The sequence below is a fragment of the Onishia taeanensis genome (assembly GCF_013349955.1).
In the GTDB taxonomy this organism is placed as follows: domain Bacteria; phylum Pseudomonadota; class Gammaproteobacteria; order Pseudomonadales; family Halomonadaceae; genus Onishia; species Onishia taeanensis_B.
Window position 1 is genome coordinate 115,344 of sequence record NZ_JABVXC010000003.1, and the last position, 230,686, is coordinate 346,029.

The following is a 230,686-nucleotide window of genomic DNA, read 5'->3' on the forward strand; positions in this document are numbered from 1 at the left end:
ATCGGGCACCATCAGAATCGGGCGATGCAGGCTGCGCACTACCCGCTCGAGGTTGGACCCCAGGTGCTCGGGCGCTTGATGGGCAGCTTCGCCGCGCTTGCCGATCACCAGCAAGCGGATGTCGTTTTCGAGTTCGGTCAGGGTCTCGACCAGCTCGCCGTTGCGCTGGCGTGTGGAAGGCTCGGTGATACCATCTTCGACGGCGCGAGCCTTGGCGGCATCGAGTGTCACACGGCCGTGCTCCTGGGCCAGCCGCGCGCGCTGTTCATCCAGCGTCGTGAGTTCCTCGAGCAAGTGCTCCCGAGAACCCAGGCCGATGTTACCGGTCAGATTGGCTTCGGCCACCTGCGGGTGGTTGTCGACCACATGCAGGAAGGTCAGTGGCGCAGCCATTGCCAAGCTCGCCCAGGCAGCGTAATCGCATACGCCGGTGGAAAAGTGAGAGCCGTCGATGGCTGCCATCACTTGATCGGTCATGGTGCAAATCCTTGTCAGGTGAGTGGCATCTCTTTTATCGCCTTTCTACCGCAATGCGCCGACGCTGAATAGCACCGGCGCGATTCGGGGTTTAGTGGCCGCCCATCAGCTTGTCCACGGCGTCCGGCTTGTCATGGACCGCGAAGCGGTCGACGATGGTCGCGCTGGCTTCGTTGAGGCCGATCACCTCGACCTCGGTGCCCTCACGGCGGAATTTGAGCACCGCCTTGTCCAGCGCCTCAACGGCGGTGATATCCCAAAAATGCGCTCGCGACAGGTCGATCACCACCCGCTCGACGCTTTCCTTGAAGTCGAAGGCGCCCATGAAGCGCTCGCCAGAGGCGAAGAACACCTGCCCGACGACCTGATAACGCCGGCCGCGGCCATCTTCGGTGGCCTCGGAGCCGATGTAGAGAATGTTGCCGACCTTGTTGGCAAAGAACAGTGCGGCCAGCAGCACGCCGACGAAGACCCCCATCGCCAGGTTATGCGTGCTGACGGTCACCACCACGGTCGCCAGCATCACGATATTGGTGCTCAGCGGATGCTTCTTCAGATCACGGATCGAGGTCCAGCTGAAGGTGCCGATGGAGACCATGATCATCACGGCCACCAGCGCCGCCATGGGAATCTGAGATACCCAGTCGGCCAGGAAGACCACCATCATCAGTAACACTACGCCGGCCACCAGGGTCGACAGCCGACCGCGGCCACCAGATTTGATGTTGATCACCGACTGGCCGATCATCGCGCAGCCCGCCATGCCGCCGAGCAAGCCGGCGCCGATGTTGGCGACCCCCTGCCCCTTGCACTCGCGGTTCTTGTTGGAAGGCGTATCGGTCAGGTCGTCGACGATGGTAGCGGTCATCATCGACTCGAGCAGGCCCACCACGGTCAGCATCACCGAGTAGGGCAGAATGATCCAGAGGGTCTCGAGGTTCAACGGCACTTCCGGCCACAGGAAGACCGGCAGGGTATCCGGCAGCTCGCCCATATCGCCGACGGTACGGATATCCATGCCCGAGACCATATACACCACCGTCAGCACCAGGATGCACACCAGCGGAGACGGCAGAGCCTTGCCAATCACCGGGATCAGCGGGAAGAGGTAGATAATGCCGAGCCCTGCGGCCGTCATGGCGTAGACATGCCAGGTCACGTCGGTGAGCTCGGGCAACTGGGCCATGAAGATCAGGATCGCCAGGGCATTGACGAAGCCGGTGACCACCGAGCGCGACACGAAGCGCATCAGGTCGGCGAGCCGCAAGTAGCCAGCCACGATCTGCAATACCCCGGTCAAAAGGGTCGCCGCCAGCAGGTACTCAAGCCCATGCTCCTTGACCAGCGTAACCATCAGCAGCGCCATGGCGCCGGTTGCCGCCGAGATCATGCCCGGCCGCCCGCCGGTAAAGGCGATGATCACGGCAATACAGAAAGAAGCGTATAGGCCGACCTTGGGGTCGACACCGGCGATGATCGAGAAGGCAATGGCCTCCGGAATCAACGCCAGCGCCACCACGATTCCCGATAGCGAATCGCCCTTGATATTGGAAAACCAGTCTTGCTTGATTGATCGGATCATTCTGCGGTCCAGTCGTGGGTCCATGTCATGCCCGAAGGCGCGAAGCGCGTGGTGCGCGATGACGTCGAGATAGGGGAGCTGAGTTAAGCGCGACACTCGATTCAGCCCGCCAGCAAAGGCAGACCGAGAACTCAGCGGAGCGTGTCGCTAATCAGCACGTTTGGCGTCAGGATAACGCCAAGCGATGACGCTGCCATGAAGACAGCGCCAGGATGGGAAAGGGAACGCTAGGGCGGGGTGCTGCCGATGACTGGCAGGTGTTGCCAAGTATTAACTATCGTGTCTGCTGCCACAGAGAATCATCCCGTTATCCTAAGGCAAGGGCCGTTACGGCGACCCTCGACCCTAGTGTTATCAACGTCTTTTTTGCAAGCGACGAATCTTAACAGCTGACTGCGCGGCCTGCACCCCCGGGAGCAGCGACGATGGGGCTAAGGTGACTGCCAGGGCGACCTCAGGATTGACTGATCAGTTACTAGCCACTTACCTCGTCACTACTGTCATCGCCCCTGGAGTCGGACCGAGGCGACGGAGACCCTCGGTACTCGCCCATATCCCGGAAAGCCTGCATGACATCCATGGGCAGCGGGAAGAAGATGGTCGAGGCATTCTTGTTACTCATGTCGCTCATGGTCTGCAGGTAACGCAGTTGCAGTGCTGCCGAGTTTTCAGACATCACATTGGCGGCTTCGACCAGTTTCTTCGATGCCTGCAGCTCGCCTTCGGCATGGATGACCTTGGCACGCCGCTCGCGCTCCGCCTCGGCCTGGCGGGCGATGGCGCGGATCATGCTCTCGTCGAGATCGACGTGCTTGATCTCGACGTTGGCGACCTTGATGCCCCACCCCTCGGCAGAGCTATCGATGATTTCCTGAATGTCCTTATTGAGCTTGTCGCGCTCGGAAAGCATTTCGTCGAGCTCGTGCTTGCCAAGCACCGAGCGCAGGGTGGTCTGGGCCAGTTGGCTGGTGGCATTGACATAGTGCTCGACCTGGATAATGGCCTTCTCCGGATCGACCACCCGGAAGTACAGCACCGCATTGACCCTGACGGTAACGTTGTCCTGAGAAATCACGTCCTGCTCCGGCACATCCATGGTGATCACCCGAAGGTCGACCACCTGCATCCGCTGAACGGCGGGAATGATGAAGACCAGCCCCGGCCCCATGACCCGCTGGAAGCGCCCCAGGAAGAACACCACACCCCGCTTGTATTCGGGCAGAATGCGAATCGATGCCGCCAGCAGCATGATCAGCAGCACCACCGGCACTAGATAGGAAATCCACATGGCTCACACCTCCTTGGATGAAACCGACCCCAATGAGCTCGACTTCGTCTGATGGATGTCTAGGCGCGACGTCCCTCAGATGACAGCTAGGTCTCGGGTGATGATTCCTCGATTGGTTCGACCTCTACGGTCAGGCTCACAAGGCGCACCACTCTGAGGGCCTGCCCCTTACGCACCGGCTCGCAAGCATGTGCCCGCCAGCGTTCGTTGTGCAGCCATACATGACCATCGCCGTCGAAGTCATCAAGCGCCCTGGCCTCGGCGCCCAGCATCTCTTCCTTCCCGGTCCGCGCGGGGCGCCGGCGCAGACGCATGAAATGGACCATCATCCACAGCAGCAGGACCGCAGCGAGTGCTGCCACCCCGCCGATCAGCGGCAGCGAAACACTCAGGTTCTCGGCATCCATCAGGATCACCGAGCCGATCACGAAGGCCACGATGCCGCCGATACCGAGAATGCCGAAGCTAGGCATCAGCGCCTCCCCGGCGATCAGCCCCAGGCCGACCAGGATCAGCGCCAGGCCGGCAAAGTTGACCGGCAGCACCTGAAAGGCGAACAGCGCCAGCAACAGCGAGATCACGCCAATGGTGCCGGGCACCAGGCTGCCGGGGTTGGCCAGCTCGAAAATCAGCCCGTAGAAGCCGATGATCATCAGGAAGTAAGCAACGTTGGGGTCGCTGATCACCGACAACAGCTGGGTGCGCCAGTCCGGGTCAAAACGTTCGAGAGTCAGGCCGGCGCTGTCCAGCACCCGTTCACCGTTAGCCATGACCACGGTCCGACCATCGACCTGACTCAGCAGATCGTCGAGGTCGCGTGCCAGCACATCGATCACGTCTTGCTCGAGGGCCTCGCGGGCGGTCAGGTTACGAGCCTCGCGTACGGCGAGTTCGGCCCAGTCGGCGTTGCGCCCGTGTCGGACGGCAAGGCTGCGGATATAGGCCACCGCATCCTCGAGTACCTTGCGCTCCATGGCGGTAGTCCCCCGTCGCTTTGGAGCCTCGGCGGCAGGCCGGTCTGCCGGCGAAGAACCCGAAGCCCCAGAGTCTGAAGCCCCAGAGCCCGACGCACCGGCGCTCCTCGCGGATTCGCCGCCCTTGGCCTTGTCCGGCGCCGCATGCCCTGCATCTTCCTCATCGGTCGCAGGGGCCTCGTCGCCAAGGCCGGGCAGACCACCACCCCCCATACTCACCGGCGTGGCCGACCCCAGGTGCGTCGAGGGCGCCATGGCCGCCACATGGCTGGCATACAAGAGATAAGTGCCGGCACTGGCCGCTCGCGCGCCACCGGGTGCAACATAGACCGCCACCGGGACTGGCGAGGCGAGCATCTCGCTGATCATGTCACGCATCGAGGCATCGAGCCCGCCGGGGGTATTCAGGATAAGAATCGCAAGTTCCGCCTGGGCGTCCCGGGCCCGGTGCAAGCCACGAGAGAAGTAGTCGGCAGTGGCGGGGCCAATGGCACCATCAAGCGTCATCACCAGGCCCAGGCGATCACGCGCATCCTGCTGGGCAAGAACCGGCCCCAGCCAGGCAAGCATCGCCCCCAGCAGTAAAGCCATCAGGCTCGACCACAGCCAACGGCGTCGTATGCGATGGGTTGTGATGACCCGCATGACATCTGCCCCCTTCCCTGTAACCTAACACCGAAAGATGCTGTGCTAGGCAAAGGCTTCCTTCACCGCTCAACTGAGCCACGGATTCGGCTAGCCCCTTTCCCTTACACCATAGTCAACATCCCTCACGCCGGGGACTGTATCGCCAGGACAGGTGTCATCAAGGACCATATCGCCAGATTCGTGACCCTGGACGCCTGTCGCCCGTCGTCCCGCAGACGCTCGGCACTTATGCGTTCATACCCCAGCCAAAAGCCGTCCAAAGCCCGCCTGACAGGTAGGCCGGCCGGCGATCCAGCGCGCATGCCAATAGAGTGCCTGATTGCTCGAGACACAGGGCACGCCGAAGCGCTGTTCGAGTTCATCGAGCACATCCAGCGCGCGCAGGTTGGTACAGGGCAGAACCACCGCGTCTATTGGCCCGAACCCGTCGAGCAGCGTCGCCAGGGCATCGCCCAGGCAGGCGGGGTCCACCGCCGGAATGTCCGGATCATGATCGAGACGGAAGCCGCCGATGGCCGCGACCTCGATGCCTTGAGCCGAGAAGGCGGCAAGGAAGGCATCATCGACTTCACGCACATAGGGCGTCAGCACGGCGATGCGCCGCGCTTGCAGGGCTTCCAGAGCGGCGCGGATCGCGAGCCAGGGGTGAGTGACCGCCACCTCCGGGCGCACGGCATGCAGGCGTTCGGCAATCGGCACATCGCCAATCAACAGCCCCGCCGAGGTGCAACCGAATGCCAGGGTATGGAGCGGAAGCCCCGGTACCAGGGTCGCCGCCGCTGGGGTAATGCCCGCCTCGAGCGCCTTGAGGGCCTGGGGGGTCACCTCGGCATGGGTGGGCATGCGGGTGCAGAAAAGCTCCATGTCGTCACCGACCAGTCGATGCCAGTCCCGCTCCAAGGTGTAGTCGGTATCTAGCAGCACCAAGCCGATGCGCAATAGCTCCGGCCGGTTATAGCGCTGAAAGGCCAGCGCGCGATCATCGGCGACGGCAGCGTTAGGTAGTGAAGACACTGAAGAAACTGACGACATGGCGACATCCATCAACATGAGGAGATGCCATTACTCTAGTCGCTGCACGCGGCCCAAGCTTGCACCATCATGCCATCGCAGTGCTTATTTCCATTCAGCGATAGTGATTGTCTGCCCATCCCGCTGACATCGGGTAAGGTCCGGTGACAAAAAGATTGTAAACTTGACCGGCGATAGTCGACCAAGCTCCATCACCCTTTGTTTTGCTGAGCCGAGACCACCATGCTCGACACGGACACTGCTGACTCGACAGAGGCCATCGCCTCACTGCGCCAGCCACTGCATCAGGCACTCATCGAGGCGGGCCTCGATGGTGAGCTAACGGCGCTGACCCCAATGGCCGACACCGGCCTGGCTCACGCCCACCTGTGGCTTTCCCGCCACAACGGCGCGGACTGGGTGGCGCGGCTGCCCAAGCAAAGCCAGATGCGCCTTGCCGGCGATGACAATCTCGCTTATCAGGCGGCCTGCTTCACACGGGCCAGCCAGGGCGGCCACACCCCGGCCCTAAAGGCGGTGCTCCCCGCAAGCGACGCCCTGCCACGCGGCGGCCTGCTGGTGTCGGCGATCCACGGCCGCCACGCCCGGCTGCCCGACGACCTGCCGGCGATCGCCAAGGCCCTGGCCAGCCTGCACGCACAGCCGCTGCCCCCAGCCGCTCGACGAGCGCCCCTGCAGGCGCCGGCCGACCCCTGGGCGGCCATGCTCACGGAACTTCACCAGCAGGCCGCCTACCTTGACCGAGCCAAGATCGCCCCCGAGGTTCACCGCCAGCTCTCCGATGACCTGGCAGATCTCGAGCAGTGGTGCGGTAAGGCACCGCCAGCCAATCAGTCGCTGATCAGCTTCGATGCCCACCCCGGCAACTTTCTGATTCAGGACGACGGCCGCGCGATGCTCGTCGACCTGGAGAAATGCCGCTACAGCCTGCCCGGCTTCGACCTGGCCCATGCGAGCTTGTACACCTCGACCACCTGGGACCCGCACAGCCATGCCGAACTTAGCCTTGGCGAGGTGCGCGCTTTTCATCGTGCCTGGGCTGCCGCCATGGCCGAGCACGGCGCACGCATCGATGCCGACGAGCTGTTGCAGTGTCGCCGCGCCATGTGGCTGTGGTCGGTGACCTGGTGCGCCAAGTGGCAGGTCGAGCAACAAAGGGCCCGAGACGCCAGCGCGGCGGGTGAAGACTGGTCATCGGAACTCAGTGATCCCGCGCTGATCGCGCATGTTGCCGACCGGGTCGAGCACTACCTGTCGCCATCTGTCATTGCACGGGTTCGCCATGAGTGGCGAGCACTGGCCGATGACAGCGGCCTGGCCTGACCCTCGCTCTCAAGCGCCTGGCCAAGCGCCTTACTGTGCAACGCTCATCACCGTAAACGATCATCGCCGTATCGGTTCAACACAAGGAGTCTCACCATGCAGCGGATTGCCCCCTCGGCCCGCCAGGACGCGTTCACTCGCTCTCTCGGCCGCTCGCTTGCAAGCGTCGCCCTCTGCGCCGCTGCGCTCGCCACTGCCTCGCCAAGCCTCGCCCAGGAACTCGCACTGGATGACTGGAGCGCCATCGAACAGGCCGCCCAGGGTCAGACGGTCTACTGGAATGCCTGGGGCGGGGACAGCCGCACCAACGACTACCTGTCCTGGGTCGCCGACGAGCTCGAGGCACGCCACAACATCGAGCTGGTACACGTCAAACTCAGCGATACCGGCACGGCGGTGTCCCGGGTCATCGCCGAAAAGGCCGCCGGCAACCTCGATGAGGGCGCCATCGATCTGATCTGGATCAACGGCGAGAACTTCGCCGCCATGAAGGACAACGACTTGCTCTACGGCCCCTTCGCCGAAACCCTGCCCAATTACCCACTGACCCGTGCCGATGCCAACCCGGAAGTGCGCGTCGACTTCACGGTACCAACCGAAGGCTTCGAGGCGCCCTGGGGCAAGGCGCAGTTGACCTTCTACTACGACAGCGCCCGCATCGAGACCCCACCGGGCTCCATGGCCGAACTGCTCGACTGGGCACGCGCCCATCCGGGCCGCTTCACCTATCCCCTGGTGCCCGACTTCACCGGCAGCACCTTCCTCAAGCAAGCGCTTATCGAGCTGACCCCGGACACCGCGCCGCTCTATCAGCCGGTAGAGGAAAGCGACTTCGCCGCCGTCACCGCACCGCTGTGGAACTATCTCGACACGCTGCATCCCTATCTGTGGCGCGAAGGGCGCAACTTCCCGACTAGCGGCCCAGAAATGAAGCGCCTGATGGGTGACGGCGAACTGAGCCTGGCCTTCACCTTCATTCCCTCCGAGCCCGCGGCAGCCGTGGCCGACTTCCAGCTGCCGCCCACCACCCGCAGCTATGTGCTCGATGGCGGCACCCTCGGCAACGTCCACTTCGTGGCCATTCCCTTCAATGCAAGCCATAAGGCCGGGGCTCTGGTGACCGCCAACTTCCTGCTCTCGTCACAAGCCCAGGCACACAAGCAGGACCCGGCCGTGTGGGGCGACCGGACGGTGCTGGATATGAACGCCTTGAGCGACAAGGAGCGCGCGACCTTTATCGACGACAGTGACAACCCGGCCGCCCTGCCCGCCGGCGCCTTGTCGAAGACGCTTCCCGAGCCGCACCCGAGCTGGATGGAACGCCTCGAGGCGGCCTGGCTCGAGCGTTACGGCAGCCAGTGACCCGATGCGCCTCTTCTCACCGACCATTCGTACCACCCCCTGGCTCGCCATGGCCCTGCTCAGCCTGCCAGTGGCTGGGGGGCTGGCCGGGGTTCTGGCCCCAGCGCTGGGCTGGCTGCCGGCTCTCGGCGGTGATGAACTGACCCTCGAGCACTGGCGGACCCTGGTGGCGACGCCAGGGCTTGCCGATATGGTGCGACTGAGCCTGAGCGCCGGACTTGCCAGTGCGCTGATCTCGCTTCTCATCGTCATGCTGTTTCTCGGCGCCTTTGCCGAGACGCGAGCCCTGGCACTTGTCCGGCGTCTGCTGTCGCCCCTGCTGGCAGTGCCGCATGCTGCTGCCGCCATCGGCATCGCCTTTTTGCTCGCGCCCTCGGGGCTCGCCAGCCGCCTGGTCTCCCCCTGGCCAAGCGGCTGGGACACACCACCGGACTACCTGTTTCCCGGCGACCCCTGGGGACTGGGCCTGATCATCGGCCTGGTCGTCAAGGAAGTGCCCTTTCTGTTGCTGATGAGTCTGGCCGCCCTGCCCCAGTGCCAGGCCCAGGCACGGCTGCGGCTGGCTCGGTCGCTGGGCTATGCGCCGCTCACCGCCTTCGCCAAGGCGGTGCTACCGGGGCTCTACCCGCTGATTCGCCTGCCGATCTATGCGGTGATCGCCTTCGCCTCCGCCAATGTCGAAGTGGCCATGATCCTCGGCCCAAGCACCCCACCGACGCTCGCCGTGGCGGTGGTGCGCTGGATCAATGACCCGGACCTTTCCATGCGCTTCGTCGCCTCGGCGGCGGCGCTGTTACAGCTCGCCGTGACGCTGGCGGCGCTTGGCCTGTGGTGGCTCGGCGAACGGCTGGTCGCCAGCCTCTCCCGGTCTGCCCTGACTGGTGGCCGCCGTGAGGCCGGCGACCGTATCTGGGCTGGCGCCGGTGGGCTCGCCACTCTGCTGGCCGTGCTACTGCTGGGCGGCAGCCTCATGGGGTTGGTACTGTGGTCGTTGGCTGCTTGGTGGCCCTTCCCGGCGGCGCTGCCAAGCCCGCTGAGCCTTCACGCCTGGCAGGGGGCGCTGCCCGGGCTCAAGGAGCCGCTGACGCAAACGGCGCTGATCGGCCTCGCCGCCACCGGGCTGTCGCTGGTATTGACCGTCGGCGCCCTGGAAGCCGAGCATCTGCGCAACCACGGCATGGCCGCCTGGGCGGAGCTGGTGTTGTATCTGCCGTTGGTCGTACCGCCGGTCGCCTTCCTGTTCGGCCTGGTTCAACTGCAGGTCCAGGCCGGGCTGGCCCCGGGAGCACTGGCCGTGATTCTGGCCCACAGCCTCTTCGTGCTGCCCTATGTCTTCCTGTCGCTTGCCGAGAGCTACCGGCGTCTGGACCCCCGCTGGGCACAGGTAGCGGCGAGCCTCGGCCATTCGCCGGCCAGTCTCTTTTGGCGCGTACGCCTGCCGTTGCTGACGATCCCCATCCTCACCGCCGCGGCGGTCGGGTTCTCGGTAAGCGTCGGCCAATACCTGCCAACCCTGCTGATGAGTGCCGGCCGCCTGTCAACGCTGACCACCGAGGCGGTTAGCCTGGCAAGCGGTGGCGACCGTCGTCTGACCGCCGTCTATGCGCTGATGCAGCTGTTGCTGCCAGCCCTGGGCTTCGCCCTGGCGCTGGCCCTGCCGCGTCTGCTGATGCGTCACCGAAGTGGAGTACTCAACCCGTGACCTCTCTCGATGCCTTGTCCCCTGGTGGGGTTCCCCTAACGATTGCGGAACGATCGGCAGGCGACGATCTTTCCACCGGGCACGCCCTGATCCTCGAGAACATCCGTATCGATCAGGGCGGTCGCCCGCTGATGTCGCTGGATACCCGCATCGCCCCGGGTGAGGTGCTGACCCTGATGGGCCCGTCAGGCGTCGGTAAATCGACCCTGCTTGCCTACCTGGCCGGCTTCCTGGCGCCCGCCTTCACTGGCCAAGGGCGCGTATTGCTCAACGAGACGGACCTGACTCGCCTGCCGGCCGAAGCGCGCCAGCTGGGGCTGTTGTTTCAGGACCCGCTGCTCTTCCCCCACCTGAGTGTCGGCGGCAACCTGGCCTTCGGCATGCCGCGTAAAGCGGCCCGAAAAGCGTCTCGGCAAACGACACGGAAGGCACGCGACAAGACGATCGAGGCAGCACTCGAGGAAATCGGCCTGGCCGGTTTCGCCGACCGCGACCCGACCACGCTCTCCGGCGGCCAGCGGGCCCGAGTGGCACTGATGCGGGTGCTGCTCTCGCGGCCCTGTGCCATGCTGCTGGATGAACCCTTCTCGAAGCTCGATGCCTCGCTTCGCCACGAGATGCGTTCGCTGGTCTTCGCGCGGGTACAGCGTCTTGGCCTCCCGACGCTGATGGTTACCCACGATGAAGCCGATGCCAACGCCGCCGGCGGCCCGGTCATCGAGCTGGGCGCCCAGTATTGACCCCATCCATCACTCGACCCGATTCAGTGCACTATCCATGCCTCATCCAAGCCCGTGACCATGTCCGTATCCAACGCGCTCTCCAACCCGCCGCGCCTGAGCATCATCATTCCCACCCTGAACGAGGCGGCCGGCATTGATGCCCAACTGACGGCGCTGCTCGGCCTCTGGGTGTGCGGCGTCGAGATCATCGTCGTCGATGGCGGCAGCCAGGACGACACAGTAGCGATTGCCAGGCGCCACGCCAGCCGGGTGCTGTCCAGCGAGCCTGGCCGTGCCAGACAGATGAACCTGGGCGCCCGGGCCAGTCGCGGGGATCGACTGCTGTTCCTTCATGCCGATACCAAGCTGCCCCGACGCGCCGACCGACTGATCGCCAAGGCCGTGTCCGGTTCCCGCTGCTGGGGCCGCTTCGACATTCGCCTATCGGGTGAGCAAAGCATGCTGGGGGTGATTGCCTTCTGCATGAACTGGCGCTCGCGACTCACCGGCATCGCCACCGGCGACCAGGCCCTGTTCATGACCCGCGCCGCCTTCGAGGCCGTGGGTGGCTACCCCGATCAGCCGCTGATGGAGGACATCGAGATCAGCAAGCGCTTGAAACACCTGTCTAGGCCGACCTGCCTGAGGACGCGAGTGGTGACTTCCGGGCGACGCTGGGAGAACAATGGCCTCTGGGCCACCATACTGCTGATGTGGCGGCTGCGTTATCGCTACTGGCGGGGCGAGGACTGCCAACGACTGGCCGAGGAGTACCGCCATGCACGCTGATCGCCGTGACGACGGCTTTCCTCTGGCGATTCTCGCCAAGGCCCCCATACCGGGGCGGGTCAAGACCCGGCTGACCCCCACCTTCGCCCCCGCGGCCGCGGCCAGGCTGCACGAGGCGCTGCTGCGCCAGACCCTGGAGGTCGCGTTGGCCGCCACCCCGGCCCACCGCATCGTGCTGTGGACGGGCCTCGAGCATGACCATCCGCTGTTCGTGGAACTCGCCGAGCGCCACGGCATCAGCCTGCGGCCTCAACCAGAGGGCAATCTGGGTGTGCGCATGTTCACGGCGCTCGAGGCCATGGGCGCTCCGGGGCTTTTGGTGGGCAGCGACTGCCCGGTGCTGACGCCTCAACTGCTCACCGACTGTCACGCGGCACTGGCCGATCATGACGGCGTGCTGCTGCCCGCTGAGGACGGCGGCTATGCACTGGTAGGGCTACGCCAGCCCTGTCAGGCGTTCTTCACGGATATCGACTGGGGAAGTGATCGAGTGCTTGCCCAGACGCTGGCCAGAGCGGACAGCCTGGGGTGGCGGCTCGCGCAGCCGGCCAAGGTCTGGGACGTCGACCGGCCCGCCGATGTGGCCCGCTGGCAGGGCCAGGACGCCTCGCCTTGATGTTTCGCCTCAGAGAATCATGATATGAGGCACTCTCGACGACAGGGAATGGCATGGCCGCGGAACCGACGCAAGACACCCAAGCAAGGATGCAGCGCCTGGCGGCCGCGCGACCCCGGCTGATGTCCAGGCGCCTGGATGCGACACTCAGTCTTGGCGAGCGCTTCTCGCTGCGCTTTCACCTCAGCATGTGCGTGGCCTGCCGGCAGTGCGACCGGCAGTTCGCGCTGCTCAAGCGAGCCGGGCAAGGCCATCTGGCGGCCGACGAAGACCGCTAGCCACGCCGATTGCCCGGCCACCGAAGGCATGGCGTCGTATCGAGCATGCTTGCCCGTCAGGGGGTGGCGGCCGCCTGCGCCACCGACTCGAGAATGCCCGCCACCTTATCGAGTGGCAGTTCGCAGCCGCCCAGCCGGTGTCGCTCGGCCAGGTAGTGGGGGGAATTCCACTCGAGCCTTGTGCCGTCGCCCTGCTGGCGAAGCACCATCTTCTGCGGCAGGTCCAGCGCTATGCTGCCCTGACATGCCATCATCGGGGTGCCGACCTTGGGGTTGCCGAATACAAAGGTGCGCGTCGCAGGCAGGGACAGCCCGGCCTTCTCAGCATTCGCGGCGTGGTCGATGACCGTGAACAGCGTTAGGCCCTTGCCATCCAGAGCGTCGCGCAGGCCCTGATCGACCGCTTCTATGTCTTGAGCGCTATCCAGATATTCGATGCCATCGGCCTTGTCGGCGGCCGAGGCGATACCCGACAGGCTGAAGAGGGTCACGGCGACGAGGGCCAGTCTTGCCTTGATCATGATCGTACTCCTTTCCGGTGGAACCTTGAGGTGACCACGGCCCACGGGGTGGCCGCGATGTTTCTTGGTGAGACAGGCATCCCGGCAGGGATATCCGGGCACGTATCCAACCCGCGGCCTCAGACCAGCCGTTCGCTTAACGCGAGCAGGTCGGTCACGGTCACATCTGGCTCACCACCCCAGGCATCGAAGGGCGCCTCGGCGCTGCGCCTGATCCAGGCGGCATGCAGCCCGGCATGACGGGCACCGATGACATCGAAGGGGTTGCTGGAAATCAGCCAGGTGTCCTGGGCCTCGCTCTCCATGCGATCGCGCAGATGCGCATAGACCGCAGGGTCGGGCTTGAATCGTTTGATCTCATCGACGCTGACGATGTCGTCGAAATGCTCTCGCAACCCGGCCTGCCTCAGTAGCCCATCGACCGCCTCACGAGTGCCATTGGAAAAAGCCACGCAGGTCACACCGGCACGGGCAAAGCGCTCCAGCGCCTCGGCAACGTCGGGAAAGGCCGGTAGCTTGCCGTAAGTGGCCATCAGGCGATCCTTCTGCCCCTCGGTAAGGCCCGCACCCAAGGCCCGGTCGGTAAACTCCAGCGCCTCTCGAGTGCAGTCGGAAAAAGGCGCATAGGCCCCCATCAGGCTTCGCCGAAAGCTGTATTCCAACTGCTTGTCACGCCAGCGCTGAGAAAAAGCCGCCGCTCGTTCACCGAGCGTTTCTTCCAGTTCAGCGATCACCCCGTGGGTGTCGATCAGGGTGCCGTAGACATCGAAGGCCAGTACACGTTTGCTCATCTTGCATCCTTGTACTTGATACTGAGTACTTATAACTGAGTACTTATAAATGAGTACTCGAGACTGAGAGCTTGAAACCTAGCACCTAACACTGAGTCCCCGAGGCGTAGAAAGTGCCTCGCATGCTTACCCGATCAACAGCTTGGCCGCATTTGGCATCAGCGACAAGCCAGGCCTCATGCGCCGGCCACCACCGCAGGTGCCGGCCCAACAGGCTCAACTCAAGCGGCTCAGGGCAAAATCAGCGATGGCGGTGTCCTGCACGCCGGTACCGGTAAGATCGCAGACGGTAATGGTGGCAGGCGTCAGCCGCAGGCGCTGGCCTTCGGCAATCAAGCGACCCAGCTCGAAGACCTTGAAAGGCACCTCACCGCCGCCATCGCCTCGGTCAGCAGTCCCGGCGAAGGCCTTGAGCTCGCCATTGCGCTCGCTCTGGGTCCGGCTGTCGCATACGAAGGCATCGGCGCGGGTCAGCACGCTGGTCTCGAGTTCGCGTTTCTCGGGGCTGTCCGAGCCCATGGCGGTAACGTGCACGCCCTCTGGCAGGTCCGCCGCACTGAGAATCGGCTGCTGGGACGGTGTGGTGGTCACGATGATGTCGGCGTCGGCACAGGCGGAGCGCACGCTTTCATGCACTCTCACCGCAAGCCCCTGAGCGCGCAGTTGCTCGGCGCAGTCATGCGCGGCCTGCGGCCGGCGCGCCCAGAGATCCACGGCCTCGATATCGCGCACCAGACGCAGCGCTTCGACCTGGCGACGCGCCTGCTCGCCGGCCCCCAGCACCGCGACCCGCCGGCTATCTGGCCGAGACAGGTGTTTGGCAGCAATGGCGCCTGCCAGGGCGGTACGCACCATGGTCAGATAGCCCTCGTCGAACAGCACCGCCTCGACCAGGCCGGTCTGGGCCGAGAACACCATCATCAGGCCATTGAGGCTGGGAAGCCCTCGCTTGGGATTATCGAAGAACCCAGGACTGACCTTGATGGCGAAACGGGAAAAGCCGCGAATATGCGCGGTCTTGACGTCGACCTCGCCGTTGGCTTCCTCGATGGCCATGGACAGAATCGGCGGCTGCACCGCCTCGCCGCGCCCCAGGGCCGCGAAGCCCGCTTCCACGGCGTTCAGGGCGTCCTGATCCAGCGTCACGGCCGCGCTTATCGCCGCCCGGTCGAATAGCTGCATGAGCCTCTCCTGATAAGAAAATATCGTATTGTGGGAATCAGACGTATTAGCGTGCTGCGAGGCGTCGTGCCCGATCAAGCGTCTCGAGTGACACCCCGTTGCCGGAGACGATCAGCGCAACCGTCTGGCCGCGGATGTCGATACGGTGCTCTTCGATCGCCGCCAGCCCGACCGCTGCGGCCCCTTCGACCAGCAGCTTCTCGTTCTCGAGCATATCGACCATGGCGTGGGCGATAGCCGCCTCGGAGACCTGATAGTGATCGTCCATCACCTCGTCGACCAAGGCAAAGCTGCAGCGGTTATCCAGGCCTATTCCCCCGCCCAGCGAATCGCCGAGGCTCTCGGCCTCCTCGACCGCCACCGGATGACCGGCTTCCAGGCTCTTCCACATCGCCGCCCCGCGACTGAGGCTGACCCCGGTCACCTGAACCTCAGGACGAATGGCCTTCATGGCCGCACCGATACCACCAAGCAGACCACCGCCGGAGAGCCCGACGAAGACCCGGTCGAGGCCGGGGGCATCTTCCATCAACTCGAGACCGATGGTGCCCTGACCGGCGGCAATCAATGGATCGTCGAAGGGCGGGATCAGGGTCATGCCCTCCTCGTCGACCAGCCTCGATACTTCCTCGAAGGCCTGGTCCTGGCTGGCGCCGATACGGGTGACGGTGGCGCCCAGTGACTCGATGGCGGCGACCTTGTTGGCCGGCACCAGGGTCGACAGGCAGATGGTCGCCGGCACGCCCAGGCGCGCCGCGGCGAAGGCCACCGCCCGGCCATGATTGCCGGTAGACGCGGTGGTGACGCCGCGGGCCAGGGCCTCGCGGCCGTGGCGTTCGATCAGGGCGGCGATCATGTTGGTGGCGCCACGCAGCTTGAAGGCGCCGGTGGGCTGGCAGGTCTCGAGCTTGAGCAGCACCTCGGCATCGAAGCGGCGTGACAGGGCCGGCGAAGGGATAAGCGGCGAACGCACCACCTGGCCGGCGAGGCGCTTGCGCGCTAGGTAAAGCTCGGCCAGGGTGACGCCATGAGTAGAGTGAGACATAGGCGCTTCCTCTATGCTTTTATTCTTCATCGGGTGACCCTAACCATAGCGTTAACCGCCGTCATGACCAGCGCCATGAAGCGAGTCATCAACACCGTCATAAACACGGCTACGAATACGACCATGGCCAGCGTATAACCAAAGGCGCCGCCCAGTGGGCGGCGCCTTCGATTCTCAGCCTTCGCTTGCCGGATCGGCGATCAGCGAAGGTCACCCGATGCGGTCAGCTCGTCTGTCACCTTGTCGACCGCACGCTTGGCGCGGGCAATGATCTCGTCGACCTGGTCACGGGTGGTGATCAGCGGCGGCGCAAAACCGAGGATGTCCCCTTGCGGCATGGCACGGGCGATCAGATTCTCCTCGAGAGCGGCCGCGGCGATCCGTGGGCCGACCTTGAGGCTCGGATCGAAGTGGGCACGCTTGGCCGGGTTGGCGGAAAACTCAAGCGAGGCCAGCATGCCCACACCACGAGCCTGGCCGACGATCGGGTGATCCCCGAAGGTGGCCTGCATCTGCTGCTGCAGGTAGGCGCCGGTCTCGGCAGCATTGGCGGTCAGGCCCTCGCGCTCGATGATCTCGAGGTTGGCAAGCCCCGCCGCACAGCCCAGCGCATGACCGGAGTAGGTCCAGCCGTGGCCGATCGGGCCGTATTCACCGGTCCCCTGCTCCAGCACCTTCCATACGCGGTCGCCGACGATCACCCCGGACAGCGGTTGATAGGCACTGGTCAGGCCCTTGGCCACTGTGATCAGGTCCGGCTTGATACCGTAGTGATGGCTGCCGAAGTGGGTACCGATACGCCCGAAGCCACAGACCACCTCGTCGGCGATCAGCAGCACATCGTACTTGTCGAGCACTGCCTGGATCGCTGCCCAGTAGCCTTCCGGCGGCGGCACGATGCCACCGGTGCCGAGCACCGGCTCGCCGATAAAGGCAGCCACGGTGTCGGGGCCTTCGGCGAGAATCATCTCCTCGAGCCGGGTGGCGCAATGGGCCGAGAATTCCTGCTCGCTCATGCCTTCCTGCTCGGCGGCACGGTGGTAGTAATACGGCGCCTCGGTGTGGCGGATGGTATCGATCGGCAGGTCGAAGTGATCGTGAAACGCCTTCAGGCCGGTCAGTGACCCCGATGCGATGCCGGAGCCGTGATAGCCACGCATCCGCGAAATGACTTTCTTCTTCTGCGGGCGACCGAGCACGTTGTTGTAATAACGCACCAGCTTGAGCTGAGTCTCGTTGGCATCACTGCCTGACATGCCGTAGTAGACCTTGGACATGCCGGGGCCGGCCAGCTCGAGAATCTTCTCGGAAAGCTCGACCTGCACTTGGTTAGAGTGCCCCACATAGGTGTGGTAGTAGGACATTTCGAGGGCCTGCTTGTAGATGGCGTCAGCCACCTCGGTGCGGCCATAACCGATGTTGACGCAGTACAGGCCGGCAAAGCCGTCGATGAATTCGCGACCGTCCATGTCGACAATATTGATGCCTTTGCCTCCGGTAATCACCCGGCCCGGCGCATCGCCATGGGCAAAGTCGCGCAGGTGCGTGGAAGCGTGGAAGGTCACCTTGCGGTCGCGATCGATCAGATCCTGGTGCGTGGTCATGCAGTTCTCCATTAAGACTCCCCGGCGGCGCCGGAGAGAAAGTTCATCGAATTCGGTTCGCCCTGAAACTTCCCGGGCTGGGCGATTCGGCGGCAGGGCTCCGTGAGGGCGCTGTGACCCCATCCCTGGGCGCTACTTTTGCCGTTCCTGGCAAAAGACCCTCACTACACCCTGCCGCCTCAACCACGAGCGACCACCCTCCCTGGGATTTCGGGGTTGCTCGAAGCTCGAAGCTCGAAGCTCGTGGCTCGTGGCTCGTAACTCGCAGCAAGCTCAACTACCAGAGACGGAGCCCAGCGCCCCCAGGCAGTAATACTTCGTCTCGAGATACTCATCGATGCCGCTGACGCCGCCTTCACGCCCAAGCCCCGACTGCTTGACGCCACCGAAGGGAATCGGCGGACCCGTCATCTTGACCGAGTTGACCGACACCATGCCGTATTCCAGCGCCCGCATCAGTTTCCAGATACGGCGGATGTCGTGGGTGTAGACATAGGCGGCAAGGCCGTATTCGGTATCGTTGGCCATGGCAATGACTTCATCGTCGTCGCGATAGGCGGTGATGCCGGCCACCGGGGCAAAGTTCTCTTCCCGCCAGACTTTCATCTCGGGCGTCACACCGGTCAGCAGCACCGGCATGAAGAAGTTGGCTCCAGGCGCCGCCGACTGATCGCCGGCCACCAGGGTCGCGCCCCGGGAAATGGCGTCGTCGACGATGCTCGAGGCCTTTTCCACCGCCTGGCCGTGAATCAGCGGGCCGAGATCCACCTCGCTCTGCAGGCCGTTGCCAACGGTCAGCGCCGCCATGCGCTCGGCGAAGTGCTCGACGAAGGCGTCGTGGATCGACTCGTGCACCAGAATGCGGTTGGCCGCCAGGCAATCCTGACCGGCGGTCTGGAACTTGGCCGCCACCGCCGCCAGCGCGGCTTCGTGGGGATCCATGTCCGGGCCGACGATAAAGGGCGCGTTGCCACCCAGCTCCAGCGAGACACGCTTGACGGTACCGGCGCACTGTTCGAGCAACAGCCGCCCAACCCGCGTGGAACCGGTGAAGGACAATGCCTTGACGCGCTCTTCCTTGCACAGGATCGAGGACACCTCGGCGGGCTCGCCCAGCACCACGTTGAAGATACCCGCGGGAATGCTGGCCCGCTCGGCGAGCTCGGCAAGCGCCAGCGCCGAGAACGGCGTCTCGCCGGCCGGCTTGACGATCACCGGGCAACCGGCGGCCATGGCGGCGGCTGCCTTGCGCGTGATCATCGCCAGGGGAAAGTTCCAGGGCGTGATCAGGGCGGCGATCCCGATAGGCTCCTTGATGGTGCCAAGGGCCGCATTGGGGATATGGCTGGGTATGGTCTCACCGAAGGTGCGCTTGCCCTGCTCGGCGAACCACTTGATGAAGCTGGCGCCATACTCCACTTCGCCGCGAGCATCCGGTAGCGGCTTGCCCTGCTCCATGGACATCAGGATGGCCAGATCTTCGCGATTCTCTTGCAGAAGGTCGTACCAGGCCAGCAAACGGTCGGCGCGCTCATCGGCTCGTAGCGCACGCCACTGGACAAAGGCACGCTCCGCCGCATCCACCGCGCCGCGAATTTGATCGGCTTCCAGCCAGGGGGTATGCCCCAGGACCTCACCAGTGGCCGGATCGATCACGGCCTCCTCACGGCCACCATCACCATGGGTCCACTTGCCGTCGACATAGGCGTACTGGCGGAACAGGCGTGGATCGTCGAGTCGCTGAGTCACTGTTGTGGACACTTTCATGAAACATCTCCTGGAAAAGCAGCGCCCATGGCGCTCACGCTAAAATACGACCGGACGGCCAATGCCGTCTCATGCATACAGCGTACGGTGTAAAGGAGGACGAGACTTTTTGTTGGACCACTGTCGACACTCAGTTTTTTTTGTCTTCTGGTCGAAAGCAGCAGAATCTTCTGCCCGCTGCTATCGCGAATCTGGCGGCAAAGAATCGGACCAGGCACAACGTATGACCCAGAAACGCCATCGCCCCGACCGAATGGCCGAGGCGATGGCGATGCTTGGTAGTAGGTGGTGGAACCGAGAGCGGCCCGCAGGTGTCAATCGGCGCCTTCGGAAGTCGTCGCCAGCAGCGCCTCTTCGGTGAACACGATCAAACCGAGCTCCGGCCGGTAGCCATGAATCTCTGTAACATCCAGCGCCTGCAGGAAGTAGAGAATCTCCTCGCTGATCACCTGACCCGGCACCAGCACCGGGAAGCCCGGCGGATAGGGAATCACGAAGCTCGCCGAAACCACGTCGCGACCCGCCGTCATGGCCCGCTGCAGCTCGCCATTGTCGAAGCGAAGGTACTCGGTATTTTCCTCATCGTAGCTGAGGAAGTAGGCACGGCGAATATCGCCATCCGGCGTACCGGCTTCCACATGCGGCCGAAAGGCATCGTGGAAGCGGCTAAAGTCCGGCAGCGGCGGCAAATCATGGATAAGTGACTTGACCTGATGCTCGATGATCTTGCGCTCTGGACGACTGCTTTCCTCCCAGCGTCGATCGAAGGATTTGGCCAGCTTGATCAGCACGTCCAGCAAGTAGGCGATGGCCCCGCGAGTGGTGCCGATATTGGTCATGAACAGCACGGTGTTGCGAGAGGTCTTGTTGATCTGAATACCATACTGGTTCATCAGATAGTCGTTCTTGAAGGCATCGCCATCGATACCGGTCTTGCCGATCGACAGGGTGATGCGCGTCGGGTCGACCACGAACTCATCCTGGGCCCAGGCCTCCTCCATCTTGTTCCAGCCTGCATTGGCATCGTAGTAGGTCTCGACCCCAGACTGGCGGAACTCCGCAGGCACCAGGTCACTGTTCTTGAGCACCTCGAAGTACTTGTTCAACAGCGGGTTGGTATAGAGCTGCTCGCGCAGCGAAAGCGCCGCCTCGACCTGGGAGTGCACCAGCTCGAAACCTTCCATCTCGGCCTGCATCCGCCCCACGTCCAGCGAGGCCAGGATCTGGTAGTTGGGCGAGGTCGAGGTGTGGGTCATGTAGGCTTCGTGGAACGGCGCCTCGACCTTCTGGCGGTAGTCCTGGTCATAAACGTGGATCATCGACCCTTGGCGCAGCGACGTCAGGGTCTTGTGGGTCGAATGGGTCGCATAGGTGCGCACCCGCACGGTCTCGGGATCCGGCATCAGCGGCCGATCGAGCCAGGTGGCATCGTCATCCGGATCCAGTTGATCGAACTCTTCCTTCCAGGCGGCATATTCCGCCGCATACTCCTCGCTACGATAACGGTCACGCAGGTGGCGCGCGGCATGCATCGCGGTGCGCGGGCGATAGGTCGGGTTGAAGGTGGCGAAGGCAAACCAGGCCTCGTCCCACAGAAAGACCAAGTCAGGCTTGATGGCCAGACACTCTTCCATGACCCGCCGCACGTTGTAGACCACGCCGTCGAAGGTACAGTTGGTCAGCAGCAGCATCTTGACCTTGTCGAGCTGCCCCGAACGCTTGTATTCCAGCAGGGTCTTCTTGATCTCGCGCAGCGGCACGGCGCCATACATCGAATAATCGTTGAGCGGATAGGAATCCAGATAGGCCACGTGGGCGCCGCTCAGCACCATGCCGTAGTGGTGCGACTTATGGCAGTCGCGATCGACCAGCACGATGTCACGCGGCTTGACCAGGGCCTGGACGACGATCTTGTTGGCTGTCGAAGTACCATTGGTGACGAAGAAGCTCTGCCGTGAGCCAAAGGCGCGAGCCGCATTCTCCTGGGCCTTCTTGATCGGCCCGTAGGGTTGCAACAGGGAATCCAGCCCGCCGGACGTCGCCGACGTCTCAGCCAGAAAGATATTGATGCCGTAAAAGTCGATCATCTGCCCCGCCCAGTGGGAGCGGGTAATCGACTTGCCCCGGGAAATCGGCATGGCATGGAAGACACCGGTGGGCTTGCGGCTATATTCCCGTAGCGCATCGAAGAACGGCGTGCGGAAGCGGTTGTCGATGGCGCGCAGAATCGTGTGATGCTGTTCGATATAGTCCGTTTCGCGATAGAAGATCCGATTGAAGTGGCGAATATCTCGGCTGGCCGTCACTTCCACATCGCCACTGGTGACCAGAAACTGGTCGATCTCGGGACGAATCTCGCGAATCATCGAACTCAGCAGAATGCTGCGCTCGGCCTCGGACTTGCTCTCCAGTTCCACCTCGGAGATACCCTCGAGGTAGTTGCGCAGGGCACTCAGGTTGTACTTCGACTTGTAGGGGAATTCGTAGCGGATCAGGCAGGCCTGAATGTTCGGATTGACCAGTATCGCGATCAACGCATCCTCGAAGCTGCGCACCGTCACCACATCGTAGACAAACTTGTCTTCGGGTCGCCGCAAGTTATGAAACGCCTCGCGCACCACTTCCTCTTCCTGCAGCGACATAGCATCGACGATCAACACCTCGAAGTAGGGCTGAGAGGAGCTATTGGAGGTCGGGTGACCGCGACGCAGCTGCGCCAGGGCATCCAGGGTCTCGAGGTCTTCCGCATCGGCATCGGTCTCGCTGAGGTCGACCTGGCGACGACGGTAGGACTCGCTGATCATCGCCCGCACTAGCCGCTTGACCACCTTCTCGAGCAGCGAATATTCCTGGCGGTTGAAAAGGTGCCAAAGGTGGCGAAAGTCTTCCTTGGAGGGGAAGGCGTGATAGTCCTCGATGATCTCCAGGCGGGTCAGCTTGATGTCGACGGCCTTGATCAGGTTGCGGGACTGGGCGTCGTCCTGGAGGTAAATCAGCTTGCCAAGATCGCGCTTGAGAGCGTTCCAAGTATCTGCACGAAGCTGGGAGATCTTGTGGTAGAACCCCAGGGCCGTATACGGCGTATCTGTTCCAATCGTATCGCTCATGGTGCGTCCCCAGCAGCGCTGCTTGTCATTATGCAACTGCCACGGGCATTCTGCCCGCAAACAGCGTAATCGATAGGCTAGCCGGCACCTTGGTGCCGAGGCCCGTAGTGAATGATGAAATTGGTCTCGGGAAAATGCGTGAAACTCAGGTCAAGGTTGTGCGACGGCCAATGAAACTGCACGCGTCCCTGTAGAGGCCGGTACACCGAGGTATAAACGGTACCCAACCCACGACGGTGGTCGGTGCGATAAAGCGGAGGCGCGAAGAACGCAGAGACCAGTCGCTCCTCGGTGGTGGCGTCGTCATCAACAAGGATCGAGAGCTGGCGCTCACGAATAAGCGTTTCCGACGCCAAGGCGTGGGCATACCACTCGATCTTTTTTTGATGGTTGGTCGCCACCGGCACACGCTTGATAGTGGCCTTGCGATCCGGCGCAATCATCGCCGTGACATATCGTCCCTGGGCATCATCGACGGTGATGTTGTAGGCCATGTGCGTCGGCACCCGCGCCAACACCTCGGCCGCCTCAGGGGTGGTATCACAGAACTCGAGGATATAGCGCAGGATCATCGGCGCACCGAAGCCATCGCCGACCACGGTCCGCCCACCGAAGGCCAGCGACACCGCCAGACCGCTGTCGTTCATGCCGTCAAGCACACCCCACAGACAGTCGGTCATGGCGATCACTTGGCGTCCATTCCAGCACGAGGAAAGAATGGTGCCCTCGCAAAGCTCGGGTGGATAATCGTAGTTGCGCACCAGGACATTGCTATTGCCGTTGGCAAGCACCGCCTGCGAGCAACCGGTGATATAGGCCGGCGGACGATAGAGGCTCAGCATGCGCGAGGAGAGATCGCCACCGCCGGCGAGCTCACACAGACGCTCGTAGGTCGGTAACAACTCTGGCATGTAGCGTCGCATGGCATTGAAGCCGGCCAGGTAACCTGGCCGCTCCCGTTCGCCTTCCGACAAGAACCAGCGCTCATATGCCGGCCAGTGGAGCTCGAAAAGCGATTGCCACTTAGCGCCAGCCTGCGGCTCATGGACGGTGCGAAAGGCCAGCTGTTTGAAGGTATCAGCGTCCCACTGGCGGCCAGCCCGTCCCATAGCGGTATCTTTCATCAAAGGATCTTGAAGTTGCCGCCGCCCACCGCATGATTCACGGCCACCTGCTCCACCACCGGATCCTGCACCGACTGGCCGGCATACTGGCCACGAATGGCATCGATCCAGGCCTTGGCGCGCTCGGTGAGCTGGAAGTCATCATCCATCAGACGCCCACGGGTAATCAGGATGCCGAGATCCGCCCCCTCGTAGCGGAAGTCGCCAACGCCGCTGATGCGCATGAAGAAGGCCTCCTGCTCGCTCTCTGCTGCATGCGGATGCGAATCGTAGTGATCGAATGCGATGCTGCCGTCCACCGCCATCCGCCAGACGCCAGACTGCGGCGCCTGAGTCAGCAGATCCACCGTTTCATCGGTGTGCTTGATCACCAGCTGGCTCCAGCTGTCAATGCTATCAGGGTGCGCCCAGCGATCATTGACGGCCTGGATGTCGATATCGAAATCCTGGCCCGAGAATTCGAGCAGGTGGAACAGGAATAGCGGAACGTCCGAATGGGCAAAGGCAGCCACGTTGGTCAACGAGCTGGCACCGGTAACCCGCGGGTTGAGCTCGCCGAGATAGACATCGTTGGTGTCCATGTCGATCAGGAAGTCGAGCTCGAAATAGCCACGATAGCCTTCCTCGCGCAGCGCTTCGCCAAACCGGTTGGTGTATTCCTGAGCCTTGTCACGCACTTCCTGAGTGAAGGCACCGGCGAACATCTCGTTGCCACACCAGCCACCCTTGTAAGGTGTCAGGGTCTTGAAGCCGACCAGCTCGGTCATCAGTGGGCCCACCACGGTGCCACAACGAGTTGCACAGGCCTCGATGGCCGAGCCGCGGCAATTGATGCGCTTCATGATCTTGACCTCTTCTTCGGCCTCGATCTCTTCGGCGTGGCGGTAGTACTCGTCTTCATTGGAAACGAAGAAGGTCGTGTGGCCGGAGTCGCCATAGGCCGACTGAATGACCAGATCGTTAGTGCCCAGTTCCTTGCTGATCTCCATCAGGTGCTGATAGCTGTCCACCTTGGCCAGCACGTTGGGTACGCTGGGTACGCCAACCTTGTTGCCAATACGCACCGTTTCGATCTTGTTGTCCATCCGCGAACGCAGCTTGGCCGGCGGGAAGGCCACCCGCAGCCCCAGCTGTTCGCAGATTTCTTCGGTGTGCTCGTCGAACATCAGGAAGGCAGCCACCCCCTGCTCGCCCCGAGAGCGGATATAGTCGATGACTTCCTTATGCTCGAGCAGGTAATTGTTGATGTCCTCGATGCTTTCGAAGTCACGCGGGAACTTCTCCTTGGGCACGAAGACGTTTTTCTGCTTGTCATCGAAGCAGTTGATGTAGTTGATGTGGCGAAAATTACCCACCCAATCGCCGATCCCCAGCAGGTTGAAGTTGGTCGCCGAAATAAAGTAGACCGGCTCTTTGTTGTTATGAAAGAAACGGCGCACATCGGAGATGCTGGTCAGTTTTGTTGTCATGGAGCTGGCTCCTTTTGGGTGACGTTCCTGCGCTGCTTGCGAGGCGGAGGGGGAAGCGCCGCCACTCTGGGCGGCGCTTTTGTGGCTCATCAGGCGAGAAAACAGACGTCGTAAACCTTGGATAATAGGGGTTACCACCATGAACTCCTTTTCAGTAAACGCCGCCCATCAACGCGAGAGGCGATCAGTATGGTTCGATATCCCGACGCGCCGGCTTCGCAAGCGGGCCCAAGGTGTCGAGGAAGGGAGTGGAACGGGTCTCGCTCCGGTATAGCGAAAAGTCCACCTGACGGTCGCGGAAGCTCTTGAGCGGCTGACCAAGCCCGCGCAGCCCCGCCTCACGCTCGCGACGCACTCTCGTCATATCGATCTCGATCGGCATGACTTCTTCGCCGATGCCTGCCTGATGGATGACATCCCCAGACGGTCCGACCACGATCGAGCGGCCGTTACCCAGCGCGCCAGCACCGTTGATATCGAAGAAATAGCACTGATTGACCGCGGCATTGGTGCGCGCGATGGACAGTTCGATATCACGATCGATGGTGTCGGTCATGGTCGGATGCAGGATCACCTCCGCGCCCATGGCTGCCAAGGTGCGCGTGGTTTCCGGGAACCACATGTCATAGCAGATCGAGACGCCGAAACGACCGATGTTGGGCACGTCGAAGACCACGAACTCGGTGCCGCTTTCAACGCCGGCCTCGTAGGGACGGAAGGGGAACATCTTGCGGAAACGATTGACCACCTGCCCCTGCGGATTGATGACGCTCAGGGTGTTGTAGACGAGCTCGCCGACCTGCTCGAACATTGAGCCCGGAATCAACCACAGGCGATGTTTTTCGGCCAGTTCACAGAACATGGCCTCGGTGCCGCTGGGCATGGACTGCGCGTTCAGTGGAGAAGCACCGTGCGCCATCAGCTCGCTGAAGACCACCATCTGAACGTGGGGAAAGCGCGCTACCAGCATTTCAATGCGGGCGCGCATAGCATCGGTGTTGTCACCGTGGTGAGGTGCCTGGAGCTGCACCCCTGCAATCGTGAAATAAGACATGCGAACCTCTGCGCTGCGATAGCCTAAAAACGATTGGCCGCCTTGTGCGCCAATCACCCTCGTAGTAGGCGATATCGCCAAACTGCTCGCTACGATTCCAGCTTATGTCAGTTTTGCGTGAAGTGGAATCCACGTGATTTACACGGGCGCCATTTAATCACACGCCAGCTCAATCGGCGGTGCCGTATGCTTGACGGTCTTGGTGACGATATAGGTGAAGTAGCGCTGAATACCGATTTCTGACATCAGCCAACCGTCGATCAGCCGCTGATAGGCATCGATGGTTTCTGCTTCAACCTTGATCAGGTAGTCGACCCCGCCGCCTACGGCCACGCATTCGGTGACCTCGGGGGTGGCCATTACCTCCGCCTCGAAGCGCTGAAAATCGCCCGCATGATGTGACTTGAGCTCGATTTGCACCCAGACCGGTGTCCGGCGCACCACCATGCGGGAGTTGAGGCGTGCACCGTAACCTTCGATGATGCCGGCCTTCTCCAGCCGCCGCACCCGCTCCCAACAGGGGCTGACCGATAGATTGATCGCCTCCGCCAGTCGAGATTTGGTGATACGGCCGTCCTCGGCCAGAATTTCGAGGATCTTCAGATCATAACGATCGAGCTTCATCGTGGCTTCATCCGTCCAGGGCGTCGACGATATCGGCGATGACCGCGATGGTATCGCCCATACCTACCTGGGCCGGGAAGCGTCGCGCCACCAGCAGGCCGCTGCGCTCGGCGCGGTACTCGATCGGCGCAGTGCCAGTGCGGCTCATGTCATAGACCCGCGCGATCACTTCGCCCTCACGGACCGGCTCACCCAGCGCCAGCGTCAGTTCCAGCAGCCCCTGATGCTCGCTCTGCACGTAGCAGGAGGCATCCGGCATATCGACGTAGACCTGGGGCTCGTCCGGCCCCTCGAGTTCGCCATCGATCAGCCCGAAGTGAATCAGGAAGTTGTTGACGCCACGCTCGGCAATCTTCAGTCGCTCCGGCGTTGTGGTGCCACCGCCGCCCAGCTCGGTGGCCACGAATACCTTGCCCTGGCGCTCCACAGCGGTGTCGAAGAGTTTTTCGGCGTCCAGTTCGAACATCATCATCGCCGTGGGCGCACCGAAGGCCTTGGCACCCTCGAGGGCACGGCGCTGCAAGTCCCGGTCCTCGAGCTGATGCGAGGCGGCGAAGGGCACGATATCCAGAGTCCGTCCCCCGGAGTGCAGATCCAGCACCACATCGCACATCGGCACCAGATAGCGAGTGAAGTAGTCGGCGATCTGTTCGGTCACCCCGCCATCAGGATTGCCCGGAAAACTGCGATTGAGATTGCCGCTGTCCATCGGCGAAGTCCGCCGGCCGGCCTGAGCGGCCGGGGTATTCATCATCGGCACGATGATCACGCGACCCTGGACCTGCTCGGCATTCAGGCCGTTGGCCAACTTCATCAGCGCGGTCATGCCCTCGTACTCATCGCCATGATTGCCGCCGGTGAGCAGTGCGGTAGGACCTTCACCGTGCTTGATCACGGTCACCGGGATCATCACCGCGCCCCAGGCCGACTCGTCGTTGGAGATCGGTAGCTTGAGGAAGCCGTGCTGAACGCCCTCGGCCTCGAAGTCGACTGTGGCGGAAATGGGGCTTGGCCGCACTCGGCTCGCTGACATGTTCATGAAGGTCTCCTTATTTGACGAACAGCTGGCGTGGGAAGTCGGCCAGCGTTTCACAGCCCGTCTCGGTGATCAGAATGCTTTCGGTGATTTCCAGGCCCCAGTCCTCATCCCACATGCCTGGCATGAAATGAAACGTCATGCCGGGTTCGAGAATAGTCTCATCGGACGGGCGCAGACTCATGGTCCGCTCGCCCCAGTCCGGTGGATAGCTGATGCCGATGGGATAGCCGCAGCGAGCGCCGCCACGGTCGAAACCGTACTTATCCATGGCGGACCCCAGGGCCATGGCGATGTCCGCACAGCGGTTGCCGGGCTTGGCAACGGCCAGTCCATTTTCGATACCCTCGAGCAGCGCCGACTCGGCGCGAATGAAGTCACGCGGTGGCGAACCCAGATAGATAGTGCGTGACATCGGCGCGTGATAGCGCTTGAAGACACCGGCGATTTCGAAGAAGGTGCCCTCCCCCTCGCGAAAGGGGGTGTCGTCCCAGGTCAGATGTGGTGCTGCGGCATCGCTGCCCGTCGGCAACATCGGCACGATGGCCGGATAATCGCCGCCAAAGATCTTGCCCTGTTCATCGCGCCAGCCTTCGATGCCTACCCGGTAGATCTCGGAGACCAGCTTGCTCTTGGGCAACCCCGGTTCGATCATCTCGAGGATCCGTGAGTGCATGCCTTCGACGATCCGCGCCGCCACGCGCATGTACTCGACTTCTTGTGGCGACTTGATGGCTCGACACCAGTTGACCAGCGCATTGGCATCGATGAAGCGGGCGTGAGGCAGCTCCCGCAGCAGACTCTGGTAGGCCTTGGCCGAGAAGTAGTAGTTATCCATCTCCATGCCCACCACGCCCTGATGCCAGCCGTAATACGGCAGGATGGTCTGGGCCAGGTAGTCCATGGGATGCATATCAGGGTTCTGCACGTAGTAATCCGGATAGTAGGTAATATTTTCCGGATCGATCCAGCAGGTCCGCAGGGCGCCGTTGGCGTCCATTCGCCGGCCATACCAGACCGGCTCGCCTTCGAGCCCTACCAGCACGCACTGGTGCACATAAAACGACCAGCCATCGTAGCCGGTTAGCCAAGCCATATTGGAGGGATCACTGACGATTATTACGTCAATACCACGGCTGGCCATCTCGGCACGCACCTTCCACAGCCGGCTTGCGTACTCCTCACGGGTGAAGGGCAGGGATACCTGAATCATGGGCCATTCGCCATCAAAGAATCACCAAAACCGGCCTTGCTGACCAAGGCCGGGACCATAGGGCGTATTATCGCCACCAACATGTTGTTGCTACTGACAAACAGCGATTGCTATCAAGTGCTTGACACTCGATTATGACAATCATTGGTCATTGACCTAGTGCTGATACTAGCACCGGCGTTGAGCCCTCCGTCAAAGGCTTTGTTATCTTTTCTTGCCGGATCGAGAAAGCCCGCCCAAGCCCCGCACTAGAGCCACCGCACAGGAGCCGACTGCCATGCAGATTCTGATCCACTCCGCCGATGCCGAACAGTGGCAAACCGCCATCGCCAAGGCACTGCCAAAGGCCAAGGTAATCACCAGCGACGCCGCCTTGGAAGAACGCCAAGATGCCGACTACCTGGTCGCTTGGCAGCCACCTGGCTGGTTGTTCGAGGAGCAGCAAGCACTCAAGGGCATCATCAACCTCGGTGCCGGTGTGGATGCACTGCTCAACAACCCGGCCCTGCCGGCCGGCATACCGATCGTCAAGCTGCGTGATGCCGGCATGGCCGATCCGATGATCGACTACGTACGCTACGCCGTACTGCACTTCCAACGCGATTTCGACCACTACGCCCGCCAGCAGGCACGCCGCCAATGGCTGGAACGGCCTCTGGCTTCCAAGGCCGAATGGGGCATCGGCGTACTGGGGCTTGGCGCTATCGGCGCGCGAGTGGCACAAGCGCTGGCGGCTGATGGCTTCCCGGTTCACGGCTGGAGCCGTCACCCCAAGGCGCTGGACGGCGTCCGCTGCTATCACGGCAAGGAAGGCCTCGCGACCTTGCTTGGCCAGGTCAAGAGCCTCGTTACCCTGCTGCCGAACACGCCGGCGACCCGCGGCATCATCAATGCCGAGACCCTGGCCGCGCTTCCTCAGGGCGCCAGCCTGATCAACCCCGGACGCGGCAGCCTGATCGACGAAGCCGCTTTGCTCGACGCTCTTGGACCCGCCAACGCCGAGACCGGGGGCGGAAAAGATGATGGAAACGGCGACACCGGACGGCTGCGGGGCGCGGTGCTGGACGCCTTTGCCCGCGAGCCACTGCCGGCGGAAAGCCCGCTGTGGCGGCACCCGCACGTGCTGATCACTCCACACATGGCCGCCCCCACGCCGCGTGGTGCCGCTCTCGAACAGGTAATAGACACCCTCAGGGCCTGGCAGGCCGGCGAACAGGTGCCAAGCATCGACCCCTCCGCAGGTTACTGAGGCCACTGGGCGCCCCGCCCACAACAACAGGCTCACCACCGATGAGTGAAAGGTGAGTATCGGCCTGGAGAGGGCCTAGAATCGAGCGTCAAGAGGCGTCGGGCTTAGCGCAGCACTTGGGCAAAGAGAATATCCTCGAAGTGCTGCATGGGCGTCACCGACTTGAGGGTCTTGGCCCGTAGCAGCGCGCCCTGCCAGCCGGCCAGGATGAAGCTTGCCAGGGCCTCGCTATCGGTGTCTGGCGCAATGTCACCTGCGCTTCGGGCTTGCTCCAGGCAGATAGCGAGCCGCCGCTCCCACTCCTTGAGAATGCCGTCCAGCCGCTCGCGAAACAGCGCGTTGCGCGCCGACAGTTCCTGGCCCAGGTTGCCAATCAGACAGCCACGACTGTGGTCGCAGTCAGTCATATCGGCACGCCCGGCAGCAAAGAAGCACCGCAGCCGCTCGAGCGGAGCGCGATCATCGTCGAGCAGCTCGTCCAGGCGTTGCTCGTAGGTGTCGGCAAAGGCCTCGATCACGGCGAGGCCAAAATCTTCCTTGCTCGAGAAATAGTGATAGAAGGATCCCTTGGGCACCGCTGATGCCTTGAGCACCGCATTGATGCCGGTGGCGTGGTAACCCTGTTCGGCAATCAGCTCAGCACCGGCCTGAATCAGGGTGTCGCGGGTAGTGGCATGCTTGGAGGTCATCGGACGGGCAATCATGAGAGGGTGAAACAATGGAAATGTCCGCAAAGGGACAGCACTGATGAACCGACACCATGATACGCAAGCCACCCTAGAAGGGGGAACCGCAAGAGGTGAACCGCCCCGGCGACAGGCACCAAGGGGCGGTGTTGTCCATAACGAATAGCTCCCACCTAGGGGCGAGAAGCGTCAAAGCAGACGCCCGGCGGTGACACGCTTACAGCAGGGCGTTGAACTGCTTGAGCCATTCCGGGTGCGCGGGCCATGCCGGCGCGGTCACCAGCTTGCCGCAGGTGATGGCATCGGTTACCTCGATATCGGCGAATTCGCCGCCAGCCAGATGAACCTCGGGGGCGCAGGCCGGATAGGCAGAGACACGCCGCTTGTCGAGGGATACCGCCGCTGCCAGCAGTTGGGCACCGTGGCAAATCGATGCCACTGGCTTGTCGGTATCGAAGAAGTGGCGCACCACTTCCAGTACTCGCTCGTCGAGACGCAGGTATTCCGGCGCCCGACCACCCGGCACGACCAGGCCGTCGTAGTCGGCGGGGTCGATCTCGGCGAAGGTGGCGTTGAGCGCGAAATTATGCCCTGGTTTCTCGGTGTAGGTCTGGTCGCCCTCGAAGTCGTGAATGGCGGTCTTGACGCTATCGCCCTCACGCTTGTCCGGGCAGACGGCGTCGACTTGATGCCCCATGGCCTGCAGGGCCTGAAAGGGCACCATGATTTCGTAATCCTCGACGAAGTCGCCGGCAATCAACAATAGCTTGGCCATAGAACGCATCCTCTTATCCATAAGTGACAGAGCTTCACGCAACCGCAGACAGGCGCAGCCGTCGGCAGTGCTGCGCCATCAGGTTAGCGCGCAATTCATTACAACGATAGCCGTGGAACCTTTCCGCCGGCCGCCCATCACAGCCTTGAAGGTCTCACCATGACGATTCGACCACCATCCTTTAAGCCCCGATCCGGGAGAGATGCAGATGAATCTCGCCACTGCTAGGTGCCAGCGAGGCGCGGCGGGAGTATTGACAGCCATCGCCCTGCTGCTCATCGCCCCCTTCAATGCCTTTGCCGCCGATGATGCGGCTTCGCCGCGCGCCTTCGAGGCCACCTACCGGCTAGCAATCGACGGCTGGCCGGATGCCGACATCGATCACAGCCTGAAGCGTCAGGGCGGGGCCTGGGTCAGTGAGATGCGCGCCTCCGTTGCCGTGGCCAACGGCTGGGAGCGTGGACGCTTCACCCTGGGTGACCAAGGAGTAACCAGTAGCGAATACGCCGGTGGATATTCGCTGCTGGGCATCGGCGAGGATTACCACATGGGCCAGAGCGAGCTTGCAGCCTGGCCCGACCGTCAGGCCGCACTATTCGAGCTTTCTCGACAGGCCGACCAGGTCTCCTGCTGGCACCCCCAGGTAGCGCCCTGCACCATGACGTATACCAACTACAAGGGCGAAACGAAGCGCTATCACTATCGCCGCCTGGAGACCACCACCCTCGACCTGCCGGTCGGCAACTTCCGGGCTGTGACCATTGCCCTTTGGCGCGGCGAGCATCCCGACCGTGATCTTCGCCTGACCTTCAGCCCAGAGGTGCCGGGCCTGCTGCTGGCGGCAGAGTATTTCAAGAACGGCGAACGCACGAGCCAGCTGCGCTTGAATCGCCTGCGCTTTAACGACCTGGCCAAGGCTAACTGAGGCGTGACTCACTCATTACTGAGCCGGCTGCGGGCGAAATGAGACCGTCGGCCATACACCGATAGCCACGGGCCGCCCCACTGGTGTCCATCGTTGCAGACGGAGTCAGCGCATCAAACAGCGCACATAATCATTACATTCGCTGATTCCCCATCAGCGAAAATCATTTCTCCTCATATAAGAGTCTGGTTACAGTAGCGCCTCCTGGTTGCCATGTCGGCGACCCACTGGTTAATGGAGAACCGATGCTGTCCGGCCTGCTTATCGTGTTGCTGCCCCTGATTCTCGGCTACCTGGTGCCGCTGAAGCATGGCGGCCTGCTGGCGGCGGTGAACCGCGCCGTCAATGGCGCCATCTACGTTATCCTGCTCCTGATGGGCATTGGCCTCGCCGGCCTGGATAACCTGGGCGGGCAGCTGTCACGGCTAGGGGGCCAGACCCTGCTATTGTTCCTGATCACCGCCGCCTGCAACCTGCCCGCACTGTGGTGGCTGTCACGGCGGAGCGCCCTGCATGCCAGCGGCGCCCCCGTGGTGAAAAACGCCCCCACCAGCAAGCTGGCCGCCATGGGCGGCTCGCTGCTGTTGGTCGGGGTGGTGATCGCGGGCGTGCTGATTGGCCTGACCGGCAAGTTGCTGGCCATTGACGGCCTGCACGCCGGCGCCGATACCCTCGCCGAGTGGGTGCTCTATCTGCTGCTGGCCCTGATCGGCTGCCAGCTGCGTAACTCCGGCATGTCGCTCAGGCAGATCCTGCTCAACCGCCACGGCCTGGCGATCGCCGCCACGGTGGCGGTGAGCTCGCTGGTGGCGGGCCTGATCGCCGCGCCGCTGATGTCGCTCGAATGGAACGAGGGGCTTGCGATGACCGCCGGCTTCGGCTGGTATTCGCTGTCGGGCATCTTGATCGGCGACCAGCTGGGCCCGCTGCTCGGCGGGGTGGCCTTCTTCAACGACCTGGCCCGAGAGCTCTTGGCCTTCATTCTGATCCCGTTGGTGATTCATCGTGCTACACCGCTCGCCATCGGCTATGGCGGCGCCACCTCGATGGACTTCACCCTGCCGGTCATCCAGCAGCATGGCGGCGTGGCCTGCGTGCCCATCGCCGTGGTCAGCGGCTTCATTCTATCGCTGCTGTCACCGCCGCTGATCCTGTTCCTGCTGTCACTGTAAATTCTCCCCAGAACGGAAAGGACGAGCGCTTGCTCGAAACGGGCATGTCACACCACTGCCAAGGTGACTTTGCCGCGATATGGCGTAGGCTATTCACGTCAGCCTGGAAAGTCCCCCGTCCCAGCCGCGGGGGATTACTGGAAGTGAGTCACCATGAGCACGATTGCCCCCGTTTCCTCCTGCTTTCTCCGCGATCCGGCGCTGCCCTTCATTGAGGCACGCCTGGTAGCCGACGGTAATGCCCTGAGCCATGCGCTCCATAGCCACGGCTGCCACTCCTTCGGCGCCATCACCTCGGGGTGCTCGCACTACCGGAATCGCGGCCAGGGTCAGAAGGTGAGTGCTGGCGATGTGGTGGTGATCAACCCAGAGGACCGCCACGCCTGCAATGCCGTTCAAGACACGCCCTGGGGCTATCACATGCTGTATCTGGATAGCCAATGGCTGGCCGCACGCTGCCCTTCCCTGCACGGTGATAACCAGGCAGACGTGCCGATGTTCGCCCCGCGTGTCAGCCGCGACCCTCGCCTCCACCAGGCGATCATCGCGCTGGGTTTTGCTCTCGCCGATCACGATACTCCACGCATGGAACGAGAAAGCCGCGCCGAACTCCTGGCAGAGTGCATACAGGCAGTGCTTCATCCCCAGCGCCATTCGCTCACGCCACCAGTACGTTTGGCTCGTGCACTGGATCTACTGGCAACCGAGTGGCACCGAGACCTGACACTCAAAGAGCTATGCCAGGCTGCCGAGTGCAGTGCCACCAGTCTGATCGCCGCCTTTCGTCGGCATCACGGCCTGACACCCCACGCCACTCTGATCGACCTGCGGGTGCGTCATGCTCGCCAACAACTGCGCTTGGGTACTTCCATTGCAGACGTCGCCCAGGACTGTGGTTTCGCGGATCAGGCCCATCTGCAACGCACCTTCAAGCGGCTGCTGGCGACGACACCGGGGCACTACCTGGGCCGCCGCTAGCCGCGGCCCTTCAACCCAGCAATAAAAAACCTGCGCTTAGCAGCAACAGCCCCGCTAACCCACGATTGATACACCGCATTCGACGGGACGACGATACCCAGCCGCTCAGCTGATCGCCGGCCAGCGCCCACAGACTGATCGATAATGCGCACAGGCTGCCCCACAGCACGGCGAATACTGTCACCAGCGCCAGATCACCATCTGCAGCGAAGGCCCCCATCCCCGCAGTGGACGCCAGCCAGGCCTTGGGGTTTACCCATTGCATAAAAGCGCCAGTGCACGCACCTGCTGGCTCGGCCCCCCGACCCATATCGAGCTCACCATCGCTACACGCCAGCTTCCAGGCCAACCAGACTAGAAAGGCCACTCCGCCCAGACGCACCAGCTGGCGAAGCAACGGCCATTGTTGCCACAGTTCCACCATGCCGATGCCAATCAACCACAGCAGCAGCGTGAACCCCGCGCTGGCTCCTATTACCAGCGGCATAGCACCGCGCCAACCAGCGTGAATGGCCGTTGACAGCACCAGCAGATTCACCGGACCAGGAGAAACCGACGCCGCCACAGCAAAGGCGGACATGGACACGAATAAAGGTAACGACAAGGACATGGGGCGACTCCACAAGACACGATGGCCCCATGGTGGCGAGCCTCCAGTGCTGCGTATTGAACGAAATTTCAGCCAGCCGCCCCCTCAACCTTCCGCCATATCTCTTCTGGGTATTTCCTGGCAAGCACCGGCATGACCAAAGCCGCGTCGCATTGCCCAGAATGCCCAGCTGGCGGGGGTACACCCAAAGTCTAGGTTGATGGCAACCAACGCCGGGGCTAGTGTTTCCTAACCGATCAACTTAAACGATTAAGTTGATATTGAATCGCCGTCAACCGCCTGGCCTACCACCAGGATTCGACCATTCAGACAACAACAACACGACGAGGAATGCCTGATGATCAAGAAACTGATTCCCGCCATCGCCTTGGCCAGCATCGCTGGCACTGCCGCCACCCAGGCGCAAGCCGCTGAGCTGACCATTTCCTGCGGTGCCGTCGGCGCCGAACTAGCCCTGTGCGAGGAAGGCGTGAAGGCCTGGGAAGACAAGACCGGCCACAGCGTCAATATCGTCTCGACGCCCAACTCCTCTACCGAACGTCTCTCGCTCTACCAGCAGATTCTGTCCGCCCAGTCCAGTGACATCGATGTCATGCAGATCGACGTGGTCTGGCCGGGCCTGCTCGCCAACCACCTGCTCGACCTGAAAAAAGTCCTCGGCGAGGATGCCGCTGCCGGCCACTTCGACACCATCGTCGCCAACAACACCATCGACGACCGCCTGGTAGCCATGCCCTGGTTCACCGACGCCGGCGTGCTCTATTACCGCAAGGATTTGCTCGAGCAATACGGCCACGAGGCGCCCGAAACCTGGGAAGAGATGACCGCCATCGCCGAGGAGATCCAGGACGCCGAGCGGGCCGCTGGCAACGAGCGCATGTGGGGCTACGTCTTCCAGGGCCGCGCCTACGAAGGCCTGACCTGCAACGCCCTGGAATGGGTGGCGAGCAACGGCGGCGGCACCATCGTCGACGCCGACGGCGAGATCACCATCGACAACGCCAAGGCCGCCGAAGCGCTGGACCTGGCGGCAAGCTGGATCGGCGACATCTCCCCGGAAGGCGCCCTTAACTACACCGAAGAAGAGGCGCGCGGGGTCTTCCAGTCCGGCAATGCGGTCTTCATGCGCAACTGGCCCTATGCCTGGTCGCTGGCCCAGAGCGAGGACAGCGACGTGCGCAATAAAGTCGGCGTGGTCAAGCTGCCCCACGGGGCTAACGGTGAAAGCGCCGCCACCCTGGGAGGCTGGAACCTGGCGGTCTCGAAGTACACCGAGTCCCCCGAGATTGCGGCCGAGCTGGTGGCCTACCTGACCGGTGAAGCCGAACAAAAACGTCGCGCCATCGAAGCTTCCTACAACCCGACCATCGCCAGCCTCTATCAAGACGAGGAAGTACTGGCGGCAGTGCCCTTCTTCGGCACGCTCTATGACACCTTCACCAATGCGGTCGCTCGTCCCTCCGCTCCCACCGGCGACAACTACGGCCGGGTCAGCAACGGCTTCTTCAATGCCGTACACAACGTGCTGTCCGGTGACCAGACCGGTGCTGAAGCGGTATCACAACTGGATAGCGAGCTGTCGCGCATCAAGCGTCGTCGCTGGTAACCGGAGATCGTCATGTCCACTCCTGCAACCGAAAGCGCCTCCCAGGTGGGGGCGCGCTCCACAAAGGGCGGCTATCGAGGCACCAAGGTCCGCCGCCAGCGGGTTCGCGCCGCCTGGATGTTCCTGATTCCGATGCTGGTCACTTTGGCGCTTGTCGCCGGCTGGCCGCTGGCGCGGACCTTCTACTTCAGCTTTACCGACGCCTCGCTGTCGGATACCGCCGGTGCCGCCTGGATTGGTATCGAGAACTACTTGGTCTTCGATGATGGTAACTGGTACGGCATCCTCACCGACCCAGTGTGGTGGCAGTCGGTGTGGAACACCCTGTTCTTCTCGGTGGTGTCGGTGTCCCTCGAAGTGGTGTTCGGTATCATCGTCGCCCTGCTGCTCAACGCCGAATTCAAGGGCCGCATGCTGGTACGGGCCGCAGTGTTGATTCCCTGGGCCATCCCCACCATCGTCTCGGCCAAGATGTGGGCCTGGATGCTCAATGATCAATTCGGGATCATCAACCACCTGCTGATGGCCCTGGGCCTGATCGATGCGCCCCTTGCCTGGACCGCCGATGCCTCGCTTTCGATGTGGGCCGTGATCATGGTCGATGTCTGGAAGACCATTCCCTTCGTCGCCCTGCTGGTGCTGGCCGCGCTGCAGATGCTGCCCAAGGACTGCTATGAAGCCGCCGAGGTCGACGGCATCCACCCGGTCAAGGTGTTCTTCCGCGTCACCCTGCCGCTGATCACGCCTGCCCTGCTGGTCGCCGTTATCTTCCGCCTGCTCGACGCCCTGCGTGTGTTCGACGTCATCTACGTGCTGACCTCGAACTCCACCAACACCATGACCATGTCGATCTACGCCCGTCAGCAGCTGGTCGAATTCCAGGACGTGGGCTATGGCAGTGCCGCCTCGACCCTGCTGTTCCTGATCATCGCGCTGGTGACCGTTCTCTATCTGTACCTTGGCCGGCGCCAACTGGGAGTCGACGAATGAACCGTTATCAGCAGATCAAGCTCGCCAAGCAGATCGGCAAATGGGCCCTGATCGCGGTGATCATGGTCTACGCCATCTTCCCCTTCTATTACGCCGTGATCACTTCACTGAAGCCCTCGAGCGAGCTGTTTCAGGTCGATTTCTGGCTGTCCTCGGTGGACTTTGGCAACTACGCACAAATCTTCTCTCAGGACAGCTTCATTCAGGCCATCGGCAACTCGATCCTGGTCGCCATCAGCGTGGTGTTCATTGCCCTGCTGCTGGGCGTGACCGCCTCCTATGCGCTGGGCCGGGTGCGCTTTCGCGGCCGCACCACGGTGATGCTGGTAGTGCTCGGCGTATCGATGTTCCCACAGGTCGCGGTGCTCTCGGGCCTCTTCGAGGTCATCCGCACCCTGAACCTCTACAACAGCCCCGGCGGCCTGATCCTGAGTTACACCATTTTCACCCTGCCGTTCACGGTCTGGGTGCTGACCACCTTCATGCGTCAGCTGCCCATGGAGCTCGAGGAAGCCGCCATCATGGACGGCGCCACCCCCTGGGTGACCATCACCAAGGTGTTCCTGCCACTGATGTGGCCGGCCATGGCGACCACCGGCCTGCTGGCCTTCATCGCTGCCTGGAACGAGTTCCTGTTCGCCCTGACCTTCACCCTGACCGACAGCCAGCGCACCGTGCCGGTGGCCATCGCGCTGATCTCCGGCGGTAGCCAGCATGAGCTGCCCTGGGGACCGATCATGGCGGCGTCGGTCACCGTCACCGTGCCGCTGGTCATCCTGGTGATGATCTTCCAGCGTCGCATCGTCTCCGGCCTCACCGCTGGCGCCGTCAAAGGATAACGCTCATGTCATCGATGGAATCCAAGATGCAAGAATCAACGTTCTGGTGGCGCGGCGGCGTCATCTATCAGATCTATCCACGCAGCTTTATGGACAGTAAAGGTGATGGCATCGGCGACCTGCCAGGCATCACCGAGAAGCTCGAGTACGTGGCCTCGCTGAACGTCGATGGCATCTGGCTATCGCCCTTCTTCACCTCACCGATGCTCGATTTCGGCTACGACATCAGCGACTACCGCGACGTCGACCCGATGTTCGGCACCCTCGAGGACTTCAAAACGCTGCTCGAGCGTGCCCATGAGCTGGGCCTCAAGGTGATGATCGACCAGGTGATCAGCCACACCTCGGATCAGCATCCCTGGTTCCAGGAAAGCCGCCAGGACCGCACCAACGACAAGGCCGACTGGTTCGTGTGGGCGGATCCCAAGCCTGACGGCACGCCGCCCAACAACTGGCTGTCGATCTTCGGCGGCTCGGCCTGGACCTTCGATTCGCGACGCCGCCAGTACTACCTGCACAACTTCCTGGAAAGCCAGCCGGACGTGAACTTCCACAATCCGCAGGCACGAAAAGCCCAGCTCGACAATATGCGCTTCTGGCTGGAGCTGGGCGTCGACGGCTTCCGTCTCGACACCGTCAACTTCTACTTCCATGACCTTGAGCTTCGCGACAATCCGCCAGTGCCGGCGGGCGAGGCCAAGACGCTGGGCGCGCCTGACGCCAATCCCTATACCTGGCAGCGCCACGTCTATGACCTGAGCCGCCCGGAGAACCTCGACTTCCTCAAGGAGCTGCGCGCCCTGATGGACGAGTTCCCCGGCACCACCACGGTGGGCGAGATCGGCGACGACAACCCCCTCGAGCGCATGGCCGAATACACCGCCGGCGGCGACAAGCTGCACATGGCCTATGGCTTCGATCTGCTCAATGCACCGCACTCCGCCAGCTACATCCGCGAGGTGATCGAACGTTTCCAGCGCCTGGCCGGCGATGCCTGGCCGTGCTGGGCGCTGTCCAACCATGACGTGGTACGCAGTGCCACACGCTGGGGCGCCGACGAGGCCCCAGTGGCCTATCCCAAGGTGGCGCTAGCGATGGTGATGTCGCTGCGCGGTAGCGTCTGCCTTTACCAGGGCGAGGAGCTGGGACTGCCGGAGGCCGATGTGCCCTTCGAGCGCATTCAGGACCCCTACGGCAAGGTACTGTGGCCGCAATTCAAAGGGCGTGACGGCTGCCGCACGCCGATGCCCTGGAGCGATGATGTCCAAGGCGGCTTCTCACCGGTCGAGCCCTGGCTACCGGTAGAACCCCGCCACCTGCTGCTCTCGGTGGCCCGCCAGCAGGATGACGCCAGCTCGGTCCTCAATGCTACCCGTGCGATCCTGGCCTTCCGCCGCGACCATCCGGCGCTTGTCGACGGCGATATTTCTCTGGTCGAGGTCGGCGAGGAACTGCTGGGGTTCATCCGCGAGACCGACGGCCAGCAGGGCCGCGAGCGACTGCTGTGCGTCTTCAATCTGACCGGGAAGTCCCATGAAACCACCCTGCCGGTCTCTAGCGACGAGAACGCCCGGCTGCTCGACGGCCCCGGCTTCCAGTCGAGCCTCGAAGCATCGCAACTGATATTGCCGGCCTACCAGGCCGCCTTTATCTCGCTCGATTAACCCTTTTTCACATGCCGGCGCCTTGAGCGCCGGCAGGGAGTCGCAAGATGGCAAACGTGAACCTCTCAAAGATCAACAAGGTCTTCGGCAGCACCCATATCATCAAGGATCTGGATCTCGAGGTCGGCGATGGCGAATTTGTAGTCTTCGTCGGCCCCTCCGGCTGTGGTAAGTCAACCCTGCTGCGCCTGATCGCTGGCCTCGAGTCGATCACCGACGGCGACATGCACTTCGCCGACGACCTGGTCAACGACCTGCCGCCTCGCGAACGTGGCGTGGGCATGGTGTTTCAGTCCTACGCCCTCTATCCGCACATGACGGTGTACGAGAACATGGCCTTCGGTCTCAAGCTCGCCAAGACCGACAAGCAGAGCATCGAGCAGCGCGTCATGGAGACCGCCCGTATTCTGCAGCTCGAGGAACTGCTGCAACGCAAGCCCAAGGAGCTCTCCGGTGGCCAGCGTCAGCGCGTCGCCATGGGCCGTGCCATGGCCCGGGAGCCGCGCATCCTGCTGTTCGATGAGCCACTCTCGAACCTGGACGCCTCGCTGCGCGTGCAGATGCGCAACGAGATCGCTCGCCTGCATCATCGCCTCGGCTCGACCATGATCTACGTCACCCACGACCAGGTGGAGGCCATGACGCTGGCCGACAAGATCGTGGTGCTGCGTGATGGCCGCATCGAGCAGGTCGGCAGCCCCCAGACCCTTTATCAGCAGCCCGCCACTAAGTTCGTTGCCGGCTTCATCGGCTCGCCGACCATGAATTTCATGCCGGCGGAGTTGCTCGGCGGCGATGGCAACGGCTGCCGGGTCAGCACACCCGGCCTCGGCGAGCTGGCCCTGCCCCAGGACGCCAGCGGCAAGTCACCCGGCGCCGAACTGAGCCTTGGCGTGCGCCCAGAGCACCTGCGCCTGGCAGAGGCCGAGGGCGAAAACGCCTTCGAGATCGTCAATGTCGAGTACCTGGGCAACGAGGTCTATGTCTACCTCGAGCCCAAGGCCGGCGACACCCTGCTGATCCATCGCAGCGAGGCGCCCAGTCGCTGGCACCTAGGCCAACGCGTGGCCCTGGTTCCCGACATCGAGCAAGTGCATCTCTTCGATGCGACGGACAAGGCACTGGCAGTCAACGGTGCCAAGGCCGCGGCCTGATGCCCAGCCCCAAGCGTGGGTGACAATATTGAGAGTGATAGGGGGCTGCTCGTCTAGCGCCCCCGATCCCAGCCATATTCTCTGGAGGTTAGTTTCTTGAAGAATCAACAACTTCACAGCGACCCCGGCTGGTGGCGTGGCGCCGTCATCTACCAGATCTACCCCCGCAGCTTCATGGATGCCAGCGGCGATGGCATTGGCGATCTGGCCGGGATTACCTCACGCCTCGAGTATGTGGCGAGCCTCAATGTCGACGCTATCTGGCTATCCCCCTTCTTCACTTCGCCGATGGACGACTTCGGCTATGACGTCGCCGACTATTGCGATGTCGACCCCATGTTCGGCAGCTTGGATGACTTCCGTGCCCTGATCGAGCGCGCCCATGAACTTGGGCTCAAGGTAATCATCGACCAGGTGCTGTCGCACAGCTCCGACCAACATGCCTGGTTTCAGGAGAGTCGACAGGACCGCACCAACCCCAAGGCCGACTGGTATGTCTGGGCCGACCCCAAGCCCGACGGCACGCCACCGAATAACTGGATGGCGGCCTTCAGCGGTCGCGCCTGGACCTTCGACGCCCGGCGCCGCCAGTACTACCTGCACAACTTCCTGGCAAGCCAGCCGGACCTCAACTTCCACCACTCGGAGGTGCGCGAGGCCCAGCTCGATAACCTACGCTTCTGGCTCGAGCTCGGCGTCGATGGCTTCCGCTTCGACGTGGTCAACTACTACTTCCACGACCCGGCGCTCACCGACAACCCACCGATGCCCCGGGAGCGGGTCCACCCCGGCAATCCTCAGAGTTACCAGTTCCAGCGCTACAACATCGAGCAGCCAGAGAACCTGGCCTATCTCGAACGCATCCGCGCCCTGCTCGACGAGTACCCGGGATCGACCACCGTGGGCGAGATCGCCGGCAACGACCCGCTGCCGATCATGGCCGCCTATACCCGGGGCGACAAGCGTCTGCACATGGCCTACACCTTCGACCTGCTGGACAGCACCGGGGACGCTACCGAACTCCATGACGTTCTGGCGCGCTTTGCCGAGCTGGGCGACGACACCTGGCCGTGCTGGGCACTGTCCAACCACGACGTGGTACGCAGCGCCACCAGTTGGGGCGAGGACCGTGCGCTGTTGGCCCTGACCGTGCTGTGCTCGCTGCGCGGCAGCCTGTGCCTCTACCAGGGGGAGGAGCTGGGCCTGCCCGAGGCCGAGCTGGCCTATGAAGACCTGCAGGATCCCTTCGGTATCAACCTGTGGCCGGAGGTCAAGGGCCGTGACGGCTGCCGCACGCCGATGGTCTGGGACGCGTCTGCCAATGGCGGCTTCTGCCCCGCAGGTGTCGCCCCCTGGCTGCCGGTGTTCGCGCCCCATCGACCACTGGCAGTGGCCCGTCAGGACGCCGCCCCCGACAGCTTGCTAGCCCAAGTCCGCGGGCTGCTCAAGCGGCGGGGGACGAGCGAGACACTGCGCCAGGGCGACCAGCAATTGATCGCACCCAGCGAGTTGCCCGAGGGCGTCTTCGGCGTGATCCGCACCCTTGGCGAGCGGCATCTGCTGTGCCTGGCGCATCTCGGCCATGGCGAAGTCCCAGACGAGATCGCCCTCGATGGGCTGGCTGACGGCCTGAAAGACACACAGCCCGTCGATCTACCGGGGATGCCGACACCTACTCGGCAGGGCAGCACCCTGCACCTGATGCCCGGCAGTGCCGCCTGGCTGGAACTGCGCTGACGTCTCCCCCAAGGAAGACGCCGAGACGATCGGCGTCATCCTCACCAGACCACAATCACAACACTGGAGACCCCTGGAATGCCTAGCCTCGTCACATCCTCGCCGCTTCCCGCCATGCGACTGCTGAAAGGCGGCGCCGTCGCCCTGCTGCTCAGCGGCGCGACCCTGGCCACTCCCCAGGTGCTGGCTACCGAGATATCGATCGCCTGCGGTGCCGGCGATTCCTCCGACTACTGTCCGGCGCTCGCCGAGCAGTGGGCCGAGAAGACCGGCAATACGGTCAACATCATCACCACGCCCAACGATCCCACCGAGAAACTGTCGCTCTACCAGCAGTTACTGGGCAGCCAGTCCAGCGATGTCGACGTGCTGCTGGTCGACATCGTCTGGCCGGGTCTGCTCGACGACCACCTAGTGGACCTCTACGAGTATCTGCCGGCGGATATCACCGAGGACTTCTTCCCGGCACTGGTCGACAACAACACCATCGACGGCCGTCTGGTGGCCATGCCCTGGTACACCGATGCCGGCCTGCTCTACTACCGCAAAGACCTGCTGGAGAAGTACGGTTACGAGGTACCCCAGACCTGGCAGGAACTGACCGACACCGCCGAGGCCATCCAGGCCGCCGAGCGCGAGGCCGGCAACGCCGACTTCTGGGGCTACACCTTCCAGGGGCGTGCCTACGAAGGCCTGACCTGCAACGCCCTGGAGTGGGTGGCGAGCCACGGCGGAGGCACCATCGTCGATGGCGAGGGCGAGGTGACCATCGACAACCCACAAGCCGCCGCCGCCCTAGACCTGGCCGCCTCCTGGATCGGCACCATTTCGCCGGAAGGCGCACTGAACCACACCGAGGAGGAAACCCGCGGGATCTTCCAGTCCGGCAATGCTCTATTCCTGCGCAACTGGCCCTATGTGTGGGCGCTGGCCAACAGCGAGGGCAGCGAGGTGGCCGGCAAGATCGGCATGGCGAGCCTGCCGCATGGGCCGAAAGGCGAGTCCAAGGCGACTCTGGGCGGCTGGAACGTCGCCGTGTCGCGCTACTCCGAGCATCCGGCACTGGCCGCCGACCTGGCCGCCTACATCACCGCCGAGCCGCAGCAGAAGGCGCATGCCGTCAAGATGGGCCGTAACCCGACCATCGAATCGCTCTACCAGGACGAGCAAGTACTGGCCAGCAATCCGTCGATGCGCGATCTCTACGAGACCCTGGTCAATGGCGTGCCGCGACCCGCCTCGGTCACTGGCGATGCCTATGCACGGGTCTCCAACGCCTTCTTCAACCGCACCCACCAGGTGCTCTCCGGCGATCTCGACGGGGCCAGCGCCGTCCAGCAGTTGAGCCGTGAGCTCGAGCGCCTGAGCCGGCGCGGCTGGTAATGCCGTCTCGCTCGCCCGGCCGGAGGCGCTCCGGCCGGGCCCTGCCACGCGCAAACCGATAAGGAAACCCTGGATGACGCTTTGCCAATCGCGCCAAGACACCCGCCATGACTGGTGGCGTGGCGCCACCCTCTATCAGATCTACCCCCGCAGCTTCGTGGATGCCAACGGCGACGGCATTGGCGATCTGACCGGCATCACCTCACGCCTCGAGCATGTGGCGAGCCTCAATGTCGACGCCATCTGGCTGTCACCGATCTGCACCTCGCCGATGGACGACTTCGGCTATGATGTCAGTGACTATCGCGATGTCGATCCCATGTTCGGCACCCTCGACGACTTCCGTGCCCTGCTCGAGCGCGCCCACGCCCTGGGGCTCAAGGTAATCATCGATCAGGTGCTCTCGCACAGTTCCGACCAACATGTCTGGTTCCAGGAGAGCCGCCAGGACCGCACCAACCCCAAGGCCGACTGGTACGTGTGGGCCAACCCCAGGCCCGACGGCTCGGCCCCCAACAACTGGCTGGCGGCCTTCGGCGGACCGGCCTGGACCTTCGATTCGCGACGTTGCCAGTACTACCTGCATAACTTCCTGGCAAGCCAGCCGGACCTCAACTTCCACCACCCAGAAGTGCGCGAGGCCCATCTCGACAACCTGCGCTTCTGGCTGGAGCTCGGTGTCGATGGCTTCCGCTTCGACACCGCCAACTTCTACTTCCACGACCGCAAGCTAACCGACAATCCGCCCTCGTCGGACGCGTATCGGCGGCGCGGTCATCCGCGCAGTTATCAGCTGCTCACCCACAACACCGACCAGCCCGAGAACCTGACTTATCTAGAGCGCATCCGCGCCCTGCTCGACGAATACCCGGGCAGTACCAGCGTGGGCGAAATCGGAGGCAGCAACCCGCTGCCGACCATGGCCGCCTATACCCGGGGCGACACTCGCCTGCACATGGCCTACACCTTCGATCTGCTGGATAGCACCGGAGAAGCCGCCGCGCTGTATCGGGTACTATCTCGCTTCGTCGAGATCGGCGACGATGCCTGGCCATGCTGGGCGCTGTCCAACCACGACGTCGCCCGCAGCGCCAGTCGCTGGGGCGAGGACCGTGCGCTGTTGGCCCTGACCGTGCTGTGCTCGCTGCGCGGCAGCCTGTGCCTCTACCAGGGTGAGGAGCTGGGCCTGTCCGAGGCCGAGCTGGCCTATGAAGACCTGCAGGATCCCTTCGGCATCAACCTGTGGCCCGAGGTCAAGGGCCGTGACGGCTGCCGCACGCCGATGGTCTGGGACGAGTCTGCCAATGGCGGCTTCTGCCCCGCAGGCGTCGCTCCCTGGCTGCCGGTGTTCGCGCCCCATCGGCCACTGGCGGTGACCCGTCAGGACGCCGCCCCCGACAGCTTGCTAGCCCAAGTCCGCGGGCTGCTCAAGCGAAGGGGGACGAGCGAGACACTGCGCCAGGGCGACCAGCGATTGATCGCACCCAGCGAGTTGCCCGAGGGCGTCTTCGGCGTAATCCGCACCATTGGCGAGCGGCACCTGCTGTGCCTGGCGCATCTCGGCCATGGTGAAGCACCGGCCGAGATCGCCCTCGATGGGCTGGCTGACGGCCTGCAAGACACACAGCCCGTCGACCTACCGGGGATGCCGACACCTACTCGGCAGGGCAGCATCCTGCAGCTGATGCCCGGCACCGCTGCCTGGTTGGCGCAGCACTGAATCAAGGCGACAGAGGGCCTTCTGCTCACCCTCACCGAGCCCGGGCGGGGCTTGAGGCACACCACACGGAAGCCCCCTCGGTGAGGTAGCTGTTCATCGATAGCCTCCATGGTTATAGTTGGCCCCTAACTAAATCGATACAGAATCGTTCCTGACTCCGAGAGCCGACCACCCACGTGTCTTCGTCACCCCGTATTACCCTGAAAGAGCTAGCCGTGGAGCTGGGCGTTTCCACCGCAAGCGTCTCCAACGCCTTCAACCGCCCCGATCAGCTCTCGCCCAAGCTGCGCGAACGCATTCTCAACGAGGCCAAGCGGCTCGGCTATCGCGGCCCCGATGCCAAGGCGCGCAGTCTGCGCACCGGGCGCTCGCGGATCATCGCCGTAGTGTTGGCCGAGAGCCTGACCTATAGCATCAACGACGCCGTGGCCAGCGAGCTGCTGTCGGGGGTTGCCGAGGTACTGGATGCGCACGGTCATACTCTGCTGCTGCTCTCCGGTCGTCAGCACGCTTCCCAGGTTCCTGGCTCCTCGAGCATCGCCGACGGCTACATCGTCTATGGCCTGATGCCGAGCCTGATGATGCTCGATGAGCTGCCGCGACTCGGCGAACGTCAACTGGTAGCGGTGGACTTCGACCTAGAGGGCTACCCAGCGGTACATGTCGACAACGAGCCGGCCAGTTACGCCGTCGCCCGCCATGCCCTAAGCGCGCGCCCCAAGCGCCCCGGCATTATCAACCTGCGGCTCACCAAGCATCCCTGCAACGCCCGGATCGGCCCGGACCAGGAGCTGCTGCCCGCCGACCGGACCATCACCCGCTCACGGCTGGTCGGTTTTCATCGCGCCCTTGAGGAACAAGGCTTTGACCCGGCCACAGTGCCGATGTGGAACATCGAGGAGAACACTTTCGAGGTCTGCGCCCCGGTGATCGGCGAGATCCTCGACCTGCCCGACGACGAACGCCCCGACCTGCTGCTGTGCATGTCCGACCGTATCGCCCTGACCGTGCTTACCCTAGCCGAGCAGCGCGGCCTGCGCGTGCCCGAGGACCTGCGCATCACCGGCTTCGACGGCATCGCCGAGGGCCAGTACCGGGCGCCACGTCTGACCACGGTGCGTCAGGACAGCGTCGAGAAGGGCCGCATCGCCGCGCGCATGATTCTGGGCCTGGCGCCCCGGGAGGACCGACAACTTCCCACCGAACTGATCTTCGGTGAGACCTGCCCGTAAGACGCTGACCGGGGCCTGGGCGAGCACCGACGGTTCCCTTCGGGTTGCACGTTCTTTCCCCGCTTCCCATCAGCGGGCATGGCATCATGGATGGCTCGCTTCAGGCTGATTGGAGTCTTCATGTCCGCCCCTCCTGCTTCGCCATCTCATCCACCTCGCCGCCCATGGCTGGCGCGGCTGTCTGCCATCGCGATTCTGGTGCTCGCCGTCGCCGTGGCCGGCTACTGGCTGACGCATCGGCCCCAGGCACCCAAACGCGCGCCGGCCGAACGCCCGGTGCCACGGGTTGAGGTGATGACGGTCGGGCACCAGGCCGAAGCGCCGGTGCTGAACGCCCACGGCCGCGTACTGGCCGCTCGGGAAACGACCCTGTCGACCTCGATCAATGGCCGCCTCGAAGCCTTCGCACCGCAGGTCGAACCGGGGCACCGGGTTGCCAAAGGGCAGTGGTTGGCAAGGCTCGAGCGTACCGACTACGAACTGGCCCTGCGCGAGGCAGAAGCGTCGCTCGCCAGCGCCGAGTCGGATCTTGCCTCCGAGCAAGGCGAGCAGATCCGTGCCGCCGCCGAGTACAAGACCTTTGGTCGTGACCTTCCCCCGGCCCGGCGCGCCCTGGTCCTGCGCGAGCCCCAACTCAAGGCGGCCAAGGCCGCCGTGGAAACCGCTCGTGCCCAACGCGACCGGGCTCAGGCCGACCTGGCACGCACCGAAGTGACCGCTCCCTTCGATGCCGTGATTCAGGAAAAGCTGGTCGGCGAGGGAGCCGGGCTCGGCGCCTATGCCGATATCCTCAGCCTGGTCGGCATCGAGCGCTTCTGGGTACGCCTCAACCTGCCCCAGGAGGCGCTGACCTGGCTCGATACCCACAATGCCGACGGCCATGGCAGCCGCGTAGCGCTTAACAGCCCCGCCTGGCCCGACGGTCAGGTTCGTGAGGGCGAAGTGTGGAGCGTGCTGCCGAGCCTCGAGGAAAACGGCTTGATGACTCAGGTAATGGTGGCGGTGGAGGACCCGCTGGCACTCGAGCATGAGGGGGCCCCAGCGCTGCGCCTGGGCGATCTGCTGGAAGCACGGCTCTATCCCACCCAGACCCGCCAACTGATCCGCCTACCCGTCTCGGCCCTGCGCGGCAGCCGCCAGGTCTGGGTGCTCGATGAAAACGATCATCTGAGAATGCGTGACGTCGAGCTCGCCCACCGCGGCGACGAGGCCGCCCTAGTCGAGGCGGGCCTGAACGACGGCGAGCGTGTGATACTGGGCAACCTGGCCAATGCCGAGGCCGGCATGGTGCTGAAAGCCCGTGACAGCAACATTGCCGAATCCTCGGACAGCGCCTCCGACGACGCCGCAACGCCTCGCCAGGAGGACAAGGCATGAGCCAAGCGCCTGCTCACCACTCCTTCCGCGGCCCCATCGCCTGGATGCATGACCACGGGGTAGCCGCCAATCTGCTGATGCTGTGCCTGATCCTCGGTGGTCTGTGGAGTTCGACCCTGATCACCAAGGAAGTCTTTCCGAGCTTCACGCTGGAGACCGTCAACGTCTCCGTGAGCTACCCCGGTGCGACGCCCGAAGAGGTCGAGCAGAGCCTGCTGCTGGCCATGGAATCGGCCGCGCAGAATGTCGAGGGTACCGACGAAATCACCGCCACCGCCCAGGAAGGCAGTGGCTCGCTGTCGATCGAGCTCCAGGATGGCATCGAGACGATGCGCGCCTATCAGGATATCCAACAGGCCATCGACGGCCTGACCACCCTGCCGGACGCGGCGGAGCCCCCAAACTATTCACTGAGCGGCCGCTCCCGGGCGGTCATCGAACTGATGCTGCACGGTGACGGCGATGCCTTGACCCTGCGCGACGTGGGCGAGCGGCTGCGCAGCGAACTGCTGTCGAGCACCGGCATCACCAAGGTCGAGCTGTCCGGCATTCGGGATCGGCAGGTCCAGGTGACCCTCGACCAGACGGCCCTGCGTCGCTACGGCCTCGACCATGGTGACTTGGCGACCCGCATCGGCAACGAGGCTCTTAACCTCGCCGGCGGCAGTCTCGACACCCGGGACGGTGAGTACATGGTGCGCTACGAGGCACGCCGCGAGGGCGCCGCCGACTTCGCTCGGCTGCCGGTGCTGTCGACCCAGGATGGCAGTGTGATCCGACTAGGCGACATCGCCACCATCAAGGATGGCTTCGCCGACAGCGACAGCGAAGTGCTCTACGACGGTCAACCTGCCATCGGCCTGGATATCTACCAGGTCGGCGACCAGACCCCGACCGAACTGTCGGCCACGACCCAAGAACTTCTCCCCGCCCTGCGCGCAAGCCTGCCCGAGGGGCTCTCGCTGAGCGTTGCCGACGACGACTCCGAGATCTATCAGGACCGTCTGGAACTGCTGCTCAAGAACGCCTGGCTGGGGCTGGCGCTGGTACTGGTGCTGCTCGGGCTCTTTCTCGAGGCGCGGCTGGCATTCTGGGTCACCCTGGGCATTCCCACCGCCTTCTTGGGCTCCTTGCTGTTCCTGCCGCTGGTGGATGTCTCGATCAACATGATCTCGATGTTCGCGTTCATCATTGCACTAGGCATCGTGGTCGACGACGCCATCATCGTCGGGGAAAACATCCATGCGCACCGAGAGCGCGGCGCCAGCTCCCGGGAGGCAGCGATTCTCGGTGCCCGGGAGATCGCCGTACCGCTGGCCTTCGCGATTCTCTCCAACATCGTCGCCTTCCTGCCGCTGCTGTTCCTGCCCGGGTTCCTGGGCCTGATCTTCGGCATCATTCCGCTGGTGGTGATCTGTATCTTCGCCCTGAGCTGGATCGAAGCGGTGTTCATTCTGCCCGCCCATCTGAGCCATGCGAGTCGCGCGCCAAACCGCCTGCTAGCGCCGCTTGATCGGCTGCGTCGGCGGGTACAGGGCGGTCTCGACCGCTTTACGCAAGGGCCCTTTCGCTCACTGCTCGAACGAAGCCTCGACTACCGCGGCCTGACCGTAGCCCTGGCGCTGGCCATGCTGGTCCTGGCGCTGGGCTGGCTGGGCAGTGGCCGACTCGGCTTTACCCTGATGCCGCGGGTGGAATCCCACCAGGCCGGCGTCACCGCCAACCTGCCGGCGGGCAGCCCTATTGCCGACGACCGAGCACTGCGTGACCACCTGCTGGCCGCTCTCAAAAGGGTGGAACAACGCGACGATGGCCCGGTACTGGCCGCCAGCAGCGCCACCATCGATGCCGACAGCCTCAGCGTAGTGGCCTTCCTCGATACCGACGCCGACGACAACTGGTCCACTGGCCAGCTCAGCCGCGCCTGGCGTGAGGAGGTCGGCCACCCGGCTGGCGCCGACACCCTGCTGTTCGAATCCGACGTGGGCGGCCCCGGCCGCGGCGCCGGCCTGACAATACGCCTGTCAGCCGCTGACAGCGCTTCGCTGGAAAGGGCCGCCGAGCGCGTTGCCGAACGGCTCGCCGACTACCAGCCGCTCACCGACATCGACAGCGGCCTAGAGAACGGCAAGCGCGAGCTGCGCCTGTCATTGACCGCCACCGGCCGTGCCCTAGGGCTCGATGGTAGCGACCTGGCGAGCCAGCTGCGTGGACCGCTGCAGGGCGCTACCGCCCTCAAGCAACAGCAGGGCCGCAATGAGGTCGAAGTCAAGGTACTGCTGCCCGAGAGCGACCGCACCAGTCTCGCTCAGCTCGAGGGGCTCAGCGTGCTGACGCCTGATGGCGTCGAGGTTCCCCTCTCAAGGGTCGCTCAGATCATCACCGACACCGCCGCCTCGACCATCACCCGCATTGACGGCCGGCGGGTCATCGATGTCACCGCCAACGCCACCCCGCCGACGGCGGTCAATCAGGTGATCACGAGCCTCGAAGAGGAGGTCTTCCCCCAATTGCGCGCCGACATGCCTGGGCTGAATATTGGCTTCGGCGGTCGCCAGCAGGAGACCAGTGACAACCTGAAGAGCCTCCAGACGTCGTTGCTGTTCACCCTTGCCACGCTCTATCTGCTGCTGGCGATTCCCTTTCGCAGCTATCTGCAGCCGCTGCTGGTCATGGCGGCGATTCCCTTCGGCCTGATCGGCGCGGTGATCGGTCACCTGCTGATGGGCTATGGCCTGTCGGTAATCAGCCTGCTCGGCATGCTGGCGCTATCGGGGATCGTCATCAACGACGCCCTGGTGCTGATCGACACCGCCAACCGGCACCGCCTGGCCGGGCAAGACCCGCGCAGTGCGGTGACCGCCGCCGCCCTGCGTCGCCTGCGCCCGATTTTGCTGACGACGCTCACCACCTTCTTCGGCCTGGCGCCGATGATCTTCGAGACCTCCCGTCAGGCGCGGTTCATGATCCCGATGGCGATCTCGATCGGCTTCGGGATCCTGTTCGCCACCCTGATTCTGCTACTGCTGGTCCCCTCACTGTACCTGCTGATCGAGGATGCCCGCCGAACCTTGGGCGTGTCCCGACGCCCTGATGCAGACGCGGAGAATAAGGACGACCACAGCACCCAGCCTGCCGATGGAGAAACCCGATATCTGGAGTCGCCATGACCGATGATGCTATGCCCAAGCGCCGCCTGGCGCGCCCAGCTCTCTCGGTGCTGGGCCTCAAGCTGTTCGCGATTATCCTGGTCGTCAACGTGGCGATTTCCGGGCTAGTCTTCGTCGGGATATCGCGGAGCATCAATAACGGCTTCATCGACTATCTGGAGACCACGCAAGCTGAACTGGTGACCAAGCTCGCCAGCGCCCTCGGCGAAGAGTGGGGCCGGGAAGGCAACTGGCAATGGCTGCGCACCGACCCGCGGGCCTGGCGCGAACTGGTCCGTAATCAGCTATGGCCAGAGGGCCATCCACCGCCGGTGGGCATCCAGCGCGACATGACCAGGGCACGGGATTTCGTGCTGCATGACGAGAACGGGCTGCCGGTGATCGGCCTGCCGCCACGCCGGGATAGCAACCCGGCCCGGCTGGAGTGGATACCGATACGTCACGAGGGACGCCAGGTCGGCACCCTGGGCTATGTGCCGCCAGACCAGCTGATGGAGCACATGGAGAAGATCTTCCTCGATCAGCAGCAGCGCAACCTGGGAATCATCGTTGCCTCACTGGTGCTGGCGTCCCTGCTACTGGCAGGCGGTTTGTCCTGGTGGCTCGGTCGGCGCACCCAGAGCATGGCGCTGGCCACCCGCCGCCTCACTCAGGGTGACTATGGCGCGCGTCTCACCGAACGCGGCCGCGATGAGCTATCGCGCCTGTCCCGGGACTTCAATGTGCTGGCCGAGACGCTGGAGGCCAACCGCGAGTCGCGACAGCGCTGGGTGACGGATATCGCCCACGAGCTGCGCACCCCGCTGGCAGTGCTGCGCGGCGAGATCGAGGCTATGCAGGATGGGATACGCCCACTGGACCAGGACAATCTGGCCTCGCTATCCCAGGAGGTCGGCCAGCTCGAACGCCTGGTCGGCGATCTACGCTTGCTCGCCCAGAGCGATGCCGGCGCCCTGGAGGTCTCGCTGGCGCCGCTGGACCTGGCCGATAGCCTCAGGGGGCGTCTGGAGGATGCCCAGGGCTGGATCGCCGAGCACGCCATCAGCCTTGAAAGCGACATCAAAGGCCCGGTGATGATTCGCGGCGATGCCCAGCGGCTGCGCCAGCTATGGAGCAACCTGATCGACAATACCCTGGCCTACACCACGCCGCCGGGAACGCTGCGCGTCCAAGTCGAGGTTAAGGAACAACGGGCTCACCTCACCTGGCAGGACAGCGCACCCGGCGTGCCGAAGGCGGAGCTTGCACGACTGATCCAGCGACTCTATCGCGTTGAAGGCTCCCGCAGCCGCAAGAGCGGCGGCTCGGGGCTCGGTCTCTCGATTGCCGCCGCCTTGGTCAGTGCTCATGGCGGCACTCTACATGCCTCAGCGTCCTCCCTTGGCGGGTTATGCTGGACCATCGACTTTCCCCTTATGCCTAATGCTTGATACCTGCAGACTGACACCTGCAAACCGAGCCCCACTGACCCACGGAATCCCCGGAGACATCGGCATGACTGAGGCTTCTCCCAACCGCATCCTGATCGTCGAAGACGAACCCAAGATCGCCCGCCTGATCGGCGACTACCTCACCGGCAGCGGTTACCTGCCCCACCATCTGGACCATGGCGATGAGGTCATGCCCTGGCTCAACGGTCAGCAGCCGGACCTGGTGCTGCTCGACCTGATGCTGCCCGGCACCGATGGCCTGGTGCTGTGCCGCCAAATCCGCGACCGCTGGCCGCAGCTGCCAGTGATCATGCTCACCGCCCGCGTCGAAGAGGTCGACCGCCTGCTGGGCCTCGAGCTCGGCGCCGACGACTACATCTGCAAGCCCTTCAGCCCTCGCGAAGTGGTCGCCCGCATCAAGGCGGTGCTGCGGCGCAGCCAGGCACTGCCTCAGGACAGGCCCGGCGCCCCCGGCACCCAGGGCGCACTGGTGCTCAACGAGGATGGCTGGCAGGCGCTGGCCGACGGCCAGGACCTGGCGCTGACCGCCGTCGAATACAAGCTGCTCAAGGTAATGATGGATGCCCAGGGGCGCATCTTCTCCCGCGACCAGTTGATGGATCACATGTATCGGGATCACCGCATCGTCTCCGAGCGCACCGTGGATTCCCACATCAAGAAGCTCAGGAAGAAGATTGCCGGTGTCTGGCCCGAGCGAGAGGTGATCCGCTCGATCTATGGCGTGGGTTACAAGTACGAGCCTGAGCCCATGGACTGACACCAGGCTCCACGCTTACACACAGCGACTAGCCACTGCCACAGGGCAGTCAGAACCGGCGCACCATCATGCTGATTTTCGCCTTGATCGCTGCACAATGGCGCCACAATGCCGGCGGATACTCTTCCTGTCCGCGGTCGATCGTCGGCCCGGAGCGCCAAGCATCAAGACAGGAGTGTCACATGAATCGTTTCAAACGCCAGCTGATCGCCTGCAGCCTGATCTCAAGCCTTGCCCTGCCGCTGACGGCCATGGCCGGCATGCCGTCGCATGCGCCCCAAGGGATGGGCCCGCATCAGGGACCGCACCTGACAATGATGGCAGCGCTCGACCTGACCGATGAGCAGCGCAATGCCCTGCAGGAAACCCGCCAAACTTTCCGGGAAGAACATCAGGCGCTGCGCGAGCAAGAACGCACCGCCATCGCCGACATTCTCACCGAGGAGCAGCGCGCCAGCCTGGCGGCCGCCCGTGAGCGGCATCAAGGCGCAGCGCACCACGTTGAGCGCCAGGCGCGTCAGCAAGAAAGGCTCGATGCACTGTTCGACAGCTGGTCACTAAGCGATGAAGACCGCACTAAGCTGAATGACGCACACCAGGCCCTTATGGACAAAAGGCGTGCCCTGCAGGATACAACGTTCGACAGCCCTGAAGAGAAGCGCACCGCCGTCGAGGCCCTGCGCCAGGAGCATCAGGCAGCACTCGCCAAGGTGCTCAACGAAGCACAGCGTCACGCTCTATTCGTATTCATGATGCCAAAGCACGACACGCACTCGCCTGGCCCTCATGGGCGCAGGGGGAGTGAACATCACGATGAGCGGCATGGAGAACACAAAGGCAGCTTTCAGGGTCAACCCAAGCCATCCGCCGAGCCCAACAGCCAGGGTTGATGCTCGCTAGCCATCGACAGCTGGGAACCAGTCCTGTGCCGCCACGTTCGATACTTGCTCTCCGGTAATGATGCCCGGCCCCTTGCCGGGCATCGCACATCTGGCCAACTCACCTCAGAACCCACCTCAGGACCGGGCCGCGTTGTTGAAACGCCCCTTGCCGAGCCTGGCCCAGCGCCCCTTGCTTTTCAGCCTACGCCCCCACCCTATCTCGCAGCACTGCACACACCTCACTCACGACGACACCGTTGCGCCTGGCCGCATGGTGCCTTGCTCTTATCAGGCAAGCACCACACGAGCACCGCGTAAGGTTCTGATGACATTTGCCAAGCCAATCGCGGTCAATGGTTGAAGGTTAATTCAGAAGCCTGTATTTTATTTGAACGGTCAATCAATAAAAAGCCGTCATGGCATGGCATCACTTCCATGGCGAAAACAGCATAGAACGCGCCCGCCTGATAAGCGGTGTGCGATGCGTCATGTTTATCGTTATTTTATTGATTGGTCGTTCAATCAAAATAAATGAAGCACCTTCTTCAACGACACAAGGGAGTCTGCCCACTATGGCGCAAGACATGAAAGCCACCGAACGACGAGATCGCCTCAACCCCGTCGTCTTCATGGGTTCAGCAGCCGGCATCCTGCTGTTCCTGATTTTCACCATGACCTTCACCGAGAAGGCAGGAGCCATCTTCAATGCGGGCCTAGCATGGATCAACGATACCTTCGGCTGGTATTACATGCTGGCCGCCGTGGCCTATCTGGTCTTCGTGGTAGTGATCGGGTTTTCACGGGCCGGCTCGATTCGCCTGGGCCCTGACCACTCGCGCCCGGAATTTTCGCTGGTCTCCTGGGCATCCATGCTGTTCGCCGCAGGCATCGGCATCGACTTGCTGTTCTTCTGCGTGGCCGAGCCGCTGTCGCACTACCTGACCCCGCCCGACATGGCCCCCGAGAGTGCCGCGGCAATGCGCGCCGCCGTGCCCCAGACTTTCTTCCACTGGGGCCTGACCGGCTGGGGCATGTACGTACTGATGGGCATGGCACTGGCCTACTTTAGCTATCGCCACCGCCTGCCGCTGGCCATCCGTAGCGCGCTCTACCCGCTGCTTGGCAATCGCATCAATGGGCCGATCGGCAACGCAGTGGACATCACCGCCGTGATTTCCACGGTATTCGGTATCGCCACCAGCCTCGGCATCGGCGTCATCCAGCTCAACTACGGCCTGACCTTTCTGTTCGACGTGCCGGAGAGCCTGACCACCCAGATCATTTTGATCGTGCTGGTGGTGATCCTGGCCACCATCTCCGTGGTCACCGGCGTCGAGAAGGGCATCCGTCGCCTGTCCGAGTTCAACATGCTGCTGGCCGCTGCGCTATTGCTGTTCGTACTCTTCCAGGGCCAAACCCTGCACCTGCTCGATGCGCTGGTGATGAATGCCGGTGACTACCTGAGTGGCTTCCTGGCCAAGAGCTTCGACACCTACGCCTTCGCTGGCGACGATGCCCAGCAGTGGATGGGCTGGTGGACGATCTTCTTCTGGGGCTGGTGGATCGCCTGGACGCCGTTCGTCGGCCTGTTCCTGGCGCGTATCTCGCGTGGCCGCACCATCCGTGAATTCGTCACTGGTGCTCTGCTGATCCCGCTCGGCTTCATGATGGCCTGGATGTCGATCTTCGGGAATAGCGGTATCGAGATGGTCGCCAACCAGGGGCTGGTGGAACTCGGGCAGCAAGCGCTGAACAGCCCGCAGACCACGATCTATACGTTCCTTGAGCAGTATCCGTACATCGGTATCACCGCCTCGGTAGTCACCGTGCTGGGCGTGGTGTTCTTCGTCACGTCCGCCGACTCCGGCGCCTTGGTACTGGCGAACTTCACTACCATCCTGTCAGACGTAAACCATGATGCGCCGATCCGTCTGCGTATCTTCTGGTCCGCGGTCATCGGCTTGATCACCATCGCCCTGCTGATGGCCGGCGGTCTCGATGCGCTGCAGAGTGCCGTGGTGATCACCGCCCTGCCCTTCTCACTGGTGATCTTCGCCATCATGGCCGGCCTGACCCGCGCCCTGCGCCTGGAGACTCGTAAAGCCGATGCTCGCCAGCAGGTTGGCAGTGGCGCCGTGCAGGGCGACTGGCGCGAACGCCTCGACCGGGCACTGGACACCTCGAACCGGGCCGGTACCGCAGCGACCATCGAGCATGCCATTCGTCCGGCGCTGACTCAGCTCGCCGAGGAGCTCAAGAGCCGTGGCCAGAACGCTTATGTCAGCGAGACTCAAGTCGATGGCGAACCGCTGCCGCGCGTGACCCTGCAGGTCGATCTGGAAGAGGCGCCAAGCTTCGTCTACGAGGTACGCTCGCAGCGCCTGCGCACACCGAGCTTCCTGCAGGTGGACGACGACTACTACCTGCGCCTGGACGTCTACCTGGCCGAAGGAGCCCTGGGACAGGATCTCAACGGCTGCACCCGCAATCAGGTCGTGCATGACGTGCTCGCCGAGTACGAGCGCCATCTGCAGTTCCTGAGCACGGCCGGAGAAGCCGGTGCTGTGCCGGCCATGCCGGGCTCGATCGGCGACATGGACAGCATGCCCAGCGCCAATTGAGATAACGAGGCAGGCACGGTATATCCTCCGGGGGTCTGAGTCATGAAACTCGTGCCCCGGAACGCCAAACGGCGACTCTACGGAGTCGCCGTTTTTCATGGTTAGCGATAGGTGTCAGAACCGGTCCCGGCGTCCACAACTGCCGGGACCCATTCAAGGTCTTAGAAGAAGCCCAGCGGGTTGATGTCGTAGCTGACCAGCAGGTTCTTGGTCTGCTGATAGTGCTCGAGCGCCATCTTGTGGGTCTCACGACCAACGCCGGATTTCTTGTAGCCACCGAAGGCGGCATGGGCCGGGTACTGGTGATAGCAGTTGGTCCACACTCGACCGGCCTGGATGCCGCGGCCCATGCGGAAGGCCACGTTCATGTCGCGACTCCAGACCCCGGCGCCGAGGCCGAACTCGGTGTCGTTGGCGATTGCCAGCGCCTCTTCTTCGTCCTTGAAGGTGGTCACTGCTACCACCGGACCGAAGATCTCCTCCTGGAAGACCCGCATCTTGTTATGACCCTTGAGCAGGGTCGGCTGAATATAGAAGCCCTTGTCGAATGCCGCCTCGACATGTTCCACATGGCCGCCGGTCAGGAATTCGGCGCCTTCTTCGCGGGCCACCTCCATGTAGGAGAGGATCTTGTCGAACTGCTCCTTGGAGGCTTGAGCGCCCACCTGAACCTCGGTGTCCAGCGGGTTACCGCGCTTGATCGATAGGGTGCGCTCCATGACCTTCGCCATGAAGTCGTCGTACATGCTCTCCTGAATCAGCGCCCGTGACGGGCAGGTGCAGACCTCGCCCTGATTGAAGAAGGCCAGCACCAGCCCTTCCACCGCCTTGTCGATGAATTCAGGCTCGGCGTTCATGATGTCGGCGAAGTAGATGTTCGGCGACTTGCCGCCGAGTTCCACGGTGGAGGGAATGATGTTCTCGGCGGCGCACTTGAGGATATGCGAGCCGATGGGCGTGGAGCCGGTGAAGGCGATCTTGGCGATACGCTTGCTTTCGGCCAGCGCCTGGCCGGCCTCGGCGCCGTAGCCGTTGACGATGTTGATCACTCCCGGCGGCAGCAGATCGTGGATCAGCTCCATCACCTTGAGGATCGAGGCCGGCGTCTGCTCGGCCGGCTTCAAGACCACGCAGTTGCCGGCGGCCAGCGCCGGAGCCAACTTCCAGGTGGCCATCAGAACCGGGAAGTTCCAGGGAATGATCTGCCCCACCACCCCCAGCGGCTCGTGGAAGTGATAGGAAACGGTATTGTTGTCGATATCCGTGGCACTACCTTCCTGGGCGCGGATGCAGCCAGCAAAATAGCGGAAGTGGTCCACCGCCAGCGGCAAGTCGGCATTGAGGGTCTCGCGCACCGCCTTGCCATTATCCCAGGTCTCGGCTACGGCCAGAGCTTCTATATTCTGCTCGATGCGGTCGGCGATCTTGAGAAGAATGTTGCCGCGCTCGGCTGCCGACGTGCGCCCCCAGGCCGGGGCCGCGCGGTGGGCCGCATCCAGCGCCAGATCGATGTCCTCGGCGGTGGAGCGCGGGATCTGGCAGAACACCTCGCCATTCACCGGGCTGACGTTATCGAAATACTGCCCCTGGATGGGGGCAACGAACTGACCGTCGATGAAGTTGCCGTAGCGCTCGGTAAAGGATACCAGTGCGCCGGTGCTTCCGGGGTTGGCATAGATCATGGCGTGACTCCTGAACTGACTATTATCGTTATGGACGAATCATCGTTATGGACGGATCGTGAATACCGTACTCTCAGTGTTGGCCAGTTATGCCGGGCGCGACATACTTCCATGGCAGGAGACGCCCTCCTCCTTCGGTAGGAGGAGAGATACTGCGGCCAATAACGCCAGTAACACTCTTCCTAGTCCTCATAAGAAAGGCGCGATTCGCATCGCGCCTTGCCGCCGTTAAACAGGTGGTTGCTCAGGTCGTCATGTCGAGTACCACCCTCCCTTCTATCTGGCCCTCGATCATGCGCTGAAAGACATCGTTGATGTTCTCCAGTTTGTCGGTGCTCACTGTCGCCTTGACCTTGCCGTCACCGGCGAAGTCCAGCGACTCTTGAAGATCCAAACGGCTGCCGACGATGGAGCCCCGAATGGTGATGCCATTGAGTACGGTATCGAAGATGGGCAGCGGGAAATCTCCTGGCGGCAACCCATTCAACACCAGGGTGCCGCCGCGCCGCAGCATGCCCTGAGCCTGACCGAAGGCCTTGGGCGACACCGCCGTCACCAGCGCCCCATGGGCGCCGCCAATCTCGCGCTTGAGGAAAGCGGCCGGGTCGGTTTGCAACGCATTGACCGTCACCGTGGCGCCCAGCCGCTGCGCCAAGGCCAGCTTGCCGTCATCGATATCCACGGCCGCCACATTGAGCCCCATGGCCTTGGCATACTGCACGGCCATATGCCCCAGACCGCCGATCCCGGAGATCACTACCCACTGGCCGGGGCGCGTGTCGGTCATCTTCAGTCCCTTGTAGACCGTGACACCGGCGCACAGCACCGGGGCGATCTCGATAAAGCCGACGTTATCGGGCAGGCGTCCGACATAGCCGGCATCCGCCAAGGTGTAGTCGGCGAAACCACCGTTCACGGAGTAACCGGTGTTCTGCTGCGACTCGCATAGCGTTTCCCAGCCGCCCAGGCAGTGCTCGCAACAGCCGCAGGCGGAGTACAACCAGGGCACCCCGACACGGTCCCCTTCCTTGACATGCGTGACGCCCTCGCCCACCGCGACGATATGGCCCACGCCTTCATGTCCGGGAATGAAGGGGGGCTCAGGCTTGACCGGCCAGTCACCATGAGCGGCGTGCAGATCGGTATGGCAGACACCCGATGCCGCCACCTTGACCAGGATTTCTCCCCGTTTGGGTCGAGGCGTCTGGGCCTCTTCGATGGTCAGCGGTTCGCCAAACTGGCGTACCACAGCGGCTCTCATCGTTGCTTCCATGTCGAATCTCCTTTTATATCGGCCGCGGGAGTGATGTCGTTGTAGCGGCCCACTCACCAGTGTTGGTCAGCGGGACCTTCTGCGACATACTCTGATGGCAGGAGACGCCCTCCTCCTTCGGTAGGAGGCGAGAGATGCCAGGAGATATTGCCCATGTACACCCTGATGGTCGCCGATGACCATCCGCTGTTTCGCGAGGCCATCGGCGCGGTGATCGCCTCCGGACTACCCGACAGCTTGCTGCTGGAGGCCGATAGCCTGGAAGGCGCCCTGCTAAAAGCAGAGGAGCACGAGGAAGTCGACTTGGTGCTACTGGATCTCGGTTTACCCGATGCCGAAGGGCTATCGGGTCTCAAGCAAATACGCGAGCGGCGCCCCGACTTGCCAGTGGCGATTCTCTCTGCCGACCAGGACCGACGAACCATCCTCGATGCCCTGGACCTAGGCGCGGTGGGCTACATCACCAAATCGACGCCGCGCCGAGACCTGCTTGCCGCCCTGACACGCATTCTGGAGGGCCAGCTTTATCTGCCGCCGGACATCATGCGTCGCCCCCCGGCCGAGGTTCAGCGGCAAACGCCCATAGACGAGGACGTCAGGCGTCGCCTCTCCGAGCTCACCATCAAGCAGCTCGAGGTGCTGATCCGCCTGACTCACGGTGCCTCCAACAAGGTGATCGCCCGTGAACTGGATATCGCCGAGACCACGGTGAAGACCCATGTCTCGGCGATTCTGCGCAAGCTCGGTGTAACGGGGCGGGTCCAGGCGATCCTCGCCGCCGGCTCGGCCGACCTCGACGCCCTGCTGACCGAGCGGCACGAGCTCTCACGCTGAACCATCGCCCAACAAGCCGACCAGCTGCATACGCAGTCGCAGCGGTTTCAGGGGTTTGAGCAGACAACCGTAGCCTAGCTGACGGGCCAAGCTCTTGATCGCCGCATCGTGATTGGCGGTGATCATCACCACGGGCAGGCCGGGCTGGCGACGCCGCAGATGCGCGGCCACCGCCAGTCCATCGGGGTTCGACGCATCCAGGTGATAGTCGATCAGCAGCACGTCTGCGGTCTCGCTGGCCGCCTGAGTACCCAGGTCGCCCTCCAGGGCAGCCAAGGAGGTCGCGGTCCTTACCCGGCATCCCCAGCCTTCCAGCAGCGCCGCCATCCCCTCGCAGATGCCGGGGTCATTGTCGATGACCCAGACCCGCATGCCCGACAGGACGTCGCTCTGCGAGGACGCCGCCGCGGTCGTGGCGCTCCTCGGTACCGCAGGTAGCCGCCCATAGGGGACCCGCACCGAAAAGACTGAGCCGCGCCCCGGCTGAGAAGCCAGTCGCAGCGGATGATCCAGCATGGAGGCGATCCGGTCGACGATTGCCAACCCCAGGCCCAGCCCGCGATCCTGGGCATCGTGGCCACTCTCGGCACGCTGAAATTCGACGAAGATCGCCTCGCGCTGTGACTCGTCGATACCGGCCCCGGTATCGCCCACCAGGATCTCCAAGCCTTCCGGGCGGCGCCGGCAGCCCAACAACAGATGCCCCTGGCGGGTGTAGCGAATCGCATTGGTCAGGAAGTTGCGCACCACCCGTGCCAGCAGCGCCAGGTCCGACTCGATGACCGCGCTGGTACCGACGTAATGCAGCGTCAATCCCCGTGAAGCGGCGATCTGACGATACTCCTCGGCCATCACATCGAGCAGGTCGGCGGCGCGAAAGGCGGCGACATCCGGCTTCAGCACCCCGGCATCCAAGCGTGAGATGTCGACCAGGGTACCCAACAGGGCCTCGACGTCCTGCAGCGAACGGCCGATATTGCCCACCAGCCGACGCGAGGCCTCTGGCACCGCCTGCTCGCCGAGGGCACTGGTGAACAAGCGGGCGGCATTCAGCGGCTGCATGAGGTCATGGCTGACCGCTGCGAGGAACTTGGTCTTGGAGAGATTCGCCGCCTCCGCCTCACGCTTGGACTCGCGCAGGCGTTGCTCGGCCTCGACCCGCACCGCGATCTCGTCGCGCAGCTGGCGGTTGACCTGGCCCAGCTCATCGAGCGTGCGGTGCAGGGTTTCGGTGCGTTCACGCACCTGCTCGGCCAGCAGCACCGCATGCTCGAAGGCGGCATAGGGCGCGCCACCGGCGGCCCCGCTGGACTCCACCCGCTCGATCAGGGCGCCACAGACCTTGCGCAGGCGCGCATTCTCCTCGGCGAGTTCCCGCTCTCGCGGCGTGGCGGCCTCAGGCGCCTCGTCCTGCTCCGGGCCGCCCAATGACAACCCCAGTGAAGGTCTGGTTGACGTGCATGCCATGGTGCTGCTCCCCGTAGGTATTGAAGCCAATCACCCGCTGTTCACGCAGCCGCTGCGAGGCCAAGGCGGTCTGGCCGAGCATCTCGATCTCGAGACGCCGCAGGAAGCAGTCGCAGCCGATAATCAGCTGCGGCTCGCCAAGGTGCTCCTGCAAGGCGGCAAACACCGCATCCAGGTCCTCGAGAATCGGCGCCGGCTGCATGGCGGTGAGCACGATGCCGTGTTCCACCGCACAGTAGAAGGTCAGACTGCCGTCGGCGTTGACCCGCTGGATCGAGCGCACGTAGTGGGCATCACCGATCCGTACCGCCAAGGGCACGCGGGCGAACACCTGCTCGTCGAGGGCCTCGACCGAACACCCGACCAGTCGCGCGTATTCCTCGGCGGCCGGCGCAGCATTGAGCTCCATGACCTGTCGGCACTCATGATCGGCGCGGGTCACCACGAGCTTCTCGCCTCGTGGCCGAAGATGGTGGGTAGTGAAGACCTCGAAGGGCAGCCGAGTGTTGATCATGACCACCACCGCCGCCTGGCTGTGGAAATGCCCTTGGTAGAAAACGTAGGTATGGGCCAGGCGATTGTCGTCCCCGGCCGAGCCGCCAAAGCTCGGGATGCTGCCAAGCGCCGCATCCAGGCTCGCCAATACCTGTTCCTCGCTACTGGACAGCCCATCAAGCAGCGTCAGCGCAAAGCTGTGACCGCCGACCGGCGCCAAGGCCTGGCGCCGGCAGTCATCCAGCAAATGAGCCGTCAAGCGCTGGGCGCCGATCAAATCGAAGCCTTCGAGATCGCTGATCAGCGCCTGCGATACCGAAAAATGGCGCTGATCGAAGCCGATCGCCACGATGCAGCCGCGCCCGTAGCCCAGCGGTGTGATCTCACCGGCGGTGGTACAGCCGACCACGGCCACCGCGCCAAAAGCCTCGCCCAGAGCCTGCCCTAGCGCACCGAGATCATATTCGGCGCTGCAAAAGAACAGCACGCAGCCCAGCTGCGGGTGACGAAGCGTCGCCGCCAGCTCGTTGGCGGCGGCACCCGGATCATCGGCCTCGCTGAAGGCAACCCGCAGAGGTTCCTCATCGGCGGACCGAGGACGCGCCTCGACGGCATCAGTAGACAATTCGGACATGGCATACACTCGTCGGGCATGGATACTTTGAGTGTATGCCGCGCCTGGCCAGGCTCACAACGCGGAAACTCGCCCAGCATGGCGCTGCCATCCCAACGCTATTCATGCACGGCGCTGGTGCAGAAATCGCTCCAGGCGCCCCAAAACGGTCATCTCACCGTGCAGCCAGGGGGCCAGCAGGCGCGTGGACAGCGGGATGAAGAGGAACACCATCACCGGGGTCAGCGCCAGGGTACTGACCAGCACCCTGGGCAACAGCGGCAGACCGGCCAACAGTTGCCCAAACAAGACCTGAAACATCAGCGACACCGGGAAGAAGGCCAGCCAGATCGCCACCGCCTGTTTCCAGCGCGGCGGGGTATTGCCCTGGGCATCCTGGAACCAGCGGTCGATTCCCGTGGCGCGATATTCCTGGGGCGCCTCAAAGAGGCCCTCGCCGCGACCCAGCCAGGCGCGGCGCGATGCCGAGTGCTCCCAGGCGCGCATGGTCCCGGCATCCGCGAAGCGGAAAATGATCTGATACTCCTCGTCGCCATGGGGAGGCGCCAGCACTCCGGAGCCCAAGTAGCCTGGGTAATCGCAGGCCAGTTCGCGGCCCTCGTCGAGCCAGGCGGTGAAGTCACGGTAACGGCCGCGAGCCACGCGGCGCGCCACCATCAGGGTGACGGGTTCGGTAGACATGGGTGATCTCCTGATACGCGGCTGCCCGGGTAGGGTATGCCGACATGAGCTCGGGCCCGGTAAGGCCCTATGCCCTTAACGATGCAAAAGGTATACCCGAAAGCCCGGCATTACCACGGGCGAGAACGCATCTGCCACGTATTACGCCCGGTTTGCCGCCCTATTTTTCTACCGGGCTTAGCCGCTCAGCCACGCCAGAACAGGGGGGTCAGCAGCACCAGGACGGTGAGGATCTCCAGGCGCCCCATCAACATGCCGAGACACAGCAGCCATTTGGCGGTATCCGGCAAGGGCGCGAAGTTACCCGATGGGCCAATGATGTCGCCAAGCCCCGGACCCACATTGGCCACCGCCGTCGCCGCCCCAGAGAGCGCCGTCACCAGATCCAGTCCCAGCAAGGAAAGCCCCAGTGCCAGTCCAGCAATGGTCAGGAAGAAGAAAAACGAGAAGGCCACGACGCCGCGGGTGATGTCATCGGTCAGCACCTGCCCATTGTAGCGGGAACCAAAGACGCCGCTGGCATGGATCAAGAAGCGCAGCTGGTTGCGCAGCATCACGCTTGCCACCTGAAAGCGAAAGATCTTCAGCCCGCCACTGGTCGAGCCGCTGCAGCCACCGACGAAGGTCAGGTAGAAGAAGGCCACCACAGCAAGCGGCCCCCACTGGGTATAGTCATCCGCAGCATAACCGGTGGTAGTGACCACCGAGATCACGTTGAAGGCCACCTGGGTCAGGGATTCGAAAAACGGTGTCCCAAGCCACACGCGCCAGGCGGTCAGCAGCAGGATGACGGCGGTCAGAAAGCCCAGCAAGCCTCGCACCTGCTGATCACGCCACATCGCCAGAGGCATGCCGCGCAAGGCGCGGATGTAGAGCACGAACGGCAGAGCACCGCAGAGCATGAAAAAGCTTCCAAGCCACAGCAGCTGCGGCTGGTCGGCATAGGCGCCGAAGGAAGCGTCGGAGTTGGCGAAGCCGCCGGTGGACATCGACGACATGGCATGCACCACCGCATCCAGCGGCAACATGCCCCCCAACCAGTAGCTGAGTATGGCCAGCAGAGTAAAGCCGCAGTAGATGCCAAGCGTCGCCTTGGCGATGCCGCCGGTGCGCGGCATGACCTTCTCCGACCAGTCGGAAGACTCAGTATGAAACAGCCGCATGCCGCCGACCTTGAGGAACGGCAGGATGGCGATGCCCATCACGATGATACCGATGCCGCCGAGCCACTGCATGATACCGCGCCATAGCTTGAGGCCATCGGAGAGCCCCTCGATGCCTACCAGCACCGTCGAACCGGTGGTGGTGATGGCCGAGACCGACTCGAAGACCGCATTGGTAAAGCTCAGCTGCGGGGCCCCGAGCACCAGCGGTAGGCTGGCCAGGCCGCTGATCGACGCCCAGCTCAGGGTGGTCACCACGAACATCTGCCAGGTCTTGAGTGCCACCCGAGTGTGCCGCGTCGCCAGCCCCGCCGCCGCCACCATACCAAGCACGATGCCGATGGACAGCGCAAAGGCCTCGGCGTCGGGATCCTGCTCGAGCAGCAGCACACCCCAGGGCACCGCCATAAAGGCGGCCAGCACCAGCCACAGCACCGACATGACCTTGAACACCGGTGCCCAGCTCCTGCCCCACTGGCATACCGATACGGCCACCCTCGCCGTCATGGACATACCGTTTTCCACCTCTTGAACAATGACAGGCTGATATAACCATGGCGGGCCGTAAAATGTCCGTAAAAAATGTCGTTAACGCGCGAGAGTGGCGCCAGCCAATTACCAGCAGCCCGGCCACCCCGAACGCAAAGCCCAGCACCACCCCCATCGACGGTGCCCAGTGTTTTTCCAGTCTCCCCGGGGGCGGCGATGTCCTGAAAGATTGAAAGCCATGCCAACGGGCCCAGTAGCACCATCAGGGAAAACATAACGATGACGCGACTGGCGATGAAAAACGCCTGGGACTAACGTTGAAACGCCAGCGTCACAGCGTTTGTAGCCGATGGCTCGCAAGCATCTATACCTCATAACAGCTGGATGTATCGCAGGCAGCACCCCTTGCTACGAGGGGCATCGCTGTCTGTGGCACGCCCGTGGGGCGTTCTTCAGCCACCCTTGCCGCCACATCTAGCGCAGCAAAGCGTTTTAACCGGTGCTGAACCGGTGCTGAATCGTTACTCACGCTGCACTGCCGCCGCTGTTGAAAGGCGTTCCCTCTTCAACTAGGAGTTGAGCATGGCAAACGCACCGGATAACTTGCAGACTGAGCCTCACAAGGACCGCATCAACCCAACCGTCTTCTATGGCTCGGCCATCGGTATCGTAGCCTTTGCGCTGTGGACGATGTTCTTCACCGACTCCGCTAGCGCGGCGATCAATGCCGTGCTGGGCTGGATCTCGAATACCTTTGGCTGGTTCTACTTCGTCGCCGTGGTGGCTTACCTGGCATTCGTGATCGCTATCGCCACCTCTCGCTTGGGCAAGCTGCGACTCGGCCCGGCGCACTCCACGCCGGATTTCAACGTCGTGACCTGGGCGGCCATGCTGTTTTCCGCCGGGATCGGCATCGACCTGATCTTCTTCTGCATCGCCGAGCCAGTGACCCAATTCCTGGCGCCACCCGAGGGGGATCCCGCCACGGTGGCGGCGGCGCGGCGTGCCATGGAACTGACCTTCCTGCACTGGGGACTGTCCGGCTGGGGCGTCTACACCCTGGTGGGCATGTCGCTGGCCTTCTTCAGCTACCGCCATGGCCTGCCGCTGACCATTCGCAGCGCGCTGTATCCGATCTTTGGCAAACGTATCCATGGCACCATCGGCCATAGTGTGGATATCGCCGCCGTCCTGGGCACCCTGTTTGGCATTGCCACCAGTCTCGGCATCGGCATCATCCAGCTCAACTTCGGTCTGAGCTATATGTTCGGCCTACCGGAGAACACCACCACCCAGGCTGTGCTGGCCGTGCTGATCGTGATCTTTTCCGCGATTTCCGCAGTGACCGGGGTCGACAAGGGCATCCGCCGGCTCTCCGAGTTCAACATGCTGCTGGCCCTTTTGCTGATGCTGTTCGTGCTGTTCACCGGCAAGACCGTGTTCCTGCTCAATGCTCTGGTGATGAACGTAGGCGATTACCTGACCCACTTCATTTCCCTGTCGATGAACACCTATGCCTTCGACCCACCCACCGACTGGCTGAACGGCTGGACGGTATTCTTCTGGGCCTGGTGGATAGCCTGGGGCCCCTTCGTTGGACTGTTCCTTGCGCGTATCTCGCGTGGACGCACCATCCGTCAGTTCGTGGCCGGGACCCTCATCTTGCCGCTGGTGTTCATGATGGCGTGGATGTCGATCATGGGTAACAGCGCCATCGACATGGTGATGAACGGTACCGGGGTGGCCGATTTCGGTGAACAGGCCATGAATAACCCCGGTTCGGCGATCTATCTGTTCCTTCAGAACCTGCCATGGGTCGGCCTGACCACGGTGGTCGTGACCCTGCTGGCGATCGTCTTCTTCGTGACCTCGGGCGACTCGGGCTCGCTGGTACTTTCCAACCTGACCTCGATTCTGCGCGACCCCAATAATGATGCCCCGGCCTGGATGAGGGTGCTGTGGGCCGCGATCATCGGCGTGCTGACGCTGGCGCTGCTGATGGCCGGTGGCCTGGGAGCGCTTCAAAGCGCGGTGGTCATCACGGGCCTGCCCTTCGCCTTCGTGCTCTTCCTGATGATGCTGGGGCTATACAAGGCATTGAAAGTGGAGGGCCTAAAGGAAGACAGCCTGCAGCGCAGCATGGCGGGCCACCTTTCGGGGCGCACCTTGACCGGCGAGAGCGCGAATCGCCACTGGCGACAGCGGCTGTCCCGCGCCGTGAGCTTCCCCAAGCGTGAGCAGGTGAGTCATTTCCTCGGTGAGGTCGTCAAACCGGCGATGGAAGAGATCTGCAGCGTCTTGGGCGAGCAAGGCTATCCCGTGGAGCTCGTCGAGGGTGAGAAGGCGGATGAGCACCTGGCGCTGAATGTAGGACTGGGCGGCGAACAGGACTTTACCTATCAGGTCTGGCCCCGCCAGTGCGCCATGCCGGCCTTCTCGATTCGCGACACCCACGCCGGCACCCGCTACTATCGGCTCGAGGTGCACATCATCGAAGGAGGTCAGGGCTATGACATCTATGGCTACACCAAGGAGCAGTTGATCGCCGACATTCTCGATCAGTACGAGCGCCACCTGCTGTTCCTGCATATCCAGCGCGAGCAACCCGGCACCCACACCGAGATGCCCGACGACCCGGCCTCTGCAGGACGCTGACCGTCACGCCATCAAGAGGCTCGACACCACCGATTTCGACACCAAGGATCACGCCACTAACGGCCTCAGGCCCAAGGAGCGATGAAATGAGTGAACAATCCTTCGACCGAAGCGTTGACTACGTGATCGTCGGCGCCGGCTCAGCGGGTTCGGTGCTGGCCAACCGGCTCAGCGCGGAAAGCGACCTGGAGGTGCTAATCCTGGAATTTGGTGGCAAGGACAACTCCATCTTCATCCAGATGCCGACCGCCTTTTCGATCCCGCTGAACAAGCCGCGCTTCGATTGGGGGCTGCACACCGAGCCGGAGCCTGGTCTCAACGGACGCAGCCTTCATCAGGCGCGAGGCAAGGTGATCGGCGGTTCATCCTCGATCAACGGCATGGCCTACGTACGCGGCTGTGCCGGCGATTACGAGGAATGGGCCGAACTTGGCGCCGACGGCTGGAACTATGCCGACGTGCTGCCCTACTTCAAGCGTGCCGAAGGCTGCCTGTATGGCGATGATGACTACCGCTCCAGCAGCGGCCTGCTTGGCGTATGCAACGGTAATAACATGCAGAACCCGCTGTACAAGGCCTTCATCGAGGCAGGCCGCCAGGCAGGCTACGGCGAGACTCAGGACTATAACGGCTTCCGCCAGGAAGGGTTCTGCCGCATGGACATGACGGTGCGTGACGGCGTGCGTTGCTCGACCGCCAATGCCTACCTGAAACCTGCCCTCAACCGCGACAACCTGCAGTTGGAAATGCACGCCCTGACCACCCGGATACTGTTCGAGGGCAAGCGGGCCGTCGGGGTTGAATACACCCAAAGCGGCAAGACCTATCGGGTCCAGGCCCGTCGTGAAGTCATCCTCTCTGCCAGCGCCTTCAACTCACCGAAGCTCTTGATGCTCTCCGGCATCGGTCCTGCCGAGCACCTCGAGGAGCATGGCATCGAGGTCATCCACGACCTGCCTGGCGTGGGCCAGAACCTGCACGATCACCTCGAGGTCTGGGTCCAGCAAAGCTGCAAGCAGAAGATCACCCTCAACGGCTGGCTCAACCCCTTCGGCCAGGCGCTGATAGGCCTGCGCTGGCTGGCGTTCAAGTCAGGCCTGGGCGCCACCAACCACTTCGAGTCCAACGGCTATATCCGCAGCCGCCCGGGTCTTGAGTGGCCCGACCTGCAGTATCACTTCCTGGCCGGCGCCATCGCCTACGATGGCTCCAGCGCCGCCGAGGGGCACGGCTTTCAGGTGCACCTGGGCGCCAACAAGCCCAAGAGTCGCGGCTGGGTAAAACTCGCCTCCTCCGACCCCGCCGCGCCACCCAAGATCTTCTTCAACTATCTGCACGAAGAAGAAGACAAGCAGGCCTATCGCGACGGCCTGCGCCTGACCCGAGAGATCTTCGCCCAACCGGCCTTCGATGCCTATCGCGGCGATGAGCTATCGCCCGGGAAGGATGTCATCAGCGACCAAGAGGTCGACGAATGGATCGCCAATAGCGCCGAAACCGCCTACCACCCCTGCGGCAGCTGTCGCATGGGCACTGACGACATGGCGGTGGTCGACCCCGAGTGCCGCGTCCGTGGCATCGAACGGCTGCGGGTGGTCGACTCCTCGATCATGCCTACCGTGACCAACGGTAATATCAATGCTCCCACCATCATGATCGCCGAGAAAGCCGCCGATCACATTCTCGAGCGACAGCTACTGGCGCCTTCCGACGCCGCCGTGTTCAGGATCAAGGACTCGCAGCGCCAACGTGAGGGAGAGCCTGAAAGACAAGCCTCATAGGCTCGTCTTGTTAACTCGATTCTCTAATTGGCTTCCCTAGCTCTTTTCTTTCACTTGCTTCGCTCACTTTCTTCTCCCGCTGGCGGCGCCGGGTCGCCTCTCCAGCGGATCATTCGAATCCACTCGGCTCTATTATCTGGCCACCTTCATCCACCCATGCAAAAGCCCCGATATCCACGAGGATACCGGGGCTTTTTTAGCGACGGATCAACCGCCGGCGGTCAGGCGTTGGCAGCCACCGAGACTTCCTGGCTGCCGCGCTTGATCAGCGCATAGCCAAGGCCGGTGACCAGCGAGCCAACGACGATGGCGGCAAGGTACAGGAATACCGGCGTGATGGCGTTGGGAATCAGCAGCACGAAGATGCCGCCGTGCGGTGCCATCAGCTTGGCACCCACCAGCATCGAGATGGCACCGGTGATCGCCCCGCCGACCATGCAGGCAGGAATCACGCGCAACGGATCCTTGGCGGCAAACGGAATCGCCCCTTCACTGATGAAGCACAGGCCCAGCACGAAGGACGCCTTGCCGGCTTCCCGCTCGGGCTCGGAGAACTTCGACTTGGCAACGAAGCTGGCAATACCCATGCCGATCGCCGGCACCATGCCTGCGGCCATGACGGCGGCCATTGGCGCATAGGTCTCGGAGGCCAACAGGCCCACGCCGAAGGTGTAGGCCGCCTTGTTGACCGGCCCGCCCATGTCGAAGCACATCATGGCCCCAAGCAGAATGCCCAGCAGTACAGCGTTGGCCGAGCCCATGTTCTCGAGGAAGTTGGTCAGCGTGGAGAGCACGGCGGCAACCGGCTCACCCACCACATAGATCATGGTCAGACCGGTGACCAGGCTCGCCACCAATGGAATGATCAGAATCGGCTTGAGCGACTCGATGCTCGACGGCAGCTTGACGTAGTCGGCAACCGCCTTGGCGACGTAACCGGCAAGAAAGCCGGCGAGGATGCCGCCGATAAAGCCGGCGCCGAGGTTCGAGGCCAGCATGCCGCCGATCATGCCCGGTGCGATGCCCGGCCGGTCGGCGATCGAATAGGCGATATAGCCAGCCAGCACCGGCACCATCAACGCGAAGGCGGTCCCGCCGCCAATCTGCATCAGTGCCGCGGCGAAGGTGCCCTCTTCCTTGAAGGCCTCGATGCCGAACACGAATGACAGGGCGATCAAAAGGCCCCCGGCGACCACCATCGGCAGCATGAAGGACACCCCGGTCAGCAGGTGCTTGTAGACCCCCTTGTCCTTGACGCTCTTCTTGGCCTCGCCGCCACTGGCAGCGCCGCCGGCCGTTTCCACATCGGCCTCCGCCAAAGCCGCCTCGATGGCCTGGCGTGGCTTCTTCAGGGCATTGCCGGTAGAGGTGCGATAGATGCGCTTACCGGCGAAACGGGTCGGGTCGACCTCGATATCGCAAGCCAACAGCACCACATCGGCGGCGGCGATCTCTTCCTCGGTCAGCTTATCCTGGGCGCCTACCGAGCCCTGGGTCTCAACGCGGATCTCGTGACCCAGCGCCCGGCCGGCTTCACTCAAGGCCTCGGCGGCCATGAAGGTATGCGCCACACCGGTCGGACAGGCGGTTACCGCGACGATGCGCTGGGCACCGGCCGCAGCGGTTGCCACCGGCTTGGCACCGTCCTTGGCATCGTCGGCGGGCGGCGTATAGGCGGCTGCCTGGGCCTGAGCCCGCTCGAGGAAACCGGACGGATCCGGCAGGGCCTCGGCGATTGATGCCTGATAAAGCGACTTCCCGGCAAAGCGCTGGGGACTCGGCACCGTATCGGCGGCCACTACCACCAGATCGGCGGCGGCAATCGACTCGGCAGAAGCCGGTTCCACCGGCGCCAGTTCACCGTGCATTTCCACCGTGGTGGACCAGCCCAGCTGACTGGCCGCCTGCTCGAGGCGCCGCGCGGCGAGGAAGGTGGTGGCCATGCCACTGGGGCAGGCAGTAATCAGGATCACATTCATGCAAGCGCTCCCCCTGCGTCCACGTCGTTCAGGCGACGTACGCGGGTCTGTTGTTGGAGGTGAGGGAAGTCATCGGCGTGAGGATTGCCCACGCCGACATGGCGTACGGCTTCGGCGGACAGGGCCGTGGCAAAGCGCAGCGCCGCGTCGGGGGCATGGCCCTCGAGGACGCCGTGCAACATTCCGGCGAGCAAGGTGTCACCGGCACCCACGGTACTGGCGACCGTCATTTTCGGCGGCGTGGCATGCCAGGCACCGCGCTGGCTGACCCACAGCACGCCATCGGCACCAGCGGAGATCAGCGCCTCCTGGATGCCGGCCTGATGCAGGCGAAGCCCCGCCGCCAGCCGGCGAGCATCGCTGTCAAGGGCCTCGCCGGCCCACTCGGCCAGTTCCAGCTCATTGGGCTTGACCGCAGTGGGAGTCGCCTCGATGGCGCGGGTCAGCGCAGGGCCGCTGGTGTCGACCCACACTGACAGACCATGCGCCTTGAGACGCGAGATCAGCGCGGCCTGGTCGTCGGCGTCGATACCCCTGGGCAGGCTGCCGGCGATCACCACGGCGTCAGGACGTCGGCTGGGGTCGGCGGCCAGCGCCTCCAGATCATCCAGAAAGGCTTTGAAAGTGGCCGCATCGATGACCAGGCCAGGGCCGTTGACGTCGGTGACGCGGCCGCTGTGCTCGGCGAGCTTGGCGTTGATGCGCGTCTCGCCGGGCACGCGGTGGAAGACATCCTCGACGCCCATGTCCTTGAAGGCGCGCCGGAAGGGACCATCGTTGTCTGCCCCCAGAAAACCGGAGACCACGACCTCATGCCCCAGTGTCGCCAGCACCCGGGCGACGTTGACGCCCTTGCCGGCGGCGCTCAGTTGCGTCGCATCGGTCCGGTTGACCTCGCCAAGTGTCAGCGTCGGCAGACCAATCGCCAGATCCAGCGCCGGATTGAGACTGATCGTCAGTACCTTGGCCATCAGCGCACCTCCAGCGCGTTTCTGACGTCATCGCTGGTCGCCTGGCCCAGGGCCAACGCGGCCTGGGCCTGGGCTTCGGCGAGATCGAAGTCGCGCAGCCGCGCCTTGACCATCGGCACCTGGCGGGCACTGACCGACAGCTCATCGACACCGAGGCCCACCAGCACCGGCACCGCCTGGGCGTCAGAAGCCAGCTCGCCGCATACCCCGACCCACTTGCCTTGGGCATGGGCGGCGTCGACGGTCATCTGGATCAGGCGCAGCACCGCCGGGTGCAAGCCATCGGACTGAGCGGACAGCGCCGGGTGGCCGCGGTCGATGGCCAGGGTATACTGGGTCAGATCGTTGGTGCCTACCGAGAAGAAGTCGACCTCGGCGGCAAGCGTCGGCGCCAGCAGCGCACAGGACGGCACCTCGATCATCACGCCAAGCTGCACGTCGGTGGCGCGCTCCTCGGCCGGGATCTCCTCGAGCAGGCGATCGTAAATCGCCTTGGCGGCCCGGAACTCGGCGATATCTTTGACCATCGGCAGCATGATGCGTAGCGGCCGGCCCGATGTCTTGTCGCCACCCGCAGCCGCCATCAGCAGAGCGCGCAGTTGAGTCTCGAGCACCTCGGGCTGGGTCAGGGCCAGCCGAATCCCGCGCAGGCCGAGGAAAGGATTATCTTCCTGGGGGACCGGCCAGTAGGGCAGCGGCTTGTCACCGCCCACATCCAGGGTACGAGCGACCAAGGGACGACCATCGAGGGCATCCATGGCCTGCTGGTATTCGCCGATCTGGGTCTTGAGATCAGGCGCCTCGGAATGCGCCATGAAGATGAACTCGGTGCGCAGTAGCCCCACGCCCTCGGCGCCACGCTCGACGGCATCCTCGGTGTGAGCGGTATTGCCCAGGTTGGCGGCGACCTCGACGCGATGCCCGTCGCGGGTACGGCCCTCTTCGAAGCGTGCCGCCCAGGCCTCGCGCTCCAAGCGCTCATGCTCCTTGAGACTCAGTTCGGCACGCTGGCGACGCTCGGTGGACGGCGCAGGCGTGATGCGCCCACGCTCGCCATCGAGGATCATCTCGATGCCGTCTTCAAGCGTCAGCACTCGCTCGCCGGCTCCCACGACGGCAGGAATACCCAGCGCACGGGCGAGGATAGCGCTGTGGGCCGTCGCACCGCCTCTGGCAGTCAGCAGGCCGCGGACTCGACTGGTGTCGAGACGAGCCACGTCGGAGGGACCGACATCGTCCATGACCAGAATGTAGGGATGATCCGGCGGAGTGGGCAGACTGATGTCGCACAGGATCCCCAGCACTCGCCGCCCCACGTCCCGCAGGTCGGCGGCACGTTCGGCAAGCAGGCGATCGGCGAGCATTTCCTGGGCCCTGGCCGCCGTCTCGATAGCGGTCCACCAGGCCGCCTCGGCAGAATAGCCTTCCTGAATGCCTTCGCGGGCGGCCTGATGCAGCTCCGGGTCGTCGAGCATTTCCTCGTGCATCGACAGGATCTCAGCGACCTCGCCACCCTGAGCGCTTTGCACCAGCGCCTCGAGTTGCTCGGCGCCTTCATGAATGGCCGCGTCCAGACGGCGCTTCTGCTCACCGGCATCGCCGGCCCGCTCGGGGTACTCGAAGCGCGGCGTGCGCATCACGAACAGCGGCGCGATGGCCATGCCTGGGGAGGCGGCAACCGCCTGATAGGGCGTATCGGCCGGCAGTGGCTCCGGCGGTTTGGTACCCTCGGGAGGCGTGCTGGCCACGTGCTCACGACCTTCTTCGAAGGGCTGCACCACTTCCCCCAGGCCGTCCTGCATGGCCTCACACATGGCGTCCAGGGCCTGGCTGGCGCCCTCGCCTTCGGCCGAGAACACCAACTGCTGGCCACGCCGGGCACCGAGACCAATGACCTTGGTCAGGCTGGCCGCGGACACGGCCTCGCCGCTGCCATCGGCCAGGCGCACCCGGACCGCGACGCTCTGGCGACGCGCCACCTGAATCAGCTGCTTGGCCGGACGCGCATGCAGGCCGTGGGCGTTGAGCACTCGAGCACGCGCGGTCTGGGCGCTGGCCGACTCGCCGGACAGGCGTGCCAGCACGTTGTCGGCAGACAGCTGATGCAGATCATGGCCCTCACCGCGCTCGAGCAGGGCCGTTAGCCGTTCCAGCAGGCTGCGATGGGCATCGCCCTGGGCAGCCAGACAGAAGACGCCGCTAACCGCGCTATCGCCCTGGCCGATGACGGCCTCAGGAGTGGCCAGCGATAGTGCCGGGACCTTCACCTCTTTCGTGCTGGTCGCAAACCAGAGTCCCTGTCCCAGCGACAGCGGTGACTGAGAGGCGATATCGGCAACGAAGTCATTGCCTACACAGCCCGCCTGCCGTAGCCGAGCGGCAGCGGCCAGGGCCAGCTCGAGCCGGTCCCGAGCGGGGAAGTTGAGACAGAGGGTATCGTCATCGAGGCGCGCTTCCACGACGGCCTTCGACAATAGCCCGGCCACCTCGGCGCGGGAGCCGGCGGCGGCCAACCGCTCGGCCACGCCCTCACGGTCCAGCACATGGGTCAACTGGCGCAGGATATCCAGGTGCTCGTCATTCTGGGCCGCGATGGTCACCAGCACATGCACCCGATTGCCGTCGTGCCAGTCGATGCCCTCAGGGAATTGAAGCACCCGCACGCCGGTACGCTTGACGTGGGTACGGCTCTCGGGTGTGCCATGGGGAATGGCGATGGCATTGCCGAGAAAAGTGGATGACTGCGCCTCGCGGGCATGCAGGCCATCGCGATAGTCCGGCGCCACCAGGCCGGCCTCAACCAGCGCCGAAGACGCCTGATCGAGAGCCGCGCGCCAGTCATCGGCCTTGCGGTCGAGCAGGATATCGTCCTGTCCGAGTGTCAACATACTAGCCTCCTGTGCCTGGGGGCGGGCAGCGTGAGTGCCGGCCGCTGGCTGACGGCCGTTGCAACTGGCCTTGCCAACCTTACTTTCCCATGGCTGAATCGTGTCACCTAAGGTTTAGTACAATGCTGGATCGAGTCGGGCCATTTATCAAGCAGGATCGGCTACGACCTTGGGCGTAGCCGCTGATGCCAAGGGCTCGCGTAGAATGAGCCGCATCGCATAGAAGGGACCATCATGACGCTCGCAGAAATCGCTCGCCTGTCCGGCGTCTCCCGGACCACGGCAAGCTATGTCATCAACGGTAAGGCCAAAGAACGACGCATCAGTCAGGAGACCGTCGACCGGGTCATGGCGGTGGTCGAGCAGCATCACTACCGGATCGATGCCCAGGCGGCGGCGCTGCGCCGAGGCGCCAGCCGCACCATTGGGCTGATCATTCCCGACCTGGAGAATGCGAGTTATGCCCTGCTCGCCAAACGCCTCGAACAAGGAGCGAGACGCCGGGGCTATCAACTGCTGATCGCCGGCTCCGAGGACAACCCGGACAGCGAGCGCGAGCTGGCTCGCGCCCTGCGCGCGCAGCGCTGCGAGGTGCTGATCGTGGCCAGCTGTCTGGCCATGCACGATCCTTTCTATGCTGAGCTGATGGCCGGCGGCCTGCCAGTCATTGCCGTCGATCGCGCCCTGGACCCCCAGCGCTTCGTCAGCGTAGTCAGCAACAATCAGTCGGCCGCCAAGGCGCTGACCCATTCGGTTCTCGCCTCGAGTGTGGGGCGCATCGCCTGGCTGGATGCCGTGCCGCAGCTGTCGATCAGCATCGAGCGACTGGCGGGCTTCCACGAGGCCCTCGAGGGTCACGGCTGCCAGGCCGTGACCCGCAGCGGGATCCGCTATGATCGCCAGGAAGGCGCTCGGCTGATGCGCGAGCTACTCGTGGATGAGGGTATGCCCGACGCGCTGGTCACGGCCTCTTATACGCTGCTCGATGGCGTATTGGACGAGCTGCTGGAAAGCGGTGGCCTGCCGTCCTCGCTGCGCCTGGCCACCTTCGGCGATGACCGGCTGCTGGATTTCCTGCCCCTGCCGGTCAACTCGCTGCCCCAGCAGCACGACCGGATCGCCGACCTGACCCTGGATCGCGCCATTGCCGCCGCCCACGGCGACTATCACCCAGGTCAGGTGGTGGTTGAGCGTGCCCTGCGCCGGCGCCTGCCGCCGGGCGGATGAGCGACACGCATGGTGTGCAGGTCACTACTGGCGGCATATTCCACTTCAGACGTTCCGTCTTAGGCCGGTTCGTCACCAGCACTCGGCGATCCGGCCTGGCTGGCTGACGACTGGCGGCCGGCGGTGCCGCCAAGCCAGGCATCCAGGGCGGCGAGCGAAGGTGCTAGGCTTTGGTCCAACGCAAGCAGCAACGCTGACAGTTCATCGCGCTGCGAAGCCTTGGCTGCAGCTTCAAGCGCCCTGGCCCGCTTTCCAACCTGTACCAGACCGAGGCTGAGCGCTTCGCCCTTCATCAAGTGCGCAAGCTGCATCACTTGCTCGACCTGCCCATCGCAAACAGCCGCCGCCAAGACTTCCCGGCGATCAGGCAGTTGGCGACGATAGACGCCCACCAACTGCTTGGCGCCTTCGCTCTCGATATGCTCGTGCAGTTCATCGAGCACCTCCGGTGCCAGCCATTGGCAGTCTTCTGCATTAGCCTCAAGCGAGTCACCCGCTCCACTGAAGGATGATTCGTTGTCATCCCTGGCGTTTGCCTGCTCAGTCGCAGGTTCGGTCGACTGGCCAATATACCGATGCAGCGTCTTGAGCAACTGGGCACTGGCCAGCGGCTTGACCAGATAATCGTTCATGCCGGCATCCAGGCAGCGAGAGCGCTCGTCACCAAAGGTACCAGCAGTCATGGCCACGATCGGCACCTCGGCACACCAGTCGGTGCGCATTCGCAGCTGTCGCGTCACTTCAAGCCCATCCATCAGCGGCATCTGCAGATCCATGAAGATCAAGGCATAGGGCTCGGTCTGAGTGATGCTCAGCGCCTCCTCACCCGACGAGGCAATATCGACCTGACACCCCAGGCGCGACAGCATGATATGCGCCACCTGCTGATTGATCTCATTATCTTCAACGACTAGCAGCCGCTGGCCGGGAGGCAAGGCGGGCAACGTCTCCTGTGGGCCTTTTTCCCTCGAGCCCTCGGGCGCATTGACGCGCGGCAGTGGCACCTTGAACCAGAAGCAGCTGCCTTCGCCTATACGGCTGACGAAGTCCAAGTCCCCGTCCATGGCGCTCACCAGACGCCTGCAGATCACCAGCCCCAGGCCGCTGCCTCCGAACCGGCGCGCAGTGGAGGCATCGCCCTGACGAAAAGGCTCGAACAGGCGATGCTGCTGGCTACTGGGAATCCCTGGGCCGCTATCGCTGACCGATACATGCAGGCGTTCCTGCAAAGACGAGTAGGCCACCAGCACCGAGACCTCGCCCTGCTCAGTGAACTTGATGGCGTTGGAAAGCAGGTTGAGGAGCACTTGCCGAAGCCGGCCGGGGTCACCCTGCAGTCGTTCAGGCACGTCTTCGGCGAGCCGTGCTGTCAGGGCAAGGTTCTTGTAGGTGGCCCGGGGCTCGAAGAGTCGCACCGCTGAATCGATCAGCTCCTGTAGCGAAAACTCGACCTGCTCGAGTTCGAAACGACCGGATTCAATACGCGAGAAATCGAGAATATCGTTGATCAATACGAGCAGCTTGTCGGCGCTGTCGTGGATGATTTCGGCATAGCGTCGCGAGGAAGGATCGAGTGGCCGGCCACGCAGCATCTCGCTCATGCCGATGACGCCATTGAGCGGTGTCCGAATCTCATGGCTGACAGTGGCCAAAAACTCGGATTTGGCTTCATTGGCAGCCTGAGACCTTTGCGCAGCCTCCTCGAGACGACGCCTCAGCACTTCCTGATCGCGCCGAGACGCCGCATTCTCCCTGGCTTCGCGAAACAGAAACCGCGTCACCATCAGAATCGAAAGACTCATCAAGCCCAGCATGACAAGCAGCACCCAGTGAAGCAGTTGCAGGGCTTCTCGCTCTTGCTGCTTGGCATCGGCCAGATAGGCGTTGGTAGCGATCACCAACTGCTGGCTGAGATAGATCAAGGGGTCGAGTGCTGACTGGAGCGAGCGACGGGATGCCGGGTCCAGGCGCTCTAGACCGCCGAACTGAAGGTCCAGGATATCCATCTGGGTGGCGATGGCAGGTATCAGGCGCGCCTGGTCGTCGATGTGGCTAAAAAGCTCACTAATTTCACCGCGTTGCAGAAAGTTGAGCCGGCTATATAGCAGCTCGAACTTGACGCGTAATGACTCGAGATTCTCCGCATCGTTGAGCCGGTCGCGTAGCTGGATAGCCTCCCTGTCAAGCTTGTAAGCTACCCAGGTCGCATCTCCACCGACACTGCCGGCCAAGCCTTCCTGGCGCCATACCACCATGCCAGCCACCACCACCGCAGCCATGAAGAACACCAGCACCGAGACAGCGCCGAGTTTCAGGCGCAGCGGGTAGCGAAGCATGACGCCAAATGCCCCAGGGAAGGATGATATCGATACTGCTTAGTGAACATGAATCTTGGCAACCTGCCATACACTTCGATAGCGAATATTCTCGGTATTGAGCTCAGGGTTCTCATCGAAGGGGTATAACACGAAGAGCGGTCCGAAGTCGCGAATCGCCAATGGCTCACCATCCATGGTCATGGCCAGGATGACCGCGTAATTCTGAATATCGCTGACTGGGATCTCCCCCGAAAAATGGTTCAGGGCCTCGACTCGCAGCTGGTCGCCTTGAGCGCCTACCCGGGACAAAAGATCCCGAAGCAGCGGGCCTCGAAATTGCCGTTCCCGGTCCGTCCAAGGTGTGAGGGTAGTCACGACCCGATTAGGTAACGCATCGAGCATCTCCCGGTCGAAGCAAGCCTTGTCACCGTTGTTGGTGTAGCGAATGTCGCCGCTGATTTCGAGCAGTACCTTTCCGTCAGGCATGGGCAAGGACAAGGGATCGGCCTGAGCAGGTAAAGCAATGAGGCTTGCTAGCAGACACCGCAACAGGGTGTTGGCAAGCGGGTTCAAATAACACCTCCGACGGTCCAGCATGCATACTCCCACCTACGCGATATTTGCTCGGCGACCAGGGGGCAAATCATGCCAGGATTTCGACCTCATCACCGAGCGCCAAACGCCCCTCTTTAAGGACCACCAGATTCTGGCCAAACAATACTTTTCCTTTTTCACCTCGTCGATAGGTCGCCAGTGTCTTGAGCGGCTCTTTGCCAGGCAAAAAGGCGCCGGTTGCAGGATCAACGGTAATCATCGCGCATCGTGAGCAGGGCGCGGCGACGCCAAGCTCCACCTCCCCGATACGCAGACGCTGCCAGCCATCCTCGGCAAAGGCATCGCTGCCTGCTACTACCAGATTGGGACGGAACTGGGCCATGACGTGAGGCTTACTCTCAGAATTCCCCTGGCCATGTGTCAGCCGAGCATTGAGGTCGGCAAGCGACCCTTCACCGATCAACAGCAGCGGGTAGCCGTCGGCGAACCCGACCCGCTGTTTGATCGATTGGCGATAGCGCGGTGAGCGATCGCCGATGCACAGCAGGTGAGCCGCCTCGCCTAATACCTCACTGCACCAAGCATCGGCTTCTTGCGAAGTCGTCAGCGCTTCGAAGCGATCACCCCATACCTCGGTGGCAAATGGCGCCAGAGAGAAACCTGCCCGGACCAGCTCGAGATCCTGGTGCCCGGGGAAACGCAGCACCACCGTTTCCTCCCCCAGTTGAACCTGCATCAATTCCAACCGGGGATGCGTGCGGGCCGTAATAAAGCGGCCATCGGGGCGCGCTAGCATCAGACGGCGATCCCCGACGATGCCTTCCTGATGCACCCGGGCACGTTCGAGCGCTTCTCCAGCACAAGACTTGAGCGGATAGCGATAAAGAGCAGACAAGCGCAGGGAAGTGGTGTTCATGGCAAGCAGTCCTTGCAGGCAGGAAAAAGCATGGCAAGTGGCGCTGTCGGCTACTCACCATACGACATGTGCGTCGTGATTGGCCTGCATAGCTTACCGAATATCGCCAACACCGGGCCAGTTGGCCACACACTCAGTGGGTCGGAGGCTCGATGATCTCGACCTTCACCAGGTCTTCGTAGGCATGCCAACTGGCATGACCCAGCACCGGCAGGATCACGGCCAGACCTATGTAAAACGTCACCACGCCGAGCAGGACGCTGCCGGTAAGAATTGCGGCCCATAGCAGCATGGGAAGGAAGTTCTGCGCCACGGCCTTGAGGCTGGCCTCGATGCCTTCCATGAACGTCAGGTCCTGATCCATCAGGGTCGGAATGGCGACGACACTGATCGAGAATGCTCCGAAGGCCAGCACTGCACCCGCTGCAGTGCCCACCAATAGCATGCTCAGCCCTTCAGAGGTGGTCAGCAAGGCGATGTAGAGCGTATCGGGGCTTGGCACGTCGAAACCAAAGAAGAGCGCGAACAACAGCGTCGCCAACCGGATCCAGGCGAGGAAGAAAATCATCATCATCAGGCCCATCATCGCCAGTTGCCCGGTATGGGCACTCCAGGCGCCAAAGGCATCGCCCATGGTCGGTGTCCGTTGCTCCTCGAGCGCACGGCTTATCCCGTAAGCACCTACCGCCACCAGGGGCCCCAGAAACATGAAGCCGGCGACCAACGGCAGCAGCCAGTGCCAGAGGTCGAGGGTAAAAGCCGCCAGGGTCATGGCCAAGCTAAGACCCACCCAGAACATGCCATAGACCAAGCTGACGGCCGTGGCATCGCGAAAGTCCTGAAAACCGGCAACCAGCCAGGCTCTGGGTCTGTCCATGCCTACTGGGTTGATGCTGATCTTGACGTTGTAGTCGGAAGGCTTGGGGCCCTTCGTCGCAGCTGCATTCATGGCATACCCCTCCACCATTCACGAAGATGGTGACCCTCAAGCCTGGGACGGACCCTGTATCCGGTGACGTCTACGAACGCGCATTGGCCTGAAAGTCAGGATCTCCTAACGATTTTTCCATTAGTCCTTTTTTCAATGTAGACGAGGGGGTGAAGAGTTGCTCCAGACGGCGTTTATCCTCGACCGGAGTCGACCCAAAGCTGCCCAGCCGGTCCCAGCAACGCCAACCCCCGAATGGCAGAACCGTTCGGGGGTTGGCGACGTGCTTAGCGACGAGGCTCTGGATGGCTCAGCGCACGATCATCACCGACATCTTGCTGTGATGCACCACATGTTCGGCATTGGGTCCGAGCACGTAATCGGCGAACTTACGCTTGTTGTGCGAGGCCATGACGACCAAGTCGATGTCGAGTTTCTTGGCGGTATTGATGATCGCTTCCCAGGGTGAGCCCTCGGCGATGACACATTGCGCGGTGATATCACTGGGTATGTGCTGCTGCACGAACGCATGCTGCGCATCGGTCACCGCCTTGTGCGCCTTCTCGCTGAAGTCAGCAGGGAAATAGGACCCAACCAACGGCATGCGGTAATCCGGCAGCACGGTCACCAAGTGCAGCGAGGCGCCGAAGGTGTGACACAAGGCTAAGGCGGTGGGTAGCGCCCTTTCCCAGGACGCCTCCTCGTTGAGGTCCACCGGCAGCAAGATTTTCTGATACATGGTCTACCCCTCCGTTAGGCGGACGCCGGTTTGGCCAAGCCATCGCGACGCCGCCGCTGCATCAGCACGATCAGGGCAAAGACCCCGAGGGCCGGAATCCACATCCACTCCTTGGACCAGCGATCTACTGGCGCCAGCACCTCGATGATCTTCTGATCGAAGTCGAAGCCAAGTTTCTCCGCCTGACTGCCAAAGGCGACCATATCGACCACCAGACTTTCATCCTTGACCAACAACTCCAGACCGAGGTTGGTCAGGCGCTCTTCCCCCGTCTCGCCTTCCGGCACCGGCAGGGTCATATAGGTGGTCAGCGGATCGCCATAGGCGTCCTGACCTGCCACCTGGACACGCAGTGTGCTGTCATCATCCATCTCGCCCAAGGCCTGGACGAACTGGCTCGGCGGTATCGACTGATAAGGGTCGTGGATCATGTCCATCCAGAAGCCCGGACGGAACAGCGTGAAAGCCACCAGCAGCAGCAGGATACTCTCGTACCAGCGGTTGCGGGTCAGCATGAAGCCCTGGGTCGCCGCGGCAAAGATCAGCATGGCGATTGTCGCCACCACGAAGACCACAATGCCCTGCAGGAAGGTCACGTCGATCAGCAGCAGATCGGTGTTGAAGATGAACAGGAACGGCAGCGCAGCAGTCCGCAAGCTGTAGTAGAACGCCTGGAAACCGGTGCGCAGCGGGTCACCCCCGGATACGGCAGCGGCGGCAAAGGAGGCCAGGCCCACCGGCGGCGTAACGTCGGCCATGATGCCGAAATAGAACACGAACAGGTGCACGGCGATCAGTGGCACCAATAGGCCGTTCTGCTCACCCAAGGTCACGATGACCGGCGCCAGCAGTGCCGAGACCACGATGTAGTTGGCCGTAGTCGGCAGGCCCATGCCGAGGATCAGACTCAGCACTGCGGTGAGCATCAGGATCAGCATCAGATTGCCCATCGACAGGATCTCGACCACGTCGGCAAGCACCAGGCCGACGCCGGTCTGCGATACCGCCCCGACGATGATGCCGGCGGTGGCCGTGGCGATACCGATGCCGATCATGTTACGGGCACCGACGACCAGGCCATCCCACAAGTCGAGAAAGCCTGCCTTGAGGTCGGCAGCGAAATCACTCTGGCCGCGGAAGATCGCCATGATCGGGCGCTGGGTGACGATGATGAAGGTCATGAATACCGTGGCCCAGAAGGCCGACAGTCCTGGCGACAGCCGCTCGACCATCAGGCACCAAACCAGCACCACGACCGGCAGAATGAACTGCAGGCCCACCATCACGGTGGGACGCGTCTGAGGCAGCCTGACCACCGGAGCATTAGGATCATCGGTCTCGAGCTCAGGATAGTTGGACCCAACCTTGAGCAAGCCGACATAGACCACCGTCAGACCCGCAGCCACTACCCAGGGGGTAGCTTCGCCAAGTACCGGCTTGAGCCAGCCGAGGCCGTAATAGACCACCAAGGCCGTGATCATCATCAGCAAGAGGCCGCCCAGGAAGCCGATGACCTTACGTACCAGCGGCTTCGGCGGGTTACTGCTCTCAAGCCCCTGCATATTGGCCTTGAGCGCCTCGAGATGGACGATATAAACCAGCGCGATGTAGGAAATCAACGCCGGCAGGAAGGCATGCTTGATGACTTCCACATAGGAAATGCCCACGTACTCGACCATCAGGAAGGCCGCAGCGCCCATGACCGGCGGCATGATCTGACCGTTCACCGATGAGGCAACCTCGACGGCCCCCGCTTTTTCGGAGGAGAAGCCGACCCTTTTCATCATCGGAATGGTGAAGGTGCCGGTGGTCACAACGTTGGCGATAGAGGAGCCGGAAATCAGGCCGGTCATGCCTGAAGCGACCACTGCCGCCTTGGCCGGACCGCCCTTGTAGTGACCGAGCAGCGAGAAGGCCACTTTGATGAAATAGTTACCGGCACCCGCCTTGTCGAGCAGCGCACCAAACAATACGAATAGGAACACGAAGCTGGTCGACACCCCCAACGCAATGCCGAACACCCCCTGGGTGGTCAACCACTGGTGGTTGATCAACCCCGAAACGCTGACCCCTCGATGGGACAGAATGCCCGGCATATAGGGTCCGGCCAGCGAGTAGCCGATAAAGACCAGGGCCACAATCATCAACGGCGGGCCAAGTGCCCGACGCGTAGCCTCGAGCAGTAGCAGAATGCCAATGACGCCGACGATCACGTCCTGCATGATCGGTGCCCCCGGGCGTTGGGCTAACTGCTCGTAGAAAATGAACATGTAGGCACCGGCGAGTGCCGCCAGCAGGCCCAGCACCCAGTCCTGAATGGGGATACGGTCCCGCGGAGAATTCTTGGTAGCCGGATAGGCCATATAGGCCAGAAACAGGGCAAATGCCAGGTGAATCGAGCGCGACTCGGTGGCATTGAATACCCCGAACTCGAGCACGAAGGGTAGCGGTGAAGCGATCCACAGCTGGAACAACGACCAGACCGCTGCCGTCATCACCAGCACCTTGCCAGGCAGTCCGGGCGGCTTTCGCGCCCCGGAGTCCGAGGACGCCACCATGTCCTCGAGGTCGACGCTCGAGGCTGAGGTCCTTGTTTTGTCTTCGCTCATGAAATCATCCTGCTTGCCATCCATCGCCGGAAACGCCTGGGCTCCCGGGCCATACCCCGGGGCTAGAAACCATAATGCGCGACCTTCCAGCAGGAACGGCCGCGCATCGAGTCAGGAGCCTTGAACTCCGTCTAGACCAGGATCACTCGATCCAGCCACGCTCACGATAGTAGCGAGCTGCACCCGGGTGCAGCGGAGCCGACAGCCCCTGAGTGACCATTTCTTCTTCTTTCAGGTTAGCGAATGCAGGGTGCAGACGCTTGAAACGATCGAAGTTGTCAAACACCGCCTTGACGGTCTGGTAGATGATGTCCTCATCCACGGAGGCCGTGGTCACGAAGGTCGCTGCCACACCGAAGGTCGTCACGTCCTCGTCGTTACCCTTGTAGAGACCACCAGGGATCAACACCTTGGAGTAATACGGATATTCTTCAACCAGGCCATCAATCGCCGGGCCATCCAGCGGAATCAGCTTGGCATCCACGGTGGTAGTGGCTTCCTGAATGGAACCGTTGGGGTGACCCACCACGTAGACCATGGCGTCGATATTGTTGTCGGCCAGAGCGGCAGCCTGCTCGGCAGCATCAAGCTGAGACGCCAACGAGAAGGTATCCTCGGTCCAGCCCTTGGCTTCCATGACCTGTTCCATGGTGTTGCGCTGGCCAGAGCCCGGATTACCGATGTTGACGCGCTTGCCTTCCAGGTCATCGAGGGTTTCGATGCCGGAATCGGCGCGGGCCAGCAGTGTCAGCGGCTCACCGTGCACGCGGAAGACCGCACGCAGCTCAGGATAGGCGTCGTCAGCAAAGTTGCCGGTGCCGTTATAGGCCTGGTACTGCACGTCGGACTGAGCCACGCCCATGTCCAGCTCACCGGACTTGATGCCATTGATGTTAGCCACAGAGCCGCCGGTAGACGGCGCGTTACACTTGATATCTGCATCTTCGAGACGGTTCACGAGACGGCAGATCGACTGACCTACGACATAATAGACGCCGGTCTGACCACCAGTACCGATAGTGATGAAGCGCTCCTGCGCCACGACCGGCGAGGAGAACATGGCGGCACCCATCAGCATGCCGGAGACGGCTGCAGCAGTGATTGCATGGCGTTTCATTCAGACACCTCTTGGTATTGTTGATGTTGGGTGGCATTGCCACCTCTGCGACATCGTCGCCCGTCTTGCGTTGGCACGCATACCCAGAATGACGATTGACTCTCTTTGATCATCGCATTCGATGTGTAAGGTATAGCTTGCCTGCGCGGGTCTGGCGACGTTGCGCTTTCAGCGTTGCGTTTCGCTGACCCTTGCAGCATATGATTATGCACTACTTTAGATCAAAACGACCGTACGATTCAGCTATTTACGACCAACATCTTAGTCCTCTTTGCCGTTGAAGCGGGCCGCGACACATCAACAGCCTGAGGCAAGCCCGACGGCTCACGGCCGGTAAGCGCCCGACGCCCCATTCGCCAAGCTGTCATCGCACGAGTTGCGCAGTAATGAAAGCCTCCATGGCCTGGGCCGCCGGGGACAGGCTGCGCCGGCTCGGCTTGAGCAGCCCAATCTCGCGCTCGACATGCGGCCGGGTCAGAGGAATGAAGCGCAGGCGCTCATACTCCTCGGGAAAGGCCAGACGCGGCAGCGTCGTCACCCCGATGCCCGCCACCAGCATGGCGGTCAGCGAGATCATGTTGGAGATATAGAAGGCGCTCTGCGCCAGCAGCGGTTCGGCCGCCGTATTGTCCAGCAGCCGCGAGGTGCCGTTGCGGATCAGGGGCTGGCCCTGGAGCTCCTGCCACCTCAGCTCGGTCCGCGTCGCGAAGGGATGATCGTCTCGGCAGACCACGCCGACCGCGTCACGAATGAGTCCCTCGAAGGAGAACTCCTCGTCCTCCTGCCACAAGCTGGTGAGTCCCAGGTCTACCTCGCCGGCGGCGACCAGGCCCCGCACATAGTCCGCATTACCGTCATGCAGGCTGACCTTGAGGTTCGGATACAGGGCGATGAAATCCGCCAACAGCGTCGGCATCAGTCGGCTCGCCACCGACGGCACCGCCGCCATATCGATATGTCCGGCCCGCTTGTCGACGCGCGCCACGATATCCCGCCCGAGCCGGTCATGCTGGGTCACCAGTTCGCGAAAGCGCGGCAAACAATAGTTGCCAAAAGGAGTCAGCTCGGCCTTGCCCCCCTTCTCGAACAACCGTTGGCCAAGACGCTGTTCCAGTTCCTTCACCGCCATGGAGAGCGCCGGCTGGGTGCGATGAAGATGGCGAGCCGCGGCATGAAAGCCACGTTCATCCACCACCGTCAGCACGTATCGCAACTGTTGAATCTTGAGGTCGGGCAGCATCCGGCGAGCCTCGCGGCCATTGGTAAGAGAAGCTTATCGTTTCTTATTTATTATTGATTATATTTATCTAACGCCACCTCCTAGGATGTCGTCAACGTCTCAAAGGAGGTTTCCATGTCCCACGTTTATTCTCTCTACATCGACGGCAGCTGGACCGAGGGCCAGGGCAGCATCGCCAACGTGAATCCGTCCGACACCAGCGACCTGATCGGCGACTACGCCCAGGCCAGCGCCGACCAGGTCGGCGAGGCCATCAGCGCGGCCAAGCGCGGCCTCGCCGCATGGCGCCAGACCGGCCTGGAGCACCGCTACGGCGTGCTGATGGCCATCGGCGATGAGCTGCTCGCCCGCAAGGACGAGCTCGGTCGCCTGCTGGCCCGCGAAGAGGGCAAGGCCCTGGCCGAAGGCGTGGGCGAGGTCTACCGCTCCGGGCAGTTCTTCCACTACTACGCCGCCGAGGTGCTGCGCCAGATCGACGAGCGGGTCGAGTCCGTGCGCCCGGGCGTCGAGGTCGAAACCCGCCGCGAGCCGGTGGGTGTGGTCGGGATCATCAGCCCCTGGAACTTCCCCATGGCCACCGCAGTGTGGAAGATCGCCCCGGCACTGGCCTTCGGCAACGCCGTGATCTTCAAGCCCGCCAACCTGGTGCCGGCCAGCGCCTGGGCGCTGACCGAGATCATCAGCCGCCAGGCCCTGCCCGCCGGCACCTTCAACCTGCTGATGGGCCCCGGCGCGAGCGTCGGCGATGCGCTCATCTCGAGCCCCGACATCCACGCCCTGAGCTTCACCGGCTCGCTGGACGTGGGCCGCCGCGTGGCCGCCGCCACCGCCGGCAACCTGGTCAAGTGCCAGCTGGAGATGGGCTCCAAGAACGCCCTGATCGTCGCCGACGACGCCGACCTGGACCTGGCCGTGGAGGCCGCCTTCGCCGGCGCCTACTCCGGCACCGGCCAGAAGTGCACCGCCTCCTCGCGCCTGATCGTCACCGAGGCCGTGCACGACGCCTTCGTCGAGAAGCTGATCAAGAAGCTCGAGACCATCCGCGTCGGCCACGCCCTGGAAGACGGCGTGCACATCGGCCCCGCCGTGGATGGCCGCCAGCTGGAGTCCAACCTGGCCTGGATCGAGCGCGCCCGCGCCGACGGCGCCACCCTGGCCTTCGGCGGCGAGCGCCTCGAGCGCGCCACCGATGGCTTCTTCATGGCGCCGACGCTGTTCGTCGACACCACCAACGACATGGCCATCAATCGCGAGGAGGTCTTCGGGCCGATCGCCTGCGTGATCAAGGTCCGCGACTACGAAGAGGCCATTGCCACCCTCAACGACACCCAGTTCGGCCTCACCGCCGGTATCATCACCGACTCCCTGAGGCTCGCCAGTGACTTCAAGACCCGCGCCGAGACCGGCTGCGTGATGGTCAACCTGGCCACCGCCGGCACCGATTATCACGTGCCCTTCGGCGGCCGCAAGAACTCCAGCTTCGGCCCCCGCGAACAGGGGCGCTACGCCCGCGAGTTCTACACCGTGGTCAAGACGTCCTACGTCAAGGCCTGAGGAGACGCCCCATGTCCAAGGAAATGCTCACCGTCGACGGCCTGCAGTACTCGAACTGGTCCCGGGAGATCTTCGCGCAGATGCGTGAGGGTGGCGTCGATGCCGTCCACGCCACCCTGGCCTACCATGAGAACACCCGGGAGACCCTGTCACGCCTCGGCGAGTGGAACCGCCGCTTCGAGGCCCATGGCGACCTGATCATGCCGGTGCGGGAGGCGGGCGACATCGCCCGCGCCCGCCGCGCCGGCAAGGTGGGCATCTTCCTCGGCGCCCAGAACTGCTCGCCCATCGAGGACGACATCGACATGGTCGCGGTGATGCGCGACCTGGGGCTGTTGATCATGCAGCTGACCTACAACAACCAGAGCCTGCTAGCCTGCGGCTGCTACGAGGCTGAGGACAGCGGCATCACACGCTTCGGTCGCCAGGTGATCCGCGAGATGAACCGCGTGGGCATGGTCATCGACATGTCGCACAGCGCCGAACGCTCGACCCTGGAGGCCGTGGAACTCTCCGAGCGCCCGGTGATCATCTCCCATGCCAACCCGGCTTCCTTCCATCCGGCCAAGCGCAACAAGTCGGACAGGGTGCTCGCCGCCATCGCCGAATCCGGCGGCCTGCTGGGGTTCTCCGCCTACCCCTTCCACCTCAAGAACGGGCCGGACTGCAGCCTCGAGGACTTCTGCGACATGATCGCCCGCACTGCGGACCTGATGGGCATCGAGCATATCGGCATCGGCACCGATCTGTGCCAGGCCCAGCCGATCTCGGTGCTGGAGTGGATGCGCAACGGCCGCTGGTCCAAGGAGATGGACTTCGGTGAAGGCAGTGCCGGCAACGCCGACTGGCCGCGCCCACTGGCCTGGTTCCGGGACAACCGCGACTTCCCGAACCTGACCGCCGGCCTGCGCCGACGCGGCTTCGACGAGGCCGCGATCGCCCGCATCATGGGCCAGAACTGGGTCGAGCTGCTGGAGCGCACTACCGTGCCGACCTCGGCGACCGAGGAGGGCACCGCCTGACCCTCGCGAATCCCACCGCACAATAACAACGGCCCATCAGGGCCTCAGCCAAGGCCAACGACATGACACAAGAACACGCCAGTTCTCACACAGCACCGGCGGCCGACGCGCCGCAGGAGCATCGCCTGGGCGACCCGATCGTCCTGACCCTCAGCGTCGGCTTCATTCTGCTCTTCGTCGCCCTGTCGCTGTATGACGTCGACATGGTGGCCGACGCCATCGGCGCCGGTTTCGCCTGGACCGCCAGCACGCTCGGCTCGTATTTCCAGCTGCTGCTGCTGCTGACTTTCTTCATCGGCATCGGCGTGGCGGTCTCCCCCGCCGCCAGCGCCAAGATCGGCAACCGCGCCACGCCCGAGATCAGCACCTTCAAGTGGCTGTCGATCATCATGTGCACCCTCCTGGCCGGGGGCGGCGTCTTCTTCGCCGCCGGCGAGCCGGTCTACCACTTCGTGGTCACCCCGCCGGCCTTCGACAGCGAAGCCGGCACCAGCGACGCAGTGGCCGGCGCCCTGGCCCAGTCCTTCATGCATTGGGGCTTCTTGGCCTGGGCGGTGCTCGGCTCGTTGACCGCGATCGTGCTGGCCCACGCCCATTACGACAAGGGCCAGCCGCTGCAGCCGCGCACCCTGCTCTATCCGGTGCTCGGCGAGCGGATCATGGCGGGCTGGTTCGGCGGCGTGGTCGACGCCCTGTGCGTGATCGCCGTGGTGGCGGGTACCGTGGGTCCCATCGGCTTCCTGGCGACCCAGGTCAGCTTCGGCCTGCACGAACTGCTCGGCGTCTCCGAGGGCTACGGCACCCAGCTGGTGATCCTGGTGGCGCTGGCGGGTATCTACGTGACCTCGGCGGTGACCGGCATCCATCGCGGCATCCAGTTGCTCAGCCGCTTCAATGTTTTCCTGGCGCTGGCCATCGCCGCGGTGATCTTCGTCTTCGGCCCCACGCTGTTCCTGACCAACGCCTTCACCCAGGGCTTCGGCGAGTACCTGACCTCCTTCTTCGCCATGGCCACCGTGACCGCCGAGACGGCGCCGGCCTGGTGGATGCAGTGGTGGACGGTGTTCTTCTTCGCCTGGTTCATCGGCTATGGCCCGCTGATGGCGATCTTCGTGGCGCGCATCTCGCGCGGGCGCACCATCCGCCAGATGATCCTGGCCGTGGCGGTGATGGCGCCGGTCGCCACCGCCGCCTGGTTCACCCTGCTGGGCGGCTCCGGGATCCACTTCCAGCTGACCGGCGTGATCGACCTGACCGAGGCGTTGAACAACTTCCAGTTCGACGTCGCCACCCTCACCGTGGCCCAGGCGCTGCCGGGCGGTCCCCTGATGGCCCTGGCCATCCTGCTGCTGACCACCATCTTCGTCGCCACCACCGGCGACTCCATGAGCTATGCCATCGCCGTGGTGGGCTCCGGCCACGACCGCCCCAGCACCCTGGTGCGGGCCTTCTGGGGCATCGCCATGGCGCTGATGGCGGGAATCCTGCTGTACATGGGCGCCGGCCAGATCAGCGTGCTCCAGCAGTTCATCGTGCTCACCGCCATTCCGGTGTCGCTGGTGCTGCTGCCGTCGCTGTGGACCGGCCCCCAGGCGGCCTATGCCATGGCCCGCGCCCAGGGACTATCCACCCGTCGCACGCTGGAGCACGACCATGACTGAGTTCGCTTCCCCGAGCGTCGCCTCGGCCCCGCTGCGCGCCGCCGACGACGTCATGCCGCTCGAGCGGCTGGGCAGCCTGCCGGCCAGCCGCCTGAGCTTCGTGCGCAGCCTCATCCGTCAGATGGCCCGCCAGCGCTGGCAGATCAGCACCGCGCGCTTCGACCTGGACGCGCAGGGGCACGGCGTCGCCATCTATCGGCTGCAGACGCCCCAGGGCCGCTATCACGGGGTGATCTTCTCCCAGCACCTGGAAGACGATCAGCGCTCCGACCGAGTGATCGCCCAGGCCTGGGACGTGACCTTCGGGGTGGTCGAGGGCGACGTCGACGACGCCCTGCTCGAGCAGATGGCCGCCAACGTGCCGCTGCAGGAGGCCGGGCGCCAGCACCCGCGGCTGCTGGTGCTCTCCCGGGCCAACCGCAGCCTGCGCAACTTCGCCCATTTCGTGGCGGCGCTGTCCGCGGGCGACCAGCCCGACCCGGCCTGGCTGACCCGGGTCGGCTACCTCTACCGGACCACGGCGGTCTACGGCAACGGCAAGTTCGGCATCGCCGACTTCGTGCGCCTGCGGGACAACCCCGACTTTCAGCGCCCCTTCTCGGCCCAGATGCTGGCGGTCTACCTGCTGCGCCACTTCTCCATCGGGCAGGTGGAACACATCGCTCGCCGCCGGGCACCCGAGCGCGCGGTGCCCATGGCCACCGAGCTGCGCCGCTACCTGGGCATCGGCAATTCCACCGGACTCGGCATGGCGCCCTTCCTGATCAATCACCCCCAGCTGATCCAGCAGTGGGTGACCTGCCGGGAGACCGCTCTGGCCCTGGCGCTCGGCCAGACGCCCGATGAGGAAAGCCGCCAGCGGCTGATCGCCCTGACCCGCCGCGCCATGCAGCACCTGGACCAGACGGTGACCGAGGATGCCGACCAGGGCGCGCGCAACGCCGCCATCGTGGCGGCCCTGCCGGAGGTGATCGCCTGGCTCGAGGAGGTGCCTCTGGAGGACGACCTCTGGCAGCAGCTGGCGGCCTGGAGCGCGCGCACCCTGCCCCTGGAGGCCCAGGAACTGGTCAACACCCTGCTGATCGAGCTCTACCCCGAGCAAGTCGATCCGCTCGAGGACCAGATGGGCACCGAGGAGCGCCTGGAGCTGATCCCGGACATGCCCCTGGTGCGCCTCAAGCAGCTGATCGAGACCCACTACGACTGGGCCCTGGCCGAGGACTTCGGGCGCCCCGAGGCGCGCCACTGGTTCTGGTATCGCTCCGCCGAGAAGGAGGAGCCCCGCCTCGGCGTGCGCGGCGTGGAGCCCGGCGCGGAGAAGGAACTGCCGCTGGCCATCGCGCCCCGGGTTCATCATACCCACGGCGTGCTCTCCGCCTTCCTGGAGGCCAACCCGCGTGCCCTGGTCGTGGAATTCCTGATCGCCCACCCGCGCCACAAGGACATCGTGCGACGCATCCAGTCCATGGTGGAGACGCCCTACGGGGAGATCCACACCAACCTCTGGCATCGGGACATGAAGCCCATGCACCTGCTGCGCACCAAGCTGTCGTTCTTCGGCGCCAGTCGCTTCGACCCCAAGTCGGACCGCTGGGTGCGCATCACCCTCTTCCAGGGCGCGCCCCTGGTCGAGGAGCTCAACGCCGCGCCCCGGGACCTGGCCGACTTCGATGACTGGAGCTTCCCGCTGGAGCCTCAGGGCGTGATGCACGAACAACGACAAGGCGCAGGAGAGACATCATGAAGGCGTCCTATAACGAGCTGCAGGGCCTGTGTCGCAAGGCCTTCATCGGCATGGGCTTCGAGGAGGGCGACGCCACCGATGCCGCCGACATGGTCGCCTGGATGCAGTGCTTCGGCCTCGGCGGCCTGGCCGCCCTGAACCGCGGCCTGGACTTCCTGCTCGACGAGGATCCCGACGACTTGCCCAGCGTCCTCTACCAGGACGGTGACCTGGCGGTGATCGATGGCCATGGCCAGAGCGTGCTGCGCAGCTCCAGCCTGGCCCTGGAGCTCGGCTTCGCCAAGGCCCGGGCCCGCGGCCTTTCGGTGATCAAGATCCGTCACTGCCACAATCGCCAGCTGATCATGGGCTATCTGGCCCGCCTGGCAAGCCGCGGCATGAACGTCACCGCCTTCTGGCGCAACGTCCAGCAGCCGCTGACCGAGCAGGTGGTGGGCTTCCGGGCCAATGGCTCGGCACCGGAGATCCGAGTCTACGCGGTGCAGGAGGTCCCGGAAGAGAACGAGCCCAACGACGGCATCACCCTGGTGATGGCCAACCACGTCGACCTGCTGCCGGCGATGCGCTCGGACTACCGCTACGACCTGCTGGCGCGTCACGACGAATCGAGCCTGCTGGCCTGTCGCCACCGGTCCCTGGCCCAGGGCATCGAGGTCGACGAGGCTGTCTGGGAACGCCTCAAGCACCTTGCCACCCGCATGCTGGTGGAGGCCACCGACGCATCCCGAGAAGGGGCCGGTGCCGGCACCAACGACAACGACTGACCTGAGACTGAGACGAGACCACCGACATGATTCATCCCGTACGCACCGACCTCTTCGCCTCCCAGGCGCCCCTGGAATGGGCCGTGGTCGGTAACGGCATCCTCTTCACCGCCCAGATCCCCATCGGCGCCGACGGCCAGGTGGTGGAGGGTGGCATCGAGGCCCAGACTCGCCAGACCCTGGACAACCTCGCCCACACCCTGGAGAAGGCCGGCGCCGGCGTGGAGGCCCTGACCCAGGTGCTGATCTACGTCACCGCCCGCGAGGACCTGGCCACGGTCAACAAGGTCTACGCCGAATACGTGCGCGCGCCCTACCCCAACCGGGCCGCCATCATCGTCTCCGGCTTCGCCCGGGAGGCGATGCTCGTCGAGATGGTCGCCTATGCCGCCCTGGCGCGCTCCGAGGGCGGCGCCTGACAGCGCATCCCCAGGCGCCTAGGCTGGGGGTGAACGCTCGACTCGGAGGAGATCATGACAGCCAAGGTGCAGATCGAATGCCGACAGGGTGACATCGCCCACCAGCCCGACATGGACGCAGTGGTTAATGCCGCCAATGCACAGCTCATGTCGGGTGGCGGCGTCGCCGGCGCTCTGCATCGAGCCGCTGGCCCGGGCCTCGCCCATGAGTGTCAACCCAAGGCACCGATCCGGCCCGGTCAGGCGGTAATCACCGGCGCCCATGACTTGCCCAACCGCCATGTCACTCATTGTTTGGGACCCGTCTATGGTCGCGATGAGCCCTCGGATGCGCTATTAGCGTCCTGCTACCGGGAGGCCATCATACTGGCCGAGGAACACGAACTGATCTCGATCGCCTTCCCTGCCCTATCCACTGACGCGTTCGGCTATCCGATGAACGAAGCGACCCGGGTAGCGCTGACCACCGTCTTGAAGGAGGCCCAGCACTGCCATCACCTTCGACAGGTGCGTTTCATCCTGCACGACGGCCAAAGCCTGGCGCTCTATCAGCAAACGCTTTCGATGCTTCAGGATGCCGAATCATCCTGAGTGGCCTCGTCCCGGGGTGGCGGGTAGAGTGGTAGCGACCTCGAACTCGCCAAATCATCCTGACACCCGCCATGCTGCTGCCGCTGATCCACCATCCCGGTTACACCATCGCACTGCCCCCACGCCATCCCTTCCCGATGGCCAAGTTTCGCGTGCTGCGCAACATCCTGGCCGTCGAAGAGACCGGGATTAGTGCTGAGTGGATCACCCCGCAACCGGCCAACGAGACAAGCCTGGCTCGCATCCATACACCAGCATACCTGCGGGCCTTTCTCGGCGGCTCTTTGAGTGAGGCGGCCCAACGACGTAGTGGTTTCCGCTGGTCCGAGGCGCTGGTCGCGCGCACCCTGCTCGAGGTCGGCGGCACGCTTGAGACCGTCGAAGCGGCGCTGGCCACCGGGCTTGCCTGCAACACCGCCGGCGGCACCCACCATGCTCATGCGGATGCCGCCAGCGGCTACTGCCTGATCAATGACCTGGCGGTGGCCGCGGCTCATGCCCTGGCCCACGGCTGGGCCGATCGCATTCTGATCCTCGACCTGGACGTACATCAGGGCGACGGCACCGCACGCCTCTTTCGCCACGATCAGCGGGTATTCACCTTCTCGATGCACGGCGCGGCGAACTTCCCGGCCCGCAAGCAGCATAGCGATCTGGATATCGCCCTGCCCCGGGGCACGGACGATGCCGCCTACCTTTATCAGCTCATGGCTAGCCTGCCGCCATTGCTGGTGCAGTTCGCCCCTGACCTAGTGCTCTATGACGCAGGCGTCGACGTGCATGCCGATGATCGCTTGGGCCACCTGGAATTGACGGATAACGGACTGTTCGCCCGGGACCACTATGTGCTGACGACCTGTCGCGACGCCCAGATTCCGGTGGCAGCGGTGATCGGCGGCGGCTACGACCGGGATCTCGAGGCGCTGGCCCAGCGCCACGCCCAGTTGCATCGTGCCGCCAGCCAACTGATCTAATCTAGCCGCTTCACGGTTGCGGTCACCGAATTCAACCAGCCGGCGCTAGACCGCACCCCGACAGACTGATGAACCCGATAGCGGCCTGAAGGAAGCCGACTCAGTAAACCCGCATCTAGTTTCGGCACTCGCGGCGATAGGCCGCGGTAAGCTCCCGCCGAGCGGCGCGTAGCCGATTGCCACGAGGCTCTTCGTATCCCGCCCTTAACTGCTGCTGAATGGACTCGAGGCGCTGCTCGAGCCTATTGCAACGCGGGTTCGACCCACTCGCATTGCGCTGTACGTTGCCACTGGAACGCGAAGATCGCGCCGACGGCAAGGGGCGATAGGGAGAGGCCCCCGGCGGTCGCATGCTATTGATATCCGACAGCTCATCGGGGGTGCGTGGCTCGCCGCCGCCACCCTCGGGAGAGTGATCGGCGAAATGCCATTGGCCCGTCTCATCCTGCCAGGAATAGATCTCTGCCTGAGCGGCCACTGCCCAACCGGCCAGCACCAGGCACACCCCCAGGCGGTTCAGAACCGCATACTGCTTCGTTGCATGGCGCAGATACGCCGCTGGTTTCACTACGTTCATCCAAGCCACTTCCCTGTGGTTGCTGATATTCGACGGCTGTCTTGCGGGAAATTATTGCCGTCTATTACCTGGCCCTATTTCCTAGCGGCTATTTCCCAGACCGTATTCCCTAGAACCATGCCTGCTCGTTTGGCTAGACGTTATATCCCAGAACGCCGGGCAGCCAAAGAGCGATCGACGGAAAGATCGCCACCAGCGCCAGGGCAGCGGCCATGGCCACCACGAAGACCAGTGCCCACCCCACGGTCTGCTCGAGACGAATCTTCGCCACTTCCGTGGTGACCATCAGGTTCACCGCCACCGGCGGGGTAAATTGGCCGATGGCGATATTCATGGCCAGCAGAATGCCAAACCACACCGGATGCCAACCAAAATGGTCCATGACCGGGATCAGAATCGGCATCATGATCAGATAGATCGAGATCGCGTCCAGCACCATCCCCGCCAGCAGCACCGCCAGCATGATCAGCAACAGCAGCAATGCGCCGCTGTCGGACAGGCCGATGATCCATTCGGCCAGATGCCGAAAAGTGCCCAGCATGGTGCCGGCCCAGGCAAAGATCCCCGCCAGCGCGATGATCAGCATCACCACCCCGGTGATCACCGCCGCCTCGCCGAACAATCGCCACAGCTCCCGCCAGTTCAGCTCACGGGTGAGAAAGATCCCCACGATGACTCCGTAGGTGACCGCCGCCACGGCCGCCTCGGTGGGCGTGAACAATCCCGAGCGCAGTCCACCCAGGATCAGCACCGGCGCGAAGAGCGCTGGCAGCGCCTGACGGAAGCTCTCTCCCAGCGCTGGGCGCGGTACGCTCTGCGGCGACTCCCAGCCGTAGCGCCGTGACAGCCACCAGGCGGGCACCAGCAGGGCCGCGCCAGCGAGCATGCCCGGAAAAAGCCCGGCGGCAAACAGCGCACGTAGATCGACCCCAGGCACCACGATCGAGTACAGAATCAGCGCCACCGACGGCGGAATCAGGATCGCCGTGGAGGCAGATGCCGCGATCAAGGTTGCCGAAAAAGGCTTCGGGTAGCCGGCACGGGTCATGCTCGGCAGCATCACCATGGCCACCGCCGCCGCATCTGCTGGACCCGAACCACTCATCCCGCCCATGATCATGCAGACCAGCACTGCGACCAGCGCAAGCCCGCCATGGCGAGGCCCGATCAGCGCCTGAGCGAAACGCACCAGTCGCGCCGCCACCCCCGCACGCTCGAAGATCAGCCCGGTCAGGATGAATAGCGGAATGGCGATAAGTGGATACTTGGCGACGCTGTTGTAGGTGTTGGTGCCCAGGGTCGCCAGCATCGTCGCCGGCAGGCCCATCACGATCCCCACAGCCCCCGAGAGCCCCAGCGAAAACGCCACCGGTACACCGGCAATCAACAGGCCCGCAAAGGCCAGAATCATCCACACATCAGGGCTCATCGGAAAGGCCCCCGCGCAGGCGATCAAGGCTCTGCTGGCTCAGGCGTAGCAGCATCAAGGCAGCGAGCACCGGCAGCCAAGCGATGTACCACCACTGGGGCAGGCCAAGCCCCGGCGACAGCGACTGCCATTGATATTCTTCCCAGGCCAGCTTGCCGCCAAACCATATGACCAGGCTCAGCACCGTGGCACCGCAGAGCCATTGAAAAACGATCAATATGCGCCGCAGCCCTGCCGGCGAGGCACGCTCCAGCAGGCTGATACGGATATGCCCATTGCGGCGCAGCGCCACCGAGGCACCGGCAAAGGTCAGCACCACCAGCAGGAAGACCGAAAACTCCTCGGTAAAGGCGAAGGAGGCATCAGTGATGTAGCGCACGACGACATTCGCCAGGCTGATCAACGCGATGATTACCAGCGAAAGGGTCGCCAGCACCCGCTCGGGTCTGGCATCGGGTTGGCTCTTCATGGAGTCCTCAAACGTCAAAAGCCGGCCCCTTTAGGGCCGGTCAATCAGTACCAGCACAATTTACATAAGCTTTCGTCACACAGGCGTTCGCTGCTTCAGCTGACAGGGATTTATACTCAGTCAGCCGCCATATCATCTCGGGCAGCCTTCACCAACGACTCGCCGATCTTATCGACCCAGGTCGCGTAGACGCTCTGAGTGGCTTGAACAAAAGCCATATGCTGCGCCTCGGTCAGCTCCACGATATCGACACCGCGTTCCTTGATGGCCGCGCGGCGCTTGCCTTCTTCATCGCGGGTCATGGCGATCTCCCACTCGCCGGCGTCGACGGCGGCCTGGCGCAGCAGGTCTTGATCCTCAGCAGACAGCGAGCTCCAGACACGCTGGTTGGCCGCAAACACCAGGGGATCGTTCATGTAGTTCCACAGCGTCAGGTTCGTCTGACCAACCTGATCGATGCGCGCCACGTCGAAGACCGAGAGGGGATTCTCCTGGCCATCGACGGCGCCAGTGGTCAGCGCCGGCTTGGCATCCGCCCAGCTCATCTGGGTCGGGTTGGCCCCCAGGGCCTCGAAGGTGTCCTGAAACAAGGGCGAGCCCACCACACGGATTTTCAACCCCTCCAGGTCGCTCGGTTCATCGATGGGCCCCTTGGAGTTGGAAAGCTGGCGAAAGCCATTCTCTCCCCATGCTAGCGGCACCACACCGCCCGCCTCGATGGCTGCGAAGACTTGCTCACCAGCCGCTCCGCCAGTCACCGCATCGACGGCTGCATAATCGGGCATGAAGAACGGCAGCGAAAAGAGGTTGAGTTCCGGCACTTGCGGCGACCAGTTGATGGTCGACCCCACCGCCAGGTCGATCAGCCCCGAGCGCATGGCCGAGAACTCACGGGTCTGATCGCCAGCTACCAACTGGGCATTGGGGTAGACCCGCAGCGTCAGGCGGCCATCGGAGCGGGCCTCAACCAGCTCGGCCCATTTCTCCGCCGCCTGGCCCCAGGGGAAGGCATCCGACAGCACCGTCGAGACCGAAAGCTCGCGAGCCTGTGCTGACAGTGCCGTGCACAGGAGAGCGGTTCCGGCCAGAATCGTCGTCAAACGGGAAAAACGAAACGTCATCATTGCGTGTCCTTGTTGAGGCGCTATATCACCCGATGGTCGGTCCAAGGGGCTAGGCCTTCGTTATTGGTATGGCTATGGGTAAGGCAATCGATCAATCAGCAGATCCTGTAGCAGTGTAATGAGAACACAACGTAAATGATGCCAAACCAAGGTATGAGTAATGCGACGGCGACATCTCGATCTGCTTGCGGAAGCGTGGCGCCAGCGCTTCGGCGGGATCATCGCACCCACAAACTGCTATGCTGCTAACCTTTTCGCCCATCGACCAACCTGAAGGACGAGCCGTGCCACTTCGCGACCTGCTACTGGGCCTCTTTGTCATCGCCATCTGGGCGCTGAACATCATCGTTATCAAGCTTGGAGTAGCCGACCTGCCGCCGCTGCTGCTGACCACCCTGCGCTTTGCACTGGTGGCCGTCCTGCTGGTGCCCTTTCATCCGGTTCATCGACACCAGCTGCCTTTCCTGCTCCTGCTATCGCTGACCTTTGGCAGCCTGCACTTTGCCCTGCTGTTCATCGGCCTCGGCCAGGCGGAGGCCGGCACCGGCGCCCTGCTAGTGCAGATGGGCACTCCCTTCGCCACGGTGCTGGCGGTCATATTCCTGAGAGAACATCTGGACGCCAGACGCCTGATCGGCCTGCTGCTGTCGTTCGGTGGCGTGATGGTCCTGGCTGGCGGCCCTACCCTGCCCGCGCCGCTGCCACTGTCGCTGCTGCTGCTCAGCGCTCTGGGCTGGGCCATCTCGCAGCTCTTGATCAAGCGCGGCCCCAAGATTCCACCGCTGGCACTGGCCGGTTGGATCGCACTGTTCTCGGTGCCTCAGGTGGCGCTGGGCTCATGGTGGTTCGAGACGGATCATATCGCGGCGCTCACAAACGCCGGCTGGGCGGGATGGGGTGCCGTGGTTTACACCGCCGTGATGTCATCGATCGTCGCCTACGGCATCTGGTACGGCCTGCTACGCCGCCATCCGGTGAGCCGCGTCACACCGCTGACGCTGTTGATGCCGGTGGGCGCGGTGCTGCTTGGCGCCTGGCTGCTCGGCGATAGCCTGAACATTTACAAACTGGCCGGCGGCGGGCTGGTACTGGCTGGGCTCGCACTGATCATTCTTCAGCCGCCCCGCCAGCAGGCAGGCACCTGAGGCCAGAACGCCGCGGGGCGCGACCTTATCAATAAGATCGCGCCCCGCAACAGGACTTGGTTTGCCTTGACGTGATTTGGCGTAAATCGCCTTAGCTCTCGGCCGCGTCAAACCAGCTATCGATCAGTGTGCGGTTATCTTCGATCCAGGCCTTGGCCCCCTCGACCGGATCACCGACTTTCTCGATCCGCGCCATCAGGCCTCCGAGACTGTCGTCGTCCATCTTCCAGGCATCCAGGACGCTGGCAAGCCAGGGGTCTTCATTGGCCAGTCCCTTACGCGACATCCAGTGAATGCTCTCGTTTTCGCCATAGACGCCCTGCGGGTCTTCGAGGTATTTGAGGTCATACTCGGCGAAGGCCCAGTGGGGGCTCCACAGGGTCACGACGATAGGCTCTTCACGCTGATAGGCACTGTCCAGTGCCGCCATCATTGCCGGGCCTGAGCTGTTGACCTGATTGAGCGGCAGCTCATAGGCCTCGATGGCATCCTCAGTCAACCCAGCAATCGCCGAACCGGAGTCGATGCCCAGAATCGACGGACGCCCCTGATACTCATAGCGCCCGGCCTGATCGCGCAGCTCGTCGATGCTGTCGATGTCGGCATAGCTTGGAACCACCAGGCCAAGGCCGGTGCCGTCGTACCAGACATCATGCACGTCAATCTCGTCACGGTGCGGCTCGAGGAAGGGCGCATCGGTGGTGGGCAACCATATCTCGAACGACAGGTCGAAGTCGCCGTTGGACAGGCCGCTGTAGAGCACGCTCTTGCCAATATTGGAAAGCTCGATGTCATAGCCGTGTTCTTCTTCGAGCAGGATCTTCCACATATTGGCAACAGCGATATTCTCGGCCCAGTTATTGGTCCCGACGACCAATGATTTGTCCTGGGCCTGCGCCAGGCCGCCCACGGTAATCAAGCCCGTCGCCAGCAGCACTGAGGGTAAAGTCTTCATGGTCAATCTCCCTGATTTTTTGTTCGCGCAATTCAGAAAGGTCAGCCTAGCATGACCCTTCGCCGGTTTTTGGCCACCATTTCTCATGCACGACATGAGATAAAAGAATACCTAGGTGGCGAGGTAAAGCTGACGAACGATCCCCGTCACCCTATATCTGCTCCCCTGCGATAGCGCAGAATCGCCTAACCGAGGAGCCGGGCATCAAAAGGATAATCGGACAGCAGCTCGACCTGACCGTCATCGCGAACATAGAGCTGTTCCTCGAGCTTGACACCTTCGCCACCGGACTCATGACCGATGAAACTCTCCACGCAGAACGTCATGCCCGGCGCGATGATCCCGTCGTAGCCCTTGTCGTCGATGTCTTCGCGGTGAACGATATAGGGATACTCACCGTTCATCCCCACCCCATGGGCCAGAGCAAAGTAGCGGCGCGACTTGTAAGCGGGCGGAATCTGCCAGGCGCGCTCGGCATACTCCTTGAAGCTCACGCCAGGCTTGAGGTTCTCCATGTTGGTGCGGATCTGGTCGTAGGCCATGCGATACAGGTCCTTCTGGGTCCGGGTGGGCTCGTCTCGACCGCACAGGAAGGTGCGTGAGAAATCGGCATAGTAGCCATAGCGCCCGACGACATCGGTATCCAGTGCCACAAGCTCCCCGGCTTGAATGCAACGGTCGGAGCACTCCTGGAACCAGGGGTTGGTACGCGGTCCGGAATTCATGAGGCGCGTCTCGACGAAATCTGCATCGGTTTCGATGATGTGCTGATGAAGCCGTGACCAGGCAGCATTCTCGGTCACGCCCGGGACGATGGCGGCCTCCAGCTTGCGAACGCCATTCTCGACGGCGCGCAGCGAGGAACGGATCATCTTGATTTCGTTGTCAACTTTGTAGGCCCGGGCCTGCTCCACCGGCTCCTGAGCATCCAGTACCTGATAGCCGCGCTCCTGCAGGACTAAGGCCGCCTGAGGAGTGGCGCTCTCCAGTGCCACCTTGGCGCCACCACCGCACTGCCGCTGGATTAAATCGTCGATTTCGTCGGCCCAGGCCTCCGTCACGGCATGGGTGTTTCGTTCGTTGAAGTAGTACGAGATGGCCTTGGCCGGTCGGATCTCGTCGATGGTCGGCAGATGCGCGGCCAGGTGTTCGCACCCGGAAAACTCGAACAGCACCACCGGTCCCTCGGCCGGCACGAAGGCATAACGCGCCGGGTTGCGGGAGCTGTAGACCTGCATGTTGCGCGAGCCGGTGGCATAGCGCACGTGTGCCGGGTCGAATAGCACGGCGGCAGAGATGTCGCGTTTTCTGAGTTCGGCGCGCACGCGGGCCAGCCGGTCGCAAAGGACCTGCTCGATCTCGGCGTTTGTGGGCTCGCAGTCTTCGGGGCGATGGGTCGGGGCCAGGATGCCCAGCGCGTCCAGATCCATGTTCATCAGGGGTTCTCCGTATCGGTAAATTGGCAGGTTCAAGCCTCAGTCGATCAGGCCATCGGCGCGCTCTGCCCGCCCTTCCTCGGCCTGGATGTGCTGCTCGGATACCCGCCCATAGAGCTGACGCGTGCGCTCCAGTCGCCCTACCACACCCGGGGTCTGGGAGTAGGCGAAGATGGCGGTCAAGCGGGGAGTATCGCCCTTAACACGGGTCACCCGGTGCAGACTGAAACGGCCTTTGAACAGTTGCAGATCGCCGGGACGAAGGCTGAGGTGACGAACACGGTCGCGGTCCTGACCACGCAGCACCGCCCCGACGCCTGCGTAGTTCTCGTCCTGGGGAGTGCGTATATCGGGGCAATACTCGAAGCTCCCGCCCTCTTCAGCGTCCTGAGTCATCATGGTGACGATGAATTCGTTGGTGTCGTAGTGCCAGGGTTGCTCGGTGCCTTCGGGTAGCACGTTGAGCACTAGCCCAGCGTAAGGGTCCGCATATTCGTAGACCTGGTTCTCACCCAGGCAGCGAGCCACCAGCGACTTCATGGCCGGCGAGACATACAGCCGCTGCATGATGCGGTCGGCAGTGATCATGTCGCGGGTCACGAAACCACTGGTGCGAGTCATGAACAGACGACGCGGATCGTCTTCGGGCAAGGCGGGGTTATCTGCAGTGAAATAGGCGTTGACCTCTCGGGTGTTGAAGAAGCTTTTGTTCGCCAGTTCCTGACACTCTTCTCGCAGCTGGGTCAGGCGATCCTCGCGCAGGAAACCACGCAACACTGCACAGCCTTCCCGATCCAGATCGGCTCGGGCCTGCTCAATCGTCGCCAGCAGTGTTGAATCATCGGGCCGGTCGAGCGGATAACGCTCGGTATCCACCAAGCCGGAAAGGTCATGACGCTCGGCATCGGCAAGTTGCATGGCAGTCAACATAGGAACTCCTCAGTCGGCACGGAACGGCGTCGACCAGCCAATGCTGGTCTCGTCTCGTAATGGGCGGCATAGTGGAGAACCCTGAAGCATCGAGGAAACGATTCGTTCCGATGAATTCCATCGACAAACCCGATTGCACTAACTTGCCGATCCTCGACACCGAACTGCTCAGTGCATTCGTCGCGGTCATAGAAAACGGCGGGTTCACGGCAGCGGCCCGCCAACTGCACAAGACGCAGTCGACGATCAGCCAGCGCATCCGCACGCTGGAGGAGCGGGTCGAGGTGTCACTGCTGCATCGCACCAGCCGCCAAGTGAGCCTGACGGCGGATGGAGAGACCTTCCTTGTCTACGCGCGTCGTCTGCTTCAACTGCAGCGGGAAGCGATCAGCGCACTGGGAAATGGCGACCGGGAGGGGGTGATTCGTTTTGGACTGCCGGAAAACTATGCTGAAGCCTGGCTACCCCGCCTGCTCGATCGCTTCGCACGGCTTCATCCGCGCATTCGGCCTCATATTCACTGCCGGATGTCCAGTGAGCTGATCGAGGCACTGGAAGGCGGTGAGCTCGACCTGGCGATGACGGTGCGCCACACCAACCATGGCAATGGCGAGCCCTTGGGAGCCGAGACGCTGGTCTGGGCTGCCCATCGCGATTTCTGCCAGGATCCAAAGGTAGCGCTGCCCCTGGCCCTGTTTCCCGACCACTGCCCCTACCGTCAACGCGCCCTGGATAGCCTGACCCGCCAAGGCCGTCAGTGGTCACTGCAGTACACCAGCCAGAGCCCCACCGGCCTGCGCATGGCGGTCAATCAGCGCAATGCGGTGACCGTCGCCGATCGCCGCACGTTGCCCGTCGACTGGCGGATCCTGGGTGAGGCAGACGGCCTGCCCCCCTTGCCACCGGCTCAACTGGAACTGCATCGCTCACCCAGCTTTCAGCACCCAGCCGGGGACGACCTGATCACCCTGCTGGGTGAGCTGATCGTAGCCGAGTCCGAAGCGACCGACGCGGACTAGCCGGGCGGGTCATTGATCTCCTGCGCCAGCCAACGGCGAAACAAGCCAAGGTTCGCCGACTCGGTCTGACCCGGCCTCGTCACCAGCCAATAGGACTGATGGCCGGTGACTTCCACGTCGAGCAGTTGAACCAGGTCACCGCGGAACAGCTCCCGCTGGATCATCTGACGATCGGCGATAGTCACGCCCACCGCATTGATCGCAGCCTGAATGGCCAGCTCCAGCACATCGAACTCCATGCCACCACGGGTCTCCACCCCCTCGAGACCGGCCGCCGACAGCCAGTGCTCCCAGGTATGGAAACGGTCTTCGCCGCGCAGCACATGCAGCAGGGTATGACGGGTCAAATCCACCTCGCGCCCACGCCGTCCCGCCAGCAACTGCGGGGCGCAAACGGCCACATGACTCTCTTGCATCAACAGAGTGGCCTCGACTTCGGGCCACTCCCCGTCCCCGAAACGTATCGCGCAGTCCAGGTCGCTGTAGGCAGTCAGGTCATCCTCGGCGCGAGTAGTGACGGTGAGCTCGAGATCCGGGTATAGGGCATTGAGTCGCCCCAACCGTGGCACAAGCCAGCGACTGGCAAATGTGGGCGGGACATTGATGGTCAAGCGGGGAAAGGCCTCATGATCTCGAAGCCCGCCCACGGTCCAGGCGATCCGGTCGAAGGACTGACGCAACACCGGCTGCAGGCGCCGTCCGGCATCGGTCAGTCGCAACCGGCCGGCGCCACGCTCGAAGAGGGTGACGCCGAGCTGCTCTTCGAGCAGCTTGACCTGGCGACTCACTGCGCTTTGCGTCACGCAGAGCCGCTCCGCGGCCAGGGTAAAGCTCTCACAGTGTGCAGCAGCCTCGAAGGCCTTGAGCGCATTGAGTGGAGGCAATGAACGTGGCATCGGATCTCTCAAGTAGAAAATATTGTGGTATTGGGGCATTACGCCGGCTCTAGCCTGCCAAGGCAGCATGCCGCATGACTTTTACGAATACCACAGGTGCATAATCCTCGTTTGTTGTCGCGTCCCGGTCCGCCCTAGGCTTTGCGCAAATTGGTGCCCATTACCGGAGACTGACCTCATGACAGATCGCACTCTATCCGACTGGCAGCAGTACGCCGCCAACCTGGCACTGCCGCACCAGGCCTACCTCAACGGTGAATTCTGCGACGCCGCCAGCGGCGCGACCTTCGCCGCAGAGAACCCGGCAACCGGCGAAGTGCTGACGCATATTGCTGCCTGCCAGGCCGAGGATGTCGATCGCGCCGTGGCCCTGGCCCGCCGCACCTTCAACGCCGGCACCTGGCGCGACCTGGCACCCACAGAGCGTAAGGCGCGCATGCTCGACTGGGCTGCGCTTATCGAAGACCACCTGGACGAGATCGCTCTGCTCGAGACCCTCGAGACCGGCAAGCCCATTTCTCAGACCACCAGCATCGACGTGCCAGGACTGATCGGCGGCCTGCGGTTCTATGCCGAAGCGCTGGACAAGCTCTACGGCGAAACGGCTCCCAATGGTCCCGACAGCGTGTGCATGATCGACCGCGAACCGGTCGGCGTCGTCGCCGCCGTAGTGCCCTGGAACTACCCGCTGATCATTGCTGGCTGGAAGATCGGTCCGGCACTCGGCGCCGGCAACTCGCTGATCATCAAGCCCGCCGAACAGTCGAGCCTGGCCACCCTGAGAGTCGCCGCCCTGGCCCGTGAAGCCGGCATTCCCGAGGGGGCCTTCCAGGTGGTCACCGGGCTCGGCCACCAGGCTGGCGAAGCGCTGGGCCGGCACATGGACATCGACGCCGTGGGCTTTACCGGCTCCACCGAGATCGGCAAGCGCTTCCTCGCTTATTCGGCGGAATCCAACATGAAGCGTATCGGCCTGGAGTGTGGCGGCAAGAGCCCGCATATCGTCACCCGCGACGTCGAGGACTTGGACAAAATCGCCATGAACGTGGCCTATGGCGTCTGGTACAACCAGGGTCAGACCTGCCATGCCGGTACCCGCCTGATTGTCGACCGCCAGATCAAGGAAGCGCTGCTGGAACGTCTGGAAATTTGGGCGGAAAAGCTCCAACCCGGCGACCCTCTTGACCCGGATTCCCAGATCGGCGCGATGATCGAAGAGCCTCAGTTGGAGAAGGTTCGTGAATACCTGGCCGACGGGCAGCGCGAAGGCGCACGGCTGCGTTTTGGCGGCGCGCGTGCCCGCCACGAGAGCGGTGGCTACTACATGACCCCAGCAATACTTGATGAGGTCACCAACGACATGCGTGTCGCCCGCGAGGAGATCTTCGGTCCGGTGCTGGTGGTACTCACCCATGACGAGGTGGACGAGGCACTCGCCATCGCCAACGACACCGATTACGGCCTCGGCGCTGCCATCTGGACCCGGAACCTGAGCGATGGTCACCGTGCCGCTCGGGCGCTACGGGCTGGCACTGTCTGGGTCAACTGCTACGACCACACCTCCATCAATGCCCCCTTCGGCGGCTTCAAGCAATCCGGCCAGGGCCGCGACAAGTCTTTGCATGCCTTCGACAAGTACACCGAACTCAAGACGACCTGGATTGAAATCTGAGGAGCCAAGCATGCACCAAGACTACCAGACTGGCCGCCAGGCCCCCGTCATTGCCGGCCCAGGCTGCCTGGCGCGCCTGCCGGAGTTGCGCCGGCAGCACGGCGCCGAACGCTACCTGTTGATCACTGATGCCGGCCTCGAGGCCAGCGGCCTGCTTAAGCCATACTTGGCCGAACTGGAGCAGGATGCCGAGGTCACCCGTTTCATCGCACCCGCCGGCGAACCCAGTGTGGCAACCGTCGACCAAGCAGCGCAGGCGGCCCGCGAACTGCAAGCCCCACTGGTGCTTGGCATCGGCGGCGGCACCGCTCTAGACATCGCCAAGCTGGTGGCAGCGCTGACCGCCAGCCCCGGCAGGATGGATCAGTACCTGCTGGCCCGTAGCCCCTGGCTCGGCAAGGCGCCAGCGGTGATGATCCCGACCACATCGGGCACCGGCAGCGAGGTCACCCGGACCTCAATCCTCGCCGATGAGACGGGTCGCAAGCTATGGGCCTGGGGTGATGAACTCCTGCCCGAGGCTGTTCTGCTGGACTCGCGACTCACTCGCTCGCTGCCGGCACCACTGACCGCCGCCACCGGGCTTGATGCCTTCGTGCATGCCCTGGAGGCCACCACCGGACGCAATCGCAACCGGCTGATCGAGAGCCAGGCACTGGCGGCGATTCGCCTGGTTGGCGCGGCCCTGCCCGAGGCGGTCCAGACACCGAATAACCTCGAGGCTCGCCAACAGCTGCAGGAAGCCGCCTGCCTGGCCGGCATGGCCATCGATAACGGCGGCACCGGTATCGCTCACAACATCGGCCATGCCCTCGGCAGCCTCTACCACCTGCCGCACGGCGTGGCCGTGGCGATCGCCGTCGAGGCCTCGCTGGCCTGGTCGATCGAGGGCCATGAGGCCACCTTCGCCGCCAGCGCCCATGCCCTGATGGCCGGCAGCGAGGCGAAAGCGCTCACTGAATTGGTCACCGAGCTTGCAGATGCCAGCGCCTTCGACCAGGCCCTGGCGCCGTTCGCCAACCTGGAGATGGACGCCACGGCCCTAGCCGAAGTGATGCAGGCCGAAGAGAACGCCCCGATGGCCAACAATGCCGCCCGCATCCCCGAGGGAGACGACTGGCAACATCTGGCGGAGCTCACCGTGGCCACCTTCCAGCATCGCCAGGCAGGCCTGCGAGCCGGGTCAACCACGCAAGAGAGGGCAATGGCATGACGGCACCGTTGAACGACGAACGTACCCCGCTGTTCTCAGATCCCGGCCAAGCGAGCCACATCGCCCGCATCGAGATCAGCCATCATCAATTCGAGCTCGATCCGCCCTTCCCCGCCGCCTGGGATAGCCAGCCGCGCCGACAGTTCCCCGCGACACTGGTCCGGGTGATCGACAGCGAAGGACGCGAGGGTGTTGGCTCGGGCGACGTGATGTACGGCTTTGATGACTTCCGTCACCTCTTCATCGGCAAAGACCCGCTGGACCTGGAGCGCCATGCCGGGGTGATCGACAACATCGGCTTTCATGCCGGGCGCTGCTGGCCTCTGGAGGTGGCCATTTGGGATCTAGCCGGCAAGATCCTCGATACCCCGGTGTGGCGCTTGATGGGCGGCGTATCGAACCGCCTGCGCGCCTATGCTTCCAGTGGCACCCATCGCCCCCTGGAGGAGGTGGTGGCCCTGGCCAGGCAGGTACAAGATGCCGGCATCCCGGCCTTGAAACTGCGCTTCGGGCGCCCGCGCCTGGAAGATGATCTGGCTGTACTGGGTGCCGTCCGCCAGGCCGTCGGTCATCGACTCGAGCTGATGGTCGACTGCAACCAGGGCTGGCGGATGCCTTGGGATGTCAAGACACCCTGGCAGTATGCCCATGCACTGGAGGTGGCCCGGGAACTCGAGCGCCAGGATGTCTACTGGATGGAGGAGCCGCTATATCGCGGCGACTACGCCGGCATGGCTAAGCTCGCTGAGGAGACTGAAGTGCGGATCGCTGGCGGCGAAATGACGCGCGAGCCCTACGAGTTCAGAGAAATGCTGCGTCAGGGCTGCCTCGATGTCTACCAGCCCGATGCCGTCTGTTCGGTGGGCATGCTGGGCTTGGCCCGACTGGCCCGCGAGATCGTCGCCGCCGGCAAACTCTTCACGCCTCACACCTGGGGCAACGGCATCGGCGTGATCGCCAACCTGCACCTGACTGCGGGCGCGGTCGGGCCGACCGGCGCCCCCTATCTGGAATACCCGTTCGACCCGCCCGAATGGACGCCCGAAAAGCGCGATTTCCCGCTGACGACGCCCTTGCTGGCGGATGGCGAGGGCTGGCTGACCCTGCCCGAGGCACCTGGTCTTGGTTTTGAGCTGGATGAGCACCGCCTGGCCGCTACCCGCGCCACTCAGGTCACATACCAGTAACGCATCACGGCGCGCACTGCCCCCTCTGCGGGGCTACCGAACCGGGCAGGCTCACGCAGTCACCCACTTCAATGCCGCGTGCGGCGAAATACCCGGCATTGACCTCCAGTGCCGCGATATAGGCGACACCGGCTCTATAGGCGCGGCAATCCGCTGATACATCAGAGCCACAGGGCGTCATCTGCCGGATGGCAGCAATGCGCCCGTTGCGGTCGATAAAGGCGATATCCAGCGGGATTAGGGTGCGATACATCCAGAAGCCGCTGTCCGGCGACTGAGGCCGCTGATACACGAACAGCATGCCGGCCTCCGCCCCCAGTTGTTCGCGCTCCATCAGCCCGGTCGACCGCTGCTGAGGGCTCTCGGCCAGTTCCACCTCCAGACGCGATGGCCCCTGATCGCCATGAATGGCCAGGGTCGCGGACGCGAAGTGAAGCTTGGCTGCGCGGGCTGTGCTTGCCGGCCAAGCGGCCAACGGCAGCCAGGCAATGGCGCCTGCGACACTGCCGACGGCGGCCAGGCCTGAAAGAACACGACGGCGGCTCAGACTTAGGGGAGTCTTCATGGGTAAACCTCTCGAGTCATGAGGATGCGCCTGGCATCAGATGAATGGCGTCGGCCAGCAGCGAGACCTGTACGACCTCCCCTCGCGCCAGCGCATTGCGACGGGCGGCGTGGGTGGTGATCTCGAAGCGTAGCGTCTCCGTACCATGATCGAAGGCCAGCGTGATCTGGGTCACACCGCCCATGGCCACCATTTCCCGCACCCGGCCTTCCACCGGATTTTCGCGTTCGCCATTCGACGGCCTGCCACGCCGGTGCAGCACCACATCGGAGGGCGGCAGATACCAACGCAGCGACTGGCCGGGCGAGAATGCCGCAAGCCCTTGTCCGACCTCCAGTCGATAGGGCCCCCAGGCCAGCCGCCGTTCGCCATGCGCTGCGACCACCTCACCGCTGAAGACATTATGCCGATCCAGCAACCGGGCAATCTGTGGCGTATCGGGGGTGCGAAACAGGGTCTCCGGCGTGCCGCTCTGCAGGGTCTTGCCGCCATGCAGCACGCACAGCCGATCGGCCAGAGCACTGGCCTCTTCCAGGTCATGAGTGACCAGCACCATGGGAATGGTCAGCGTTTCGCGCAATAGCGCCAACTCGCGTTGCAGGCGCCGACGGGTGACCTGATCCACCGCCGAGAAAGGCTCGTCGAGCAGCAACACCTGGGGCTTGCGCGCCAGCGCACGAGCCACCGCCACCCGCTGACGCTGGCCGCCCGAGAGCTGATGAGGCAGACGCTCCTCGAGCCCTTCGAGACGCACCCGCGACAGCCAAGCCTCCGCCGTGGTGCGCCGCTCCTCCCCGCTCTCACCTTCCACCGCCAGCAGCACGTTGTCCCGAGCGCTAAGGTGAGGAAACAGGGCGTAGTCCTGAAAGACGAAGCCGATGCGCCGGGCCTGGACGCTGAGCGAGTGCCCGCGCGCGGCATCGAACCAGCTCTGCCCGCCACAGCGAATATACCCGCTGGCCACCCGAGTCAGGCCCGCTATCGCCCGGAGCAGCGTGGTCTTGCCGCTGCCGGAGGGGCCGACCAGGCCCAGAAGCTCACCGGGCGCGCAGGCAAAGTCAGCCGCCAGCGGAATCGGCCCGGCCTGATGCAGCGAGACGCTCAGCCCTTCGGCGTCACGCGCCTGTGCATCCAGCCCTTGGTCGGGGAAACCGACGTGTCCATGCTCAACCATGGCGGCGCCCTCCTCGCCTGGAGAGGCCATAGACCACACCGATGGTCAGAAACGAGATGCCCAACAGCAGCGCCGACATGCGGCCGGCGCCGGCTTCGTCGAAAGCCTGCACGCGGTCATAGATCGCAATCGCCAGAGTGCGGGTCTCGCCGTCGATAGCGCCGCCCACCATCAGAATGACCCCGAACTCGCCAAGGGTATGAGCAAAGGTCAGCGCCAACGCCGACACCACGCCCGAGCGTACCAGCGGCAGCTCGATGCGCCAGAAGGTCTGACGAGTCGACAAGCCACTACACCAGGCCGCCTCGCGCAGGGTCTCTGGCACCGCCTCGAAGGCACGCTGAATCGGCTGGACGGCGAAGGGCAGGTTGACCACCAGCGAGGCGAGCAAAATGCCGGTGAAGGAAAAGTTCAGGCTGGTACCGGTCAACGAGGCCCAGAAGCCTCCCACGGGACCGTCCCCGGCGAAGGCCAGCATCAGATAGAAGCCCAGCACCGTGGGTGGCATCACCAGTGGCAGCGCCACCAGGGCTTCGACAAGCACCCGGCGCCGTTGCATCCGGGCCAGGCGCCGCCCCAGCCAAAGCCCCACCGGCAGCAGGATCAGGCAGGTGCCGAACGCCAGTCGCAGCGAAACGAACAGGGCGCTCCAGTCCATCAGGGCGCGTCCGAAGCCGGCACGGCAAAACCATAGTCGCGAAACACCTGCCGCGCAGGCGGGCTCTGCAGGTAGGCATAGAAGGCCTCAGCCGTTTCCCCGGCGCCCGGCAGTAAGGCCATGCGCTGGTGGAGCGGCGCGTGCCAGGCCTCGGGAATCAGCACATAGCGGCTTTTCCCTGCAAGCGACGGTGAGCATGCCAGTGAATAAGCGACCAGGCCGCCGCGAGTATCGGCAGACAGCGCGAAACGAGCCGCCTGGGCGACGTTTTCACCCTGCACCTGCAGGGGCTGGCTGGTGTCCCACAGGCCTTCATGCGCCAGTGCCTGGCGCGCCGCCACGCCATAAGGCGCATGTTCGGGGTTCGCCAAGGCGAAGCGAGCCCGGCTGCCATCGGCCTGCCAGGCCTGCACAGCCGCCTTCACGGCGGCCAGCGGCGCATCAGAGGAGGACTGCTCTTTCATCTGGCTGTCCGGACGTTCCTCGCCTTCCCTTCCTTCTTCTAAGCCTTTGCGCTGCAGCCAGACCAGCCGCCCCCGGGCGTAGCGCACCCCGGCATCACGGGTCTTGCCGGCCTCATGTAGCGCCTGCACATAGCCCTCATTGGCCGAGAGAAACAGCTCGAAGGGCGCGCCCTGGTCGATTTGACGACGGAAGTTGCCGGACGAGCCCATATTGAGGATGACCTGACGGCCGCTGGCGTTATGAAAATCCTTGGCGATCTCGGTCAGGGCGAACTGCAGGCTCGACGCCACGGCAATGCGGGGCACGTCAGCGGCCATGACGGCTGGCGCGACAGCCAGGCCTAGGACCAGCAGCCACTGGGCAAGCTGGCGAGACAACACTCGCATAGCGAAATCCTTGTCTGAAAATAGAGATCAAAAAATCAAAGGTGCAGGAGGGGCATATCGTCACCGCTTACCTGGGCCGGCAACGCAGCAGGCGGCCTCCTATCCCGGCGACATGCCAAGATGTCACATCAGTGCAATGATACTGATTCAGTCTAAATGGTATGGCGCCATCCCCGACGAGGCTGATTTTCACACAATGCCGCTCTCCACGCAGACCCTGATGCAGCAAAGCGATGCCCAGTGGCTTGATGAGATCATCAAGGCCAACGCCCTGACAGTGCTTTTTCAACCCATTGTCGATGGCGAAAGCCAGCTGATCTTTGGCTATGAGGCGTTGGTCCGTGGCCCTTCAGACTCCCCGCTACATTCTCCTCTGAAGCTATTTGGCAGTGCCGAGCACGAAGGACGCTTAGTCGAACTCGATCTGCTATGTCGTCGGCTGGCAATCCAGCGCTTCGCTGAACTAGCGCTGCCGGCACGCCTGTTTCTCAACGTGATGCCGGCCACCATCCTCGAATGGGACTTCCGCGAAGGAGCCACCATCGAGTATCTGAAACACGCAGGCCTCTCGCCAGACCGGGTGGTCATCGAGCTGACCGAGCACGCGCCGATCCATGATTACGAACTGATGCGTAAAGCGGTTAGCCACTATCGCAACATGGGCTTCAAGGTGGCGCTGGACGATCTTGGCGCAGGCTACTCCGGGCTACGCCACTGGGCCGAGCTGCGCCCGGACTTCGTCAAGATCGACCGCCACTTCATCGAGAGCATCGACACGGACTGCCTCAAGCAGCAGTTTCTGCGCTCGATCATCGACGTTTCTCGTAACCTGGGCTGCCAGTTGATCGCAGAGGGTATCGAGACCCGCGAGGAATATCACGCCCTCTGGGAAATGCAATTGACCTACCTGCAGGGCTATCATTTCGCACGCCCCAGCGAAACGCCCCCGCATGACATTGACAACCTCAGGTACACTCCGCAGCGCCAGCCCGCGGCAAGCCACATCGCCGCCTCGATCAGCCATCCCATTGCCGCTATCGATACCAAGTGCAAGCTGCCAACGCTACTCGATCGGTTCAAGCATGATCTCGGGCTGCGTTGCGTGGCCTTGGTGAGTGAAGGCCGCCCGGTCGGCGTCATTCGTCGCAACGACTTCCTGACGCTATTCGCCAACCCCTTCGCTCACTCCCTGTACGCCAAGAGCAGCCTGGAAGAGCTCGCCGACCGGCAGATGATCGTGGCACGGAGTAACACCTCCCTCGAACAGTTGAGCCAGTGGGTCACGGAAGCCGATGGCGGCCGTCACGAAGACTTCGTGATTGTTGATGAGGACGGGCTTTACCAGGGCATGGGCAATATCATCGACTTGCTTCGTGAAATCACCTCTCAACGAGTGCGCCAGGCCCGCCATGCCAATCCCCTGACCGGCCTGCCAGGCAATGCCCTGATCAACGACGCGCTGGCCTCTCACCTTGCCGAGGGACGCGACTTCGTCGCCGCCTACTGCGATCTGGACCAGTTCAAGGCCTACAACGACGATTACGGCTATGCCCATGGCGACGAAGTCATTATCGCCGTGGCGAACCTGCTGCAGGACACCCTGCTTGAGCATGGTCATTTCGTCGGCCACATCGGCGGCGACGACTTTATGCTGCTGTTGAGCGGTGACGACTGGCAGGCCCACTGCGAGCAGGTGTTGAACCGTTTTGAGGCCATGGCACCCGGCTTCTACCGACCCGCCGGCCAGGCGGCCGGTGGCATCTGCGGCGAAGACCGCCAGGGTAACCGCCAGTTTTTTCCCTTCATCAGCCTGACGCTGGCCGCACTGCCGGTGAAGCCCGGTCGTTTCAATAGCGCCTTGACCATCGCCGACCGACTCTCCGAGCTCAAGTGTCATGCCAAGCGCGTATCGGGCAATAACCTGCTGATCGAGCGCCGACGCCACTGACAGCGGTTGGGAAGGAACGAGCTAGGCGCTACAATGCGCGCCCGAAACGTTGCTTACTCCCACGCTCGGCGCACGTTGAGCCCTTTCGACTGGCCCCCCCTTTGATCTCCACCGCCAACATCACCATGCAGTTCGGGGCCAAGCCCCTGTTCGAAGACGTCTCGATCAAGTTCAACAACGGCAACCGCTATGGCCTGATCGGCGCCAACGGCTGCGGCAAGTCGACCTTCATGAAGATCCTTGGCGGCGATCTCGAGCCGTCCGGCGGGCAGGTGATGCTCGATTCCGGGACGCGCCTGGGTAAGCTTCGCCAGGATCAGTTCGCCTACGAAGAGCACCGAGTGATCGACACCGTGATCATGGGCAACACCGAGCTGTGGGAGGTCGCCGACGAGCGCGAACGCATCTACTCGAACCCGGAGATGAGCGAAGAGGACGGCATGCGCGTTGCCGATCTCGAGACCCGCTTCGCCGAGCTCGATGGCTACACTGCCGAGGCCCGCGCCGGCGAGCTGCTGCTGGGGCTCGGCATCCCAGAGGCCCAGCACTTCGGCCCGATGAGCGCCGTCTCGCCTGGCTGGAAGCTGCGCGTGCTGCTGGCTCAGGCGCTGTTCGCCGACCCGGACGTGCTGCTGCTCGACGAGCCCACCAACCACCTGGATATCAACACCATCCGCTGGCTCGAGGGCGTGCTCACCGCGCGCAGCAGCACCATGGTGATCATTTCCCACGACCGCCACTTTCTCAACAGCGTCTGCACCCACATGGCGGACCTGGACTACGGCGAGATCCAGCTGTTCCCAGGCAACTACGACGACTACATGACCGCGGCCACTCAGGCCCGCGAGCGCCTGCACGCCGACAACGCCAAGAAGAAGGCCGAGATCGCCGACCTGCAGGCCTTCGTCAGCCGCTTCTCGGCCAACGCCTCCAAGGCCAAGCAGGCCACCTCGCGTCAACGCAAGATCGACAAGATCCAGCTCGAAGAGGTCAAGCCGTCCAGCCGCGTCAGCCCCTTCATTCGCTTCGAGCAGAACAAGAAGATCCACCGCGGTGCGGTGCAGGTCGAGTCGCTGGCCAAGGGCTTCGATGAAGGCCCGTTGTTCGAGAAGCTGGGCCTGCAGATCGAGGCTGGCGAGCGAGTGGCGATCATCGGCCCCAACGGCGTCGGCAAGACCACCCTGCTACGCTGCCTCAGTGGCCACCTGGCCCCGGATGCCGGCGAAGTGAAATGGACCGATGCCGCCGAGATCGGCTACTTCGCCCAGGATCATGCCGACGACTTCGCCAACCCGGCGACGCTTTACGAGTGGATGGCGCAATGGACCGACGGCGGCGAGCAGATGATCCGTGGCGCGCTCGGTCGCATGCTGTTCTCCAACGACGATATCGGCAAGTCGGTGAAGGTCATCTCCGGTGGCGAACAGGGCCGCATGCTGTTTGGCAAGCTGGCCCTGCAAAAGCCCAACGTGCTGCTGATGGACGAGCCCACCAACCACCTGGACATGGAATCCATCGAGGCCCTCAACCTGGCCCTGGATCACTATCCGGGCACGCTGGTATTCGTCAGCCACGACCGAGAGTTCGTGTCATCGCTTGCCACGCGCATCCTCGATATGAGCGGCGACAAGATCGTCGACTTCAGCGGCAGCTATGACGACTACCTGAAGAGCCAGGGCGTCTACGGCTAACCTGCGGACAAGTCACGCGTTCGCAACGCTGCATCGGCTATGCTTGACGCTTTGGACGACATGAACGGCTCTTGATCGATGCGCAGGATGCCGCCGATCGAGGGCCGCGTCTTTGTCCAACCATCAGCGAGTACCTACCGGATGCCAGCCCCACCCGACACTCAGGCAGCGACGTCCCTGAGCCTCGAGGCCGTCGCCGTTGGCGCCCTTGAAGATGTTTCCCTTAACCTCGCCCCGGGCGAAATCACCTGTCTGTCCGGCCCCAGCGGGAGTGGCAAGAGCCGCCTGCTGCGCGCCATTGCCGACCTCGAACCTCACGAAGGCGACATCCGACTCGGCGAACAGCCCCAGGCGACGCTGAGCGGTCACGCCTGGCGCCGGGCGGTGATGCTGGTACCGGCGGACAGCCAATGGTGGGCCGAGGATGTCGGGGCGCATTTCGATCACGACTGCCAGGCGGGTCTCGAGGCGCTGGGCCTTTGCCCGGAAACCCTAGGCTGGCAGGTGGCGCGGCTCTCGTCCGGAGAAAAGCAGCGGCTCGCCCTGCTGCGCGCCCTCTCCCGCCGGCCTCGCGCCCTCTTGCTGGATGAGCCGACCGCCAACCTGGATCACGCCACCACCCTTCGCTGCGAAACCTGGCTAGGCGAACGGGCCCGCCAATACGGCATGCCGGTGCTGTGGGTCGCCCATGACCCGGAGCAGATCAAACGGGTCGCCAAGCATCATGTCCGGATCACAGGCTCCCGCCTGGAGACAACGCCATGGACGTGATCGCGCTCGACTGGTGGCAGTTGGGCCTGGCCGCCCTGATGGTAGTGGCCCTTGCGGCCTGCACCACGCTGGCCCGCCTGGGCGTCGGCCGGCCATTGCTGATCGCTGCGGTTCGCACGGCGGTGCAACTGACGCTGATCGGCCTGGTGCTGGAGGCGCTGTTCGCCTCGGCACGCTTTCAGTGGGTGGCGATGATGGCCGTGGCCATGCTGCTGATCGCCGGGCGCGAGGTAATGACGCGCCAACGACGGCGACTCACTGGCGGCTGGAGCTTCGGTATCGGCACTCTGACGATGTTCCTGTCCTCCTTCAGCGTCACGATACTGACCCTGACCGTGATCGTCGGACCGCAGCCATGGTACACGCCTCAGTACGCCATCCCGCTGCTAGGGATGCTGCTCGGCAACACCATGACCGGCGTGTCGCTGGCGATGGACAGGCTCACCGCCAACGTCTGGCAGCAGCGCAGCGTGATCGAGAACCGGCTGATGCTGGGCCAACCCTGGCAGGAAGCCATCGGTGACGTGCGCCGCGAGGCCATGCGCAGCGGCATGATCCCCACCATCAACTCCATGGCCGCCGCCGGCGTCGTCAGCCTGCCGGGCATGATGACCGGCCAGATACTCGCCGGCAGCGCCCCGGCCCTGGCGGTGAAATATCAGATCCTGGTCATGTTCATCATTACCGCAGGCACCGGCTTCGGCACCCTGGCCGCCGTTGCCGCCACCAGCCGGCGGCTGTTCGACCAGCGCGAGCGGTTGCGAGTGGATCGACTCAGCCCCCCCAAGGGCTAGATCCGCTCACCCCTGCGTTCCGCACAACCGTGCTTGGCGCTCGATGATCGCCTCGGCGATAAAATCCAGAAAGGCCCGAATCCTCGCCACCCGGCGCAAGTCGGGATGCGTCAACAACCACAAATCGGTACTCAATTCCGCCAATGGCTCACTGAGCCTTACCAGCCGTGAATCGGCATCGGCAAGATAGCAAGGCAGTACCGCCACCCCAGCGCCTTCGCCAACGGCGCTGAGCATGCCCAGCATGCTGTCGACTCGGTAGTGGCAAGCCGCCGCTACCGTCTGCTGCTGCATCCAGACCTCCAGGGCCTGATAACCCAATTGGGCATCGGGCCCTATCCAGTCCAAGCCATGCCAGCCCTGCTCAGCGTCATGATTCTCGTGGTACTCCCGCGCACCGTATACGGCCTGTGCGATATCGGCGATACGCCGCCCGACCAGCATCTCCGGCGGCGTCGAGGCCGGCCTCACCGCCACATCCGCATCCCGCCGGGTCAGGTTGTACAACTGATTGGAGATGGCGACTTCGAGCACGATATCCGGATGCATGCGCCGAAAGTCCGCAAACAGCGGCGCCAACAGACCGGCGAACAGGGTATCCGTGGTCGTCACCCGCAGCGTGCCGGACAATTTCAGATCACGCCCCGCGACTCGGCGTTCGGCGCCCAGCACCTCGCGCTCGACACGGGCGCCAGTGGCGGCCATGTCCTCGCCGGCCGGCGTCGGCGTATAGCCGCGGCGCCCCCGAACGAAGAGGCTCACGCCCAGCCGCCGCTCGATGCCGTCCAGGCGGCGAAACACCGTGGCGTGACTCAGGCTCAGCCGGCGCGCTGCGCCCGACAGGGAGCCCGCCTCACTGATCGCCAGCACGACCCGCAGGTCGTCCCACTGCATTGTCTGTTCATTCATGCAAAGTCCACTGCCGTTTTTGGGGAATATCCATTCATCAGCGCAAAGCCTAGGCTACTCCTGAGCTTCACGTCACCCCTTTCACATCAGCTACTTCATCACACCCTTCCAATCACTCCAGGAGACACGCCATGCAGGTATTGATCGTCCACTGCCACCCCGAGCCCCGCTCCTTCAACGCGGCCCTCACTCAAATTGCCGTCGAGACCCTGGAGGGGCTTGGCCACCGGGTAGAAGTGTCCGACCTCTACGCGGAGGGCTTTGACCCGGTGGAAGGTCCCTGGCACTTCGACAAACGGCGCGATGACCAACGCTTCGCGCCCCTCGATGAGCAGCGCCATGCCGTCGAATCCGCGAGCTTGCCCGCCGATGTGCAGCGCGAGATCGCGCGTCTCGAACGGGCGGACCTGGTGATCTTGCAATTCCCGCTGTGGTGGCATGCGCAGCCCGCGATGCTCAAGGGCTGGTTCGATCGCGTCTTCGTTTACGGCGGCCTCTACAGCGGCCGCATGCGCTACGACCGGGGCCGCCTGCGCGGCAAGCGGGTGCTATGTTCGGTGACCACCGGCTCGCCAGCGCCCGCTTTCTCGCGGGATGGCCGCGGCGGGGATATCGCCGCCTTGATGTGGCCCCTCCACTGCTCGCTCTACTACGTTGGCCTCGAGGTGCTGCCACCTCAACTCAACTACGGCATTCAGGGCGGCGGTCTCGGCTACCAATCCGAGGCCACCTTTCGCGACCAGCTGGAAGCCGACAAGGCGCGCTGGGCGAGCCGCCTCAAGACCCTCGACGCTGATACCCCGATCGCCTTCGCGGGATGGGACGACTGGGACGAGGACGGCGTGCTCAAGCCCGAGCACCCGGCTCGGTGGCGGCCTTAGTCATGCTGCTGGCACCTCGTTCGGCTCTGAGCGCCAGCCATTCCCGACACAGCCAGCCGCCGGCCCGGTCGATCTCTTCCTCACTCGCCCCGGCGTAGCCCAGCACCAGGCCGGGCCGGCCGGGGGGCGCCAGGTAATACGTCGACAGCGGCGACAGCCCGATGCCGTGATAAAGGCCGCGGTCGACCAACGCCGCCTCGGTGGCATGATCATCGAGCCAGGCCACCAGATGCATGCCGGCCTGCCCCTCCGACAGCTCAAGCCCCGCCCTGACCGCCGGCGCCAAGGCGTCGCGCAGCCGGGCCTGGCGGTCGCGGTAGCAGTCGCGCATGCGCCGCACATGGCGTGAGAAGTGGCCCGCGGCAATGAACTCGGCCAACGCCGATTGCACCACATACTGGCCCTCGCGATGGAGCCGGGCATTGGCCCGCCGGCACGCATCTACGAGAGCCTCGGGCAGCACCACATAGCCAAGTCGCAGTCCCGGGTAGAGCACCTTGCTGAAGGTGCCGACATAGAGCACCCGCCCGTCGTTATCGAGCCCCTGGAGCGCGGCGATGGGACCTTGGCCATAGCGAAATTCGCTGTCGTAGTCGTCCTCGACGATCCAGGCCCCATGCTTTTCGGCGGTCTCGAGCAGGGCCAGGCGCCGCCCCAGGGTCATGGTCACCCCGCTGGGATACTGATGCGAAGGCGTGACCTGGATCAGTCGCGGCGCGGGCAGATCCGCCGTCACCCGTAGCCCTTCGTCATCCACCGGCACTGCCTGCAGCTCGAGCCCAGCGGCCTCGAAACAGGCCTTGGCGCCGCCATAACCGGGTTCCTCGACCCAGACCCGGTCGCCAGGGTCGGTGAGCAGACGCGTAATCAGCTCGAACCCCTGCTGGGCGCCCTGGACGATAAGGATCTGCTCCGGGCGACAGCGCACCGAGCGCGATAGCCGCAGATAGTCGCATAGCGCCTCGCGCAGCGCCGGCACGCCGCCCTGCGTCTGATAACCCAGCCATTCGGTGGGCGCTCGATGCAGGTGCCGCCTCATCAGTCGCTGCCATAGCGCCTGGGGGAAGCGATCCAGTGCCGGCAATCCGGGCGTCAAGACGCCAGGCCGGACGTCCGAACAGGGGCTGTAACCAAGCAGCCGCGTACCCCGCGACGACAGCGTGACATCCCTTGTCTCAGGGGCCTCACCAGCGGGCGCCAGTGCCTGCTCTGATGCCGCGCCTGGGGCCGACGACGCCCCGGCCAGTTGGGGCAGATCGACGACGAAGGTCCCCGCGCCGGGTCGGGTCTCCAGAAAGCCCTCGGCGACCAACTGCTCGAGAGCAGCGAGCACCGTATTGCGTCCCAGGCACAGCTCCCGAGCCAGGCGCCGGGAGGACGGCAGTCGGCTGCCCGGGGCCAGGCGTCCTGCCTGGATGCGCTCGCGAAGCCCAAGATAGAGCCGCCGGCTGAGCGGCCCCGATGAGGGCTCGGCGACTTCCATGGCAAGGGCATCGATGACCCAGTCCAGCTTGGCCTGCGACGAAAGCGGCTCCATGATTTTCCCCAAAACCGGTTCTTATTCCGGAACCACTATGCCGCCAGACTGACATTCGGTCACCCCTAACCCTCAACCCTCAACCCTCAACCCTCAACCCTCAAACTGAGGAGAACCGCTATGCCCGTGCGCCCCGCGACCCACGATGACCTTTCTGCTCTCGGTGAGCTGCTCGACGGCTACCGCCGTTTCTACGGCCAGGCAGCGGACCTTGCCGCCGCCACCGACTTCGCGTCACGCCGCCTGGCGCTCGGCGATTCGCACCTGCTGGTGGAGGCCGGCCCCGACGGCACACTGCGGGGCTTCGTGCAGCTCTACCCGACCCTATCGACGGTGCAATTGGCCCCGCGTTGGATCCTCGGCGATCTGTTCGTGGCGCCCGAGGCGCGCCGCCAGGGCCTCGCCAAGGCCCTGATGAACGCCGCCCGCGACCTGGCCGAGTCTCACGGCATCGCCCAGCTACGACTGCAGACCCAGGTAGAGAACCACAGTGCCAAGGCGCTCTACGCATCAATGGGCTGGCACCGCGACGACGCCTTCGATCACTACAGCCTGTCACTACCAACCGCCGGGGCTCGCTGAGATGGCGCTTGTATAGCACCTGAAGAGGCCATGGTGCTGATGATGGGCCACGCCTTCGCCATGGGCTATCGGCGCTACGAATGGAAGTGCGATGCCCTAAACGCCCCGTCGCGGCGCGCCGCCGAACGGCTGGGCTTTCGTTTCGAGGGTATCTTCCGCCAGCACCGGGTGGTGCAGGGTCGCAACCGCGACACGGCCTGGTTCTCGGTGCTCGACGGTGACTGGCAAGCATTGGCGCCTGCCTTCGCACGCTGGCTCGCCGCCAACAACTTCGACCCCCAGGGCCGCCAGCACCGTCCCCTAGGCGAGCTGACCGAGGCGGCACTAGCGGCCAGCTAACGACACGGCGCACCTCACGAGGAGACAATCGATGTACGTACCGCCCGCACTGCGAATGCCCATGCCACAGGCCCAGGCCTTGATCGAGTCGCATCCTTTTGGCGTGCTGATCGGCGACGACCTGCAGGCGACCCACCTGCCGTTGCTGCTGAACCGAGACGAAGGCGAGTTCGGCACCCTCTATGGCCACCTCGCCCGAGCCAACCCGCAGTGGCAGGCGCTGGAGGGGCGTCGAGTCTTAGCAATCTTCAGCGGCCCACATGCCTATATCTCGCCCAGCTGGTACGCCACTCGCCCAGCCGTGCCGACCTGGAACTACGCCGCCGTGCACGCCGAGGGCCCATTCGAGCGACTCGACGGCGGCGCCACCGCCGCGCTGATCGAGCGCAGCCTTGCTCACTTCGAACCCGGCCTGCTCGACGACAAGGCGATGCTGGATGACGGCTTCCGTGACCGGCTGCTGGCCGGCATCGTCGGTTTCCGGCTCCCCATCGCCTCGCTTCAGGGCAAGGAAAAGCTCGGCCAGCAGCGCAGTGCCGCCGACCAGGCAGGCGTCGCAGCCGGGCTTGGCGACAGCGCCGCTCCCGGGGCCCAGGCACTCCTGCGCCACATGCACGACCAGGCACTGGGCACGGGGAACCCCTGACGCTCGCCACCGACACCATGCCCCAACGCAAAACGCCGCCGCCCTAGGGGGCGGCGGCGTTTTGGCATTCACCAAGGCATGGCGCCTGGCGTCAGCTCATGCGGCTTACTTGGCGGCCGGCTTGGCCGTGGAAGCGGCCTTGACGCTTTCCTCGGTAAGCTTCTGGGCCTGCTGAACCACTTCTTGGTTCATGGCCACCACCTTCTCGGCGTCGGCCTTGGCGCGCTCGCCGATTTCCTTGGCGACTTTCTGCTGGCCTTCGACGTAGGTGCGCAGACCTTCCGGGTCCTTGACGTCCAGGGCGGCGCGCGCCTGGTTCAGGCCGAGGTCGGTGTAGGCCTTGGCGGCATCGTACTGGGCGGCCAAGAGCTTCTCGGTGTAGTCGAGGCTCATGGTCGCGTAAGCACGCGCCGGGCCGAAGAACATGGATTCGAACTGCTTGGTGAACTGGTCGAAGTTGGCGTTGCTCATGTCACATCTCCAAAGTGTTGCGGATGGGAAAGGCGCTTCGCATTTCGCCCTTCGTTGCAATGCAACATAGCAAAACCGTTGTTGCAGTGCAACATGGATTTTCCCTATCGGCGCGCCCATCACCTACCCAGTTCGCCAGCCAATCATGACACCGCGATGAAGCCCTCCAGCATCAAGCGAAGGGCAGCACCAGACTCTGACTTAGCGCCGATAACAAAACACCCCGGCAAGTAGCCAGGGCGCTTAGGAAGAGGTTCAGCAGGCTTTAGCCGCCCGCGAAGCGGATGATAGCAAACACCAGGGCCGCGACGGCCACGATGGTACCGACATTCCATTTGATGATGTTGGTTTCGGCCTTAGCCAGAGCTTCCTTGGTCGCCATGGTCTCTTTCACGACCGCGACTTCCTGCTCCAGGTGCCTCAAGCGCTGTTCCATATCCGGTGGCTCCCCGCCCCCATCGATGGGACGTAGATCGGCGACTTTCGATTTAGCCATTGTCGCTCTCCTCTTCCATGAAGGCCAGTACCTCAGCATCGCGAATGTAATGTATGTGCCCACAATTCGCGCAAACGCGCATGAACTCTCCATAACCTCGGCGCGAGCCATCATCCAGTAGATGCACCACCCTGATAGCAAGAGCATTTCCTTCCTGCTCTCCCTCTGGATCAAAGACAGCAATGCTGAGTTTCCCATCCTGGCAGGTCGGGCATGCATCACCGACCCCTCGGCTATTAAGAAAGCGCTGTAGATCCTTGCCCTGCACACGCTCATTCAGGCTGATCACAAGCTTCTCCTTGTTCTATGGCCATCTATCGGCGGGTCCTTGTGTAAGAGACTTACACTATCCAGTAGACATCAGCTCTATCAAGCTGGCGTCGCCCACGGCAGGTTCACCTGGTCGCAAACGGGTCAGTGCGTAAACGCCTCGGCGGATAGGTGGTGCGTCACCTAGCGAACCACGCCATCGTCTATCACCCGCGAAACGTCATGACGAGTAAGACGAACAGCGGTGGTCCAGTTGCCTGGCGTCGTTCACCGTCATCGGCGCCCGCCTCCTGCCTTGAGACGAGCGTTTAAATCCCGTCTGTTCGTCGCCTTGATACGCCTCGTGCTCGGCGATACTGTCTTCGCATTGGGCGAGCCTGCCTAAAGGCCAGCGCTGCCCGCTCCACCACAATTTCAAGAACAATCTCAAGGCAGGAGCTCCCACCTTGATCCGAATCGAAAACGTCTCCAAGTCCTTCGGCGGCTTGCAGGCGGTGAAGGATGTGTCCTTCGAGGTTGCCCAGGGCAGCATCACCGGCTTGATCGGCCCCAACGGCGCCGGCAAAAGCACCCTGTTCAACATCGTCGCCGGCCTCTTCCCGCCTACCAGCGGCCGCATCGTGCTCGACGGCCAGGACATCACCGGCCTGCCGACCCACGAACTCTTCCACCGGGGGCTGGTGCGCACCTTCCAGATTCCCCATGAGTTCTCGCAGATGACGGTGCGCGAGAATCTGATGGTGGTTCCCCCTGAACAGAGCGGTGAAAACCTCTTCAATAGCTGGCTACGCTGGGGCCGAGTTCGCCAGGAAGATACCAAGGTACTCGAGCGGGTCGATGAAGTGCTCGACTTCCTGGAAATCTCGCATGTCGCCGATGAACTGGCCGGCAATCTCTCGGGGGGCCAGAAGAAGCTGCTGGATCTGGGTCGAACCATGATGACCGACGCCAAGATGGTGCTGCTGGATGAGCCAGGCGCCGGCGTCAATCGCACGCTGCTCGGCAAGATCCGCGAGGCGATCCGCCGTCTCAACACCGAGCGTGGCTATACCTTCTGCCTGATCGAGCACGATATGGACCTGATCTCACAACTCTGCGACCCGGTGCACGTGATGGCCAACGGCGAACTGATCGCCTCTGGCCCGATGAGCGAGATTCGCCAGAATGCAGAGGTTCGCGAAGCCTATCTGGGTGGCGGCGTCAGCGGTCATATGGGGGAAGACGCATGAGCAGCTCGACCACCACCCTGCTGGATGCCCAGGAGATCTACGGCGGCTACGGCGGCGCCGATATCCTCAAGGGCACCAATCTGCGGGCCAACGCCGACGAAATCGTGGTTATCGTGGGCCCCAACGGGGCCGGCAAATCCACCGCCATGAAGGCGATCTTCGGGCTGGTGAAGATCCGCACCGGAAAGGTGCTTTTCCAGGGCGAGGACATCACCAACGCCAAGCCGGAACAGATGGTGCGCCGAGGCATCGCCTACGTGCCTCAGGAACAGAACGTCTTTCCCTCGCTTACCGTGCAGGAAAACCTCGAGATGGGCGGCTATCTGATGACCGACGATCTCAAGCCGCGCATGGAAAAGGTCTACGACCTGTTCCCCAAGCTCGCCGAGCGCCGCCGCCAGCCTGCCGGGCTGATGTCCGGCGGCGAGCGCCAGCTGGTTGCCATGGGCCGCGCCCTGATGGTCGACCCCAAGCTGTTGATGCTCGATGAGCCCACCGCCGGCCTGTCGCCGAAGCTGATCGACGAGACCTTCGAGCGCATCAAGGAGATCAACGCCCAGGGCATCGGCGTGTTGATGGTCGAGCAGAATGCCAAGCAGGCGCTGGCCATCGCCAGCCGCGGCTATGTGCTTGCCACCGGCGCCAATCGCCATGAGGACACCGGGCCCAATCTGCTGGCCAACCCGGAAGTCGCTGAAATGTTCCTGGGGGGCTAGCCATGAATGACATTCTACAGATCCTGATCTACGGCATGGTGCTGGGCAGCGTGCTGAGCATGGGCGCCATCGGCGTGTCGATGATCTTCGGCATCCTGCGCTTCGCGCACTTCGCCCATGGCGACTTCATGACGCTTGGCGCCTACATCGGCCTGACCTTCATCGCCGTGATGGGGCTCAGCCCCTGGTTCGCGCTGCCGGCGGCGATGATCGGCATGGCCGTGGTGGCCGTGGTCATCGACCAACTGCTCTATCGGCGTATACGCCGCACCCAGCCGGTCATTCTGCTGATCTCCTCGTTCGGCATGGCACTGATCCTGCGCAGCCTGATCCAGCTGATCTGGGGCTCGGAAAACCAGACCTACGCCAGCGGCATCCAGTTCCCCTGGCGTCTCGACGTGCTCGGTGGCCTGCGCATCAAGCCGGATCATGTGTGGATCGTGCTGATCTCGCTGGGCCTGGTCGCCGGCGTGCATCTGTTCCTGACGCGCACTCGGATGGGCAAGGCGATGCGCGCCATGTCCGACAACATGGACCTGGCGCTGGTCAGCGGCATTCCCGCTGAGCGCGTCATCATCGTCACCTGGATCATCGGTGGCGCCCTGGCGGCGGCAGCCGGGGTGTTCCTCGGCATCGACACCCGCCTGCACCCGGTGATGGGTTGGACGACGCTGCTGCCGGTGTTCGCCGCGGCCATTCTCGGCGGCATCGGGCGGCCCTACGGGGCGATCGTTGGCGGCATGGTCATCGGTATTTCGATGGAGATGTCGACGCTGTTCATCTCTGCCGCCTACAAGCCGGCCGTGGCCTTCGCCATCATGGTGGTGATGCTGATCTTCCGGCCTCAGGGCATCTTCAAGGGGACACTGTGATGGAACTCGCCAGCCTGTTCGCTTACCTCATCTCGTTTCTGACCTTCGCCGGCATCTATGCGGTGCTGGCCATGGGCCTCAACACCCAATGGGGCTTCACCGGCCAGTTCAATATCGGCATCGCCGGTTTCTTCGCCGTGGGGGCTTATACCAGCGCCATTCTCACCACCCCGGAGAGCCCCGCCTATCTCGGTGGGCTGGGCATGCCCTTCCTGGTGGGCCTCGCCGGTGCGACCCTTGCCTCGGCGCTGATCGGCCTGGTGATCGGGCGCATCACTGCCAAGCTGCGCACCGACTATCTCGCCATCGCCACCATCGGCATCGCCGAGATGATCCGCCTGTTCATCAAGAACGAGGATTGGCTGACCAACGGCGTGCGCGGCATCGCCGGCATCGAGCGACCCTTCGCCGGCACACCGCTGGACAGCCCCTTCGGCTATCTGCTGGTGGTGGTGGCCTTCGTGGTGCTGGTCTACTTCCTGCTCGAGCGCGCCTATGCCTCGCCCTGGGGCCGGGTGCTACGGGCGATTCGCGAGAACGAGCCCGCCACCGCTGCGGCGGGCAAGTCGATCGCCCGCTTCCGCCTGCAGGCCTTCGTGCTAGGTGCCGCCATCATGGGCCTGGGCGGCGGCCTCTATGCCCACTTCTTCGGCTTCCTCAGCCCCGAGGCCTTCATGCCGCTCTACGGCACCTTCCTGGTGTGGGTGATGCTGATCGCGGGCGGTAGCGGCAATAACCGTGGGGCCATTCTCGGCGCCGTGGTGGTGTGGGGCGTCTGGACCCTGACCGAGCTGGCCACCGACCTGCTGCCTACCGAGTACGCCACCCAGGCCGCCGCCCTGCGGGTGCTGCTGATTGGGGTGCTGCTGCAGGTCATTCTGGTCACTCGGCCGCAGGGCATTCTGCCCGAGAAGCCGCCCAAACTGATCGCCCGCAAGAAGTAATCCTCGACGAGACAGGCGGGCGTGCTCCCGCTTGGCTCTCACCGCCCCGGCCCTAGCGCCGGGGTTTTTGTTTGGGCTTTGGTCACGGCTGCTCGCTTACCGAGCCGGGGCTTTCCCAGCACACGGGTCCGCTTCCACGCCGTACGGACCCGCCTATCTGCCTCGCCTATCTGCCTCGACTAGCGACTCTGCTGGCGGTCAAGATAGGTCACCGGCAAAAAAACGCCCCGGCACGTGGCCGGGGCGATGTCTTGTCGCTAGCTCGGGGGCTAGCTCAGCGAACGGAACATCATTCGGGCATGGTGGGCTCGAAGATGCGGTTGGTGATGATCTCACCATCCTTGAAGGTCCACTCGCCGAAGGTACCCGGTACGTCACCGTTACTATCGAAGTTCACCGAGCCAGAGGCACCTTCATAGTCGATGTCTTCACCGGCGGCGATCAGCTCCACGGCCTTGGCAAACTCGCCCGGACCAACCTTCACACCCGGCGGGTTGGCGACCATGCGAACGCTGTCGCGAATGGCCACACGGTCGGTGGAACCGGCCTGCTCGGCAGCCAGTGCGATCACGTAGAGGGCGTCGTAGGCGGTGTCCAGATAGGGCTTGGGCGGCACCTCGCCGTATTCACCGTCATAAGCGCTGGCAAAGTGCTGGGCACCCGGCGAATCGCCGCGCGCCTGAGGCACGGTGCCGATGGCGCCTTCCAGGGCCTGGGCGCCAAGGTTGTCGATCAGTTCCGGCGCCTTCATGCCATCGGTGAACACGAAGTCACGGAAGAAACCACCTTCGAGAGCCTGGCGCAAAATGGTCTCGCCATTCTCCGGGTAGCCGATCAGTACCAGTGCCTCGGTACCACCGGTATCGGCCTGCTGCAGCTCGCCGCGATAGGCGGCCTGGCCCTGCTCGTAGGCAACGGTTGCCGCCACCGTGCCGCCTTGAGCCTCGAAGGCCTTGCTGAAGGCATCGGTCAGGCCCTTGCCATAATCGTTGTTCACATAGATGACACTGACGGTCTCATAGCCTTTCTCGGCGGTGATCTCGGACAGTGCCACGCCCTGGAAGGCATCCGACGGCACGGTGCGGAACAGGAAGTCGTCGTCATCCAGGCTCGTGATCACCGGCGAGGTGGAAGCGTTGGAGATCTGCAGCACCTGCTCGGGCTTGGATACGCTCTGTGCCACCGGGATGGTCACACCGCTGGACAGAGCGCCGAAGATGGCATGCACGCCTTGCACGTTGACCAGTTTCTGAGCCGCCGCCACGCCGGGCTGCGGCGAGGTCTGGGTGTCACCGGCACTGATCTCGATGGGCTCGCCCATCACGCCACCGTCGGCGTTGATTTCCTTGACCGCCAGCTCAGCCGCACGCAACGACGGCTCACCATAGCTCTGCAGGTCGCCAGTCAGCGGCACTAGCACGCCAACGTTCAGCGATTCGGCGGTGGCCGCGAGGCTGGTAACCATCGCCATGGCGGAAATGGCCCCGATTAATGGTTTCTTGACGATCATGGTAGACGTCTCCTGTTGCTGACCTTGATTGTTGATTATTGACAGTCCATTAGCGAGCGCGACACTGACATCGTGACGACCCTTGTAACGCAGCATAAGCGTAGCCTAAACATTAAACAAAATGTCTGAGCGCAATCCTGTCAACGGTGCCGGCGGGCTTCTCGAACGGCGCCCGGAGTGTCCAGGTGTAACTATTTTGATAGCGTGCTAACATATTAGGCTTGTCCATCGACGGGTGTGCCGACCAACGGGAGTAAGCATGGACCTCAAGGAAATCGCCCTGGGCGGCATCTACGTAAGCCCATTGCTGCTATATGCCCTGCTGGGCTCTCTCGGCACACTGATAGTTCGCACCCTGCTGCATCGCCTGGTGGGCTCGAGGGTGTTCTGGTATGAAGCCTGGTTCGACGCGGCATTGTTCGTGATCATTACCGCCGCTATCGCCTATGTCTCTTCTTCTGCTACCGGATCGTTATGATGCGCAAACTGCTTCGCATGCTGACCACGCTCGTGATCGTGGCCCTGGCCTTGGCCGCGGGTGCTTGGCTTTGGCATTACTATCTCTATACCCCCTGGACCCGGGACGGCCGAGTACGGGCCGATGTGATCACCATCGCACCGGACGTTTCTGGATGGGTTAGCGAGCTGTCTATCGAGGATACCCAGGCGGTGGACAAGGGCGATGTTCTCTTCCAGATCAACCGCCAGCGCTATGCAACGGCCGTCGATAAGGCCAAGGCTGTCGTCGCACAAAAGAACGCGCAGTGGGAGTCCAAGCAGCATGAGGAGACTCGCCGCAACCGCCTCAGCAACCGGGCGATAAGCGACGAAGATCTGGATCTCGCGCGCCTTGAAACCCAAAGTGCCAAGGCCTCCCTCGACCAGGCCCAGGCCGAGCTTGAAAGCGCACAGCTCGACCTTGAGCGCACCACGGTGACCGCGCCGGCCGACGGCCACGTCCTGAACCTTAGACTCAGTGAAGGCAATTACGTCAATACCGGCAACCCGGTGATGGCGTTGGTGAAGGCAGACTCCTACTACGTGACCGGCTATTTCGAGGAGACCAAGATGCCGGGTATCGCCCTAGGCGATCCCGCCCGCGTCACCCTGATGAGCGGCGACACCCAGCTTGACGGCCATGTTGCCGGCATTGGCCGCGGCATCGCCGATAGCAATACCTCATCCAACGACCAGTTGTTGCCCAAGGTCGAACCGACCTTCAATTGGGTACGACTGGCGCAGCGTATTCCGGTTCGCATCGAGCTCGATGGCATCCCCGACGACACTCTGCTGAGTGCCGGCATGACTGCCACCGTGCGCATCCTCGAGGCACCGTCGCCTTGAGCCGTCTTTCGCCCTGGATCGATGCCTATTTAACGCCGTCTCGATCCGCCCTCAAGTTTGCCACCAAGGCCACGCTCGCCATGGTGCTGGCACTCTATGTGGCCCTGATGTTCGATCTGGAGCGCCCATACTGGGCGCTGATCTCGGCCGCCTTCCTGCAAATTCGGCCGATGAGCGGCATGGTGATCGAGAAGGGCCTGTGCCAGATCGGTGGCACGCTGATGGGTGCCCTGGTGGGCATCGGCATCATGGCGCTGTTTGCACAGGCAAGGATACCGGCGCTGATCACGCTCACGCTGTGGCTGATGCTATGCGCCTACGCCAGCTCGCTTTTGCGCAACAATTTTTCCTACGGCTGCATCATGGGCGCCGTGACCGCGATGCTGGTGGTGGTCATCGGCCACAGCCAGCCCGGCGGTGTCTTCGATATCGCCGTGGCCCGGCTGTCGGAGCTCGGCCTGGGCGCGATCTGTGCGACCCTGGTCAACGCCTTGCTATGGCCTGCGCCGGTCAAGGAGCATCTGGCGCGTCAAGCCGACAGCGTCGTCAATAAGGCCTTCACCCATGCCGCCCAGCGACTGGATGCCAGTGACGACATGGATGAGCTGCAGCAATCGCTGACCCAGAGCCTCGAACCGCTGATGACGCTGGAAATCGACAGCCAATCGGCACGCTACGAGGGCCCCGGCAGTGCAGGCCGCGTTCGCGCGACCCACCTTTTGACCAAGCGCACCCTGCGCTTCTTTGCCACCCTGAGCGCACTGCATCAGCTGCTGCAGGACCAGAGCGGCCAGGTCAACGATTCGCTGAGGCGGCTCGCCAGCGAGAGCGCCCAGGCCTTTCGCGATGCCGCAGATGTCAGCGGCGTGCCGGCGGCCCGCGATCGTCTACAGGATCTGCGTCATCAGGCTCATGCCTGCCCGGAAACCGATCTCGCCCCCCTGCAGCGCCGCCTGCTGCTCGGCCTGCGAGAGGTGCTCGGCAGCGCCATGATCATGCTCGATGCCCGGGAAGCCATCGCCCACCCCGGCCACAAGCGCCTGCGTGCCGGCGCGCTTTCCTGGCACCGGGACCACCTGGCAGCATTGCTCAACGCCGGGCGGGCCGGGCTGGTGTTTTCCTGCCTGGCGACCTTCTGGCTGCAGACCCACTGGTCCAACGGCCAGGTCGCGATGCTGCTGGGCACACTGTTTTCGACGTTCTTCGCCAGCCGCGATAACCCAGTCACGATCTGCATGATGTTCTTCAAAGGCATGCTGGTGGCCCTGCCCAGCGCCTTCCTGTTCGGCCATGTGTTGCTTTCCCAGGCCAACGGCTTTCCGATGCTGGCGATGCTGCTCTTCACGCCGCTTTTCCTGGGGCTTATGGGGGCCGCCAAGCCACAGCTGATGGGCTACTGCCTGGCCTTCACCATCTTCAATATCCTGCTGACCATGCCCGGCAACGGCATGGACTTCTCCTTCGACAGCTTTGCCAACCGCGCCATTGCCGTGATCATCGGCCTGAGTGCGGTCGTGATGGCATTCCGACTGATACCCGGCCTAGGGGCTCCCGTTCAACGCCGCCGCCTGGTGAGCGCCATCGGCCGAGATCTGCGCGGTATCGGTACGCCATCGTTACACGAAGCAGAAGCCACCTTCAGTGGGCGCATGGCGGATCGCCTGCTGCAGCTCGGTCGCCACGACAACATGCTGCCCGAGGATCAGCGACACCTGTTCATGATCGGCCTCAATGGCCTCGACCTCGGCCGCTCCTGCCTGCGTCTGCGCCATCGGCTCGACAATAGCGCGCCGCCCATCCGCCAGGCCCTGCACGAGCTGCTGGCGGTGCTCGCCAAGGCCTTCGAGGAAAGCGCCCGTGGCCAATCGCCTCGCGGCATACGTGAGGCGAGCCAGGCACTGGATGACGCCCTCGCCACCCACAGTGGCATCTCCAAGGACTGGCACGTATTGCTCGAAGGATTGGTCGAGCGCCTGTCGCTGACCCTCGAGCGCCAGGCCGAGGTGATGGCCGGACAACCGCACGCGACTCGCCAGTAAGCCCCTTTAACGGCTAAGCCCCCTTTAACCAGTAAGCCCCTTTAAGTTAATTGCACGTCCAAATTTCTAACCTGTCGTTATTTTTGATAGGGTGCTGTCGCGAAAAAGCGACAATCAACTCAAAAATACAGGCACCACCTGTTTTCTTCCTGATATCTTTACCAAGGAGAAGATGTGAGCAAGCGATCACTCAAAGCCGCTGGCTTGACCATGGGACTCTTCGCCGTTGCCACCCCGGTACTGGCTCAGGACAGCCAAGATGCCGCAGACGTCCAGCGCCAACTGGACGCCCTGCGCGACGAAATGCAGCAACTGCAGAATCAGCTCGAGCAACAAGAGAGCACATCAGCACAAACCGAAGATGCCAGCGTCCAGGAAACGCGCCAGCTGGCCGAAGAGAACCGCACGCTAATCGAGGTCGCTCAGCAGACCACCATCAGTGGCCAGCTCGAGTTCGGCTCCGTGTTCAACGACTGGGACCAGCGCGACAAGGACACCGCCGGCGACATGGACTTCGGCAAGTTCAATCTCGGCATCAGCGGCGGTGAAGGGGCCTTCAACTACTCTTTACAGTATCGTTTCTACGACGGCTATCGTTTCCTCCAGCACGGCTGGATAGGCTATGACGTCTCCGAAGACGACAGCCTGAAGCTCGGCCTGGTGCAGACCCCGTTCGGTAACATGGATTACGGCTACCTCGGGTGGTACGGCACCCTCCCCTACATTGCCGGCTTCAACGACAACCAGAACGCGGGTATCAAGTGGGATCACAGCCAAGGCGCCTGGGACACCTCGCTCGCCTTCTTCAAGAGCGATCAGCTCGGCGATGGTAACGCTCACTACGGCGCCAATGCCGTCGGCAGCAGCGCTCAGGGTAACAGCGAAGAAAACCAGCTTGCCGCTCGTGTCGCCTACACGCTCGGCCAAGGCAGCGATTACACCACCGAAGTCAACCTCTCGGCCAAGGGCGGCCAGCTCTACAACACCAAGACCGGTGAGAGCGGCGACAACTGGCAGGCGGCCGTGGGCCTGAGCGGCAGCTACGGTAGTTGGATGACTCGCCTGCAGGCCACCACCTACGCATACAATGCGGAAAACCCCGCGGAATCGGCCTCCGGAATCTCTGACAATGTCGTGCAGATCGGGGCGTTCAACTTCAATTATCTGATCCCCGCCGACGGTGAAATGTACTCGGCAAGCCTGGCCTACAGCATGGACGTCGACTGGGGGCCGGTAGAAAACGTCTATTTCTACAACGACCTAAGCATGATCGATCCGTCAGGCGACTTCACCCCGGCCAACGGCGGCTTTGGCGACCGGGAAAACCCGGTGGTCAACGATCTGGGCATGAAGCTCACCGCTGGGCCCTACTACGCCTGGTTCGATATCGTTACCAACAAGAACGGTCTGAACTACTTTGGCTCGCCGATCGACGATCAGTGGCACACCAGCTTCCAGACTCACGTCGGCCTGACGTTCTAAGCTGACATTCGCCATCTCGCACTTGAAAACGCCCCGTTCATCACAGAGCGGGGCGTTTTCTATGCAATAAAGCTAACGTTGATTGGCGATGCGGCACCGAAAACGTCGCCTGGCGCTCATGACGACATCACTTGTCGTAGGCGCCCTGAATATCGACGATACGCTTGGCGCTGCGGCCGAGGCCGGCATGCATATCGAGCATGCGTTCCACCCAGCCATACACGGGGTCAGCGTTGGACAGCAGATCCGCCGTCGACACCGTGCGTGCCCACATGAAGTTGCCGAACAGCAGGTAATCCGCAGCACCGGGAGCCTCGCCATCCATGAAGTCGCTCTCTTCCAGGCGCCCCCGCAATGGAGCCAGCGCCTGATCGAGCATGCTCAGGCCCTTGGCCGGTGAATGCATTTCCTCCAAGGTGCGCCCGAAGCGCTTCTCGCGGGTGGTACGGAAGTACTCCCGATCATCGGGGTCAATCGCGTTGTAAAGATCCATGACGATGGTGCGCATCATGCCGGGCGCCAGCGAACGCTCGGCGTAGTGCTTGAAGAAGCGGGCCCTCGCTTCTGCGTCCGGGCTTCCCAGTAGCGCCTTTTCGGGATAGGCACGATCCAGATAACGCATGATCTCGAAACTGTCGCTGATCACCTCATCACCGTCGACCAGCACCGGCACCAGCCCTTGCCCCGAGAAGGCGATGGCATCTTTCTCGGAAAAGCGCCATGGCCGGGTCTCGGCATCGAGCCCCTTGTGCGCCAACGCATAGCGCACTCGCCAGCAGAAGGGCGAAAAGAGCAGCTCGTCATCAACACCGCACAGTTCATAAAGCACTCGGCTCATGAGGTCTCCTCACCTGTCCATTAGTCTAAGAATTGCCCCCCAATACACGGCGAACTTTCGCCAAAAGGGGTCATATTGAGGCCAACAACTCTTTTATATCAAAAGGATGGATTAGACTATCCAGTCACAACCTAATTGGTAATACCAATTACCCATCAGTAGCCAGCAACGCCATCCAGCCTTATGGTGCCAAGCCGTAGTATCGGTTACGAAACTAACCACCTTATGTCTTCGGCACCTCCCTTCCACCCAATGAAAACAAGGATTGCTGCCTCATGAGTCAAACCCTACTCGCCCTGCTCGCCTTCATGCCACTGTTGTTGGCTGGCGTGTTGCTGATCGGCTTTCGCATGCCGGCACGTCAGGCCATGCCCATCGTCTATGTGGTGACTGCCGCCATCGCCCTGTTCGCCTGGGACATGACGGCCAACCGCGTACTGGCATCGACCCTGCAGGGTCTGATGCTCACGGTGGCGATCCTGTGGATCATCTTTGGCGCCATCCTGCTGCTCAACACCTTGAAGCATTCCGGCGGCATCACCGCGATTCGCAACGGCTTTTCGGGCATCAGTCCGGACCGACGCGTGCAGGCAATCATCGTCGCCTGGTTGTTTGGCTGCTTCATCGAGGGGGCTTCGGGCTTCGGCACACCTGCCGCTGTGGCCGCCCCGCTGATGGTAGCGCTTGGTTTCCCCGCGCTGGCCGCGGTGATGGTCGGCATGATGATCCAGTCCACACCGGTATCCTTCGGTGCCGTGGGCACGCCTATCGTGGTCGGCGTTAGCGGTGGCCTGGACAAAGCCGGCATCACCGAGCAGTTGACCGCCAGCGGCGGCACCTGGCTCGAGTACTTCCGACTGATCACCTCTGAGGTGGCGATCATTCACGGCATCGTCGGCCTGTTGATGCCGCTGCTGCTGGTGCTGATGATGGTGCGTTTCTTCGGCGCCAACCGCTCATGGAAGGAAGGCCTGTCGATTGCGCCCTTCGCCCTTTTTGCCGGTGCCTGCTTCGTGGTGCCCTACATGCTGGCCGGCGTGCTGCTGGGGCCGGAGTTCCCGTCGATGATCGGCGCCATGGTCGGCCTCGCCATCGTCGTGCCGGCCGCTCGCCGCGGTTTCCTGATCCCGAAAGATACCTGGGACTTCCCCGAGTCCAGCTCCTGGCCTGACGAGTGGATCGGCAAGCTCGAGATCAAGCTCGATGACGTCAGCGGCAAGGCGCCGATGTCTACCTTGATGGGCTGGGTGCCCTACGTGCTGCTGGCCATCTTCCTGGTTGCCTCGCGCACCATCGACCCGCTCAAGGAGGCGCTGACCTCGCTGAGCCTGTCCTGGAGCAACATCCTTGGCGAGGCGGGCGTTTCCGGCAGCATTCAGCCGCTGTACCTGCCCGGCGGCATCCTGCTCGCGGTGGTCCTGGTCACCGTCGCCCTGCACCGCATGCGTGGTTCAGAGGTCAAGGCCGCCTTCCACGAATCCTCCCGGACCCTGCTCGGCGCCGGCTTCGTGCTGCTGTTCACCATTCCCATGGTACGCATCCTGATCAATTCCGGGGTCAACACCGCCGATCTGGTCTCGATGCCGGTGGCCATGGCGCAGCTGGTAGCCGATAGCGTGGGCCATGTCTATCCGCTGTTCGCGCCGGCCGTTGGTGCTCTGGGCGCCTTCATCGCCGGCTCCAACACCGTCTCGAATCTGATGCTGTCGGACTTCCAGTTCAACGTCGCACAGCAACTGGGGCTATCCACCGCCATGATGGTGGCTCTGCAGGCGGTTGGCGCCGCCGCCGGCAACATGATCGCCATTCATAACGTGGTCGCTGCCTCGGCAACCGTCGGCCTGCTGGGCCGAGAGGGCATCACCTTGCGCAAGACGATCCTGCCGACGATCTACTACGTGACCGCCGCCGGCCTGATCGGCCTGATCGCTCTCTATGGGCTACACATATCTGATGGTCTACTGAGCGGTTGATACCAGCCACCTTCAGTGATGAACCGCGCCGACCTCGGCGCGGTTCATCAAAAAACTGATGACTCGATTACGTCCCTCTTGCTTAGCGCGATAGAGCGCACTATCGACGGCGTCAACGAAGTCCTCCACTTCATCATCGCTTGTCGGCACCATGCTGCCCACTCCGACGCTAATCGTGATGTTGCCTAGACCCGCCGAGGCGATATGTTCAATCGCCGCTTCATCCACATGCCGTCGACAAGATTCGGCAATGTCCTGTGCCACTTCCGGCCCACATCCCGGCAGCAACAAGACGAACTCCTCGCCTCCATAGCGGGCCAGCAGCCCTGCGGAGCAAGCCTCACCCAGCAATGTCGCAACCCGCCTGAGGCAGTCGTCGCCAGCCAAATGACCATAGTGGTCGTTGTACTGCTTGAAATGGTCCACATCCACCAGGATGAGTGACAATTGAGAGGCCTCTTTTTGAGCCGATAGCCATTCACGCATCAGCTGTCCGTCGAACATGCGTCGATTCGCAATTTCGGTCAGGCCATCCTGGAAGGAAAGGGTTTCTAAACGGCGCTGCAACGCCAGGCGCTCCTGTTCCCCGAGCTTGCGCTCATGGATGTCGAACATGAAACCGACAAGCGCTTCTACCTGTCCCTGTTTGTCGCGTACCACATGCACGACGTCACGCACCCAACGAAACTCCCCACTCTGGGTCAAGGCACGGTAATCCGCTTCGTGGTCAATACCTGAGCGCGATTGCATGACGCAGTAATCGACGACGTCATCACGGTCTTCAGGATGCATACGCTCGGCCCAGTCCTCTATCGACTCCCAGCTATCGGCCGGCCAACCCAGCAGCTCAGCAATCTGTGGGCCCACATAAGTAAAACGCAAGGTTTCCCAATCGATACGCCAAGGTATCGCTTGAGTCGACTCGAGCAGCGCACGATAAATGTCGGTGTCGTCATCAAGCAGCGCCACGAGTTCATCATTGCCACTTTCCCGAGGCGGTGAGTCCTCAATATCCCAGCACACTGAAGGCTCGGCATGACTCGCCTGGGCGCGGCGATAAAGGGCTAGCAAGGTGTCGGGGTCATCATAAAGAAGCGGTGAACCACGTCGAATCTCGCGACGCATGAGTCGCATCATCTCCAACAGGTGCGATGCGCCAAAGGTTTCCATTGACTGACCGGTGACTTCGGCCAAACGCCCCGCGATGACTTCGGTATCACTGACCTGGGGACAGAGGCGGTATCGATAGCGTCCTCCAATGCTCTCCGGAGGCAAGTCCATGAACCGCCCATTGCGTTGCCGGAAATCACTGAGCGGAAGACGGTAGGCGTTGTCGCCAATAATCGGCCAGTCCACGGGTGCATCGCCATCGAGTTCGCGTCGCAGTGCCCGGGTCAAAGGCAACAGCCGCTCGAGACGAAAGCGCTCACCCAAATGCGGGTTGCCCAAACGCACAAGATTAGCGATCAGCTCGCTGGAAGATGCATGCCCGATGATGGCCGCCTGCTTGGAGAGGGCGCCCCAAACACCATCAGCCCCCTTTAGCAACGCTTCGATGGCGGCGGCGTTTTCCATGCCGTTGCCTGCATGAAGGTGCACCAGCAATTTTAGAGGGGGAGGCGTGAACGCCCTGGCCATCTCGACGAAAGCGCCTACCTGAAAAGGCAGAAAAGTGCCTCGAGGGTCCTCGAAGCTGACCCCCTCGATGGCTTGACCGGCAAGCCAGTCAAACAGCCAACACATGGATTCTGCATCAGCGACAAAGCCGTCACAGCCATCTATCACATTGATGATGATGCGCGGCGCCCCGCCACCTTCGCCAGCGACATTGTCATGCAGCCAGTCGATAGACGCCGCCAGGCGGGAAGCCAAGGCAGCACGTTGTTGCTCAGTCTGGCGGCCGCGCCAACCCAGGACTAGCTGGTGCAAGGTATTGGGTACCGCGTAGTCCCGCAGTTTGTATTGCGAATGATCAGGCAAGAAGCGGCCATCGTCATCCAAGGTGCCCACCTGGGTAAAAGCGAAGCATCCGCGTCGATCGATATCATGATCACGTAGATAAATCATGAAATCGTCATCGACAGTCGGTTCGTCAGGCATCGCGTAATCCAGGGTACCCAACAAAATGTCATCGAAGCCGAACTGGCGCAGACGCGAAAGTATCGTGACTTTAGCATCGAGCGTTTGCCCACGACTGGCGCCCACGGCGTTTTCGCGCAGTGACAAATCGATGAAGAAGGGGCGCATGGCTCGCAATCTCGCGAGCTTATTCGCCATCTCGCGCTGCACGCCAGCAAGCGATGCATACCGCTCGGCGAAGTCGGTCATGGGGCGGGCTCATGTTTCACGGTGACTACTCCAAGATAGGGTTCATCAAACTGGCCTGTCGACACTCAAGCTAAAAGTACTATCAACGTAATTATCGCAGTCCCTCGCTCTGACACGAGCAAAACCGGTCGAACGGTCACCACAGCCATGCTGCTACCGGCAGCCAACCACTTCCATGGAATTAATTTCCACAATTAGACTAAAGATTGGCCAAACCAATGTACCGAGCACTAGACAGTCGACGTCAGAATCCTCAGATTGAGTATATGCAGCAATAAGCCAGCGGGGCCCAGACCGGCAAGCTCTGTGGGCCAGTGCCTGGATGACCGGAGACTGACCATGAACATCCTCTACGATGAACATCTCGACGGCGCGATTGCGCCCCACGACAAGGCCGACGTGCTCGCCGACCTGAGTCGGGCCATTCCGGACCTGACCCTGCTGCACCACGAGGAAGACCTTCGTCCCTTCGAGTGCGATGGCCTATCGGTGTACCAGGTGTTGCCAATGCTGGTGGCACTGCCCGAGACCCTCGACCAGGTCGAGACATTGCTGCGTCGCTGCCACGCCCTGGGCGTGCCGGTCGTCACCCGCGGTGCCGGCACCGGCCTTTCCGGCGGCGCTCTGCCCCTCGAGCAGGGCGTGCTGCTGGTGATGTCGCGCTTCAAGCGCATCCTCGAGGTCGACCCCGAGGCCCGCGTTGCGCGCGTGCAGCCCGGCGTACGCAACCTGGCGATCTCGGAAGCCGCCGCACCCCATGGTCTCTATTACGCGCCCGATCCTTCCTCGCAGATCGCCTGCTCGATCGGTGGCAATGTCGCCGAGAACGCAGGCGGGGTGCACTGCCTGAAATACGGTCTGACGGTGCATAACGTGCTCAAGATCGAGGTAATCACCATCGAAGGCGAGCGCATGACCCTGGGCGCCGAGGCCTTCGACGCGCCGGGCTTCGACCTGCTGGCCCTGTTCACCGGTAGTGAAGGCATGCTCGGGGTGATCACCGAGATCACCGTCAAGCTGCTGCCCAAGCCCGAAACCGCCAAGGTGCTGATGGCAAGCTTCGACGACGTCGAGAAGGCCGGCCGCGCGGTGGGCGAGATCATCGCCGCGGGCATCATCCCTGGCGGCCTCGAGATGATGGACAAGCTGGCGATCCGCGCCGCCGAGGACTTCGTCAAGGCCGGCTACCCGGTCGAGGCCGAAGCCATTCTGCTCTGCGAGCTCGACGGCGTGGAAGCCGACGTGGCCGACGACTGCGAGACGGTGCGACGCGTGCTCGAAACCGCCGGCGCCACGGATATCCAGCAGGCCCGCGACGAGGCCGAGCGAGCGCGCTTCTGGGCCGGTCGCAAGAATGCCTTCCCCGCCGTGGGTCGCATGTCTCCCGACTACTATTGCATGGACGGCACCATCCCGCGCCGCGCCCTGCCAAGCGTGCTCAAGGGCATCGCCAGGCTATCCGAGGAATCGGGGCTGCGTGTCGCCAACGTCTTCCATGCCGGTGACGGCAATATGCACCCGCTGATCCTGTTCGATGCCAACCAGCCCGGCGAGCTTGAGCTTGCCGAAGAAGTCGGCGGCAAGATTCTCGAACTCTGCGTCGAGGCCGGTGGCAGCATCACCGGCGAACACGGCGTGGGGCGCGAGAAGATCAATCAGATGTGCGCCCAGTTTCAGCCCGATGAGATCACGGCCTTCCATGCGGTGAAGGCGGCCTTCGACGAGCACCGCCTTCTCAACCCGGGCAAGAACATCCCGACCCTACAGCGCTGTGCCGAGTTCGGTGCCATGCACGTGCACAACAACGAGTTGCCGCATCCAGAGCTGCCGCGGTTTTAATCGAATGCTTCCCCGGTTCTGACCAAGGCGGCCACGGCAGTCAGAGACAGCCGCCGTGGCGCAGGCGAGACGCACAAGGATTCATCATGTCTGAGCAATACACATCACCCCGCGATCAGGACGCCAGCGCAGAGCTTGGCGAGCAGATCCGCCAGGCAGACGCCGCTGGCTCGCCGCTGAGAATCGTCGGTGGCGACACCCGGAGCTTTTATGGCCGGACGGTGGAAGGCACGCCGCTGTCACTGGCCAACCACCGCGGTATCACCCATTACGATCCGGTCGAGCTGATTGTCTCGGTACGTGCTGGCACGCCACTTGAGGAACTTGAGGCGGCACTTGATGCAGAGGGCCAGATGCTCGGCTGCGAACCGCCTCGCTTCGGTGAAACCAGCACTGTCGGCGGTATGGTCGCCACCGGGCTATCCGGCCCGCGCCGCCCCTGGTCTGGCGCAGTGCGCGACTTCGTGCTCGGCACCCGCGTGATCGATCGCGCCGGCCGCGAACTGCGCTTCGGCGGCGAGGTGATGAAGAACGTCGCCGGCTACGACCTCTCGCGCCTGATGGTCGGCGCCCAGGGCACCCTTGGTGTGGTCAGCGAGGTGTCGATGAAGGTGCTTCCCAAACCCGCCGCCAGCGCCAGCCTGCACCTGGACATGCCGTTGGAGAAGGCGTTGGATCGACTCACCGAATGGGGCCGCCAGCCGCTGCCGATCACCGCCGCCGCCTACCTGGAAGGCGCCCTGCACCTGCGTCTGGAAGGCGGTGCTAGCTCGGTGGCCGCGACCCGCGAGCGTCTTGGCGGCGACGAGCTCAAGGACGGCTTCTGGCAGGCGCTGCGGGATCTACGCTTGCCCTTCTTCGCAGGCGACGCCCGACCACTCTGGCGGCTTTCATTGCCCAACCATACCCCGCCGCTTTCACTTGCCGGCGACACGCTTTTCGACTGGGCCGGTGCCCAACGGTGGCTGAAGAGCGACGCCGATGCCGAGGAAATTCGCGCCGCTGCCAGCAGCTACGGTGGTCATGCCACCTGCCTGGGCGCCAGCGACGCACGGGGCTGCCCCCAAGGTGTGGCAGAACCCTTCACGCCGCTGGCACCGGTCATCGCCAAATACCATCGTCGCCTCAAGGCCGAACTCGACCCGAACGGGATCTTCAACCCTGGCCGCCTCTACGGCGACTGCTGAGCTCGGTAACAGCTCGAACGGCTCCCGGAAAGCAGCACAACGGGAACGCCTGAAGAGACAGCCCGAAGAGAGAGCCCGATGCAGACTCATTTCAGCCAAGACGATCTCCAGAAGCCGCATATCCGTGAGGCCGACCGGGTATTGCGCAGTTGCGTGCACTGCGGCTTCTGCAATGCCACCTGCCCGACCTATCAACTGCTCGGCGACGAGCGCGATGGGCCCCGCGGCCGTATCTACCTGATGAAGGAATTGCTGGAGAGCCGCGATGACGACCACCAGGTCACCGAGGAGACTCGGCTACACCTGGATCGCTGTCTGACCTGCCGCAACTGCGAGACGACCTGCCCCTCCGGCGTCGAATACCACAAGCTGCTCGACATCGGCCGCGCCGAAATCGAGCGTCGCGTACCCAGAAGCCTGCCGGAGCGGGGCCTGCGCTTCGGGCTGCGCAAAGCGCTGGTCGACCCCGCTCGCTTCAAGGCCCTGCTCGCGCTGGGCACCGCCTTCAAACCGCTGGTGCCGGGGCGGCTCAGCAGCAAGATGCCGCCAGCGCCGGTGGATGCCGGCAAGCGCCCCGAGGGCAGGCGCCATGCGCGCCAGATGCTGATTCTCGAAGGCTGCGTACAGCCCGGTCTCTCGCCCAACACCAATGCCGCCACCGCCCGGGTGCTGGACAAGCTCGGCATCGGCCTGACCCCGGCACCCGAGGCCGGTTGCTGTGGCGCCATCGATTTCCACCTGAATGCTCAGGACGCCGGCCGAGAGCGCATGCGTACCAACATCGACGCCTGGTGGCCGCACCTGGAGGCCGGCTGCGAAGCCATCGTGCAGACTGCCAGCGGCTGCGGGGCCATGGTCAAGGAATATGGCGAAGCACTGGCCGACGACCCCGCCTATGCCGAGAAAGCCGCCCGCGTCAGCGCGATGGCCAAGGACCTCGGCGAGCTGCTGGCCAACGAAGAACTGGACAAGCTGAGCATCCAGGATAAGAAGCGGCTAGCCTTCCACTGCCCTTGTACCCTGCAGCACGCCCAGAAACTTGCGGGGAGCGTCGAGGGCGTGCTCACCAGGCTGGGCTTCTCGCTTACCCCGGTGCAGGATGGCCATCTGTGCTGTGGCTCGGCGGGTACCTATTCGATCACCCAGCCAGAACTGGCCACCCAGCTGCGCGACAACAAGCTCGACGCCCTGGAGGCGGGTGATCCGGAGATGATTGTCACGGCGAACATTGGCTGCCAGACCCACCTCGCCGGCGCCGGCCGCACCCCGGTACGTCACTGGATCGAAATCGTCGATGAGGCACTGACATGATGCACTCGACAGCGGATCGTCACGGCACTCACGCATTCAGGTGCCAGACCCATCTGGCCGGGGCCGGCCGCACCCCGGTACGCCACTGGATCGAAATCGTCGATGAGGCATTAACACCAGCTGCGAGCAACGAGCCATAACCCGTAGCCCGTAGCCCGTAGCCCGTAGCCCGTAGCCCATATGAAACAAGGAGATACCATATGCAGACCAAATCCGTACTGACCCTCGCCGATGCCAACATCATCCTCGACGCCGCACAGCAAGAAGCGGAAGCCAACGGCTGGGCCGTGGCCATCGCGGTCGCCGATGACGGCGGCCATCTGCTGGCACTACGCCGTCTCGATGGCGCCGCGCCGATGACCCCCTCGGTAGCCTCCGAGAAAGCCCGCACCTCTGCGCTGGGCGGCAAGGAAACTCAGGCCTTCGAGGACATGATCAACAACGGCCGCACCGCCTTCCTGTCCGCTCCGCTGACCGCCACCCTGTCTGGCGGCGTTCCGGTGCTACACGACGGCCGCATCGCCGGCACCGTGGGCGTCTCCGGCGTCAAGCCGGACCAGGATGTGCAGGTCGCCAAGGCAGGCATCGCCGCCCTGGGCTAAGCCCCCGACGCCGGACCTACCGTTTCTCCCCTTGCCCCCGCCGCCGACAGGCCAAGCGGGGGCTTTTTATGGTCAGCGCCCGTAAGCCTGTCCTCCTGTGCGGCGATGGCTCAGTGGCTGTTCAGGATCCAGTCCAGGAAGGCCATGACGCGGTGATCGGCGAATACGGCGGCGAAGGCGCCATCGCCCCACTGCTGATGACTCGTCGCAGAGGCTACAAGTTCGTTCACTCCACCTCGGACCCGGACCAGCTGTTCGACCGCGAGGCCAATCCGCAGGAGCTGACGAACCCGGTCACGGAGCCCGCTCACCAGGGCCTACGCAAGAATTCAGTGACGAGATCACAAGCCGCTGGGATCTCGAGCAGCTGCATCAGGACGTGCTCGACAGCCAGCGTCGTCGTAAGCTGGTCGCGAGGGCTAACATGAAGGACAGAGTCACACCCTGGGATCACCAGCCGCACTTCGATGCCAGCGTGCAGTACATACGCAACACCATCGACCTGGACGATCTCGAGGCACGCTCCCGCTTCCCGAGAGTCGGCACCCGGCAAGCCTGACCCCACAGCGACGCCGGGCTTCCGACGGCGCTGCTGGATCTGCCTCACTTCCCCATGAGGCCACGCCGACATAGGCTTTGATACGCGGCCGGACCGCCCTCCGTTGATACGGCCCGGCCGACGTATGAGAGACTCTATCGGTTCTTTCGCTTCCCCCTGAAAGGAGCAGTCTTTCATGAGCAACACACAAGAGCCGGCGCCACCACCGGTGGCGAGCGACATGCAGACGGACTATACCGTCGGCCAGGACAATATCGAGGGCAGCCTGGGGCCTTTCGGTTTTGACATCCATAACCGCGTCTTCGCTATCTCGGCGCTGTCCTCGGTCGTCTTCATCATCCTCACCTTGGTGTTCCCTGACCGAGCCGCCAGCATCTTCCAGTCCATCGTCAGCTTCTCCACCGGCACCCTCGACAGCTACTTCATGATCGTGGTGGATTTCTTCATCGTCTTCAGCATAGCGCTAGCCGTGCTGCCCTACGGCAAGGTGCGCCTAGGCGGTCCCGATGCCAAGCCGGAATACGGCTACCTGTCCTGGTTCGCGATGCTGTTCGCCGCCGGCATCGGTATCGGCCTGCTATTCTTCGGCGTGCTTGAGCCGGTCTACCACGCCAACGTCTCCTCACCGCTCAACGTACCCTCGCCCTTCGGCGCCGACGGCACCCTGAATCCAGCCGCTATCGCCGACGCCACGGGCTTGGGCCTAGCCGGCACCTACTTGCACTGGGGCATCCACGGCTGGGCGGTTTACGTGGTCATGGCGCTGGCGCTGTCGATCTTCACCTACAACAAGGGCCTGCCCTTCTCCATTCGCTCGGCCTTCTTCCCGATTCTGGGCGACCGCGTCTGGGGCTGGTGGGGCCACATTATCGACATCTTGGCGGTGTTCTCCACCCTGTTCGGCCTGGCCACCTCGCTTGGCCTCGGCGCCCAGCAAGCCAATGCAGGATTGAATTTCGTCTTCGGACTGGAGGTCAACGACTTCACCCAGGTCGCTGTCATCCTGGCGGTCACCGGGGCGGCTCTGATCTCGGTATGGCGCGGTCTGGACGGCGGCGTGAAGCGGCTCTCCGAGCTCAACATGCTGATGGCCGTGGTGTTCTTCCTGTTCGTGCTGTTCGCCGGCCCGACCCTGGCGGCGCTCGCCGGTTTCTGGAACGGGCTAGAGACCTATGTCACCGAGTTCCTCCCGCTATCGGCGCCCTTCGGCCGCGATGACGATGCCTTCCGCCAGTCCTGGACCATCTTCTACTGGGCCTGGTGGATCAGTTGGGCACCGTTCGTCGGCATGTTCATCGCCCGTGTCTCACGCGGCCGTACGGTGCGTGAATTCGTGATCTGCGTGCTGCTGATCCCGAGTCTATGCATCTTCCTGTGGATGGGCGTATTCGGCGCCACAGCCCTCGAACAGCTCTACTCCAACCCGGCCGGCAGCCTGGTCAAGGAGTACGTGATCGACAACTACAGCCCCGAGCTGTCGCTGTTCGGCATGCTCAACGAGCTGCCGCTGTCTGGCCTGACGTCGACCCTGGGCATCATCCTGGCGCTGATCTTCTTCATTACCTCGTCGGACTCCGGCTCACTGGTAATCGATACCATCACCGCCGGCGGCAAGATCGACGCGCCGCGTCCCCAGCGCATGTTCTGGGCCACGGTGGAAGGTCTGATCGCCATCGTGCTGCTACTCGGTGGCGGGCTCTCGGCACTGCAGGCCGGGGTGACCGCGACGGCGATTCCGTTCTCCATCGTGATGCTGCTGATGTGCTACAGCATCGTCAAAGCCTTGAACGGCGAGCTACGACGCATCACCTAGTAGCGAAGGGCTCACCTAGCCCGCTCCCTCCCCCTGGATATCCAACGTCCGTCAGACGAGAAGATACCAGGGGGAACTTCTCCCCCTCATTACCCATCTTTCTGCACAGCCTTCTGCACCGATGACCGCCTGAGCCCTCCTGCTGGCATCGATCGAGCGTGCCAATAGCAGCCTGCTATCCTAGGATCATGGTCAGTCGCTCCCGCCGGAACCACCGGCCATGAGCATTAGCCCGGCTCCCAGCCCCGACATCAAGGCACCCAAAAATGCCAGTCCCGACTGCTGCATAAAATACAGGCCCAAGCCGACTCCCAGCAGCACCGCGCCGCCTAACGTACAGCTTCCCTTACCTAGTATGTCTCTCATCATCGCCTCCTCGCGCTTCATGCTCTGTTTATGCGCTTGTCAAAGACTGTGCGCTGTTCAGAGACTGTGCGCTGATCCAACCTTAACGGTGCAACTCTCTCCCGCTCTATTAGTCTTAGCCCGCATAGCGACAAGCGCCATTACCCTTTGCAATTCTGGCTGTACAAGTCCGTCATGCACTAAATGGTTGCATGCAACTTAATTATTGAATAAGTTGTGTATAGCATTCGTATAGCAAAATGAATGCAGGAAAGTGCCATTCACAGGACGAGAGGTGCATATGAAACGCATTGTGACCACAGCTTCAGCCTTGACACTGATGATGATGATGTCAGGAGCCGCTCTCGCTGAGCACCATGAAGACACCATGGCTGAACCGACCGGCGTCGACTCAGCAAATGAAGTCAGCGATATGAAATCTGACAGTGACGCAAAGCTGGATGAGGACCAAATCGTCGAAGAAGGCGGTAATGACAGCGCCAACGACATCGAGACGAAAGACAGCGATGCGATGCTGGAAGACGGCGAAGTCGCGCCGGACAGCGGCGTAGACTCCGCTAACGAAGACTAAGTTTCAGCCTCCTTGCTGATACGCCTGACCCCGGCCATGCCGGGGTCTTTTCGTTTTGCCAGCCTCGATCATCCGGCGGCATACTGACGACGCGCCTTGAACACCACCCCGCCAACGCCCGGAGAGGTCTTATGCCCGACAACGTGCATTTCTACCGCCCTGAGGACGGCCACGGCCTACCCCATAATCCCTTCAATGCCATCATCGGGCCACGGCCCATCGGCTGGATTTCCTCGCAGAGCGCCGATGGCACCCGTAATCTCGCCCCCTACAGCTTTTTCAATGCCTTCAACTACACGCCGCCGATCATCGGGTTTGCAAGCGTCGGCTACAAGGATAGCGTGCGGAATATCGAAGCTAGCGGTGAGTTCTGCTGGCAGCTATCGACGCGGGAACTGGCCGAGCCCATGAACCAAAGTTGTGCGGCAGTAGACGCCGACGTGGATGAATTCGCCTTGGCCGGCCTCACTCCCGCGCACTCTCGCATGGTCAGCGCCCCCCACGTCGCCGAGGCAAGGGTCGTCTTCGAGTGCCGGCTCAGCCAGCTTCTACAGCTCGCCTCTGCAGCGGGAGATACCGTCGACACCTGGCTGGTGCTCGGTGAAGTGGTCGGCATACATATCGACCAGACCCTGCTCAAGGATGGCGTCTACCAGACCGCCGACGCCGGTCCGATCCTGCGCGGCGGCGGTCCGGCGGACTACTTCGAGATCACCCCCGAGCAGCGCTTCGAGATGCATCGCCCCGGCTAACGACTCGCGCCGCACAGCGCCCCCATTTGCCAGCCCCGGCAGTCGTGCGCAAGGTCATGCATAAAAAGGGAGAGCGCGCCACCCCAAGGCGTGCCGCCCACCGCTATACCATACTGACGGATAGCGAAGATGCGTCAGCAGCAGGAGAAGGCCCAGAGAAGAAATCGATAGAGAGCGAAATACCAGGCCGGCGCAGGCGCGCCGAAGGAGAAGGACATGGCCGGTGGATGGTCGAAGGATGGTGCCGTGCAGGAGCAGATCGATAGCACGGTGGAAGACGCCCTGGAACGGGCACGCAGCGAGCTTCCCCGTGGGGAAAGCCTTAGATACTGCGAGGAATGTGACGAAGCGATTCCACAGGCGCGGCGGGAAGCGGTGCCGGGCGTGCGCCTGTGCATCAACTGCCAGAGCGAGCGTGACAAGCACCGCTCTGCGGCCAGCGGCTATAACCGACGTGGCAGCAAAGATAGCCAGCTTCGCTAGCGACTCGGACGACATACACGGCAAGGCAGGCGATCACCTCCCCTAGGGGTCCTCGTCTGCCGCAGCTGGGTGCACCCTGAGCTCAAGTCGCCGCTCGTAAAGGCCCTTGGCCACCAGGGTGCCCAGTACCAGGGCTCCGCCGACGAAAGCGATAGGCGTGGGACGCTCGCCAAGAATGCCCCATGCCCACAGCGTGCCCACCACCACCTCGAGCAATAACAGCAGCCCTACCTCAGCGGCCGGCAGGTACAGCGGCCCGCGCTGCAAGAGCGTCACGCCCAACGGCACGATACCCAGGCACAGCCCCAGGATCATCAGCAAGCGCTCACCATCCGGCAGCGTAAGCTCGCCCCCGGCACTGGCCACCAGAGCCCCGCCCAGCCCCACGATCAGCCCCGCGAAGGTCAACATCGGACTCATATCGACGCCCGGCCGGCGGCGACACAGAGTGAAGTTGAGCGCTAGGGTCGTGGCCGCCAGCAGGGCAAAGCCATTGCCCACCAGCGAGCCGGTGCCGGCGTCGTCCGCCACGATCATCGTGATGCCTGCCATGCACAACCCGATCGCAAGCCAGGTGCGACGCGGCAGTCGCTCCTTGAGGATCACCCAGGAGAGCCCCGCCGCAATGATCGACGACGAGGCGAGAATGATCAGCACATTGCCGGCGCGAGTGTACTGATTGCCGAGCACGAAACCGCAGGTGGTCAGGCTGAACAGCAGCGCCACCATGATGCCGGTGCCGCCGCAGCGCCGATAGGCCGCGACCGTATTGCGCCCGTGCCGCGCCACCACCAGCAGCAGAAACCCCAACGCCGAGACCAGGCCTCGCCACATCAGCATCTGCGCATCCGGCAGGTCGATCAGCTTGATCAGCAGCGCATCCGGTGACATGACCAACGCACCACCACCGGTCAGCAGCAGGCCCTGCTGGCGATAAGACAGCCCTTGGTGAACGGGCATGGAAAGACCTCTCATGGATTCAGGAAAAAACGCCTGCACAGCAGGGGCAACTCATCACGCCGGCCACCAAGCCGCATCAACACGAGCGCTATTGCCCCAAAATGGAGCGCCAGGGTGATGACGGAACAGTTAAGCGAACCCGCATATGGATTGCAAAGGAAGTGGCGAGCAACCGTCGTGTAAAACCCTGAGCTGGATCAAGCCGAGCGCGTCGTGGCACGACGTGGGATGGCTACACTAGGAGACATCGGCCCGGTAGCGGGGCAGGCTGTCTGGCGACTCGCAGAACCGCACGGCGTAACGGGGTGTCGCATGGAAAAGAAACACCAGATCAACCTAACGTACGTGATCGTCGCCTTTCTGGCCGTGATGGCCTTCCAGAGCCTGATCAGCCACCAGCGCACGACGGAGTCGATCCCCTATTCCCGGTTTACCCAGATGCTGGATAACGGCGAGATCGCCACGGTGGAAATTGGCGAGGATCGTATCACCGGCACCTATCGCAATCCGCACGATGATGGCAGCACCGGCTTCAGCACTCGCCCCATCGACCCGACTCTGGCCGACAAGCTTGCCCAGTACGATGTGACCTATACCGGGGCGGCCAAGAATACCGTCCTGACCCTCCTGCTGTCGTGGATGGTGCCGCTACTGTTTTTCTTCCTGGTCTGGAGCTTCGTGATTCGGCGCATGTCCGGCAGCCAGGGGCTCGGCGGGATGATGACGCTAGGCAAGTCCAAGGCCAAGGTATACGTCGAAACTGAGACCAAGGTGACCTTCGAGAACGTCGCCGGAGTGGACGAGGCCAAGGACGAACTCAAGGAGGTCGTCGATTTCCTGCGCGATCCGCAGCACTATGGCCGCCTGGGGGCGCACATTCCCAAGGGCATCCTGCTGGTCGGCCCACCGGGCACCGGCAAGACGCTGCTGGCCAGAGCGGTAGCGGGTGAAGCCGGGGTACCCTTCTTCTCGATCTCGGGCTCCGAATTCGTCGAGATGTTCGTCGGCATCGGCGCCGCCCGGGTGCGCGACCTATTCGAGCAGGCCGCCAAGGCCAAGCCCTGCATCATCTTCATCGATGAGCTGGATGCTCTGGGGCGGGCCCGGGGGCCCAGCGTGATGGGCGGGCAAGACGAGAAGGAGCAGACGCTGAACCAGCTGCTGGCGGAGCTAGACGGCTTCGACCCCTCCGAGGGCATCGTGCTGCTGGCCGCCACCAACCGCCCGGAAATTCTGGACCCCGCATTGCTGCGCGCCGGGCGCTTCGATCGTCAGGTATTGGTCGACCGCCCGGAGCGGGTCGGGCGCCGCGCGATTCTCGAAGTGCATATCGGCAAGGTGCAGCACCTGGCTGCGGATGTGGACCTGGATCATCTCGCCGCGCTGACGCCGGGCTTCACCGGGGCGGATCTTGCCAACCTGGTCAACGAGGCGGCGCTTCTGGCGACCCGCCACGACAGCGACCGGGTCAGCATGGAGGACTTCACCAGTGCCATCGAACGCATCGTGGCAGGGCTCGAGAAAAAGAGCCGCCTGCTCAACGTTCATGAGCGCGAGGTGGTCGCCCACCACGAGATGGGGCACGCCCTGGTGGCTTCGGCGCTGCCCGGCATGGACCCGGTGCACAAGGTGTCGATCATTCCCCGCGGTGTGGGAGCGCTGGGCTACACCATGCAGCGCCCCACCGAGGACCGTTTCCTGCAAACCACTGGCGAGCTCAAGGACCGCATGACGGTGCTGATGGGCGGCCGTGCCGCCGAAAGGTTGGTCTTCGACGAGGTCTCCACCGGCGCCGCCGACGACCTGGCCAAGGCCACCGAGATCGCCCGCCACATGGCGACCCGCTTCGGCATGACCGCTGAGACCGGCCAGGTGGTCTACGAACAGGAGCGCCAGGCCTTCCTCGGCGACACTTACGGCACGCTGAGCCCGCGCAGCTATTCAGAGGCCACGGCGCGGGAGATCGACCTCGAGGTGCGCGCGCTGATAGAGCAGGCCTACGAAGAGGCCCAGCGCATCCTCGAGAGACGCCGCAATACCCTAGAAAAGGGCGCGGCCCTACTGCTCGAACGCGAAACCCTGACCGCCGACGATTTCCCCGCCATCAAGGCGCAAGGCGAAAAGGCGCCACCGCAATAGGAGCTGGCCCAAGCGGCAGCGATGCCGTCCAAGACATCTCGTCACCGCGAGGCGAACCGCGATGAGCGAAGCTGACAGGGACGCCAGCATGAATTGCAACAGCCCGAGACCTGCTGCGAAGAGAGCACCCGCCGTCTGATGCGGGCACCCCTGGTTCCCCTGTCCCGCATCGTTGCATCATGGACCGTTCGGCCCCATGTTAGACTGCAACGATTTACTCTGGCGGGAGCCCCGGCACACATGTCCTTAGAAGATCTCCACCTGACGCTGCGCAATCTGACCCTGGACGACTACCCCCAGCTCAAGACGCTGATGGATCGCATCTATCACGACCTGGGAGGCGCCTGGCCCCAGCACACCATCGAGCGCCTGGTCAGCGAATTCCCCGAAGGCCAGATCGTTATCGAAGACGACGAAACCCTCGTTGGCATGGCGCTGACCGCCCGAGTCGACTACGAGGAGTTTTCCAACCCGCACCGCTACGATGACCTGATGGATCAGCGGGAGATCATCCTCAACGCCCCGGAAGGCGATGCCATGTACGGCCTGGATGTGCTGATCGATCCGGCCTACCGCGGCTACCGGCTTGGCAGGCGCCTCTACGAAGCGCGCAAGGATCTCTGCAAGTCCATGAATATGCGAGCGATTCTTGCCGGCGGCCGGATCCCCAACTACCACCAGTACGCCAACGAGATGTCGCCGGCCGAGTACTTGGATCAGGTTTCGCGCAAGGAGATCCACGACCCGATTCTGTCCTTCCAGCTAGCCAACGACTTCCAGGTCAAGCGGCTGCTGCGCAAGTATTTGCCGGAAGATGAGAAGTCTCAGGGCTACGCGACCCTGCTCGAATGGAACAACATCCTTTACGAGCCTGCGGAATCGGTGCTCGACTCCCGCAAGACCCAAGTGCGGGTCGGGGCGGTGCAATGGCAGATGCGCGAGTTTTCCTCGGTGGAAGCGGTCTTGCAGCAGGCCGAATACTTCGTCGATGCCCTGTCCGATTACCAAAGTGACTTCGCGGTATTTCCGGAGCTGTTCAACGCCCCGCTGATGGGCCTGCAGGACCGCGCCGCCCAGCAGGACCAGATCGAGGCGATCCGTTTCCTGGCCAGCTTCACCGAGCGTTTCAAGACCGAGCTGTCGCGCATGGCGGTGTCCTACAACATCAATATCGTCGCCGGCTCGATGATCGAGGAACGGGAAGATGGCAACCTCTACAACATCGCCTACCTCTTTCACCGTGACGGTGACATCGAAGCCCAGGCCAAGCTTCACATCACCCCGCAGGAGCGCCGCGACTGGATCATCGAGGGCGGCGATGACCTTCGAGTATTCGACACCGATGCGGGGCGGATCGGTATCCTGATTTGTTACGACGTCGAATTTCCGGAGCTCTCGCGGCTGCTCGCCGATCAGGACATGGACATCCTCTTTGTGCCCTTCTGGACCGACACCAAGAATGGCTACTTGAGGGTGCGCCATTGCTCTCAGGCCCGCGCTATCGAGAATGAGTGCTACGTCGTGCTGTGTGGCAGCGTCGGCAACGTGCCCTCGATCGAGAACATGGAGATCCAGTACGCTCAGTCCTCGGTGTTCTCGCCCTCGGACTTCCCCTTCCCCCACGATGCCGTGCTGGCCGAGACCACGCCCAACACCGAGATGATCATGTTCTCGGACCTCGACCTGAAGCGGCTCACGGTGGTGCGCAACGAAGGCTCGGTGACCAATCTCAAGGACCGCCGCAAGGATCTCTTCGACCTGCGTTGGCGCGACTGGTCATGGAAGTCAGGCTCTCGCCAGGAAGACAACTGAGTCATGCTCGAGCGGTGGCGGAGCTGGCGGGCGGCGCGTTTCAACGCCCGTCATCCCTTTCCCGAGGACACCTGGAGAGAGGCACGCGCGCGGCTCCCCCTGCTTGCAGCCTTGAGCGATGAAGACGCCGAACGACTGGGCCGGCGAGCTTGGGGCTTCGTTCATGATAAACGGCTGTCACTGCACCCGGCCCTGGCCGATACGGCTTTTGACGAACCGGCCCGCCTGGCACTGGCCGGTCAGGCGTGCCTGCTGACGTTGGGCTGGTCGCAGGCCGAGCATCAGGAAGCCTTCGCCAATGTGCACGAGATCCTGATCCTGCCCGATGCCTTCCCGCGCCACGTCGAAGAAATGGATGAAGCTGGGGTGATGCATGAATACGCCGACCAGCGCGCCGGCGAGACTTCTTTTCAGGGCCCGGTCGTCGTGGCCTACCCCGAACTGATGGCAAGCGGCGACTTCAGCGGCTTCAATGTATTGATCCACGAGCTCGCCCACAAGCTCGATATGGGCAACTCGAGAGATGCCGACGGTTTCCCACCGCTGCCACGCGACATGGCCGCCAGTGAATGGCACCGGGTTTTCACTGCGGTCTGGGACGACCTTCAGGCGCATCTGGCGCGCGGCGAGGACACTCCGATTGACGACTATGCGGCTAGCCATCCGGGAGAATGTTTCGCCGTCTGCTGCGAGCATTTTTTCAGTGCCCCGGACCTGCTCGACAAGGCCTATCCGGCACTCTACTCCCTGCTTTCTCGCTACTTCCAACAAGATCCGCTAGCGCGCCTACCAACTCCCTCTCACCCCTGACCGGCTCGGCCATAGCAGCGCCACCTCAAGACGCTCAAGGCAGTTCTCTGACGGGCCTGCGCCCCATGTCATATCCACTATGCTGCTAAGGCTATGTGGTCTTAAGGCTGCTTTAAGGAAAAGCATGCAAGATACATAGCCTGCTGATGAGACTGTACGGAAGCAAAGAGATGTCATCTTGAGTACACCGCTGGTATCGATCGTCATTCCTGCCAAAGATGAAGCAGGCAACCTGCCTGCGCTGCTCGACGAAGTCGACGCAGCCCTCATCGACATCGACTATGAAGTGCTGGTCGTCGACGATGCTTCCCAGGATGATTCCTGGGCCATGCTAACCCGTCGTGCCACAGCAGATTCCCGCCTGCGCCCCTTGCACCATGACAAGAGCGCCGGCCAGAGCACCTGCGTCTGGCAAGCCGCTCGGGAAGCCCGTGGCGCATGGCTCGCTACCCTCGACGGCGACGGGCAGAACGACCCTGCCGACCTGCCCCGCCTGCTCGAACGTGCCCAGCGCGGCGATATCACGCTGGTGGCCGGCCACCGCACTACTCGCCGCGATGACTGGCTCAAGCGGCTGTCCTCTCGAGTCGCCAACAAGGTGCGTGCGGCCCTGCTCATGGACGACACCCCGGATACCGGCTGCGGCCTCAAGGTGATCCAACGCGAAGCCTTCCTGGCACTGCCCTACTTCAATCACATGCACCGTTTCCTGCCAGCTCTGGTGCTGGCTCAGGGCGGTCGCTGTGTGTCGGTACCGGTCAATCATCGCCCTCGCGGCACCGGCGAGTCCCATTACGGCCTTAACGACCGTTTGTGGGCAGGTCTGCTCGACATACTCGGGGTGATGTGGCTGCGCAAGCGAACTCGTCTGCCGGCACCGGTGAGTGCTTTCGTGGCGCCCTCCGCAGTGGTTTCTGAACCGGCCCCCGGCCATTCAAGCCGTCAACGCTCAGGGGCTGACGCCGACGTGGTCCCGGCCTCAGTGCGAGAAACCTCACGATGAATACAGAATGGCTGTGGATCGGCGTCGGCTTTCTCGGACAAGCCATGTTCTCGGGACGCTTTCTGGTGCAGTGGTTGGCCAGTGAGCGAGCCAAGCGCAGCGTGGTTCCCTTGGCGTTCTGGTTCTTCAGCCTTGCCGGCGGCGTCACGCTGCTCGCCTACGCCATCTATCGCCAGGACCCGGTCTTCATCGCCGGACAGGGCGCTGGCCTGCTGATCTATACCCGCAACCTGATGCTGATCCGCCGTGAGGCCAAGGCTATGTCCGAGCCGGAGCCCGAATCGTCTCAGTCCTGAACCACGCCTTTACGTCTCGATACCTGCCGAGAGTTCCTCGATGCAACGTCCTGCTTACCTGCATGCCTCCTACCGTTACGGGTTCTGGTGGCTAGCCTTAGTGGCCCTGGGCCTGCTGGCTCTCGGCCTTGGCCTGCGCGACCCCTGGCCCGCCGATGAGCCACGCTTCGCGCTCAACGCTCTGGAAATGCTCAAGACCGGCCACTTCTGGCTGCCGCATCGTGGTGGCGAGCTCTATCCCGACAAGCCGCCGATCTTCATGTGGGCCACTGCCGCATCGATCGCCATCACCGGCTCGGTAAGACTCGGCTTTCTTCTGCCGTCACTGTTTGCCGCGCTGGGCACCCTGGCGCTGGTCACCGAGCTGACGAATCGCCTCTATGGCCGCCGGATAGCGCTACTGTCGGGCGCTGCCCTGCTATCGACCGTGCAGTTCGCGCTGCAGGCCAAGACCGCCCAGATCGATATGCTGGTCACGCTGTGGATCACGCTGGGGGCCTACGGGCTGATGCGGCACGCGCTGCTCGGTCCGGCAAGAGGCTGGTGGTACCTGGGCTGCGCTGCGATGGGGCTCGGCATCATCACCAAGGGAGTCGGTTTTCTGCCACTGCTGATGGTACCTGCCTGGGCGCTACTGGCCTGGCGTGGCAAGGCCACGCCACTACGCCTGAAGGAACTGGGGCTGGGCCTGGCACTGATGCTGGGCATCGCGGCCCTCTGGGTGGTGCCAATGGCGCTGATCACCACCTTCGGCGATGAACCGGGGATGGCCGCCTATCGCGACAACATCCTATTCAAGCAGACCGGCAAGCGCCTGGCCACCGCCTGGCACCATGTCAAACCCTGGCACTACTACATTGTCTCGGTGCTGCCCTGGGCCTGGCTGCCATTGGTACTGGGATTGCCCTGGGTGGTGCCGGCCTGGTGGCACCGCATCCGCCGCCTGGATGCCCGAGTGCTGCTGCCACTCAGCGGCACGCTGCTGGTCGTCGTGTTCTTCTCGCTGTCCCCGGGCAAGCGCGGGGTCTATATGCTGCCGACTTCGCCACTGCTGGTGCTGGCCATGGCTCCGCTGCTGCCGGGGCTTTTGTGCAAGCGAGGCCTGCATTGGCTTGCCGGTGGCTTGCTGGCCCTGCTCGGCGTCATCTTCCTGATGACCGGCCTGCTGGGCGCCCTCGGACTCCCGGCGCTGACCGAGCTTGCCGCCAAGTACGACGTCACGCCCTGGATCTGGTGGATCCTGCTGGGCGTCGCGGCGGTGGGGCTGCTCGTTTGGCTACGGCCGCGCCGCGGCATGCTGGGGCTGGCCGCCTGGCTGGCGGTATTCTGGGCGCTGTGGTCCACCTTTGGCTATCAACAGCTCGACCAGACTCGCTCACCCAGGGACATGATGCAGCGGGTGGTCCAGATCACCGGCCCTTCGGCCTGGCTGGCCCAACCCGACTTCGATGAAGAATTCCTGCTCCAGGCTCAACAGCCCAGCGTGCATTTTGGTTTTCACACCGACCAGGGCGCCCAATTCCTGCGGGCCTTTGACTGGCTCGCCCAGGCACCTGCCGAGCGCTGGATGCTGGTGCCCCAGGGCAAGGAAGATCAGATCGCCTGTGCCGACCTGAGCCAGGTCAGGGACCTTGGCCTGCAAAACAATGAACACTGGTGGCTGATCCCAGGACCGGCCTTCACGTCCTGCCAGGGTGATGCTGGGGCAGCACCGCTGTTCGTGGCGCCGACGACGGTCGAAGACGCCGCCGCAGCGGGCTATCAGCCGGCGACTCGCCAATGGCAAGGTGCCGTGTCAGCCGAGCCAGAGGAGGCAGGCAAATGAAGGGGCTGATGTCGACTGCTAGCTGGACGTCTACGCCGAGCCACCGACAGAGCGTTCTGGAAGCCCGTCCGCTAACCAAGTCCACAGCGCCTGGGCCGCCTCCCGCGGCTGACGGTTGGCCGGGCGCACCAGCCAGAAACGCTCGGCGCTGGGAACCGATAACCCAAACGGCTGAACCAGGTCGTCACGGCTCTCGACCAGCCGACGATGGGTAAGAGCGATGCCTCCTCCGGCGGCAGCCAGCGTCAGTGTCATGATCTGGGTATCGCAGATCAGCGTCGGGCAGTCGTTCTCGATTCCGGCGATGCCCGCCCGCTCCAGCCAGGCCGGCCAGCCTACCGCGAAGCCTGCCGCGTGGAGCAGGGTCTCCCCAGCCAGGTCCACCGGCCTCGCCAGACGGGCGGCCACCTGGGGCGAGCAGGCCGGCACCATCGCCTCATCGCCAAGCGATAGCGCCTCCATTCCCGTCCATTCTCCCGAACCGTAGCGAATCTCGAGATCGGCACCTTCCGGCCCGAAATCCTCCGGCCAGATCGCGCTAACCAGGCGCACCGCCACCGCGGGATGGATGCGATGAAAGGCCAACAGCCGAGGCGCCACCCAGTTCTGCTGCATCACCGGCGTGGTACGCAGGGTCACCGGCGCATTAGGGCTCGGCCCGAATACCTCGGCGGTGCCCTCAGCCAACCGCGCGAAGGCCTCGAGCACGCTTGGCAGCCAGGCCTTGCCGGCCGGGGTCAGGCTCAGGCTGCGCGGGTGGCGCACGAACAACTTCTGCCCCAGACGGTCCTCAAGCAGGCGAATGCGCTGGCTGATCGCGGCCTGGGTCACGTTCAACTCCTGGCCGGCAGCGGTAAAACTCATGGTCCGGGCGGCAGCTTCGAATGCCTGCAGCCAGATCAAGGGGGGCAGTTCCTTCATGTCAGTTCCCTCATGTCAGAACCTTCTTAACAAGCGCTTGATGACAACGCCTTCATGAAAAACCTCGTGATAAGCTCAGCTAGGGCTATGGGGCCAGATTAATCGTTTGTCGCAGCGTGACGCAATCGCCAGCATAGGCGACCTAATTCTCGTCACAGGCCACTGGCCAGCAGGAGTGCCCCATGACCGACGCCACGCTATCCGTCCCCGCAACGCCACGCCCCGTCATTGCGATGGGCGAACTCTCAGCGTATGCCGATGCACCGGCACTGACCGATGCACTCGCCAGCGGCGCCCGCGTCACCCTAAGCTGGAGCGATGGTGCACAGGCGCACTTCCCACTGATGTGGCTGCGCGACAACTGCGCCTGCGCGGCCTGCCGCCACCCGGTCACCCGCGAGCGCCTCTATGTTCCCCTGTCGCCAGCCACCGCTGCCCCGCAGGCCTCGCTTGACAACGGCAACCTGACCCTGGTCTGGCAGGATGGCCATGTGAGCGATTTCGATGCCGGTTGGCTTCACCAGCGCCGCCCCGGCCAGGAACCGGCGCCTGTCATCCCGACGCGTCGCCCCTGGGCCGTCGATTATGGTCCCGAGTGCATCGCCCATGCCGACTTCGTGGGCAACGCCGACGGCGAGCGTGCCTGGCTCACAGCCCTGTTGCGCGATGGCTTGGTGATGCTGGATGGGGGCCCATTGGCCGATGAAGAGGTCAGCCGCCTGGCCGAACGTATCGGCCCACTGCGCCCGACCAACTTCGGGGCCCGCTTCGACGTTCGCTCCAAACCCAATCCCAACAATGCCGCCTACACCGCCATCGGTCTGGCGCTGCATACCGACCTGCCCAACTGGCGCCAGCCGCCGGACATTCAACTGCTCTACTGCCTGGAGAATGAAGCCGGGGGTGGCGAGTCTATCTTCGCCGACGGCTTCGCGGCGGCCGAAACCCTGCGTCAGCAGGATCCCGAGGCCTTCCGGATCCTCAGCGAGACGCCGATCGACTTCCGCTTCCAGGACGAGGAGCAGGACATCAGTACCCGCGCGCCAGTGCTGTCAGTGGATCACGACGGCCAGCTGATCGAGGTACGCTTCAACAACTGGATTCGCGACAGCCTGCGCCTGCCGGCCCACGTCATCGATGCCTGGTACGACGCCTATCGCCAGTTCTGGCAGCTGCTGCATTCCTCGGCGCACCAGCTCGACTTTGCCTTGGCCCCGGGGCAGATGGTCGCCTTCGACAACCGTCGAGTGCTGCATGGCCGCCGCGCCTTCGACCCAAGCACCGGTCGGCGCCACCTGCAGGGCACCTACCTGGATCTGGACATGCTGGAATCGCGCCTGCGGGTGCTGTCTCGCCCCGGTTGACTCCCTGCTTTCCTGATGCCGTGACAACGGCGCAGCTCGCCTGAACAAGCAGCGCCATGGCTCGCCCGATAGGTGGAGTGATGGCCGTCCGAACAATAGACCATGCAAGGAGATGTTCATGAACACCGCACTGCGCACAACGCTTACCACCCTGTCGGTGCCTGCCGCACTGACGCTTTCCCTGCCGGCCCAGTCCGATGATGCGACTCTGGACTTCGGTGTGCCCGCCTGGCCGGGTATCACCGTCAAGACCGAAATCGCCAGCCAGTTGCTCAGCCCGCTAGGCTATGACACCAGGGTGCAATCACTTGGCATGCAGGTCATCTATCAGGGCATGCAGAGCGGCGACGTCGATCTCTTCCTCGGCGCCTGGTTGCCGGCCCAGGAGGATCTCTACACACCGCGCGTGGAAGATGGCAGCCTCAAGCGAGTGGCCAACAACGTCGATGGCGCTCGAATGACGCTGGCGGTCCCCGAGTATCTGTACGAGCAAGGCATCACCAGCTTCGCCGACCTGGACGCACAGCGCGAGGCCTTCGATGGCGAGATTTATGGCTTCGGCGCCGGCTCCGCGGCCAGTGAGATCCTTCACCAAGCCATCGATGAGGACGCCTGGGGGCTCGGCGACTGGGAACTGGTGGATACCAGCGTCGTTGGTATGCTCAGTGCGGCACGCAGCGCCATCAGCCGCGAGAAGCCTATCGTGTGGGTCGGCTGGACGCCCCATTGGATGAACCTCGAACTCCCAATGCGCTACCTCGAGGACCCCAACAACCTGTTTGGCGAGAACAATGGCGAGAGCGAGGTGCTAACCCTGATGCGGTCGGACTACGCCGAGACCCATCCCAATCTCGAGCACTTCTTCACTCAGTTCACCTTCAGCGCTGACCAGCAGAGTTGGATGATCAACGAGTACGGCCAGGAGGAACGAGACGTAGAAGACGTTGCACAACAATGGATCGCGGATCATCCCGAGCGTATCCAGGCCATGCTTGAGGGCGTGACCGACCGCGACGGCCGGCCCGCCTGGCCACAAGTACAGGACGCGCTGGCGCTGTAACGGCTCAGGGCCTCGCCCGCGCTCAAGGCCTTGAGCGCGGCACGGCATAGATCATCGCGCCCGGTGTGCCGCTTTGGCCGCCGGGCGCATTGTCGTATGCTATGGCGTCATTTGGCCTACCACCTGCAAGGATCTCGCCCGCATGCCACGCTCCTTACTGATGATTCTGCTCCTGCTCGTCACCCTGCTGGCGCTGGGAGGCCTGTGGCAGTGGCTGGCCATGCACGATGTATTGACCGTGGCACGGCTGCAGGCCATTGCGGCGGGGTCGGTGGCCTGGACTCAGACCCCCTGGGCGATTCTAGTGGTAGTGGCGGTCTATGCAGGTGCATCACTGGTGATGTTCCCGCTGAGCCTGCTGGTGGCGGTGACAGGTCTGCTCTTCGGTCCTTGGTGGGGCTTCGCCTACGCCCTCGCAGGCACGCTGGCGGCGTCGATGCTGACCTATGGTGTGGGCCGCCGGCTTGGCCGCGAGGCGCTGATGCGCTACGGCGGCCGACATCTCAAGGGGTTATCGCGCTACCTGGCAGGGCGAGGCATTCGCACCATGACGGTGGTCAATCTGCTGCCGCTGGCGCCCTTCACCCTGACCAATATGCTGGCCGGCGCCTTTCACCTGCGGTTCCGCGATTACCTGATCGGCTCGATCATCGGTATCGTGCCGGGGCTCGTCGGGGTCACGCTGCTGGGCAGCCAACTGGGGCAGCTGGTCACCGCCAACAATCAGAGCGAAATCGCCATGTCGCTTGGCGGCATTGCCCTTGGGGTGCTGGTACTGGTGGGGCTCAAGCGCTATGCCTCGCGCCGCCAGCAACGCGAGCCGGCCCGTTCGGCTCAAACACGGCGCCCTCCCGAACAAGCCGACACCCAGGATGCCACCCGCAGGCCGCAGGAACAGGGCGACTCGGCCAACTCATAAGGCGCCAACTCATGCGTTAGCGCCAACGGGCACCGACCTCTGCCGAGGCTGGTGCCCGTTTATGTGTTGCGCACTTCCGGTTGGTGCTTTCCACACTTGGCTTGCCCACTCTAGGCCTTCAAGTATCAGCCCTGGGCTCGCTATTTGGGGGCAACCTCCTTCGACTCCGACTCGTCATCCTCGTGGCCACGACCGATCAGTGGTTGCCAGTCGGCATGCTCCCACTCATCTTGCAAGATTGAGCGCAATATCCGGCCACGGTGACGCAGCATGTGCCACTCCGCGCCCAAGCGGCTGCGTACTCGATCCCAGGTACCGTCGTCGGCGTGGCTGAAGGGCCCCCCCACGGCAATGGCTTGGCGATAAACCTCCAGGCAGCGCTGGGCACAAGCGGTTTCATCGAAGGCTTGGGCGGTGGCCAGCGCCCCCTCGGCCATCGCCGACCGACACTCAGTGTCGGCAAGCGCCACCATGGCATCGGCCATTGCCTCACGGTCATCCTCGGGCAACAGCCTGCCATTACGGCCATCCTTGAGCACCTCGCGCACCCCGGGAGCGGCCACGCCCACCACCGGCAAGCCGGCGGCCATTGCCTCGACCACCACCATGCCCTGAGTCTCGCTATGGGAAGCGAAGCCGAAGACATCCATGGCGTGGTAGGCATCGATCAGCGACTGGCCCTGCAAACGCCCAGTGAAGTGCAGACGCGAGGCCACACCATAGCGCTCGGCGACCTCTTCCATCGCTTCACGGGCATCGCCGTCACCGACGATCAGGCAGTGGGCATCGGGCAGTTGCTCGAGCATGCATGACAGCGCCTCGGTGAGAAACGGCAGGTTCTTTTCCTTGGCAAGACGCCCCACATGCCCCACCACATAGGCCTCGCTTGGAATGCCAAACTCGCGGCGCAGTGCGGTACCGCCGCCCTGTGCGAAACGCCGGGTATCGACACCGCTGGGTACCACCCAGACATGCGGATTGGCATCCCGTTCGAAGAGCAGCTCACGGATACTTTCACTGGGCGCGATCACCGCCTCGCAAAGCCACGTGTACTGGGTGGAGAGGGCCACGGCGAAGCGCTGCATGCGCGGCGAATCGCCGGGCACGTAGTGGGTGTAGTGCTCGTACAAGGTGTGGTGGGTAAACACCAGCGGCAACCCATAGGTCTCGGCGGCCCGCGCTGCGGTATCGCCGAGCAGAAAAGGGTGATGCGAATGCACGATATCCGGATCGAAGGCTTCGATGGCCTCATAGAGCTGGCCGGGAATCGGCACCGGCAGCGAAAAGTCGCTGCCATTGAAATGCTGGACGGCGGCGACGCGTACCACGTCGTTCTCGTCCTCCGGCTGGCCGGTCAATTTGGGGGCCACCACCAGCACCCGATGCCCCTCGGCCTGCAGCCGTGTCTTCAGACGCTGAACGGACTCACTGACCCCGCCCACGATCGGACAGTAAGTGTTGGTGAACATCAGCACATTCACGCCATAGACTCCCTCGTCAGCGTTTCCTGGATGCGCCGGCCGCCTATCCTTGCATGACCTCGCCTTCCTCAAAGATAGGCGATGCGGTAAGAAAACCCAGACGGCACTCGACGGCGCAGATCATACACCCCATACGAGCCTGATCGCACTCGCCATTGCCAAAGCCAGCGCCAGGAACATGAACAAGAACAGGAACAAGAGCAGGAAATCGATCATGGTAACGCCGCGCCCTAAGGGGCTGGGGAACCCACCGGTGGCACCTGTGGAAACTCAGGCAGTGGCGGCACCCGGTCGACCATCGAGTGCTCGAGATAGTGGATGAAGGTGTGAATCCGCTGTGGCACATGGCGGCGTTGATCGAAGACGGCATGAAAATCGGCTCTGACGCCCTGCCAGCCCGGCATCAACTCGACCAGCCGCCCCGCCGCAAGATGCTCATGCACGTCCCACCAGGAACGCAGCATGACGCCATGGCCATCGATCGCCAGCTGCGTGATCACTTCACCGTCGTTACTCGCCATCTCGCCGCCGACCTTGACGCTGCGCGTCTGCCCTGCCTCACCGCGGGGCTCAAAGCGCCACAGAGCGAAGTCGCTGTCATTCTCACGAATCACCAGACAGCGGTGGTGCCCCAGATCCGCTGGCACCTCGAGTCTTGGCATGGCCTGACAATAGGACGGCGCCGCGCACAGCAGGCGACGATTGGCGAGAATTCGCCGCGCCACCAGCCGCGAATCCGGCGGCTCCCCCACCCGAATGCCGATATCGAAACCCTGATCGCTGAGGTTCATGGGGAAGTTGGTCAGTTCAAGCCAAGCGGACAGGGCCGGGTGATGCTGGCAGAACGACGACAGCAGCGGCGCGACATGGCAGCGGCCGAAGCCGAAAGTGGCATTGATACGCAGGCGACCCGAGAGATCGGCACGCCGGTCGCCGATGGTCTCCTCCAGCTCACCAAGGTCGTCGAGGATCAGGGCACCACGCCGACAATAGAGCTCGCCCTCGGCGGTCAGCGTCAGGCGACGGGTGGTGCGGTTGGCAAGCTCTACCCCCAGGCGCGATTCGATCTGCTTGAGGCGCTTGCTGACCGCCGACAGCGAGAGGCCCAGCTCGCGGGCGGTGGCGGTCAAGCTGCCGCATTGGGCCAGTCGCAGGAAAAAAGCCAGATCATCGAGTTGGGCCACGAATGCATTCTCCACTTGAACGCAACAATAACTTGCATTATAGCCTGATTATGCAGCGAACGGGTGCGGGTAGACTGAGGGACTCGCCACTCACCCCATTCAAGGAAGACACCCATGAGCCATCGTATCGCCATACTCGCCGGTGACGGCATCGGTAAAGAAGTCATGCCCGAGGGCGTGCGCGCTCTTGAGGCTGCCGCCAAACGCTTCGGCATCGAGCTTCAGCTCGAGCCGTTCGACTTCGCCAGCTGCGACTACTATCTCGAACACGGCCAGATGCTGCCGGACGACTGGCACGCGACCCTCGCCCAGTTCGACGCCATCTTCTATGGCGCCATCGGCTGGCCGGACAAGGTGCCCGACCACATTTCCCTTTGGGGCTCACTGCTCAAGTTTCGCCGCGAGTTCGATCAATACGTCAACCTGCGCCCTTGCCGCCTGCTGCCCGGTATCAAGAGCCCGCTGGCGGGCCGTGAACCGGGTGATATCGACTTCTACGTGGTGCGCGAGAACACCGAAGGCGAGTATTCGAGCGTCGGCGGCACCATGTTCGAGGGTACCGACCGCGAGGTGGTGATTCAGGAAACGGTGATGACCCGCCACGGCGTCGACCGAGTGCTCAAGTATGCCTTCGACCTGGCCGCCACCCGCCCCAGGAAAAAGCTGACCTCCGCCACCAAGTCCAACGGCATTGCCATTACCATGCCCTGGTGGGACAAACGTGTGACCGCCATGGGCCAACACTACCCAGACGTCAACGTCGATCAGTTCCACATCGACATTCTGACCGCCAATTTCGTGCTGCACCCCGATTGGTTCGACGTAGTGGTGGCCAGCAACCTGTTCGGCGACATCCTCTCCGATTTGGGCCCGGCCTGCACCGGCACCATCGGTGTGGCCCCCTCGGCCAATATCAACCCGGAGGGCACCTTCCCGAGCCTGTTCGAGCCGGTGCACGGCAGCGCACCGGATATCGCGGGCAAGCATATCGCCAACCCCATCGGCCAGATCTGGTCCGGCGCCATGATGCTAGAACATCTGGGGCACAAGGAAGCCGCCGATGCCATCGTTGCCGCCTTCGAGGCTGTCCTCGCCGCGGGGGATACCGCAGTGCTGACTCCTGACCTTCAAGGCACGGGCTCTACCCAGGCGCTGGGCCAGGCGATTGCCGCGCGGATCGCTGCCGGCTGATACCCCAGGACGGCCGACGGCCCTGGCGTCATATCATGAATCGCTTATGATGAAGGCTCATTACCTACCGTCCAGGAGCCGCCATGCCGCTTTGTGATCTGACTCGTCGGTCCTCGCCTCGCCGCTTCGCCGTCGCCCTGCCACTCGTCGCCGGGGGACTGCTTAGCGGGTGCACCGGCATCCCCGAAGGCACTCAGGCGGTCACGGGCTTCGATCTGGACCGTTATCTTGGGCACTGGCACGAGATCGCGCGACTCGATCACAGCTTCGAAGAAGGACTCGACTGCGTGACCGCCGACTACTCCCTGCGCGATGACGGCGGGGTGAAGGTGATCAACGCAGGCGTGAACCTCGAGACCGGCGAGCCCAACGTGGCCGAAGGCAAGGCTTACTTCATTGATGAGCCGAGCGTGGCACGCCTGAAAGTCAGCTTCTTCGGCCCCTTCTATGGGGGGTACAACGTGCTGGAACTCGACCCCGACTACCAGCACGCTCTGGTGGCCGGCCCCAATCGCGACTATCTGTGGATCCTGGCCCGTACCCCAACGATTGCCCCGGACACCTATCAAGCGCTGGTGGAGCGCGCCGCCGAACTCGACTTTGCCGTCGATGACCTGATCGAAGTCGAGCAGGGCCAGGCCTGCCCGAATCGCTGATCGGCCCACTCATTGCCCCAATGAAAAATCCCCCGGCATTTGCTGCCGGGGGATATGATGGCGCCGAATCAAAAGGCTTGCGTATCAGGCGCTGGAAGGCACGCGGAAGTGTCCGACGGACTTGTAGAGGTCCGTGGACTGGGACTCCAGAGAGCTCGCAGCAGCGGCTGCCTGTTGCACCAGTGACGCATTCTGTTGGGTCACCTGATCCATCTGGCTGACCGCCTGGTTGACCTGCTCGATGCCCGATGACTGCTCATTGGACGCCGCCGAAATTTCCTTCATCAGATCGGTGACCTTCTGGGCGCTGTCACGGATGTCGACCATGCCGGCATCGGCCTGATCGACCAGCTTCACGCCCGACCCGACCTGTTCCGTCGACCGCTCGATCAGGGTTCGGATATCCCGGGCAGCACTGGCCGAACGACCGGCCAGGTTACGCACTTCGTTGGCCACCACGGCAAAGCCGCGTCCCTGTTCGCCGGCTCTTGCCGCCTCGACCGAGGCATTGAGCGCCAGCAGATTGGTCTGGAAGGTGATGTCGTCGATCATGGTGATGATGCTGGCGATCTCTTGAGAGCTCTCGCGGATTTCCCCCATCGCCGCCACCACCTGAGAAATGGTCTGCTGGCCGCTGGCCACCGACTCGGTGGTGTAAGACGAGAGCTGGCTGGCATGCTCAGCGTTTTCGGCATTCTGCCGCACGGTAGCGGTCAGCTCTTCCATGCTAGAGGCGGTTTCTGCAAGCGATGCCGCCTGCTGCTCGGTGCGAGCGGAAAGGTCGTTGTTGCCCTGGGCAATTTCACTGGTCCCCGTATCGATCGACTCACTGGACTGGCGAATCTTCGCGATCATCGCCGACAGTTCCAGGCGCATGCGTTCGATTTCATACATCAGGCTGCTTTCATCGCCCTGCCGCAGCGCTGTGGGCTGGGTCAGATCCCCTTGGGCGATATGACTCACGACGCTTGCCGCCAGCTTCGGCTCGCCGCCCAGGCTGCGGTATACGCTTTTAATCAACAGCAGGAAGGCGGCCGTAAGGGCACCACCGGCGATCAGCAGAATGATGGTGTATTGGCCTAGCTTCTTGTAGAAAGCCGCCTGGATGTCATCGGTATAGACCCCCGCCGCCATATTCCAGCCCCAGGGCTCGAACCGCTCGACATAGCTAACCTTGGAGAGCAGGGAGGAGCCATCATCTTTGCTACGCAAGGAGTGATACTGCAAGAAGCCCCCGCCGTTGCCCGCGAGCGTCGCGAGCTCGCCATAGACAGCCACACCGTTGGGGTCCTGATAATCACTCATATCGGAGCCCGCATCCCGACGCGGGTGGTAGACGATATCGGCCTGCGCATCGAACACGAAAACATAGTTTGAGCGGTTGGCCCCGAAGCGCATGGCATCCAGGTCATAGACCGCCAGTTGCTGGGCCTCGTCCATACTCAACTCGCCGGACTCGACACGCTCGGCGTAGCCGTCTAGCAGGGTGTGCACCATGCCGATGGTGCTCGACAGGGCTTGCTGGCGCTCTTCATACATCACGTCTCGGTTCTGCAACGCCATACTGAAGACGATGCCAATCATCACCACCCACATCAGGGCAAGCGTCAGCCACATCTTGCGCTTGAGTGTCCACTTCGTCGTTCTGACGGACCTTCCCCTTGATGCCGCTGACGCCCCTGTGTCGGCATGCGACGCATCATGCAAGGCAACTGCTCCACTCGTACTCATCTCATTGATACTCCCTTTCACTCTGAGCCCGAATGGCTCCTAGTGCTTGCGTCCTAAGGTTTTCTGCAAGAAGCAATATCGGCGCATGGCATAGGGATCTTTAGCCTTTCGTCTTGCATGCACTACCCAGCCAACAGATCGCTGACTACACACAATGTCTGACATACGGAAATAAGGATTCAACATACGCTAGAAATGGCACCGGCAAAGTCGGTTCACTCACAGCAAAGGAACAGCTCATGACACGACTTCTCGGACATCAGCTAGGTAGGCGCCAGTTTCTCACTGGCTCGGCCGCCCTCGGCGCGGCCATGACCGCGCCAAGCATCATGGCAGGAGGGCTTACCGGCGCCCCGCCATCACGCTATCCGATCGAGGCCTGGCAATCTCTGGACGACCGCTTCGATCGCTACATGCTGTTCAACTCACCACTCGAGCGCCATTGGAGCGGTGGGCTGTGGCTGGAGGGGCCGGCCTGGAATGCCGTGGGCCGCTATGCGGTGTTCAGCGATATCCCCAGGGCGCGCCAAATGCGCTGGGACGAGGCTACCGGCCAGGTCAGCGTGCTGCGCCATGAGGTCGGTCATTCCAACGGCAATGCCTTCGATGCCCAAGGGCGCCTGGTGGCCTGCGAGCATTCCCCCGCGCGGGTGGTGCGCTATGAATGGGATGGCAGCGTCAGCGTGCTGGCCGATCAGTTCAACGGCAAGCGCTTCAACGCCCCAAATGATCTCGTGACACTGAAAAGTGGCGGTATCATCTTCACGGACCCCGGCTATGGTGCTCACGTCGACTACGAGGGGCATCGCCGCGAGCTGGAGCTGGATACTGCCGTTTACTACTGGGAAGACGGCATGGACCAGCCCAAGGTGCTGACCACGGAGCTTTACAAGCCCAATGGCATTGCCCTGGGGCCGGATGGCAAGACGCTCTATGTGACCGATACGGCACCCTCTCACTACCCCGACCAACCCGCCACCATCAACCGTTTCACCCTCGCAGACGATGGCAAGCGTCTCGAAAAGGCGCACCGTCTGGTGGCCAGTAAAAGCGAAGGCTATGACGGCATGACGGTCGACATGGATGGCAACCTCTGGGTCGGTACATCTGGCGGAGAAGGCGCCGACGGCGTCAGCATCTTCGCTTCGGATGGCGTGCTGATCGGTCGCATTCTGCTGCCGGAAGTCTGCGCCAACGTCTGCTTTGTCGGCGATGATCGCAATCGGCTGCTGATGACCGCCAGTCAATCGATCTATACGATCTATACAGGCGCCCGCGGCACCTGAGCGCGAAGTTTGTCACACCGACGCCATGCCCCAACAGCCAGGCGGTCTGCACAGGACGCCTGGCTTGTTTGCCTCCCCACCTCGCCTCACTCCCAGCTGCTCTCGCTTTCACGTTCGCACCGATCATTTTCATCAGCCCGACGTCTGGCCTTGTCGCCACTACAATGGATTCGGAAAGTGGTGCTCAATCGTCGCCCGGCGACTGTCTCAAGACGGCCATCATGACAACAATCTCATGCCAACAATCCGACAAGCAGGCGTCTACATGACTTTTGACTCGCACGCTCCCGCTTCCTATTGTAAGCCGCTGCTGACCACGGCCTCTATCCTCACCAACAGCCGTGCGCACCATGCTGGGATTCCGCATGCTGGATAACTGGCTCAATCAACTGCTCGATGACGTCGCGCCATCAAGCGATCATGGACGCCTGCCCTTCGGGCACTACCGGCTGCACGGCCCCGGCATCCTCGAACTTATTCCCAATCAGGTGCAGCCCGACGCTCGGGCCTGTGTGCTGTCGGCAGCGGTGCATGGCAATGAGACGGCGCCGGTGGAACTCATCGGCGAGCTGATCTCGCGTCTCGAGGCCGGTCTGATCCGCCTCGGCGCACCGGTGCTGATCCTGATCGGCAACCCGCCAGCGCTGCGGGCCGGCGAGCGCTTCATCACCACCAACCTCAACCGGCTGTTCAAGCGCGATCTCACCGCGAGCGGCGAGGAACCGGACCGGGCCCGCACCCTGATGGCGGCCGTGGATGACTTCTTCACCCGACATGCGACACTGCCAGCGCTGCACTATGACCTGCACACGGCGATCCGCGACAGTCGCTATCCGCGCTTCGCGGTGGAGCCCTTCACCGAAGCCGTAGCCACCGAGGCCGCCCAGTGGCAGTGGCTATCCGGGGCCGGCATCCAGGCGGTGCTCCATCAGCACTGTCATAGCTGGACCTTCTCTCATTACTCGCGCCACTACCATGGCGCACAGGCGTTTACCCTGGAGCTTGGTCGCGTCGCTCCGTTCGGCGAAAATGATCTGCGCGCCCTGCGCCCCATGCGCGCACTGCTGGAGGCGCTGACCGAAGGTCATGCGCCACCGGGGGCGCCAACCCAGGCCATGAGCTTCTTTCGTGTCGAGCATGAGCTCATGCGTGAATCCGAGGACTTCGCCCTGTGTTTCGATGAGGCCACGCCGAACTTCAACGAATTCGCCCCCGGCGAACGGCTCGCCCGTGATGCCAAGGCCGGTGACTATGTGGTCGGACAGCATCCGCAGCGGGTGGTCTTCCCCAATGCCAAGGTAGAGGTCGGCGCACGTGCCGCGCTGCTGGTCGTCGAGGTGGCGCCGCCGACCTGAGACCGGCGAAGGATCAACAACACCAGGAACCCTACGCCTGTCGGCGACGGCCGATAGGCTGCGACACAAACACCCGACTCAAAATCATTAGAATTATATACATTAAAACAACAAGTTAGAGGAATTCCCCATGTTTCCCCACGCGCCCGATCTAGACAAAAGTCGTAGCACGCCAACTAAGATAGATTCTGAAACGCCGTTCTTGGGCTGATAGAATCGCCCCCTTTTCGCGCCAGCCACGCTGACTCCCTGCCCTGCCGTCATCCCCGGCACGAGGCCCCCTGCACTGGAGCTCGAATCCATGGCCGCTACGCCTATTCCCCTGGAAGTACGTAACATCAAGAAACGCTTCGGTGATACCGAAGTGCTGAAAGGCCTGTCGCTCAAGGCCAAGAAAGGCGATGTCATCACCCTGATCGGTGCCTCCGGTTCCGGCAAGAGCACCTTCCTGCGCTGCATGAACCTGCTCGAACAACCCGACGAAGGCGATCTGGTCGTCCACGGCGAAGACATCCGCTTCAAGATGACCAAGCACGGTCGCGAACCGGCCGATTGGAAACAAGTAGTCGACATGCGTGCCAAGCTGTCGATGGTCTTCCAGAGCTTCAACCTCTGGGCCCACATGACGCTGCTCGAGAACATCATCGAGGCGCCGATCCATGTGCTCGGCAAGTCCAAGCAGGACGCCATCGCACATGCCCGGGAGCTGCTCGAGCGGGTTGGGCTGGCCGAGCGCGCCGACTACTATCCGGCGCAGATGTCCGGCGGCCAGCAGCAACGCGGCGCCATCGCGCGGGCGCTGGCCATGGACCCCGAAGTGATGCTGTTCGATGAGCCGACCTCGGCGCTGGACCCGGAGCTGGTCGGCGACGTGCTCAAGGTCATGCGCGACCTCGCCAAGGAAGGCCGCACCATGATCGTGGTCACCCACGAGATGGCCTTCGCCCGTGATGTCTCCACCGAGGTGATCTACCTGCACCAGGGTCAGGTCGAAGAAGCCGGGCCTCCCGATGAGGTACTCGGCAACCCCAAGTCCGAGCGCCTCAAGCAGTTCCTGGCGCCCAAGCACTGATGCGCTGCCTCGGGACAAGGAGACACACATGATCGACCTGCATGGCTACGGCCCGCGCCTGTTCGAAGGCGCCATGATCACCATCCAGCTAGGGGTACTGTCGCTGATTCTCTCGGTGATACTCGGCCTGCTCACCGCCAGCGCAAAGATGTCGCGCAGCTGGCTTTTGCATCGCATCGGTACCCTCTACACCACCATCATCCGCGGCGTGCCGGACCTGGTGCTGATGATGCTGCTGTTCTTCGGCGGCCAGATCGGTATCAACCAGGTCACCGACTGGCTCTATTACCAGTTCGATATCGACATCTTCATCAACGTCAACGAGTTCGTGGCCGGGGTACTGACCATCGGCCTGATCTTCGGTGCCTACATGGGCGAGACCTTCCGTGGCGCCTTCATGGCGGTCGATAACGGCCAGATCGAGGCCGGTCGCGCCTATGGCATGACCAACTGGCTGGTGTTTCGGCGCATCCGCTTCCCACTGATGATGCGCCATGCGCTGCCAGGCCTGTCGAACAACTGGATGGTACTGCTCAAGACCACCGCGCTGGTGTCGGTGATCGGGCTTTCCGACATGGTGCGCGTGGCCGCCGAGGCCTCCAAGGCCACCCGCGAGCCCTTCACCTTCATGCTGATCGTTGCCGGCATCTATCTACTGATCGCCAGCGTCTCCGAGTGGGGCTTCGCTCGGCTGCAGAAACGCTATGACGTCGGCTTTGGGGAGAGCAACTAATGGAATCGCTCACGACCTGGATCGAGGGGCTGCTGGCCGACAACACCATCTTCACCCTGCAGACCCTCTCCTACTACGGCGAAGGCTTGACGACCACCGTCCAGCTGGTATTTCTGTCGCTGATCATCGGCCTGGTACTGGCGGTGCCGTTGGCCATCGGGCGCGGCTCCAAGCATCAGTGGATCAAGATGCCGATCTTCTTCTACTGCTATGTGTTCCGTGGCACGCCGCTACTGGTGCAGCTTTACCTGATCTATTATGGGGTGGTCTTCATCGACGGCATTCAGGACACCTGGTTGTGGGTGATCCTCGAGAAACCCTTCGTCCCAGCGCTGATCGCCTTCACGCTGAACACCGCCGCCTACACCACCGAGATCTTCCGCGGCGCCATCAAGTCCACCGCTCGAGGCGAGATCGAGGCAGCCCGTGCCTATGGCATGTCCTGGTGGCTGATGATGCGGCGCATCGTGCTGCCCAGCGCCTTCCGTCGCGCCCTGCCGGCCTACGGCAACGAGGTGATCTTCATGCTGCATGCCAGCGCGATCGCCAGCGTGGTCACGATCATGGATCTGACCGGGGCGGCCCGCTTCGTCTATGCGCGCTTCTATGCGCCCTTCGATGCGTTCCTGTTCGTGGCAGCGATCTATCTTTGCCTGACCTTCAGCATCCTCTACCTGTTCCGCTATCTCGAGAAGCGCCTTCTGGCGCACCTCAAACCATCGGGACAGTAACGGCTTAGCGTCAAACAAGCGTTGGAAAGCAGGGTAATATTGCACCTGCTTTCCCCTTCCGACCGTACCCGGGGTGCGCTATCTTGGGCGGCGGACATCACCCACGAGGTGATTCACTACAATAACGGAGACATCCTCCATGAAGATCCAGACAGTCCTCGGCATCAGCCTGATCGGCGCCACCCTCTTCGCCGGCAGCGCCAACGCCGACGTCCGCGACATCCGCATCGGCGTCGATGTCCCCTACGAACCGATGGAATTCCGCACACCCGATGGCGAGCTGACCGGCTTCGACATCGAGCTGGGCAATGCGCTTTGCGCCGAGATCGGCATTCAGTGCGAGTGGGTCGTGCAGGGTTGGGACGGCATCATCCCCGGCCTGATGGCCCGCAAGTACGACGCCATCATGTCGTCCATGACCATCAACGACGATCGCCGCAAGCAGGTGCTGTTCTCCGACCCGTACTTCACGCCGCCGTCCGCCTGGTTCGCTCCGGCCTCCAGCGACATCGAAGTGCCCTATCCGCAGACGCTGGAAGGCAAGACCATCGGTGTGCAGCGCGGTACCCTGCAGGACAACTATGTCACCGACAACTTCGGCGACGTGGCCGACGTAAACCGCTACGCCACCGCGGACGACATGGTCTTGGACATGGATGCCGGTCGCCTGGACATCGTCTTCCTCGATTTCCCGGTTGGCAAGGCGACGCTGATCGACAGCAACGCCGGCAACTACAAGGTCATCGGCGAAATGATCACCGAGCCCAAGGAATACTTCGGTGACGGCTTCGGCATCGCCTTCCGCCAGCGCGACGAAGAGCTGGCTAACGCCTTCAACGAGGCGCTTGCCACCTTGAAGGACAACGGCACCTACGAGGACATCTACAGCGACTACTTCGGCGCGAAGTAAGTCGCGACGCGTAAGCCTCAGCTTTTGCCTGGCAAGACAGCGGCCCCGATACGTTCGGGGCCGTTTGCGTTTGTATCGACGTCTACCAGTAGCCGGTCTCTTGGCTAGCCATTCAGCCCCGTGGATGCTCCCGGAGTGGATGCTCCCGGGGCGGATGCACCCCAGGCACATGACCACTCTCCTCCCCTGAAACCAGGCCGACCTCGTCTCCCGGGGGCCGGGACAACTCCTTGAGAATGCCGCACTCACTGGCGGGGCGCTGGCCCTGACAGCGTGCCCGCAGTGCCACGAGCGACTGCTCGAGGGCCTGCAGCTTGGCAATGCGATCCGCCACGTGGGTCAGGTGGGCATCGATCAGGGCGTCGGCCTCGTGGCAAGGCTGTTCCGGGTGGTCATGGCAATCCAGCAGGGCACGAATCTCGTCCAGGGTCATATCCAGCACCCGGCAATGCCGGATGAAGGCCAGCCGCTCGGCGTGGGTCTCGCCGTAGAGCCGGTAGTTGCCCGCCGTACGGGCGGGCTCGGGCAAGAGCCCTTCACGTTCGTAATAGCGGATGGTGACGACGCGACAGCCGCTACGCTTTGCCAGTTCACCGATCTTCATGGTCACGTTCTCCTGGGCGGGAATGAAGGGCTGAAATCAAGGGCCGGGATGAGGGACTTTCCTGCAAGACTTGACCCTATACTGCCTATAGGGTCTGTCATGGGGCAAGATTCGACCCAAGGAGTTCACGATGCCCAGTGATCACGTACATGAGCACGCCCATCAACCTGCTCACGCCCCTTCCCACGACCGTTCCCAAGAACTTGATCACGATCACAGGCATGACACTAGCCATGACCATAGGAACGACCATGACCCTGGCGGCTGCTGCGGCGCTTCGCCAGGGGGGCAAGGCAGCAGACAGCCCCAGAGTGCACCGCCAGGCAGCACGACCCTGCGTCTGCGCATCGAGGAAATGGACTGCCCCACCGAGGAAGCCCTGCTGCGCAAGGCGCTGGCTGAGGCGCCTGGCGTCGTCGCCCTGGACTTCGACCTGATGGCTCGGGTGCTGAGCATCCACCACGTGGAGAGCGACCCTGATGTCCTGGCAGCACGGGTTCGTGAGTTGGGCATGACGCCTCAACCGCTCGAGGCCGACGGTTCCGCAAAAGGCTCGCCAGCAGCGCCAGAATCGTTCACCTCCCGCTGGGGTAAGCTGTTGATCGCCGCCGCGCTGGCGCTGGGGGCTGAACTTGTGGGCTGGACCGGCTCAGCCGCCGCGACCTGGCTCATGCCGCTGCTGGCGCTAGCCGCCATTGGCCTGGTCGGCCTGCCCACCTGGCGCAAGGGCTGGGTAGCGCTTCGCCACCGCAGCCTCAACATCAATGCCCTGATGAGCGTAGCGGTGACCGGTGCGATCATGATTGGCCACTGGTCCGAAGCCGCCATGGTTATGGTCCTGTTCACCCTGGCCGAACGCATCGAGGCCAGCTCCCTGGACCGCGCTCGCCGCGCCATCCGCGACCTGCTGGATACCGCCCCCGACAAGGCACGGCGTCAGGCCCCAAACGGCGAATGGGAGACGGTGGCTGCCGAGGCCGTCGCGGTGGGTCAGGTGATTCGCGTCCTGCCCGGCGAGCGCCTGCCCCTGGACGGCGAGATCGTCCGAGGCCAGCCGACGCTGGATGAGTCACCGATCACCGGCGAGAGCCTGCCTCGCGACAAGGGCCTCGGCGAAACGGTCTTCGCTGGGACCATTAACCGCCAAGGCGACTTTGACTACCGCACCACCCGGCCCTGCAATGACACCACCCTGGCCCGCATCATCCATGCAGTGGAAGAAGCGCAGGCCAGCCGTGCGCCTACCCAGCGCTTCATTGACCGGTTCGCCGCCTATTACACACCGGCCGTACTGGCCATCGCCGCGCTCACCGCCCTGGCCTGGCCCCTGCTGGGGCTCCTCACTTCCATGCAGGTCGCCTGGATCGATGGTATCTACCGGGCACTGGTGCTGCTGGTGATCGCCTGCCCCTGTGCACTGGTGATTTCCACGCCGGTGACCATCGTCAGTGGGCTTTCCGCCGCCGCCCGTTCGGGCATTCTGATCAAGGGCGGACGCTTTCTCGAGCAGGGTCGAGCGCTTCGCTGGTTGGCGTTGGACAAGACCGGCACGCTGACCCAGGGGCAGCCTCGCCTGACTCACTGGACCGCACTGGATGATGGCTTAGGTGACGACCTGGGTGACCCGTCGACTACCAAGCAAGACGACGCCAACCGGGCATGGCTAGCCTGTCAGGCAGCCAGCCTCGCCGCGCGCTCGACGCACCCGGTATCCAGGGCCATCCATGGCGAGCTTGCAGATGTCGCCGGGGCGCAGGATGTCGATGCCTTTCGGGAACGTCCGGGGATGGGGGTGGAAGGTGAACTAGAAGGTGCCTCACTGTGGCTTGGCAACCGCCGGCTACTGGCGGCACGCGGCCTGACGAACGACGCCCTCGAAGCACGTCTTGAGACGCTGGAGCGTCAGGGCTCAAGCGTGGTAATGCTCGGCGACACGACCCGCGTGCTGGCGCTGTTCGCCGTTCAGGACCCCTTGAAACCCACCAGCCTCGCCGCCATCAGCAGCCTGCATGAACTCGGTGTGCGCACTTTGATGCTGTCCGGTGACAATCGCCACACCGTTGCTGCCATCGCCGCCGAAGCCGGTATCGACGAAGCCAGAGGCGCACTGTTGCCTGAAGACAAGCTGGCCGCCATCGAAGCCCACGCGAAAGATGGCGTGACCGGCATGGTCGGTGACGGCATCAACGATGCCCCGGCGCTCGCCAGGGCGGACATCGGCTTCGCCATGGGTGCCGCCGGCAGCGATGTGGCGATCGAGACCGCCGATGTGGCGCTGATGGACGATGACCTGGGCAAGCTGCCCACCTTTCTGAAGCTGTCACGGTCCACCCGTGCCGTGCTGATCCAGAACATCACCATTGCCCTCGGCCTCAAGGCCATCTTCATGGCGCTGGCCTTCACCGGCCAGGCGACCCTGTGGATGGCGGTGTTCGCCGACATGGGGGCCAGCCTGCTGGTGGTGGCCAACGGTCTGCGGCTGCTTCGTGCCGGGCATCGCCCAAGCCTGATGGCCGCCCAGGACGGGCAATAGCCGAGCACCCAGCGCGGCACCAGACGCAACGGCCATGAGAGAAACCATTCGAGAACAGCGGCCGAGACCACTATGGCAGACCGCTAGAGGCAGCGTCGCCCTCGGGCGACAGATGATTTCACCCTTCCTGCGCATTGCCTTGTTAGGATCATGCTCGTGCGCTCGCCGCTATCGCGGCCAACGCTTCCACAAGGACACCAAGGCACACCGTGCCGAAGGAGAACCGCCATGAAACTGAAACGTCACCTTGTCATTGCAGCGAGTCTCACCGGCACCCTGATCCTGGCCGGCTGCGACAACGGAGACGACACCGAGCAGGCCGCCCAAAACGAGACGCCCCAAGCCGAGCAATCCCAGGAGATCGAGCAGTCCCAGGAGAGCGAGCAGCAGGCCAGCCGGACCCTGCAAGGCAAACTGGAATTTTCCGCCACCGAGACGCCGCTGCCGGAAGACGCAGAGGTAACGGTCAGCCTTCAAGACGTCGCCAAGGCGGATGCTGCCCCAATCAGCGAGACCGCGGTAACTCCCAAGGCCGGTGAGCCCGTCGAGTTTGCCCTCGACTACGACGCCTCGGCGGTGAACGCCGACCACACCTACAATCTCCAGGCGAACCTGCATGATGGTGACGGCACCCTGCGTTGGACCACCAAGGAGCGCCACGTCGTCGAGATCGGCTCCGATGCCGCGACTACGCCCATCACCCTGGTGCTGGAACCGGTATCCAGCGGCACTTCCAGCGACGAGAGCCTGCAGGAAGCCCAGCAAGAAATGCTCGAACCCAAGGAGAACGCCGCGGCCGAGACGACCCCGAGCGACGCCTCGAACGCAAGCCTAGAGGAGATCGACGAGACAGCCACCGAGATGCAGGAGCCCACCACCTCGAAAGCGTCTGGCAGCAACGCCACCCAGTAAGCCATCAACGACCTGGCCGCGCCTGAATCAGCCGGCCAAGCGGCAGGCACAATGCCTTATCGCCAGCGACCTCAGGTCGCTGGCGGGTGCGCTGATCTGATAGTCGCCTCGACGCTACAGTTGGGCGCCGCCAGCATACAGGCGTAATATGGATCGAGTACAAGGGCCGCCAGTACATGCTCCACTACGCACAAGGAAGAGCCGCCATGCCTCATCTGATGTTCGTCTACGGAACACTGAAGCGCGGGTTCAGGAATCATGCCGACCATCTCGCCGATGCCGAGTTCGTCGATATTGGCACGACCTGCGATGCCTACCCGCTGGTGCTGCATGGTGAGGACTTTCGACCGGTGCTGGTCGAAGCCAGAGGCCAGGGCTATCTGGTGGCGGGGGAGCTCTACCGGGTCGACAATCAAACCCTCGATGCACTCGATCGCCTCGAGCGCATCAATGATCACGACGGCTATCGACGTCGCCGCCTGGCCATCACCGACAATCAGGGCCAGCGGCACAGCGCCTGGGTCTACATGAAACCCAGTGCCTGGGTAGACGATGTGCGTAGCGAGCTGATGGCGGCCTTCGATGATGAGCGTCATCGTGCCTGAGGATATCGGTCGGGCCGCGGACGGTCGGGCCGCGGGCGGCCAGCGCAGCGCCAGAAGACCGCCTTCCAAGCGGGCGATGATGTCGCACTGGACCGGCTGGGGCCAGTGGCTGGCGCTGATCACCATGACAGTGGATCACATCACCCGCTACCTGCTGCCCAACAGCTGGGACGCCGGTTGGGCGAGCTCATCGATCGGCCGCATTGCCTTCCCGTTGTTTTCCGCCATGGTGGCCTGGCACGGCCTGTTCAATACCCGAAGCCCACTGCGCTATGCGAAGCGCATCCTGATCATCGGCCTGGTCGCCCAACTGCCCTACATGACCATGCCGCGTGACGGCTTTCAGCTGAACATCTGCTTCACCCTGGCGGCGGGGCTTGCGGCCGGTATCTTGCTTCGTGACTTGGTATTTCGGAATCAGGTATTTCGGAATCAGGTATTTCGGGATCTGTCTATTAACGATAGAGCGTTTCAGCCCTTTAGCAGCCACCACAGACCACTCGATCAGTCTCGTATAGCCTCGACGCCCAAGGGCCTTGCGATCGCAAGCCTGGTAATGCTGGGCGTGGCCTGGTGGGTGCTGGGGGACTGGGTAGAATACGGCCACCAGGGTCTGGTGATGATTCCGCTATACATGCTGGCCTTCGCCGGTGTCGCCGGCTCCGACGCAGACCGTTTCACAGGCCTGGCAGCGGCGGCATCCGCACTGCCGGTATTGCTCAACGCCGGCCTGATGAACAGCTCCGAGATGGCCAAAGGATTCACCGTGGCGACCACTCTGACGCTGGTGCTGCTGGCCGCCGGTGCCTGGCGCTGGGTGCCGCGAGTCATCTACGCGATGCCACGACGGCTTTGGCTTGCCTGGTATCCGGGGCACTTCGCGGTGATCGCGCTGCTACTGCACTGGCCAAGCTAGGGAACAAGGTACAGCCAGGCGAGCAGCAACAGGGGCTCGCTAGAAAAGGCGCAAGGTCGGAATTGCATCAGGCCGACCGCAAGGCCGACCATTGATTCAGGTATGATACTTCATCAGGCTCGGGCTATGTCAGGCCATGTCGATGATCAAGCGCTACCAAAGTAGCGTTCGCGATCCTCGGGCGTGATATCGCTAATATGCAGCGGGTACTGCTCACTGCCCCGATCATTGAAGAAGTGATGCAGGGTACGCTCGATCGTCGGGAAGGCCAGCTCGTCCCAGGGCACTTCGTGCTCTTCGAACAACGCCACTTCCAGGCTCTCGGGGCCGGCGCCGAAGCCACCGGCGAGGTCGGCGCGGAAGATCATGAACACCTGGTCGATATGCGGCAGATTGATCATGGTGTAGAGATCGTGAATCTCGACCTCGGCGCAGGCCTCCTCGCGAGTCTCACGGGCCGCTGCCTCGACGGTGGTCTCGGCGTTTTCCATGAAGCCCGCCGGCAGCGTCCAGTAACCCTTGCGGGGTGCAATGGCGCGCCGGCACAGCAACACCTTGCTGCCGCTCACCGGCAGCGTGCCAGCGACGATGCGCGGATTCTGGTAGTGGATGGTACCGCAGGCATCGCACAGGAAGCGCGGGCGGTCATCGCCCTCGGGAATGGCAAAACGGACATTTTGCCCGCACTGGCTGCAGAAATTCATGACGGTCCTCACGCGGCCTGTGGGATGCCCACTTGACGCTCTGACGGGGGCTGGTTACAAGGAAATAAACCCTGTGGAAAGTCCATGTTAGAGAATCTTCGCGATCGCCTGCAAGCACATGTGCCGCAACGGCTGGCCCTCAAGATGCCCCGTGCCGCTGTGCTGCTGCCGATCGTGGATCGCCCCGAACCGACGCTGCTGTTCACCCGCCGCGCCGATCATCTCAAACAGCACGGCGGCCAGGTGGCCTTCCCCGGGGGCAAGTGGGAGCATGGAGACGACGACCTGCTGGATACCGCTCTACGCGAGGCAGAAGAAGAAATCGCCCTGCCCCCTGATCGAGTACAGCTGCTCGGTCGCCTCAGCGATGTCATCTCGCTGCACGGCATTCGCGTCACCCCCTATGTGGGACTGATTCCCGCCGACCTGCCGCTAGTTCCGGAGCTCAGCGAACTAGACGCCATCTTCGAGGTACCGCTGACACACTTCCTCGAGGACAAGCGAACCCATACCGATGTGATCCGGGTCGACGGACGCGACTACTATGTGCCGAGCTACAGGGTGTCGAACAGGACGCCCGGCGCACCAGGTACCCATGAGCAGGCGACCAGGCCCCGGGACGATGACCACGTGATCTGGGGGCTCTCGGCGATGATGCTGGTGGAGCTGCTGGCGGAAGGCTTCGCGATGCCAATCAGCCTGTTCGAGCGCCCGCCGGGAGAGCTATGCTACCGGCCCGAACGTCGGATGAGTGCGCCATGATTTCCGATTCTCCGCTGCTCGACCCGGCCGGACTGACGAGCCTGGTCGATGGCTTGGTCGAACACGGCTGGTGCGTGGCAGAAGGCTTCATCGACCCTGCCCTGTGCCTTGCGTTGCAACGCGAACTCACTGACCTGGCAGCGCGTCACGCGCTGCGCGCCGCCGGCATCGGCCGCGGTGAGGCTCACGAACTGCGCCGCGACATCCGCGGTGATGCCATCCACTGGCTGAATCGGGAGAGTCTGCCGCAACGCCAGTACCTGTCCGCCATGGACAGCCTGCAGCACGCCCTGAATATAGAGCTTTACCTGGGGCTGTTCGAGTTCGAGGCGCATTTCGCCCACTATCCGCCGGGCAGTTTCTATCAAAAGCACGTCGACAGCTTCCGCGGCCGCGCCAACCGAGTGGTCTCGACAGTGCTCTACCTGAACCCCGACTGGCCCGACGACGGCGGTGGCGAAATGGCGATATTCGATCCCTCGGAACCAGGGCGCGAGCTTACGCGCATCCGCCCCGAGGCCGGCACCTTCGTCTGCTTTCTCTCGGAAACGATCCCCCACGAGGTACTGCCGACCCGACTGCCGCGGGCCAGCATCGCCGGCTGGTTCCGCCGCAACGCCTCTCTCAACGGCCTGGTTGACCCGGCGCGATGATCACGCTCCGAGCAATCGGAAGCGGCCTCACAAGGCATAGTCGATGACGCGCCGGTCGTAGCGGATCGCGGCCATGAACGGCATCAACGCCTTGTGTTCGGGATGCTGCTGATAGGCTTCCAGGGCTTCGAGAGAGGCGAACGTCGCCACAAGCGATAGATCTGCGGAGCTATCCGTGTGCAGCAGGTCGATGCCCACCTCCAGGCTCAACAGCCCCTCGATGCGTCCGTTCAACGCCTCCAGCTGACGCTTCGCCTGCGCGGCATTCTCGGCCTTGGTGCGATCCTCGGCCTGCTCATGCAGGGTCCAGAGCACGATGTGCTTGATCATGGGGTGTCCTTGTCGGTTGAGTGTGTAGAAATCGAATGAGTCGGAAAATCGGTACGCGCCTGCCACGCCGCCAGGCGCTCGCTGAGCATTCGGTGCCGCGCTGTCAGGCCATGAAACAGCCGCTCACGCAGCCAGGCATGCCCGGCATCGGCGTGATGGCGCTCATGCCAGACCAGCCAGTAGGAAAACGCCGCAACCTCGACCGGCAGAACGCGCACGGCAAGAGGCCAGTGATCGATCACGCTGGCCGCCAGGCAGCCCGGCACGCACAGCAGAAGATCGCTGTGCTGGGTGGTCGAGAAGCTCGCCAGGAAGTGCGGCTGGCGCAGACTGACCCGACGGGCCAGTCCCTCGCGCTCCAGCGCCAGATCCACCGCGCCTCGATCGTCGCCGCCCATGCTGACCAGTTGGTGATCGGCAGCCAGAAAATCGTCCAGGTCTAGCGCTTCCTTGGCGGCCAGCGGGTGATCCTCGCGCATGACGCAGACGAAGCGATCGGCGCCGATCTCGCGGCCATGCACGCTCGCCGGCACTCGCTCGCCGGGCACGCTGATCGCAAGCTCGGGGCCCCCCTCGTCCAACTGGTGCTCGATGCTGCCACGATAGCTCTCGACTTCGAGACGCAGATGCGGCGCCTGCTCCTTCAGCGCCCGCCATTGGGGCGCCAGAAAGGCATGCATGCCGTAGTCGGTGCTGGCCAGGCTGAACCGGCGGGTGGTGCTGGCCGGATCGAAGGTCGGCGGTGCCAGCAGCGCCCCCAGCTCCTGCAGCAGCCTTGCCAGCGGTGGGCCCAGCGCCTCGGCTCGGGCCGTGGGGCGCAGGCCGCGGTGGGTGCGTACGAACAAGGGGTCATCAAAGGCCTGGCGCAGCTTGGCCAGAGTCCGCGATACCGCCGGCTGGCTCAGGTTGAGCCGCTCGGCGGCCCGCGACACACTGCGCGAATCCAGCAGCGCATGCAGGGTGACCAGCGCATTGAGGTCATGACGGGCAAGATCGGCGAGGTGCATGCAAACTCCGAATGAGGGCTGGGGACGGCGCTTCGGGCTTCAAGGGCCAACCATATCACTTAAACGCATAGCACGATTAAGCAACATGCATTGGATTGATATGACGATAGTGCACTAGTCTGGAGCCATTATCTGGGTGAGCCCGGCAAACGTTTGCCCCTCAACGCTCATCACCTCTCAACCATCACCTCTCAACGACCATCTTTTCACGGAGACAGCCGATGCAAAGCCGCTATATCACCATCACGGACCATCCCCAAGGCACCCCGGCGCGGGAACTGTTCGAGCTTCACGAGACCGAGCTTGCCCCCCCGGCCGATGGCGAGGTTCGGGTACGCAATACCTGGCTGTCTGTCGACCCCTACATGCGTGGTCGCATGAGCGGTGTAACGACCTACATCGATCCGTTCGAGCTGAACGAACCGCTGCAAGGCGCCGCCGTCGGCGAGGTCATCGAATCTCGCGACCCGAACTTCCCGGTGGGCGCCAAGGTTCGCCATATGGCGGGCTGGCGCGATATCGCTCAACTGCCGGGCAATCAACTCGAGCCGTTGCCCGCCTTGGAGGTGCCGGAGCAGGCCTACCTGGGGGTGCTCGGCATGCCAGGCATGACCGCCTGGATCGGCCTCAACCATATCGCCGAGATGAAGGAAGGCGACAACGTGCTGGTCAGCGGTGCCGCCGGCGCAGTGGGCTCGCTCGCCGTGCAGCTAGCCAAGGCCAAGGGTGGCACCGTGGTCGGCATCGCCGGCTCCCAGGAAAAGCTCGACTGGCTCGAATCCAGGGGCGTTAAGGCGGTCAGCTACAAGGGCAAGAACGCCGCCCAGTTGACCGAGGCGCTCAATGAGGCTTGCCCCGAGGGCTTCGATGTCTATTACGAAAACGTCGGCGGCATCTGCCTGGAAGCCGCGCTGAACAATCTGAGGGTCGGTGCACGAATCGCCGTCTGTGGCATGATCGCCCGCTATAACGAGGACACGCCCAGCGCCGGTCCGGGCAACCTGGCGATGATCCTGATCCGTCGCGCCCGCATGGAAGGCTTCATCGTCTTCGATCACTGGGCGAACTACCCTGCCTTCCTCGAAGAAGTCGGCCCGCAGGTCGCCAATGGCCAGATCGACTACGAAGAAACCATCGAAGAAGGCCTGGAGCGTGCCCCCGATGCCTTCCTCAAGCTCTTCGAAGGCGCCAACCAGGGCAAGATGCTGGTCAAGCTCTAAGCGCTCGCCACCTATGCCGTTTAGCTAATAAAAAACCGGCCGGACCCATGGCGGATCCGGCCGGTTTTTTTATGCGGGCTATTTCTACGGGCTATGCGGGTACGCCTAACCGTCGGCCACTAGATGACATAAGACTGTCGTTCAGGCCTTCTTGACGAACTCCGACTTGAGCTTCATCGGGCCGATGCCATCGATCTTGCAGTCGATATCGTGATCGCCTTCGATCAGGCGGATGTTCTTGACCTTGGTGCCGACCTTGACCACCGAGGACGAGCCCTTGACCTTGAGATCCTTGATCACCGTCACACTGTCGCCATCTTCCAGCAGGTTGCCGTTGGCATCGCGATAGACCGGCGAATCATCGCCGGCATCAGCCGCGGCGTCCTGGGCCCACTCATGGCCACAGCCCGGGCACACGAACATGGCGCCGTCCTCGTAGGTGTAATCGGCATCGCATGACGGGCAATTGGGAAGGTCACTCATGATTCGGTCCTGGTCGTATGGGGCTGCAATAAATATCGCTTAGAAAAGACGTATCACTAGGGTTTGATATATAAAACTTGGCCAATGGCGCTTGGTCAACAAGACGGACTCGCCTCAGTCGAGCCCTCTCCTCACGATAGCGCCGAGAGGCCCGAAGGCCAGAAAGCCTACCCGTTTTGGCGCCGCCACTCCACCCAGGACCCCATTCACCGCCTGCGGCATGGCGCCGCGCCGGCCAGATGAATGCATGAACCCGGCCCCACTGAGCAAGAGTCTGCCAACAGGAAAACGCCCATGATGACGCTGCTGTAGCGCCCCGCCTCCGTCTGCATCACGGCCGATCTCGCCCATCTGCCACGACCTCTCCCTGGACGTCACCGGGGTTTCGCAGCGGACAACTCGCCAACGACAAACAGCCGCAGCCGATACAACCATCGAGCTGGTCACGCAGCTTGGTCAGTTGCTGAATCCGCTGGTCAAGATCACCGCGCCACTGGGCAGAGAGTCGACGCCAATCCTTGGCGGTGGGCGAGCGCGAAACCGGCAGTGTATCCAGCGCCGCCTTGATTTCCGTCAGTGGCACGCCGGTTCGCTGGGCAATCTTGATGACCGCTACCCGCCGCAAGACGTCACGTGAAAAACGCCGCTGATTGCCGGCATTTCGCCAGCCTTCTATCAGACCCTTCGATTCGTAGAAATGCACCGTCGACACGGCGATACCGCAACGTCCCGCCACATCCCCCACCGTCAGGGCCTTCTTGCCCGGTTTCAGTCGCTGACTCGCCATGCCGTGATTACCTCGACCTTTTCTTGACCTCAACTTTACTTGAGGTCTTAGGGTGCTTGCTGAACGGTCGGCAATCAAGCGTCAGACGATCCCGCTTCTGCCGGCAAGTCATCGACTCCCTCCTGGAGAAGGAACCTCATGAAGACCTCACACAACGGACGTGACGCATCCCGCTCACTCGCGATGGTGATCGCACTGGCGGTGCTGATTGGCCTGAACCTGCGACCATCGATGGCCGCCATCGGACCGCTGATCGAACGTATCCAAGCCGATATCACCGCCAGCTATGCACAAATCGCCTGGCTGACCAGCCTGCCCGTGCTGGCCATGGGACTGGGTTGTTTCATTGCCCTGCGACTGGCCCAGAGGATGGGCTACAGTGCCCTGATAGGCGTTTCGCTACTGCTGATCGCCCTGGCCGATGGTTTACGTCTGACCAGCGAAAGTGTCGCCAGCCTGCTGCTCACGGCACTGGCCGCAGGCATCGGTATTGCCTTCATCCAGGCCTCGATGCCGGCCTTGATAAAGCACCAGGCCAAGCAGCAAACCCCACTGGTCATGGGCTGGTACATCGCCGCCATCATGGCGGGTGCTGCCCTATCCTCGACGCTGGCCCCGCGCCTTGCCGACATCAGCGGTAACTGGCGACATGGTCTGGCCATCTGGGGGCTGCTGGCGTTGCTGGCCGCCACTGCCTGGGGCCTTCGTGGCCAGATACTGCCGGCGCCGGTCACAGCTCGGTCTCAGGGCGCCCCGCAGGTCTCGCTATACCGCCAGCCACGCGTCTGGACCCTGGCCTGTTTCTTCGGCATGGGCACCGCAGGCTACACCTGTGTATTGGCCTGGCTGCCGCCCTATTACATTGGCCTTGGCTGGTCGGACTCCCGCGCCGGGACACTGCTCGGTTTTCTCACCGCGATAGAGGTCGTCTCGGGCCTGCTGCTGCCCGCCTTGGCCCAGCGCCAAGACGACCGTCGACCGGTGATCTTCTTGGCGCTGATCCTCAGCATGGCGGGATTCGTGCTGCTGGCGCTGGCACCGCTTCGCTTGCCCTATCTGACCGCAGCGCTGCTCGGTGCGGGGATCGGCGGCCTGTTTCCGTTAAGCCTGATTGTGGCGATAGACCACCACAGCAGCCCACAGCGGGCCGGCGCTATCTCGAGCATCGTTCAAGGCAGCGGCTACTTCATTGCCGCTATGTCTCCGTTCGCCGCCGGAATGGTGCGTGACCAACTGGGCAGCTTCGCGCTGGCCTGGGCAAGTCTCGCCGTGATGATGCTGGTCATGATGCGTGTCTGCGTGCAATTCGACCCACGCAACTATCAATGGGTGATCCGCGACTGATGAAGGTGCTCGAGGAAGGCGCTGACCTTTGAGGAGCGAAGCCGATTCTCCGGGTAAATGACATGAATGCCCTGCAGGGTCGGCTCTCCGGCCGCTTCCCAGTCACTCAACACCGGCACCAGACGGCCGGCCTTCAGATGCTGCTGCAGCAACCAAGTAGGAAACAGCACGATGCCCTGGCCTTGCAGCGCCGCCTCGACGAGGCTCTCGGCATTGTTGCTGCGAAGATTCCCCCGGGCCTGGACGACCCGAAACGACGTGTTGCTGGCGGCGCGAAAATACCACGGTTGCACGCCGCGGGTTCCCTTGTAGACAAGGCAGTTATGCACGGTGAGATCATCTGGGCTCTGCGGCTCGCCGTGCGCAACCAGGTAGTCGGGTGCAGCACAGGCCACGAAATGCTGGGTGGCGAGTTCACGGGCCACCAGGCTCGAATCTTCGAGAGCCCCAATGCGGATCACGACGTCCGCCCCTTCCTGTACCGGATCGACGAAGGCATCGGTCAATGTCAGCTCGATGTCGATGTCGGGATATAGCGCCTGGAAGCTCGCCAGCAGCGGCGCCACATGGAGACGCCCGAAGGCCACCGGAGCGTTGACGCGCAAGAGCCCTTGCGGGTGGCTCGCGGCACCGCTGACCTGTTCGGACGCCATGTCCAGGCTTTCCAAGGCTTCACGAACCTGTTGGAGATACCCTTCACCGACCTCGGTCAGCCGCACCGCTCGCGTATGCCGATACAGCAGGCGGTGACCGAGGGCCTTTTCGAGGCCGGCAATCCGCCGTGAGACCGACGATGCCGGCAGGCCGAAGTGACGTGCCGCTTCGGCGAAACTTCCCGAGGTGGCCACCCGGACGAAGAGCCGCAGCGCGATCAGGGTGACAGAGTTGCTCATATCGCAATAAACCTTTGCCTGAAACCGCAATTGTACCCCTTATGGCACAACAGTACTGTGGCGGCTTTTCACAGCGAAGGAAACACGATGCAGCAAATCGCCACACTTCTCTTCGTGCTATGCGCGGGTATGGGGCTATCGGTGGAGGCAGGCCTGCTCGGCCCCCTGGGCGAGCAGGTCGGTCACTTGTCGGCCACCTTGTCGATCTTCCTGGTCGGCGGGCTGCTGCTGACCCTCGCCATGGTCTTCATCGGGCGGCCGCCGCTGACCACGCTGTTCCAGCAACCGCGCTGGTTACTCACAGGCGGGCTGCTGGGCCCCATCTATGTGGTCGTGCTGACCCTGACCACGCCCCTCGTCGGTGTCGGCATGACCATGGTCGGCATCCTGTGCGGGCAGATCGGCGCCAGCCTGATCATTGACCATTTTGGCCTGCTCGGCAGTGAACGCCGCGCCATCGATGGCTATCGCCTGCTGGCGTTGGCGCTGATTTTTCTCGCTCTATGGTTAATCTACTAAGGAAGTCAGGATGATACTCACACTGGTATTCCCGCTGCTCTTGCTCGGCGGCGCCGTGCTGGCTGCCCAGTCCTCCATCAACGGTCGTCTAGGCGCCAAGGTCGGGGTATTGGCCAGCGCCTGGCTGACCTTCGTCATCGGCGCGGTCGTGACCTTTCTATTGGCGTTCTTCTTTGAGCCGGCGCATTCCGCGACCCTGTTCAGCGTCCCCAAGTGGCAGCTTACCGGAGCGCTATTTGGCGTGGTATACATGCTGGCCATCGTTTTCGCCGTGCCGCGCGTGGGCACCGCTGCGGCTACCGTGGCGGTGATCTCCGGGCAGTTGATCATGAGCCTGCTGGTCGATCATTTCGGCTGGCTCGACAATGATCGCCTGCCGCTGGACCCATCACGCCTGGCCGCCATGGCGCTGCTTGCCGGAGCACTGTTGCTGATTTATCAGAGCAACGCCCGACGCGAACGCCAGACTGCCAGCGCCTGACACCTGGCCCATCGCCGCCCCGGCGATGGGCTTTTCGCTGTCAGACTTTTGCAGGATGCCCCTGCACTTCGCATAATGAGCCTAGCGATCCACCCAGCTCGCCGTGCCCCAGTCAGTTCCCGCCGCAAAAGCGTGCTTATTCCGACCACTAGTGAGGCGCCTGTTGACCTCTCAATTGCTGCACTTCACGAAGAAACTGGTACGCCTGTTCACACGGCCGATGAAGAGCGACAAGGGCCGCGGTGGCGTCATCGTTCAGCCCTATCGCGGCTATGGCTCCCATAAAGAAGCCTTCGTCATGGGGCGGGTCTTTCGTCAGCCAGGTACCGGCAGACGCTGGGAGGAAGGCGGCACCACGCGAGACCTGGTGGATGTCGCACGACGCATCATTCGTCGCGGTGTGCGTGATGCGCGCATCATCATGCGCCTTGGCGATGCCAAAACCATCGTCACTACCGATCGGGACGGCTACTTTTACGCCCACATCGACATCAATCATTCCTTGCCCACCGACAAGGTCTGGCATACCGCCAGCCTGGAGGTACTCTCAGAAAAAGACGCCATCAGCACCCAGACGCAGGTCTATATTCCGCCAGCCAACGCCGACCTCATCGTGATCAGCGATATCGACGACACGGTGATGTACACCGGCGTCACCAACAAGCTAAAGATGCTCTACCGGCTGTTCATGGAAAAAGCCCAGCGACGCACGGCCTTTCCCGGAGTCGCCGCCTTCTACCGGGCGCTCTACGGGGGAGTCGAAGGCAACCGCAAGCGTCCGATGCTCTACGTGTCGCGAGGCCCCTGGTGCATCTACGAAATGCTCGACCTGTTCTTCAACCTCAACCGGATACCGGTGGGGCCGATCCTGTTCCTGCGCGAATGGGGGCTACGCCTTTCGCGCCCTTGGCCACGCAAGGCCGAAGACCACAAGTCGGACGTCATTCGCAACATGCTGTCGCTCTACGCCGACCTGCCGTTCATTCTCATCGGGGATAGCGGTCAGCGGGACCCCGAGGTCTACACCGAGATCGTCAAGGAGCACCCCGAGCGAGTGTTGGCGATATACATCCGCAAGGTGGAAAACGATCCCAAACGCGATGCCGCCATTGAACGGCTGGCCGCCGAGGTCAGCCATACCGGCTGCAAGCTGGTACTCGCCGACAGCAGCCTGAGCATGGCCGAGCATGCTAAGACGCACGGCTATATCTCCGCTGAAGGGCTAGCAGCCGTTCGCGAAGATCAATGACGGCGTACCCGTTACCGTCCTGCCAACGCGGCTCATTGCCATGGTGTAGGTGCCCAGGTGCTTAGATGATCAGTTGCTTTTCGCCGCCAGTAGGGCCTGATGCAAGCTTGGGAGTGTGCTCAGAGTGCCCGCCGAGAATGTCATGTATCTGTCTGGGTAATAGCGGACTTGGCCCGGGTTAGCCAAAGGCGGCGCTCAGATCAGGCTTCATGGTCGGACAAAACCGCGCAAGCCCCCATGCCAGGGCGATGCCCGCGAAGGTCAGGCCAACCGGCGACCAGCTGAACGCCACCCCAGAAGAGAAATACAGCAACAAGAAGAACACTCCCATCACGCCGCCACCCAGCATTCGGCCGAACTTCACGCCGGTGATCAATACGCTTGCCAGCACCCCGGCACAGGGAATCAACACGCTGGACAGGTCAATAACGACGTCCTTGCCGCTTGCGGCGATGTTAGGCAACACCCAGCGTGCCACCGCTTCCCAGACAACCAGATAGAGGGCCGCCGGCGCAGCGAAACCGCCGAGCAGGCGCAGCATGGTCCGGGCAGTCTCGTCGCTACCGGGCTTGGAAGATGGAGGGCTAGGCATAGGAGGCGTCCTGAAGAAGTTGAAACCAAAGCGCGAGCAACATTCTTGTCAGCAACGCGACCAGAAATGCGACTACGATCATAGAACGCTATTGAATCATTGGCGCCATGCCGTTGCCCAGCCGCAGCGCGCTATTCGGCGCAGCCGATGCACTTCAGGGTGACGTAGTTCAGCTCCAGCCGCTTGGGCGCGATGTACTCACCACATTCGATGCATTCACCGAAGCAGTCGTCATCGATGCGCGTGAGCGCCAGGTCAATGAAGCGAATCGCCGCCTCACGGCGCCGCTGGGCAGCCTGCGCCATGGCCTGTGTCTGCAACGCATCCATCCGCGTCAGTCGCCCGGTACTGGTCTGGTCAAGCGCCACCGTATTACGGCTATCGGCACTGGCCTCGCTCTCCTCCACCAGCTGCTGGCGCTGTTCCAGCAAGCGACGCCGCACGTCGTCCATGTCGAGCTCGGGATGATTCATTAACGCCTCCTGGTGATGGCCTCGGGCTTCGGGCTTCGGGCTTCGGGCTTCGGGCTTCGGGCTTCGGGCTTCGGGCTTCGGGCTTCGGGCTTCGGGCTTCTAGAGGTAACGCTCCACGCGACCCTCGCTGGCCGGGGCCTGTCATCGCCGAGCGCCTGGTAGGACAATCCGCCGCATAGCGGATCGCTTGCCCGGCATACTGGATTCTCCATAAAATGCTCCACATGACTATTTCACGCCCGTTTTTACTCATGATCATCGTCCCTGTGATCGGCATCATTGCCCTCGCGGCATTGATCTTTGGCGGCCAAGCCATATCCGACGACAGCGTGGATGGCGAAATCCAGCAGGCGCTGGCCACCTCTCTCGACACCTCCAGCGCGATCGAGCTGCAGAACCTGCAAGAGGTGCAGTACGGCTATGGCATCTGCGGCGCCTACAAGACGGCAGACGGCAACGGCTTTTCTTCCTTTTTCTACGATACCAACCGTAAGCGCCTCACGCTGGACGTGAACTCGCGCGAATACACTTCGAACTGTGGCCTGTCGGCTATCTGCTGATCAAGAAGCGAATACCCGGCTTCACGAGATGCACGGCCTGTCTTTTCCGGCCTGTCGGCCCGTCCAGTGGTCGATCAGGCCTGGATCGGGAAGCCCTCCTGAAACGCCGAATCATCATGGCACGGCGTTGACACCACCCGAGCGGAGAACACCCTGATGGTGAACAAGCTGAGAATCGGTGCGATGACGCGGGCACGTGGCAAGTGGGCCTGCGGGCTATTGGCACTCCTGCTGACTGGCGGCATGGCACAGGCACAAGATCTTTCCCTCAAGGATGCTCGGCTCAGCCTTCTGCCGGGCGATATGCCAGGTGCTGGCTACTTCAGCCTGCATAACGACAGCCCTGAAAACGTCACGCTGGTGGGGGCTCAGAGCGATGCCTTCAAGAATACCGAGATTCACATGAGCATGGAAAAGGACGGGATGGCCAGCATGCACGCCGTGCCGGAAATCGATATTGCCGCCGGGGAACGCTTCGAATTTGCGCCGAAAGGCTATCACCTCATGTTCATGCACCGCGTCGCCCCCCTGGAAGTGGGTGACGATATCGAGGTGGTGCTACGCTTCGCCGATGGCCAGCAGTTGCCTGCCATCTTTGAGGTCGTTTCCCCCGCGGCCATGCACTGACCACCGTCCAGGAGCCTCCCGATGCTCAAATGGCTTTCTCCGATCTTCCTGTCAGTGTTGCTGGCGGGTTGCGAAGACCCGAACTGGCACACCTCGGATATCTCCGACATCATGCCTGAGCTCGATTTGAGCTTGATGAACGAAAACGGTCAGCAGGTCGAAGAAGACGCCTACATCGGCAAGACCACCCTGCTCTATTTCGGCTATACGCACTGTCCGGATGTATGCCCCACCTCCCTGGCGCGGATGACGGCTGCCATCAAGAAGCTCGATGAACCCGCTCGCGACGATATACAGGTGTTGTTCGTTTCCGTGGACCCGGAGCGCGATACTCCAGCGAGACTACGACAGTACACTGACGTGTTCGGGCCACAGTTTATCGGCCTTACCGGCAGCACCGCACAGCTCGATGCGCTGACCAACCGCTACCGTGTCAGCTACGGCTACGGTGAAAAAGACGAAAACGGTAACTATGATGTCTCCCACTCAAGCGGCATCTTCGTCTTCAACGAGCAAGGCGACGCTCGCCTGCTGATGCGCAACAGTGATCCGATCCCTTCGATGGTCAGCGACCTCCAGCGCCTGATGGAGCGAGGCTAAAGGGTTCAAAAATGCGTCACCAGGAGTGAGAAAGCGACGCCAGGGATAATTAGGCATCAAGGCGATGTAGGGTCTCTCGTTGCGTTGCTCTAGGCCGCCTTTAGCTTGGCACGCATGATCACGACCAGACCCTGCATGGATTCCACAACAAAAAAAAGGCAGAAGCGTCGCCGCTGCTGCCGGATAGTCGAATTTTGTCCACCACGTTTTACATTAGGTCATTCTGCGCTCCACCGCCAGCATCGCTTGGGCCGAGACGGACTTCCGTTAGCCGCCTAGCGGTCGTAACCTGCGGTCTCTCCCCTGCCGACACAAGGATGCTGGATGTCACCCGCCGATACGCTTCGCCTGGTCCTGCTCTCTAGCCTATGGGGCATGTCGTTCATCTTCATGCGGGTCGCAGTGCCGGAATTCGGTCCGGTGCCATTGATTCTGGTGCGCATGGGCGTGGGGGCTCTACTGTTGGTGCCGCTGCTGCTGGGGGTGGGCTACCTGAAGCTGGTGTGGGACAACAAGGGCCGCTTGCTATTGCTGGGCCTTGTGAATCATGTATTGCCGTTCTGCCTGCTGGCCCTGGCCACGACTCGGCTGGAGGCCGGCTTCACCTCATTGATCAACGCCACCACGCCGATCTTCACCGCCCTGCTGGGCGCGCTGTTCTTCACCACGCCCGTGCAGCGCCAGCAATACCTCGGCCTGGCCCTAGCCTTGTTCGGTGTTTACGTGCTCTCGGCGAATCGGCTGGATTTCGCCCTGGGCGGCGACGGCTGGTTCATCCTCTCGGCCGTGGGGGCGACCTTCTGCTATGGCATCGCCTCCAACTATTCGAAGACCTATCTGTCACACCTTCCGGTGCGCGTGCTGGCGGCGGGCAGTACCGCCATGTCGGCGCTGATACTGCTGGTGCCCGGGCTGCTGCTGTGGCCAACGGAGCCGATCAGCGCCGTGGCCTGGGGCAACGGCCTGGCACTGGCAGCCTTCAGCACCACGTTGGCCTTCCTGTTGTATTTCGGCCTGCTATCGAGTGCCGGGGCCACCGCGACGTCGACCGTCACCTTCCTGGTGCCGGTCAGTGCGCTGCTATGGGGCTATCTGTTGCTGAACGAGGTACTCAGCCTGCAAATACTGGTCGGCATGGCGATCACGCTGATCGGCACCGCCATTGCGACACGAATGCTCCGCTGGAAGCGTCCCGCTATCCCGCAAAAGCCGTGATCGACAACGACCTGGCATAGCCTGGCAAGCATAAATGCTCAGAACATGAAAAAACGGCCGTGGTGGTATCACCAGGGCCGTTAACGGTTGCAGAGAGGCCTGCTGACTAGAAACTTGGCTTGCGCTTCTCGAGGAAGGCCGTCATGCCTTCGCTCTGCTCGCTACCGGCAAAGCCCAGCGCAAACAGGCTGGTTTCCAGTGCCAGGGCGCTGTCGAGATCCTGGTCCATGCCGTCATGCACGGCCTGCTTGGCGCTGCGCACGGCCTGCGGGCCGTTACCGGCGAGCTGCTTGGCGAGTGTTTGGGCGTATTGATCGAGCTCGGCCTGGGGCATCACCTGGTTGACCAGGCCGATGCGCAGGGCTTCCTCGGCATCGATCTTGCGCCCGGTGGTCACCAGATCCAGTGCCATGGCAGGGCCGACCCGGCGCGGCAGGCGCTGGGTGCCACCGAAGCCGGGAATCACGCCGAGCAACACTTCGGGTTGGCCGAACACAGCGTTGTCGCTGGCCACCGCCCAGTCACAGGCCAGCGCCAGCTCGCAGCCGCCGCCCAGGCAGAAGCCGTTGACCAGTGCGACCACCGGCACCGGCAGACGCTCCAGTCGCTTGATGGTGGTCAGCGCCTGGCTGGCAAAGGCACGAGCTTCGTCAGGGGTCTTGTCACGCATCTCGCCTATATCGGCACCGGCCACAAAGGCCTTCTCACCCTCGCCGGTAATCAGTACCGCGCGCAGATCATCGCGAGCTTCCAGGTCATCGAGAATGCTGGCAAGCTCACTGAGCAACGCCGAATTGAGGGCATTGAGGGCCTTGGGGCGGTTCATGGTCAGGCGAGCAATACCGGCGTCGATGGTCAGATGGATCGGTGCGTCGTTCATGATGACTCCTGTGTGCTAGGGCTCGCCCCCGGACACCGAGGGCCGATGCTTGCCAACCTAGCAAGCGCTCGGTTGGCAAACGATTCCACCTTTGTCTTGATCAGTTTTTGAACAAGCCTTGAACAAGCGAAAAACCGGAAACTGAAGACCACACGCTATGCCGACCTCAGGGGCCGGCAAACGGGCATCAGTAGCATCCTAGTCGTAGACGTGGAAACCGCGACCGCTCTTGCGGCCCAGGTAACCCGCGGCCACCATCCGCTTGAGCAACGGGCAGGGGCGATACTTGGGATCGCCAAAGCCCTCCTGCAGTACCTCCATGATGGCCAGGCATACATCCAGCCCGATCAAGTCGGCGAGTTTCAGCGGGCCCATGGGATGCGCAGCACCGAGCTGCATGGCCTCGTCGATGGCCTCTGGGCTGGCAGCGCCCTCCTGCACCAGGAAGGCGGCCTCGTTGATCATTGGCACCAGCAGGCGATTGACCGCAAACCCCGGCGAGTCGGCGATGGCCACCGGCGTCTTGCCTAGCGCCTCGGTCAACTGCTCGATCCTGGCGACGGTAGCGTCACTGGTCTGCTCGGCGCGAATCACCTCGACCAGTCCCAATACCGGCACCGGGTTGAAGAAGTGCATCCCCACTACCCGCTCCGGACGCTCGCAGACCGCCGCGAGACGCGTAAGCGACAGCGAGGAGGTGTTCGAGGCGAGAATCGCCTCATGGTTCACATGGCTCAGTTCGCTGAAAAGCGTTTCCTTTAGCGCCGGGTCTTCCGGGGCAGCTTCGATGATGACTTCGCGATCACGCAGACTGTCGAGACTGGTGGTCAGGGTGAGGCGTTCGAGCGCCGACTGGCGGTCATCGGCGCTTAGCTTGTCCTTGTCGACCAGCCGGGCCAGGCCTTTGCCGATCTTCTCCTTGGCATTTGCCAGGGCATCATCGCTGACATCGTAAAGCGCAACCTGATGGTGACTGGTGATCAGCACCTGGGCGATGCCCTGGCCCATGGTGCCGGCGCCGACGACGCCAATGCGGGAAATGCTCATATCGAGAGTCTCCGGATATCGCCCCGCGGGCAGCAATCGCTAGCCGCAGGGCCGACGAGAACGAGAAGCCGGGCGATGCGTCTCACGTCGCCCAGTCTCGTCTAGCCTACCTTGCTCGAGAAAATGCTGCAGTGCCAAATATTGCAGATGCTCAGTGATCGATTCCTACCGCCGCCAGGCTCTCGAGCCACGCCTCGATCACCGCACGATTGGCCTGCCCCACCGGTAACCATTGGCGCAGGGCGAAGTCGGCACTCGCCAACTTGCCACGATAGAAGGCCTGATCATCAGTCCCCTCAGCGAGCGCGGCCTCAGCGACCAGTGCCGCGCGTCCCATCTGCCAGGCGCACAGCACATGTCCCGCCAGCTGCAGGAAGGGGGTCGCAAAGGCCTGAACGGCATCCGCGCCCTGAGCCGGATCACGACCGGCGGCCAACACGACTGACATGGCGGCTCGCAGGTCATCGGCGCCGGCGCTGAGTGCGGCGCCCTGGGCGCTGAGCGCCAGCTTGTCGGCGAGCTGACCGGCGGTGGCGTCGACCTCATCGAGCAGAGCGGTAAGCGCGGCCCCCTCGTCCCGGGCAAGCTTGCGTCCAGCGAGATCCAGCGCCTGAATGCCGTTGGTGCCCTCATAGATCGGTGCGATGCGGGCGTCGCGCCATAGCTGGGCGGCACCGGTCTCTTCCACATAGCCCATGCCGCCATGCACCTGTATTCCCAGCGAGGCGATCTCCACGGCTTGGTCAGTAGAGAATGCCTTGACTACCGGGATCAACACATCGACACGCGCCTGAGCGGCGTCGCGAGTCGCTGCATCGCCGTGATGGCGGGCAATATCCATCTGCGCTGCACAATACAGCGCCAGGGCGCGCAGGGCGTCGGTGCGCGAGCGCATCGACAGCAGCATCCGGCGCACGTCGAAGTGATCGATGATCGCGGCCGGCTGACCGCCACGCGACCCCGGCGCTCGGCCCTGACTGCGCTCGGCGGCATAGGCAAAGGCCTGTTGGGTGGCGCGCTCGGCAACGCCGATGCCCTGGATGCCGACCTTGTGGCGTGCCTCGTTCATCATCGTGAACATGTGGTTCAGCCCGCGACCGGCCTCACCGACCAGATAGCCAATAGCTCCCTCGCCTTCGCCGAAACTCAGGGTGCAGGTGGGCGAGCCGTGAATGCCCAGCTTGTGCTCGATGGAGGCACAGGTGACGTCGTTGCGGGCTCCCAGCGCACCCTTGTCATCGACCAGGAACTTGGGTACCAAGAACAGGGAGATGCCCTTGTTGCCCTCGGGGGCATCCGGAGTGCGCGCCAGCACCAGATGGACGATGTTCTCGGCCGCCTCGTGCTCGCCCCAGGTGATGTAGATCTTCTGGCCGTGCAGGCGATAGTGATCGCCGTCGGCAGAGGGGATGGCCCTGGTGCGGACCCGGGACAGGTCCGATCCGGCTTGGGGCTCGGTGAGGTTCATGGTGCCGGTCCAGCCCCCCTCGACCAGCTTCGGCAGGTAGCGCGCCTTGAGCGCCTCGCTGCCGTGATGCGATAGCGCCTCGATGGCGCCGGCTGTGAGCATCGGACACAGCCCCAGCGCCATATTGGCACCGTGCAGCATTTCCTGCACCGCACTGGCCGCCACCTCGGGCAGCCCTTGACCACCCAGGGCCTCGGCGACGCCGATGCCGTTCCATCCGCCCTCGGCATAGGCCTGATAGGCCTCGATGAAGCCATCGGGTACCGTCACGCTGCCATCCGGCTGGCGACGGCAGCCCTGGCGATCACCGGGCAGGTTGAGCGGCGCCCAGACTTCACCGGCCAGCCGAGCTGCCTCGTCAAGCACGGCATCGAGCAGCTCGGGGCTAGTGTCCTCGAAGCCGGGCAGATCGAGAGAGGTGTGCTCGAGGAGTTCCTCGAGCACGAAACGGGTGTCGCGCAGCGGAGCGTGATAGGGCGTCATCGCGGGCATCTCTTGAGAAAAGGTTAACCGCGATAGTAGGTTGGCGACCGGGACCTAAACCATTAGGCGAAAGCCGCAGCGACTGTCGCTGACCTGCTGTCGTTGGCCTCCTGTCGCTTTCCTTCATCGCCGACCTCAGTCGTTGATCTCAATGCGAGCTCGAGGCGGTATCACTGCGGAGCGGCCCGGCCTCAACGGACGCACCTTGCGGGTCAGCATCGTCATAGTAGGCGATATGCGCCTCATCGGCTGGCGGCGGCCCGACGATAGGCTCGGCGACGGCGACATCGGGCACCGCCAAGGAAAGGTCCTCGAGGTATTCGTGCTCGACGGCTCCCTGCACCTGCTCGTCGGTGACGCCAAGCTCAGCCCCTGCCAGGGTCTGAGTCTGGGTGGGCACGAAGGGCGCCATGGGCAGCGGCGCCGGGCGGACGCTGCGTCGCCAGACGAAGAAGCCGACCAGGCCAAGCCCCACGGCGCCCATCGACCAGAAAAGACCACCGTCGCCGAACGCGGCCATCACCGGAGTGATCAGCGGCGGGCTGACCGTGGAACCTAACGCATTGATCAGCAGCAAGCCCTGGCTCATGCGCACCAGGGCACCGGCCGGAGCCCGGTCGGCGGCATGGCTAACCGCGACCGGGTACAGTGAAAAGACGCCACCGCCAAGCAGGAATAGCAGTCCCCCCATCAGCCACGACTCTCCCGGCACCAGCAGCAGCGCCATCGACAGCCCCGCCGTACTGGAGCCGATGATGATCAGCACCAGCTGACGGTCGTGCTTGTCCGACCAGCGCCCGATCGGATATTGCAGCAGCATGGCCCCGAGCACCACCACCGCCATCATCTGGCCGATCTGCGCGACCTCCAAGCCGCTGCGCTGCAGGTAGAGCGGCAGCAGGCTATAAATCGCTGCCACGACCAGTCCCGAGCCGAAACAGCCCATCACCCCGGTGGGCGTCAGCGTGATCAACCGCAGCGGCGACAGCGGCTCGGCATGCTCGATCAGCGGCGAGACCCGCGGGATCATCGCCATCGGTAGCACCGACAGCGAGGCCAGCATGCCCACCACCATGAAGGGCGCAGCATCGCTCATGGCGTTGGTGGCGCCGAGCAGCAGTTGGCCAATCACGCCGGCGGCGTAAAGAGAGATCATGTACATCGCCAGCAGGCGACCGCGCACCTTGGTATCGGCGCTGGCCAGCAGCCAGCTCTCGATGACCAGATAGACGCCCACCGTTGCCCAGCCGCCAATCAGTCGCAGTACGAACCAACTGACAGGATCGAGCCACAGGCCCTGCAAAAGCACCGTGACCGCAACCAGCGAGGCAAAACAGCCATAGGCGCGAATGTGCCCAATGCGCAGCAGCAGGCGGTCATTGAACAGCGCCCCCAGCGCCAGGCCGATGAAGTAGGCCGACGACACCCAGCCGATCACCACGGCGGACTCACCCGCCGCATCCAGCCGCAGAGTGATCAGGGAGGCCAGGAAGCCATTGCCGATGCAGAGAATGAAGAGCCCCAGCAGGGGTGCCAAGGCCAAGGAAAGCAATTGCCGGGACATGATATGCCTCGCATCGACGAGAGGAAAACACCGCCACTCCGGGCGAGTGAGTTGCGATAATCATCTTGCCGGCAGGGAAGGTTACGCCGCCTCGTCATCAGGCTAGAAGCCGCCCACCAACGGCGCAATACGGGCAATCGCGCGGCGAATATACGCTTGGACCGGCTCGTCGCCAAGCGCTATTTACGCCGTCGCTCATGTATGACCATGGCACCGGGAACACAGGCTGAATCAGCCCGTATCATTCGTGCGTCTCATCAATATGTCTTTGTGGGGCGTCTTAGAAGAACGACATCGTGGTCGGGAAAGCTCACCTCCATGGTGAGTCGCTCGGCCAACCAGTAAAAGCTCGCTTCGCTGAAAAAGCAGACATGAGTAGGATCGAGGATATAGTGCCAACCGGCGAAGGCCTCGCGGCTGGTGACCCGCTTGGTCATCAGCCCCAGCCAACCGCCGGGCCGCAGCAATTTGGCCAGGCCAATCAGCTCGTTACCGGGGGCCGCCATGTGTTCGACCACCTCGGTGGCGGTGATGAAATCGTAGCCCCGTGACAGCGGTGCCGTGTCGGTCGCGTAGTAGGGGTCGAAGATGGCCATCGGGTGGCCCGCTTCCTCGAACATGACCGAGAGCGTCGGCCCGGGGCCACTGCCAACATCGAGCCCCTCTGCGCCGGGCGCCAGCCGCGCAAGCAGGGGCGCCTGCAGCCGCGACAGGAAGCGCCGGTAGCCGGCGTCCTGTGGCGAGTTCCGGTGCTGGTCGTAAACCGCGCGCTCGGCAGCGGCATCCAGGTGCTGATGCGGCGGCACGAAGACCAAGGTGCAGACCTGACACTGCAGGTAATCACGCCGCGCATCCCGATGGTAGGCTACCGCTCCGGGCGCGTCGCACAGCGGGCAGGACAGGGGCTGGGTCATCGTCGTATGCTCATGGAAATATTCGCCGCCAAGCCTACCCTGTTCGATCCGGCGGCCCAAGGAGGAACCCCATGCTGTCAGCTCTGGATCATCTGGTGATGTATGTCGATGACCTGCCAGGAGCCGTGGACTTCTACAGCCGCGTCCTGGACATGGACGCCAAGGAGCAGGATGCCGGCCATGCCGACCTGCACTTCGGTAACCTGACACTGCGCCTGCAGCGCACCGACAGCGCCGCCGAGCCCAAGGCAACCAGGCCCGCCACCGGGGGCATGGAGCTGTCTTTCGCCAGCCGCCTGCCGCTCGACGAGGTCGAGCGGCACCTGACCGCCCTTTCCGTCCCGGTAGAACTCGGTCCTGTGGCCCGGGCTGGCGGCAAAGGGCCGGTGGAGTCGCTCTATCTGCGCGACCCGGAAGGCAACCTGCTGGAGATCACCCGCCCGCGGCGGTGATGGCAACACCTGCCAGGGCAGGTATCATGTTGCCCAGGCTCGCTTTTTACATCTAGTTCCACTCCGACCGTTTCGTTCAAGGACGATGTCATGCCCCAGACGCCCGCACCCGAGACGCCTCCTTCCGAGATGCCTCCCTCTCCTCAACAGGCGGACACCACCATGGCCATGGTGGTCTACGGCCTCTTCCTGGCGGGGATGGTGATCGGCTTTACGCCGCTGATTGGGGTGGTCATCGCCTATGTCTACCGCGGCAAGGGACCTGACTGGCTCGAGGCACACTATCGCTACCAGATTCGCACCTTCTGGATCGGCCTGCTGTACGGCCTAATTGCCACGCTTCTGACGCTGGTGGTGATTGGCGTCCCGCTTTTGATCGCGTTGGCGGTATGGATGATCATCCGTTGCGTCAAGGGCTTCAAAGGCCTGCAGGAACAACGCCCACCCGCCAATATCACCACCTGGCTGGTCTGAATTGCCGATGAGTGAAGACATTTCCCGCCGCGACCGCCTCCAGGCCTCCGCCATCACTGCCCTGTGGCGCAGCCTGGCCGGACGACGGCTGAGCAGCCTCTGGCGGCTATCGAGGGTCGCGGGACCGCTAGTGCATCGCTTCAGCAAGCGCGAGCGCCAGATCACCGAGACCAACCTGGCGATCGTCTATCCCCAGGCCAGCGAGGCCGAGCGCCGCCGGCTGGCGAGGGAGAGCCTGACGCATTCCACCGCCACCATGCTCGAACTGGGCTTTGCCTGGATGGATGACCCGGAGCGAGTCGAGACGTCGATCGTCGAAGTCCATGGCCGCGAGTTGCTCGATGAGGCCCGGGCAGAGGGGCGCGGCGTCATCGTGCTGGCGCCCCATTTCGGCAACTGGGAAGTGCTGAATTTCTGGTTGTCTGGCCATTTTCCGTTCACCGCCATGTACGAGCCGCCCAAGATCGCTCCACTGGATCCAGTCATTCGTCATGGCCGGGAACGACGCGGCGCCCAACTGGTGCCGACCAACCCGCGCGGCGTGGCAGCGCTGCTCAAGGCGCTAAAGCGTTGCGAAGCCGTCGGCATCCTGCCGGACCAGGAGCCTGACTGGGGCAGTGGCGTCTTCGCTCCCTTTTATGACCGCCCCGCCTACACCGCCACCCTGCTGCCGAAACTGGTGGCCCGCACCCAGGCCCGGGTGGTCACCGGGGTCGCCAGGCGTCTACCCGGGCGGGGCTTCGCGCTGCACTTCCTGGCCGCCGATGAACGAGTCTTCGATAGCGACGAAACCGCCTCGGCCAGCGGCGTGAACGCAAGCGTAGAGGCCGCCATCGCTCTGGACCCGGCCCAGTACCAGTGGGAATACAAGCGTTACCGCAAGACGCCCGAGGAAGCCGCCGGCGCCCCGGACTTCCGCCGTGCGCGCATCTACTGACGCCGAGAGAGCTCATGACTCAGACCTATCTGCCCGAGCAGGACACCCGTGTCACGCAAATTATCTATGTACTCTATCTGGCGGGGCTGATCACCGGCAGCGTGACCACCCTGATCGGCGCCATCATGGCCTATGTCTACCGCAGCGATGCTTCACCCTGGCTGCGTGAACACTATCGCTACCTGATCCGCACCTTTTGGATCGGCACTCTCTACGGCTGCATCGCCTTCTTGCTCGGCGTCATCGGTATTGGCTTTTTGATCATGCCGCTGCTGGGACTGTGGCTTATCGTGCGCTGCGTGATCGGCCTCAAGGCCGTGCGCGCCGACCAGGCACCGGCCAAACCCAGCACCTGGTTATGGTAAGAAAACCGGAGTAAACGTGCAGAAAAACGGCAAGCGCCTAAGACTCCTCCCGCATAGGGAACATGCGACCTCGGATCCCATCTAATATATAAATAGCCATACATAAAGACGCTTCTAGACCGAGCCTGATATATCCATCATCTGGGCAGTAAAAGAATAGCGAACGTAATGCCAAAGCTCGCCCCGATGCTGAATCAACTCTCCTCCCCGGAATGCGCAGGGACTGCCGGCGGGGGCCAATGGAGAACAACGGAAAGTGATGATGACACCACATCACCCGCTGTGCGGCGCAGGTACGCCCCGGACAGCAGGTACCCCGACACCTCGTCTTTCGACTCGCCGGGCGCTTCTGTGCGCGCCTAGACCATGGGGCGGTCGGCCCAATCCATCGGCCGACAAGCCCTCAGGTTCTAATCGTCTGTTGCGCTACAGCGTGGTAAGCCGATGAATGCTATCGACGAACCTCGCAGCGCCCCGACACACCCCACTTCTTCTGCCCAAGCCGAGCTTCTTCAGTTCAGGCCCCCTTGGCGGCGTAGCCGGCGTGCCCTCTTTGCCGGACTGTTCGCCGGCACCGCGGCGCTGGGCATCTGGGCAATGTTTCAGATCCTCTATGTCGGCGGCATCACACCCCTGGAGCTGGTCATCCTGGGGCTGTTTGCGCTGACCTTCAGCTGGATCATCATGGCTTTCTGGAGCGCCGTGATCGGCTTCGTGCTGACGCTGTGCCGCCGCGACCCGGTGACGCTGGCCCGCCTGCAGCCAGCGCGACCGCCCAGCGATGCGCAATCGAGAACCGCACTGGTGATGCCGATTCACAATGAAAACATCGGCGGGGTCATCAGCGGGCTGGAGGCGACCTGCCGCGACCTGCCTGCCGACACGCCCAAGCGCCAGCTGGAAGTCTTTGTCTTGAGTGACAGTACCGACGATGCCATTGTCGAGCAGGAGCATCTTGCGATCGGCGCCTTGCAGCGTCGCCTGAACGGCGCCTGCCAGTTGCACTACCGGCACCGGGACAGCAACAGCGGCCGCAAGGCCGGCAACCTCGGCGAATTCTGTCGCCGCTGGGGAAAACGCTACGATTTCATGCTGGTGCTGGATGCCGACAGTGTGATGAGTGGTCGCACAGTGTCGTCCCTCATCGATGCCATGGAGGCCAACCCGCGGCTTGGCCTGCTTCAGACGGTGCCCATTCCTGTTCACCAGCAAAGTCTGTTCGGTCGAGCCAACCAGTTTGCCGCCTCGCTCTATTCGCCGATGCTCGCCGCTGGCCTGAGCTTCTGGCATGCCGACGCCGCCAACTACTTCGGCCACAACGCCATCATGCGCACGGAAGCCTTTATGGCCCACTGCGGCCTACCGCAGTTGCCCGGATCGCCGCCGCTGGGAGGCGACATCCTCAGCCATGACTTCGTCGAAGCGGCGCTGATGCGGCGGGGTGGCTGGCAGGTACAGATGCAGACCGATCTGGACGGCAGCTTCGAGGAAATGCCTAGTCATATCCTCGACTATGCCAAACGGGACCGGCGCTGGGTACAGGGCAATCTTCAGCACCTGCGCCTGCTGGGCGGCCATGGCCTGCATCCGCTCAGCCGGCTGCACTTTCTGTTCGGAGCCTTTGCCTACATCTCCTCGCTGGTCTGGCTGTCGATCCTGGTGATCAGCACCGCCGATGCCCTGATCCGCGCCATCGCCGAGCCCAATTTCTTCACCTCCAACGCCCAGTTGTTTCCCGACTGGCCGATTGCGCCACCGCCCCTGATCATGCCGCTGCTCGGCGGCACCCTGGCCATGCTGCTGATGCCCAAGATGTTGGGCATGTGTATCGCGATGATCCGCCGCCCCCGCGCCTTCGGCGGTCGCGGGCGGCTGGCCATCAGCGTGCTGCTCGAAAGCCTGTTCGCGATGCTGATCGCCCCGCTGATGATGGTGTTCCACAGCCTGTTCGTGATCAACGTCCTGAGCGGGCGCACCGTGGCCTGGGACCCGCAATCTCGGGAAGGGCGCGCCGTGGCGTGGCGCGAAGCGTGGCGACATACCTGGCAGGCCAGTCTGGTCGGGCTTGCCTGGGCCGGCGTCACCTGGTGGTACACCCCGGTATTCTTCTGGTGGCTGACCCCGGTATGGCTGGGCCTGATGCTGGCCGCGCCGCTGATCCGGCTCAGCAGTAGCCTCACGCTTGGACGCTACCTTCGCCGGGCCGGCTTGCTGCTGGTACCCAGCGAGACCTGCCCACCCGCCGTGCTACGCGCGCAACTCTCTTCTGAAGGGCTCTCTTCTGAAGGACTCTCTTCTGAAGAACTTTCCTCTGCAGAGCTTTCCCCTGCAGAAGTGGCAGATGGCGGGCGGCCCTGGCCGCCTCCCCAGGAGCAGCCCGGCGATATGCCGGAACAGACCTTCGGCGCCGATGCCGCCTCGCAAGGCATGTCGTAGTACATCGCCGGCAAAGGCTAAGCCTCTGCCAATCGCAGACAAGGTGCTGCACAGCGCACCTCGTTGTCGTTTTCCCCCAACCGCTTGGAGCCACGGAATGCTGATACAGCGCGGGATGTCAGAGCGAGCCAGCCATGCTCGACAGGATCAGGCAGGGCGTTTTGCAACGCCCCTTTCGAACACCACCCGACTCTGGACGGGGCTCAGCTGTTTGGCGCTTGGGCTCGGCATGGCGCCTACGGCCTGGGCTGAAGCGCCAACAGCCGATGCTTCGGCGGAGACCCATATCGAAGCGCAAGGCTCTGATGTAAAGCACTCTGGTGTAAAGAACCCTGATGCGCAAAGCCAAGGCGACCAGAACCAGCAATCCCCGCGCCCTGATGCCGCCACCGATGCCAGTGCCAGCCAGCCAGCGCCCAGCGACCAGACCCGCATGGCGTCGCTGGACGCGCTATATGAGGAGGTCACCTCCCAGGCCAAGCAGCTCGCCGATGCCCCCTACGAGACTTCCGACACTGCCTTGCCTGACGCCTTGCAGGACATGGATTACGATCGTTACCGACAGATTCGCTTCCGCCCCGACAAGGCCCTGTGGCGCGACCAGTCGCTCTTCGAGGTGCAGCTCTTCCATACCGGCTTTCTCTATGATCAGCCAGTAAGCCTCAACCTGGTCGAGCCGCGCGACGACAGCGACCAGATTGAGGTGTCGCCGCTGCCCTTCGATCAAGGCTATTTCCGCTATGACGATGCGGCGGCCCCCATCGGCGAGGCACTGGCCAAAGAGTCCAGCGACGACCAGGCCAACAACGATATCGGCTATGCAGGCTTTCGCCTGCATTATCCGCTCAACCGCGGCGACTACCGTGACGAATTCGTCGTCTTCCTCGGCGCGTCCTATTTCCGCCTGGTTGGCCGCGACCAGAGCTACGGCCTATCGGCACGCGGGCTTGCCATCGACACCGCCTCGCCACAGGGCGAGGAATTCCCGGCATTCACGGACTTCTGGCTGGCCAAGCCGGCCCCTGATGCCACCCATATCCAGGTGCTGGCACTGCTCGACAGCCCCTCGGTCAGCGGTGCCTATCGCTTCGACATCACCCCCGGCGAGTCCAGCACCGTCGATGTCGAAGCACGCCTCTTTGCCCGCGAAGACGTGAAGAAGCTCGGCGTGGCCCCGCTGACCAGCATGTTCTGGCACGGCAGTCTGGAGCGCATGCACGACGATGACTACCGGCCCCGTGTCCACGATTCGAACGGCCTGTCCATGCACACCGCCAAGGGGGAGTGGATCTGGCGCCCATTGAGCAATCCAACTCAGCTGCATATTTCCTCGCTGCGCGATGACACGCCCCAAGGCTTCGGCCTGGTGCAACGCCCTCGTGCATTCGACGATTATTTGGATATGGAGGCGCGCTATGACCTGCGCCCCAGCCAATGGGTAACGCCACAGGGCGGTGACTGGGGAGCCGGCGGTGTGGAACTGGTGGAGATTCCCACCGAGAACGAAACCAATGACAATATCATCGCCTACTGGGTGCCCGATGCGCCCTTCGAAGCCGGCGAGTCACGCACCTATCGCTATCGCACCGCGACGTTTGGTGCCTACCCACCGAGTCTCGAGCTTGCCGGCGTCGTCCATACCCGCCAGGGCTGGGGCGGCGTACCGGGCCAGGACGACACTCCGCCCAAGAGTCGCCGTCACTTCATCGTCGACTTTCGCGGTGGCGAGCTTTCGAGCCTGGATGCCAGCCAACCCGTGGAGATGACGCTGAGCACGTCGAGCGGCGAGCTCCTCACCGAGCAGGTGCAGCCGCTGCCCGACGGCAAGACATGGCGGGCGAGTTTCCGCCTCCAGCCCGACGGCGACAAACCAGCCGACATGCGGCTATCGCTGACCCTACGTGGCCAGCCGCTGACGGAAACCTGGAACTATGTCTGGTACCCCCGGCGCTGACAGCGGCCGCGGCGAAACCATTAGCCTTCGCCGAGCGCCGCGGCGAATGCCTTGGCCGCGCTTTGCCAATCCTGCTGCTGGCGCCTGGCTTCCATGGCCCCTCGGCTTAACCGCGCCCGCAGCTCGCCGTCTTCGAGCCAGCGGCGCAAGGCGGATGCCAAAGCCCGGGCATCGCCCGGCTCCACGGCCATACCCGCGCCCTCGGGCAGGGTATGGCGCAATGCGCCGCCGGTGGTGGTGATCACCGGCAGTCCCCGAGCCAGCGCTTCGGTCACCACCATACCGTAGCCTTCGTAGTAGGACGGCAGCACGAAGAGATCCGCCTCTGCGTAGTACGCGGAAAGCGCCTCAGGCGAGCGGGTGCCCAGCAAGTAGACCCGCTCGCCCAGCCCTTTTTCCTCGATCATTGCCTCGATTCGACTCGCATGATCGGGATCCAGCTCCAAGCCGCCGATGCAATCGCACTGCCAGTTGAGATCGGCAAGCCCGGCGAGCGCCTCGATCAACACCTCATACCCTTTACGTGGTGTCAGGCTCGCCACGCAAAGCAACCGTGTCGGTTCGGTACCATCGATGTGACGGTCGACGCTGTTCGCCAGTGGCGACGGCGTGACACCCGGCTCGACCACGTGAACTCGTGACGGCAGAACACCAAAATCGGCCAGCCGTTCGGCGGTGAAGATACTGGTCGCGATGACCCGGTGCATCGACCTTAGCGCCAGCGTCTCGCTGAAGAAAAAGTCTTCCCGCTGACTCTCGCTCAGGCCGGTCTCGTCCGCCAGCGGATGGTGCATCAGGGCGGTGAGCTCGAGCCGATCGGCATGACGCGCTACTATCTCGGGCAGACCCGCCATCACCATGGCATCGAGCACCACCCGAGCGCCCTCGGGCTGTCGTGTCAGGGCGAGCTCAAGACTCTCGTTTGCCTGCTGATCGGGTGTTGGAAAGCGCCCGGCGAGCCCCTCGACCTCGACGTCCCAGTCACGTTCGCGCAGCGCCTCGGCGATACGCGCATCATAGACATAGCTGCCGGTGAGCTGATCAGGATCGCCGGCAACCAGCAGGGTCAAGTCGGGCGTCCGGGAAGTGGCTGACATCATCCGTGACATCCTCATTTTATTGAAAGAATCGTGGTGCAGAATAAGGCGTAATCAAGGCCCGGACTGGCGAGTACATAACAAACTGCTAGACTGTCGCCACTCGCTTGACGGGGTGCCGGTGACACTGGCTGAGACTGCCCAACGCCGTGACAGCGCAGGCGACAGGGGGATCCCGTTGAACCTGATCCGGCTCGTACCGGCGTAGGAATCAAGCGTAGTCGTGGCGCGCCTGCACCAACCTCGTCCGATTAGGCCTGCCCCGATACGCCTACACTTACGCCCCCTCGCCAGCCCTGGCAGAGTCCCGGATCACCAACATCACCGGAGGCCAGATGGGCTACTGCTTCAAGGATCTCACCGCTACCTGCCAACAGGAATGGCGCCGCTATATCGAGCACGACTTCGTGCGCGCTCTAGGCGCCGGGACCCTCGATCAAAACGCCTTTCGCTGCTATCTACAACAAGACTACCTGTTCCTGATTCACTTTGCCCGCGCCTACGCCTTGGCTGCCTACAAGAGCCGCACCTTGAGCGACCTGCATCAGGCCAAGGCGGGGCTTTCGACCATTCTGGATACCGAACTGGAGCTTCATATCGGCTTCTGCCGTGAATGGGGCATTTCTGAGACCAACCTGGCCGCATTGCCCGAGGCCCGCGAGACCCTGGCTTATACCCGCTATGTGCTCGAAGCCGGCCACCGTGGCGACCTTCTGGACCTGCACGTGGCGTTGGCTCCCTGCCTAGTCGGCTACGCTGAAATCGCCACTTGGCTCAATGAACAGCCCACTACGGTGCGCGGCGCAGCCAACCCTTTCGATGCCTGGATCACCCTCTACGAAGGCCCCGAGTTCCAGCAGGCCATGCGGGATGAGGTGGCCTGGCTTGATGCGCGCCTGGCGGAAGTCGGGCCGCGACGCTTCAAGGAACTGAGCCAGACCTTCAGCGAGGCCACGCGGCTGGAGATCGATTTCTGGCAGATGGGGCTCGATCAGCGCGGCTAAGCCCGGTATTGCTCAGTCCTGATCACTGGCATCCGTTACTGTGGTTGCCCGCCTCGGCACCGGCTTGAAGAGAATCAGCCACAGCGCCGAGGCGATCAGTGCGCCGCCGACGCCGTGGGCCAGCGTCACCCGCTCGTCGAGGAACAGCGCGCCCCACAGCACACCGAACGCCGGTACTAGCATGGTGACGGTCAGCGGCTTGATCGGCCCCAAATCCTGCAGCAGTCGGAAGTAGAGCAAATAGGCCAGCGCCGTGCAGGCAAGCCCCAGCACCAGCATCGCCACCCAGATGTCGGGTTGCGCCCAGGCCGAAAACGACGGTCGAGTCGAGGCCTCAACCAGCATCAACGGCGCCAGCGCTAGGCTGGCGCCGAGCTGGGAACCCAGCGCCAGCAGTCGCGAATCGAGCCCGCCACGCTCGGCGATGAAGCGCTTGACCAGAAAGCCCGAGAGTCCGTAGCAGCTGGCCGCCACCAGGCAAGCCAGGGCGCCTCCCGCTAGTTGCCAGCTTACGGGGACCGGACCGGCCTGCACCAGCACACCGACACCCACCACGCCCAGCGTCACACCCATCAGCCGCTCGCGGGTCATCGCCTCGGCGAAGAAGGTCGCGCCGATCAGTACTCCCATCAGCGGTGTGGTGGCATTGAACATCGCCGAATAGCCGGCTGGCAGCACCTGGGCGGCAAGGCAGAACATCGCGAAAGGAATGCCGGAATTGACCACGCCGATCAGCAGAGCGGCTCGCGCTCGGCCCTGAAAGCGCCATGGCACGCGCCATAGGGCGAGGATCGCCATCAGGCCCAGCGCGCCAAGGAACACGCGAAAGAAGGCGGTGGAGAAGGCGCCCAGCGCAGGAGCAGCAATGCGCATGAACAGAAAACTGGCGCCCCATAGGGCCGAAAGCAGCAACAGGCGAAGCGAAGCATCCAACGGCATAGCAGACTCCAACGTCGCAGTGGGATTACCACTCATGTTATGTGCGATCCCCTTCCGTGACCGGCCGCTTTCGGCCACCGAAACCTACCGTAGCCCGCTTGACCCCTCACCGCCCCTGGCCCAGACTGCTCCCTGCGCGCCTCGGGCGCGCAACGCTTGACGGGGTGCCGGTGGAACCGGCTGAGATCACCCTATGCCCACGGGCATCAAGGTGGATCCCGATGAACCTGATCCGGCTAGTACCGGCGTAGGGATCAAGCGAAGGATTCGCCTGCCCGACACCCTTCCAGGCCCCTTCCTGCCTACGCTGTGCGCCGACTTGACCGCGTCATACGGAGCACAACCATGACCCGCACGACCCTGACCCAGAATGCCCTGGCCGAGACCGCGCGCGTCGACGCCGCCGCCGTTGCCCCGCTGCCCGGCTCACGCAAGATATTCGTGGAGGGTTCGAGGCCCGACATCCGCGTCCCCTTCCGCGAGATCAGCCTGTCGCCGACCCGCACATCCGGCGCCGACGAGCAGAATCCACCGCTGCTGGTCTACGACACCTCGGGCCCCTATACCGATCCCGAGGCCAAGATCGACCTGCGTCGCGGCCTGGCTGAACTGCGCCGCGACTGGATCGAAGCCCGAGGCGACACCGAGTTCCTCGACGGCCCGACCTCAGAATACGGCCGGCGCCGCGCCAACGATCCCATGCTCGCCCACCTGCGCTTCGAGCTGACCCGCAAGCCACGCCGCGCCCGGGAAGGCAAGAACGTGACCCAGCTGCACTATGCCCGCCAGGGCATCATTACCCCGGAAATGGAATTTGTCGCCATTCGGGAAAACCAGAAGCGCCAGGCGCTTTCTACCCAGTACTCTGGCACCGACGAGGTCGAGCGCATCCTCGGCCATCAGCACGCCGGCCAAAGCTTCGGTGCCCGCCTGCCTGAGGAGATCACACCAGAGTTCGTGCGCGATGAGGTGGCTGCGGGCCGCGCCATCATTCCCTGCAACATCAACCACCCGGAATCCGAGCCGATGATCATCGGTCGCAACTTCCTGGTGAAGATCAACGGCAACCTGGGCAACTCGGCGGTGACGTCCTCCATCGAGGACGAGGTCGACAAGATGACCTGGGGCATTCGCTGGGGCTCGGACACCATCATGGACCTGTCCACCGGACAGAATATCCACGAAACCCGCGAGTGGATCATCCGCAACGCGCCGGTGCCGATCGGCACCGTGCCCATCTACCAGGCGCTGGAGAAGGTCGGCGGCGTAGCCGAGAACCTGACCTGGGAAGTGTTCCGCGACACCCTGATCGAGCAGGCCGAGCAAGGAGTGGACTACTTCACCATCCACGCCGGCGTGCTACTGCGCTACGTACCGCTGACCGCCAGGCGCACCACCGGCATCGTCTCGCGTGGCGGCTCGATCATGGCCAAATGGTGCCTTTATCACCACCAGGAGAGCTTCCTCTACACCCACTTCGAGGAGATCTGCGAGATCTGCAAACAGTACGATGTGGCCTTCTCGCTGGGCGACGGTCTGCGCCCCGGCTCGGTGGCAGATGCCAACGACGAGGCGCAGTTCGCCGAGCTCGAGACCCTGGGTGAACTGACCCGCATCGCCTGGCGACACGACGTCCAGGTGATGATCGAGGGCCCGGGCCACGTGCCGATGCACCTGATCAAGGAGAACATGGACAAGCAGCTCGCGGAATGCGACGAGGCCCCCTTCTATACTCTGGGCCCGCTGACCACCGATATCGCGCCCGGCTACGATCACATCACCTCGGGCATCGGCGCGGCGATGATCGGCTGGTACGGCTGCGCCATGCTCTGCTATGTCACCCCCAAGGAGCATCTGGGCCTGCCCAACAAGGACGACGTCAAGACCGGCATCATCACCTACAAGATCGCCGCCCACGCGGCCGACCTGGCCAAGGGTCATCCCGCTGCCCAGCGCCGGGATAATGCCCTGTCCAAGGCGCGCTTCGAATTCCGCTGGGAAGATCAGTTCAATTTGGGGCTGGACCCGGACACCGCCCGTGAATACCACGACGAGACCCTGCCCAAGGACTCGGCCAAGGTGGCTCACTTCTGCTCGATGTGCGGGCCCAAGTTCTGCTCGATGAAGATCAGCCAGGAGGTGCGCGACTCAGTCTTCAAGGGCGGCGCCGAAGACAAAGGCCTAGACGATGACCCGGAAGCAGTGAAAAAGGGCCTGAAGGATCAGGCACAGGCTTTCAAAGATGCCGGCGCTCGGCTCTATCAAGAAGTCTGAGGCAGGCTCCTACGCTCAACCCGAGAAAAAGCCCCGACATGTTGTCATGGGCGGGGCCTAATAGCGGCAATACGAAAAGACACTAAAAAGCGCCAAACCCGAGCGGCATGCGGCTCATATTGTTCTCGACCCGTTTGACGCCGGGTTGGTTCTCGGCGGCCAGCTGTACCGCCTTCATTTCCTCATCGCTGGCGACCAGGCCCCACAGTTCGACGACCCCGTCCTTGACGATAACGTTGACACGTACGGTGTTGAGCTTGTTTTCGATCTCCTTGCTAAGCGCCTCGCGCAGGCTGCGATCATCGACTGTGCCCTCGCTGGCCGGAGGGGTGATGGCCAGGCCTTGCAGCAGGTTAGAGCGGCTGACGATACCTACCAACTTACCGTCCCGGGTAACCGGTACGCGTTTGATATGGCGCTTCTCGAGCAGCCGGGCAATATCGGCGACAGAGACGTCTTCCTCCACATCGACCACAGGATGGGTCATGATGTCTCTTGCCGTATGGCCATGTGTCCTGATGTAGCTAGCGGCCGTTTCCGGCCCCGCAGAGACTAACGCTAGCCACCACGGCGTGGGCTTCTCGGCCTGATTCTCGGCGCGACTCATCAGGTCGCCTTCGCTGACCATACCCAACAGGTGCCGGTCCTCATCGATCACCGGCACCGCACTGATGTGGTGGTCCAGCAGCAGACGAGCGATCTCCTGGACACCTGTCTCGGGGGAAACACTGACAACGGTAGTCGTCATGACATCGACAGCGCGCATGGCAAATCCTCCTGATGAATGCTGATGACACAGTGGTCTGGCAAGCCTCGCGCTCCATGCGGCCTAGCCTGAATGCGACTCGCGCAAGAGAGATGGTTTCGCCACAGCCTACTTGAACTCTAGTGCTGCCCCGAGATAGCCACAAGGCGAGTTGGCGACATGTCGCCCCCTCGTCATGAGAGGCCAGCCGACAATCGCTGGCCTCCGGCTCGATGCCTTGCCGATGGTGAGCAGCGCCAACCATCCCGATGCATGACAAGCCATTAGCACCCGGACACATGACAGAGCCCAGCGCAGGAACAGGACGGCCGCCCTGTTCCTGCGTGCCTCGTGTGTCACTAGTCCTGTGTGTTGCATGTCGATAGTGTTGGGACGCGCATCACCGGCTCGAATGCATGGACACGCGACCCATTGGCGCTATCAGTTGAGCAGCGACAGGATGATTCGCTCCCCGTACCCCCAAAGCAGAACGGTCAGTCCCAGCAGCACCTCAAGCAACAGCACCCCGATACCGAGTGTGGAGCTGGAAACGATGAAGCCTTCTTCGCGACTGATGCCGAGAAAGGCCGGGATGCCCAGATAAAGCAGATAGGCGGTATAGCAAAGGCCAAGAACACCGGCCAGCAGGCACAACCAGACAATGGGATAGATGGCCACCAGGCCACTGAGGAACATCGGCGTGGCCACATAGCCAGCGAACACGATGCACTCGCTCTGTTTCGGCGGGTTGGGCGTAAAGCGCTTGGCCATGGCACGAATCACCTTGCCCACCACATACACCGCCGCGAGTATCACCAGATAAAAGACGATGCCAGCCCCCAAGGCATCTAGATAGCCGAGCTGTATTGTGGTCTCCCCGCCAAGCCCCCAGCCCACTTGGGTGGTGCCGATATAGGAGCAAATGACCGGAATCGCCGCCAGCAGCAGCACATGATGCTCGTAGAGGTGGGTCAGCGTCTCGCGCTCTCCCTTGATCTGTTTCCATTCGCGTTGCGGATGGGCCATCAGGCCCCAGACATGCGTCAGCATCCGGATACCTCCATCTATCAGCAGAAGAGATCGTCACGAACCGACCCCAAGCACACACATGCAGTGTGTCTTATCAGCAGTATAGTCAGAAGGAAGGGGGAAGCGTCGACGACGGTTATCACCGTCGTCTCAACGCTTTGGGCTCTTCAGGGAGAGCTCAGAAAGAGATCCGGGTCAGATCAGCGCAGCGAGGTCCACAACAGCGGCGCTTCGGGCAAGGCGGCATCCACCGACATCATCAGGCTCAGCGCCGTGATGGTGAGAATGGAGAATCCGAACACGCTCTTGGCCCAGCGCTCTTCGTCCTGGGCACCATAGCCCTTGCACGCCAGGTACAGCCAATAGACGCCCATACCTAAAGCGACGATGAAGTAGCCGGGGCCAGCATAGCCCGCAATGCTCAGCGCCAGGGTCGCCGGAATGAAGGCCAGGATATAGCCGAGGATGTGATGCTTGGCGCGGTGGATGCCGCGCACCACCGGCAGCACCGGAATCGAGGCCGCGCGATAGTCCTCCAGGCGGAAGATGGCGATCGCATAGGAGTGCGGCATCTGCCACAGGCAGAAGATGGTCAGCAGCGTCAGGGCACCGGTATCGAAGGTCCCGCTGACGGCGCAATAGCCCACCACCGGCGGTATGGCCCCGGAGAGGCTACCGACCAGGGTGCCGTACTCCGAATGGCGCTTCATCCACAGGCTGTAGACGCCGACGTAGATGACGAAGCCGAAGGCCGCCAGGCCCACCGTCAGGGCATTGGTGCCCAGGGCCAGCAGGCCGAAACCGGCCAGCCCCAGCGCCGTGGCGAACCACAGCGTGGCGCTGGGGGTCACCCGCCCCTGCACCAGCGGGCGATTCTGGGTACGCTGCATCACCGCATCGATATCCTGATCGATGACGTTGTTGAAGGCGCACCCGGAGGCGATCACCAGCGCCAACCCCACCAGAGCCGACAGGAACAGCGGCAGATCGAACTCGCCCTGGGCGGCCAGGAAGTAGCCGCCCAGAACGGAGATCAAGTTACCGCCGATGATGCCCGGCTTGGTGAGGGTCAGGTAGTCCTTGAGCATGGAGGGCGTCTGCGTCAGCCGATCATCATGTTGAGATGCAGGTTTTTCATGATCCACAGGGAACCTCCGATGACCAGGACCAGAATCGCCACGGTGAAGACGAAGGACATGAAGTTCCAGCCCTCATCGGCCTTGGTATTCATATGCATGAACAGCACCAGCTGCACCAGCACTTGGGCCACCGCGGTGGTCACGATGATCAGCAGCGTGACCGCGGTGTCGAAGGAACCAGCCATCACCGCCCCGAAGGGAATGATGGTCAGGACGATGGACAGGATCAGGCCGATCACATAGGACTTGACGCTGCCATGGCTGTGGTCGTGAGACGCGTGTGAGTCGCTCATATCACAGGACTCCCATCAGGTAGACGAAGGAGAAGACGCAGATCCAGACGATGTCGAGGAAGTGCCAGAACAGGCTCAGGCACATGATCCGCGGGCGCGTCACCTCGGTCAGGCCTTGCTTCTTGAGCTGGATCAGCATGACCAGGATCCAGATCAGGCCGAAGGTCACGTGCAGGCCGTGGGTACCGACCAGGGTGAAGAAGGCCGACAGGAAGCCACTGCGATCCGGCCCGAAGCCTTCATGGATCAGGTGTTGGAACTCGTAGAGCTCCAGGCCGATGAAACCAGCCCCGAGCAGGAAGGTGATGATCAACCACTTTTGCACCTGAACCACCCGCCCAGCATTCATTGCTAGCACGGCCATGCCATAGGTGAAACTACTGATCAGCAGCAGGAAGGTACTGATCAAAATCAGCGGAAGATCAAAGATCTCACCCGGTGTCGGTCCACCGGCCGTGCCTCTCAGAAGCACGGCGTAGGTGGCGAACAGGGACCCGAAGATCACCAGGTCGCTCATCAGGTAGACCCAGAAACCGAAGATCTTGGTGCCCGCGGTATCGTGATGATCGTCGTGGTGATCGTGGTCATGCCCGTGGGCATGACCTTGGTTGCTAAGAGTATCGGTTGCCATGATTAGCTCTGCGTCTCCAGCCGAGTTGAGTGCGCGAGATCACCCTTCTGCTTCAAGCGCTGACGATGCTCGCGCTCGATGCGCTCCACTTCCGCCGCAGGGACGTAGTAGTCGACGTCATCGTTGAAGATCCGCGCCATGAAGGTTGCAAACATACCGATGCCACCGACGATTGCCAGCCACCAGATGTGCCACACGAGAGCAAAACCAAAGATGGTGGCGAAGAGCGCGATAATCGGACCTTCCCAAGTATTCTTCGGCATGTGGATATCCTGGTAGGGCGGCTCGGAAATCGGCGGCACGCCACCATTGGCCTTCTTGGCCTCCCAGAACCCATCCACACCGTGTACTTCAGGCAGGTGCGCGAAGTTGTAGAACGGCGCCGGCGAGGAGGTCGCCCACTCGAGGGTGCGGCCGTCCCAGGGATCGCCGGTGACGTCCTGGTTCTGCTTGCGATCACGGATGCTGACGTAGAACTGGATCAAGGTGCAGGCAATGCCGGCCGCAATGATCAGCGCACCCACCCAGGCCACGATCATCAGCGGCTGCCACTCGGGGTTGCTGTAGGACTGCATGCGACGCACGGCACCGAAGAAGGCCAGCACGTAGAGCGGCGTGAAGGCCACGTAGAAACCGATGAACCAGCACCAGAAGGAACGCTTGCCCCATTTTTCATTCAGGGTGAAGCCGAAGGCCTTCGGGAACCAGTAGGTCAGGCCCGCCAGCATGCCGAATACCACGCCGCCGATAATGACGTTGTGGAAGTGGGCGATAACGAACAGGCTGTTGTGCAGCACGAAGTTCGCCGCCGGCACCGACAGCATCACGCCGGTCATGCCCCCCAGGGTGAAGGTGATGATGAAGCCCAGGGTCCACAGCACCGGCGAGGTGAACTCGAGGCGACCGCGGTACATGGTGAACAGCCAGTTGAAGATCTTCACCCCGGTGGGGATGGCGATGATCATCGTCATGATGCCGAAGAAGGCATTGACGTCGGCCCCGGCGCCCATGGTGAAGAAGTGGTGCAGCCAGACCACGAACGACAGGATGGTGATCGCCACCGTGGCCCAGACCATGGTGTTGTAGCCGAACAGGCGCTTCTTGGCGAAGGTCGCGATGACCTCGGAGAAGACCCCGAAGGCCGGCAGGATCAGGATGTACACCTCAGGATGGCCCCAGGCCCAGATGAGGTTGACGTACATCATCATGTTGCCACCGAGATCGGTGGTGAAGAAGTTCATGCCCAGGTACCGATCCAGGGTCAGCAGCGCGATGGTCGCGGTGAGGATCGGGAAGGAGGCGATGATCAGGACGTTCGCGCACAGCGAGGTCCAGGTGAAGATCGGCATGCGGAACATCGTCATGCCCTTGGTGCGCATCTTGAGGATGGTGACGAAGAAGTTGATCCCGGTCAGGGTCGTGCCTATACCCGATATCTGCAACGCCCATATCCAGTAATCCACCCCAACCCCGGGACTGTAATCGAGTCCCGATAGTGGCGCATAGGCCAGCCAGCCGGTTTTGGCGAATTCACCGACAAAGAGTGACACGTTGACAAGAACCACGCCCGCCGCGAACAACCAGAAGCTCAGGTTGTTGAGGAAGGGGAAGGCCACGTCACGCGCACCGATCTGCAGCGGCACCACCAGGTTCATCAGGCCGATGACCATGGGCATGGCGACGAAGAAGATCATGATCACGCCGTGGGCGGTGAAGATCTGGTCGTAGTGCGAGGGCGGCAGGAAGCCCTCAGCCCCTGCGGATGCCATGGCCAGCTGGGAGCGCATCATGATGGCGTCCGCGAAGCCGCGCAGCAGCATCACCAGGGCGACGATGAAGTACATGATGCCGAGCTTCTTGTGGTCGACGGAGGTGATCCACTCCGTCCACAAGTAGCCCCACTTCTTGAAGTAGGTGATGGCGGCCGTCAGCGCCCCCCCCCCCAGGACGATGGCCACAATGGTCGTCAAGACAATGGGATCGGTCGGGATCGCCTCGAGACTGAGTTTTCCGAACATAATTTACTCCGCTGCCTCCGCGCTCATGGGCTTGCCGTGAGACTCGGCCGATTCGTCGTCACTGTGGGCCGAACCGTGACCGAAGCCCTCGGCGTAACTGTCGGCGAATTCGGACACACGCGCTTCGTGGTCACCGCCGGCTTGGAAGCTCTTGATGATGCTCTCGTAGAGAGACGGGGATACCTCGGAGAAATACTGGATCTCGGCATCCTCGGAGGGCGCTGCGAGGTCGTAGTACTCCTCGGGGAAGGTCAGGGACTCGGACGACTCGCGTACCTCGGTCACCCAGGCCTCGAAGTCCTCCTGGGAGCCGACGTGGGCATCGAAGGTCATGTCCGAGAAGCCGGCGCCACTGTAGTTGGTGGAGCGGCCGGGATAGACACCCTGCTCATCCGCGACCAAGTGAACGTCATTATCCATGCCCGCCATGGCATAGATCTGGCTGCCCAATTGCGGAATGAAGAAGGCGTTCATGACCGAGCCGGAGGAGACGCGGAACCGCACCGGGGTGTCCTCGGGGAAGGCCAGCTCGTTGACCGTGGCGATGCCCTGCTCCGGGTAGATGAACAGCCACTTCCAGTCCAGGGACACTGCCTGGATTTCCATGGGCTCCTGCTGTTCAGCGGTCGGCTCAATGGGCTTGTGCGGGTCGAGGCTGTGGGAGGTATACCAGGTCAGCACCGCCAGGAAGGCGATGATCACGCAGGGCACGAACCAGACCACGACCTCGATCTTGTTGGAGTGATGCCAGTCGGGGCGATAGGTGGCATTCCGGTTGCTGCGACGATAGCGCCAGGCGAAGACGAGGGTCATCACGATCACCGGAATGACGACGATCTGCATCAGGCCGAACGCGGTCAGGATCAGGGTCCTCTGCTCTTCCCCAACCTGCCCCTTAGGATCCATCAGCGCCGAGTCGCACCCTGTCAGTAACAGGGCAAGCGACACGAGCACCAGCGGACTCAGCACACGTAAGTACTTCTTTCTTCTCATCCTACGACCTCGTCAGGGCACGAAATCAGGCTAACTTCAGTACTGGTTGGAAGATTAGTACTGGTTGAAAATTAGCCGGCTAATGTATGCGCACAACAAATGCCACAATCGACACGTCTTGGGTCCTCATCCATGACCACAAGCAGCATCCGATGCAGCTAAGGGTTATCACGCATCGCAACAAGACCTTATGAGCAAGTGCTCAGCTACCACACAGGTCTGGCTACACTGACCGCGTATCCTCGGAGAAATACCCCCCACGCAACAGTGACAATTTGTCGCAGGGGTGTCGCAGATAGCGCACAGGTGAGGCGATGCGGGACACCGGAAAAGCTTAACATGAAGCGCCACTAAGGATGGCTGAGAAGGAAGAGTGGGACGAAATGCATGCCGGATAGCCTCGAGCATGCGACAACATGCCCTGCTGACTCTACTTGTTCATCAGCACAATCGGCTCGCCCAGCCGTTTCACTGAGCTGGCGACTAAGCATGAGCGCGCGCAACCTGGCAGTGGTGCAAAAAATTGTTAGATGCCTCATGCCATTTGGTATTATTTCCATCAGCAGGTTCCTGCTCCTCCGTGTGCTCCGGCGTTCCCGCAACACGCGTGACCAAAATTGCACTCTCGAAGCGCGCACGTCCAAACACGCACTCCCAAAACAATAGACAAACCAAGGTAATGACTATCATGCCCTCCCCTTCCCTGCGCCGAGCGTCCACGCTGCTCGGCACCAGCGCCCTTCTGGCATTCTGCAGTGCGCCGCTCCAGGCCGCAGACATGGACCCGGTCTGGTCCTTCGCCAACGTCTCGGTAAACTACCTCGACTGGTCCGCCGGCACAGAGGAACGCACCTCGACCAACGCCGCCAAGAGCGACTTCACCTTTCTCGAACTCGAGGGCGGCGCCGGCTTCGCCTGGGGTGAGTTCTATGGCTTCTTCGATCTGGAGAATCCGGGCAACGATCAGTTCGACGAAGAGAGCGGCGGCAAGGACAACTTCCGTACCGCCGGTAAACTCACCTCCCATATCTATCTGGGTGACTCGCCCTTCACGATCTACGCTCATCTCTATGACTTCCGCGACTATGGCTACAACGGTCGCGAACAGGACCAGATCCTGGGCGTCGGCTATATCCACACCTTCGACAACGGCCTATGGTTCAAGCCCTTCCTGGGTGCGGCACGCGTGCAGAGTGATGGTTACACCGGCATGAACGGTTACATGGCCGGCTGGGTACTGGGCTATGGCTTCGAGGCACTCGGCCAGCAGTTCAGCGTCACCAACTGGCACGAACAGACCTTCGCCCGCGACGACGACTACCTCGCGCAGAATTATGTCGGCGACAAGGCGGAAAGCGTTGGCACCAATGGAGCGGTTTCATTATGGTGGCACCCGATTTCGAGCGTGACCACCGGCGTTCAATACCGTTACTCGGACAATAAGCTGGGCACACCCGAGGACTATCAGAACGCCGTCATCTACACGCTCAAATACAACTTCCTGTAATGCCCAGGGCCCGAGACGTCTCTCGGATCGGGCCGCACTCGCTCCCATGAAGGACTTCCCATGACCATAATCATGAGCTTGGTGGGGATGGCGACGCTCATCCTGATCGCCCTCGTGTTCTCCAGCAACCGACGCGCTATCCGCCTGCGCACCGTCGGTGGTGCCTTCGCCATCCAGGCCGGTATCGGCGCCTTCGTGCTGTACGTGCCGTTCGGCCAGTCCGTCCTCAAGACCATCTCGGATGCCGTCAGTCAGGTAGTGAGCTATGCCAACGACGGCATCGACTTCCTGTTCGGGGGACTGGCCGACCCTTCATCGGTAGGCTTCATCTTTGCCATCAAGGTCCTGCCGGTCATCATCTTCTTCTCGTCACTGATTGCGGTGCTCTACTACCTGGGCATCATGCAGTGGGTCATCCGCCTGCTCGGCGGCGCGCTGCAAAAGGTACTCGGCACCTCACGCACCGAGTCGCTGTCGGCCACCGCCAATATCTTCGTTGGCCAGACCGAAGCACCGCTGGTGGTACGCCCTTTCATCAACAACATGACCGCCTCGCAGCTGTTTGCGGTGATGTGTGGCGGTCTCGCCTCAGTGGCAGGCTCGGTGCTGGCGGGCTATGCGGCGCTGGGCATTCCGATGGAATATCTTGTCGCGGCCTCCTTCATGGCGGCGCCGGGTGGCCTGCTGTTCGCCAAACTGCTGATGCCGGAGACCGAGACGCCCAAGGATGACGATGCCGAGGCGATTCAGCACATCGAAGATGAAGACCAGCCGGCCAACGTGCTGGATGCGGCCGCTTCCGGCGCCAGCTCCGGCATGCGTCTGGCGGCCAACGTCGGCGCCATGCTGCTGGCCTTCATCGGTTTGATTGCACTGGTCAACGGCATTCTCGGCGGCGTCGGTGGCTGGTTCGGCCTTGAATCGCTGAGCCTCGAACAGCTGCTGGGCTGGCTATTCTCGCCGCTGGCCTTCCTGCTTGGCATCCCTTGGAGCGAAGCCACCCTGGCCGGCTCCTTCATCGGCCAGAAGCTGGTGGTCAACGAGTTCGTCGCCTACATCAACCTGGCGCCCTACATCGAAGGCGAACAGATGGTTGCCGCGACCGGGGCGGCGATGTCGGCACATACCGTGGCGATCCTCTCCTTTGCCCTGTGTGGCTTTGCCAACCTGTCCTCGATCGCCATTCTGCTCGGCGGCCTGGGCAGCCTGGCACCGGGGCGTCGCCACGAGATTGCCCGCTTCGGGGTCAAGGCCGTGCTGGCGGGCACCTTGTCCAACCTGATGTCGGCCACCATCGCGGGCTTCTTTATTGCGCTGGCTGCCGGCTAGCCTCCGCCCTCCGCTCCCTCTACCGCCCCGCGCTGCTGGCCGGGGCGATTTTGATTGAGCGTCTGCCATCAGCCATGACTTGTGGGCGAGATGGTGTCTGCTCAGCGATAATCTGGAAAAGCGCACTCAGTCGGCGCGCCCTACCCAGAAGAAGTAGCGCCTAACGCGTACTGCCAGGAGAGCCGCTCCCATGCCCGACGCTTCCGTCACCCTCGATGCCTCGCTGTGTGCGCAGTTGATCGCCACCCGCGATCGAGCCTATGTACCCTATTCCCAGCACCCAGTGGGTGCCGCCTTGCAAACGCCCCAAGGGGAATGGTTCCTCGGCTGTAACGTCGAGATCGCCAACTACAAGGGGCTGTGCGCGGAGGCCTCGGCGATTGCCGCCATGGTCTCTTCAGGCACCCGACAGATCGCCGCACTTTACGTGATAGGCCCGGGCGAGCACCTGTGCACGCCCTGCGGCGACTGTCGACAGCGCATTCGCGAGTTTGCTTCCCCGGATACACGCGTTCATGTGCTTGACGCCAAGGGACAGGTACTCAAGAGCTACGACATGGAGACCCTGCTGCCCGATTCTTTCGGCCCAGAAAACATCGGCAAGCCCTCGCCGATGAGCAACTGACCCAGGCCCCTAGGCTGGAAAGCGCCTCCCCCTCGACGTAGCATGCCGATGGGGCCGTTGGATGGATTAAAGCCCTGACGCCCAACGCCGATACTCTTTGGATAAGCATTTAGTGATCGGTATAAGTAGTCCCCGGCTGTCGACGCCTCACGGCTGCAGATGCCACACCATGACAATAATTGTCCCGTGAGACATTTCGGAGCCAGAATGCCCAGCGGTCGCTTCAATCCCTTCGAGACCCTACTGCTGACCAGCCGCAGCCAAGCCGATACCGCCGGGCTACTGCTGCTTGCCTGGGTGATGGCCTCGCGGGGACCTCTGACTGAAGCACAGCGCCGTGAACTCACGTCACTGGCCAGCGAGTGCCGCCACGGCCATGACCTGGCCCCGATCTTCACCCTGGCCGACCGTCAGGACTTCGACGCCATTCAGCTCGCCGCCGAGGTGATGCAAAAGGACCGTGGTGGCGAACAGGCCTACCCCTTTCTGCGCCAGGCGATCGCCTTGTCCGTCGCCGACGGCGAACCCAGCATTTCTCAACATCATGTGCTGCGCTTTTTGGCCGACCTGCTGGGCGTCATCCCCTCCTTGTTTGCCACGCTATATGCCGAACAGGCAGGGCGACCCTACGCCGTTCCCGAGGACCCCAGCCGCCGCGATTACTGGCTGGCCAAGGAACACCAGCGCCAGCGGGATGAAGCGCGTCAACACGAGCAAGATGAGAGACGCCGCGAGCAGGAAGCGCGTGAGCGACAGGAGCAAGAGCTTCGCCGGCAGCGCGAGCGACGCGAACAGGAAGCCCGCGAGCGCGAGAGGCAGCGCCAGGAGAATGCTCGCCAAGAAAGGGCTCGTCGCGAAAGAGCGCAGCAGGACCAGGAAAGAACGAGACAGGAAAGAGCCCGCCAGGAGCGCAGCAACGAGAGCCATAACCGGCGCTGGCAACAACAGACGCCCCCCAACGATGCGCGCGCCCACCGCGCCCTGGCGGTGCTTGGCTTGCCTCCCGGTGCTAGCCGTGGCGAGATTCGCAAGGCCTATCGCCGCATGGCCCAGACTCACCATCCCGACCGTTTCTTCGCCGAGGGCGAGGCACGCATGGCAACCGCCTCTCAGCGTTTCCAGCGGATCAAGAACGCCTATGAATATCTAATGCGGGCTAGCTGAGCATGCGGGACCTCTATCAGCGACTGGGGCTACCCCATGATGCCAGCGACAAGGACATCCAGCGGGCTATTGAGGCCTGCCATCACAGCGCCCTCAAGGCCGATGCCAAAGTAGTGCTGGGCGTCCCCGAGCACCGTGAAGCATACGACGCATTGCACGGCACCCTATGCGATATCGGCCTGCTGCGCGCACGACTCGGCCTGACCCACGGCCCCTTCTGGCAAGACAGTACCGCCAACGACTTCTCGCTGCCGCCGGACAATACCGGCGCCCGTCACGACCTGCTGATTGCACGTGTCGAGCGCGCCGTCGGCTTGCACGACGGTTGGCGGAAGTGGCGCGCCCCCTGGCTGTTGGCGATGCTGCTGGTCGGGGCCACAGTGCTCGGCGCAGCAGCAGGCGCGGCGCTCTACCATTACTGGCTGGCCTGAACGCACACCACCGCCAATCGCTCATCTCGGCAATAGCCGCACAGAACCTGTACCCGCTATTCCCGCGCTCACCTTACTTCGAGCCTTTTAGCCGTCTCCAGGCGACCCCTGGTGGCGAGGAGCGCCGGGCGCCCTGCCACGCCCGGCCTCGCCCGACGAACGTCCCAGCACATCAAGCCCAGAGTCTTCGCTCCCGGTCTCGGTTGCCGCTTCCGGCGCCTGCTCATCCAGCGCTTCACCGCCGCGACCTTCCATCTGCACGCTCAAACGCGGCATCGCAAGATCCAGGTCATCTTCTTCCAGGCGCTGCTTGAAGCGCAGGTTGAAGGCGCGCGCCACGTCCCATTGCATGACCGGCGCCGTGCGCATGCGCATGCGCAGCACTGCCGCCCCCTCCTCGAAGCGCTCGATGCCCTGCATCTCGAGCGCCGACCAGATGTGATGACGCATCAGGGGATCACGACGCAGATCGTCGGCGACTTCACGCACCAGCGTGATGCCATCATCGATCTTCATCCCATGGGGAATACGTAAGCGCATCAGGGCGATGCCGAACTGCCGCGACATGTTGTGGATCGATTTGATCTGGCTAAAGGTGATGGTATGAACAATGCCATCGAGATCGCGCAGGCGCACAGTGCGCAGGGTCAGCCCCTCGACGGTGCCCAGGTGACCGCCCAGATCGACGAAATCATCAATGGCCAGCGAATCCTCAACCAAGATAAAGATCCCCGTAATCAGATCCTGCACCAGCGTCTGAGCACCGAAGCCTATCGCCAGGCCGATCACACCGGCACCGGCCAGCAGCGGCGTGACGTTAACCCCCAGGTTAGCAAGAGCAACGATCGAGGCGATCACCACAATGGTCGCGAAGACCACGTTGCGGATCAGCGGGGTAATGGTCTGCGCCCTGGCGCTGTTGACGCGCCGCCCGCGGGAGCGTGCCGAACTCGTCAGCGCCCGCTGGATAGCGGTATCGGCGAAGATCCAGGCCAGCCACGCTATCAGCAGAGTGAAACCGATACTGATCAACGCCTGACCGATACGTGCACCGGCCGCCTCCTGGCCGACACCAAGTAACGAACCGCCCCAGACTCGCATCGATAGCTCAGCAAAGATCGCCCAGCACAGCATATGCGCCAGGGCATACCCAAAACGCTCAAGCCGGCGCCGGTATTGGGAAATGCGCCTGCGTCCTTCAAGCGTCGCGCCGTATCGGCGCAGCAGCCCGTTGACCACCAGCGTCAGAATCAGCAGCGCCGCAGTGCCAATCGCCCGAGGCAAGGCACCGCCAGCATCGCCGACAGTGATCAACAATGCCACCAGCGAAACGCCCACCAGCAGCAGGGCGGGGACATGCCACAGGCCGCCGAGCACCCGCACCACGTAATTGATCGTGCTTTGCGCCTTGCGCTGCGAATACGGACGGTTGCGAATCAAATGTTTGATCGGCTGCTTGAAGCGCAGAATGAAGATACCGCTCATCATCGCCGCCAGCAGGTTGGTGACGATCGACAGGAAGCCCGCCAGATCGCTTCCCAACTGGGCAACCAGCTGAGCAGAATCCAGCGCGTCACCCAGCGCTATCAATGCCCCGATCAGGAACAGTCGCCGCAGGGCCCTGGCCCGCAGGAAACGCACGGCGATATAACGATGCCCGCGAGTGAACGCCGAGAACACCACCTCGCACGCCGATGCCAGCAATCGTCCACAAAGCGACACATAGGCGGTAACCAGCGCCAGGCTGACCGCGGCGTTGGGGTCCACGAACTGCGACAGCGCCAGCATGATGGCAAAGGCCACCGCCCAGGGCAGCAGACGGCGCAGGAAATGCACACCAAGCAGCCAAGCCTTGGGTTCTCGCGGCAGTTCCAGCGGCACGCCGAAGCGGCCCACCAGCAGACGGGCAAGCGCCATCAGCGATAGCAGTAACCCGATCCACACCGATAGCATCACGGCGGCTTCAACGGCCAAGCGCAGCAACGCCGCGTTACCGGCACTACTGGCAAGCTCCCCGACATCCTGCCAGGCCTGAATCAGTCGCTGCTGCCACAGGTCGAACGGTGACCTTCCCTCATCGGCCCGTTCCCCCAGTTCGTTGAAGGTATCCGCCAAAGCGCCCAGCAATCCCTGAGGCCCGGCATCAGAACTCCCCCCCTCGACCTGAGCAGTGCTGTCGCGCAGCGCTTTCAGTTCCTCCAGCAGAGCACCTCGCCGCTCCGCGTTGTCGAGCGTTGCGATCACGGTGTCCAATGACTCGACCACGGCCTTGGGGTCCGGCTGGCTGCTGGATGAGTCATCGGCAAGTCCCGTGAGCCCCAGGCCCGGCGCCTGTGCCTGCGCCATCGATGGCAGTAACAGCATGAGCATCGTCAACAGGGCCATCAGTCCCCAGATCAACCGATGGCTGACAAGCGAAGAGCATGGAGCTGGCTCGCTCATGAAGACTCCCTACGTGACTGAAAGTGAAAAGAAAGCGAGAAAATGAAGAAGGCCTGTTATCGAGAAGGACCATGTTGCCAAGTCGTCAGAGTAAAGGAATGCCAACGCCAAGGCATCCTGCCACTGCCTACCGGTCAGCACCAGCGCCCCTAGTGGGTCGCCGGTCGAGGTATGATAGGCTTGCGAGGCCAATTCAGGCTTACGGGAGTGTGGCATGGATCCGCAATCGCCCCCTGTTACCACTACCGGGGAAGGCAATCTCCGCCGTGTCGGCGTCGAGATAGAATTTGCCTGTGTCTCGCCAGCCTCAGCGGCGAATCTGGTGGCCGAGCATTTTGGCGGCCAAGTCATCGCACTCAGCCCACATCGCTGGCGTGTGAGAGACACCCGCTGGGGAGAGTTCACCATCGAGCTCGATGCCAAAATGGTGCACCCGGACGACAAGGTAACCGCCGCCCAACCCAGCAGCGACGACGAATGGGCCCGCCAGCGGCACCAGTGGCATATCGAGCTTCACACGCGCTCGCGTGAGTTGCTGGGTGACGTGGTGGCCGGCCTAGTGCCCACCGAGATCGTCTGTCCACCGGTACCCTGGAATGAACTCGGCGAACTCGATACCCTGTTCGACGCATTGCGCCAGCATGGCGCCAAGGGCACCGACGATAGCCTGCTCTACGGCTTCGGGCTACACCTCAATCCCGAGGTGCCGGGCACCGATATCGACAGCCTGCTCGCTCACCTGCGCGCCTATCTGCTGCTGGCCCCCTGGCTGCGCGACCAGATCGATATCGACATCACCCGCGAAGTGCTGCCCCACGCCAACCCCTTCCCCAAGGCCTATGCCCTCAAGGTGCTCGACCCCGACTATGCGCCGGACCTCGACACCCTGATTGCTGACTACCTGCACGACAACCCGACCCGCAACCGCGAAGTCGATTTCTTGCCGCTGTTCGCCTGGCTGCGGCCGGACCATCCCAGTGCCCTGCTCAAGAACGAGCTGGTCAAGCCGCGGCCGACCTTCCACTACCGCCTGCCCAACGCCCACCTCTCGGCCAGGGACTGGGGCTCGGTGGTGGAGTGGAACCGCTGGCTGACGGTAGAGCGCCTCGCCGCAGACCCCGAACGGCTCGCCGAGCGCGCCAATGACTTCCTTACCCATCATGCCCGCTCGTCCATGTCACGCTGGCTCGATAAGCTCAAGCACTGGATGAAGGACGAATGACCCGGCCACTGATCGGTATCACCACCTCGGACCGCAAGAGCCGCCTCGCCTGGTTCTTCGACTGGCTGGCGGTCTGGCGCCACGGCGGCCGCCCACTGAGGCTATCGCCGTCGCGGCCGGTGCCGGAAACACTCGACGGCCTGATCATCGGCGGCGGCGACGACATAGAGGCGCACCTCTACGGCGGCGAAGTACGCTTCGACGTCCGCGTCGACCCCGAACGTGACGCCTTGGAACTCGACCTGCTGGAGC

The 230,686-nt window shown here is 63.0% G+C and carries 203 protein-coding genes and 2 riboswitches (2 of these 205 only partly in view); of the genes, 116 read left to right on the plus strand and 87 right to left on the minus strand.

What is annotated here, in order from left to right:
* From HUS66_RS05295 to HUS66_RS05315, 5 genes are all read right to left on the minus strand, one after another.
* Positions 1-477, minus strand: partial view of a universal stress protein gene (locus HUS66_RS05295; protein ID WP_175069912.1) — the 5' portion only. 378 nt of this gene lie to the left of the window's left edge; 477 of the gene's 855 nt are visible here — the first part of the coding sequence; its start codon is at positions 475-477; the stop codon falls past the left edge of the window.
* Positions 478-568: 91 nt separating this feature from the next.
* On the minus strand, positions 569-2,059 hold the full coding sequence (locus HUS66_RS05300; protein WP_175069913.1) for a SulP family inorganic anion transporter: 1,491 nt from the start codon (positions 2,057-2,059) through the stop codon (positions 569-571).
* A gap of 475 nt (positions 2,060-2,534) precedes the next feature.
* A complete protein-coding gene (locus HUS66_RS05305) occupies positions 2,535-3,347 on the minus strand; it encodes a slipin family protein (RefSeq protein ID WP_175069914.1) in 813 nt (270 codons plus the stop codon).
* 86 nt (positions 3,348-3,433) lie between these two features.
* Complete coding sequence (locus HUS66_RS05310; protein WP_175069915.1) at positions 3,434-4,966, minus strand: NfeD family protein; 1,533 nt, start codon at positions 4,964-4,966, stop codon at positions 3,434-3,436.
* Between the two features lie 237 nt (positions 4,967-5,203).
* Complete coding sequence (locus HUS66_RS05315) at positions 5,204-6,001, minus strand: maleate cis-trans isomerase family protein (RefSeq protein WP_175069916.1); 798 nt, start codon at positions 5,999-6,001, stop codon at positions 5,204-5,206.
* Between the two features lie 222 nt (positions 6,002-6,223).
* Here HUS66_RS05315 and HUS66_RS05320 point away from each other — a divergent pair, with 222 nt between their 5' ends.
* From HUS66_RS05320 to HUS66_RS05350, 7 genes are all read left to right on the plus strand, one after another.
* The gene (locus HUS66_RS05320) at positions 6,224-7,324 is read left to right on the plus strand and encodes an aminoglycoside phosphotransferase family protein (RefSeq protein WP_175069917.1); all 1,101 of its coding nucleotides are present in this window, start codon (positions 6,224-6,226) and stop codon (positions 7,322-7,324) included.
* A gap of 96 nt (positions 7,325-7,420) precedes the next feature.
* Positions 7,421-8,686, plus strand: coding sequence for an ABC transporter substrate-binding protein (locus tag HUS66_RS05325; RefSeq protein WP_175069918.1), 1,266 nt, complete (start codon positions 7,421-7,423; stop codon positions 8,684-8,686).
* A 4-nt stretch (positions 8,687-8,690) separates the two neighbouring features.
* Positions 8,691-10,388 carry an ABC transporter permease gene (locus tag HUS66_RS05330; RefSeq protein WP_175069919.1) on the plus strand — a complete coding sequence of 566 codons (1,698 nt, stop codon included), beginning with the start codon at positions 8,691-8,693 and terminating at the stop codon, positions 10,386-10,388.
* A gap of 131 nt (positions 10,389-10,519) precedes the next feature.
* A complete protein-coding gene (locus tag HUS66_RS05335) occupies positions 10,520-11,128 on the plus strand; it encodes an ATP-binding cassette domain-containing protein (protein WP_175070111.1) in 609 nt (202 codons plus the stop codon).
* Between the two features lie 60 nt (positions 11,129-11,188).
* The gene (locus HUS66_RS05340) at positions 11,189-11,899 is read left to right on the plus strand and encodes a TIGR04283 family arsenosugar biosynthesis glycosyltransferase (RefSeq protein WP_175069920.1); all 711 of its coding nucleotides are present in this window, start codon (positions 11,189-11,191) and stop codon (positions 11,897-11,899) included.
* A complete protein-coding gene (locus HUS66_RS05345) occupies positions 11,889-12,515 on the plus strand; it encodes a TIGR04282 family arsenosugar biosynthesis glycosyltransferase (protein ID WP_175069921.1) in 627 nt (208 codons plus the stop codon). Before HUS66_RS05340 ends, HUS66_RS05345 begins: the two co-directional genes overlap by 11 nt.
* A gap of 53 nt (positions 12,516-12,568) precedes the next feature.
* On the plus strand, positions 12,569-12,793 hold the full coding sequence (locus tag HUS66_RS05350) for a zf-HC2 domain-containing protein (protein WP_254628703.1): 225 nt from the start codon (positions 12,569-12,571) through the stop codon (positions 12,791-12,793).
* A gap of 56 nt (positions 12,794-12,849) precedes the next feature.
* Here the strand turns inward: HUS66_RS05350 and HUS66_RS05355 are convergent, their stop codons facing one another.
* The 13 genes from HUS66_RS05355 to doeA form a co-directional block, all read right to left on the minus strand.
* Positions 12,850-13,314 carry a DUF302 domain-containing protein gene (locus HUS66_RS05355; protein WP_175069922.1) on the minus strand — a complete coding sequence of 155 codons (465 nt, stop codon included), beginning with the start codon at positions 13,312-13,314 and terminating at the stop codon, positions 12,850-12,852.
* 119 nt (positions 13,315-13,433) lie between these two features.
* Positions 13,434-14,105, minus strand: a complete 672-nt coding sequence (locus HUS66_RS05360; RefSeq protein WP_175069923.1) for a haloacid dehalogenase type II — start codon at positions 14,103-14,105, stop codon at positions 13,434-13,436.
* 216 nt (positions 14,106-14,321) lie between these two features.
* The gene (locus HUS66_RS05365) at positions 14,322-15,287 is read right to left on the minus strand and encodes a cyclodeaminase (protein ID WP_175069924.1); all 966 of its coding nucleotides are present in this window, start codon (positions 15,285-15,287) and stop codon (positions 14,322-14,324) included.
* A 46-nt stretch (positions 15,288-15,333) separates the two neighbouring features.
* Positions 15,334-16,332 (minus strand): hydroxyectoine utilization dehydratase EutB, encoded by a 999-nt coding sequence (gene eutB, locus HUS66_RS05370; RefSeq protein WP_175069925.1) that lies wholly within the window; start codon positions 16,330-16,332, stop codon positions 15,334-15,336.
* 200 nt (positions 16,333-16,532) lie between these two features.
* Positions 16,533-17,936 (minus strand): aspartate aminotransferase family protein, encoded by a 1,404-nt coding sequence (locus HUS66_RS05375; RefSeq protein WP_175069926.1) that lies wholly within the window; start codon positions 17,934-17,936, stop codon positions 16,533-16,535.
* Positions 17,937-18,209: 273 nt separating this feature from the next.
* On the minus strand, positions 18,210-19,703 hold the full coding sequence (locus tag HUS66_RS05380; RefSeq protein WP_175069927.1) for an NAD-dependent succinate-semialdehyde dehydrogenase: 1,494 nt from the start codon (positions 19,701-19,703) through the stop codon (positions 18,210-18,212).
* A 314-nt stretch (positions 19,704-20,017) separates the two neighbouring features.
* Complete coding sequence (locus tag HUS66_RS05385) at positions 20,018-22,810, minus strand: aminotransferase class I/II-fold pyridoxal phosphate-dependent enzyme (RefSeq protein WP_175069928.1); 2,793 nt, start codon at positions 22,808-22,810, stop codon at positions 20,018-20,020.
* 77 nt (positions 22,811-22,887) lie between these two features.
* Complete coding sequence (locus HUS66_RS05390) at positions 22,888-23,934, minus strand: C45 family autoproteolytic acyltransferase/hydolase (protein WP_254628704.1); 1,047 nt, start codon at positions 23,932-23,934, stop codon at positions 22,888-22,890.
* Positions 23,934-25,403 (minus strand): biotin carboxylase, encoded by a 1,470-nt coding sequence (locus tag HUS66_RS05395; RefSeq protein WP_175069929.1) that lies wholly within the window; start codon positions 25,401-25,403, stop codon positions 23,934-23,936. Before HUS66_RS05395 ends, HUS66_RS05390 begins: the two co-directional genes overlap by 1 nt.
* A gap of 184 nt (positions 25,404-25,587) precedes the next feature.
* Positions 25,588-26,457, minus strand: coding sequence for a carbon-nitrogen hydrolase family protein (locus HUS66_RS05400; RefSeq protein WP_175069930.1), 870 nt, complete (start codon positions 26,455-26,457; stop codon positions 25,588-25,590).
* Positions 26,458-26,610: 153 nt separating this feature from the next.
* Positions 26,611-27,081, minus strand: a complete 471-nt coding sequence (locus tag HUS66_RS05405; protein WP_175069931.1) for an Lrp/AsnC family transcriptional regulator — start codon at positions 27,079-27,081, stop codon at positions 26,611-26,613.
* Positions 27,082-27,088: 7 nt separating this feature from the next.
* Positions 27,089-28,120 (minus strand): N(2)-acetyl-L-2,4-diaminobutanoate deacetylase DoeB, encoded by a 1,032-nt coding sequence (gene doeB / locus HUS66_RS05410; RefSeq protein ID WP_175069932.1) that lies wholly within the window; start codon positions 28,118-28,120, stop codon positions 27,089-27,091.
* Positions 28,121-28,130: 10 nt separating this feature from the next.
* The gene (gene doeA / locus HUS66_RS05415; protein WP_175069933.1) at positions 28,131-29,330 is read right to left on the minus strand and encodes an ectoine hydrolase DoeA; all 1,200 of its coding nucleotides are present in this window, start codon (positions 29,328-29,330) and stop codon (positions 28,131-28,133) included.
* A gap of 277 nt (positions 29,331-29,607) precedes the next feature.
* On the opposite strand from doeA, the gene HUS66_RS05420 reads away from it, so the two are divergent.
* Positions 29,608-30,579, plus strand: a complete 972-nt coding sequence (locus tag HUS66_RS05420) for a 2-hydroxyacid dehydrogenase (RefSeq protein ID WP_175069934.1) — start codon at positions 29,608-29,610, stop codon at positions 30,577-30,579.
* Between the two features lie 104 nt (positions 30,580-30,683).
* Here HUS66_RS05420 and HUS66_RS05425 read toward each other — a convergent pair whose 3' ends face one another.
* Both HUS66_RS05425 and HUS66_RS05430 read right to left on the minus strand, forming a co-directional pair.
* Positions 30,684-31,268 carry a TetR/AcrR family transcriptional regulator gene (locus HUS66_RS05425; RefSeq protein WP_175069935.1) on the minus strand — a complete coding sequence of 195 codons (585 nt, stop codon included), beginning with the start codon at positions 31,266-31,268 and terminating at the stop codon, positions 30,684-30,686.
* Between the two features lie 214 nt (positions 31,269-31,482).
* Positions 31,483-32,040 (minus strand): DJ-1/PfpI family protein, encoded by a 558-nt coding sequence (locus tag HUS66_RS05430; protein ID WP_175069936.1) that lies wholly within the window; start codon positions 32,038-32,040, stop codon positions 31,483-31,485.
* Between the two features lie 208 nt (positions 32,041-32,248).
* Between HUS66_RS05430 and HUS66_RS05435 the strand changes: the two genes are divergently transcribed.
* From HUS66_RS05435 to HUS66_RS05445, 3 genes are all read left to right on the plus strand, one after another.
* Positions 32,249-32,965, plus strand: a complete 717-nt coding sequence (locus HUS66_RS05435; RefSeq protein WP_175069937.1) for a hypothetical protein — start codon at positions 32,249-32,251, stop codon at positions 32,963-32,965.
* Positions 32,966-33,210: 245 nt separating this feature from the next.
* Positions 33,211-34,137 (plus strand): lysine exporter LysO family protein, encoded by a 927-nt coding sequence (locus tag HUS66_RS05440; protein ID WP_175069938.1) that lies wholly within the window; start codon positions 33,211-33,213, stop codon positions 34,135-34,137.
* Between the two features lie 153 nt (positions 34,138-34,290).
* The gene (locus tag HUS66_RS05445) at positions 34,291-35,115 is read left to right on the plus strand and encodes a helix-turn-helix transcriptional regulator (RefSeq protein ID WP_175069939.1); all 825 of its coding nucleotides are present in this window, start codon (positions 34,291-34,293) and stop codon (positions 35,113-35,115) included.
* 10 nt (positions 35,116-35,125) lie between these two features.
* On the opposite strand, the gene HUS66_RS05450 is transcribed toward HUS66_RS05445, so the two are convergent.
* Positions 35,126-35,725 (minus strand): LysE family translocator, encoded by a 600-nt coding sequence (locus HUS66_RS05450; protein ID WP_175069940.1) that lies wholly within the window; start codon positions 35,723-35,725, stop codon positions 35,126-35,128.
* A 340-nt stretch (positions 35,726-36,065) separates the two neighbouring features.
* Here HUS66_RS05450 and HUS66_RS05455 point away from each other — a divergent pair, with 340 nt between their 5' ends.
* The 15 genes from HUS66_RS05455 (at position 36,066) to betT (HUS66_RS05525) (ending at position 58,307) form a co-directional block, all read left to right on the plus strand.
* Entirely contained in the window at positions 36,066-37,331 is a 1,266-nt protein-coding gene (locus HUS66_RS05455; protein WP_282848317.1) for an ABC transporter substrate-binding protein, read from the plus strand.
* 12 nt (positions 37,332-37,343) lie between these two features.
* The gene (locus HUS66_RS05460; RefSeq protein ID WP_175069942.1) at positions 37,344-38,321 is read left to right on the plus strand and encodes a carbohydrate ABC transporter permease; all 978 of its coding nucleotides are present in this window, start codon (positions 37,344-37,346) and stop codon (positions 38,319-38,321) included.
* Positions 38,318-39,160: a carbohydrate ABC transporter permease gene (locus HUS66_RS05465; protein ID WP_175069943.1), complete on the plus strand. Its 843-nt coding sequence runs from the start codon at positions 38,318-38,320 to the stop codon at positions 39,158-39,160. The genes HUS66_RS05460 and HUS66_RS05465 overlap by 4 nt, the downstream gene beginning before the upstream one ends.
* Before the next feature lie 26 nt (positions 39,161-39,186).
* Positions 39,187-40,824: an alpha-glucosidase gene (locus tag HUS66_RS05470; RefSeq protein WP_175069944.1), complete on the plus strand. Its 1,638-nt coding sequence runs from the start codon at positions 39,187-39,189 to the stop codon at positions 40,822-40,824.
* 47 nt (positions 40,825-40,871) lie between these two features.
* On the plus strand, positions 40,872-41,978 hold the full coding sequence (locus HUS66_RS05475; RefSeq protein ID WP_175069945.1) for an ABC transporter ATP-binding protein: 1,107 nt from the start codon (positions 40,872-40,874) through the stop codon (positions 41,976-41,978).
* A 96-nt stretch (positions 41,979-42,074) separates the two neighbouring features.
* Positions 42,075-43,715 carry an alpha-amylase family glycosyl hydrolase gene (locus HUS66_RS05480; protein WP_254628705.1) on the plus strand — a complete coding sequence of 547 codons (1,641 nt, stop codon included), beginning with the start codon at positions 42,075-42,077 and terminating at the stop codon, positions 43,713-43,715.
* A 114-nt stretch (positions 43,716-43,829) separates the two neighbouring features.
* Positions 43,830-45,098, plus strand: coding sequence for an ABC transporter substrate-binding protein (locus HUS66_RS05485; protein WP_175070115.1), 1,269 nt, complete (start codon positions 43,830-43,832; stop codon positions 45,096-45,098).
* A 73-nt stretch (positions 45,099-45,171) separates the two neighbouring features.
* Positions 45,172-46,818, plus strand: coding sequence for an alpha-amylase family glycosyl hydrolase (locus tag HUS66_RS05490; RefSeq protein WP_175069946.1), 1,647 nt, complete (start codon positions 45,172-45,174; stop codon positions 46,816-46,818).
* 176 nt (positions 46,819-46,994) lie between these two features.
* Complete coding sequence (locus tag HUS66_RS05495) at positions 46,995-48,050, plus strand: LacI family DNA-binding transcriptional regulator (RefSeq protein WP_175069947.1); 1,056 nt, start codon at positions 46,995-46,997, stop codon at positions 48,048-48,050.
* 120 nt (positions 48,051-48,170) lie between these two features.
* Entirely contained in the window at positions 48,171-49,427 is a 1,257-nt protein-coding gene (locus HUS66_RS05500; RefSeq protein WP_175069948.1) for an efflux RND transporter periplasmic adaptor subunit, read from the plus strand.
* Positions 49,424-52,597: an efflux RND transporter permease subunit gene (locus tag HUS66_RS05505; RefSeq protein WP_175069949.1), complete on the plus strand. Its 3,174-nt coding sequence runs from the start codon at positions 49,424-49,426 to the stop codon at positions 52,595-52,597. The genes HUS66_RS05500 and HUS66_RS05505 overlap by 4 nt, the downstream gene beginning before the upstream one ends.
* A complete protein-coding gene (locus tag HUS66_RS05510) occupies positions 52,594-54,027 on the plus strand; it encodes an ATP-binding protein (protein WP_254628706.1) in 1,434 nt (477 codons plus the stop codon). The genes HUS66_RS05505 and HUS66_RS05510 overlap by 4 nt, the downstream gene beginning before the upstream one ends.
* A gap of 64 nt (positions 54,028-54,091) precedes the next feature.
* Positions 54,092-54,805 carry a response regulator gene (locus HUS66_RS05515; RefSeq protein ID WP_175069950.1) on the plus strand — a complete coding sequence of 238 codons (714 nt, stop codon included), beginning with the start codon at positions 54,092-54,094 and terminating at the stop codon, positions 54,803-54,805.
* Between the two features lie 182 nt (positions 54,806-54,987).
* On the plus strand, positions 54,988-55,695 hold the full coding sequence (locus tag HUS66_RS05520; protein ID WP_175069951.1) for a Spy/CpxP family protein refolding chaperone: 708 nt from the start codon (positions 54,988-54,990) through the stop codon (positions 55,693-55,695).
* A gap of 575 nt (positions 55,696-56,270) precedes the next feature.
* Positions 56,271-58,307, plus strand: coding sequence for a choline BCCT transporter BetT (gene betT / locus HUS66_RS05525; protein WP_175069952.1), 2,037 nt, complete (start codon positions 56,271-56,273; stop codon positions 58,305-58,307).
* A 161-nt stretch (positions 58,308-58,468) separates the two neighbouring features.
* Here betT (HUS66_RS05525) and exaC read toward each other — a convergent pair whose 3' ends face one another.
* Entirely contained in the window at positions 58,469-59,989 is a 1,521-nt protein-coding gene (gene exaC / locus HUS66_RS05530; protein ID WP_175069953.1) for an acetaldehyde dehydrogenase ExaC, read from the minus strand.
* 244 nt (positions 59,990-60,233) lie between these two features.
* Positions 60,234-61,262: an alcohol dehydrogenase AdhP gene (gene adhP, locus HUS66_RS05535; RefSeq protein WP_175069954.1), complete on the minus strand. Its 1,029-nt coding sequence runs from the start codon at positions 61,260-61,262 to the stop codon at positions 60,234-60,236.
* A gap of 153 nt (positions 61,263-61,415) precedes the next feature.
* On the opposite strand from adhP, the gene HUS66_RS05540 reads away from it, so the two are divergent.
* On the plus strand, positions 61,416-62,096 hold the full coding sequence (locus HUS66_RS05540; RefSeq protein ID WP_175069955.1) for a response regulator: 681 nt from the start codon (positions 61,416-61,418) through the stop codon (positions 62,094-62,096).
* Here the strand turns inward: HUS66_RS05540 and HUS66_RS05545 are convergent.
* The 4 genes from HUS66_RS05545 to trkI form a co-directional block, all read right to left on the minus strand.
* A complete protein-coding gene (locus HUS66_RS05545; protein ID WP_175069956.1) occupies positions 62,088-63,563 on the minus strand; it encodes a hybrid sensor histidine kinase/response regulator in 1,476 nt (491 codons plus the stop codon). The two genes, HUS66_RS05540 and HUS66_RS05545, sit on opposite strands and share 9 nt — an antisense overlap.
* A complete protein-coding gene (gene nosP / locus HUS66_RS05550; protein WP_175069957.1) occupies positions 63,493-64,692 on the minus strand; it encodes a nitric oxide-sensing protein NosP in 1,200 nt (399 codons plus the stop codon). Before nosP ends, HUS66_RS05545 begins: the two co-directional genes overlap by 71 nt.
* A gap of 102 nt (positions 64,693-64,794) precedes the next feature.
* Positions 64,795-65,373, minus strand: a complete 579-nt coding sequence (locus HUS66_RS05555; protein WP_175069958.1) for an antibiotic biosynthesis monooxygenase — start codon at positions 65,371-65,373, stop codon at positions 64,795-64,797.
* Between the two features lie 185 nt (positions 65,374-65,558).
* A complete protein-coding gene (gene trkI / locus HUS66_RS05560) occupies positions 65,559-67,043 on the minus strand; it encodes a Trk system potassium transporter TrkI (RefSeq protein ID WP_425340071.1) in 1,485 nt (494 codons plus the stop codon).
* Positions 67,044-67,607: 564 nt separating this feature from the next.
* Between trkI and betT (HUS66_RS05565) the strand changes: the two genes are divergently transcribed.
* Both betT (HUS66_RS05565) and betA read left to right on the plus strand, forming a co-directional pair.
* The gene (gene betT / locus HUS66_RS05565) at positions 67,608-69,680 is read left to right on the plus strand and encodes a choline BCCT transporter BetT (RefSeq protein ID WP_175069960.1); all 2,073 of its coding nucleotides are present in this window, start codon (positions 67,608-67,610) and stop codon (positions 69,678-69,680) included.
* An 86-nt stretch (positions 69,681-69,766) separates the two neighbouring features.
* Positions 69,767-71,461, plus strand: coding sequence for a choline dehydrogenase (betA, locus tag HUS66_RS05570; RefSeq protein ID WP_175069961.1), 1,695 nt, complete (start codon positions 69,767-69,769; stop codon positions 71,459-71,461).
* Positions 71,462-71,682: 221 nt separating this feature from the next.
* Here the strand turns inward: betA and HUS66_RS05575 are convergent, their stop codons facing one another.
* From HUS66_RS05575 to ptsP, 3 genes are read right to left on the minus strand one after another with little or no spacing between them, the layout of a single operon-like run.
* The gene (locus HUS66_RS05575; RefSeq protein WP_175069962.1) at positions 71,683-73,440 is read right to left on the minus strand and encodes a PTS fructose-like transporter subunit IIB; all 1,758 of its coding nucleotides are present in this window, start codon (positions 73,438-73,440) and stop codon (positions 71,683-71,685) included.
* Positions 73,437-74,411, minus strand: coding sequence for a 1-phosphofructokinase (gene pfkB, locus HUS66_RS05580; RefSeq protein ID WP_175069963.1), 975 nt, complete (start codon positions 74,409-74,411; stop codon positions 73,437-73,439). Before pfkB ends, HUS66_RS05575 begins: the two co-directional genes overlap by 4 nt.
* Positions 74,411-77,299 (minus strand): phosphoenolpyruvate--protein phosphotransferase, encoded by a 2,889-nt coding sequence (gene ptsP, locus HUS66_RS05585; protein WP_175069964.1) that lies wholly within the window; start codon positions 77,297-77,299, stop codon positions 74,411-74,413. Before ptsP ends, pfkB begins: the two co-directional genes overlap by 1 nt.
* Positions 77,300-77,533: 234 nt before the next feature.
* Between ptsP and cra the strand changes: the two genes are divergently transcribed.
* Positions 77,534-78,526, plus strand: a complete 993-nt coding sequence (gene cra / locus HUS66_RS05590) for a catabolite repressor/activator (RefSeq protein ID WP_175069965.1) — start codon at positions 77,534-77,536, stop codon at positions 78,524-78,526.
* 59 nt (positions 78,527-78,585) lie between these two features.
* Here the strand turns inward: cra and HUS66_RS05595 are convergent, their stop codons facing one another.
* The 8 genes from HUS66_RS05595 to HUS66_RS05630 form a co-directional block, all read right to left on the minus strand.
* Positions 78,586-80,862 (minus strand): ATP-binding protein, encoded by a 2,277-nt coding sequence (locus tag HUS66_RS05595; RefSeq protein ID WP_175069966.1) that lies wholly within the window; start codon positions 80,860-80,862, stop codon positions 78,586-78,588.
* A 39-nt stretch (positions 80,863-80,901) separates the two neighbouring features.
* Positions 80,902-81,330: a molybdopterin-dependent oxidoreductase gene (locus HUS66_RS05600; protein ID WP_254628707.1), complete on the minus strand. Its 429-nt coding sequence runs from the start codon at positions 81,328-81,330 to the stop codon at positions 80,902-80,904.
* A gap of 157 nt (positions 81,331-81,487) precedes the next feature.
* Positions 81,488-82,315, minus strand: coding sequence for an MOSC domain-containing protein (locus HUS66_RS05605; RefSeq protein ID WP_175069968.1), 828 nt, complete (start codon positions 82,313-82,315; stop codon positions 81,488-81,490).
* 133 nt (positions 82,316-82,448) lie between these two features.
* On the minus strand, positions 82,449-83,264 hold the full coding sequence (locus tag HUS66_RS05610; RefSeq protein WP_175069969.1) for a DUF2189 domain-containing protein: 816 nt from the start codon (positions 83,262-83,264) through the stop codon (positions 82,449-82,451).
* A 289-nt stretch (positions 83,265-83,553) separates the two neighbouring features.
* Positions 83,554-83,982: a universal stress protein gene (locus HUS66_RS05615; protein WP_175069970.1), complete on the minus strand. Its 429-nt coding sequence runs from the start codon at positions 83,980-83,982 to the stop codon at positions 83,554-83,556.
* A gap of 14 nt (positions 83,983-83,996) precedes the next feature.
* A complete protein-coding gene (locus tag HUS66_RS05620) occupies positions 83,997-86,591 on the minus strand; it encodes a TRAP transporter permease (protein WP_175069971.1) in 2,595 nt (864 codons plus the stop codon).
* Between the two features lie 142 nt (positions 86,592-86,733).
* The gene (locus HUS66_RS05625) at positions 86,734-87,708 is read right to left on the minus strand and encodes a TAXI family TRAP transporter solute-binding subunit (RefSeq protein WP_175069972.1); all 975 of its coding nucleotides are present in this window, start codon (positions 87,706-87,708) and stop codon (positions 86,734-86,736) included.
* A 364-nt stretch (positions 87,709-88,072) separates the two neighbouring features.
* Positions 88,073-88,948 (minus strand): LysR family transcriptional regulator, encoded by an 876-nt coding sequence (locus HUS66_RS05630; RefSeq protein WP_175069973.1) that lies wholly within the window; start codon positions 88,946-88,948, stop codon positions 88,073-88,075.
* 114 nt (positions 88,949-89,062) lie between these two features.
* Between HUS66_RS05630 and HUS66_RS05635 the strand changes: the two genes are divergently transcribed.
* The 8 genes from HUS66_RS05635 (at position 89,063) to HUS66_RS05670 (ending at position 97,677) form a co-directional block, all read left to right on the plus strand.
* Positions 89,063-90,502, plus strand: a complete 1,440-nt coding sequence (locus tag HUS66_RS05635) for an aldehyde dehydrogenase family protein (protein ID WP_175069974.1) — start codon at positions 89,063-89,065, stop codon at positions 90,500-90,502.
* A gap of 11 nt (positions 90,503-90,513) precedes the next feature.
* Positions 90,514-91,524: a dipeptidase gene (locus tag HUS66_RS05640; RefSeq protein WP_175069975.1), complete on the plus strand. Its 1,011-nt coding sequence runs from the start codon at positions 90,514-90,516 to the stop codon at positions 91,522-91,524.
* Between the two features lie 62 nt (positions 91,525-91,586).
* Positions 91,587-93,185, plus strand: a complete 1,599-nt coding sequence (locus tag HUS66_RS05645) for a BCCT family transporter (RefSeq protein ID WP_175069976.1) — start codon at positions 91,587-91,589, stop codon at positions 93,183-93,185.
* Positions 93,178-94,929 carry a hypothetical protein gene (locus tag HUS66_RS05650; RefSeq protein WP_175069977.1) on the plus strand — a complete coding sequence of 584 codons (1,752 nt, stop codon included), beginning with the start codon at positions 93,178-93,180 and terminating at the stop codon, positions 94,927-94,929. Before HUS66_RS05645 ends, HUS66_RS05650 begins: the two co-directional genes overlap by 8 nt.
* On the plus strand, positions 94,926-95,693 hold the full coding sequence (locus HUS66_RS05655) for a DUF3726 domain-containing protein (RefSeq protein WP_175069978.1): 768 nt from the start codon (positions 94,926-94,928) through the stop codon (positions 95,691-95,693). The genes HUS66_RS05650 and HUS66_RS05655 overlap by 4 nt, the downstream gene beginning before the upstream one ends.
* A gap of 26 nt (positions 95,694-95,719) precedes the next feature.
* Positions 95,720-96,112: a RidA family protein gene (locus tag HUS66_RS05660; RefSeq protein ID WP_175069979.1), complete on the plus strand. Its 393-nt coding sequence runs from the start codon at positions 95,720-95,722 to the stop codon at positions 96,110-96,112.
* Between the two features lie 54 nt (positions 96,113-96,166).
* Entirely contained in the window at positions 96,167-96,703 is a 537-nt protein-coding gene (locus tag HUS66_RS05665) for a macro domain-containing protein (protein ID WP_175069980.1), read from the plus strand.
* Between the two features lie 71 nt (positions 96,704-96,774).
* The gene (locus HUS66_RS05670; RefSeq protein WP_175069981.1) at positions 96,775-97,677 is read left to right on the plus strand and encodes a histone deacetylase family protein; all 903 of its coding nucleotides are present in this window, start codon (positions 96,775-96,777) and stop codon (positions 97,675-97,677) included.
* Between the two features lie 115 nt (positions 97,678-97,792).
* Here HUS66_RS05670 and HUS66_RS05675 read toward each other — a convergent pair whose 3' ends face one another.
* The 4 genes from HUS66_RS05675 to HUS66_RS05690 all read right to left on the minus strand — a co-directional run bounded on the left by HUS66_RS05675 (position 97,793) and on the right by HUS66_RS05690 (position 101,276).
* Positions 97,793-98,254 (minus strand): DUF4124 domain-containing protein, encoded by a 462-nt coding sequence (locus HUS66_RS05675; protein ID WP_112054212.1) that lies wholly within the window; start codon positions 98,252-98,254, stop codon positions 97,793-97,795.
* 133 nt (positions 98,255-98,387) lie between these two features.
* Positions 98,388-99,683 (minus strand): TRAP transporter large permease, encoded by a 1,296-nt coding sequence (locus HUS66_RS05680; RefSeq protein ID WP_175069982.1) that lies wholly within the window; start codon positions 99,681-99,683, stop codon positions 98,388-98,390.
* The gene (locus HUS66_RS05685; RefSeq protein ID WP_175069983.1) at positions 99,673-100,152 is read right to left on the minus strand and encodes a TRAP transporter small permease; all 480 of its coding nucleotides are present in this window, start codon (positions 100,150-100,152) and stop codon (positions 99,673-99,675) included. Before HUS66_RS05685 ends, HUS66_RS05680 begins: the two co-directional genes overlap by 11 nt.
* 116 nt (positions 100,153-100,268) lie before the next feature.
* Positions 100,269-101,276, minus strand: a complete 1,008-nt coding sequence (locus tag HUS66_RS05690) for a DctP family TRAP transporter solute-binding subunit (RefSeq protein ID WP_175069984.1) — start codon at positions 101,274-101,276, stop codon at positions 100,269-100,271.
* 284 nt (positions 101,277-101,560) lie between these two features.
* Between HUS66_RS05690 and HUS66_RS05695 the strand changes: the two genes are divergently transcribed.
* A complete protein-coding gene (locus HUS66_RS05695) occupies positions 101,561-102,421 on the plus strand; it encodes a DMT family transporter (protein ID WP_175069985.1) in 861 nt (286 codons plus the stop codon).
* A 91-nt stretch (positions 102,422-102,512) separates the two neighbouring features.
* Here HUS66_RS05695 and HUS66_RS05700 read toward each other — a convergent pair whose 3' ends face one another.
* The 3 genes from HUS66_RS05700 to HUS66_RS05710 all read right to left on the minus strand — a co-directional run bounded on the left by HUS66_RS05700 (position 102,513) and on the right by HUS66_RS05710 (position 105,742).
* Entirely contained in the window at positions 102,513-103,376 is an 864-nt protein-coding gene (locus HUS66_RS05700; RefSeq protein WP_112054207.1) for a glycine betaine ABC transporter substrate-binding protein, read from the minus strand.
* 185 nt (positions 103,377-103,561) lie between these two features.
* Positions 103,562-104,812 (minus strand): M24 family metallopeptidase, encoded by a 1,251-nt coding sequence (locus HUS66_RS05705; protein WP_175069986.1) that lies wholly within the window; start codon positions 104,810-104,812, stop codon positions 103,562-103,564.
* A 39-nt stretch (positions 104,813-104,851) separates the two neighbouring features.
* A complete protein-coding gene (locus HUS66_RS05710) occupies positions 104,852-105,742 on the minus strand; it encodes a HalD/BesD family halogenase (RefSeq protein WP_175069987.1) in 891 nt (296 codons plus the stop codon).
* Positions 105,743-105,852: 110 nt separating this feature from the next.
* On the opposite strand from HUS66_RS05710, the gene HUS66_RS05715 reads away from it, so the two are divergent.
* Positions 105,853-106,761 carry a LysR substrate-binding domain-containing protein gene (locus tag HUS66_RS05715; RefSeq protein WP_175069988.1) on the plus strand — a complete coding sequence of 303 codons (909 nt, stop codon included), beginning with the start codon at positions 105,853-105,855 and terminating at the stop codon, positions 106,759-106,761.
* Here the strand turns inward: HUS66_RS05715 and gcvA are convergent.
* Positions 106,758-107,657 carry a transcriptional regulator GcvA gene (gene gcvA / locus HUS66_RS05720; protein ID WP_175069989.1) on the minus strand — a complete coding sequence of 300 codons (900 nt, stop codon included), beginning with the start codon at positions 107,655-107,657 and terminating at the stop codon, positions 106,758-106,760. The genes HUS66_RS05715 and gcvA overlap by 4 nt on opposite strands.
* A 178-nt stretch (positions 107,658-107,835) precedes the next feature.
* On the opposite strand from gcvA, the gene HUS66_RS05725 reads away from it, so the two are divergent.
* Genes HUS66_RS05725 through HUS66_RS05735 form a run of 3 tightly spaced genes read left to right on the plus strand, consistent with a single transcriptional unit; the run spans position 107,836 to position 111,729 of the window.
* Positions 107,836-109,329 (plus strand): aldehyde dehydrogenase, encoded by a 1,494-nt coding sequence (locus HUS66_RS05725; protein ID WP_175069990.1) that lies wholly within the window; start codon positions 107,836-107,838, stop codon positions 109,327-109,329.
* A 10-nt stretch (positions 109,330-109,339) separates the two neighbouring features.
* Positions 109,340-110,542, plus strand: coding sequence for an iron-containing alcohol dehydrogenase (locus tag HUS66_RS05730; RefSeq protein WP_175069991.1), 1,203 nt, complete (start codon positions 109,340-109,342; stop codon positions 110,540-110,542).
* Positions 110,539-111,729 carry a mandelate racemase/muconate lactonizing enzyme family protein gene (locus HUS66_RS05735; RefSeq protein WP_254628708.1) on the plus strand — a complete coding sequence of 397 codons (1,191 nt, stop codon included), beginning with the start codon at positions 110,539-110,541 and terminating at the stop codon, positions 111,727-111,729. The genes HUS66_RS05730 and HUS66_RS05735 overlap by 4 nt, the downstream gene beginning before the upstream one ends.
* Before the next feature lie 4 nt (positions 111,730-111,733).
* Here the strand turns inward: HUS66_RS05735 and HUS66_RS05740 are convergent, their stop codons facing one another.
* The 4 genes from HUS66_RS05740 to modA are packed head-to-tail and all read right to left on the minus strand — an operon-like array spanning position 111,734 to position 114,977.
* Complete coding sequence (locus HUS66_RS05740; RefSeq protein WP_175069992.1) at positions 111,734-112,294, minus strand: DUF192 domain-containing protein; 561 nt, start codon at positions 112,292-112,294, stop codon at positions 111,734-111,736.
* A gap of 16 nt (positions 112,295-112,310) precedes the next feature.
* Positions 112,311-113,468, minus strand: a complete 1,158-nt coding sequence (locus HUS66_RS05745) for an ABC transporter ATP-binding protein (protein ID WP_175069993.1) — start codon at positions 113,466-113,468, stop codon at positions 112,311-112,313.
* Positions 113,461-114,126 (minus strand): molybdate ABC transporter permease subunit, encoded by a 666-nt coding sequence (modB, locus tag HUS66_RS05750; protein ID WP_175069994.1) that lies wholly within the window; start codon positions 114,124-114,126, stop codon positions 113,461-113,463. Before modB ends, HUS66_RS05745 begins: the two co-directional genes overlap by 8 nt.
* Positions 114,126-114,977, minus strand: a complete 852-nt coding sequence (gene modA, locus HUS66_RS05755) for a molybdate ABC transporter substrate-binding protein (protein WP_175069995.1) — start codon at positions 114,975-114,977, stop codon at positions 114,126-114,128. The genes modB and modA overlap by 1 nt, the downstream gene beginning before the upstream one ends.
* A gap of 196 nt (positions 114,978-115,173) precedes the next feature.
* Here modA and HUS66_RS05760 point away from each other — a divergent pair, with 196 nt between their 5' ends.
* The 4 genes from HUS66_RS05760 to HUS66_RS05775 all read left to right on the plus strand — a co-directional run bounded on the left by HUS66_RS05760 (position 115,174) and on the right by HUS66_RS05775 (position 120,181).
* Entirely contained in the window at positions 115,174-116,925 is a 1,752-nt protein-coding gene (locus HUS66_RS05760) for a bifunctional diguanylate cyclase/phosphodiesterase (RefSeq protein WP_254628709.1), read from the plus strand.
* Between the two features lie 101 nt (positions 116,926-117,026).
* Positions 117,027-118,616, plus strand: coding sequence for an ABC-F family ATPase (locus tag HUS66_RS05765; protein ID WP_175069996.1), 1,590 nt, complete (start codon positions 117,027-117,029; stop codon positions 118,614-118,616).
* A 141-nt stretch (positions 118,617-118,757) separates the two neighbouring features.
* Positions 118,758-119,387 (plus strand): ABC transporter ATP-binding protein, encoded by a 630-nt coding sequence (locus HUS66_RS05770; protein ID WP_175069997.1) that lies wholly within the window; start codon positions 118,758-118,760, stop codon positions 119,385-119,387.
* On the plus strand, positions 119,378-120,181 hold the full coding sequence (locus tag HUS66_RS05775; protein WP_175069998.1) for an ABC transporter permease: 804 nt from the start codon (positions 119,378-119,380) through the stop codon (positions 120,179-120,181). Before HUS66_RS05770 ends, HUS66_RS05775 begins: the two co-directional genes overlap by 10 nt.
* A gap of 6 nt (positions 120,182-120,187) precedes the next feature.
* On the opposite strand, the gene HUS66_RS05780 is transcribed toward HUS66_RS05775, so the two are convergent.
* The gene (locus tag HUS66_RS05780; protein ID WP_175069999.1) at positions 120,188-121,090 is read right to left on the minus strand and encodes a LysR family transcriptional regulator; all 903 of its coding nucleotides are present in this window, start codon (positions 121,088-121,090) and stop codon (positions 120,188-120,190) included.
* Positions 121,091-121,221: 131 nt separating this feature from the next.
* Between HUS66_RS05780 and HUS66_RS05785 the strand changes: the two genes are divergently transcribed.
* A complete protein-coding gene (locus HUS66_RS05785) occupies positions 121,222-121,971 on the plus strand; it encodes an NAD(P)H-dependent oxidoreductase (protein WP_175070000.1) in 750 nt (249 codons plus the stop codon).
* Here the strand turns inward: HUS66_RS05785 and HUS66_RS05790 are convergent.
* Positions 121,937-123,508 carry a PLP-dependent aminotransferase family protein gene (locus tag HUS66_RS05790; RefSeq protein ID WP_175070001.1) on the minus strand — a complete coding sequence of 524 codons (1,572 nt, stop codon included), beginning with the start codon at positions 123,506-123,508 and terminating at the stop codon, positions 121,937-121,939. The genes HUS66_RS05785 and HUS66_RS05790 overlap by 35 nt on opposite strands.
* Positions 123,509-123,628: 120 nt before the next feature.
* Here HUS66_RS05790 and HUS66_RS05795 point away from each other — a divergent pair, with 120 nt between their 5' ends.
* From HUS66_RS05795 to HUS66_RS05805, 3 genes are read left to right on the plus strand one after another with little or no spacing between them, the layout of a single operon-like run.
* Positions 123,629-124,090 carry a GNAT family N-acetyltransferase gene (locus HUS66_RS05795; protein WP_175070002.1) on the plus strand — a complete coding sequence of 154 codons (462 nt, stop codon included), beginning with the start codon at positions 123,629-123,631 and terminating at the stop codon, positions 124,088-124,090.
* 30 nt (positions 124,091-124,120) lie between these two features.
* Positions 124,121-124,429, plus strand: a complete 309-nt coding sequence (locus HUS66_RS05800) for a GNAT family N-acetyltransferase (RefSeq protein ID WP_254628710.1) — start codon at positions 124,121-124,123, stop codon at positions 124,427-124,429.
* A 31-nt stretch (positions 124,430-124,460) separates the two neighbouring features.
* Positions 124,461-125,075 (plus strand): FMN-binding negative transcriptional regulator, encoded by a 615-nt coding sequence (locus tag HUS66_RS05805; protein ID WP_175070003.1) that lies wholly within the window; start codon positions 124,461-124,463, stop codon positions 125,073-125,075.
* A 105-nt stretch (positions 125,076-125,180) separates the two neighbouring features.
* Here HUS66_RS05805 and HUS66_RS05810 read toward each other — a convergent pair whose 3' ends face one another.
* The 3 genes from HUS66_RS05810 to HUS66_RS05820 all read right to left on the minus strand — a co-directional run bounded on the left by HUS66_RS05810 (position 125,181) and on the right by HUS66_RS05820 (position 126,331).
* A complete protein-coding gene (locus tag HUS66_RS05810; protein ID WP_175070004.1) occupies positions 125,181-125,546 on the minus strand; it encodes a phasin family protein in 366 nt (121 codons plus the stop codon).
* A gap of 265 nt (positions 125,547-125,811) precedes the next feature.
* Positions 125,812-125,982 (minus strand): hypothetical protein, encoded by a 171-nt coding sequence (locus HUS66_RS05815; RefSeq protein ID WP_175070005.1) that lies wholly within the window; start codon positions 125,980-125,982, stop codon positions 125,812-125,814.
* A 52-nt stretch (positions 125,983-126,034) separates the two neighbouring features.
* Positions 126,035-126,331 (minus strand): hypothetical protein, encoded by a 297-nt coding sequence (locus tag HUS66_RS05820; RefSeq protein WP_175070006.1) that lies wholly within the window; start codon positions 126,329-126,331, stop codon positions 126,035-126,037.
* Between the two features lie 427 nt (positions 126,332-126,758).
* On the opposite strand from HUS66_RS05820, the gene HUS66_RS05825 reads away from it, so the two are divergent.
* Genes HUS66_RS05825 through HUS66_RS05840 form a run of 4 tightly spaced genes read left to right on the plus strand, consistent with a single transcriptional unit; the run spans position 126,759 to position 130,073 of the window.
* Positions 126,759-127,541 (plus strand): ABC transporter ATP-binding protein, encoded by a 783-nt coding sequence (locus tag HUS66_RS05825; RefSeq protein ID WP_175070007.1) that lies wholly within the window; start codon positions 126,759-126,761, stop codon positions 127,539-127,541.
* A complete protein-coding gene (locus HUS66_RS05830; RefSeq protein ID WP_175070008.1) occupies positions 127,538-128,257 on the plus strand; it encodes an ABC transporter ATP-binding protein in 720 nt (239 codons plus the stop codon). Before HUS66_RS05825 ends, HUS66_RS05830 begins: the two co-directional genes overlap by 4 nt.
* A gap of 2 nt (positions 128,258-128,259) precedes the next feature.
* On the plus strand, positions 128,260-129,129 hold the full coding sequence (locus HUS66_RS05835; RefSeq protein ID WP_175070009.1) for a branched-chain amino acid ABC transporter permease: 870 nt from the start codon (positions 128,260-128,262) through the stop codon (positions 129,127-129,129).
* The gene (locus tag HUS66_RS05840) at positions 129,129-130,073 is read left to right on the plus strand and encodes a branched-chain amino acid ABC transporter permease (RefSeq protein ID WP_175070010.1); all 945 of its coding nucleotides are present in this window, start codon (positions 129,129-129,131) and stop codon (positions 130,071-130,073) included. The genes HUS66_RS05835 and HUS66_RS05840 overlap by 1 nt, the downstream gene beginning before the upstream one ends.
* Positions 130,074-130,362: 289 nt before the next feature.
* Here the strand turns inward: HUS66_RS05840 and HUS66_RS05845 are convergent, their stop codons facing one another.
* Entirely contained in the window at positions 130,363-131,583 is a 1,221-nt protein-coding gene (locus HUS66_RS05845) for an ABC transporter substrate-binding protein (protein ID WP_175070011.1), read from the minus strand.
* Between the two features lie 259 nt (positions 131,584-131,842).
* Between HUS66_RS05845 and HUS66_RS05850 the strand changes: the two genes are divergently transcribed.
* From HUS66_RS05850 to HUS66_RS05865, 4 genes are all read left to right on the plus strand, one after another.
* Positions 131,843-132,061 carry a DUF1656 domain-containing protein gene (locus HUS66_RS05850; protein WP_175070012.1) on the plus strand — a complete coding sequence of 73 codons (219 nt, stop codon included), beginning with the start codon at positions 131,843-131,845 and terminating at the stop codon, positions 132,059-132,061.
* The gene (locus tag HUS66_RS05855; RefSeq protein WP_175070013.1) at positions 132,061-132,927 is read left to right on the plus strand and encodes an efflux RND transporter periplasmic adaptor subunit; all 867 of its coding nucleotides are present in this window, start codon (positions 132,061-132,063) and stop codon (positions 132,925-132,927) included. The genes HUS66_RS05850 and HUS66_RS05855 overlap by 1 nt, the downstream gene beginning before the upstream one ends.
* Positions 132,924-134,966 carry an FUSC family protein gene (locus HUS66_RS05860; protein WP_254628711.1) on the plus strand — a complete coding sequence of 681 codons (2,043 nt, stop codon included), beginning with the start codon at positions 132,924-132,926 and terminating at the stop codon, positions 134,964-134,966. The genes HUS66_RS05855 and HUS66_RS05860 overlap by 4 nt, the downstream gene beginning before the upstream one ends.
* A 174-nt stretch (positions 134,967-135,140) precedes the next feature.
* Positions 135,141-136,448 carry a hypothetical protein gene (locus HUS66_RS05865; RefSeq protein WP_175070014.1) on the plus strand — a complete coding sequence of 436 codons (1,308 nt, stop codon included), beginning with the start codon at positions 135,141-135,143 and terminating at the stop codon, positions 136,446-136,448.
* A gap of 127 nt (positions 136,449-136,575) precedes the next feature.
* Here HUS66_RS05865 and HUS66_RS05870 read toward each other — a convergent pair whose 3' ends face one another.
* Positions 136,576-137,286: a glutathione S-transferase N-terminal domain-containing protein gene (locus HUS66_RS05870; protein WP_175070015.1), complete on the minus strand. Its 711-nt coding sequence runs from the start codon at positions 137,284-137,286 to the stop codon at positions 136,576-136,578.
* Positions 137,287-137,561: 275 nt separating this feature from the next.
* On the opposite strand from HUS66_RS05870, the gene HUS66_RS05875 reads away from it, so the two are divergent.
* Positions 137,562-139,259 carry an L-lactate permease gene (locus HUS66_RS05875; protein ID WP_175070016.1) on the plus strand — a complete coding sequence of 566 codons (1,698 nt, stop codon included), beginning with the start codon at positions 137,562-137,564 and terminating at the stop codon, positions 139,257-139,259.
* A gap of 12 nt (positions 139,260-139,271) precedes the next feature.
* On the opposite strand, the gene HUS66_RS17755 is transcribed toward HUS66_RS05875, so the two are convergent.
* Positions 139,272-141,587: a diguanylate cyclase domain-containing protein gene (locus HUS66_RS17755; RefSeq protein ID WP_254628712.1), complete on the minus strand. Its 2,316-nt coding sequence runs from the start codon at positions 141,585-141,587 to the stop codon at positions 139,272-139,274.
* A 339-nt stretch (positions 141,588-141,926) separates the two neighbouring features.
* Here HUS66_RS17755 and glcD point away from each other — a divergent pair, with 339 nt between their 5' ends.
* From glcD to HUS66_RS05925, 9 genes are all read left to right on the plus strand, one after another.
* Positions 141,927-143,426, plus strand: coding sequence for a glycolate oxidase subunit GlcD (gene glcD / locus HUS66_RS05885; protein WP_175070017.1), 1,500 nt, complete (start codon positions 141,927-141,929; stop codon positions 143,424-143,426).
* A gap of 86 nt (positions 143,427-143,512) precedes the next feature.
* Positions 143,513-144,613 (plus strand): glycolate oxidase subunit GlcE, encoded by a 1,101-nt coding sequence (glcE, locus tag HUS66_RS05890; protein WP_175070018.1) that lies wholly within the window; start codon positions 143,513-143,515, stop codon positions 144,611-144,613.
* Positions 144,614-144,691: 78 nt separating this feature from the next.
* Complete coding sequence (glcF, locus tag HUS66_RS05895; protein WP_175070019.1) at positions 144,692-145,924, plus strand: glycolate oxidase subunit GlcF; 1,233 nt, start codon at positions 144,692-144,694, stop codon at positions 145,922-145,924.
* A 200-nt stretch (positions 145,925-146,124) separates the two neighbouring features.
* A complete protein-coding gene (locus HUS66_RS05900; protein ID WP_175070020.1) occupies positions 146,125-146,526 on the plus strand; it encodes a GlcG/HbpS family heme-binding protein in 402 nt (133 codons plus the stop codon).
* Positions 146,527-146,950: 424 nt separating this feature from the next.
* Positions 146,951-147,085, plus strand: coding sequence for a hypothetical protein (locus tag HUS66_RS17760; RefSeq protein ID WP_254628713.1), 135 nt, complete (start codon positions 146,951-146,953; stop codon positions 147,083-147,085).
* 175 nt (positions 147,086-147,260) lie between these two features.
* Complete coding sequence (locus HUS66_RS05910) at positions 147,261-148,898, plus strand: BCCT family transporter (protein ID WP_175070021.1); 1,638 nt, start codon at positions 147,261-147,263, stop codon at positions 148,896-148,898.
* A 646-nt stretch (positions 148,899-149,544) separates the two neighbouring features.
* Positions 149,545-149,835, plus strand: a complete 291-nt coding sequence (locus tag HUS66_RS05915) for a hypothetical protein (RefSeq protein ID WP_175070022.1) — start codon at positions 149,545-149,547, stop codon at positions 149,833-149,835.
* 131 nt (positions 149,836-149,966) lie between these two features.
* Entirely contained in the window at positions 149,967-150,587 is a 621-nt protein-coding gene (locus HUS66_RS05920) for a flavin reductase family protein (RefSeq protein WP_175070023.1), read from the plus strand.
* Positions 150,588-150,803: 216 nt separating this feature from the next.
* Positions 150,804-151,070, plus strand: a complete 267-nt coding sequence (locus HUS66_RS05925; RefSeq protein WP_175070024.1) for a DksA/TraR family C4-type zinc finger protein — start codon at positions 150,804-150,806, stop codon at positions 151,068-151,070.
* A 42-nt stretch (positions 151,071-151,112) separates the two neighbouring features.
* On the opposite strand, the gene HUS66_RS05930 is transcribed toward HUS66_RS05925, so the two are convergent.
* Positions 151,113-152,030 carry a DMT family transporter gene (locus tag HUS66_RS05930; RefSeq protein ID WP_175070025.1) on the minus strand — a complete coding sequence of 306 codons (918 nt, stop codon included), beginning with the start codon at positions 152,028-152,030 and terminating at the stop codon, positions 151,113-151,115.
* Positions 152,031-152,342: 312 nt separating this feature from the next.
* On the opposite strand from HUS66_RS05930, the gene ftsH reads away from it, so the two are divergent.
* The 6 genes from ftsH to HUS66_RS05960 all read left to right on the plus strand — a co-directional run bounded on the left by ftsH (position 152,343) and on the right by HUS66_RS05960 (position 159,915).
* Positions 152,343-154,169, plus strand: a complete 1,827-nt coding sequence (gene ftsH, locus HUS66_RS05935; RefSeq protein WP_175070026.1) for an ATP-dependent zinc metalloprotease FtsH — start codon at positions 152,343-152,345, stop codon at positions 154,167-154,169.
* A gap of 240 nt (positions 154,170-154,409) precedes the next feature.
* Entirely contained in the window at positions 154,410-155,981 is a 1,572-nt protein-coding gene (locus HUS66_RS05940; protein WP_175070027.1) for a carbon-nitrogen hydrolase family protein, read from the plus strand.
* A gap of 3 nt (positions 155,982-155,984) precedes the next feature.
* Positions 155,985-156,791, plus strand: coding sequence for a zinc-dependent peptidase (locus tag HUS66_RS05945; protein ID WP_175070028.1), 807 nt, complete (start codon positions 155,985-155,987; stop codon positions 156,789-156,791).
* Positions 156,792-156,969: 178 nt separating this feature from the next.
* On the plus strand, positions 156,970-157,794 hold the full coding sequence (locus HUS66_RS05950; protein ID WP_175070029.1) for a glycosyltransferase family 2 protein: 825 nt from the start codon (positions 156,970-156,972) through the stop codon (positions 157,792-157,794).
* Positions 157,791-158,090: a lipid-A-disaccharide synthase N-terminal domain-containing protein gene (locus tag HUS66_RS05955; protein WP_175070030.1), complete on the plus strand. Its 300-nt coding sequence runs from the start codon at positions 157,791-157,793 to the stop codon at positions 158,088-158,090. Before HUS66_RS05950 ends, HUS66_RS05955 begins: the two co-directional genes overlap by 4 nt.
* 40 nt (positions 158,091-158,130) lie before the next feature.
* Positions 158,131-159,915 carry an ArnT family glycosyltransferase gene (locus HUS66_RS05960; protein ID WP_175070031.1) on the plus strand — a complete coding sequence of 595 codons (1,785 nt, stop codon included), beginning with the start codon at positions 158,131-158,133 and terminating at the stop codon, positions 159,913-159,915.
* 30 nt (positions 159,916-159,945) lie between these two features.
* Here HUS66_RS05960 and HUS66_RS05965 read toward each other — a convergent pair whose 3' ends face one another.
* Positions 159,946-160,836 carry a LysR substrate-binding domain-containing protein gene (locus tag HUS66_RS05965; protein WP_175070032.1) on the minus strand — a complete coding sequence of 297 codons (891 nt, stop codon included), beginning with the start codon at positions 160,834-160,836 and terminating at the stop codon, positions 159,946-159,948.
* Positions 160,837-161,018: 182 nt separating this feature from the next.
* Between HUS66_RS05965 and HUS66_RS05970 the strand changes: the two genes are divergently transcribed.
* The 3 genes from HUS66_RS05970 to HUS66_RS05980 all read left to right on the plus strand — a co-directional run bounded on the left by HUS66_RS05970 (position 161,019) and on the right by HUS66_RS05980 (position 164,179).
* A complete protein-coding gene (locus HUS66_RS05970) occupies positions 161,019-162,200 on the plus strand; it encodes a TauD/TfdA family dioxygenase (RefSeq protein ID WP_175070033.1) in 1,182 nt (393 codons plus the stop codon).
* Between the two features lie 118 nt (positions 162,201-162,318).
* Positions 162,319-163,260 carry an ABC transporter substrate-binding protein gene (locus tag HUS66_RS05975; RefSeq protein ID WP_175070034.1) on the plus strand — a complete coding sequence of 314 codons (942 nt, stop codon included), beginning with the start codon at positions 162,319-162,321 and terminating at the stop codon, positions 163,258-163,260.
* 142 nt (positions 163,261-163,402) lie between these two features.
* Positions 163,403-164,179 carry a TVP38/TMEM64 family protein gene (locus tag HUS66_RS05980; protein WP_175070035.1) on the plus strand — a complete coding sequence of 259 codons (777 nt, stop codon included), beginning with the start codon at positions 163,403-163,405 and terminating at the stop codon, positions 164,177-164,179.
* A gap of 140 nt (positions 164,180-164,319) precedes the next feature.
* On the opposite strand, the gene HUS66_RS05985 is transcribed toward HUS66_RS05980, so the two are convergent.
* Entirely contained in the window at positions 164,320-165,660 is a 1,341-nt protein-coding gene (locus HUS66_RS05985) for a glycosyltransferase (RefSeq protein WP_282848281.1), read from the minus strand.
* 230 nt (positions 165,661-165,890) lie between these two features.
* Positions 165,891-166,844 (minus strand): LysR family transcriptional regulator, encoded by a 954-nt coding sequence (locus HUS66_RS05990; protein ID WP_175070036.1) that lies wholly within the window; start codon positions 166,842-166,844, stop codon positions 165,891-165,893.
* Positions 166,845-166,958: 114 nt separating this feature from the next.
* Between HUS66_RS05990 and HUS66_RS05995 the strand changes: the two genes are divergently transcribed.
* Entirely contained in the window at positions 166,959-168,035 is a 1,077-nt protein-coding gene (locus tag HUS66_RS05995; protein ID WP_175070037.1) for a tartrate dehydrogenase, read from the plus strand.
* An 83-nt stretch (positions 168,036-168,118) separates the two neighbouring features.
* Positions 168,119-168,691, plus strand: a complete 573-nt coding sequence (locus tag HUS66_RS06000; protein ID WP_175070038.1) for a lipocalin family protein — start codon at positions 168,119-168,121, stop codon at positions 168,689-168,691.
* Positions 168,692-168,775: 84 nt separating this feature from the next.
* Here the strand turns inward: HUS66_RS06000 and HUS66_RS06005 are convergent, their stop codons facing one another.
* A complete protein-coding gene (locus tag HUS66_RS06005) occupies positions 168,776-170,308 on the minus strand; it encodes a methyl-accepting chemotaxis protein (protein WP_175070039.1) in 1,533 nt (510 codons plus the stop codon).
* 353 nt (positions 170,309-170,661) lie between these two features.
* Between HUS66_RS06005 and HUS66_RS06010 the strand changes: the two genes are divergently transcribed.
* The 6 genes from HUS66_RS06010 to HUS66_RS06035 all read left to right on the plus strand — a co-directional run bounded on the left by HUS66_RS06010 (position 170,662) and on the right by HUS66_RS06035 (position 176,509).
* Positions 170,662-171,708 (plus strand): SMP-30/gluconolactonase/LRE family protein, encoded by a 1,047-nt coding sequence (locus tag HUS66_RS06010; RefSeq protein WP_175070040.1) that lies wholly within the window; start codon positions 170,662-170,664, stop codon positions 171,706-171,708.
* A 365-nt stretch (positions 171,709-172,073) separates the two neighbouring features.
* Positions 172,074-173,063 carry a succinylglutamate desuccinylase gene (locus tag HUS66_RS06015; RefSeq protein ID WP_175070041.1) on the plus strand — a complete coding sequence of 330 codons (990 nt, stop codon included), beginning with the start codon at positions 172,074-172,076 and terminating at the stop codon, positions 173,061-173,063.
* A gap of 301 nt (positions 173,064-173,364) precedes the next feature.
* A complete protein-coding gene (locus HUS66_RS06020) occupies positions 173,365-174,135 on the plus strand; it encodes an ABC transporter ATP-binding protein (RefSeq protein WP_175070042.1) in 771 nt (256 codons plus the stop codon).
* 28 nt (positions 174,136-174,163) lie between these two features.
* A complete protein-coding gene (locus tag HUS66_RS06025) occupies positions 174,164-174,868 on the plus strand; it encodes an ABC transporter permease (protein ID WP_175070043.1) in 705 nt (234 codons plus the stop codon).
* Positions 174,868-175,599, plus strand: a complete 732-nt coding sequence (locus HUS66_RS06030) for an ABC transporter permease (RefSeq protein WP_175070044.1) — start codon at positions 174,868-174,870, stop codon at positions 175,597-175,599. Before HUS66_RS06025 ends, HUS66_RS06030 begins: the two co-directional genes overlap by 1 nt.
* Positions 175,600-175,744: 145 nt before the next feature.
* Positions 175,745-176,509 (plus strand): transporter substrate-binding domain-containing protein, encoded by a 765-nt coding sequence (locus HUS66_RS06035; RefSeq protein ID WP_175070122.1) that lies wholly within the window; start codon positions 175,745-175,747, stop codon positions 176,507-176,509.
* 112 nt (positions 176,510-176,621) lie between these two features.
* Here HUS66_RS06035 and cadR read toward each other — a convergent pair whose 3' ends face one another.
* Positions 176,622-177,113, minus strand: coding sequence for a Cd(II)/Pb(II)-responsive transcriptional regulator (cadR, locus tag HUS66_RS06040; protein WP_175070045.1), 492 nt, complete (start codon positions 177,111-177,113; stop codon positions 176,622-176,624).
* A gap of 130 nt (positions 177,114-177,243) precedes the next feature.
* On the opposite strand from cadR, the gene HUS66_RS06045 reads away from it, so the two are divergent.
* The 4 genes from HUS66_RS06045 to HUS66_RS06060 all read left to right on the plus strand — a co-directional run bounded on the left by HUS66_RS06045 (position 177,244) and on the right by HUS66_RS06060 (position 182,079).
* On the plus strand, positions 177,244-179,646 hold the full coding sequence (locus tag HUS66_RS06045; RefSeq protein WP_175070046.1) for a heavy metal translocating P-type ATPase: 2,403 nt from the start codon (positions 177,244-177,246) through the stop codon (positions 179,644-179,646).
* A gap of 228 nt (positions 179,647-179,874) precedes the next feature.
* Complete coding sequence (locus HUS66_RS06050; RefSeq protein ID WP_175070047.1) at positions 179,875-180,558, plus strand: YbaY family lipoprotein; 684 nt, start codon at positions 179,875-179,877, stop codon at positions 180,556-180,558.
* Between the two features lie 206 nt (positions 180,559-180,764).
* Entirely contained in the window at positions 180,765-181,163 is a 399-nt protein-coding gene (locus tag HUS66_RS06055; RefSeq protein WP_175070048.1) for a gamma-glutamylcyclotransferase family protein, read from the plus strand.
* A gap of 76 nt (positions 181,164-181,239) precedes the next feature.
* Positions 181,240-182,079: a TraX family protein gene (locus tag HUS66_RS06060; protein ID WP_175070123.1), complete on the plus strand. Its 840-nt coding sequence runs from the start codon at positions 181,240-181,242 to the stop codon at positions 182,077-182,079.
* Positions 182,080-182,225: 146 nt separating this feature from the next.
* On the opposite strand, the gene HUS66_RS06065 is transcribed toward HUS66_RS06060, so the two are convergent.
* Positions 182,226-182,783 carry an NUDIX hydrolase gene (locus tag HUS66_RS06065; protein WP_175070049.1) on the minus strand — a complete coding sequence of 186 codons (558 nt, stop codon included), beginning with the start codon at positions 182,781-182,783 and terminating at the stop codon, positions 182,226-182,228.
* An 84-nt stretch (positions 182,784-182,867) separates the two neighbouring features.
* On the opposite strand from HUS66_RS06065, the gene HUS66_RS06070 reads away from it, so the two are divergent.
* Complete coding sequence (locus HUS66_RS06070) at positions 182,868-183,545, plus strand: CoA pyrophosphatase (RefSeq protein ID WP_175070050.1); 678 nt, start codon at positions 182,868-182,870, stop codon at positions 183,543-183,545.
* A complete protein-coding gene (locus HUS66_RS06075; RefSeq protein ID WP_175070051.1) occupies positions 183,542-184,198 on the plus strand; it encodes a 2OG-Fe(II) oxygenase in 657 nt (218 codons plus the stop codon). Before HUS66_RS06070 ends, HUS66_RS06075 begins: the two co-directional genes overlap by 4 nt.
* A 27-nt stretch (positions 184,199-184,225) precedes the next feature.
* Here the strand turns inward: HUS66_RS06075 and HUS66_RS06080 are convergent, their stop codons facing one another.
* The gene (locus HUS66_RS06080; protein ID WP_175070052.1) at positions 184,226-184,528 is read right to left on the minus strand and encodes a Dabb family protein; all 303 of its coding nucleotides are present in this window, start codon (positions 184,526-184,528) and stop codon (positions 184,226-184,228) included.
* Positions 184,525-185,535 (minus strand): LysR family transcriptional regulator, encoded by a 1,011-nt coding sequence (locus tag HUS66_RS06085; RefSeq protein ID WP_175070053.1) that lies wholly within the window; start codon positions 185,533-185,535, stop codon positions 184,525-184,527. Before HUS66_RS06085 ends, HUS66_RS06080 begins: the two co-directional genes overlap by 4 nt.
* Before the next feature lie 221 nt (positions 185,536-185,756).
* On the opposite strand from HUS66_RS06085, the gene HUS66_RS06090 reads away from it, so the two are divergent.
* Entirely contained in the window at positions 185,757-186,755 is a 999-nt protein-coding gene (locus HUS66_RS06090; RefSeq protein ID WP_175070054.1) for an NADP-dependent oxidoreductase, read from the plus strand.
* A 141-nt stretch (positions 186,756-186,896) separates the two neighbouring features.
* On the opposite strand, the gene HUS66_RS06095 is transcribed toward HUS66_RS06090, so the two are convergent.
* Both HUS66_RS06095 and soxR read right to left on the minus strand, forming a co-directional pair.
* Positions 186,897-187,238: a zinc ribbon domain-containing protein YjdM gene (locus HUS66_RS06095; protein ID WP_175070055.1), complete on the minus strand. Its 342-nt coding sequence runs from the start codon at positions 187,236-187,238 to the stop codon at positions 186,897-186,899.
* A 331-nt stretch (positions 187,239-187,569) separates the two neighbouring features.
* A complete protein-coding gene (soxR, locus tag HUS66_RS06100) occupies positions 187,570-188,025 on the minus strand; it encodes a redox-sensitive transcriptional activator SoxR (RefSeq protein ID WP_175070056.1) in 456 nt (151 codons plus the stop codon).
* 138 nt (positions 188,026-188,163) lie between these two features.
* Between soxR and HUS66_RS06105 the strand changes: the two genes are divergently transcribed.
* Positions 188,164-189,369: a cyanate transporter gene (locus HUS66_RS06105; RefSeq protein ID WP_175070057.1), complete on the plus strand. Its 1,206-nt coding sequence runs from the start codon at positions 188,164-188,166 to the stop codon at positions 189,367-189,369.
* On the opposite strand, the gene HUS66_RS06110 is transcribed toward HUS66_RS06105, so the two are convergent.
* Positions 189,348-190,262 (minus strand): LysR family transcriptional regulator, encoded by a 915-nt coding sequence (locus HUS66_RS06110; RefSeq protein WP_175070058.1) that lies wholly within the window; start codon positions 190,260-190,262, stop codon positions 189,348-189,350. The genes HUS66_RS06105 and HUS66_RS06110 overlap by 22 nt on opposite strands.
* Before the next feature lie 87 nt (positions 190,263-190,349).
* Between HUS66_RS06110 and HUS66_RS06115 the strand changes: the two genes are divergently transcribed.
* The 3 genes from HUS66_RS06115 (at position 190,350) to HUS66_RS06125 (ending at position 192,511) form a co-directional block, all read left to right on the plus strand.
* Complete coding sequence (locus HUS66_RS06115) at positions 190,350-190,781, plus strand: DMT family transporter (protein ID WP_175070059.1); 432 nt, start codon at positions 190,350-190,352, stop codon at positions 190,779-190,781.
* A 10-nt stretch (positions 190,782-190,791) separates the two neighbouring features.
* A complete protein-coding gene (locus tag HUS66_RS06120; RefSeq protein WP_175070060.1) occupies positions 190,792-191,262 on the plus strand; it encodes a DMT family transporter in 471 nt (156 codons plus the stop codon).
* A 163-nt stretch (positions 191,263-191,425) separates the two neighbouring features.
* On the plus strand, positions 191,426-192,511 hold the full coding sequence (locus HUS66_RS06125; protein WP_340162744.1) for an App1 family protein: 1,086 nt from the start codon (positions 191,426-191,428) through the stop codon (positions 192,509-192,511).
* Between the two features lie 178 nt (positions 192,512-192,689).
* On the opposite strand, the gene HUS66_RS06130 is transcribed toward HUS66_RS06125, so the two are convergent.
* Positions 192,690-193,103: a hypothetical protein gene (locus HUS66_RS06130; protein ID WP_175070061.1), complete on the minus strand. Its 414-nt coding sequence runs from the start codon at positions 193,101-193,103 to the stop codon at positions 192,690-192,692.
* A 131-nt stretch (positions 193,104-193,234) separates the two neighbouring features.
* Positions 193,235-193,576: a TraR/DksA family transcriptional regulator gene (locus tag HUS66_RS06135; RefSeq protein WP_175070062.1), complete on the minus strand. Its 342-nt coding sequence runs from the start codon at positions 193,574-193,576 to the stop codon at positions 193,235-193,237.
* A 224-nt stretch (positions 193,577-193,800) separates the two neighbouring features.
* Between HUS66_RS06135 and HUS66_RS06140 the strand changes: the two genes are divergently transcribed.
* The 4 genes from HUS66_RS06140 (at position 193,801) to HUS66_RS06155 (ending at position 196,578) form a co-directional block, all read left to right on the plus strand.
* A complete protein-coding gene (locus HUS66_RS06140) occupies positions 193,801-194,136 on the plus strand; it encodes a hypothetical protein (protein ID WP_175070063.1) in 336 nt (111 codons plus the stop codon).
* Positions 194,137-194,292: 156 nt separating this feature from the next.
* Entirely contained in the window at positions 194,293-194,763 is a 471-nt protein-coding gene (locus tag HUS66_RS06145; protein WP_175070064.1) for a copper chaperone PCu(A)C, read from the plus strand.
* Positions 194,764-194,784: 21 nt separating this feature from the next.
* The gene (locus HUS66_RS06150; RefSeq protein ID WP_175070065.1) at positions 194,785-195,363 is read left to right on the plus strand and encodes an SCO family protein; all 579 of its coding nucleotides are present in this window, start codon (positions 194,785-194,787) and stop codon (positions 195,361-195,363) included.
* 324 nt (positions 195,364-195,687) lie between these two features.
* A complete protein-coding gene (locus HUS66_RS06155) occupies positions 195,688-196,578 on the plus strand; it encodes a DMT family transporter (RefSeq protein WP_175070066.1) in 891 nt (296 codons plus the stop codon).
* A 106-nt stretch (positions 196,579-196,684) separates the two neighbouring features.
* Here the strand turns inward: HUS66_RS06155 and HUS66_RS06160 are convergent, their stop codons facing one another.
* From HUS66_RS06160 to HUS66_RS06180, 5 genes are all read right to left on the minus strand, one after another.
* Positions 196,685-197,458, minus strand: a complete 774-nt coding sequence (locus HUS66_RS06160) for an enoyl-CoA hydratase-related protein (protein ID WP_175070067.1) — start codon at positions 197,456-197,458, stop codon at positions 196,685-196,687.
* Between the two features lie 198 nt (positions 197,459-197,656).
* Positions 197,657-198,505: a 3-hydroxybutyryl-CoA dehydrogenase gene (locus HUS66_RS06165; protein WP_175070068.1), complete on the minus strand. Its 849-nt coding sequence runs from the start codon at positions 198,503-198,505 to the stop codon at positions 197,657-197,659.
* A gap of 151 nt (positions 198,506-198,656) precedes the next feature.
* Positions 198,657-200,456 carry an acyl-CoA dehydrogenase gene (locus tag HUS66_RS06170; protein ID WP_175070069.1) on the minus strand — a complete coding sequence of 600 codons (1,800 nt, stop codon included), beginning with the start codon at positions 200,454-200,456 and terminating at the stop codon, positions 198,657-198,659.
* Between the two features lie 148 nt (positions 200,457-200,604).
* Positions 200,605-202,020, minus strand: coding sequence for an MFS transporter (locus HUS66_RS06175; protein WP_175070070.1), 1,416 nt, complete (start codon positions 202,018-202,020; stop codon positions 200,605-200,607).
* A gap of 257 nt (positions 202,021-202,277) precedes the next feature.
* A complete protein-coding gene (locus tag HUS66_RS06180) occupies positions 202,278-202,934 on the minus strand; it encodes a class I SAM-dependent methyltransferase (RefSeq protein ID WP_175070071.1) in 657 nt (218 codons plus the stop codon).
* A 71-nt stretch (positions 202,935-203,005) separates the two neighbouring features.
* Between HUS66_RS06180 and HUS66_RS06185 the strand changes: the two genes are divergently transcribed.
* From HUS66_RS06185 to HUS66_RS06210, 6 genes are all read left to right on the plus strand, one after another.
* On the plus strand, positions 203,006-203,386 hold the full coding sequence (locus tag HUS66_RS06185) for a VOC family protein (protein WP_175070072.1): 381 nt from the start codon (positions 203,006-203,008) through the stop codon (positions 203,384-203,386).
* Between the two features lie 90 nt (positions 203,387-203,476).
* A complete protein-coding gene (locus HUS66_RS06190) occupies positions 203,477-203,860 on the plus strand; it encodes a DUF4870 family protein (protein WP_254628714.1) in 384 nt (127 codons plus the stop codon).
* Between the two features lie 7 nt (positions 203,861-203,867).
* Complete coding sequence (locus HUS66_RS06195) at positions 203,868-204,797, plus strand: lysophospholipid acyltransferase family protein (RefSeq protein WP_175070073.1); 930 nt, start codon at positions 203,868-203,870, stop codon at positions 204,795-204,797.
* 14 nt (positions 204,798-204,811) lie between these two features.
* Complete coding sequence (locus HUS66_RS06200; RefSeq protein ID WP_175070074.1) at positions 204,812-205,162, plus strand: DUF4870 family protein; 351 nt, start codon at positions 204,812-204,814, stop codon at positions 205,160-205,162.
* Between the two features lie 444 nt (positions 205,163-205,606).
* Positions 205,607-207,598, plus strand: coding sequence for a glucans biosynthesis glucosyltransferase MdoH (gene mdoH / locus HUS66_RS06205; protein WP_175070075.1), 1,992 nt, complete (start codon positions 205,607-205,609; stop codon positions 207,596-207,598).
* A gap of 97 nt (positions 207,599-207,695) precedes the next feature.
* Positions 207,696-209,552, plus strand: coding sequence for a glucan biosynthesis protein (locus tag HUS66_RS06210; protein ID WP_254628715.1), 1,857 nt, complete (start codon positions 207,696-207,698; stop codon positions 209,550-209,552).
* Between the two features lie 20 nt (positions 209,553-209,572).
* On the opposite strand, the gene HUS66_RS06215 is transcribed toward HUS66_RS06210, so the two are convergent.
* Complete coding sequence (locus HUS66_RS06215) at positions 209,573-210,652, minus strand: glycosyltransferase family 4 protein (RefSeq protein ID WP_254628716.1); 1,080 nt, start codon at positions 210,650-210,652, stop codon at positions 209,573-209,575.
* 98 nt (positions 210,653-210,750) lie between these two features.
* Positions 210,751-210,877, plus strand: a riboswitch (TPP riboswitch).
* Between the two features lie 107 nt (positions 210,878-210,984).
* Between HUS66_RS06215 and tenA the strand changes: the two genes are divergently transcribed.
* Positions 210,985-211,653 (plus strand): thiaminase II, encoded by a 669-nt coding sequence (gene tenA, locus HUS66_RS06220; RefSeq protein ID WP_175070076.1) that lies wholly within the window; start codon positions 210,985-210,987, stop codon positions 211,651-211,653.
* A 12-nt stretch (positions 211,654-211,665) separates the two neighbouring features.
* Here tenA and HUS66_RS06225 read toward each other — a convergent pair whose 3' ends face one another.
* Positions 211,666-212,592, minus strand: a complete 927-nt coding sequence (locus HUS66_RS06225) for a DMT family transporter (RefSeq protein ID WP_175070077.1) — start codon at positions 212,590-212,592, stop codon at positions 211,666-211,668.
* Between the two features lie 150 nt (positions 212,593-212,742).
* Positions 212,743-212,863: riboswitch (TPP riboswitch) on the plus strand.
* A gap of 74 nt (positions 212,864-212,937) precedes the next feature.
* Here HUS66_RS06225 and thiC point away from each other — a divergent pair.
* Positions 212,938-214,866 (plus strand): phosphomethylpyrimidine synthase ThiC, encoded by a 1,929-nt coding sequence (thiC, locus tag HUS66_RS06230; protein ID WP_254628717.1) that lies wholly within the window; start codon positions 212,938-212,940, stop codon positions 214,864-214,866.
* Between the two features lie 82 nt (positions 214,867-214,948).
* Here thiC and HUS66_RS06235 read toward each other — a convergent pair whose 3' ends face one another.
* From HUS66_RS06235 to cyoA, 7 genes are all read right to left on the minus strand, one after another.
* A complete protein-coding gene (locus tag HUS66_RS06235) occupies positions 214,949-215,632 on the minus strand; it encodes a CBS domain-containing protein (protein ID WP_175070078.1) in 684 nt (227 codons plus the stop codon).
* Between the two features lie 420 nt (positions 215,633-216,052).
* On the minus strand, positions 216,053-216,661 hold the full coding sequence (locus tag HUS66_RS06240; RefSeq protein ID WP_175070079.1) for a Yip1 family protein: 609 nt from the start codon (positions 216,659-216,661) through the stop codon (positions 216,053-216,055).
* Between the two features lie 179 nt (positions 216,662-216,840).
* Entirely contained in the window at positions 216,841-217,728 is an 888-nt protein-coding gene (cyoE, locus tag HUS66_RS06245; protein ID WP_175070080.1) for a heme o synthase, read from the minus strand.
* A 14-nt stretch (positions 217,729-217,742) separates the two neighbouring features.
* Complete coding sequence (gene cyoD / locus HUS66_RS06250) at positions 217,743-218,072, minus strand: cytochrome o ubiquinol oxidase subunit IV (RefSeq protein WP_136253380.1); 330 nt, start codon at positions 218,070-218,072, stop codon at positions 217,743-217,745.
* A 1-nt stretch (position 218,073) separates the two neighbouring features.
* Positions 218,074-218,703, minus strand: a complete 630-nt coding sequence (gene cyoC / locus HUS66_RS06255; protein ID WP_136253381.1) for a cytochrome o ubiquinol oxidase subunit III — start codon at positions 218,701-218,703, stop codon at positions 218,074-218,076.
* Between the two features lie 2 nt (positions 218,704-218,705).
* A complete protein-coding gene (cyoB, locus tag HUS66_RS06260) occupies positions 218,706-220,721 on the minus strand; it encodes a cytochrome o ubiquinol oxidase subunit I (protein WP_175070081.1) in 2,016 nt (671 codons plus the stop codon).
* Between the two features lie 3 nt (positions 220,722-220,724).
* A complete protein-coding gene (cyoA, locus tag HUS66_RS06265) occupies positions 220,725-221,714 on the minus strand; it encodes a ubiquinol oxidase subunit II (protein WP_175070082.1) in 990 nt (329 codons plus the stop codon).
* A gap of 688 nt (positions 221,715-222,402) precedes the next feature.
* Here cyoA and HUS66_RS06270 point away from each other — a divergent pair.
* From HUS66_RS06270 to HUS66_RS06290, 5 genes are all read left to right on the plus strand, one after another.
* Complete coding sequence (locus tag HUS66_RS06270) at positions 222,403-223,221, plus strand: outer membrane protein OmpK (protein WP_425340072.1); 819 nt, start codon at positions 222,403-222,405, stop codon at positions 223,219-223,221.
* A 60-nt stretch (positions 223,222-223,281) separates the two neighbouring features.
* The gene (locus HUS66_RS06275) at positions 223,282-224,550 is read left to right on the plus strand and encodes a NupC/NupG family nucleoside CNT transporter (protein WP_175070084.1); all 1,269 of its coding nucleotides are present in this window, start codon (positions 223,282-223,284) and stop codon (positions 224,548-224,550) included.
* A gap of 190 nt (positions 224,551-224,740) precedes the next feature.
* Positions 224,741-225,175 carry a cytidine deaminase gene (cdd, locus tag HUS66_RS06280; RefSeq protein ID WP_175070085.1) on the plus strand — a complete coding sequence of 145 codons (435 nt, stop codon included), beginning with the start codon at positions 224,741-224,743 and terminating at the stop codon, positions 225,173-225,175.
* Positions 225,176-225,382: 207 nt separating this feature from the next.
* On the plus strand, positions 225,383-226,339 hold the full coding sequence (locus tag HUS66_RS06285) for a J domain-containing protein (protein WP_175070086.1): 957 nt from the start codon (positions 225,383-225,385) through the stop codon (positions 226,337-226,339).
* A 2-nt stretch (positions 226,340-226,341) separates the two neighbouring features.
* Positions 226,342-226,770, plus strand: coding sequence for a hypothetical protein (locus tag HUS66_RS06290; protein ID WP_175070087.1), 429 nt, complete (start codon positions 226,342-226,344; stop codon positions 226,768-226,770).
* Positions 226,771-226,857: 87 nt separating this feature from the next.
* On the opposite strand, the gene HUS66_RS06295 is transcribed toward HUS66_RS06290, so the two are convergent.
* Positions 226,858-229,212, minus strand: a complete 2,355-nt coding sequence (locus tag HUS66_RS06295) for a mechanosensitive ion channel family protein (protein WP_254628718.1) — start codon at positions 229,210-229,212, stop codon at positions 226,858-226,860.
* Between the two features lie 214 nt (positions 229,213-229,426).
* Between HUS66_RS06295 and HUS66_RS06300 the strand changes: the two genes are divergently transcribed.
* Together HUS66_RS06300 and HUS66_RS06305 are read left to right on the plus strand one after the other, a co-directional pair.
* Entirely contained in the window at positions 229,427-230,434 is a 1,008-nt protein-coding gene (locus tag HUS66_RS06300; RefSeq protein WP_175070088.1) for an amidoligase family protein, read from the plus strand.
* On the plus strand, positions 230,431-230,686 hold the 5' end (the start) of the coding sequence (locus HUS66_RS06305) for a gamma-glutamyl-gamma-aminobutyrate hydrolase family protein (protein WP_112054108.1). It continues 404 nt past the right edge of the window; only the first 256 of its 660 coding nucleotides appear in the window; the start codon lies at positions 230,431-230,433; its stop codon lies off the right edge, out of view. Before HUS66_RS06300 ends, HUS66_RS06305 begins: the two co-directional genes overlap by 4 nt.

Excerpts from the sequence above, each read along its gene's own strand:
- cadR (WP_175070045.1), bottom strand. The coding sequence starts at position 177,113 with ATGAAGATCGGTGAACTGGCAAAGCGTAGCGGCTGTCGCGTCGTCACC.
- HUS66_RS05515 (WP_175069950.1), top strand. The coding sequence starts at position 54,092 with ATGACTGAGGCTTCTCCCAACCGCATCCTGATCGTCGAAGACGAACCC.
- HUS66_RS06055 (WP_175070048.1), top strand. The coding sequence starts at position 180,765 with ATGCCTCATCTGATGTTCGTCTACGGAACACTGAAGCGCGGGTTCAGG.
- HUS66_RS06155 (WP_175070066.1), top strand. The coding sequence starts at position 195,688 with ATGTCACCCGCCGATACGCTTCGCCTGGTCCTGCTCTCTAGCCTATGG.
- HUS66_RS05700 (WP_112054207.1), bottom strand. The coding sequence starts at position 103,376 with ATGAAGACTTTACCCTCAGTGCTGCTGGCGACGGGCTTGATTACCGTG.
- HUS66_RS05940 (WP_175070027.1), top strand. The coding sequence starts at position 154,410 with ATGTCCTTAGAAGATCTCCACCTGACGCTGCGCAATCTGACCCTGGAC.
- HUS66_RS05420 (WP_175069934.1), top strand. The coding sequence starts at position 29,608 with ATGCAGATTCTGATCCACTCCGCCGATGCCGAACAGTGGCAAACCGCC.
- HUS66_RS05440 (WP_175069938.1), top strand. The coding sequence starts at position 33,211 with ATGCTGTCCGGCCTGCTTATCGTGTTGCTGCCCCTGATTCTCGGCTAC.
- HUS66_RS05490 (WP_175069946.1), top strand. The coding sequence starts at position 45,172 with ATGACGCTTTGCCAATCGCGCCAAGACACCCGCCATGACTGGTGGCGT.
- HUS66_RS05475 (WP_175069945.1), top strand. The coding sequence starts at position 40,872 with ATGGCAAACGTGAACCTCTCAAAGATCAACAAGGTCTTCGGCAGCACC.
- HUS66_RS05445 (WP_175069939.1), top strand. The coding sequence starts at position 34,291 with ATGAGCACGATTGCCCCCGTTTCCTCCTGCTTTCTCCGCGATCCGGCG.
- HUS66_RS05740 (WP_175069992.1), bottom strand. The coding sequence starts at position 112,294 with ATGAAGACTCCCCTAAGTCTGAGCCGCCGTCGTGTTCTTTCAGGCCTG.
- HUS66_RS06275 (WP_175070084.1), top strand. The coding sequence starts at position 223,282 with ATGACCATAATCATGAGCTTGGTGGGGATGGCGACGCTCATCCTGATC.
- HUS66_RS05435 (WP_175069937.1), top strand. The coding sequence starts at position 32,249 with ATGAATCTCGCCACTGCTAGGTGCCAGCGAGGCGCGGCGGGAGTATTG.
- HUS66_RS05910 (WP_175070021.1), top strand. The coding sequence starts at position 147,261 with ATGAGCAACACACAAGAGCCGGCGCCACCACCGGTGGCGAGCGACATG.
- HUS66_RS05360 (WP_175069923.1), bottom strand. The coding sequence starts at position 14,105 with ATGAGCAAACGTGTACTGGCCTTCGATGTCTACGGCACCCTGATCGAC.
- HUS66_RS05335 (WP_175070111.1), top strand. The coding sequence starts at position 10,520 with ATGTCGCTGGATACCCGCATCGCCCCGGGTGAGGTGCTGACCCTGATG.
- HUS66_RS06210 (WP_254628715.1), top strand. The coding sequence starts at position 207,696 with ATGCTGATACAGCGCGGGATGTCAGAGCGAGCCAGCCATGCTCGACAG.
- HUS66_RS06175 (WP_175070070.1), bottom strand. The coding sequence starts at position 202,020 with ATGTCCCGGCAATTGCTTTCCTTGGCCTTGGCACCCCTGCTGGGGCTC.
- HUS66_RS05710 (WP_175069987.1), bottom strand. The coding sequence starts at position 105,742 with ATGTTGACTGCCATGCAACTTGCCGATGCCGAGCGTCATGACCTTTCC.
- gcvA (WP_175069989.1), bottom strand. The coding sequence starts at position 107,657 with ATGCCACGTTCATTGCCTCCACTCAATGCGCTCAAGGCCTTCGAGGCT.
- HUS66_RS06145 (WP_175070064.1), top strand. The coding sequence starts at position 194,293 with ATGGTGAACAAGCTGAGAATCGGTGCGATGACGCGGGCACGTGGCAAG.
- HUS66_RS05305 (WP_175069914.1), bottom strand. The coding sequence starts at position 3,347 with ATGTGGATTTCCTATCTAGTGCCGGTGGTGCTGCTGATCATGCTGCTG.
- cyoA (WP_175070082.1), bottom strand. The coding sequence starts at position 221,714 with ATGAGAAGAAAGAAGTACTTACGTGTGCTGAGTCCGCTGGTGCTCGTG.
- HUS66_RS06115 (WP_175070059.1), top strand. The coding sequence starts at position 190,350 with ATGCAGCAAATCGCCACACTTCTCTTCGTGCTATGCGCGGGTATGGGG.
- HUS66_RS06295 (WP_254628718.1), bottom strand. The coding sequence starts at position 229,212 with ATGAGCGAGCCAGCTCCATGCTCTTCGCTTGTCAGCCATCGGTTGATC.
- HUS66_RS05450 (WP_175069940.1), bottom strand. The coding sequence starts at position 35,725 with ATGTCCTTGTCGTTACCTTTATTCGTGTCCATGTCCGCCTTTGCTGTG.
- HUS66_RS05395 (WP_175069929.1), bottom strand. The coding sequence starts at position 25,403 with ATGACAACAAAACTGACCAGCATCTCCGATGTGCGCCGTTTCTTTCAT.
- HUS66_RS06010 (WP_175070040.1), top strand. The coding sequence starts at position 170,662 with ATGACACGACTTCTCGGACATCAGCTAGGTAGGCGCCAGTTTCTCACT.
- HUS66_RS05375 (WP_175069926.1), bottom strand. The coding sequence starts at position 17,936 with ATGACCACGCACCAGGATCTGATCGATCGCGACCGCAAGGTGACCTTC.
- HUS66_RS05945 (WP_175070028.1), top strand. The coding sequence starts at position 155,985 with ATGCTCGAGCGGTGGCGGAGCTGGCGGGCGGCGCGTTTCAACGCCCGT.
- cyoC (WP_136253381.1), bottom strand. The coding sequence starts at position 218,703 with ATGGCAACCGATACTCTTAGCAACCAAGGTCATGCCCACGGGCATGAC.
- ptsP (WP_175069964.1), bottom strand. The coding sequence starts at position 77,299 with ATGTTGACACTCGGACAGGACGATATCCTGCTCGACCGCAAGGCCGAT.
- doeB (WP_175069932.1), bottom strand. The coding sequence starts at position 28,120 with ATGAACATGTCAGCGAGCCGAGTGCGGCCAAGCCCCATTTCCGCCACA.
- betT (WP_175069952.1), top strand. The coding sequence starts at position 56,271 with ATGAAAGCCACCGAACGACGAGATCGCCTCAACCCCGTCGTCTTCATG.
- HUS66_RS06165 (WP_175070068.1), bottom strand. The coding sequence starts at position 198,505 with ATGAGCATTTCCCGCATTGGCGTCGTCGGCGCCGGCACCATGGGCCAG.
- glcF (WP_175070019.1), top strand. The coding sequence starts at position 144,692 with ATGCAGACTCATTTCAGCCAAGACGATCTCCAGAAGCCGCATATCCGT.
- HUS66_RS06080 (WP_175070052.1), bottom strand. The coding sequence starts at position 184,528 with ATGATCAAGCACATCGTGCTCTGGACCCTGCATGAGCAGGCCGAGGAT.
- HUS66_RS06160 (WP_175070067.1), bottom strand. The coding sequence starts at position 197,458 with ATGAACGACGCACCGATCCATCTGACCATCGACGCCGGTATTGCTCGC.
- HUS66_RS06020 (WP_175070042.1), top strand. The coding sequence starts at position 173,365 with ATGGCCGCTACGCCTATTCCCCTGGAAGTACGTAACATCAAGAAACGC.
- thiC (WP_254628717.1), top strand. The coding sequence starts at position 212,938 with ATGACCCGCACGACCCTGACCCAGAATGCCCTGGCCGAGACCGCGCGC.
- pfkB (WP_175069963.1), bottom strand. The coding sequence starts at position 74,411 with ATGGCCAAGGTACTGACGATCAGTCTCAATCCGGCGCTGGATCTGGCG.
- HUS66_RS06130 (WP_175070061.1), bottom strand. The coding sequence starts at position 193,103 with ATGCCTAGCCCTCCATCTTCCAAGCCCGGTAGCGACGAGACTGCCCGG.
- HUS66_RS05790 (WP_175070001.1), bottom strand. The coding sequence starts at position 123,508 with ATGGAGCCGCTTTCGTCGCAGGCCAAGCTGGACTGGGTCATCGATGCC.
- HUS66_RS05770 (WP_175069997.1), top strand. The coding sequence starts at position 118,758 with ATGCCAGCCCCACCCGACACTCAGGCAGCGACGTCCCTGAGCCTCGAG.
- HUS66_RS05995 (WP_175070037.1), top strand. The coding sequence starts at position 166,959 with ATGAGCCATCGTATCGCCATACTCGCCGGTGACGGCATCGGTAAAGAA.
- HUS66_RS05785 (WP_175070000.1), top strand. The coding sequence starts at position 121,222 with ATGCAGGTATTGATCGTCCACTGCCACCCCGAGCCCCGCTCCTTCAAC.
- HUS66_RS06190 (WP_254628714.1), top strand. The coding sequence starts at position 203,477 with ATGCCCCAGACGCCCGCACCCGAGACGCCTCCTTCCGAGATGCCTCCC.
- HUS66_RS05595 (WP_175069966.1), bottom strand. The coding sequence starts at position 80,862 with ATGCTTCGCTACCCGCTGCGCCTGAAACTCGGCGCTGTCTCGGTGCTG.
- modB (WP_175069994.1), bottom strand. The coding sequence starts at position 114,126 with ATGGACTGGAGCGCCCTGTTCGTTTCGCTGCGACTGGCGTTCGGCACC.
- HUS66_RS05545 (WP_175069956.1), bottom strand. The coding sequence starts at position 63,563 with ATGGCATGCACGTCAACCAGACCTTCACTGGGGTTGTCATTGGGCGGC.
- HUS66_RS05915 (WP_175070022.1), top strand. The coding sequence starts at position 149,545 with ATGAAACGCATTGTGACCACAGCTTCAGCCTTGACACTGATGATGATG.
- HUS66_RS05325 (WP_175069918.1), top strand. The coding sequence starts at position 7,421 with ATGCAGCGGATTGCCCCCTCGGCCCGCCAGGACGCGTTCACTCGCTCT.
- HUS66_RS05310 (WP_175069915.1), bottom strand. The coding sequence starts at position 4,966 with ATGCGGGTCATCACAACCCATCGCATACGACGCCGTTGGCTGTGGTCG.
- HUS66_RS05815 (WP_175070005.1), bottom strand. The coding sequence starts at position 125,982 with ATGGAACAGCGCTTGAGGCACCTGGAGCAGGAAGTCGCGGTCGTGAAA.
- HUS66_RS06000 (WP_175070038.1), top strand. The coding sequence starts at position 168,119 with ATGCCGCTTTGTGATCTGACTCGTCGGTCCTCGCCTCGCCGCTTCGCC.
- HUS66_RS05730 (WP_175069991.1), top strand. The coding sequence starts at position 109,340 with ATGCACCAAGACTACCAGACTGGCCGCCAGGCCCCCGTCATTGCCGGC.
- HUS66_RS05670 (WP_175069981.1), top strand. The coding sequence starts at position 96,775 with ATGCTGCTGCCGCTGATCCACCATCCCGGTTACACCATCGCACTGCCC.
- HUS66_RS06025 (WP_175070043.1), top strand. The coding sequence starts at position 174,164 with ATGATCGACCTGCATGGCTACGGCCCGCGCCTGTTCGAAGGCGCCATG.
- exaC (WP_175069953.1), bottom strand. The coding sequence starts at position 59,989 with ATGATCTATGCCAACCCCGGAAGCACCGGCGCACTGGTATCCTTTACC.
- HUS66_RS05385 (WP_175069928.1), bottom strand. The coding sequence starts at position 22,810 with ATGAGCGATACGATTGGAACAGATACGCCGTATACGGCCCTGGGGTTC.
- HUS66_RS05365 (WP_175069924.1), bottom strand. The coding sequence starts at position 15,287 with ATGCAGCTATTCGACCGGGCGGCGATAAGCGCGGCCGTGACGCTGGAT.
- nosP (WP_175069957.1), bottom strand. The coding sequence starts at position 64,692 with ATGTCCGAATTGTCTACTGATGCCGTCGAGGCGCGTCCTCGGTCCGCC.
- HUS66_RS06075 (WP_175070051.1), top strand. The coding sequence starts at position 183,542 with ATGATTTCCGATTCTCCGCTGCTCGACCCGGCCGGACTGACGAGCCTG.
- HUS66_RS05330 (WP_175069919.1), top strand. The coding sequence starts at position 8,691 with ATGCGCCTCTTCTCACCGACCATTCGTACCACCCCCTGGCTCGCCATG.
- HUS66_RS06285 (WP_175070086.1), top strand. The coding sequence starts at position 225,383 with ATGCCCAGCGGTCGCTTCAATCCCTTCGAGACCCTACTGCTGACCAGC.
- HUS66_RS06195 (WP_175070073.1), top strand. The coding sequence starts at position 203,868 with ATGAGTGAAGACATTTCCCGCCGCGACCGCCTCCAGGCCTCCGCCATC.
- HUS66_RS05835 (WP_175070009.1), top strand. The coding sequence starts at position 128,260 with ATGAATGACATTCTACAGATCCTGATCTACGGCATGGTGCTGGGCAGC.
- HUS66_RS06110 (WP_175070058.1), bottom strand. The coding sequence starts at position 190,262 with ATGAGCAACTCTGTCACCCTGATCGCGCTGCGGCTCTTCGTCCGGGTG.
- adhP (WP_175069954.1), bottom strand. The coding sequence starts at position 61,262 with ATGGAAGCAACGATGAGAGCCGCTGTGGTACGCCAGTTTGGCGAACCG.
- HUS66_RS05630 (WP_175069973.1), bottom strand. The coding sequence starts at position 88,948 with ATGCTGCCCGACCTCAAGATTCAACAGTTGCGATACGTGCTGACGGTG.
- HUS66_RS05925 (WP_175070024.1), top strand. The coding sequence starts at position 150,804 with ATGGCCGGTGGATGGTCGAAGGATGGTGCCGTGCAGGAGCAGATCGAT.
- HUS66_RS06300 (WP_175070088.1), top strand. The coding sequence starts at position 229,427 with ATGGATCCGCAATCGCCCCCTGTTACCACTACCGGGGAAGGCAATCTC.
- HUS66_RS05485 (WP_175070115.1), top strand. The coding sequence starts at position 43,830 with ATGCGACTGCTGAAAGGCGGCGCCGTCGCCCTGCTGCTCAGCGGCGCG.
- HUS66_RS05975 (WP_175070034.1), top strand. The coding sequence starts at position 162,319 with ATGAACACCGCACTGCGCACAACGCTTACCACCCTGTCGGTGCCTGCC.
- HUS66_RS06270 (WP_425340072.1), top strand. The coding sequence starts at position 222,403 with ATGCCCTCCCCTTCCCTGCGCCGAGCGTCCACGCTGCTCGGCACCAGC.
- HUS66_RS05810 (WP_175070004.1), bottom strand. The coding sequence starts at position 125,546 with ATGAGCAACGCCAACTTCGACCAGTTCACCAAGCAGTTCGAATCCATG.
- HUS66_RS05460 (WP_175069942.1), top strand. The coding sequence starts at position 37,344 with ATGTCCACTCCTGCAACCGAAAGCGCCTCCCAGGTGGGGGCGCGCTCC.
- HUS66_RS06045 (WP_175070046.1), top strand. The coding sequence starts at position 177,244 with ATGCCCAGTGATCACGTACATGAGCACGCCCATCAACCTGCTCACGCC.
- HUS66_RS05425 (WP_175069935.1), bottom strand. The coding sequence starts at position 31,268 with ATGACCTCCAAGCATGCCACTACCCGCGACACCCTGATTCAGGCCGGT.
- HUS66_RS05540 (WP_175069955.1), top strand. The coding sequence starts at position 61,416 with ATGTACACCCTGATGGTCGCCGATGACCATCCGCTGTTTCGCGAGGCC.
- HUS66_RS05315 (WP_175069916.1), bottom strand. The coding sequence starts at position 6,001 with ATGTCGTCAGTTTCTTCAGTGTCTTCACTACCTAACGCTGCCGTCGCC.
- HUS66_RS06215 (WP_254628716.1), bottom strand. The coding sequence starts at position 210,652 with ATGATGTCAGCCACTTCCCGGACGCCCGACTTGACCCTGCTGGTTGCC.
- HUS66_RS05300 (WP_175069913.1), bottom strand. The coding sequence starts at position 2,059 with ATGATCCGATCAATCAAGCAAGACTGGTTTTCCAATATCAAGGGCGAT.
- HUS66_RS05465 (WP_175069943.1), top strand. The coding sequence starts at position 38,318 with ATGAACCGTTATCAGCAGATCAAGCTCGCCAAGCAGATCGGCAAATGG.
- HUS66_RS05965 (WP_175070032.1), bottom strand. The coding sequence starts at position 160,836 with ATGAAGGAACTGCCCCCCTTGATCTGGCTGCAGGCATTCGAAGCTGCC.
- modA (WP_175069995.1), bottom strand. The coding sequence starts at position 114,977 with ATGCGAGTGTTGTCTCGCCAGCTTGCCCAGTGGCTGCTGGTCCTAGGC.
- HUS66_RS05520 (WP_175069951.1), top strand. The coding sequence starts at position 54,988 with ATGAATCGTTTCAAACGCCAGCTGATCGCCTGCAGCCTGATCTCAAGC.
- HUS66_RS06235 (WP_175070078.1), bottom strand. The coding sequence starts at position 215,632 with ATGCGCGCTGTCGATGTCATGACGACTACCGTTGTCAGTGTTTCCCCC.
- HUS66_RS05350 (WP_254628703.1), top strand. The coding sequence starts at position 12,569 with ATGGCCGCGGAACCGACGCAAGACACCCAAGCAAGGATGCAGCGCCTG.
- HUS66_RS05605 (WP_175069968.1), bottom strand. The coding sequence starts at position 82,315 with ATGAACACCACTTCCCTGCGCTTGTCTGCTCTTTATCGCTATCCGCTC.
- HUS66_RS05685 (WP_175069983.1), bottom strand. The coding sequence starts at position 100,152 with ATGAAGAGCCAACCCGATGCCAGACCCGAGCGGGTGCTGGCGACCCTT.
- doeA (WP_175069933.1), bottom strand. The coding sequence starts at position 29,330 with ATGATTCAGGTATCCCTGCCCTTCACCCGTGAGGAGTACGCAAGCCGG.
- HUS66_RS05970 (WP_175070033.1), top strand. The coding sequence starts at position 161,019 with ATGACCGACGCCACGCTATCCGTCCCCGCAACGCCACGCCCCGTCATT.
- HUS66_RS06060 (WP_175070123.1), top strand. The coding sequence starts at position 181,240 with ATGATGTCGCACTGGACCGGCTGGGGCCAGTGGCTGGCGCTGATCACC.
- HUS66_RS05715 (WP_175069988.1), top strand. The coding sequence starts at position 105,853 with ATGAATTCCATCGACAAACCCGATTGCACTAACTTGCCGATCCTCGAC.
- HUS66_RS05615 (WP_175069970.1), bottom strand. The coding sequence starts at position 83,982 with ATGTATCAGAAAATCTTGCTGCCGGTGGACCTCAACGAGGAGGCGTCC.
- HUS66_RS05655 (WP_175069978.1), top strand. The coding sequence starts at position 94,926 with ATGAAGGCGTCCTATAACGAGCTGCAGGGCCTGTGTCGCAAGGCCTTC.
- betA (WP_175069961.1), top strand. The coding sequence starts at position 69,767 with ATGAGTGAACAATCCTTCGACCGAAGCGTTGACTACGTGATCGTCGGC.
- HUS66_RS05575 (WP_175069962.1), bottom strand. The coding sequence starts at position 73,440 with ATGAATGTGATCCTGATTACTGCCTGCCCCAGTGGCATGGCCACCACC.
- HUS66_RS06170 (WP_175070069.1), bottom strand. The coding sequence starts at position 200,456 with ATGACGCCCTATCACGCTCCGCTGCGCGACACCCGTTTCGTGCTCGAG.
- HUS66_RS06135 (WP_175070062.1), bottom strand. The coding sequence starts at position 193,576 with ATGAATCATCCCGAGCTCGACATGGACGACGTGCGGCGTCGCTTGCTG.
- ftsH (WP_175070026.1), top strand. The coding sequence starts at position 152,343 with ATGGAAAAGAAACACCAGATCAACCTAACGTACGTGATCGTCGCCTTT.
- HUS66_RS05855 (WP_175070013.1), top strand. The coding sequence starts at position 132,061 with ATGCGCAAACTGCTTCGCATGCTGACCACGCTCGTGATCGTGGCCCTG.
- HUS66_RS05470 (WP_175069944.1), top strand. The coding sequence starts at position 39,187 with ATGCAAGAATCAACGTTCTGGTGGCGCGGCGGCGTCATCTATCAGATC.
- HUS66_RS17755 (WP_254628712.1), bottom strand. The coding sequence starts at position 141,587 with ATGACCGACTTCGCCGAGCGGTATGCATCGCTTGCTGGCGTGCAGCGC.
- HUS66_RS05645 (WP_175069976.1), top strand. The coding sequence starts at position 91,587 with ATGACACAAGAACACGCCAGTTCTCACACAGCACCGGCGGCCGACGCG.
- HUS66_RS05400 (WP_175069930.1), bottom strand. The coding sequence starts at position 26,457 with ATGTCTTATTTCACGATTGCAGGGGTGCAGCTCCAGGCACCTCACCAC.
- HUS66_RS05660 (WP_175069979.1), top strand. The coding sequence starts at position 95,720 with ATGATTCATCCCGTACGCACCGACCTCTTCGCCTCCCAGGCGCCCCTG.
- betT (WP_175069960.1), top strand. The coding sequence starts at position 67,608 with ATGGCAAACGCACCGGATAACTTGCAGACTGAGCCTCACAAGGACCGC.
- HUS66_RS05735 (WP_254628708.1), top strand. The coding sequence starts at position 110,539 with ATGACGGCACCGTTGAACGACGAACGTACCCCGCTGTTCTCAGATCCC.
- HUS66_RS06085 (WP_175070053.1), bottom strand. The coding sequence starts at position 185,535 with ATGCACCTCGCCGATCTTGCCCGTCATGACCTCAATGCGCTGGTCACC.
- HUS66_RS05930 (WP_175070025.1), bottom strand. The coding sequence starts at position 152,030 with ATGCCCGTTCACCAAGGGCTGTCTTATCGCCAGCAGGGCCTGCTGCTG.
- HUS66_RS05680 (WP_175069982.1), bottom strand. The coding sequence starts at position 99,683 with ATGAGCCCTGATGTGTGGATGATTCTGGCCTTTGCGGGCCTGTTGATT.
- HUS66_RS05845 (WP_175070011.1), bottom strand. The coding sequence starts at position 131,583 with ATGATCGTCAAGAAACCATTAATCGGGGCCATTTCCGCCATGGCGATG.
- HUS66_RS05840 (WP_175070010.1), top strand. The coding sequence starts at position 129,129 with ATGGAACTCGCCAGCCTGTTCGCTTACCTCATCTCGTTTCTGACCTTC.
- HUS66_RS06185 (WP_175070072.1), top strand. The coding sequence starts at position 203,006 with ATGCTGTCAGCTCTGGATCATCTGGTGATGTATGTCGATGACCTGCCA.
- HUS66_RS06120 (WP_175070060.1), top strand. The coding sequence starts at position 190,792 with ATGATACTCACACTGGTATTCCCGCTGCTCTTGCTCGGCGGCGCCGTG.
- HUS66_RS06225 (WP_175070077.1), bottom strand. The coding sequence starts at position 212,592 with ATGCCGTTGGATGCTTCGCTTCGCCTGTTGCTGCTTTCGGCCCTATGG.
- HUS66_RS05955 (WP_175070030.1), top strand. The coding sequence starts at position 157,791 with ATGAATACAGAATGGCTGTGGATCGGCGTCGGCTTTCTCGGACAAGCC.
- HUS66_RS06150 (WP_175070065.1), top strand. The coding sequence starts at position 194,785 with ATGCTCAAATGGCTTTCTCCGATCTTCCTGTCAGTGTTGCTGGCGGGT.
- eutB (WP_175069925.1), bottom strand. The coding sequence starts at position 16,332 with ATGTCTCACTCTACTCATGGCGTCACCCTGGCCGAGCTTTACCTAGCG.
- HUS66_RS06240 (WP_175070079.1), bottom strand. The coding sequence starts at position 216,661 with ATGCTGACGCATGTCTGGGGCCTGATGGCCCATCCGCAACGCGAATGG.
- tenA (WP_175070076.1), top strand. The coding sequence starts at position 210,985 with ATGGGCTACTGCTTCAAGGATCTCACCGCTACCTGCCAACAGGAATGG.
- HUS66_RS05870 (WP_175070015.1), bottom strand. The coding sequence starts at position 137,286 with ATGAGCCGAGTGCTTTATGAACTGTGCGGTGTTGATGACGAGCTGCTC.
- HUS66_RS06005 (WP_175070039.1), bottom strand. The coding sequence starts at position 170,308 with ATGTGGCTGACGCTTGCCCTGATGTGGGTGGTGATGATTGGCATCGTC.
- HUS66_RS05705 (WP_175069986.1), bottom strand. The coding sequence starts at position 104,812 with ATGAACATGGATCTGGACGCGCTGGGCATCCTGGCCCCGACCCATCGC.
- HUS66_RS06070 (WP_175070050.1), top strand. The coding sequence starts at position 182,868 with ATGTTAGAGAATCTTCGCGATCGCCTGCAAGCACATGTGCCGCAACGG.
- HUS66_RS05690 (WP_175069984.1), bottom strand. The coding sequence starts at position 101,276 with ATGATGACGTTTCGTTTTTCCCGTTTGACGACGATTCTGGCCGGAACC.
- HUS66_RS05600 (WP_254628707.1), bottom strand. The coding sequence starts at position 81,330 with ATGCCTGACGGAAAGGTACTGCTCGAAATCAGCGGCGACATTCGCTAC.
- HUS66_RS05725 (WP_175069990.1), top strand. The coding sequence starts at position 107,836 with ATGACAGATCGCACTCTATCCGACTGGCAGCAGTACGCCGCCAACCTG.
- HUS66_RS05795 (WP_175070002.1), top strand. The coding sequence starts at position 123,629 with ATGCCCGTGCGCCCCGCGACCCACGATGACCTTTCTGCTCTCGGTGAG.
- cyoD (WP_136253380.1), bottom strand. The coding sequence starts at position 218,072 with ATGAGCGACTCACACGCGTCTCACGACCACAGCCATGGCAGCGTCAAG.
- HUS66_RS05390 (WP_254628704.1), bottom strand. The coding sequence starts at position 23,934 with ATGAAAGATACCGCTATGGGACGGGCTGGCCGCCAGTGGGACGCTGAT.
- HUS66_RS05635 (WP_175069974.1), top strand. The coding sequence starts at position 89,063 with ATGTCCCACGTTTATTCTCTCTACATCGACGGCAGCTGGACCGAGGGC.
- HUS66_RS05510 (WP_254628706.1), top strand. The coding sequence starts at position 52,594 with ATGACCGATGATGCTATGCCCAAGCGCCGCCTGGCGCGCCCAGCTCTC.
- cyoB (WP_175070081.1), bottom strand. The coding sequence starts at position 220,721 with ATGTTCGGAAAACTCAGTCTCGAGGCGATCCCGACCGATCCCATTGTC.
- HUS66_RS06095 (WP_175070055.1), bottom strand. The coding sequence starts at position 187,238 with ATGAGTGACCTTCCCAATTGCCCGTCATGCGATGCCGATTACACCTAC.
- HUS66_RS05405 (WP_175069931.1), bottom strand. The coding sequence starts at position 27,081 with ATGAAGCTCGATCGTTATGATCTGAAGATCCTCGAAATTCTGGCCGAG.
- HUS66_RS05980 (WP_175070035.1), top strand. The coding sequence starts at position 163,403 with ATGCCACGCTCCTTACTGATGATTCTGCTCCTGCTCGTCACCCTGCTG.
- glcD (WP_175070017.1), top strand. The coding sequence starts at position 141,927 with ATGAACATCCTCTACGATGAACATCTCGACGGCGCGATTGCGCCCCAC.
- HUS66_RS06180 (WP_175070071.1), bottom strand. The coding sequence starts at position 202,934 with ATGACCCAGCCCCTGTCCTGCCCGCTGTGCGACGCGCCCGGAGCGGTA.
- HUS66_RS05355 (WP_175069922.1), bottom strand. The coding sequence starts at position 13,314 with ATGATCAAGGCAAGACTGGCCCTCGTCGCCGTGACCCTCTTCAGCCTG.
- HUS66_RS05340 (WP_175069920.1), top strand. The coding sequence starts at position 11,189 with ATGTCCGTATCCAACGCGCTCTCCAACCCGCCGCGCCTGAGCATCATC.
- HUS66_RS05920 (WP_175070023.1), top strand. The coding sequence starts at position 149,967 with ATGCCCGACAACGTGCATTTCTACCGCCCTGAGGACGGCCACGGCCTA.
- HUS66_RS05430 (WP_175069936.1), bottom strand. The coding sequence starts at position 32,040 with ATGGCCAAGCTATTGTTGATTGCCGGCGACTTCGTCGAGGATTACGAA.
- HUS66_RS05505 (WP_175069949.1), top strand. The coding sequence starts at position 49,424 with ATGAGCCAAGCGCCTGCTCACCACTCCTTCCGCGGCCCCATCGCCTGG.
- HUS66_RS06030 (WP_175070044.1), top strand. The coding sequence starts at position 174,868 with ATGGAATCGCTCACGACCTGGATCGAGGGGCTGCTGGCCGACAACACC.
- HUS66_RS05875 (WP_175070016.1), top strand. The coding sequence starts at position 137,562 with ATGAGTCAAACCCTACTCGCCCTGCTCGCCTTCATGCCACTGTTGTTG.
- HUS66_RS05345 (WP_175069921.1), top strand. The coding sequence starts at position 11,889 with ATGCACGCTGATCGCCGTGACGACGGCTTTCCTCTGGCGATTCTCGCC.
- cdd (WP_175070085.1), top strand. The coding sequence starts at position 224,741 with ATGCCCGACGCTTCCGTCACCCTCGATGCCTCGCTGTGTGCGCAGTTG.
- cra (WP_175069965.1), top strand. The coding sequence starts at position 77,534 with ATGACGCTCGCAGAAATCGCTCGCCTGTCCGGCGTCTCCCGGACCACG.
- mdoH (WP_175070075.1), top strand. The coding sequence starts at position 205,607 with ATGAATGCTATCGACGAACCTCGCAGCGCCCCGACACACCCCACTTCT.
- HUS66_RS06200 (WP_175070074.1), top strand. The coding sequence starts at position 204,812 with ATGACTCAGACCTATCTGCCCGAGCAGGACACCCGTGTCACGCAAATT.
- HUS66_RS17760 (WP_254628713.1), top strand. The coding sequence starts at position 146,951 with ATGAAGGACAGAGTCACACCCTGGGATCACCAGCCGCACTTCGATGCC.
- HUS66_RS05900 (WP_175070020.1), top strand. The coding sequence starts at position 146,125 with ATGCAGACCAAATCCGTACTGACCCTCGCCGATGCCAACATCATCCTC.
- soxR (WP_175070056.1), bottom strand. The coding sequence starts at position 188,025 with ATGGCGAGTCAGCGACTGAAACCGGGCAAGAAGGCCCTGACGGTGGGG.
- HUS66_RS06290 (WP_175070087.1), top strand. The coding sequence starts at position 226,342 with ATGCGGGACCTCTATCAGCGACTGGGGCTACCCCATGATGCCAGCGAC.
- HUS66_RS05830 (WP_175070008.1), top strand. The coding sequence starts at position 127,538 with ATGAGCAGCTCGACCACCACCCTGCTGGATGCCCAGGAGATCTACGGC.
- HUS66_RS05620 (WP_175069971.1), bottom strand. The coding sequence starts at position 86,591 with ATGAGCGAAGACAAAACAAGGACCTCAGCCTCGAGCGTCGACCTCGAG.
- HUS66_RS05555 (WP_175069958.1), bottom strand. The coding sequence starts at position 65,373 with ATGTCTACCGAACCCGTCACCCTGATGGTGGCGCGCCGCGTGGCTCGC.
- HUS66_RS06015 (WP_175070041.1), top strand. The coding sequence starts at position 172,074 with ATGCTGGATAACTGGCTCAATCAACTGCTCGATGACGTCGCGCCATCA.
- HUS66_RS05625 (WP_175069972.1), bottom strand. The coding sequence starts at position 87,708 with ATGAAACGCCATGCAATCACTGCTGCAGCCGTCTCCGGCATGCTGATG.
- HUS66_RS05760 (WP_254628709.1), top strand. The coding sequence starts at position 115,174 with ATGCCGCTCTCCACGCAGACCCTGATGCAGCAAAGCGATGCCCAGTGG.
- HUS66_RS05800 (WP_254628710.1), top strand. The coding sequence starts at position 124,121 with ATGGTGCTGATGATGGGCCACGCCTTCGCCATGGGCTATCGGCGCTAC.
- HUS66_RS05610 (WP_175069969.1), bottom strand. The coding sequence starts at position 83,264 with ATGAATGCAGCTGCGACGAAGGGCCCCAAGCCTTCCGACTACAACGTC.
- HUS66_RS06105 (WP_175070057.1), top strand. The coding sequence starts at position 188,164 with ATGAAGACCTCACACAACGGACGTGACGCATCCCGCTCACTCGCGATG.
- HUS66_RS05650 (WP_175069977.1), top strand. The coding sequence starts at position 93,178 with ATGACTGAGTTCGCTTCCCCGAGCGTCGCCTCGGCCCCGCTGCGCGCC.
- HUS66_RS05665 (WP_175069980.1), top strand. The coding sequence starts at position 96,167 with ATGACAGCCAAGGTGCAGATCGAATGCCGACAGGGTGACATCGCCCAC.
- HUS66_RS05960 (WP_175070031.1), top strand. The coding sequence starts at position 158,131 with ATGCAACGTCCTGCTTACCTGCATGCCTCCTACCGTTACGGGTTCTGG.
- HUS66_RS05780 (WP_175069999.1), bottom strand. The coding sequence starts at position 121,090 with ATGAATGAACAGACAATGCAGTGGGACGACCTGCGGGTCGTGCTGGCG.
- HUS66_RS06065 (WP_175070049.1), bottom strand. The coding sequence starts at position 182,783 with ATGAATTTCTGCAGCCAGTGCGGGCAAAATGTCCGTTTTGCCATTCCC.
- glcE (WP_175070018.1), top strand. The coding sequence starts at position 143,513 with ATGTCTGAGCAATACACATCACCCCGCGATCAGGACGCCAGCGCAGAG.
- HUS66_RS05320 (WP_175069917.1), top strand. The coding sequence starts at position 6,224 with ATGCTCGACACGGACACTGCTGACTCGACAGAGGCCATCGCCTCACTG.
- HUS66_RS05745 (WP_175069993.1), bottom strand. The coding sequence starts at position 113,468 with ATGGTTGAGCATGGACACGTCGGTTTCCCCGACCAAGGGCTGGATGCA.
- HUS66_RS05500 (WP_175069948.1), top strand. The coding sequence starts at position 48,171 with ATGTCCGCCCCTCCTGCTTCGCCATCTCATCCACCTCGCCGCCCATGG.
- trkI (WP_425340071.1), bottom strand. The coding sequence starts at position 67,043 with ATGACGGCGAGGGTGGCCGTATCGGTATGCCAGTGGGGCAGGAGCTGG.
- HUS66_RS05805 (WP_175070003.1), top strand. The coding sequence starts at position 124,461 with ATGTACGTACCGCCCGCACTGCGAATGCCCATGCCACAGGCCCAGGCC.
- cyoE (WP_175070080.1), bottom strand. The coding sequence starts at position 217,728 with ATGCTCAAGGACTACCTGACCCTCACCAAGCCGGGCATCATCGGCGGT.
- HUS66_RS05775 (WP_175069998.1), top strand. The coding sequence starts at position 119,378 with ATGGACGTGATCGCGCTCGACTGGTGGCAGTTGGGCCTGGCCGCCCTG.
- HUS66_RS06140 (WP_175070063.1), top strand. The coding sequence starts at position 193,801 with ATGACTATTTCACGCCCGTTTTTACTCATGATCATCGTCCCTGTGATC.
- HUS66_RS05640 (WP_175069975.1), top strand. The coding sequence starts at position 90,514 with ATGTCCAAGGAAATGCTCACCGTCGACGGCCTGCAGTACTCGAACTGG.
- HUS66_RS06050 (WP_175070047.1), top strand. The coding sequence starts at position 179,875 with ATGAAACTGAAACGTCACCTTGTCATTGCAGCGAGTCTCACCGGCACC.
- HUS66_RS05380 (WP_175069927.1), bottom strand. The coding sequence starts at position 19,703 with ATGAAAGTGTCCACAACAGTGACTCAGCGACTCGACGATCCACGCCTG.
- HUS66_RS05850 (WP_175070012.1), top strand. The coding sequence starts at position 131,843 with ATGGACCTCAAGGAAATCGCCCTGGGCGGCATCTACGTAAGCCCATTG.
- HUS66_RS05675 (WP_112054212.1), bottom strand. The coding sequence starts at position 98,254 with ATGAACGTAGTGAAACCAGCGGCGTATCTGCGCCATGCAACGAAGCAG.
- HUS66_RS06090 (WP_175070054.1), top strand. The coding sequence starts at position 185,757 with ATGCAAAGCCGCTATATCACCATCACGGACCATCCCCAAGGCACCCCG.